This window comes from Mycobacterium heidelbergense (assembly GCF_010730745.1).
In the GTDB taxonomy this organism is placed as follows: domain Bacteria; phylum Actinomycetota; class Actinomycetes; order Mycobacteriales; family Mycobacteriaceae; genus Mycobacterium; species Mycobacterium heidelbergense.
On sequence record NZ_AP022615.1, the window covers coordinates 4,570,778 to 4,801,463 of the forward strand.

General features: G+C 66.5%; 192 protein-coding genes, 1 tRNA gene and 12 pseudogenes (2 of these 205 cut by a window edge). 68 read left to right on the forward strand and 137 right to left on the reverse strand.

All coding sequences use genetic code 11. The features are described from left to right. From G6N25_RS21400 to G6N25_RS21450, 11 genes and pseudogenes are all read right to left on the reverse strand, one after another. Positions 1-1,746, reverse strand: the 5' portion of a protein-coding gene (locus tag G6N25_RS21400) for a type VII secretion-associated serine protease mycosin (protein ID WP_163672524.1). It extends 72 nt beyond the left edge of the window; only the first 1,746 of its 1,818 coding nucleotides appear in the window; it begins with the start codon at positions 1,744-1,746; its stop codon lies off the left edge, out of view. Continuing rightward, positions 1,724-3,235: a type VII secretion integral membrane protein EccD gene (eccD, locus tag G6N25_RS21405; protein ID WP_083077433.1), complete on the reverse strand. Its 1,512-nt coding sequence runs from the start codon at positions 3,233-3,235 to the stop codon at positions 1,724-1,726. Before eccD ends, G6N25_RS21400 begins: the two co-directional genes overlap by 23 nt. Positions 3,236-3,502: 267 nt before the next feature. Beyond that, positions 3,503-4,405, reverse strand: coding sequence for an ESX secretion-associated protein EspG (locus G6N25_RS21410; protein ID WP_083077435.1), 903 nt, complete (start codon positions 4,403-4,405; stop codon positions 3,503-3,505). 88 nt (positions 4,406-4,493) lie between these two features. Next, positions 4,494-4,778: a WXG100 family type VII secretion target gene (locus tag G6N25_RS21415; protein WP_083072106.1), complete on the reverse strand. Its 285-nt coding sequence runs from the start codon at positions 4,776-4,778 to the stop codon at positions 4,494-4,496. A gap of 50 nt (positions 4,779-4,828) precedes the next feature. Further along, the gene (locus tag G6N25_RS21420) at positions 4,829-5,125 is read right to left on the reverse strand and encodes a WXG100 family type VII secretion target (RefSeq protein ID WP_003874404.1); all 297 of its coding nucleotides are present in this window, start codon (positions 5,123-5,125) and stop codon (positions 4,829-4,831) included. A gap of 209 nt (positions 5,126-5,334) precedes the next feature. Then, complete coding sequence (locus G6N25_RS21425; protein ID WP_071511529.1) at positions 5,335-5,634, reverse strand: PE family protein; 300 nt, start codon at positions 5,632-5,634, stop codon at positions 5,335-5,337. Positions 5,635-5,971: 337 nt separating this feature from the next. Next, positions 5,972-7,186 (reverse strand): PPE family protein, encoded by a 1,215-nt coding sequence (locus tag G6N25_RS21430; protein WP_142272889.1) that lies wholly within the window; start codon positions 7,184-7,186, stop codon positions 5,972-5,974. Positions 7,187-7,203: 17 nt separating this feature from the next. Further along, the gene (locus G6N25_RS21435; protein WP_083077439.1) at positions 7,204-7,503 is read right to left on the reverse strand and encodes a PE family protein; all 300 of its coding nucleotides are present in this window, start codon (positions 7,501-7,503) and stop codon (positions 7,204-7,206) included. A 465-nt stretch (positions 7,504-7,968) separates the two neighbouring features. Further along, a complete protein-coding gene (locus G6N25_RS21440; protein ID WP_083077441.1) occupies positions 7,969-9,216 on the reverse strand; it encodes a PPE family protein in 1,248 nt (415 codons plus the stop codon). Between the two features lie 1,077 nt (positions 9,217-10,293). Then, complete coding sequence (gene fdxA / locus G6N25_RS21445; RefSeq protein ID WP_083077444.1) at positions 10,294-10,620, reverse strand: ferredoxin; 327 nt, start codon at positions 10,618-10,620, stop codon at positions 10,294-10,296. Positions 10,621-10,651: 31 nt separating this feature from the next. Then, positions 10,652-11,372: pseudogene (locus G6N25_RS21450) on the reverse strand (NADP oxidoreductase); the annotation flags it as partial. Positions 11,373-11,518: 146 nt separating this feature from the next. On the opposite strand from G6N25_RS21450, the gene G6N25_RS21455 reads away from it, so the two are divergent. Continuing rightward, positions 11,519-12,460, forward strand: coding sequence for a LysR family transcriptional regulator (locus G6N25_RS21455; RefSeq protein ID WP_083077445.1), 942 nt, complete (start codon positions 11,519-11,521; stop codon positions 12,458-12,460). A gap of 64 nt (positions 12,461-12,524) precedes the next feature. On the opposite strand, the gene G6N25_RS21460 is transcribed toward G6N25_RS21455, so the two are convergent. The 3 genes from G6N25_RS21460 to G6N25_RS21470 form a co-directional block, all read right to left on the reverse strand. After that, positions 12,525-13,241 (reverse strand): sirohydrochlorin chelatase, encoded by a 717-nt coding sequence (locus G6N25_RS21460; RefSeq protein WP_083077446.1) that lies wholly within the window; start codon positions 13,239-13,241, stop codon positions 12,525-12,527. After that, complete coding sequence (locus G6N25_RS21465; RefSeq protein ID WP_142272888.1) at positions 13,238-13,969, reverse strand: phosphoadenylyl-sulfate reductase; 732 nt, start codon at positions 13,967-13,969, stop codon at positions 13,238-13,240. The genes G6N25_RS21460 and G6N25_RS21465 overlap by 4 nt, the downstream gene beginning before the upstream one ends. 63 nt (positions 13,970-14,032) lie before the next feature. Continuing rightward, entirely contained in the window at positions 14,033-15,700 is a 1,668-nt protein-coding gene (locus G6N25_RS21470) for a nitrite/sulfite reductase (protein ID WP_083077448.1), read from the reverse strand. A 592-nt stretch (positions 15,701-16,292) separates the two neighbouring features. Here G6N25_RS21470 and G6N25_RS21475 point away from each other — a divergent pair. Continuing rightward, entirely contained in the window at positions 16,293-17,699 is a 1,407-nt protein-coding gene (locus tag G6N25_RS21475) for a nitrate/nitrite transporter (RefSeq protein ID WP_232065879.1), read from the forward strand. A 255-nt stretch (positions 17,700-17,954) separates the two neighbouring features. Here the strand turns inward: G6N25_RS21475 and G6N25_RS21480 are convergent, their stop codons facing one another. The 4 genes from G6N25_RS21480 to G6N25_RS21495 form a co-directional block, all read right to left on the reverse strand. Then, positions 17,955-19,175, reverse strand: a complete 1,221-nt coding sequence (locus G6N25_RS21480) for a PPE family protein (RefSeq protein ID WP_083077234.1) — start codon at positions 19,173-19,175, stop codon at positions 17,955-17,957. A gap of 11 nt (positions 19,176-19,186) precedes the next feature. Then, entirely contained in the window at positions 19,187-19,486 is a 300-nt protein-coding gene (locus tag G6N25_RS21485) for a PE family protein (RefSeq protein WP_071511529.1), read from the reverse strand. Positions 19,487-19,658: 172 nt separating this feature from the next. After that, entirely contained in the window at positions 19,659-20,912 is a 1,254-nt protein-coding gene (locus tag G6N25_RS21490) for a PPE family protein (protein ID WP_083077236.1), read from the reverse strand. A gap of 484 nt (positions 20,913-21,396) precedes the next feature. Beyond that, complete coding sequence (locus tag G6N25_RS21495; RefSeq protein WP_083077256.1) at positions 21,397-21,591, reverse strand: ferredoxin; 195 nt, start codon at positions 21,589-21,591, stop codon at positions 21,397-21,399. Positions 21,592-21,866: 275 nt separating this feature from the next. On the opposite strand from G6N25_RS21495, the gene G6N25_RS21500 reads away from it, so the two are divergent. Continuing rightward, positions 21,867-23,042, forward strand: coding sequence for a cytochrome P450 (locus G6N25_RS21500; protein WP_083077239.1), 1,176 nt, complete (start codon positions 21,867-21,869; stop codon positions 23,040-23,042). A gap of 31 nt (positions 23,043-23,073) precedes the next feature. On the opposite strand, the gene eccCa is transcribed toward G6N25_RS21500, so the two are convergent. Both eccCa and eccB read right to left on the reverse strand, forming a co-directional pair. Further along, the gene (gene eccCa, locus G6N25_RS21505; RefSeq protein WP_083077241.1) at positions 23,074-27,237 is read right to left on the reverse strand and encodes a type VII secretion protein EccCa; all 4,164 of its coding nucleotides are present in this window, start codon (positions 27,235-27,237) and stop codon (positions 23,074-23,076) included. Next, the gene (gene eccB / locus G6N25_RS21510) at positions 27,234-28,751 is read right to left on the reverse strand and encodes a type VII secretion protein EccB (RefSeq protein WP_083077243.1); all 1,518 of its coding nucleotides are present in this window, start codon (positions 28,749-28,751) and stop codon (positions 27,234-27,236) included. The genes eccCa and eccB overlap by 4 nt, the downstream gene beginning before the upstream one ends. 354 nt (positions 28,752-29,105) lie before the next feature. Between eccB and malQ the strand changes: the two genes are divergently transcribed. The 4 genes from malQ (at position 29,106) to G6N25_RS21530 (ending at position 34,757) form a co-directional block, all read left to right on the forward strand. Continuing rightward, positions 29,106-31,253: a 4-alpha-glucanotransferase gene (gene malQ / locus G6N25_RS21515; RefSeq protein WP_083077258.1), complete on the forward strand. Its 2,148-nt coding sequence runs from the start codon at positions 29,106-29,108 to the stop codon at positions 31,251-31,253. A 57-nt stretch (positions 31,254-31,310) separates the two neighbouring features. Further along, positions 31,311-32,192 (forward strand): LLM class F420-dependent oxidoreductase, encoded by an 882-nt coding sequence (locus tag G6N25_RS21520; RefSeq protein WP_083077259.1) that lies wholly within the window; start codon positions 31,311-31,313, stop codon positions 32,190-32,192. Positions 32,193-32,203: 11 nt separating this feature from the next. Continuing rightward, the gene (locus G6N25_RS21525; RefSeq protein WP_083077261.1) at positions 32,204-32,674 is read left to right on the forward strand and encodes a nuclear transport factor 2 family protein; all 471 of its coding nucleotides are present in this window, start codon (positions 32,204-32,206) and stop codon (positions 32,672-32,674) included. Between the two features lie 337 nt (positions 32,675-33,011). Continuing rightward, on the forward strand, positions 33,012-34,757 hold the full coding sequence (locus G6N25_RS21530) for a molybdopterin-dependent oxidoreductase (protein ID WP_083077244.1): 1,746 nt from the start codon (positions 33,012-33,014) through the stop codon (positions 34,755-34,757). 45 nt (positions 34,758-34,802) lie between these two features. Here the strand turns inward: G6N25_RS21530 and G6N25_RS21535 are convergent, their stop codons facing one another. Then, positions 34,803-35,360 (reverse strand): hypothetical protein, encoded by a 558-nt coding sequence (locus G6N25_RS21535; RefSeq protein WP_083077246.1) that lies wholly within the window; start codon positions 35,358-35,360, stop codon positions 34,803-34,805. Between the two features lie 310 nt (positions 35,361-35,670). On the opposite strand from G6N25_RS21535, the gene G6N25_RS21540 reads away from it, so the two are divergent. After that, a complete protein-coding gene (locus G6N25_RS21540; protein ID WP_083077248.1) occupies positions 35,671-36,018 on the forward strand; it encodes a DUF732 domain-containing protein in 348 nt (115 codons plus the stop codon). Between the two features lie 193 nt (positions 36,019-36,211). Then, complete coding sequence (locus G6N25_RS21545; protein WP_083077249.1) at positions 36,212-36,661, forward strand: DUF6941 family protein; 450 nt, start codon at positions 36,212-36,214, stop codon at positions 36,659-36,661. A 69-nt stretch (positions 36,662-36,730) separates the two neighbouring features. Here the strand turns inward: G6N25_RS21545 and G6N25_RS21550 are convergent, their stop codons facing one another. After that, positions 36,731-37,945, reverse strand: coding sequence for a cytochrome P450 (locus G6N25_RS21550; RefSeq protein ID WP_083077251.1), 1,215 nt, complete (start codon positions 37,943-37,945; stop codon positions 36,731-36,733). 194 nt (positions 37,946-38,139) lie between these two features. On the opposite strand from G6N25_RS21550, the gene G6N25_RS21555 reads away from it, so the two are divergent. Beyond that, positions 38,140-38,697, forward strand: a complete 558-nt coding sequence (locus tag G6N25_RS21555) for a TetR/AcrR family transcriptional regulator (protein ID WP_083077252.1) — start codon at positions 38,140-38,142, stop codon at positions 38,695-38,697. A gap of 72 nt (positions 38,698-38,769) precedes the next feature. On the opposite strand, the gene G6N25_RS21560 is transcribed toward G6N25_RS21555, so the two are convergent. From G6N25_RS21560 to G6N25_RS21570, 3 genes are all read right to left on the reverse strand, one after another. Then, positions 38,770-39,594 carry an SAM-dependent methyltransferase gene (locus tag G6N25_RS21560; RefSeq protein WP_083077254.1) on the reverse strand — a complete coding sequence of 275 codons (825 nt, stop codon included), beginning with the start codon at positions 39,592-39,594 and terminating at the stop codon, positions 38,770-38,772. Between the two features lie 7 nt (positions 39,595-39,601). Next, positions 39,602-40,456 carry a helix-turn-helix domain-containing protein gene (locus G6N25_RS21565; RefSeq protein ID WP_083077255.1) on the reverse strand — a complete coding sequence of 285 codons (855 nt, stop codon included), beginning with the start codon at positions 40,454-40,456 and terminating at the stop codon, positions 39,602-39,604. 305 nt (positions 40,457-40,761) lie between these two features. Continuing rightward, positions 40,762-42,120: an HNH endonuclease signature motif containing protein gene (locus tag G6N25_RS21570; protein ID WP_163672526.1), complete on the reverse strand. Its 1,359-nt coding sequence runs from the start codon at positions 42,118-42,120 to the stop codon at positions 40,762-40,764. Between the two features lie 246 nt (positions 42,121-42,366). On the opposite strand from G6N25_RS21570, the gene G6N25_RS21575 reads away from it, so the two are divergent. Beyond that, positions 42,367-43,815 carry a CoA transferase gene (locus G6N25_RS21575; protein WP_158084876.1) on the forward strand — a complete coding sequence of 483 codons (1,449 nt, stop codon included), beginning with the start codon at positions 42,367-42,369 and terminating at the stop codon, positions 43,813-43,815. A gap of 50 nt (positions 43,816-43,865) precedes the next feature. Continuing rightward, positions 43,866-44,876: an Lrp/AsnC family transcriptional regulator gene (locus G6N25_RS21580; protein ID WP_197745686.1), complete on the forward strand. Its 1,011-nt coding sequence runs from the start codon at positions 43,866-43,868 to the stop codon at positions 44,874-44,876. Between the two features lie 158 nt (positions 44,877-45,034). Here the strand turns inward: G6N25_RS21580 and G6N25_RS21585 are convergent, their stop codons facing one another. Continuing rightward, positions 45,035-45,325, reverse strand: a complete 291-nt coding sequence (locus tag G6N25_RS21585) for an ANTAR domain-containing protein (protein ID WP_083074115.1) — start codon at positions 45,323-45,325, stop codon at positions 45,035-45,037. Positions 45,326-45,605: 280 nt separating this feature from the next. Continuing rightward, on the reverse strand, positions 45,606-46,844 hold the full coding sequence (locus tag G6N25_RS21590; RefSeq protein ID WP_083074137.1) for a CaiB/BaiF CoA transferase family protein: 1,239 nt from the start codon (positions 46,842-46,844) through the stop codon (positions 45,606-45,608). A 289-nt stretch (positions 46,845-47,133) separates the two neighbouring features. Between G6N25_RS21590 and G6N25_RS21595 the strand changes: the two genes are divergently transcribed. The 8 genes from G6N25_RS21595 to G6N25_RS21630 all read left to right on the forward strand — a co-directional run bounded on the left by G6N25_RS21595 (position 47,134) and on the right by G6N25_RS21630 (position 55,769). Further along, complete coding sequence (locus G6N25_RS21595) at positions 47,134-48,006, forward strand: mycofactocin-coupled SDR family oxidoreductase (RefSeq protein WP_083074114.1); 873 nt, start codon at positions 47,134-47,136, stop codon at positions 48,004-48,006. Between the two features lie 100 nt (positions 48,007-48,106). Next, a complete protein-coding gene (locus tag G6N25_RS21600; protein WP_083074136.1) occupies positions 48,107-49,045 on the forward strand; it encodes a thiamine pyrophosphate-dependent dehydrogenase E1 component subunit alpha in 939 nt (312 codons plus the stop codon). A 2-nt stretch (positions 49,046-49,047) separates the two neighbouring features. After that, a complete protein-coding gene (locus tag G6N25_RS21605; protein ID WP_083074113.1) occupies positions 49,048-50,046 on the forward strand; it encodes an alpha-ketoacid dehydrogenase subunit beta in 999 nt (332 codons plus the stop codon). After that, positions 50,039-50,275 (forward strand): lipoyl domain-containing protein, encoded by a 237-nt coding sequence (locus G6N25_RS21610; protein WP_083074112.1) that lies wholly within the window; start codon positions 50,039-50,041, stop codon positions 50,273-50,275. The genes G6N25_RS21605 and G6N25_RS21610 overlap by 8 nt, the downstream gene beginning before the upstream one ends. Positions 50,276-50,295: 20 nt before the next feature. After that, entirely contained in the window at positions 50,296-51,168 is an 873-nt protein-coding gene (locus G6N25_RS21615; RefSeq protein WP_083074111.1) for an enoyl-CoA hydratase-related protein, read from the forward strand. Between the two features lie 8 nt (positions 51,169-51,176). Next, complete coding sequence (locus G6N25_RS21620; RefSeq protein ID WP_083074110.1) at positions 51,177-52,718, forward strand: acyl-CoA synthetase; 1,542 nt, start codon at positions 51,177-51,179, stop codon at positions 52,716-52,718. A 28-nt stretch (positions 52,719-52,746) separates the two neighbouring features. Continuing rightward, the gene (locus G6N25_RS21625; RefSeq protein WP_232065981.1) at positions 52,747-54,096 is read left to right on the forward strand and encodes an aromatic ring-hydroxylating oxygenase subunit alpha; all 1,350 of its coding nucleotides are present in this window, start codon (positions 52,747-52,749) and stop codon (positions 54,094-54,096) included. Further along, positions 54,093-55,769 (forward strand): FAD-binding protein, encoded by a 1,677-nt coding sequence (locus G6N25_RS21630; RefSeq protein WP_083074108.1) that lies wholly within the window; start codon positions 54,093-54,095, stop codon positions 55,767-55,769. Before G6N25_RS21625 ends, G6N25_RS21630 begins: the two co-directional genes overlap by 4 nt. 66 nt (positions 55,770-55,835) lie before the next feature. On the opposite strand, the gene G6N25_RS21635 is transcribed toward G6N25_RS21630, so the two are convergent. Both G6N25_RS21635 and G6N25_RS21640 read right to left on the reverse strand, forming a co-directional pair. After that, positions 55,836-56,666 (reverse strand): enoyl-CoA hydratase-related protein, encoded by an 831-nt coding sequence (locus G6N25_RS21635; protein WP_083074107.1) that lies wholly within the window; start codon positions 56,664-56,666, stop codon positions 55,836-55,838. A gap of 133 nt (positions 56,667-56,799) precedes the next feature. Then, the gene (locus G6N25_RS21640) at positions 56,800-57,345 is read right to left on the reverse strand and encodes a class I SAM-dependent methyltransferase (protein ID WP_083074106.1); all 546 of its coding nucleotides are present in this window, start codon (positions 57,343-57,345) and stop codon (positions 56,800-56,802) included. Between the two features lie 72 nt (positions 57,346-57,417). Between G6N25_RS21640 and G6N25_RS21645 the strand changes: the two genes are divergently transcribed. From G6N25_RS21645 to G6N25_RS21670, 6 genes are all read left to right on the forward strand, one after another. Continuing rightward, the gene (locus tag G6N25_RS21645; RefSeq protein WP_083074105.1) at positions 57,418-58,032 is read left to right on the forward strand and encodes a TetR/AcrR family transcriptional regulator; all 615 of its coding nucleotides are present in this window, start codon (positions 57,418-57,420) and stop codon (positions 58,030-58,032) included. A 127-nt stretch (positions 58,033-58,159) separates the two neighbouring features. Further along, positions 58,160-58,831 carry a TetR/AcrR family transcriptional regulator gene (locus G6N25_RS21650; RefSeq protein ID WP_083074104.1) on the forward strand — a complete coding sequence of 224 codons (672 nt, stop codon included), beginning with the start codon at positions 58,160-58,162 and terminating at the stop codon, positions 58,829-58,831. Between the two features lie 118 nt (positions 58,832-58,949). Next, on the forward strand, positions 58,950-59,387 hold the full coding sequence (locus G6N25_RS21655) for a hypothetical protein (protein ID WP_179961738.1): 438 nt from the start codon (positions 58,950-58,952) through the stop codon (positions 59,385-59,387). 52 nt (positions 59,388-59,439) lie between these two features. Beyond that, entirely contained in the window at positions 59,440-60,081 is a 642-nt protein-coding gene (locus G6N25_RS21660; protein WP_372506672.1) for a cutinase family protein, read from the forward strand. A 209-nt stretch (positions 60,082-60,290) separates the two neighbouring features. Then, complete coding sequence (locus G6N25_RS21665; RefSeq protein WP_083074135.1) at positions 60,291-60,989, forward strand: ABC transporter ATP-binding protein; 699 nt, start codon at positions 60,291-60,293, stop codon at positions 60,987-60,989. Positions 60,990-61,003: 14 nt separating this feature from the next. Then, complete coding sequence (locus G6N25_RS21670) at positions 61,004-63,490, forward strand: ABC transporter permease (protein WP_083074101.1); 2,487 nt, start codon at positions 61,004-61,006, stop codon at positions 63,488-63,490. 329 nt (positions 63,491-63,819) lie between these two features. On the opposite strand, the pseudogene G6N25_RS24020 reads toward G6N25_RS21670, so the two are convergent. The 5 genes and pseudogenes from G6N25_RS24020 to G6N25_RS21695 form a co-directional block, all read right to left on the reverse strand. After that, positions 63,820-64,383 (reverse strand): annotated as a pseudogene (locus tag G6N25_RS24020) (PPE family protein); the annotation flags it as partial. A gap of 119 nt (positions 64,384-64,502) precedes the next feature. Next, a complete protein-coding gene (locus tag G6N25_RS21680) occupies positions 64,503-65,120 on the reverse strand; it encodes a class I SAM-dependent methyltransferase (RefSeq protein WP_083074099.1) in 618 nt (205 codons plus the stop codon). Beyond that, the gene (locus tag G6N25_RS21685; protein WP_083074133.1) at positions 65,117-65,686 is read right to left on the reverse strand and encodes a DUF4389 domain-containing protein; all 570 of its coding nucleotides are present in this window, start codon (positions 65,684-65,686) and stop codon (positions 65,117-65,119) included. The genes G6N25_RS21680 and G6N25_RS21685 overlap by 4 nt, the downstream gene beginning before the upstream one ends. A 56-nt stretch (positions 65,687-65,742) precedes the next feature. Then, positions 65,743-66,978 carry an FAD-dependent oxidoreductase gene (locus G6N25_RS21690; RefSeq protein WP_232065880.1) on the reverse strand — a complete coding sequence of 412 codons (1,236 nt, stop codon included), beginning with the start codon at positions 66,976-66,978 and terminating at the stop codon, positions 65,743-65,745. Between the two features lie 55 nt (positions 66,979-67,033). Then, entirely contained in the window at positions 67,034-67,924 is an 891-nt protein-coding gene (locus G6N25_RS21695; RefSeq protein ID WP_083074132.1) for an SDR family NAD(P)-dependent oxidoreductase, read from the reverse strand. A gap of 515 nt (positions 67,925-68,439) precedes the next feature. Between G6N25_RS21695 and G6N25_RS21700 the strand changes: the two genes are divergently transcribed. Together G6N25_RS21700 and G6N25_RS21705 are read left to right on the forward strand one after the other, a co-directional pair. Further along, the gene (locus tag G6N25_RS21700) at positions 68,440-69,249 is read left to right on the forward strand and encodes a SigB/SigF/SigG family RNA polymerase sigma factor (protein ID WP_083074098.1); all 810 of its coding nucleotides are present in this window, start codon (positions 68,440-68,442) and stop codon (positions 69,247-69,249) included. Between the two features lie 106 nt (positions 69,250-69,355). Then, complete coding sequence (locus tag G6N25_RS21705; protein ID WP_083074097.1) at positions 69,356-69,985, forward strand: hypothetical protein; 630 nt, start codon at positions 69,356-69,358, stop codon at positions 69,983-69,985. Positions 69,986-70,239: 254 nt separating this feature from the next. Here G6N25_RS21705 and G6N25_RS21710 read toward each other — a convergent pair whose 3' ends face one another. From G6N25_RS21710 to G6N25_RS21730, 5 genes are all read right to left on the reverse strand, one after another. Then, positions 70,240-70,716 (reverse strand): nitroreductase family deazaflavin-dependent oxidoreductase, encoded by a 477-nt coding sequence (locus G6N25_RS21710; RefSeq protein WP_083074096.1) that lies wholly within the window; start codon positions 70,714-70,716, stop codon positions 70,240-70,242. 9 nt (positions 70,717-70,725) lie between these two features. Then, positions 70,726-70,878 carry a hypothetical protein gene (locus tag G6N25_RS21715; RefSeq protein WP_158084875.1) on the reverse strand — a complete coding sequence of 51 codons (153 nt, stop codon included), beginning with the start codon at positions 70,876-70,878 and terminating at the stop codon, positions 70,726-70,728. Beyond that, on the reverse strand, positions 70,875-73,214 hold the full coding sequence (locus tag G6N25_RS21720) for a CaiB/BaiF CoA transferase family protein (RefSeq protein ID WP_083074095.1): 2,340 nt from the start codon (positions 73,212-73,214) through the stop codon (positions 70,875-70,877). Before G6N25_RS21720 ends, G6N25_RS21715 begins: the two co-directional genes overlap by 4 nt. A 7-nt stretch (positions 73,215-73,221) precedes the next feature. Further along, complete coding sequence (locus tag G6N25_RS21725) at positions 73,222-74,193, reverse strand: enoyl-CoA hydratase/isomerase family protein (RefSeq protein ID WP_083074094.1); 972 nt, start codon at positions 74,191-74,193, stop codon at positions 73,222-73,224. Positions 74,194-74,307: 114 nt separating this feature from the next. Next, positions 74,308-74,961, reverse strand: coding sequence for a TetR/AcrR family transcriptional regulator (locus G6N25_RS21730; RefSeq protein ID WP_083074093.1), 654 nt, complete (start codon positions 74,959-74,961; stop codon positions 74,308-74,310). A 101-nt stretch (positions 74,962-75,062) separates the two neighbouring features. Here G6N25_RS21730 and G6N25_RS21735 point away from each other — a divergent pair, with 101 nt between their 5' ends. Both G6N25_RS21735 and G6N25_RS21740 read left to right on the forward strand, forming a co-directional pair. Beyond that, positions 75,063-75,647 carry a SecDF P1 head subdomain-containing protein gene (locus G6N25_RS21735; protein WP_083074092.1) on the forward strand — a complete coding sequence of 195 codons (585 nt, stop codon included), beginning with the start codon at positions 75,063-75,065 and terminating at the stop codon, positions 75,645-75,647. After that, positions 75,647-76,477 carry a sugar phosphate isomerase/epimerase family protein gene (locus G6N25_RS21740; RefSeq protein ID WP_083074091.1) on the forward strand — a complete coding sequence of 277 codons (831 nt, stop codon included), beginning with the start codon at positions 75,647-75,649 and terminating at the stop codon, positions 76,475-76,477. Before G6N25_RS21735 ends, G6N25_RS21740 begins: the two co-directional genes overlap by 1 nt. Positions 76,478-76,480: 3 nt before the next feature. Here the strand turns inward: G6N25_RS21740 and G6N25_RS21745 are convergent, their stop codons facing one another. From G6N25_RS21745 to G6N25_RS21755, 3 genes and pseudogenes are all read right to left on the reverse strand, one after another. After that, positions 76,481-77,470 (reverse strand): Gfo/Idh/MocA family protein, encoded by a 990-nt coding sequence (locus G6N25_RS21745; protein WP_083074090.1) that lies wholly within the window; start codon positions 77,468-77,470, stop codon positions 76,481-76,483. Between the two features lie 177 nt (positions 77,471-77,647). After that, positions 77,648-78,868 (reverse strand): annotated as a pseudogene (locus tag G6N25_RS21750) (FAD-dependent oxidoreductase). Beyond that, positions 78,868-80,478: an arylsulfatase gene (locus G6N25_RS21755; RefSeq protein WP_083074131.1), complete on the reverse strand. Its 1,611-nt coding sequence runs from the start codon at positions 80,476-80,478 to the stop codon at positions 78,868-78,870. Before G6N25_RS21755 ends, G6N25_RS21750 begins: the two are co-directional and overlap by 1 nt. 167 nt (positions 80,479-80,645) lie before the next feature. Between G6N25_RS21755 and G6N25_RS21760 the strand changes: the two genes are divergently transcribed. After that, positions 80,646-81,674 (forward strand): NAD(P)H-dependent flavin oxidoreductase, encoded by a 1,029-nt coding sequence (locus G6N25_RS21760; RefSeq protein WP_083074089.1) that lies wholly within the window; start codon positions 80,646-80,648, stop codon positions 81,672-81,674. A gap of 113 nt (positions 81,675-81,787) precedes the next feature. Here G6N25_RS21760 and G6N25_RS21765 read toward each other — a convergent pair whose 3' ends face one another. Continuing rightward, positions 81,788-82,963, reverse strand: coding sequence for a hypothetical protein (locus tag G6N25_RS21765; RefSeq protein WP_142272630.1), 1,176 nt, complete (start codon positions 82,961-82,963; stop codon positions 81,788-81,790). A gap of 1,160 nt (positions 82,964-84,123) precedes the next feature. Here G6N25_RS21765 and G6N25_RS24355 point away from each other — a divergent pair. Then, positions 84,124-84,245: pseudogene (locus tag G6N25_RS24355) on the forward strand (nitronate monooxygenase); the annotation flags it as partial. A gap of 281 nt (positions 84,246-84,526) precedes the next feature. Here the strand turns inward: G6N25_RS24355 and G6N25_RS21775 are convergent. The 8 genes from G6N25_RS21775 to G6N25_RS21810 all read right to left on the reverse strand — a co-directional run bounded on the left by G6N25_RS21775 (position 84,527) and on the right by G6N25_RS21810 (position 93,257). Continuing rightward, positions 84,527-85,819 carry a hypothetical protein gene (locus G6N25_RS21775; protein WP_142272629.1) on the reverse strand — a complete coding sequence of 431 codons (1,293 nt, stop codon included), beginning with the start codon at positions 85,817-85,819 and terminating at the stop codon, positions 84,527-84,529. 1,245 nt (positions 85,820-87,064) lie between these two features. Then, the gene (locus G6N25_RS21780) at positions 87,065-88,108 is read right to left on the reverse strand and encodes an alpha/beta fold hydrolase (protein WP_083074086.1); all 1,044 of its coding nucleotides are present in this window, start codon (positions 88,106-88,108) and stop codon (positions 87,065-87,067) included. A gap of 307 nt (positions 88,109-88,415) precedes the next feature. Beyond that, complete coding sequence (locus G6N25_RS21785) at positions 88,416-88,670, reverse strand: hypothetical protein (RefSeq protein ID WP_083074085.1); 255 nt, start codon at positions 88,668-88,670, stop codon at positions 88,416-88,418. Beyond that, complete coding sequence (locus tag G6N25_RS21790) at positions 88,667-88,948, reverse strand: DUF6247 family protein (RefSeq protein WP_083074084.1); 282 nt, start codon at positions 88,946-88,948, stop codon at positions 88,667-88,669. The genes G6N25_RS21785 and G6N25_RS21790 overlap by 4 nt, the downstream gene beginning before the upstream one ends. Before the next feature lies 1 nt (position 88,949). Further along, positions 88,950-89,396: a recombinase family protein gene (locus tag G6N25_RS24360; RefSeq protein ID WP_308204516.1), complete on the reverse strand. Its 447-nt coding sequence runs from the start codon at positions 89,394-89,396 to the stop codon at positions 88,950-88,952. Positions 89,397-89,494: 98 nt separating this feature from the next. Beyond that, positions 89,495-90,763 (reverse strand): amidohydrolase family protein, encoded by a 1,269-nt coding sequence (locus tag G6N25_RS21800; protein WP_083074083.1) that lies wholly within the window; start codon positions 90,761-90,763, stop codon positions 89,495-89,497. A 111-nt stretch (positions 90,764-90,874) separates the two neighbouring features. Further along, complete coding sequence (locus G6N25_RS21805; protein WP_083074082.1) at positions 90,875-91,648, reverse strand: class II aldolase/adducin family protein; 774 nt, start codon at positions 91,646-91,648, stop codon at positions 90,875-90,877. Beyond that, a complete protein-coding gene (locus tag G6N25_RS21810; RefSeq protein WP_083074081.1) occupies positions 91,635-93,257 on the reverse strand; it encodes a class I adenylate-forming enzyme family protein in 1,623 nt (540 codons plus the stop codon). The genes G6N25_RS21805 and G6N25_RS21810 overlap by 14 nt, the downstream gene beginning before the upstream one ends. A gap of 476 nt (positions 93,258-93,733) precedes the next feature. On the opposite strand from G6N25_RS21810, the gene G6N25_RS21815 reads away from it, so the two are divergent. Beyond that, positions 93,734-94,249, forward strand: coding sequence for a hypothetical protein (locus G6N25_RS21815; protein WP_083074080.1), 516 nt, complete (start codon positions 93,734-93,736; stop codon positions 94,247-94,249). Positions 94,250-94,274: 25 nt separating this feature from the next. Beyond that, positions 94,275-95,126, forward strand: a complete 852-nt coding sequence (locus G6N25_RS21820) for a DMT family transporter (RefSeq protein WP_083074079.1) — start codon at positions 94,275-94,277, stop codon at positions 95,124-95,126. Between the two features lie 53 nt (positions 95,127-95,179). Here G6N25_RS21820 and G6N25_RS21825 read toward each other — a convergent pair whose 3' ends face one another. The 7 genes and pseudogenes from G6N25_RS21825 to G6N25_RS21855 all read right to left on the reverse strand — a co-directional run bounded on the left by G6N25_RS21825 (position 95,180) and on the right by G6N25_RS21855 (position 101,271). Then, on the reverse strand, positions 95,180-96,766 hold the full coding sequence (locus tag G6N25_RS21825) for a flavin-containing monooxygenase (RefSeq protein ID WP_083074078.1): 1,587 nt from the start codon (positions 96,764-96,766) through the stop codon (positions 95,180-95,182). Then, positions 96,763-97,728 (reverse strand): alpha/beta hydrolase, encoded by a 966-nt coding sequence (locus G6N25_RS21830; protein WP_083074077.1) that lies wholly within the window; start codon positions 97,726-97,728, stop codon positions 96,763-96,765. Before G6N25_RS21830 ends, G6N25_RS21825 begins: the two co-directional genes overlap by 4 nt. 148 nt (positions 97,729-97,876) lie before the next feature. After that, positions 97,877-98,035, reverse strand: a pseudogene (locus G6N25_RS21835) (thiolase family protein); the annotation flags it as partial. After that, entirely contained in the window at positions 98,032-98,472 is a 441-nt protein-coding gene (locus tag G6N25_RS21840; protein ID WP_083074076.1) for a MaoC/PaaZ C-terminal domain-containing protein, read from the reverse strand. The pseudogene G6N25_RS21835 and the gene G6N25_RS21840, both read right to left, overlap by 4 nt. Next, positions 98,469-98,981 (reverse strand): MaoC family dehydratase, encoded by a 513-nt coding sequence (locus G6N25_RS21845; protein WP_083074075.1) that lies wholly within the window; start codon positions 98,979-98,981, stop codon positions 98,469-98,471. Before G6N25_RS21845 ends, G6N25_RS21840 begins: the two co-directional genes overlap by 4 nt. Next, entirely contained in the window at positions 98,974-100,089 is a 1,116-nt protein-coding gene (locus G6N25_RS21850; protein ID WP_083074074.1) for an acyl-CoA dehydrogenase family protein, read from the reverse strand. Before G6N25_RS21850 ends, G6N25_RS21845 begins: the two co-directional genes overlap by 8 nt. A 3-nt stretch (positions 100,090-100,092) precedes the next feature. Next, a complete protein-coding gene (locus G6N25_RS21855) occupies positions 100,093-101,271 on the reverse strand; it encodes an acyl-CoA dehydrogenase family protein (RefSeq protein ID WP_083074073.1) in 1,179 nt (392 codons plus the stop codon). A gap of 171 nt (positions 101,272-101,442) precedes the next feature. Between G6N25_RS21855 and G6N25_RS21860 the strand changes: the two genes are divergently transcribed. The 3 genes from G6N25_RS21860 to G6N25_RS23590 all read left to right on the forward strand — a co-directional run bounded on the left by G6N25_RS21860 (position 101,443) and on the right by G6N25_RS23590 (position 103,174). Further along, positions 101,443-102,072: a TetR/AcrR family transcriptional regulator gene (locus tag G6N25_RS21860; RefSeq protein ID WP_083074072.1), complete on the forward strand. Its 630-nt coding sequence runs from the start codon at positions 101,443-101,445 to the stop codon at positions 102,070-102,072. Next, positions 102,069-102,893: a hypothetical protein gene (locus tag G6N25_RS21865; protein WP_083074071.1), complete on the forward strand. Its 825-nt coding sequence runs from the start codon at positions 102,069-102,071 to the stop codon at positions 102,891-102,893. Before G6N25_RS21860 ends, G6N25_RS21865 begins: the two co-directional genes overlap by 4 nt. 116 nt (positions 102,894-103,009) lie before the next feature. Further along, complete coding sequence (locus tag G6N25_RS23590; protein ID WP_169924618.1) at positions 103,010-103,174, forward strand: hypothetical protein; 165 nt, start codon at positions 103,010-103,012, stop codon at positions 103,172-103,174. 165 nt (positions 103,175-103,339) lie between these two features. Here G6N25_RS23590 and G6N25_RS21870 read toward each other — a convergent pair whose 3' ends face one another. Next, the gene (locus G6N25_RS21870) at positions 103,340-106,066 is read right to left on the reverse strand and encodes an FHA domain-containing protein (RefSeq protein ID WP_163672528.1); all 2,727 of its coding nucleotides are present in this window, start codon (positions 106,064-106,066) and stop codon (positions 103,340-103,342) included. Positions 106,067-106,128: 62 nt separating this feature from the next. Here G6N25_RS21870 and G6N25_RS21875 point away from each other — a divergent pair, with 62 nt between their 5' ends. Next, positions 106,129-106,974, forward strand: coding sequence for an SDR family NAD(P)-dependent oxidoreductase (locus tag G6N25_RS21875; protein WP_083074128.1), 846 nt, complete (start codon positions 106,129-106,131; stop codon positions 106,972-106,974). A gap of 21 nt (positions 106,975-106,995) precedes the next feature. On the opposite strand, the gene G6N25_RS21880 is transcribed toward G6N25_RS21875, so the two are convergent. From G6N25_RS21880 to G6N25_RS21895, 4 genes are all read right to left on the reverse strand, one after another. Further along, positions 106,996-107,499 carry an isoprenylcysteine carboxyl methyltransferase family protein gene (locus G6N25_RS21880; protein ID WP_083074070.1) on the reverse strand — a complete coding sequence of 168 codons (504 nt, stop codon included), beginning with the start codon at positions 107,497-107,499 and terminating at the stop codon, positions 106,996-106,998. 11 nt (positions 107,500-107,510) lie between these two features. Beyond that, the gene (locus G6N25_RS21885; RefSeq protein WP_083074069.1) at positions 107,511-108,617 is read right to left on the reverse strand and encodes a type III polyketide synthase; all 1,107 of its coding nucleotides are present in this window, start codon (positions 108,615-108,617) and stop codon (positions 107,511-107,513) included. 91 nt (positions 108,618-108,708) lie between these two features. After that, positions 108,709-109,170, reverse strand: coding sequence for a DUF1003 domain-containing protein (locus G6N25_RS21890; RefSeq protein WP_083074127.1), 462 nt, complete (start codon positions 109,168-109,170; stop codon positions 108,709-108,711). 93 nt (positions 109,171-109,263) lie between these two features. Beyond that, a complete protein-coding gene (locus tag G6N25_RS21895; protein WP_083074068.1) occupies positions 109,264-111,474 on the reverse strand; it encodes a molybdopterin-dependent oxidoreductase in 2,211 nt (736 codons plus the stop codon). A gap of 135 nt (positions 111,475-111,609) precedes the next feature. Here G6N25_RS21895 and G6N25_RS21900 point away from each other — a divergent pair, with 135 nt between their 5' ends. Beyond that, positions 111,610-112,494 carry an alpha/beta fold hydrolase gene (locus G6N25_RS21900; RefSeq protein ID WP_083074067.1) on the forward strand — a complete coding sequence of 295 codons (885 nt, stop codon included), beginning with the start codon at positions 111,610-111,612 and terminating at the stop codon, positions 112,492-112,494. Position 112,495: 1 nt separating this feature from the next. Here the strand turns inward: G6N25_RS21900 and G6N25_RS21905 are convergent, their stop codons facing one another. Continuing rightward, positions 112,496-113,347, reverse strand: a complete 852-nt coding sequence (locus G6N25_RS21905) for a hypothetical protein (RefSeq protein ID WP_083074126.1) — start codon at positions 113,345-113,347, stop codon at positions 112,496-112,498. A 304-nt stretch (positions 113,348-113,651) separates the two neighbouring features. Between G6N25_RS21905 and G6N25_RS21910 the strand changes: the two genes are divergently transcribed. Then, positions 113,652-113,951: a hypothetical protein gene (locus G6N25_RS21910; RefSeq protein WP_372506674.1), complete on the forward strand. Its 300-nt coding sequence runs from the start codon at positions 113,652-113,654 to the stop codon at positions 113,949-113,951. A 130-nt stretch (positions 113,952-114,081) separates the two neighbouring features. After that, positions 114,082-115,836, forward strand: a complete 1,755-nt coding sequence (locus tag G6N25_RS21915) for a serine/threonine protein kinase PknE (protein ID WP_083074125.1) — start codon at positions 114,082-114,084, stop codon at positions 115,834-115,836. On the opposite strand, the gene G6N25_RS21920 is transcribed toward G6N25_RS21915, so the two are convergent. From G6N25_RS21920 to G6N25_RS21930, 4 genes are all read right to left on the reverse strand, one after another. Further along, positions 115,810-116,910 carry an IS630 family transposase gene (locus tag G6N25_RS21920; protein WP_083074065.1) on the reverse strand — a complete coding sequence of 367 codons (1,101 nt, stop codon included), beginning with the start codon at positions 116,908-116,910 and terminating at the stop codon, positions 115,810-115,812. The genes G6N25_RS21915 and G6N25_RS21920 overlap by 27 nt on opposite strands. Before the next feature lie 156 nt (positions 116,911-117,066). Next, entirely contained in the window at positions 117,067-119,244 is a 2,178-nt protein-coding gene (locus G6N25_RS21925; protein ID WP_083074064.1) for a glutamine synthetase III family protein, read from the reverse strand. A gap of 104 nt (positions 119,245-119,348) precedes the next feature. After that, complete coding sequence (locus tag G6N25_RS24025) at positions 119,349-119,603, reverse strand: hypothetical protein (protein WP_232065881.1); 255 nt, start codon at positions 119,601-119,603, stop codon at positions 119,349-119,351. Further along, positions 119,572-120,780 carry an adenylate/guanylate cyclase domain-containing protein gene (locus G6N25_RS21930; protein WP_232065882.1) on the reverse strand — a complete coding sequence of 403 codons (1,209 nt, stop codon included), beginning with the start codon at positions 120,778-120,780 and terminating at the stop codon, positions 119,572-119,574. Before G6N25_RS21930 ends, G6N25_RS24025 begins: the two co-directional genes overlap by 32 nt. 591 nt (positions 120,781-121,371) lie before the next feature. Here G6N25_RS21930 and G6N25_RS24030 point away from each other — a divergent pair. Then, a pseudogene (locus tag G6N25_RS24030) lies at positions 121,372-121,974 on the forward strand (sensor histidine kinase); the annotation flags it as partial. Then, a pseudogene (locus tag G6N25_RS21940) lies at positions 121,908-122,569 on the forward strand (cyclic nucleotide-binding domain-containing protein); the annotation flags it as partial. The pseudogenes G6N25_RS24030 and G6N25_RS21940, both read left to right, overlap by 67 nt. A 32-nt stretch (positions 122,570-122,601) precedes the next feature. Here the strand turns inward: G6N25_RS21940 and G6N25_RS21945 are convergent. Next, positions 122,602-124,320 (reverse strand): annotated as a pseudogene (locus tag G6N25_RS21945) (patatin-like phospholipase family protein); the annotation flags it as partial. A gap of 175 nt (positions 124,321-124,495) precedes the next feature. Between G6N25_RS21945 and G6N25_RS21950 the strand changes: the two are divergent. After that, positions 124,496-126,757 (forward strand): heavy metal translocating P-type ATPase, encoded by a 2,262-nt coding sequence (locus tag G6N25_RS21950; RefSeq protein WP_083074062.1) that lies wholly within the window; start codon positions 124,496-124,498, stop codon positions 126,755-126,757. Here the strand turns inward: G6N25_RS21950 and G6N25_RS21955 are convergent. The 4 genes and pseudogenes from G6N25_RS21955 to G6N25_RS21970 form a co-directional block, all read right to left on the reverse strand. Next, positions 126,754-128,547: pseudogene (locus G6N25_RS21955) on the reverse strand (cytochrome c oxidase assembly protein); the annotation flags it as partial. The gene G6N25_RS21950 and the pseudogene G6N25_RS21955 sit on opposite strands and share 4 nt — an antisense overlap. Next, the gene (locus G6N25_RS21960) at positions 128,548-129,258 is read right to left on the reverse strand and encodes a zf-HC2 domain-containing protein (protein WP_083074060.1); all 711 of its coding nucleotides are present in this window, start codon (positions 129,256-129,258) and stop codon (positions 128,548-128,550) included. A 170-nt stretch (positions 129,259-129,428) separates the two neighbouring features. Continuing rightward, complete coding sequence (locus G6N25_RS21965) at positions 129,429-130,118, reverse strand: RES domain-containing protein (RefSeq protein ID WP_158084874.1); 690 nt, start codon at positions 130,116-130,118, stop codon at positions 129,429-129,431. 56 nt (positions 130,119-130,174) lie between these two features. Next, positions 130,175-130,564 (reverse strand): hypothetical protein, encoded by a 390-nt coding sequence (locus G6N25_RS21970; RefSeq protein WP_083074124.1) that lies wholly within the window; start codon positions 130,562-130,564, stop codon positions 130,175-130,177. 148 nt (positions 130,565-130,712) lie between these two features. Between G6N25_RS21970 and G6N25_RS21975 the strand changes: the two are divergent. Next, a pseudogene (locus G6N25_RS21975) lies at positions 130,713-131,463 on the forward strand (glycoside hydrolase). Between the two features lie 63 nt (positions 131,464-131,526). Here the strand turns inward: G6N25_RS21975 and G6N25_RS21980 are convergent. Both G6N25_RS21980 and G6N25_RS21985 read right to left on the reverse strand, forming a co-directional pair. Further along, on the reverse strand, positions 131,527-131,781 hold the full coding sequence (locus G6N25_RS21980; RefSeq protein WP_083074058.1) for a Txe/YoeB family addiction module toxin: 255 nt from the start codon (positions 131,779-131,781) through the stop codon (positions 131,527-131,529). Then, complete coding sequence (locus G6N25_RS21985) at positions 131,778-132,029, reverse strand: type II toxin-antitoxin system Phd/YefM family antitoxin (protein WP_083074122.1); 252 nt, start codon at positions 132,027-132,029, stop codon at positions 131,778-131,780. Before G6N25_RS21985 ends, G6N25_RS21980 begins: the two co-directional genes overlap by 4 nt. Positions 132,030-132,259: 230 nt before the next feature. On the opposite strand from G6N25_RS21985, the gene glnA reads away from it, so the two are divergent. Then, entirely contained in the window at positions 132,260-133,696 is a 1,437-nt protein-coding gene (gene glnA, locus G6N25_RS21990; protein WP_083074057.1) for a type I glutamate--ammonia ligase, read from the forward strand. 16 nt (positions 133,697-133,712) lie between these two features. On the opposite strand, the gene G6N25_RS21995 is transcribed toward glnA, so the two are convergent. Next, complete coding sequence (locus tag G6N25_RS21995; RefSeq protein WP_083074056.1) at positions 133,713-134,996, reverse strand: type II toxin-antitoxin system HipA family toxin; 1,284 nt, start codon at positions 134,994-134,996, stop codon at positions 133,713-133,715. Then, positions 134,977-135,330: a helix-turn-helix domain-containing protein gene (locus G6N25_RS22000; protein WP_083074055.1), complete on the reverse strand. Its 354-nt coding sequence runs from the start codon at positions 135,328-135,330 to the stop codon at positions 134,977-134,979. The genes G6N25_RS21995 and G6N25_RS22000 overlap by 20 nt, the downstream gene beginning before the upstream one ends. Positions 135,331-135,615: 285 nt before the next feature. On the opposite strand from G6N25_RS22000, the gene G6N25_RS22005 reads away from it, so the two are divergent. Genes G6N25_RS22005 through G6N25_RS22015 form a run of 3 tightly spaced genes read left to right on the forward strand, consistent with a single transcriptional unit; the run spans position 135,616 to position 136,615 of the window. Beyond that, on the forward strand, positions 135,616-135,888 hold the full coding sequence (locus G6N25_RS22005; protein WP_232065883.1) for a toxin HicA: 273 nt from the start codon (positions 135,616-135,618) through the stop codon (positions 135,886-135,888). After that, positions 135,885-136,262: a type II toxin-antitoxin system HicB family antitoxin gene (locus G6N25_RS22010; protein ID WP_083074054.1), complete on the forward strand. Its 378-nt coding sequence runs from the start codon at positions 135,885-135,887 to the stop codon at positions 136,260-136,262. Before G6N25_RS22005 ends, G6N25_RS22010 begins: the two co-directional genes overlap by 4 nt. Beyond that, positions 136,259-136,615, forward strand: a complete 357-nt coding sequence (locus tag G6N25_RS22015) for a DUF732 domain-containing protein (protein ID WP_083074053.1) — start codon at positions 136,259-136,261, stop codon at positions 136,613-136,615. The genes G6N25_RS22010 and G6N25_RS22015 overlap by 4 nt, the downstream gene beginning before the upstream one ends. On the opposite strand, the gene G6N25_RS22020 is transcribed toward G6N25_RS22015, so the two are convergent. The 4 genes from G6N25_RS22020 to G6N25_RS22035 all read right to left on the reverse strand — a co-directional run bounded on the left by G6N25_RS22020 (position 136,607) and on the right by G6N25_RS22035 (position 141,051). Beyond that, the gene (locus G6N25_RS22020) at positions 136,607-137,458 is read right to left on the reverse strand and encodes a class I SAM-dependent methyltransferase (protein ID WP_083074052.1); all 852 of its coding nucleotides are present in this window, start codon (positions 137,456-137,458) and stop codon (positions 136,607-136,609) included. The two genes, G6N25_RS22015 and G6N25_RS22020, sit on opposite strands and share 9 nt — an antisense overlap. Before the next feature lie 100 nt (positions 137,459-137,558). Then, a complete protein-coding gene (locus tag G6N25_RS22025) occupies positions 137,559-139,337 on the reverse strand; it encodes an NAD-binding protein (protein WP_083074051.1) in 1,779 nt (592 codons plus the stop codon). Positions 139,338-139,658: 321 nt separating this feature from the next. Further along, positions 139,659-139,889, reverse strand: a complete 231-nt coding sequence (locus G6N25_RS22030) for a hypothetical protein (protein WP_142272627.1) — start codon at positions 139,887-139,889, stop codon at positions 139,659-139,661. A 343-nt stretch (positions 139,890-140,232) separates the two neighbouring features. Then, positions 140,233-141,051, reverse strand: coding sequence for a transglutaminase-like domain-containing protein (locus tag G6N25_RS22035; RefSeq protein ID WP_179961688.1), 819 nt, complete (start codon positions 141,049-141,051; stop codon positions 140,233-140,235). A gap of 279 nt (positions 141,052-141,330) precedes the next feature. On the opposite strand from G6N25_RS22035, the gene G6N25_RS22040 reads away from it, so the two are divergent. From G6N25_RS22040 to G6N25_RS22050, 3 genes and pseudogenes are all read left to right on the forward strand, one after another. Next, positions 141,331-141,774, forward strand: coding sequence for a DUF5994 family protein (locus G6N25_RS22040; RefSeq protein WP_083074050.1), 444 nt, complete (start codon positions 141,331-141,333; stop codon positions 141,772-141,774). After that, entirely contained in the window at positions 141,771-142,229 is a 459-nt protein-coding gene (locus G6N25_RS22045) for a DUF5994 family protein (protein ID WP_083074049.1), read from the forward strand. Before G6N25_RS22040 ends, G6N25_RS22045 begins: the two co-directional genes overlap by 4 nt. Positions 142,230-142,523: 294 nt before the next feature. Next, positions 142,524-143,772, forward strand: a pseudogene (locus G6N25_RS22050) (fatty acid desaturase family protein). A 491-nt stretch (positions 143,773-144,263) separates the two neighbouring features. On the opposite strand, the gene G6N25_RS22055 reads toward G6N25_RS22050, so the two are convergent. From G6N25_RS22055 to G6N25_RS22075, 5 genes are all read right to left on the reverse strand, one after another. Continuing rightward, positions 144,264-145,402, reverse strand: a protein-coding gene (locus G6N25_RS22055; protein ID WP_142272626.1) for an IS3 family transposase whose coding sequence is annotated in 2 segments (ribosomal slippage) — positions 144,264-145,132 and positions 145,132-145,402 — 1,140 coding nt in all. Because the reading frame shifts where the segments join, the coding sequence is not laid out codon by codon here. A gap of 178 nt (positions 145,403-145,580) precedes the next feature. Further along, positions 145,581-146,336 carry a prolipoprotein diacylglyceryl transferase gene (locus G6N25_RS22060; protein ID WP_083074048.1) on the reverse strand — a complete coding sequence of 252 codons (756 nt, stop codon included), beginning with the start codon at positions 146,334-146,336 and terminating at the stop codon, positions 145,581-145,583. Positions 146,337-146,658: 322 nt separating this feature from the next. Next, the gene (locus G6N25_RS22065) at positions 146,659-146,973 is read right to left on the reverse strand and encodes a hypothetical protein (RefSeq protein ID WP_142272625.1); all 315 of its coding nucleotides are present in this window, start codon (positions 146,971-146,973) and stop codon (positions 146,659-146,661) included. A gap of 524 nt (positions 146,974-147,497) precedes the next feature. Next, entirely contained in the window at positions 147,498-147,818 is a 321-nt protein-coding gene (locus G6N25_RS22070; protein WP_232065885.1) for a CDGP domain-containing protein, read from the reverse strand. Between the two features lie 32 nt (positions 147,819-147,850). Further along, positions 147,851-149,542, reverse strand: coding sequence for a PE domain-containing protein (locus tag G6N25_RS22075; RefSeq protein ID WP_163672531.1), 1,692 nt, complete (start codon positions 149,540-149,542; stop codon positions 147,851-147,853). 189 nt (positions 149,543-149,731) lie between these two features. On the opposite strand from G6N25_RS22075, the gene G6N25_RS22080 reads away from it, so the two are divergent. Continuing rightward, positions 149,732-150,178 carry a helix-turn-helix transcriptional regulator gene (locus tag G6N25_RS22080; protein WP_372506675.1) on the forward strand — a complete coding sequence of 149 codons (447 nt, stop codon included), beginning with the start codon at positions 149,732-149,734 and terminating at the stop codon, positions 150,176-150,178. 17 nt (positions 150,179-150,195) lie between these two features. Here the strand turns inward: G6N25_RS22080 and G6N25_RS22085 are convergent, their stop codons facing one another. The 3 genes from G6N25_RS22085 to G6N25_RS22095 all read right to left on the reverse strand — a co-directional run bounded on the left by G6N25_RS22085 (position 150,196) and on the right by G6N25_RS22095 (position 151,673). After that, on the reverse strand, positions 150,196-150,663 hold the full coding sequence (locus tag G6N25_RS22085) for a hypothetical protein (RefSeq protein WP_158084873.1): 468 nt from the start codon (positions 150,661-150,663) through the stop codon (positions 150,196-150,198). Further along, entirely contained in the window at positions 150,576-151,013 is a 438-nt protein-coding gene (locus G6N25_RS22090) for a hypothetical protein (RefSeq protein ID WP_142272624.1), read from the reverse strand. Before G6N25_RS22090 ends, G6N25_RS22085 begins: the two co-directional genes overlap by 88 nt. A gap of 522 nt (positions 151,014-151,535) precedes the next feature. Next, positions 151,536-151,673, reverse strand: a complete 138-nt coding sequence (locus tag G6N25_RS22095; protein WP_158084872.1) for a hypothetical protein — start codon at positions 151,671-151,673, stop codon at positions 151,536-151,538. 158 nt (positions 151,674-151,831) lie between these two features. Here G6N25_RS22095 and G6N25_RS22100 point away from each other — a divergent pair, with 158 nt between their 5' ends. Further along, on the forward strand, positions 151,832-152,746 hold the full coding sequence (locus tag G6N25_RS22100) for a tyrosine-type recombinase/integrase (protein WP_142272623.1): 915 nt from the start codon (positions 151,832-151,834) through the stop codon (positions 152,744-152,746). 152 nt (positions 152,747-152,898) lie between these two features. Here the strand turns inward: G6N25_RS22100 and G6N25_RS22105 are convergent, their stop codons facing one another. The 9 genes from G6N25_RS22105 to G6N25_RS24255 form a co-directional block, all read right to left on the reverse strand. Further along, positions 152,899-153,450 (reverse strand): hypothetical protein, encoded by a 552-nt coding sequence (locus G6N25_RS22105; protein WP_142272622.1) that lies wholly within the window; start codon positions 153,448-153,450, stop codon positions 152,899-152,901. Positions 153,451-153,524: 74 nt separating this feature from the next. Then, a complete protein-coding gene (locus G6N25_RS22110; protein WP_083074043.1) occupies positions 153,525-154,433 on the reverse strand; it encodes a hypothetical protein in 909 nt (302 codons plus the stop codon). 93 nt (positions 154,434-154,526) lie between these two features. Further along, positions 154,527-155,477: a nucleotidyl transferase AbiEii/AbiGii toxin family protein gene (locus G6N25_RS22115; protein WP_083074042.1), complete on the reverse strand. Its 951-nt coding sequence runs from the start codon at positions 155,475-155,477 to the stop codon at positions 154,527-154,529. Continuing rightward, positions 155,470-156,036, reverse strand: a complete 567-nt coding sequence (locus G6N25_RS22120) for a type IV toxin-antitoxin system AbiEi family antitoxin domain-containing protein (protein ID WP_083074041.1) — start codon at positions 156,034-156,036, stop codon at positions 155,470-155,472. The genes G6N25_RS22115 and G6N25_RS22120 overlap by 8 nt, the downstream gene beginning before the upstream one ends. 151 nt (positions 156,037-156,187) lie before the next feature. Continuing rightward, positions 156,188-156,487 carry a hypothetical protein gene (locus tag G6N25_RS22125; RefSeq protein WP_083074040.1) on the reverse strand — a complete coding sequence of 100 codons (300 nt, stop codon included), beginning with the start codon at positions 156,485-156,487 and terminating at the stop codon, positions 156,188-156,190. A 21-nt stretch (positions 156,488-156,508) separates the two neighbouring features. Further along, positions 156,509-157,456, reverse strand: coding sequence for an aldo/keto reductase (locus G6N25_RS22130; RefSeq protein ID WP_083074039.1), 948 nt, complete (start codon positions 157,454-157,456; stop codon positions 156,509-156,511). Between the two features lie 638 nt (positions 157,457-158,094). Beyond that, on the reverse strand, positions 158,095-159,081 hold the full coding sequence (locus G6N25_RS22135) for an AAA family ATPase (RefSeq protein WP_083074038.1): 987 nt from the start codon (positions 159,079-159,081) through the stop codon (positions 158,095-158,097). 99 nt (positions 159,082-159,180) lie between these two features. Continuing rightward, complete coding sequence (locus G6N25_RS22140) at positions 159,181-160,428, reverse strand: hypothetical protein (protein WP_083076134.1); 1,248 nt, start codon at positions 160,426-160,428, stop codon at positions 159,181-159,183. Between the two features lie 72 nt (positions 160,429-160,500). Next, positions 160,501-161,781, reverse strand: a complete 1,281-nt coding sequence (locus tag G6N25_RS24255) for a PGRS repeat-containing protein (RefSeq protein ID WP_158084919.1) — start codon at positions 161,779-161,781, stop codon at positions 160,501-160,503. Positions 161,782-162,884: 1,103 nt separating this feature from the next. Here G6N25_RS24255 and G6N25_RS22150 point away from each other — a divergent pair. Continuing rightward, on the forward strand, positions 162,885-164,120 hold the full coding sequence (locus G6N25_RS22150) for a tetratricopeptide repeat protein (protein WP_142272807.1): 1,236 nt from the start codon (positions 162,885-162,887) through the stop codon (positions 164,118-164,120). A gap of 7 nt (positions 164,121-164,127) precedes the next feature. Here G6N25_RS22150 and G6N25_RS22155 read toward each other — a convergent pair whose 3' ends face one another. Further along, on the reverse strand, positions 164,128-164,781 hold the full coding sequence (locus tag G6N25_RS22155) for a PIG-L family deacetylase (protein WP_232065886.1): 654 nt from the start codon (positions 164,779-164,781) through the stop codon (positions 164,128-164,130). A 70-nt stretch (positions 164,782-164,851) separates the two neighbouring features. On the opposite strand from G6N25_RS22155, the gene G6N25_RS22160 reads away from it, so the two are divergent. Then, positions 164,852-167,200, forward strand: a complete 2,349-nt coding sequence (locus G6N25_RS22160; protein ID WP_083076130.1) for a hypothetical protein — start codon at positions 164,852-164,854, stop codon at positions 167,198-167,200. On the opposite strand, the gene G6N25_RS22165 is transcribed toward G6N25_RS22160, so the two are convergent. From G6N25_RS22165 to G6N25_RS22180, 4 genes are all read right to left on the reverse strand, one after another. Then, positions 167,193-168,371 carry a serine hydrolase domain-containing protein gene (locus tag G6N25_RS22165; protein WP_083076128.1) on the reverse strand — a complete coding sequence of 393 codons (1,179 nt, stop codon included), beginning with the start codon at positions 168,369-168,371 and terminating at the stop codon, positions 167,193-167,195. The genes G6N25_RS22160 and G6N25_RS22165 overlap by 8 nt on opposite strands. Then, positions 168,368-169,846 (reverse strand): biotin carboxylase, encoded by a 1,479-nt coding sequence (locus tag G6N25_RS22170; protein ID WP_083076126.1) that lies wholly within the window; start codon positions 169,844-169,846, stop codon positions 168,368-168,370. Before G6N25_RS22170 ends, G6N25_RS22165 begins: the two co-directional genes overlap by 4 nt. 103 nt (positions 169,847-169,949) lie before the next feature. After that, positions 169,950-170,435, reverse strand: coding sequence for a pyridoxamine 5'-phosphate oxidase family protein (locus tag G6N25_RS22175; protein WP_083076124.1), 486 nt, complete (start codon positions 170,433-170,435; stop codon positions 169,950-169,952). A gap of 112 nt (positions 170,436-170,547) precedes the next feature. Further along, positions 170,548-171,375, reverse strand: coding sequence for an alpha/beta fold hydrolase (locus G6N25_RS22180; RefSeq protein ID WP_158084918.1), 828 nt, complete (start codon positions 171,373-171,375; stop codon positions 170,548-170,550). A 169-nt stretch (positions 171,376-171,544) separates the two neighbouring features. Here G6N25_RS22180 and G6N25_RS22185 point away from each other — a divergent pair, with 169 nt between their 5' ends. Next, the gene (locus tag G6N25_RS22185) at positions 171,545-172,747 is read left to right on the forward strand and encodes a cytochrome P450 family protein (RefSeq protein ID WP_142272806.1); all 1,203 of its coding nucleotides are present in this window, start codon (positions 171,545-171,547) and stop codon (positions 172,745-172,747) included. A gap of 88 nt (positions 172,748-172,835) precedes the next feature. Then, positions 172,836-173,705: a cyclopropane mycolic acid synthase family methyltransferase gene (locus G6N25_RS22190; protein ID WP_083076118.1), complete on the forward strand. Its 870-nt coding sequence runs from the start codon at positions 172,836-172,838 to the stop codon at positions 173,703-173,705. 11 nt (positions 173,706-173,716) lie between these two features. Here the strand turns inward: G6N25_RS22190 and G6N25_RS22195 are convergent, their stop codons facing one another. From G6N25_RS22195 to G6N25_RS22210, 4 genes and pseudogenes are all read right to left on the reverse strand, one after another. Further along, the gene (locus G6N25_RS22195; protein WP_083076116.1) at positions 173,717-174,004 is read right to left on the reverse strand and encodes a HigA family addiction module antitoxin; all 288 of its coding nucleotides are present in this window, start codon (positions 174,002-174,004) and stop codon (positions 173,717-173,719) included. Positions 174,005-174,261: 257 nt separating this feature from the next. After that, positions 174,262-174,498, reverse strand: a pseudogene (locus G6N25_RS24365) (helix-turn-helix domain-containing protein); the annotation flags it as partial. Then, entirely contained in the window at positions 174,491-174,769 is a 279-nt protein-coding gene (locus G6N25_RS22205; RefSeq protein WP_232065887.1) for a type II toxin-antitoxin system RelE/ParE family toxin, read from the reverse strand. The pseudogene G6N25_RS24365 and the gene G6N25_RS22205, both read right to left, overlap by 8 nt. Before the next feature lie 268 nt (positions 174,770-175,037). Beyond that, positions 175,038-175,111 (reverse strand) — tRNA-Pro (locus tag G6N25_RS22210). A 904-nt stretch (positions 175,112-176,015) separates the two neighbouring features. Between G6N25_RS22210 and G6N25_RS22215 the strand changes: the two genes are divergently transcribed. Beyond that, a complete protein-coding gene (locus tag G6N25_RS22215) occupies positions 176,016-176,453 on the forward strand; it encodes a group I intron-associated PD-(D/E)XK endonuclease (RefSeq protein WP_083076112.1) in 438 nt (145 codons plus the stop codon). Here G6N25_RS22215 and der read toward each other — a convergent pair. Genes der through G6N25_RS22245 form a run of 6 tightly spaced genes read right to left on the reverse strand, consistent with a single transcriptional unit; the run spans position 176,410 to position 181,597 of the window. Then, complete coding sequence (gene der, locus G6N25_RS22220; protein ID WP_083076109.1) at positions 176,410-177,807, reverse strand: ribosome biogenesis GTPase Der; 1,398 nt, start codon at positions 177,805-177,807, stop codon at positions 176,410-176,412. The two genes, G6N25_RS22215 and der, sit on opposite strands and share 44 nt — an antisense overlap. After that, the gene (gene cmk / locus G6N25_RS22225; protein ID WP_083076107.1) at positions 177,804-178,493 is read right to left on the reverse strand and encodes a (d)CMP kinase; all 690 of its coding nucleotides are present in this window, start codon (positions 178,491-178,493) and stop codon (positions 177,804-177,806) included. The genes der and cmk overlap by 4 nt, the downstream gene beginning before the upstream one ends. Then, entirely contained in the window at positions 178,490-179,233 is a 744-nt protein-coding gene (locus G6N25_RS22230) for a pseudouridine synthase (protein WP_083076105.1), read from the reverse strand. Before G6N25_RS22230 ends, cmk begins: the two co-directional genes overlap by 4 nt. Then, positions 179,233-179,928 (reverse strand): SMC-Scp complex subunit ScpB, encoded by a 696-nt coding sequence (scpB, locus tag G6N25_RS22235; RefSeq protein ID WP_083076103.1) that lies wholly within the window; start codon positions 179,926-179,928, stop codon positions 179,233-179,235. Before scpB ends, G6N25_RS22230 begins: the two co-directional genes overlap by 1 nt. Next, positions 179,925-180,737: a segregation/condensation protein A gene (locus G6N25_RS22240; protein ID WP_083076101.1), complete on the reverse strand. Its 813-nt coding sequence runs from the start codon at positions 180,735-180,737 to the stop codon at positions 179,925-179,927. Before G6N25_RS22240 ends, scpB begins: the two co-directional genes overlap by 4 nt. After that, positions 180,734-181,597 carry a ParA family protein gene (locus tag G6N25_RS22245; RefSeq protein WP_083076099.1) on the reverse strand — a complete coding sequence of 288 codons (864 nt, stop codon included), beginning with the start codon at positions 181,595-181,597 and terminating at the stop codon, positions 180,734-180,736. The genes G6N25_RS22240 and G6N25_RS22245 overlap by 4 nt, the downstream gene beginning before the upstream one ends. A gap of 193 nt (positions 181,598-181,790) precedes the next feature. Between G6N25_RS22245 and G6N25_RS22250 the strand changes: the two genes are divergently transcribed. Beyond that, a complete protein-coding gene (locus tag G6N25_RS22250) occupies positions 181,791-182,543 on the forward strand; it encodes an O-methyltransferase (protein ID WP_083076097.1) in 753 nt (250 codons plus the stop codon). A 10-nt stretch (positions 182,544-182,553) separates the two neighbouring features. Here G6N25_RS22250 and xerD read toward each other — a convergent pair whose 3' ends face one another. From xerD to G6N25_RS22320, 14 genes are all read right to left on the reverse strand, one after another. After that, a complete protein-coding gene (gene xerD / locus G6N25_RS22255; protein WP_083076095.1) occupies positions 182,554-183,492 on the reverse strand; it encodes a site-specific tyrosine recombinase XerD in 939 nt (312 codons plus the stop codon). After that, a complete protein-coding gene (locus G6N25_RS22260; protein ID WP_083076093.1) occupies positions 183,489-184,112 on the reverse strand; it encodes an NUDIX domain-containing protein in 624 nt (207 codons plus the stop codon). The genes xerD and G6N25_RS22260 overlap by 4 nt, the downstream gene beginning before the upstream one ends. After that, entirely contained in the window at positions 184,105-185,856 is a 1,752-nt protein-coding gene (locus G6N25_RS22265; RefSeq protein ID WP_083076091.1) for a CTP synthase, read from the reverse strand. Before G6N25_RS22265 ends, G6N25_RS22260 begins: the two co-directional genes overlap by 8 nt. A gap of 99 nt (positions 185,857-185,955) precedes the next feature. Continuing rightward, positions 185,956-186,900 (reverse strand): copper transporter, encoded by a 945-nt coding sequence (locus tag G6N25_RS22270; RefSeq protein WP_083076089.1) that lies wholly within the window; start codon positions 186,898-186,900, stop codon positions 185,956-185,958. A gap of 24 nt (positions 186,901-186,924) precedes the next feature. Continuing rightward, a complete protein-coding gene (gene steA, locus G6N25_RS22275) occupies positions 186,925-188,106 on the reverse strand; it encodes a putative cytokinetic ring protein SteA (protein ID WP_083076087.1) in 1,182 nt (393 codons plus the stop codon). Between the two features lie 228 nt (positions 188,107-188,334). Then, on the reverse strand, positions 188,335-190,104 hold the full coding sequence (gene recN / locus G6N25_RS22280) for a DNA repair protein RecN (RefSeq protein ID WP_083076085.1): 1,770 nt from the start codon (positions 190,102-190,104) through the stop codon (positions 188,335-188,337). A gap of 13 nt (positions 190,105-190,117) precedes the next feature. Then, the gene (locus G6N25_RS22285; protein ID WP_083076084.1) at positions 190,118-191,041 is read right to left on the reverse strand and encodes an NAD kinase; all 924 of its coding nucleotides are present in this window, start codon (positions 191,039-191,041) and stop codon (positions 190,118-190,120) included. Beyond that, entirely contained in the window at positions 191,038-191,844 is an 807-nt protein-coding gene (locus tag G6N25_RS22290) for a TlyA family RNA methyltransferase (RefSeq protein ID WP_083076082.1), read from the reverse strand. The genes G6N25_RS22285 and G6N25_RS22290 overlap by 4 nt, the downstream gene beginning before the upstream one ends. A gap of 8 nt (positions 191,845-191,852) precedes the next feature. After that, on the reverse strand, positions 191,853-192,041 hold the full coding sequence (locus G6N25_RS22295; protein WP_083076080.1) for a hypothetical protein: 189 nt from the start codon (positions 192,039-192,041) through the stop codon (positions 191,853-191,855). Between the two features lie 23 nt (positions 192,042-192,064). Continuing rightward, complete coding sequence (locus tag G6N25_RS22300) at positions 192,065-193,084, reverse strand: HAD-IIA family hydrolase (protein WP_083076079.1); 1,020 nt, start codon at positions 193,082-193,084, stop codon at positions 192,065-192,067. Between the two features lies 1 nt (position 193,085). After that, positions 193,086-193,919 (reverse strand): tetratricopeptide repeat protein, encoded by an 834-nt coding sequence (locus G6N25_RS22305; protein WP_083076077.1) that lies wholly within the window; start codon positions 193,917-193,919, stop codon positions 193,086-193,088. A gap of 39 nt (positions 193,920-193,958) precedes the next feature. Then, complete coding sequence (locus G6N25_RS22310; RefSeq protein ID WP_083076076.1) at positions 193,959-194,330, reverse strand: DUF732 domain-containing protein; 372 nt, start codon at positions 194,328-194,330, stop codon at positions 193,959-193,961. A gap of 73 nt (positions 194,331-194,403) precedes the next feature. Beyond that, on the reverse strand, positions 194,404-195,678 hold the full coding sequence (tyrS, locus tag G6N25_RS22315) for a tyrosine--tRNA ligase (RefSeq protein ID WP_083076075.1): 1,275 nt from the start codon (positions 195,676-195,678) through the stop codon (positions 194,404-194,406). 11 nt (positions 195,679-195,689) lie between these two features. Next, entirely contained in the window at positions 195,690-196,319 is a 630-nt protein-coding gene (locus G6N25_RS22320; RefSeq protein ID WP_179961689.1) for a DNA-3-methyladenine glycosylase, read from the reverse strand. Between the two features lie 80 nt (positions 196,320-196,399). On the opposite strand from G6N25_RS22320, the gene G6N25_RS22325 reads away from it, so the two are divergent. Genes G6N25_RS22325 through G6N25_RS22340 form a run of 4 tightly spaced genes read left to right on the forward strand, consistent with a single transcriptional unit; the run spans position 196,400 to position 199,844 of the window. Continuing rightward, the gene (locus tag G6N25_RS22325) at positions 196,400-197,662 is read left to right on the forward strand and encodes an ammonium transporter (protein WP_083076072.1); all 1,263 of its coding nucleotides are present in this window, start codon (positions 196,400-196,402) and stop codon (positions 197,660-197,662) included. Positions 197,663-197,693: 31 nt separating this feature from the next. Next, positions 197,694-198,467: an ABC transporter ATP-binding protein gene (locus G6N25_RS22330; protein WP_083076070.1), complete on the forward strand. Its 774-nt coding sequence runs from the start codon at positions 197,694-197,696 to the stop codon at positions 198,465-198,467. After that, the gene (locus G6N25_RS22335) at positions 198,401-199,219 is read left to right on the forward strand and encodes an ABC transporter permease (RefSeq protein ID WP_197745688.1); all 819 of its coding nucleotides are present in this window, start codon (positions 198,401-198,403) and stop codon (positions 199,217-199,219) included. Before G6N25_RS22330 ends, G6N25_RS22335 begins: the two co-directional genes overlap by 67 nt. A gap of 1 nt (position 199,220) precedes the next feature. Beyond that, a complete protein-coding gene (locus G6N25_RS22340; RefSeq protein ID WP_083076069.1) occupies positions 199,221-199,844 on the forward strand; it encodes a TetR/AcrR family transcriptional regulator in 624 nt (207 codons plus the stop codon). Here the strand turns inward: G6N25_RS22340 and G6N25_RS22345 are convergent. From G6N25_RS22345 to G6N25_RS22355, 3 genes are all read right to left on the reverse strand, one after another. After that, a complete protein-coding gene (locus tag G6N25_RS22345; RefSeq protein WP_083076067.1) occupies positions 199,810-200,025 on the reverse strand; it encodes a Trm112 family protein in 216 nt (71 codons plus the stop codon). The two genes, G6N25_RS22340 and G6N25_RS22345, sit on opposite strands and share 35 nt — an antisense overlap. Beyond that, a complete protein-coding gene (locus G6N25_RS22350) occupies positions 200,025-203,009 on the reverse strand; it encodes an acyl-CoA synthetase (protein ID WP_142272804.1) in 2,985 nt (994 codons plus the stop codon). Before G6N25_RS22350 ends, G6N25_RS22345 begins: the two co-directional genes overlap by 1 nt. Positions 203,010-203,100: 91 nt before the next feature. Further along, entirely contained in the window at positions 203,101-204,606 is a 1,506-nt protein-coding gene (locus G6N25_RS22355) for an HNH endonuclease signature motif containing protein (RefSeq protein WP_163672534.1), read from the reverse strand. Between the two features lie 242 nt (positions 204,607-204,848). Between G6N25_RS22355 and G6N25_RS22360 the strand changes: the two genes are divergently transcribed. The 4 genes from G6N25_RS22360 to G6N25_RS22375 all read left to right on the forward strand — a co-directional run bounded on the left by G6N25_RS22360 (position 204,849) and on the right by G6N25_RS22375 (position 210,657). Continuing rightward, positions 204,849-206,642, forward strand: coding sequence for a glycoside hydrolase family 15 protein (locus tag G6N25_RS22360; RefSeq protein ID WP_083077548.1), 1,794 nt, complete (start codon positions 204,849-204,851; stop codon positions 206,640-206,642). A gap of 29 nt (positions 206,643-206,671) precedes the next feature. Then, the gene (locus G6N25_RS22365) at positions 206,672-207,685 is read left to right on the forward strand and encodes an SDR family oxidoreductase (protein WP_083077546.1); all 1,014 of its coding nucleotides are present in this window, start codon (positions 206,672-206,674) and stop codon (positions 207,683-207,685) included. A 20-nt stretch (positions 207,686-207,705) separates the two neighbouring features. Next, positions 207,706-208,824 carry an enolase C-terminal domain-like protein gene (locus G6N25_RS22370; protein WP_083077544.1) on the forward strand — a complete coding sequence of 373 codons (1,119 nt, stop codon included), beginning with the start codon at positions 207,706-207,708 and terminating at the stop codon, positions 208,822-208,824. A 63-nt stretch (positions 208,825-208,887) separates the two neighbouring features. Then, positions 208,888-210,657 (forward strand): ABC-F family ATP-binding cassette domain-containing protein, encoded by a 1,770-nt coding sequence (locus tag G6N25_RS22375; protein WP_083077542.1) that lies wholly within the window; start codon positions 208,888-208,890, stop codon positions 210,655-210,657. 17 nt (positions 210,658-210,674) lie between these two features. Here the strand turns inward: G6N25_RS22375 and G6N25_RS22380 are convergent, their stop codons facing one another. From G6N25_RS22380 to G6N25_RS22410, 7 genes are all read right to left on the reverse strand, one after another. Then, positions 210,675-211,736: a type III polyketide synthase gene (locus G6N25_RS22380; protein ID WP_083077540.1), complete on the reverse strand. Its 1,062-nt coding sequence runs from the start codon at positions 211,734-211,736 to the stop codon at positions 210,675-210,677. 148 nt (positions 211,737-211,884) lie between these two features. Further along, positions 211,885-214,956, reverse strand: a complete 3,072-nt coding sequence (locus G6N25_RS22385; protein WP_083077538.1) for a type I polyketide synthase — start codon at positions 214,954-214,956, stop codon at positions 211,885-211,887. Between the two features lie 22 nt (positions 214,957-214,978). Continuing rightward, positions 214,979-221,314, reverse strand: coding sequence for a type I polyketide synthase (locus G6N25_RS22390; RefSeq protein ID WP_163672536.1), 6,336 nt, complete (start codon positions 221,312-221,314; stop codon positions 214,979-214,981). Between the two features lie 16 nt (positions 221,315-221,330). Next, positions 221,331-227,708 (reverse strand): type I polyketide synthase, encoded by a 6,378-nt coding sequence (locus G6N25_RS22395; RefSeq protein ID WP_163672538.1) that lies wholly within the window; start codon positions 227,706-227,708, stop codon positions 221,331-221,333. Positions 227,709-227,752: 44 nt separating this feature from the next. After that, entirely contained in the window at positions 227,753-228,814 is a 1,062-nt protein-coding gene (locus G6N25_RS22400) for a type III polyketide synthase (protein ID WP_083075337.1), read from the reverse strand. A gap of 109 nt (positions 228,815-228,923) precedes the next feature. Continuing rightward, complete coding sequence (gene argH / locus G6N25_RS22405; RefSeq protein ID WP_083075335.1) at positions 228,924-230,342, reverse strand: argininosuccinate lyase; 1,419 nt, start codon at positions 230,340-230,342, stop codon at positions 228,924-228,926. A 94-nt stretch (positions 230,343-230,436) separates the two neighbouring features. After that, positions 230,437-230,686, reverse strand: partial view of an argininosuccinate synthase gene (locus G6N25_RS22410; protein WP_083075333.1) — the 3' portion only. The gene runs 947 nt beyond the window's last position; only the last 250 of its 1,197 coding nucleotides appear in the window; the start codon falls outside the window, past its right edge — the gene reads right to left on this strand; its stop codon occupies positions 230,437-230,439.

Here is a 230,686-nt window from a genome sequence, read left to right on the forward strand (position 1 = left end):
GGTCAATCCTCCGGCCGCCACCCATACTGGCACCATATCCCGGTGCGGCGCGGCTTTCGGCATCTTCAGTGGCGCCGACAGTTGCTGCGGCGGCTTCGCCGGGCCTTCGGGCACATCCCAGGTCAGCGCCGCGACCGGATCGACGATACCGTAGCCCATCTGGTTGTCCACGCCGCGCGCCGGCGCCCGGGCGGTGCGTTCCAACCGGTTGACGACCTGGTACGCCGAGAGCTGCGGGTATTTCGCGCGGACGAGGGCGGCAACCCCCGACACGATCGCGGCCGAGAAGCTCGTGCCGGCCGGAACCAGCAGCGAGTTGTCCGGGCCGTCGATGGCGTTGATCAGACCGTCGTCCCGGGGTGAAAGCCCGACGATGTCGATCCCCGGCGCCGCGAGTCCCACCCACGGCCCGGCGACGCTCGTCGACGCCTGCCCCTGACCACCCTGGGTGAGCGGCCGGCCGTCGGTGTCCACCGCGCCGACCGTCAGGACGTAGTCGCTGAACCAGGACGGCGTCACGACGGTGGTGACACCGTTCCAGTCGCGCGGATCCTTGGGCTGCATGGGATCGAAGACCGGGTTCTGCTTGCAGTCCTTCTTGCTGGTGTCGCCCGCGGCGGCCACGATGACGGCGTTCTTGTCGACCGCCGCGTAGCGCACCGCCGCGCCCAGCGTGCGCTGGTCGATGACGTTGCGCGCGCTCATGCAGGTCACATCGGAGATGTTGATGACCGACGCGCCCAGGTTGGCGGCGTGCACGATCGCTCGCGCCATGGTCTCGACGTCGTCGATCTTCGCCCGCGTCTGCGGATCCTCGTCACCGGTGTAGGCATCCTTGAGGCCAAAGGCCTGGCTGGACTGGCGGATCGAGATGATGTCGACGTCCGGCGCGATTCCGCTGTAGGCGTCCGGGGCCTGGGCGGGCGCCGGCGCCGGGGGTGGCGGCGGGGGTTTGGGCGGGTCGAGCGGGCGCGGGCCGCCCGGGTTGTCGACGGCGGTTACCTGGCGCCCGCCGGCATAGCTCGGTATGGTCACCGTCCCCTGGCCGCCGTGGTGGCCCGACGGGGCCTGACCGGGTGCGGGGGGAGGCGCGGGCGGTGCTGGCGGGGGCGCCGGCGGCGCCCCGAACGGCCCCGGAGGCCCTTCCGGCGGCGGGGGAACCATCGTCACGGTCTGCGGCAACGGCGACAAGGTCACCGTCTGCGGCGGCGGCGCTTTCGGGGGCGGCTCGGTGGTGGGAATGGTGACCGGCTTGCGCGGCGCGGCGGGCGGCGCCGTGGCGCCACTGGCCGGGGCCGCGCCGATCACCGACGCCACGATGGTGCCGTGGGCGTCGCAGTCCGACAGCCCGTCGCCGGACATGATGTAGTCGCCGCCGGGGATCAGGTGCGGAAACCTGGGGTGCGGGGTCACACCCGTGTCGATGACCGCGACCTTCTGCCCGGCGCCGCGGCCGAATTGCCATGCCTCCTGCAGGTTCAGCATGTCCATGTACCTCGGCTGCAGCCGAAAGTCGGTGCCGGGCAAGACCCCGACCTCGGTGCAGTAGGAGTTCTGCTTCATCGGTGCCGGCGGTCCGGGCGGACCATCCGGCGGCACCGCGGCCGGGTCGACCGTCGGTGGCGAGATCGCGTACGCGGGCGGTAGACCGGCCAACGCACCTGACGTGAGCAGGAGTGCGGCGATGGTCGCGCGCGAGGCGCGACCATGCCACAGCCTGCCGCTAGCGGTAACGAATCGCCGCATAGACATTCATCAGCCACAATGCCAACGGGAAAATCGGCATGAGGCACAGGTATTCGATCCATTCCACAAACTTGCGGAACAGCGGGCTGTAGATGGTGTTGGGCACGACCGCCGCGGCCGTCAGGCCGGCGGCCGGCAGCAGCACCAGGATCGCCACGCCGATCGACACGGCGAGCGGCGACTGCAGCACCAGGGCGTACCGCACCACCACCGCGGCGACGATGATCACGGCGGTCGCGGCCAGGGTGATCGCCTGCCAGCGGTCGACGTACGAGCGGCCGCGCAGCATCAGGAAGCCGGCGCTGAAGCCGGCCAGCAGGAGCGGCAGCCAGCGCTGCCCGGTGTGCGGGTCCGACAGCGCGGTCAGCGACACCACCATCAACACGCCCAGCCCCAGGAGCAGGCCGGTCAGGAACGACCGGGCGCGTTCGGCTTGCAGCACCACGTCCCGGACCGACGCGGGCCCCTCCAAGACCGGGGCACCGCCGTCGGGGCGCACCACGGTGGTGGGCAGATCCGGTCGCGCCTCGAACACCCATCGGCTGGTCGCCGACGGGAACACGGGCAGCCGAATGCCGGCCAGGCGACGGGACAGGGCCGGTGCGGCGTGGTAGGTCAGCACGCAGACCAGCACCACGCAGCTGAAGTTGGTCACCGCGCTGGTCATGGCGACCATGCGCGCCAGGCTGGCGATCGCCGCCACCGCGCTGATGGTGACGATCGCGGTGTAAATGGCCAGCCGGCGACCGGTGAAGCGCAGCGCGAGCGCCGCGGCGATGGCGAGGACGCCGAAGCCCAACACCGCTTGCGGGGACCCGACGCCGCCCGGCGGCGCCGCCGCTGCCGCCACCGCCAGTGGCGCGAGGCCGCTCAGCAGCATGATGTCGGCGACGCGTCGATCCGACTGCGTCTTCGCCCGCGTCGCCAGCATGATGGCCACCGTCAGCACGAGGGCGGCGATGATCGCGGCGTAGACCGTCGGCAGCCACGAGTTGTGGTGCCAGCGCCACCAGCCCAGCAAACCCGCCGCGGCGGTCACCCCGACCGCGATCATCGAGGAGCCGACCTGCACCGCGACGATCGGGTCGATCGCGGCGAACCGCTTGCTCAGGTTTGCCGAAACCGCGGTGGAGATGTGCTCGATGACCTGCGACCGGTGCTCGGTGTCCGGGAGGAACCGGATCCACAGCCGGTCGCCGTCGTAGATGTCCTGCTCGGTCAGCGATTGGGTGGCCCGCAGGGGCGTGCCGTCGACCAGGCACAGCGCCCACCTGCCGCGGCCCGTGGCCTCCAGCGGCGTCTCGCCGAGTTCCCTCAGCCGGCTGTTGACCACTTTCAGCAGCGGGTCGGTCATCACCGAGACCGGGGCGTTGGCATCCAGCAGGACGCCGATTTGGACGCCCTCGCCGGCCATGACGCCGACCACTACCGCCCGAGGCTGTGAGATACCCTCGATATCCGCCTGTAGGGTTTCAGCTACCGCGGTCATCGCCCTGCACCCCCTGCCATGGTGAATGTGTAACCCCGTGTCGCCAGCCGCGCGGCGGCCCCGGTCGCTCTACGTGCCGAGGCGCTGTGGCCCCCCGGGAGGTACAGCTCGCCTAGTTCGGATTTCATCTGCCTCGCCTTGCGCTAAAGAGTTGTGGTGACACTGCTTTGAATATTTGCTGATGATTCTAGAGAAGTATGCCGTCTTCGCATCCTGGCCGCATGTTCTGTGCAAAAGCATTGGTGAAGTTTGTGTTTCAGGCGTATGTCAAACCCTGCTGTGCGTTTTCCATTCGCCGTAGGGCAGCGTGTCCAGCACGGTTTTGATGCCCACCTGCACCAGCTGCGGCGTGGCCGGACAGATGGCCAGCCACGCTTCGCCCGAACCCGCGGTGCGCGCCTGCTGGTAGAGCGCGATGCGGCCCCCCGAACCGTCTTTCAGCGACAGCACCGATGCGCTGGGGCCCTTGGCGTCGTCGCGGTACTGACGCGCGTACACCGCGACCTCGGCCGCCGGGTCCGACAGGGCCTGCCCCAGCGCGGCCACCGTGGCGGCGCTGATGCCCATCCGGCGCAGATCCCCGCCGGAAAAGACGTTGAAGCCGGACTCCTGCCACGATTTCGTCGCCTCCAGCATCTCCTCCAGCGGCACGTTGACCGCGTTGATCGCCGCGGGCTCGGCGTGGTGAATCGACTCCAAACCGTCTATCACCAGCGAGGCGATCGAGGCGCTGTCCGCGACGGCGACGTCGTCGACGGTGATGTCGCTGCCAACCCGCACCGCCGACACCCAGTGCTGGCCGCGACGGGCGAGCACCACGCGGAACTCGTTGTCAGGGATGTCGCGCGAACCGGGCGGCTGGTTATCTTCTTCGACGACGCCATAGAGCAGCTTGCCCCGCGAGAGCAAGGCGACAACCTCGAGGTCGGGCGCGGCGAGGACCCGCATCCGGGCGGCGACCTGTTCGTGCACCTCGTCGCCGACGACGATGCCCTGCTCGCGCATCACCGCCATTCCGGGGTGTTCGTTGAGCCAGTCGTTCGAGTCGGTCGATACGAATGGCCGGCACCGTAATTCCGGCGCGACGTGTCGAATGTCGAGTAGCGCCTGAAGCATCCAGAAACCGTCGACGTTGACGGTGATGTCGGTGCGGGTGCCCTGTTGGTCCATCAGTGCCCTAAAAGGTCGAAGTGGTCGGAAACTGCAGGACGCGGCAGCACACCGCCGTGTGGTGTGCTGCCGCGCCTGAAGTTGGGAGTTAGGCCCAGCTGGAGCCGACGGCGCTGTCGGTGCTGGCCATGTTGCTGCCGGCGGTCTGCACCTTCTGGCCGTGGGCGTTGGCCTGCTCGTAGATCACCTGGAAGTTGCGACCCAACTGGGTGATGAACTCCTGGCAGGCCACCGAACCGGAGCCGCCCCAAAAGTCACCGGCGGCCAGCACATCACGAACGATGGCCTGGTGCTCGGCCTCCAGCGACGCGGCCTGCGCACGAATCAACGCGCCGTGCGAATCCACGTCGCCGAACTGGTAATTGATGGTCATATCGGTGTTCTCCTAACGTATGAAAGATTACGCAGCCGTGGCGCTTCGCGCTAGCTGCTGAGGATTTGCTGGGAAGCCTGCTCTTGCTGCTCGTAGTTGTTGGCGTCGCGGATCAGTCCGTCGCGCACCCCGTGCAGCATGTTCACGATGTTGCGGAAGGCCTGGTTGACCTGGCCCATGGTGTCATACGAGGTCGCCTGCGCCTGCCCGCTCCAGCCGGCCCCGGCGATGTTCATCGACGACGCCCACATCTTGCGGGCCTCGTCCTCAACGGTCTGGGCGTGCACCTCAAAACGGCCCGCCATCGCCCGCATCTCGTGCGGGTCGGTCATAAAACGTGTTGCCATGTTGGCTATCTCCTTAACTTGGTGACTTGATTTCTGTTGTGGTGAGCGATGGCCGGTCGGTTACGCGGTAGCGCACCGCCGAGCCGAATGAATAAGGATGTGTCCCCCTTCCGTCAGCCGGCGGTCACCGAGCGTTGTGACACGGCGAACGGACGTCGACCCCGAACCACGGCGTTTGGGTCGACGGAACTCTGAACCGCTGAACCCGCTCAGCCGGCGGCCGCCGCGTTGGCGGCCTCCGTCGCGGCGTAGGAACCCGAGCTGATCCCCAGCGTGTTCACGAACTGCTCGTGGATCGCGGCGGCCTGCGCGCTGACCGCCTGGTACATCTGCGCATGCGCGGCGAACTGAGCCGCCGTCAGCGCCGACACCTCGTCGGCGGCGGCCGGCACGACCCCGGTCGTCGGTGCTGCCGCGGCCGCGTTCTGGGCGCTCAGCGCCGAGCCGATACCCTGCAGGCTCCCGGCCGCCGCGGCCAAAGCCTCCGGCTGTGTGGTCACGAACGACATAATTTTCCCTCCTCGATTGCCTCTGGCACCGCTCTGTGCAAGAGAGTAGATGACGACATCGGTGTCAAGCTGTCTCCGAGGCCTCCTGTTCGCAATTGTTCACTGGACGGCACTACGAATTCACCTTCTGTAACGACACAGTAACAGCGTACGGGCCGCTCCGCTGTCTGACCAGCAAACTCACAGGCAAGCGGGAGCGGTGGACCGGGCGGCCCGCCGAACTTCCGTTGCCGCGTGCGTTTCGCGGAGCTACCGGCGCCCACCGCGCCGGAAATCGCGACGGCCGACCGGTCACTTCCACGGCCGGCCGGACCCCGCCGGCAATGAAGGGCACCCATTAGCCGGCCGAGGGTGGGCGGGTCATGACGGTGGGGCGGAACCCGTATCGCGGTCCGCTGCCCGCCGCGCCGCGGCCGGCTCCCGCCAGGGGCATGCCGCCCAGCAGGTTTCCGGCTCCGGCGTCGGGAGCTTCCCTGACGTTGCTGACCGGTATCGCCGATGCGCTGGAATGCGCCCCCGCCAGGGTGCCGGCCCAGGCCGGCGGGACGGAAAGGTGGCCCACCGGGCTGGCGGTGCCCAGCGCCGCGGCCGCGTGCGCGGCCCCGCCGCCCAGCAGCCCGCCCAGGCCGGGCAGGCCCTTGGGGACGGCGGCGGCTGCGGCGGCGCCCGCGGCCGGACCGATCGCCCCCACAGTTTTCGCGGTCTGAGTCAGGAAGTTGGCGATACCGATGCTGAAGTTCGGCAGGCCCTCGGTGTAGTAGAAGAAGCTTGCGTAGGGCGAGTAGTCCGTCAGCAGTGTGAAAACGTTGTTCGGGGCGGTGGGTGAGCCGAACAAGATCCCCCACAGCCACGACAGCGGGCCACTCGACGATTCGAGGTAGGCGAATTCACTTTGAATGGGACCGGTGATGGGCGATATCAGGCTTTGCAGCTGGCTGCTGAACTGGCTGATCAAATTGTTCAGCGTTTGCTGGACCGAACTCGCCGAGGTGGCGGCCGCGGCGGTCTGGGTGGCCGCGGCGGCCGGATTGGCGACCTGCGGCGCCGCGGTGAACGGCGTGACGTTCGCCGCCGTCGATGAAGACGCCGCATAGCTGTACATGGAAGCGGCGTCCTGGGCCCAATACTCGCCGTACTGCGACTCCAGCTGCGCGATCAGCCCCGTGTTCTGGCCCAGCACGTTGTTCGCAAGCGCCTGCGCGAGCTGTGCGCGGTTGGCCGCGATCGCCGTGGGGGGCACCACGGACGCCAACACGGTCTCGTATGCGGCCGCGGCCGAACTGGACTGAGTGGCCGTCTGCTCGGCGAGAGCGGCGGCATTCGTTATCCACTCCACGTACGGCTGCACCGCCGCGGCCATCGACGACGAGGCCGGCCCGAGCCACTCCTCGGTGGACAGCTGAGTGACGACGTTGTCGTAGCCGATAGCAGCTGAATTCAATTCGGCCGCAAGGGCATTCCACGACGATGCGGCGGCCACCAAGGGCGTGGACCCCGGGCCGGAATAGACGAGCGCCGAGGTGATCTCCGGCGGGATTGCACCAAGATCGATTGTCATGGCCTTACCCCTTAACCGGCCGTGGCCGCATTGGCCGCCTCGGTGGCCGCGTACGACCCCGAGCTGATGCCCAACGTGCTGACGAACGCCTCGTGGATCGCCGTGGCCTGAGCGCTGATCGCCTGGTACAGCTGGGCATGGGTGGCAAACTGCGCCGCGGTCAGCGCCGACACCTGATCGAGCGCCGCCGGCGCCACGCCCGTCGTCGGGCCGGCCGCCGCCGCGTTTTGGGCACTCAACGACGAGCCGATCCCTTGCAGGGTGCTGGCCGCCGCCAACAAGGCCTCCGGCTGTGTGGTCACGAACGACATGTTGTCGCCTCCTCAATATCTCGTGGGCCTAGCTGTTTGGTCGGCCCCTTGGTTAGCTGCTGCGCGTCACTTGCCTTCGGCCGTCTGTGACGTTAGTCCGCCTGGGCCGTCAGGCCTCGGCCGAAGTCGGTGCTTAGCGCGGTAGGACGACCGGTTGCTGGCGGCGGCTCTGCGGCGGCCAGGCCTCCCCCGGCGCGAACGTGCCGGCTTAGCCTGAGGGCCATGACCAGCGACAACCACCGGGCGGTCTGAGCCGTCACCGGCCGGCGGCCCGGGCGCGCGACGCCGTGTCTTGTCGTGCAGCCGGTTCGGGTAGGGACCGGCTCCCGATAAAATCCCGTCGCGGATAAAGGACCTCGGACGACGGCCCACGTTGCTGGTCGCGCTTTCCCACGATGCGTCTCGTGCCGTCAGGCGGGTGCGCCGTCCGGAAATATCGATAGGCATTTCTTTCGCTCGGCTTCTCTATCCGGCGGATGGTGGGCGGACCAGGACACTGCGGCGGAATCCGTATTCGCGGGGCGGGAAGGCGGAGCCGCCGCGCCGACCGCCGCCCCCCAGGGGAACGCCGCGCAGCAACCCGCTTGTGCCGCCGCGCGCGTCGCTGACGTACTCGACGCTCATCGCCTGTGCGGCCGATTCCTCGATCGCGCCGGGTGGACCGGCTGGAGAGGCCCACGCCGAGGGGACCGACAGCCCGCCGACCTTGCCGGCCGAACCCATGCCGGTGGCTGAGCTGAGGTTTGCCGAAACCGGCCCGCCGGCGACGGCGCCCAGGTGCAGGCCGGCGAACTGCGGCGTCGGGTACCAGGCTCCGCCGGCACCGGCCGTTGCCCCGCCGGGACCAAATGTCAGCTGCTGGTTTATCGATACGAAAAAGGACCCCATGTTCCCACTGAAGTAACCCAGGTCGTACGTGCGACCCAAAGTGGTGCGCATGCTGATGCTGAGCTGACTCAGTTGCTGCACGATGTACCACTGGCTCGGATTCAGCCCCACCGCCGTCGCCTGCGCCGAGAGCTGGTTGAGCACTTGGTTTATCGAGGAGAATATCGACGTGAGACTGATCGTGTCGGGCGTTATTGCCAGCCCCGGGGTCGCCGCCGCGGCTTGGGGCGCGTTGGTGGCCGCCGGTGTGGCGAGGGCCTGGGTGACCGCGGCCGCCTGCGCGGCCGGCCCGCTCTGGTCGGTGGTTTGTCCCGGTTCGCTGAACGGGGACAGCCGCGTGGCGGTCGCCGACGCGGCGGCGTAGCCGTACATCGCCGTGGCGTCCTGGGCCCACATCTCGGCGTATTGCGCCTCGGTGGCCGCGATGGCCGGGAAGTTCTGTCCAAAGAAGTTGGTCGCGATCAGCGTCGTCAGCAGCACCCGGTTGGCCGCGATCTCCGGCGGGGGCACCGTGAGCGCAAACGCCGCTTCGAAGGCGGCCGCCGCGGCTCTGGCCTGATTGGCGGCGTCCTCGGCCAGCCCGGCCGCGGTGCCGAGCCACGAGATGTAGGGCGTCGCCGCGGCGACCATCGATTGCGACGCCGGACCCACCCACGGCGAGCTGGTCAACTCGGTGATCACCGACGTGTAGCCGGTTGCCGTCAAACCCAACTCGGTGGCCAGCCCATCCCAGGAGGCGGCCGCGGCGATCATCGACCCCGAGCCCGGGCCGGCATACATCCGGCCCGAATTGATCTCTGGCGGTAGCGCCCCGAAGTCGAACACCTAGGAACCGCCGGACTCGAATGACATGTGTTTCCTCGCAAGCTGTTTTGACTCGACGACGTTCGCTGAAGTTGCTCGCCAGTGAGGCTAAATCGCCGCGCTCCCCGGCCGCCGTCCCTCGTTCGGGCGAACCGCCGCGCGAAGACGGATCGGCCACAGGGCGGCCGAAGAGAAGCCCGGGCGGCGACTCGCGCTTCGCGATGGCGCGCGCGGGGCTTTCACCTGCGCAAATGTGTGGACGACGCCGCCCGATGACGGTTGCCGGTCGGCGGCCCGCGGGCCATTCGCGCGTGACTCGGCGGGGATGAAAGTGCCGGTGCCAGATAAAAATCCGGCCGCAGATAAAGACCTTGCCGGCTTCGCTGGAGAGCCGCGGTGCCGCCGGCTCAGCGAGGGCGGGGCACCGTCGTGAGCGGCGAATCCGGAGGGGCCGGCTTCCTACCCCATGCAGCGTCGTGGGCGCAGGCAATTGCGCCTGCGCCCACGACGATGTTCCTCTCGGCGTGATTGTTGGTCGTTTCAGGACAGAGATTCACGCGATGGCCTTCTGAATCGGCACCGACGTGCCCGCTACTCACACACGCCTTTCGACGGAACTGAGCCACCATTAGGCTCCCAAACAAGCACTGTTAGGTCGCGGCCGAGTTACCGCGATTGGCCCATCGGGACTTGACCCTGTTAACAAGGATTTGGAACTGCGTTGTCGAACTCAGGTAGTCCGTTGCCATGACCCCGCAATGCAGAGTTCTGGTGACCTTTGTGACCGCCGACAGTGACCGCCGACAACCGGCAACCGTAGTTGACCTGCACAGGTTGCTTGTTGCGGTTGTTGCTGGCTGCGCTCGAGCGGCGATGTTTTAGACAATGCCCAAATACGACGAGAGCTGCACGGCAACGAGATCGACCCGACACGGGACGGCTTCGTCCCAGTGCTGTGCGTGGATCCCTGTTTGCTACAGTGGAACCTCAGGCGCGTTCATCGCGTTCATCACGCGAGCGCCCAGCGTATTTGCATGGCTCCGAGCCTCCCAGACCGTGAATGGCGTTCGAATTCTCGTCGGTCGTCGCTTGAAGTCTTTAGGTGGCCTCTGCCCTGATCTCCATGTTCTTGACCGCGGTGGGGTCGTTTTCGGTCAAGCCAACTTTCGAAGCACCACCGGGTGAGCCCAACTCTGTGAAAAAGTCGGCGTTGATCTGACTGTACTCGCTGTATTCGGCGGGCAGATCGTCTTGGTAGTAGATGGACTCAACCGGGCACACCGGTTCGCAGGCACCGCAGTCGACGCACTCGTCGGGGTGGATATAGAGCATCCGAGCACCCTCGTAGATGCAGTCGACCGGGCATTCCTCGATGCATGCCTTGTCTTTGATGTCGACGCAAGGTTCGGCGATGACGTATGTCATGGATGTCTCCCTTCCTGGTAGCTATCGAAGGTCAGCCGTGCGCAATCCGCAGCAGCTCAGCCAGGCTGGCCAATTTGGCGCGCGGGCGCCCGTGCGGCTCATCGGCTTCCCGTTCGAAGCGGTCAATGGCCTGCGAGTAAACAGGCGGTGACCAGTTTGGGCTGGCGCGAGGTCAGCCACTCGGTGAGTTGGTCGGCGTAGTCGCTACCGAGGTCCACCAGCTCGACATCCGATACCCCGGCCAGGTCGTTGAGCACGGTGTCGACGGTGTCCTGGGAACGTTTCTTATTGGTACCGATAACCCCGGAAGGGCCGCGTTTGATCCAGCCGACCGCGTAGTCGTTGCGGCCGAGCACGATGCTTTCCACCTTGTCGTCGCCTTTGATCTCAATCGGAGAGGTCAAGAACCGCAGCATGATTCGCCGATGCCCGGGCCGAGGAGCATGGCCAGCGTAGTCGTGCAACACCTTGACGTTGTTCTTGGCGATCTTGCCCGCCGCGGCCGCATCCTCGTCGCTGATGCCCTCCAGGTCGGCCGGGTCCACCATGACGTCGACGCCCTCGATCTCGCCCAGCTCAGGCAATTCCAGTGTGGTGAAGGCGCTTTGCAGCGGGCCGCGCCGCCCCATCAGCAGCACTTCCTCAACGCCACAGGAACGCGACGACTCCAACGGCTGCCGGGCAATATCGGTGAGTGCAAGCACCTCGGGATTGGTCACTAGCATGCGGGCGACATCGACGGCCACGTCGCCTCCCTGTCTGGGTATCTGTACCTTGTGGGCTGGACGGGTCATGGCTCCTATGGTTCCCGCCCGAACCAGGCATGAGTAGAGGTTTCGGTGTTGTGGCGTCACAAGCTAGCGTTGTGTCGCACGACTTGATTGTGATGTGATCAACCATGCCGCTCAGCCCTTGGATGCCCGAACTTGCCTCGTTCGAAGTCTTTTTGGCGATCGCCGAGACAGGCGGCCTCGGCAGGGCGGCGCGCGAACTGGGGTTGACTCAACAAGCTGTGTCGAGGCGGCTCGCGTCGATGGAGGCCCAGATCGGGGTGACATTGGCTGTCCGGACCACCCGTGGCTCACAACTCACGCCCGCTGGCCTCATCGTCGCGGAATGGGCTGCCCGCTTGCTGGAAATCGCCAACGAGATCGATGCGGGCATGGGTTCGCTCCGAAAAGAAGGTCGCGAGCGAATCCGGGTGGCGGCCAGTCAGACGATATCCGAACAGCTTATACCGCACTGGCTGCTTTCATTGCAGGCTGAGGCGACGCGGTGCGGCCTCACTGCTCCCCACGTAATCTTGACCGCCACCAACAGCGATCAGGTCATCGCCTCGGTGCGCGACGGCACCGTCGATCTTGGATTTGTCGAAAATCCCAGTCAGCCCAAGGGATTGGGAAGCTGCGTGGTGGGTCACGACGAACTGGTGATCGTGGTGCCGCCGGGCCACAAGTGGGTTCGACGGTCACGGGTCGTGACTGCTCGCGAACTTGTGCAAACATCTCTGGTTGCCCGCGAGCCCCATTCGGGCATACGCGATTCGCTGACAGTGGCGCTCCGTCAGGCGTTGGGCGACGACATTCAGCAAGCGCCACCCGTGCTGGAATTGACTTCCGCCGCGGCGATGCGCGCCGCCGTGCTCGCCGGCGCAGGACCGGCCGCCATGAGCCGGCTCGCGGTGGCCGACGACCTCGCGGTCGGCCGTCTGCGCGCGATCACTATCCCAGAGTTGGATTTACGGCGTAAGTTTCGCGCCATCTGGGTCGGCGGACGCACTCCACCCACTGGGGCGATACGAGACTTGCTCAGCCAGATCACCAGCCGCACAATCAGATAAGGCCCGCGAACGTGGAGTTGTTGAGACACCTTTTGCCCGCGAAAAGTCGACGTTGGAAAACGGATTAGGCCGCGACGTGGTCCGCCAGCGCCTGGTCGTAGCGGTCGAGCACTGTCTCAGCCACGAGCCGGTGGGGGCCTAGCGGCGACGCCATCGGAATGCGGTTGTCTTGCGCATAAGTCCACATGACGTCGGTGATGCGCCCCGGTGCCAGGAACCATGGCGCGATGACGATCCGGCGGGCACCGCGGCGGCGTAATCGGCTGGCGGCGTGGGCCACCGACGCCTCATGTCGGGTTGCGAAGGCCATGGTGGCCCCGGCCCACCGACTGCCCACCGCCAGCGTGGACGCCACCTGCGCGGTGCGCGCATTGGCGGCGGTGTTCGACGAGCCGACCGCCACCACCATCACCCCGAGGCCATCGTCGAGCGGGGAAACGTCGAGTTCGGTAAGGCGTTCGCGCAGCACCGACACCAGTCGCTCGTCTTCGCCGAGCACGTCGGCCTGTCGTATGCCGTGCGCACCGGCGCGCGCGATCTGTTTGGGGAGGTCATGGCACGCGTGGTAGGCGCTGGCGAGCAGCAGCGGGCTGACGACCGCGTCGCGGCTGTTTGGCAATTGGTCGAGGACATCGATGAAGTTGGGCTCATTGAGTTCCAAGAATGCCAGCCGCACATCCAGGCCTGGCCGCATGCGCGCGAGCCGGTTGGCCACGGCCCGGGCATTGGCGGCCGATCGTGGATCTCTGCTGCCGTGGGCAGTGAGTACGAGTGTGCTCACGACGCGTGCAACCCACATTCGGTTTTGTTCCGGCCCCGCCAGCGCCCACTGCGTGGGCCGTCGCCTTCCACGGGCTTGCTTGTGCAGGGGGCGCAGCCAATCGACGGGTAACCCTCCTCGACGAGCGGGTTGACCAGTACCCCGTTCTGCTCGATGTAGCTGGCCACATCCTCGTCTGTCCAGGTCGCGATCGGGTTGACCTTCACCAGGCCGAACGACTCGTCGAAGCTGATCAGCGGAGCATTGGCGCGGGTGGGCGCCTCCACTCGCCGCAACCCGGCGACCCATGCCGCGTAACCGCGCAGCGCTTTTCGCAAGGGGACGACCTTCCGCAGCCGACAGCATTTGTTGGGGTCGCGGGAAAACAAGTCCTTGCCGATCAGCTCGTCCTGCTCTTCCACGCTGTGCTCGGGCGTGACGTTGAGAAGGTGGATGTCGTAGACGGACTGGACGGCGTCGCGGGTGCCGAGGGTTTCGGCGAAGTGGTAGCCGGTGTCCAGGAAGATCACCGGCACGCCCGGCCGTACGTCCGACGCCAGCGAAACCATCACCGCGTCTTGCATATTGCAGGCCACTACCCACCTGCAAGTGGCCCAGCTGCGGGGTCCGTCGGTGCCGCCGAAGTGCTCGTCGGTCCAGCGCAATATGTCGGTGGCGCTCGCGCCCTCCATCTCGGCCGCGCCAAGATCAGCCAATCCGCGCAGCTGTTCCTCAGTGAAGTCGGTCATCACTTCGCTCACCTAGTCTTCAGCCCGTAATGTCAGTGCTGTCCCTTGTGGTGTCCGTGGCCGCTATCGCAAATCGGCCTCTTCGGCCCGCAGCGCCCAGGACGCAAAACGCTCGCCGTCTCGGCGCTGCTCGAGGAACTTGCGCGTCACTCGGTCGATATAGTCGCCGAGTTCGTTGCTGGTGACCTTGTGCTGGCGCAGTTTTCGGCCGAACCCGCTCTCCTCGCCCAGGCCGCCACCGAGGTGGACTTGGAAGCCCTCGACCGAATTGCTCTCGCCGTCGTCGACCCACTGGCCTTTGAACCCAATGTCGGCGACCTGAATTCGGGCGCACGAGTTCGGGCATCCGTTGATGTGGACAGTGATCGGCACGTCGATTTCGGAGTTGACATCAGCCAGGCGCTGTTCTAACTCCGGCACCAAAGTCTGTGCCCGCACTCGGGTTTCGGCAAAGGACAGCTTGCAGAACTCAATACCAGTGCACGCCATCGTATTCTTGCGCCACGACGACGGCCGCGACGGCAAGCCCAGAGCATCCAGGCCGGCAACCAACTCGTCGGTCTTGTCGCCAGGCACGTCGAGGATGACTAGCTTCTGGAACGGGGTGAACCGCGCCCGGTCAGAGCCGACCTTCTCCATCAGATCGGCCACCGCTGACAGGGTGCTACCCGACACGCGTCCGGCGATGGGGGCGACGCCGACGGCGTTGAGACCGTTCTTGATTTTCTGCACGCCGACGTGGTCGATGGGGTGCTTGACCGGCGCAGGGGCCGGGCCGTCGATCATCCGACGGTTGAGGTACTCCGTTTCGATGACCTTCCGGAATTTTTCGACACCCCAGTCCTTGATCAGGAACTTCAGCCGGGCCTTGGCGCGCAGCCGCCGGTAGCCGTAGTCGCGGAACAACTGCGTGACCGCCTCCCAGACGTCGGGCACTTCTTCGAGCGGAACCCACACGCCGACCCGTTGGGCCATCATCGGGTTGGTCGACAAACCGCCGCCCACCCACAGGTCCATCCCGGGACCGTACTCGGGGTGATTGACGCCGACGAACGCGACGTCGTGCGTTTCGTGGGAGACATCCTGTAGGCCCGAGATCGCGGTCTTGTACTTACGCGGCAGGTTTGCGTAGTCGGGGTTGTTCATGAAGCGTCGGATGATCTCGTCGATCGCGGGAGAGGGGTCGATGACCTCATCGAGTGAGTCACCGGCCAGCGGCGAGCCGTGGATGCCGCGAGGGCAGTCGCCGCAGGCCTCGATCGTCGTCAAGCCAACGGATTCGAGCCGGCGCCAGATCTCTGGAACGTCTTCGATCTTGATCCAATGGAATTGCACGTTTTCCCGGTCGCCGATGTCGGCGGTGTCGCGGGCGAATTCGGTCGAAATCTCACCCAACGCGCGCAAAGTGTTTGCCGTCGTGGGCTTGCCATCCGAGCGCACGCGCATCATGAAGTACTTGGCCTCGATGATGTCGATGTTGTCGTCACCGGTCCAGGAACCGTCGTAGCCCTGCTCGCGTTGGGTGTACAGGCCCATCCAACGGAAGCGCCCGCGCAAATCCGACTTGGCGATGCTGTCGAATCCGTTTATGGCGTAGACGTTTTCGATGCGTGTCCGCACGTTGAGTGGCGCATCCTCATGCTTGATCTGCTCGGTGTCGTTGAGCGGCTCGCGATTTCCCAGCACCCACTGGCCTTCGTTACGGGTCTTGGCGGGACGGGCAGTCGTCATGGTGCTCTCCTTCGCGATTGCCCGGGGAGTATGTCCGGCTAGATTCGCCAGCGACACCGCGGGATGTCCAGAAATCCGTATCCGGCCGCATACATCGCCGTCGAAAGGGGCGCGGGGTTGCCGCGCAACATCGACATTGATGCTGATTAGCGAGAGGTACCTTTAGCCTTTAGTAGGTACTTCGTTGGGCCCACGAGCCATCGCTCTCATGTTGCACTGCGCACGAGGACATCAACAAGAGCCTCCGCGTTGTGAGGCCACAACCGTTGGTTGTGTCTACGGCTTGATGTCGGGGGCGGCGTCGCCGCCGCGCAGCGGCATGCATACCATCGCGGCCAGCGCGTCGAACCTCGGTGCAGGGCGCCCGGGGATTTACAGGAAATCTTAAGGAGTTTCAGGCCGAGCAATAACTGACGCTCAGCTTGGATCCTGGCACCCTAATGATTCGATGCTTCGTCACGAGACCGGGTCTAAGGAGGGCGATGGAAGAGCGGGCGCTGCTACGCGGCGAAAATACGCGGCACGATCCGGTCCCGGTCCAGTACCGAGATCGGCCGTTCCGAAGTCGGACACCTTCCGGCTGGCCAGATACGTGACTCGGTCACGTCACATCTCTCATTGGGATGCAGAGGATCCGGTGAGCTGGGAAGCCGGTAACAAGACGATCGCGCGGCGTAACCTGCTCTGGTCGGTCGTGATCGTGCACCTCGGCTACTCGATTTGGTCACTCTGGCCTGTGTTGGCATTGTTCATGCCCAAGGATGTCTATGGCTTTTCGGCGGGCGACAAGCTCCTGCTCGGTACCACGGCCACCCTGGTTGGAGCTTGCCTGCGGCCGACCTATGCGGTGGCAACCGCGATCTTCGGTGGTCGCAACTTGGCTATGTTCTCGGCGTTCGTGCTGCTGATACCCGTCATCGGAGCGATGGTGCTATTGGCGCATCCGGGACTTCCGCTATGGCCATACCTAGTTTGCGCGGCATTGAGTGGCATGGGCGGCGGGAACTTCGCGGCCTCGGCCAGCAACGCGAATGCTTTCTACCCGCATCGACTCAAGGGCTCAGCATTAGGACTCGCCGGTGGGATCGGCAATCTCGGAGTGCCGCTAATTCAGATAGTCGGCCTGTTGGTTATCGCTACGGCAGGCGACCGGCAGCCGTACTGGGTTTGTGGTCTGTATCTGGTTTTGCTGATCACCGCCGGAGCCGGCGCGACGTGGTTCATGAACAACGTCGCGCAGCACCGTGTTGAACCCGGGCTTCTCCGGTCGATCCTGTCCGCAGTCGTTTTTGCTCATGACACCTGGTTGCTCGGCCTGCTCTACCTCGGAAGTTTCGGCTCGTTCATCGGATTCTCGTTCGCGTTTGGTCAGGTACTGCAAACCAGCTTCATCGCCGACGGACAAAACGCAGTACAGGCCTCGTTGCATGCTGCTGAACTGGCCTTCATCGGACCGTTGCTCGCGGCTCTAGCCCGGGTCTGCGGTGGCCAGCTGGCCGACCGAGTCGGCGGGGCCCGCGTCACTCTGGCGGTTTTCGTCTCTATGGTTCTCGCTGCTGGGATGCTGATAGGTGTGGGTACCGTCGAAGACCCACACGCAGGCCCGGTCAGCGGCTCAGCGATGGCCGGCTACGTGGCCTGCTTCATCGCCTTGTTCATCCTGGCAGGGGTCGGCAACGGGTCCGTGTACAAGATGATCCCGACAGTTTTTGAAACGTATGGTCGGTCGTTGGACATGAGCGAGACTGAGCGCCGTCACTGGTCCCGGCTCATTTCTGGAGTCGTCATCGGCTTCGTCGCGGGTTTCGGCACCTTAGGTGGGGTCGGGATCAACCTCGCGCTGCGGCAGTCTTATCTCAGTACCGGCACGATGACGTCGGCATTCTGGATCTTCATGGGCTTCTATGTTGTCGCCGCCGTGCTGACCTGGACTATGTACGTCCGGCAACCACGTGCAACATATTCAGACGACACCGCTGATGCGATCGCAGCCGATTGAGCTAACGATGGCCCGAGCTCAGCCCGACAGGTTCTCCAGGTGGGGCATCTCGGCGTAACGCCGCGGCTCGGGATGCGAGCGTAGTAACCATAGACGCCCGGGCTCGTATCGCTTGCCGTGGCCGGCGCGACGCCGGTCGATCGGGAGTGTCGCCATCCGCCAAGCAGCGTTGCCGAATGACATTGGGGTCCGGCACCGCAAGAGGTGCCGGACCCCAATACCGGACGGCGGCACGCCGGGGCGTGCCGAACGCGGCTATCCGCCGAGGGGTGGGCGGGCCATGACGGTGGGACGGAATCCGTACCGCGGGCCGGCACCGCCGGCGGTGCCGGAGCCCATTCCGGCCAGCGGCATGCCGCCCAGCAGGTTTCCGGGACCCCCGGCCGCCTCCGGGGCGGCGCTGATGCTGCTGACCGGGATGGCCGTGGCGTGGGGTGCCACCGCCGACGCGGCACCCGACCATGCGACCGGCACAGACAACTTGCCGATGGAGGTCGCGCTGCCCAAATGCGCCGCCGCGCCGGCGCCGCCGCCCAGCAGGCCGCCCAGTCCGGGCAAGCCCTTGGGGACGGCGGCCACGGCCGGCGCCGCCGCGCCGCCGAGCGCCCCCACGGTCTTGGCCATCTGAATACCGAAGTTGCCCATACCGACGCTGAAGTAGGGCAAACCCTCGGTGTTGTAGAAGAAGCTCGAGAAGTTGTTGTAGCCGGTCAAGAACGTTGCCACGTTGGTGGGCAGCGTGGTCTGCCCGCTGAGGAGGAACCACACCTCGGTAAGCAATGGGTTGGACGAGGCGAGCTGTGACACCAGCGAATTCGTCCCGTTGGGCGTGGCGAGAAGGCCCAGTTGGCTCTGGATCTGGCTGAGGAAGCCCTGCAGGGACTGCTGGATCGAGGCGGCCGGATTGCTCGCGGTCGCCGTGGCCTGGGTGGCGGCGGCGGCCGGATCGGCAACCGCCGGCGCGTTTTGATACGGCGTCACCTTGGCCGCCGCCGCGGACTGACCGGCATAGCTGTACAGCGCCGCGGCGTTCTGCGCCCAGAACTCCTGGTATTGGGCTTCCAACTGCGCGATGATCCCGTTGTTCAGGCCCAGGACGTTGGTCGCCTGCGCCTGGGTCAGCTCGGTGCGGTTGGCCGCGATCAGCGGCGGGGGCACCACCGAGCCGAGCACGGTCTCGTAGGCGGCCGCGGCCGCCTGCGCCTGGGCGGCCGTCTCCTCCGCCTGGGCGCCGGTGGTCGTCATCCACTCCACATACGGCTGCACCGCCACGGCCATCGACGCGGAGGCGGGCCCCAGCCACTCCTCGCTGGAGAGCGTGGTGACAATGTTGTCGTAGCCCAGCGCGGCCGAATTCAGCTCGGCGGCAATCCCATTCCACGCCGAGGCCGCCGCCGTCAGCGACGACGAGCCCGGACCCGAATAGATCAGCGCGGAGCTGATTTCCGGAGGTAACGAACCCAAATCGGTTGCCATGTCCTGACCCCTTAGCCGGCCGCGGCCGCGTTGGCCGCCTCGGTCGCCGCGTACGACCCCGAGCTGATGCCCAGGGTGTTGACGAACTGCTCGTGGATAGCCGCAGCCTGAGCGCTGACGGCCTGATACATCTGGGCGTGGGCGGCGAACTGCGCCGCGGTCAGCGCCGACACCTCATCGGCGGCCGCCGGCACCACCCCGGTCGTGGGGGCCGCCGCGGCGGCATTCTGAGCGCTCAACGCCGAGCCGATACCTTGCAAACTGCCCGCGGCCGCCGCCAACGCTTCCGGCTGCGTCGTCACAAACGACATGTGGTTTTCCTCCTCAAAACCTCTGGCTCGATGACCTTTAAGGAATGCTTTGCTGTCGAAGTTCACTTCAGACATAGCTTGCTAGTGAGACTAATTTGATCCCGTCGGCTCGCGCCTCCTTAGCGCCAACTGTTCATTGGTGGACAACTGATGTTCATCTGGGGCGCACGGCTCATCCGGCTGACGGCGGCCGCGTCAGCACGCTGTGGCGGAAACCGTATTTGGTGGTGTAGCCGTAGCCGGCGGTGCGCCGGCCCACCGCCCCCGCCGGCATTCCGCGTAGCAGGGCGTTTCCCGGCGCACCCGGCGCACCCGGCGCGCCGGCGTGGGCGGGAGCCTCCTCCGCCGCCGCGAGCGTGACGGTCGCCTCCGAGGTCGGCGTGCTCCAATTCGCCGGGACGGACAGCATCCCAACCTTGCCGGCCTGGCCCGCGCTCGCCGACACCGCTCCGGCGGTGTGGGCGCCCGCGCCGACACCGCCCACGGCGCCCAGGTGCAGGCCAGCGAATTGCGGCGTCGGGTACCAGGCACCGCCCGCACCGGCCGTCGCACCGCCGGGACCGTATGTCAACTGCTGTCCCATCGACCAACCGAAGTTTCCTACGCCGACCCCGAAATACGCCTGCAAAGTTTGCTTGATCACCGTGGTGTAGTTCTGAGGAACAAAGCCCGTCCAGTTGTTTGCGGGGGTAGGAAGACCATATGTCAAGAATTGCTTGATTTGCGTTTCGATCGCTGACCAGGGCCAGCGTGACGCAATCCACGAGGGGAGTTGCTGCAGCGATTGAGGCACTGCAGCAGCCGATACCAGCTGGGAGCTCGTGGCCTGCCCGGAGTTGCCGGCCGGCTCGGCGGCGGCCTGGGCCACCGCAGCAAACTGGCCGGACTCCCCATCCGGGGTGGTGGTACTGGGCGGTGAGATGAATCGGGTCAGCTGGGAGGCGGCCGCCGACGAGGCGGCATAGCCGTACATGGCGGCGGCGTCCTGGGCCCACATCTCCAGGTACTGTGCCTCGGCGGCCATGATCGCCGGGGTGTTCTGCCCGAAGAAGTTGGTCGCGACGAGCGTCATCAACAGCAGCCGGTTGGCCGCGATCGCGGGTGGCGGCACCGTCATCGCGAACGCGGCCTCGAACGCCGCCGCGGCCGCGCGCGCCTGGTTGGCGCTCTCCTCGGCCAGCCCGGCCGCCGAGCCGAGCCAGCTCACGTAGGGAATGACCGCCGACACCATCGCGGCCGACGAGGGCCCCACCCAGGGTCCGCCGGTCAGCTCGTCGACCACCGAACTGTAGCCGCTGGCCGCCGTCCCCAACTCTGCCGCCAGCATGTCCCAGGCGGTCGCGGCGACCATTATCGATTCGGCTCCCGGGCCCGCATACATCCGACCGGAATTGATTTCGGGCGGTAACGCTCCGAAGTCGAACACCGTGTCCTCCTCAGTTGGCCGTGATCGCGGTGGCGATCCCGGTTGTCTCACAAGAACTCTGGTGGTCGTGGTCACGACCTGGCGAACAATCGCTAACCCTGGGCTCCGTTGACCCGGTGAAGGTCGCCGACCGACGTGGAACCTGCGAGCAGCAAACCCAGTCGGCGGGATGCCCGACGCACCGCGGCAGACCCGTTCCCTGCGCCCGGATAGGTGGCCCGCCACCAAGATTCCGGTGCTTCCGGTCAGGAAACGACATCCACACTGTGCCTCGATTACCCCACTGTCAGCAACCGAGCGACAGCTCGCTTGTGCCAGAACTGCCGCTCGCGAACGACATTAGCCCGTCGTCAGGGGCGCGCCGACCCGCAACGCCAACTGTTCATTCCCGGCCAACCATTGTTCATTCCCGCCCAAACCGCAGTTCATCGCCGGCAACCAAACGTTCACCGGCAGTTTGCTTTTAGGTCCGCCCGGCCGGCCGCTAGTCTTCGTCGATGATCAGCGCCATTTCCGGGCACGAGGCGACACCGTCGCGGGTCACCTGCTCGTCCTCGGGCCGCACCTCGCGCTCTTCGAGGATCGAATTCCCGGACTCGTCTATGGGGAACAGCTTTGGGTCGACGGCGTAACACTGGGCATGGCCCACGCACCTGGACTTTTCGAGACGAACCTTCACGAGGTTTCCTTCTTCGATGGCTTCGGGGAGCACCCAGAGGGGACCGGACAAATCGATGGGCGGATTAGTCGGTCGACAAAAGTTTAGAAGATGGTCGCCGGGCGCGGCCGCCGAGTCGATCCTCGCATCCGCCCATCGGTCGGATTGGTGGCGCTTTGCGACACATGCGATATTGGTGTGCCACCGGAAACCGGTGACGGCGAAGTTCCGGCCGCGTCGGAGGTTCACGACGCCCAAGACACGAAACCCACACAGACAAGCGGAGATCAGAGCGCATGAGCACTCTTGGCGAAGGCCAGCCGGGCACGTTCTACCTACCGCGGCTCGAATACGCCAAGCTACCGATGTCCGCCGACCGGGGTGTCGGGTGGAAGACGCTGCGGGACGCCGGGCCGGTGGTGTTCATGAACGGCCACTACTACCTGACCCGCCGCGAGGACGTGCTCGCTGCGCTGCGCAATCCCAGGGTCTTCTCGTCCCGACTGGCGCTGCAGCCGCCCGGCTACCCGCTGCCGGTGGTTCCGCTGGCGTTCGACCCGCCGGAGCACACCCGCTACCGCAAGATCCTGCAACCGTACTTCAGCCCCTTGGGGCTGAATAAGTCCCGGCCGGTGCTGCAGCGCCACGCCGCCGAGATGATCGCCGAGCTTGCCGAACGGGGCAAGTGCGAGGTGATGGCGGACTTCGCGAGCCTGTACCCGTTCCAGGTGTTCCTCGACCTGTACGGTCTGCCGCTGGAGGACCGCGACCGCCTGATCGGCTGGAAGGACGCCGTCGTCGCCGACAAGCCCTATCTCTCCCAGGCCGACATCGACCAGGGGCACGAGCTGTTGGCGTATCTCACCGACGTGATCCGGCAGCGCCGGCAAAACCCGGGCTCTGACATGTTGTCGCAGGTGATGACCGGCGAGGGCAACTTCAGCGATCTCGAGCTGCTCGGCATGAGCCACCTGCTGATCCTGGCGGGCCTGGACACGGTGACGGCGGCGATCGGCTTCTCCCTATTCGAGTTGGCGCGCAGACCGGAGCTGCGCGACGAGCTTCGCGACAATCCCAGGCAGATCAGGGTTTTCATCGAAGAGATCGTCCGGCTGGAGCCGTCGGCGCCCGTGGCCCCCCGGGTGACGACGGAGATGGTCACCATCGGGGGCATGACGCTGCCCGCGGGCACGCCGGTGCGGTTGTGCATGGCCGCGGTCAACCGCGACGGCAGCGACGCGATGTCCACCGATGAGCTGGTCGTTGACGGTAAGGTGCATCGCCACTGGGGATTTGGCGGCGGGCCACACCGCTGCCTGGGTTCTCACCTGGCTCGGATCGAACTGACCATCATCGTCGCCGAATGGCTCGGGCAGATCCCCGACTTCGAACTCCCCCAGGATTACGCGCCGGAAATCAGGTTTCCGTCAAAGACCTTCGCGCTCAAGGAATTACCGCTGCACTGGAGTTGACCCGAGCCAACCCCAGCGCAGCGGCAAAGCCTTACTGCTTGCGGAACTCGGTGGCGGCCACCTGGACGAACACGCCGGTGTCCTCGGCCATCAGCAGGCCCCGGCCGCGGGGCAGCGGGCCGCCCTTCATCTTGCCGCGGATGAAGCCCTCGTCGGGGTCGGCGTCCATCACCAGCAGCGGCGCGTTCGCCTGGTGCAGCGCCCGCAGCATCGGGTCGCTGCCTGCCGAGGACCAGCCGCCGAACGTGCGGGTGACGATCACGTGCAAGCCGACGTCGGCGGCCCGTGTCACCCAGGCGGCGGCCTTGTGCAGCGGCGAATCGAAACCCGCCGGCATCTGCTGGATGTCGTCGACGATCAGGAAGATCTCCGGGCCGCTCCACCAGGAATGCGACAACAACTCCTCCGCGGACAGGCCGGGCGGCGGCTCGCGGCTGGCCAGCAGGGCGGACATGTCGTTCATCATCGCCTGCACGCCATCGAGGTTGTAGGCGAAGTTCTCCACGTAGTCGGAGCCCAGCACGGTCAGCAGCTGACGGCGCGGGTCGACCAGCCACACCTGGGCCGAGGGCTGCCCGGCCGGCGGCGGCGGCGCGGCGCTCGCACCGGGCGCGTAAAGCCGGCCGATTTCCGACATGATGGTCGCCAGCGTCGTGGTCCGCCCACATTCGCGACGGCCCGTCACCATCAGGTGCGCGTTCTCGGCGAAATTCAAATAGACCGGCGCCAGGTCCAATTCCGATATCGCCCAGGCGATTCCGCCCGCACCGACGCCCTGGCGGGTGTCGCGTGCGGCCAGCTCGCGCACCTGCTCCACGCCGAAACGCGCGGGCAGCCTGCGGATCGGCGGCGCCTGGCCGCTGGCGAGCCGGCTGACCGCTTCGACGATGCTGTCGGAGGCGAAGACGTTGTCGCGCGTGCTGCCCAGCGCGGGCCGGGCCACCAACGTGTGCAGACCGGCCTGCGGGTCGGCGTCGAGTCGGACGTAGTTGACCGCGACCATGCCGCGCCCCGGCTTGACCGGAACCTCCTTGGCGAACCGGGAACGCACCAGCTTGGCGTCTTCCACCGCGGCCAGGCGCAGCTCGACCCGGGACCCGAAACCGCTGCGCACCGGCGGCCGCAGCTCCGATTCGCGATCGGCGGTGACGACCACGTGCACCCCGAACGAGGGACCCTGGTTGATGATCAGGTTCACCTGCTCGATCAGCACCTCGTTTTCCTCGGCCAGCGCCCGGTAGTTGTCGATCACCAGGTAGACGTCGCCGAACCCGTCGTTGGGCACCGGGCCGGCCTCGCCGCCGAACTTGCGGCGCCGGAACACGTCCATCGAGGCGATTCCGTATTCGAGGAAGCTGCGCTTGCGCTCGCGCACCAGCGCCAGCAGTTCGGCGACCGTGCGGCGCACGCCGTACGGATCCGTCGGACCGGCCACCTCGCCGACGTGCGGCAGACGGCCGACCGTCGTCAGCGCGGTGCCGCTGTAGGCCAGGCAGTAGAACTGGACCTGCTCCGGCGTGTGGGTCAGCGCGGCCGAGCAGATCAACGTCTGCAGCGCCGTGGTCTTGCCCGAACCGCCGGCCCCGAGGATCAGGACGTTGGCGCCGGGCCCGGAGGTGTCAACCGTCCACGGCGGCTGGTCGTGCTTGAACGGGCGGTCGATGATCCCGATCGGAAACACCAGGTTCTTTTCGGTGCCGTAGTCCTGCTGCCATTGACGGCCGATGAACCGGTTGACCAGCTCGTCGATGGCGATGGGTGCGCTCAGCGGCGGCTGCCACAACCGGTAGGGTTCGAAGTCGATCTTGCGCAGCTGATCGATGATCACCGTGCCGACCTTCGGCGTCCTGATCCCTTCCTCGTCCTCGGCCTCGGTCTCCGCCGCCCCGGCCGCCTCACCATTCGAGCGCACCGGCTCGAGCTCCGGTCCCCCGACGCTGACCTCGAGCGGGGTGAATGAGTTGGTAAACAGTTGCGGGCGAACGTAATCGATGCTGTGCACCAACGCCGGCGCGTCCTCGCCGTCGATGGTGATCCCGCGGGAGATGTAGTCGCGCCACAGGAACTCGGCCTGGAACCGGACGGTGTCCTCGAGGCTCCTCCGGAAGTAGCCCAGACCGGCCTGGGCCGGCAGGTTCACCGCATTCGGCACGCCGGCCGCCTGCGCCGCGCCGGCGGTGCGCGCCTTCAGCACCAACCGGTAACCCATGTTCTCCATGAGCTTTTCGGCCCGGCTTTCGATCGTCTGCGACGCCATCATCAGGTGGATCCAATACGCGCGGCCCTGACGTCCGATCGAGTCCAGGACGTCGACCGCCGTCGGCATGATGCGGAACCACTCGTAGAACTCGTCGATGACCACCACGAGCATCGGCAGCGGCGGCATGTCCTGGCCGCGGGCCCGCATCCTGGAGCGGACGGAGTTGTACTCCTTGGCGTCGTCGACACCCGCGTTGTCGCAGATCGCCTTCCGCCGGGCGATCTCGCCCCACAGCGCGTCCAGGAAGCGCTCCATCAGCGCCTGGTCCTCTTCGAGGTCGGTGATGATGCGCGAGACGTGCGGCACGCCGGCGAACGGCTTGACCGCGGACCCACCCTTGAGGTCGGCCAACACGAACTGCAGCTCCTCCGGCGGATGGCCCAGCATCAGCGATTCGATGACGGTCCGCACCAGGGTCGACTTACCCGAACCGGTCGTCCCGGACATGACCCCATGCGGGCCGTCGCCGCCTTCGTCCAGCGACTTCATGTCCAAGAACAGCAGCTCACCGTTGTCGGAACGATTGCCGAACGGTGCCCGCAACCGCGACCGGCCCATCGTGTCGGTGCGGCTGTCCCACAGCGCGTTGAAGTCGATATCGGCCGGATCGTCGATTCCGTAGTAGGCCATGATGTCCCGGGCGCCGATGTGCGCCACCCGCTGGCCGATCTCCTCGTAGGCCTCGGCGAGGCGCCAGCGCGCCAGCTTTTGGGAGAACTCCTCCGCCTCCGCGATGCTGAGGTGGTCGGTGAGCGCGAAGAACCACGGCTTCTCGTCGATCACCATCCAGGTGTCGCGGTCGCGGGGCAGCGCCTCGATCACGCCCCTTTTGTCGAACCGCAACGTCCGCTCCGGAACGGATGACCACATGGACGCGCCGGACAGGTCGAAGAACGTCACGCCGTCAATGCCCTCGGCGCTGATCACGAACTCCCATTGCGGATCCGTGACGTCGGCGATGATCAGGGTGTGCGGCGTCGGCGTCTGCGCGGACGAGCTGGCGTGACGCGGTGTGAAAGACCCACGGCCGGCGAACAATTCGGCCTGCTCGGCGGCGAACTCCCGCACCGAGGCGTAGACCATCCGGGCGTTGCCCGCCGCGTCCTGACGCCGCGGGTCACCGAAGTGCGGAAGCCACTTCACCCAATCCCATTGCTCCAACTCCGAACTGACCACGATCATCTGCACGTGGTCGGGCCCGTGCGAGAACGTCAGCTGGCAGATGATCGCCCGCATCAGCCCCAGCACCTGCTCGCGCTCCCCGATCAGCGAGTACCACGGTTCGACCAGCAGCGAGATCATCTTCGGCAGGTTGTAGACGACGCTTTGATAGCGCCCGAACTCCTGAAGGGCCTTGCCGGTAACCGGCTCCAGCTCGATGTCGGTCGGCATGTTCTGCGGCTCACCCCAGGTGACCTCGGGACGCGTCATGCCCACGCCCACCCGCACGACGCCGAAGTTGAGGTCCTTGCCGTCGGGCTTGCGTTCCCACATCCGCGACGATCCGACGGCGGCCGTCAGCGTGTCGGGTGCCGGATGGAACCAGCGGTAGTTGGCGTCCATGCTGTCGGCCGACTCGTGGGCCGTCTCGCGCAGCATGTCCAGCATCAACATGAACTGGGCGCGCATCGCGTCCAGCTTCGGCCGGCTCATCTGCTGCTGGCCGCCGAACCGGCCGCCGAACATCATCATCGCGACGCCGCCGATCATGAAGATCGGGAAGATCGCGCCGGCGCCCCCGAACACGTGCGAGCCGCTCGCGAAGGTCATGGAGACCATGCCGATCAGCAGGCCGACGACCAGGACGCCGACCACCACCAGCCACCAGGGCTTGCCCTCCGGCGGCGGGATGCTCAGCGGCGTCGGTAGGACGATGTTCTCCGGCTTGATGACCGGAGGCTTTTCCGGTGTCGGCCGTGCAAATCCGCGTTTCACTTGGGTACCACCAACTCTGCAGGGGACATGTCCATCGGCAACGTGTCGTGCTCCACCAGGGCGTCGGCCCGCGACAGGGTCGGCCCCTGCGGCAGCAGCCGCAGCGCCACCCAGGGGGCCAGGCTCGGTACGGTCTTCAGGCCCAGCGCCTCGCGGACCTCGCGGGTGTCGTCGACCCCGAACCGGGCGCCCGCGTCCGTCAGCCACCACAGCGATTCCGCCGTCTTGGCGCCGGCATCGTTGCCGGTGACGGCCACGAAGTTTGCGTAGTCGGGACCGAAGTAGACCTGGTCGGCCTCGCGGCCCGTCGTGTCGGCCTTCACCAAGGACACGACCTTGCTCGTGTCCTTGGTCGCGATCGGAATGGTCGACCCGGACACGACCTGGATGCGGGCCCGGTTCTCACCGGAGGACTTCTCCCACCACCAGCAGGTCGCCGGGTTTTCCCGGATGTCCATCACGTTCAGCGGGTCGTCCGGGTACGACGACAGGTCCAGCTTGTTGACCACCGGCATCTTCGCCAGCGCCGACGGTTCGACGGTCACCGGTTTGGTGTTGCCGGGGCCGCCGGCGTTCTGCAGGATCTGGGCCACCAGCGGGGGCAGCGTTTGCACACCATCGGTCAACACCAGCGAATACTGTTGCGGCCCACTGATTTGCGGTGTGACGATCACCGTCCCCACCGGTCCGGGCGCCCCCGGGAACGTCGCCGGGGAGCCGGCGTTCGGCACTTCCGGCACCGTCAGTTCGGGCCCGACCGACAGCGCGTCGAACAGGGCGCGGCTCATCGGCTTCGCCATGCTGACCTGCTCCGGGGTCAAACCCAGCGGCAACAACACCGATCGGTTGGCGGCGTCGATGCGCGACCGGCGCCCCTGCCGGACCACCCACGCGTCCCCGCCATAGGTCAGGACCACGGCATCCGACCCGTTCAGCACGCGTCGGTGGCCGCTGAGATCCGGGGTGCCGTCGATCACCGTCACCGTCACCCCCGACGGCGCGCCGATCCCGGTGGAACCCACGGTGTCGCACACCAGCCACGAGGACGCGGCCGGAGCGCTGGGCGCGAAGTGTGTCGGCGCGCCCGGGATGCCCACCAGCGGCCCGCGCGGCAGGCCGGCGATCTGGCTCGACCGGACCAGGTGCGGGTTGTCCGGCCGCCCGGTGATCAGCCGCGCCGACGCCAAGTTCAGCGCCGGATACAGCTTGTCACCCACCCGCACATACAGCGCGCCGGAGTCGCGGTCGGCGATGATCGGCGACTCGTTGATCTGGCCGGACGGGCTGAGGAACGACCACAGCAGCGCGCCCAGGCAGATCACCAGCGCCGCCGAGATCGACGCCACCACGGCCAACGTCTGACGCCGGCCCGGCTCGATCTCCATGCGGACCCGCCACCGGGTCAGCGCCATCGCGGTTCGGCGGGCAAGGAACTGATAACCGGTCACCTGGGTCCGGGTCGATAACCCGAGGCCGTACCCCGATCCCCGTTGCCCGCGACTCTCTTCGGCCACGTTAATTCACCATCCGGTCTGCTAGAACGCCTGGATATTGTCCCTCAAAACTGATCCAGAGCGAATTGCTTCGTACAACCGTGACAACCGTAAGGGACCCGCACGGACCTCGCCACGCGTCGCCGTGCGCTTCCTTTTATTTACATTTCGCCATGCGGACGCGTCCGGTCCTCGGGTCGCCGCCCCGGCGAACGGTGCCAACGCGCCGCTGAGCTGGCAATTCTACTTTTCCCCACTGATCCCCCGCTGGATTTTTCACGCCTTCCCTCGGCATGTTAGCCGGGGATGGCCAACTCGTCCTGTTAAACGTTTTGGCGCCTTGGCCCGGCGGGCCGGTCGTGCAAGATGAGCGGCATGACTGAGCTCGCGCCCTCGCTGGTCGAACTGGCCCGGCGCTTCGGCATCGCGACCGAGTACCAGGACTGGACCGGCCGGCGGGTGCTCGTGCCGGAGGCCACGCTGGTGGCCGTGCTCGCCGCGCTCGGCGTCGCGGCCGGCACCGAACGGGAGCGCAACGCCGCCCTGACGGCGCACCGGCGGTCGTATTGGGAGCGCCGCATGCCGGCGACCATCGTCGGGCGCACCGGCGAGCAGATCCGGTTCTGGGTGCACGTCACGCACGGAGACCCCGCGCAGGTTTGGCTGCAGCTCGAGGACGGCACCGTGCGCGGCGAGGTGCAGCAGGTTGACAACTTCACGCCGCCCTTCGACCTGGACGGCCGCTGGGTCGGCGAGGCCAGCTTCGTGTTGCCCGCGGACCTGCCGCTGGGCTACCACCGCGTGCACCTGCGATCCGGCGACGCCGAGACGAGCACCGCGCTGATCGTGACGCCGGACTGGCTCGGGCTGCCCGAGCGGCTCGGAGCCCGCCGCGCCTGGGGCCTGGCCGCCCAGCTGTACAGCGTGCGGTCCCGGCAGTCGTGGGGCATCGGCGACCTCACCGACCTGGCCGACCTGGCGGTATGGTCGGCGTTCCGGCACGGCGCCGACTACCTGCTGGTCAATCCCCTGCACGCGGCGGCGCCCCCCGGTCCGGCCAGCCCAATGGAGCCGTCGCCGTACCTGCCGACCTCGCGGCGCTTCGTCAACCCGATCTATCTGCGGGTCGAGGCGATCCCCGAGATCGCCGACCTGACCAAGCGGGGCCGGGTGCGGCGGCTGCGGTCGGAGGTCCAGCGGCGAGCCGGCAAGCTCGACGCCATCGACCGCGACGGCGCATGGGCGGCCAAGCGCGCGGCGCTCAAGCTGCTGCACGAGGTGCCGCGATCGGCGGGCCGCGAGCTGGCCTACGCCGCGTTTCGCGACCGTGAGGGAACCCCACTCGACGACTTCGCCACCTGGTGCGCGCTGGCCGAAGAATACGGCGATGACTGGCATCGCTGGCCGGAGTCGCTGCGGCATCCCGACGCCGCCGGCGTCGCCGGTTTCGCCGAACGGAATCCGGATGCCATCGATTTCCACCGCTGGCTGCAGTGGCAGCTCGACGACCAACTCGCCGCGGCGCAGTCGCAGGCGACGCGGGCCGGGATGGCGTTGGGCATCATGGCGGACCTGGCCGTCGGCGTGCACCCCGACGGCGCCGACGCCTGGGCCATGCAGGACGCGATGGCGCCGGGCGTGACCGCGGGGGCGCCGCCGGACGAGTTCAATCAGCTGGGCCAGGACTGGTCGCAGCCGCCGTGGCGTCCGGACCGGCTGGACGAGCGGGAGTATCGGCCCTTTCGCGCGCTGATCCGGGCCGTGTTGCGGCATGCCGGCGGTGTCCGCATCGACCACATCATCGGTCTGTTCCGGCTGTGGTGGATCCCGCGGGGCGCGCCCCCCACCCAGGGCACCTACGTGCGCTACGACCACGAGGCGATGATCGGGATCGTCGCGCTGGAAGCGCACCGGGCCGGGGCGCTCGTCGTCGGCGAGGATCTCGGCACCGTCGAACCGTGGGTGCGCGACTACCTCTTATTGCGCGGCGTGCTGGGCACCTCGATCCTCTGGTTCGAGCTGGATCGCGAGGGAAACGGCGGGCCACTGCAAGCCGAGCGCTGGCGGGAGTATTGCCTGTCGTCGGTCACCACCCACGACCTGCCGCCGACCGCCGGCTATCTGGCCGGCGACCACGTGCGGCTGCGGGATTCCCTGGGATTGCTGACGCGGCCGGTCGACGACGAGCTGGCGGCCGACCGGGCCGAGCTCGAGGCCTGGATGGCCGAGCTGCGCAGGGTCGGGTTGCTCGGCGAGGGGGAAGACGACCCGGAACACGTCGTCCTCGCCCTATACCGCTACCTGGCCCGGACGCCGTCGCGACTGTTGGGCGTGGCGCTGCCCGACGCGGTCGGTGACCGCCGGACCCAGAATCAGCCGGGCACCACCGACGAGTACCCCAACTGGCGGGTTCCGCTGACCGGGCCCGACGGCCGCCCGGTGCTGCTCGAGGACCTGTTCACCGATCGCCGGGCCACCACGCTGGTCGAGGCCGTGCGCGTGGCGATCGCGCCCCCGGCGTAGCCCGATGGCGGTCGCCGCTGAGCGCCACCTGTTAGCTTCGGTGCGATGAAGGCTTCCCTGAAAATAGGGGTTCTCGCCCCGGTCGCCGACGGTGTCACCGCGGATCCCGAATGGATGGTGAGCTTCGCGGGCCACCTGGAGCGGTGCGGGTTCGAATCGATCGTCGTCGTCGAGCACACCGTCCTGGCCACCCGGTACGACAGCGTGTATCCCTACGACAGTTCCGGACGGGTGGGGCTGGCGGCCGACTGCCCGATCCCCGACCCGCTCGACCTGTTGGCCTTTCTGGCCGGCCACACCAGCCGGCTCGGGCTGGCCACCGGGGTGCTGGTGCTGCCCAACCACCATCCCGTGGTGCTCGCCAAACGGGCGGCGACCGTCGATGCGCTCTCGGGCGGACGGCTGCGGCTGTGCGTGGGCGTGGGGTGGCTCAAAGAGGAGCTGGAAGCGTGCGGCGCGGAGTTCGACAGCCGCGGCCGGCGCGCCGACGAGCAGCTGGCCATCCTGCGGGCGCTGTGGGCCGACCGGCCGCAAGGCGCCTCCCATCACGGCGAGTTCTTCGACTTCGACGACGTCATGTGTTACCCGAAACCTGTTGCGGGCGAACGACTTCCGATTCACATTGGTGGGCACAGCCGGGCGGCCGCCCGCCGGGCCGGACGCTTCGGGGACGGCTTCCAGCCGCTCGGCGTGACCGGTCCGCAACTCGCGTCGCTGATCGCGCTGATGCGCGAGGAGGCGTCGGCGGCGGGCCGCGACCCGGCGGGTCTGGAAGTGTCGCTGGGCCACATGGTCACCAAGATCGACGCCGACCGCGCGGGCGGCCTCATCGATCAGGGCGCCGACCGCATCGTGCTGTCGATGCCGCCCACCGCCGACATCGAGGAGGCCAAAGACGTCTTGTCGGCGTGCGCGCAACGCCTCTCCCTGGCCCCGTGAAGCCCGCCGCGATAAATCTGTCGGCCGACGACCGGGCGGCCCTCAGCGACCTGGTGCACCGGTACGCGGCGGGCGTGGACGACCGTGAATTCGGCTCCGTCGCGGAGCTTTTCACGGAGTCGGCGGAGCTGGCGGTGCCGGAACCGCCGGCCGCGCTGGAACCGATCCACACCCACCGCGGCCGGGACGCCATCGCCGTCGCGGTCGCCGCCGTCGCCGCGGTCGCCCGCACCGAACACGCGATCATCGGGGAGGTCTATGACGGGGCCACCCGGCCCGGCACCGCCAGCGGGCGCATCGCGTGCGTCGCGCACCACTGGAGCCGGCGCGGGGACGAGGTGGTCGACGTGGTCTGGCACCTGCGCTACGACGACGAGTACCGCCTGACCGGCGAGGGCTGGCGGATCAGCCGTCGGGCCCTGACGATCAACGCCATCGAGACCCGCCCGACGCGCCGATTGCTGCCGCGCGACCCGGCCTAGGCGTGGCTTGGGCGGCTTCGGCGCGCCCTTTCAGAAGGTTATGCCCAAACTCACAGTGACCATTAAGGAACCGAGTTTGCGGCGGGAATTGGTCGTTTGTTAAGCAGGTGCGGCTATCGTCCGCCCGGCCGGGGCGGATTTTGCCCGTCGGCGGCCATCGCCGCCCCCGGCGGCGTCCGCCGGGGCTCCGAACCGCGCATTTCTTCCCGATCGAGTCCAATTTCTCCAAGCCCGTTCATGTATTTTCGGGCGCGTGACGAACACCGGACGTCCGGACCCGCGCGCCGGTTCCGCCGGAGGGCGGCCAGCACGGGACGGCAACGTATCGACGCTGGCAGTGGGCACGCCGCTGGAATCCGTCCCGGACTATCGCAACGAGATACACACGGCCGAAGACACCATCGACGTGGAGACCTACGGTGGCGGCTTCGACCTCACCAGGCGGGCGACCGCCCCCAAGCTGCGCGTCGGGCGCGACCGGTGGTTCAACCTGCTGTGGCTGATTCCGATCGGTTTTGCCCTGCTGGTCACCGGGGTGGCGATCGGCAAAGGCTTGCACGGCATGCCGGCGGTGCAGTCATTCATCCACCGCTATCCCGGCACCGACGCCCACGCCGGCGTCACCCCGGGCCTACCCGCATGGATCGGGTGGACCCACTTCTTCAACCTGTTCATGATGATGTTCATCATCAGGACGGGGATCCAGATCCTCTGTGACCACCCCCGGCTCTACTTCAGCCGCAACGCCACGCCCGGCAAGGACGAGTGGCTGCGGGTCGGCCCGCCGGTGCCGGACGACGAGCTGTGGACCGCCAACGCCGACACCGTCGCTCTGCCACCGCAATTCGGACTTCCCGGGTTCCGGCACTCGATCGGGCTGGCCCGGTGGTGGCATCTCGGCGTCGACGTGTTGTGGCTCGTCAACGGGGCGGTCTTCTACGTGCTCCTGTTCGCCACCGGACAGTGGCGTCACATCGTGCCGACCAGCTGGGACGTCTTCCCCAACGCCGCATCGGTGGCGGTTCAATACCTTTCGCTGGACTGGCCGACCGACAACGGGTGGGTCGCCTACAACGGCCTGCAGCTGCTGTCGTACTTCACCACCGTCTTCGTCGCCGCCCCGGCCGCGTTGATCACCGGCCTCGGGATGTCGCCCGCGTTGTCGCAGCGCGTCCACTGGCTCAGCAAGCGGCTGAGCATCCAGCACGCACGGTCGCTGCATTTCCTGGTGCTGGTGTACTTTTTGTTCTTCATCCTCGTCCACGTGACGATGGTTCTCACGACCAACGCGCTGCGAAACCTCAACCACATGTTCGCCTCCCGCGATGACAACAGCTGGGTGGGTTTCTGGATTTTCGCCGCGGCGATGGCGCTGACGGCCGTCGCGTGGGTTTGGGCCACCCCGTTCACCGTTCGCCATCCCCGGGTGGTTCAGCGGGTCGGGTATGCGCTCGTCGGCCCGTTCCAGCGGATGCTGGAACAGCTGGACCCCAAGCCCGGCGCCTTCACCGAAGAGGACATCTCGCCGCACCACTGGCGCAACGGCCGCCTGCCGGAGACCGTCGAGTACAAAGAGTTGGAGCGCAACGACTTTCGCGATTGGCGGCTGAAGGTCTACGGCCTCGTCGAGCGCCCGACGGAGTTCTCGCTCGAGGACTTGCGGGCGCTGCCCTATCACGAGCAGATCAGCCAGCATTTCTGCATCCAAGCGTGGTCCGGCGTGGCCAAGTGGGGCGGCGTGCAGATGAACACCATCATGGACATCGTCAAGCCGCTGCCCGAGGCGAAGTGGGTGGTGTTCTATTCGATGGGCCTCGGCGCCACCGGTGGCATCTACTACAACGCCCACCACATCGGCCAGATGGACCACCACATGACGATGCTGGCCTACAACATGAACGACCAGCCGCTCCCCTACATGCACGGCAAGCCGCTGCGGCTACGCAACGAGTTGCAGCATGGGTTCAAACTCGTGAAGTGGATCAAAGGGATCGAGTTCGTCGCCGACTACTCCGACATCGGTAGCGGTTACGGCGGCTACAGCGAAGATCACAAGTACTTCGGTCGGCACCAAACGCTCTAGAGAGCGGAACGAAACCCGCTGTGCGAGTTGGGTTCCGCCCGGCCGTTAGGGCCAGGCCTGCTCGAGCTGCCGGGCCACGTCGATGACCTGGGCGGCCTGCGACTGCGGCGTGTCGATTTCGTCGGCGACGTAGGCAGCGATGAATCGACGGATCTCGCCGTCGACGCCCGCCAGGATGCGCAGCACCTCCCCGCGAAAGGATTTGGACGACACATTGACGGTGATGTCGGAGGGCCGCGGCTTTGCGACGTCGACGATCAGGAGAAGCGGCTCGGCGGCCCGCGCGGTGGCGCGCAACGCGATGTCTCCGGAGACCACGAACCGCTGCTTGTCGAGCCTGAGATCCAGGAGCAGGTCGATCGACAGCGGGATGTGGATGACGAACGTGATGGTGTCACCGAGGCGCCGGGTTACCTGGGGTTCCCGGATCTTGACGTTGGCACTGACCTTGGCAATCCCGGCGGGACCCTGAGCGATCGGTTCCATGGCGAACTCGCTGCCCGCGATGTCGGCGAATGCGGCGGCGACACGCTCGGGGGTGACGGCGACCTCGAAGAATCTGCGGCCGAACTCTTCGTAGGTGACATAATCGTGATTTTGCATAGGCTTATACCGTCTCACGTCCCCCGCGGGAACGGCCGCTGATCCGCTCGCGTCGCAGCGATTTCGCCTCAGTTGCGCCTGGGCCAGCACGCCGGGGGCCTGCCGCCGGGGTCGGCGGAGCGAGGCCGCACGCCCGGGTTGACGGGGCGGGAGGGACCGCGGCAGCTGCCGCCCGCGGAGTGATCGGTGCAGCGTAGCGACCATCGGTGTGCGGGGCGATTCGGATTTCATCGGGAGGCCAGCTTCCGTTAAAGTCCCGTTGGCCACAACGGATGCACCGTCATCGCCGCTTTGCGAAAATCACAGAACTATGAGACTCGTACTGTTGCTGGCAAGCGCCGCCGTGCTGATCGGTACGGCCGCCCCCGCCTACGCCAACCCCGACGCCAAAGATCAAGCCTTCCTCACCGCGCTCAACCAAGCCGGGCTGACGTACATGAACGCCGACCGCGCGATCAACGCCGGCAAACAGGTGTGCAGCCTGGCCGACGGCGGGATGACGGGCGAGGAAATCGTCAAGAACCTGCAGGACCGCAACCCCGGCTTCCAGGGCCCGGGCGCCGCCAAGTTCGCGGCGATCGCGGCCTCGGCGTACTGCCCCGAAAAACTGACCCAAACCGAGGATCAAGGGCCGGCGCCGAAGCCCAGCGGCGCATAGCGCAGGTTTGCCGCTCGAACCGACCTCGGGCCGAGGGGCCCGCGGACACGCCGGCGTCGCCGATTTTGCCGGAGCGTATGATCCAGCCGACATGGGTGGGAGAAGGATCATGTGGATCTCGTGAGGCGGCAGCGATGGTAGGGCAGGATCTCGCGGTGAGGACCGAAAGAGCGATCGTGGCTTCGGCCGACGCATGAAGATCAGCCTCTTCCTCGCGGACGCGGCGCAGGCCGACGCACAATCCGGAAAGGTCCATGCCCTGGGGCTGGGGTGGCGGCAGTGTCAAACACCCACGCCCGCCTTCGCTTTGGTGCTCTTCCTGGACATCGACTGGGATGAGACCAACAAGCAGCACAAGCTGACGTGCCAATTGCTGTCCACCGATGGCGACCCGGTGGTGGTGATGGGACCGCATGGGGCTCAGCGGATCTCCTTCGAATTGTCGGCGGAGGCCGGGCGCCCCCCCGGCGCGATCCATGGCACAGCGGTTCGCATGCCGCTCACCCTCAACATCCCCGGCGGAATACCGTTGGAGCCGGGAATCTACGAGTGGCGCGTGGAAGTCGAGGGTTTCGAGCAGGCCACGGCGGTCGAGGCGTTCGTTGTGGTGGGTCCGGTCCACGCGCCGACTCAGCCCGCTTAGCCCCACCGCGTCGATGCCCGCGATACCCGGCGCGGCAACCACTTTCGTCGCCTACCGACCGGGTCCAGGTCAGGTGACGGCTAGCTCCACGCGCTCGAGGCGGCGCACCAGGATGCTCGGCAGCCACCTGCCGACGTCGGCTGCTGTGATCTCCGACGTCCGTTCGAGCAGCAGCCGCAAGACGATCCGCGCCTCGAGGCGCGCCAGCGCGGCGCCGACGCAGAAGTGCGCTCCCCTGCCAAAGCTGATGTGGCTCTTGGCTTCCGCGCGATCGAGGCGGAACTCGCCGGGCGTTTCGAAGTGGGCCGGGTCCCGGTTGGCGGCCCCCCACAAGAGCAGTAGATGCGAATCGGCGGGCAGGTCGACGCCGGCCAGTGCGGTGTGGGTCCGCACATGCCGGTAGTGGCCGCGGAACGGCGGCTCGTAGCGCAGGGTCTCCTCGATGAAGGCCGTGAGCAGCTCTGGGTTTTCGCGCGCCTGCCGCTGGATGTCGGGGCGTTTGGCCAGCATCCAGGCGGCGCTGCCCAGCAACGACGCCGTGGATTCGCCGCCCGCCGCGAACAACGTCACCATCATCACCTGGGCGGTGACGTGGTCCACCTCGCCCGCCGCGCAGGCGGTGGAAAGCGCGCCGAGCAGATTGTCCCGCGGATGGGCCGCGGCCCGGTCCAATTGCTCGTCGATGTAGCCGCTGAGCTCCAGGACGGCGACACCCGACGCGGCGAGCTGCTCGCGATCGACCAGCCCTTCGAGCAGCTGGGTGGCCGCGTATCCCCATTTCACCAGCCGGGCGACATCCGCATCGGGCAAGCCGATCAGCGCGGCCACGACCATCATGGGCAGCCGGTTTGCCATGGCGCCCATCCATTCGATGCGGCCGTCGCGCAGGCCTTCGGTCCACAGCCGGTCCGCGGTGTCGGTCACGAACTGCTCCAGGTCGCGGATGCGCCTGGCCGCCAACTGCGGCACCACCAGCTTGCGGTGCACCGCATGGGCCGGGTCGTCGGCGGTGGCCAGCACGTGGGTCGGTCCGCCGAGCGGGTCCATCGCGAAGGGTTCCACGGCGCCCTCGGCCGTGTACGTCATGGTCGCGGTCAGGTTCGACGAGAAGTCCTCCGGACGGCCGATGGCCTCGTTGACCGCGTCCCAACCGCACACGGCATAGAACTCGGAGCCGCCGATTCGGTGTACCGGCCCGGCGGCCCGCATGCGCTCGTAGAGCGGGTACGGATCTTGCAGCGAGTCGGCGCCAAAGAAGTCCGCGGCGTCGTCGAGGACCGTCACGCTTGTCAGCCTGATCGGCGGATATCCGCACGTCAACGGCGTCGCGAAAGTTGACAACGCGCCGGTGGAGGCCACTCCCCCGGCCGTCTCACCACGGTGCCCGGATCTGCGGCTACGATGAGACGAGCGGCTGTGTTTATCTCAGCGTTGAGAAATAACTCGCTTTGCTTCTCGGACCCAGGGACGGGTGACCGGTGCCTCGTGGCGATTGGCTTGTCGGGGGCGATCGCCGCGCGCTCGCCGTCGAACGCATCTACGCGGCGGCCACCGACCTCATCGCGCACGACGGGCTGGACGCATTCGACATCGATCGGCTCGCCGGCCGGGTGCACTGCTCACGCGCGACCGTCTACCGCTACGCGGGCGGCAAAGCCGAGATCCGGGACGCCATCCTTACCCGCGCCGCGGCCGCCATCGTCGACGGGGTGCGTTCGGCCGTCGAGAAGCTCACCGGGCCGGAACGAGTGGTCACCGCAATAACGTTGGCACTCAAACTAATCCGATCCGATCCGCTCGGCCGGCTGATGATCAGCTCCGCCCGTGGCGCCGACGAGGTTGCCTGGCTCACCGGATCGCCCGCACTGGCCGACTTTGCCAACGATCTAGCCGGGCTCGCCGGCGACGACCCGCTGGCCGCGCACTGGGTGGTTCGTGTGGTGCTGTCGCTGATGTATTGGCCCGTCGACGACGAGCGTGCCGAACGGCAACTGGTGCAACGATTTGTCGCACCCGCGTTCACCGAGCGGCGCTGAGGACCTGCTCCTCGTCGCCGAAGGACGCGTAGAGGTCGGGCAGGAAACCCGCCAGGTGATTCATCTCCTGCGTCAGGTCTTCGCCGCCTCCACGAAGTAGCCGCGCGGCACGCCCGGCACCTCCAGCGGGACGACCGGATGCTCCCAGCGATTCCACCTTGTTCCCGGTTCGGCCACATCGGTGACGGTGGCCGTCCAGCCGCGCTCCTCCACGAGGGCGGCCGGTGCGTCGGTGCTGAACGTCCAGGGTGCACCCAGCTGGCGCATGAATTCCAGTGTGGGCTGCAGAAACGGCGCTTCCATCAGCGTCGCGCCGACGATGTCATAGAGCAGCTGAGAGCCCGGGGCCGAGAGGGTGTCGATTCGCGCGAACAGGGCGTCGACGTCGGATGCCTGAAGGTACTGCAGCAGCCCCTCGATCAGCCAAACGCTCCGTGAAGTCGGCGAGAATCCGTGCGACAACAGTGTTTTCGGCCAGTCATCGGCCAGGTCGACGCCCACCGCGACGCGCCGGCATCGAGGTTGCTCGCCGGCCAGCAGTTCGTCTTTGGTGGCGATCACTTGCGGCTGGTCGACTTCGTACACGGTGGTGCCCGCCGGCCATGGCAGGCGATAGGCGCGGGCGTCCATGCCCGCGGCGAGGATCACTACCTGCGCGGCGCCGTCGGCCCGGGCCCGCAGCAAGGCTTCGTCCCAGAACCGCGTCCGGATGACGATCTGACCCGACGACTGCGCGGTGTCTGACGTGGCTTCGGCGAGCAGCCGCCGGCCCGCTTCGCCGGCGAGCCGTTCGGCGAAGGGGTCGGTGAAGAGTGCATCCTCGCGGGCGGATTCCTCGGCGCGCATCGCCGCCACGAGCAACCCGGTGGCCGCTATCGCTTCTCCAGCGTTGTCCATGCCCCGATCATGCGCTCATTGCCGCCGGCGGTCTTGGATATTTGTGCCGTGCGATCGGCACGTGGCCGGGCAAGAGGATGCGCTGTCGCCGATACTGTGTCGGCGTCATCCCGGTGAAGGACCGGAATTCGCGCACGAAATGCGACTGGTCGAAATAGCCGCTGTCGGCGGCGATGTGGGCACCGGCGGCGATGCCCGCGCCGAGTTGCCGCAGCGCCGCCTGCAACCGCCGGACCCGCGCGTATTCCTTTGGCGACAGGCCGACCTCGGCGCGAAACAGCCCGATAAGCCGCTTGGTGGATAGCCCCGCCAGCTGGCGGACTTCGGCCATCCGGATGGACGGGTTGGCTTCGACCGCGGCCAGCGCGGCAGCGACACCGGGGTGTCGATGCACCGACGTCCGCACCCGCGACAGCAGGAATTCCTCGAGCAGCCGGAAGCGGGCCGCGGCGGACGGCGCGGCGATCAACCGTTCATGCAGTTCCTGGCCCCCGCGGCCCCAGACCTTGTCGACGCCGATGTGGGCACCGGCCAAGTCTCCCAACGGCATTCCGAGAAGGGGGAAGGCGCCACCGGGCCGGAAGTGAATCGCCATGACGGGTTCGTCGGCCGGGATGTCCGAGACGTAGGACGCGGCTTGAGATCCGATGACGAACGCCGGCGGAACGCTCACCCTGGTGGTGCCGTCGGCGGTGTAGAAGTCCAACTGCTGTCGATGCCCCACATCGAAGACGACCGTCACCGCGCCGCGCGGCAGCGCCCGGCTTCGGTAGTTGGCTCCGCGGCTGAGCCAATGCCCGAAGAATTCGACATGGTCGGCCAACGGTCGGCGCGGGCGGTACAGGAGGGGCCCGGAACGCATCAGCGGACCGCCTCAACCGCCCGATCGGTGAGGGTCACGACGGGGATTGTCGCACTCGCGCATCGGCCCGCACCACTGTGAGATAGGCCGCGAAGCGACAAAGAGCTCAGCCATCCGAGTCCGGCTGTGATCGAAATGCGCTGGAAGATACCGCTTTTGCCGCGGAGATGGGGCTGATCTTTGATCGCGGCGCAGGCCGTGACGAAGAGCGGCCCGGCAACGGCACCGCAGAGGGTCTGAGCAGAATGCGGGCGTGATGGGCGGCCGCCAACTGACACCTTTTACACCCTTCCCGGGACGCGCCCCTATGGGTCTTCGTCGTTGTGGTGGTGGAATCGTTCGGGGTGGTGGAAGGGGTTGGTTCGTGGTTGTCCGTGGTCGAGGTGGGGTGGGGGGATCCATTCGGTGTCGCCGTGGGCGTTGGTGCGGGTGGTCCAGCCCTCTTCGGCGAGGCGGTTATCGGGGCCGCAGGCCAGGGCGAGGTCGTTGATGTGGGTGCGCCGGGTGTTCTGCCAGCCGCGCACGTGGTGGACTTGGCTGTGGTAGGCCGGTGCGGTACAGCCTGGCTTGGTGCATCCTCTGTCTTTGGCGTAGAGCATGATGCGCTGGGCGGGGGAGGCGAATCGTTTGGTGTGATACAGCGCTAGTGGTTTGGCGTTGTCGAAAAGGGCCAGGTAGTGATGCGCGTGGCTGGCCATGCGGATCACATCACTGAGGGGTAGCAGCGAGCCGCCCCCGGTGTGGGCCTTGCCCGCGGCGGCTTGCAGGTCCTTGAGCGTGGTGGTGACGACGATCGACACGGGCAGCCCGTTGTGTTGGCCCAGCTTGCCGGAGGCCAGCAGGGCGCGCAGCCCGGCCAACAGACCGTCATGGTTGCGCTGAGCTTGGGAGCGGGTGTCGCGGCGCACCGCCTCCTCCCCGGGTGTCGCATCGATGACGGGGGTGTCATCCTCGGGGTTGCACGCGCCGGGGGCGGCCAGCTTGGCCAACACCGCCTCCATGGTGGCTCGGGCCTCGGGGGTCAGATAGCCGCTCAGCCGTGACATCCCGTCGAATTCCTGCTTACCGACCGTGAGGGCGCGTTTGCGGGCGCGTTCGGCGTCGTTGAATTCCCCGTCGGGATGTAGCCAGTCCATGACCCGCCGGGCGTATGTGGCCAACTCATCAGGGCGATAGGTGCTGGCTTTGTCGGCCAGATCGGCCTCGGCGGCCTCCCGAGTGAACAGGTCGACCTCGGCGGGCAGATGGGCGAAGAAGCTGCGGATCACCGTGATGTGGCCCTGGCCGATGAGTCCCTGGCGTTGGGCGGTCGCGGTGGCGCCCAGTTGCGGCGCCAAGGGCTCTCCGGTTAGGGCGCGACGCTCCCCCAAATCTTTGGCCTCCCCGATGCGCCGACCGGCCTCGGCCCTGGTGATGTGTAGCCGGTCGGCCAGCGCCGAACGCAGCGTGCCACCTAACTCCTCGTCACCGGCTTGGGCGTCGAGTTGATTGATCAACTGATGGCCCGGCACTCGCAGCCGGCGGGTGAGGCGTTCGAGGCGTTCCAAGGCGCGTAATCGTTCCGGGGTGGTGAACACGTCAAAGGACAGCTCACACAAGCGGTCCACGTCGGCGTCGAGGCTGTTGAAAACCTCGACGACCTCCTCGCGCGTGCTCGAACCCATGCCTCAAACTCTACGAAGCACCACTGACAAGAATCACCGCAATGTGACCACTGAAACCAAAGTGACACAAGAGATCACAACATCCGACCGCGAGGCAGAGTCGCCACCAGGACGTAGCCACCGTGTGACGGAACCATGGTGTCCACGACAGCGCATCCGCCGACCGTTTCCTTCATGACGCGGCCAATTCGGACCAATTTCCGTCACTTTTCTCGCCACCCGGCGGCGGGCTTTCATCCTGACGACGTGGAAATAGCATGTCGCGGCGAAGATACCGCGTTCAATCCGACTGTCGCGCTTAACGATCTGCTTGCCGACATCGGGTTGTCGGCGGCCGATTCCGGCGGGCGCGTGACATTCGCGGGAGCGGATCCGATCATCCCGGCCCGGCATCGGTTGGCCGCGGCGATCGGCATCCCGATGATGGGCAACGCCGTGGCGGCGGCCGCCATGCACCGTCATCGGGGCGGCCCGAGCCAGGACCTGCACCTGGACCTGCGGCAGGCGGTGCATCACATCAACCCCAGCTTCTATTGGCATCCCACCCTGGCGGGCGAATTCCCTTCGATCGCACTGGTTCTGGATAATCCGTTTGCGCTCATCCCCTACCGCACCCGCGACGGGCGCACTGTGATGGCCTCCGCGGTGTATCCCCATCAATCTGCCAAATGGTGCCGATTCCTCGACGTGCCACCCGACTTCGGCAAGGTCGCGCAGGCCTTCGCCGGCTGGGACGCCTTCGAGCTGGAAGAGGCCGCCAACGACGCCGGGCTGCCCGCGTGTGTGGCCCGCAGCCCCGCGGAGTGGCTGGCTCATCCGCACGGAGCCCTCCTGGCCGGCCAGCCGGTCATCGGGTTGACCCGCATCGGCGACGCCCCGCCCCGCGAGATCGGCGCCTCCGATCGGCCCTTTGGCGGCGTGCGGGTGCTGTCGTTCACCCACGCCGTGGCCGGGCCCACGGTGGGGCGTGTGCTGGCCGAGCAGGGCGCCGACGTGTTGTGCGCGACCCGCCCCAACGACTTCGAACACGACTGGGTGTACTTCGAAGCCAACATCGGGTCCCGCAGCGCCTGGCTGGATTTGACCAAGGACGCGGGCAAGGCCAACGTCGACCGGCTGCTGCACGACGCCCACGTCGTCGTGAACAACCACCGCGGCTTGAAACTCGAAAAGCTCGGCATAGATCCCCACGAGCTCGCCGGTACCCACCCCGGCCTGGTGCATGTCTCGGTCACCTGCTACGGATCGGCCGGGCCGTGGGCGCACCGCGGCGGCTTCGACATGAACGGCTCGGCCGCCTCGGGGTTGATGGTCATCGAAGGCAGCGAGGACGAACCCCGATTGCCGCCCACCGGGCTGATCAACGACTTCATCACCGGCTACATGGGCGCGCTGGGCGCCGCGGCCGGGCTGATCAAACAACACACCGAAGGCGGCAGTTGGCACGTCACCGTCAGCCTCACCCGCAACGCCATGTGGTACCAAACGCTGGGCCTGGTCGACCCGGCCGACGCCGGGCGCGACGAGGAGCGCACAATCCGCGAGCCGGGCAGCTATGACGCCGACAGCCCCATGGGCCGCGTCCACATGCTCGCCCCGCCAGTCACTTTCAGCCATACCCCGCCCCGCTGGCCGGACCCGGTGCTGGTTCCCCGCGGGTCCAGCCGCCCCGAATGGGTCAGCCTCAGGTCCTGAATTGCGGTCTTCGTGCCGGAAACCGTCGCGCAGGGGCGACAATTGTCACCGTGGGCGACGGCGTGGACGAGGTGGATGTCGCGCTGGTGGATGCGCTTCACGTCAATCCGCAGGTGAGTTTCGAAGAGCTCGGCAAGGTTCTCGAGATTTCGCCGGTGACGGCGGCGCGGCGGTGGCGTCGCCTGGTATCCGCCGGGCGGGCGTGGGTGTCCTCGGCGGTCGGTCCGCAATTGCCGGTGAAGGCGGCCCTGTTTGAGGCGGAGTGTCAGCCCGGCGCCGCGCGGTCGGTCGCCGAGCAGTTCGCCGGCAGGCCGCACGTCTTCAGCGTCAACATCACGACGGGCCAGGACAACGTGTACGCCTTGTTGGTGGCCGCCGACCAGTCCCTGATGTCCGAATTGGTGGTGGAAGCGCTGCCGGCGGTGCCGGGAGTGCAGCGGGTAAAGTCCGCGCTGATCACCCAGTTGTTCAGCGGTACCCGCTGGCGCCTGGGCGGTCTCAGTTCTGGCCAGGTGCGCACGGTGGCTCCCGAGCCCGTCAAAACCGGGCCCCTGCATGAGTTCGACGACTTTGACCGCCAGTTGTTCCTGGCGCTACAGCGCGACGGTCGGCTCAGCTTCCGGGACCTGGCGGCGGTGCTTGGCCGCTCGGAGCCAGTGGTGCGTCGTCGGCTAGGTCTGCTGACCCGCTCGGGATTGTTGACATTCCGAACGGATTTCGCGCGCGTGGAGGCCGGCTGGCCGTCGGGATTGGCGCTGAAGCTGCGAGTCGCGTGGCCGCAGGTCGCCGCGGTCGGACGCGCGCTGGTCCATTACCCCGAGACGCGGTTCTGCGTCGCGATCGCGGGCGGGGCGGCCAACCTCTTTGTGACGATGCAGCTGCACCATGTTTCCGCGCTCGACTCAGTGATTTCTCGGCTGATGGCCGAATATCCCGACGTGGCGGTGCTGGATACGCGCGTGGTGCTGCGCTCGGTCAAGTCCTGGGGGCGCATCCTGGGCCCGGACGGCCGGGCGCGGGACGTCGTGCCCGTCGATCTCTGGGCGCCCGTTCGCGGCTAGCGGGTCAGGACCTGGCGGTGATGACAGCCGCGACGCACGCGCGCGTGGAGCCGAAAAGCGAAAGCGTCACAAGCCTTTTGGTCGCTGGCATCGGTGTCGGATGGCGACGGCCGCGGTACCCCCCAGGACCCCGGCCGTGCCAAGCTCCGAATCGCCACTCAACAGCTCAGCGCGGCCGGCCTGGCGAACAGTGGACCCCATTCGTGACGCGCCGCCGACTGCGCTTCGATGAAGCTTGGCGTCTTCTCGCCATCGCCGGCCAGGTGGACAAGCGCCCAGGCCATCGCGAATACCGGCACCTTGTGACGTAGGGCGGCACTGTGCAATTCATCGAAAGCGACATGTGAAGAGCATCGACGAAGGCCGATAAGGATGCCCCGCGCCGTGTCGAGAATGCGACCGGAGCCTGGGCCATACGAAGTCTGGGCCGGAACCCAGTTCGCCATCATGCTGTCGATACCTCCTGTTGCGCCCTAACGAAATCCGCTACGCGCGTAGCGGAAGGGAATCCGTGCGGTGCGCATCGTTGCGCCCAATAATCCTCAAAGGCGCCCTGTGCCATGATTTGTGGATTGATCGGGTTGTGCCAGACCGCGGCCCACATCGATACGCGCTTGTGATCGTGTTGAGACCGATCAGATGACAATCATGCGAGCACATAACACAATTCACACGGATGCCGCAAGACGCGGAAATCGCAGGAGACCCGCGGATCCGGGCATCCGCCCATCAGAGTATGGCTTTGAGGTCCTTCGCCCTGGCGATATCGTCCCAGTCGACGCCGAGCTCGAGCAGGATTTCCTCGGTGTGCTGCCCGTGTTCCGGCGCGCGTGCCGGAGCGGGCGGGGTCTCGTCGAACTGCACGGGGGCGGCGACGATCCGATACTTCTCACCATGGTCGTCGACGTTCGTCACCACGTACCCGTTGGGTTCGACCTGCGGGTCGTTCAGCGTCTCCCGCGGCGTCGCCAGGGTGCCCCATACCCCGGGCTCGTCCGCGAGCACCTTCTGCCAGTGCGCGAGGTCATGGCCGGCAAAGGCGTTCGCCACCAGCTCGGTCGCGGCCGCCGCGTTGGCTATCAGGTTGCTCGACGGCACAAATCGCTCGTCGGCGGCCAACTCGGGCAGACCGATGCGTTGGCAGAAGCCCGCCCAGAACTTGTCGGGCTGCAGGAAGACCAGCTGAATCCATCTGCCGTCTTTGGTCTTGTACCTGTTCACCAGCGGATTGATGGCCAACCCGGGCGGCGCGCCCGGAATGCCGTCGATGTCGAAGAAATCGGCCGCCGAGATCGACGGCGCGATCGCCCACATCGCTTGTGCCAGCAGCGACGAGTCCACGATCGTCGGCTCGCCGGTCCGCTCCCGGTGGAACAACGCGGCGCACACACCGCCGGCCAGCGTCGCCCCGCCCTGCAGGTCGCCGAAGGCCGGCCCCTGGACGGCGGGCGTATCGGTCCCGAACGGCGTGAGCGTGTACGCCACCCCGCCGCGCGCCAAATACGTGGCGGCGTCGAATCCGCCGCGATCCCGGTCCGGGCCCCGGACCCCCAGCCCGGTGCCGCGCGCGATGATGATCTTCGGGTTGAACGAGCGGATGTCCTCGACCGTCAGCCGGGCCCGTTCGAGCGCGCCGGGCAACCAATTCGTCAGGAACACATCCGCGCTGGCCAACAGCCGGCCGAACAAGTCGCGGCCCATGTCGGATTTGATGTCGATGGCGATGCTGCGCTTGCCCCGGTTGCCCAACTCGAGGATGAAGTCGGCGTCCGGGCGGGCCGCCTCGCGGGTGAAACCGCCGACGACCAGCGCGCGTCCGGGATCGCCCGAGGCCACGCCTTCCACCTTGATCACGTCGGCGCCCCAGTCGGATAGGGCGGCGCCGGCCGACGGCACGTAGGTCCACGACGCCAACTCGACAACTCGGACGCCGTGGAGGACGCCATCGTGCACGCCGGACATCGCCATCCCCTCGGTCGCCGCCATTTCTTGCTATTTTAGATATTCTAGCTACTCTAAGGGATATTGATAGCCCGGCTGCAGCCACGCTCAGTTTTTCGTGGAAGAGATGCGATGGAGCCGACCATTGGTCCGATCCCGGTCCGCGACGCGGTGAACGGGTGGCGCGTCACAGCGCCGGTCGGCGGCCCGCGGCCATGCGCGTCACACCCTCATCCACCGCCGGCGGTGTCGGCAGCGAACGGCTTTGGCCCCCAACGCGGGTCGTAGGTGTAGGCACTCGGACAGGGGAAGAGCGATGGGCAGGGTGACGGGCAAGGTCGCCGTGATCAGCGGGGCGGCGCGCGGCCAGGGGCGTTCGCACGCACGGGTGCTGGCGGCGGAAGGGGCCGACATCATCGCGGTGGATCTGTGCGCGGACATCGACACCAACGAGTACCCGCTGGCGCGACCGGAGGATCTCGACGAGACGGCGCGGCTGGTGGAAAAGGAAGGGCAGCGCGCGTTCACGGCGATCGCCGACGTTCGCGACCGGGTGGCCCTCGCCGCCGCGATCGACCAGGGCGTGGCCGAGTTCGGCCACCTCGACGTCGTGGTCGCCAACGCCGGCATCTGCCCGCTCACCGCGGGCCTTCCGCCCCAGGCGTTCGCCGACGCCGTCGACGTGGACCTGCTCGGCGTGCTCAACCTGGTGCACGCGAGCCTCAAGCATCTGCGGGCCGGCGCGTCGATCATCGTGATCGGGTCCAACGCCGCTTTCATGTCGTCTCTGAGCGCCTCCGGCGCTGAGAGTGGGGTCGGCGGTCCCGGCGGGGCCGGCTACGCGTTCGCGAAACTCGCTGCCGCGCATTATGTTAACGACTTTGCGTTGGCGCTGGCCCGGTTCTCCATCCGGATGAACGCGGTGCACCCGACGAATGTCAACACCGACATGCTGCACAGCGCGCCGATGTACCGCGCCTTCCGGCCCGACCTGAAGGAACCGACGCGCGAGGACGCCGAACCGGTCTTTCCGCTCGTCCAGGCGATGCCTATCCCCTACGTCGAACCCGAGGACATCAGCGAGGCCGTGTTGTTCCTGGCGTCCGACGCGGCGCGCTACATCACCGGCCAGCAGCTCCGCGTCGACGGCGGCGGGTTCCTCAAGGTCAAGCCCTGGTCGGGCGCGTGACCGCGGTGGCGCGAACCAGGCTGAGCGGCAACGGAACTGGAGGAACTACGTGAGCGACGGCCATCCCGCGGCGGGCGTCGAGCGTCGCCTCTACGAGCTGATGGCCCTGATGAAGGCGGCCGACGACCGGCTGTCCACGGGCATCGGCACCGGCGAATTCCTCTGCGTGTACTGGCCGTCGCGGGGCCAGGAGGCGATCGCCGCCGCGATGGGGGTGGCCCTGAGACCCGACGACCAGCTGGTGACGACCTACCGCGGGCTGCACGACCTGATCGGCAAGGGTGTTCCGCTCGAGGAGATCTACGGCGAGATGATGGGGCGCACCGTCGGGGCCTGCCGCGGCAAGGGCGGCACCATGCACATCGCCAACCCCGACAAGGGCGTCATGCTCTCGACCGGGATCGTCGGGGCCGGACCGCCGGTGGCCGTGGGGCTGGCGATGTCGGCCAAACGCAAAGGGCTGGACCGCGTCACGGTGGTCAGCTTCGGCGACGGCGCCACCAACACGGGCTCGTTCCACGAGGCGGCGAACATGGCGGCGCTGTGGGACCTGCCGTTGGTCTTCGTGTGCCAGAACAATCTCTTCGCCGAGATGACGCCGACGTCGGACACCATGAAGCTCGAGCACGTCGCCGACCGGGCGTCCGGCTACGGCATGCCGGGCGTCCGCGTCGACGGCAACGACCCGCTGGCGGTCAAGGCGGCGCTCGACGAAGCGCTGCGGCGGGCCCGTCGCGGCGAGGGCCCGACCCTCATCGAGTGCGTGACCTTCCGCTTCCGCGGCCACTACTTCGGTGACCGGATGCCTTACATCCCCGAGGATCAACTGGCCGCGGCCATGGCGGCCGACCCGGTGCCGCGGTTCCGCGGCCACCTCGCCGAAGCCGGCATCTGCGGCCAGGACGAGCTCGACCGCATCGACGGCGACGCGCTGGCGGCGGTGGAGAACGCCCTGGCGGCGGTCATGAGCGCGGAGCCCCCGTCGATCGACGAACTCGAGCGCGACGTGTACGCCACCCCGATCAAGTTCCCGGTGTGAGCATGCGGGAAAAGGAGATGACGATGCGCGAGGCGCTGAACCTCGCGCTCGACGAGGCGCTGGCCGCCGACGACCGGGTGTTCCTGCTGGGCGAGGACATCGCGGATCCCGGCGCCTCCGGACCGACGGCCGGGTTGTCGACGAAGCACGGCCACGACCGGGTGTTGGACACGCCCATCTCGGAGGCCGCGATCCTCGGGGCCGCGATCGGGGCTGCCATCGACGGGATGCTGCCGGTCGCCGAGATCATGATCATGGATTTCATCGGCATCGCCGCCGACCAGCTGATCAACAACGCCGCCAAGCTGCGGTTCATGACCGCCGGGCGGACGGCGGCGCCGATCACCGTCCGCACCCAGGTCTACGCCGGGTTGGCCACCGGAGCCACGCACTCGCAGAGCCTGGAAGCGTGGTTCATGCACATTCCCGGGATGAAGGTGATCGTGCCCGCCACCCCGCGCGACGGCAAAGGCCTACTGACGGCGGCGATCTTCGACGAGGATCCCTGCCTGTTCATCGAGACCATCCGGCTGCAGGGTAAGAAGGGGCCCGTCCCCGTCGAACCCGGCTTCTCGATCCCGTTGGGGCAGGCCGACATCAAGCGCGCGGGCACCGACGTGACACTGATCGGCTACGGGCGCAGCGTGCACGACGCGCTCGCCGCGGCGGCCACCCTGGCCGAACAGGGGGTGAGCGCGGAGGTCGTCGACCTGCGCACCCTGGTGCCGCTCGACGTCGAGACCATCGTCGAATCCGCCCGGCGCACACGAAGAGTCGTGATCGTGCACGACGCGGTCCGATTCGCCGGCCCGGGCGCCGAGATCGCCGCGATCCTGCAATCCGAATTGTTCGGGGAGCTGGCCGCGCCCGTCGAGCGGGTGGGCGCCCGGTTTGTGCCCAACCCGGCGGCGGCGGCGCTCGAGGCGCAGGTGTACCCGTCGCCGGCGCGCATCGTCGAAGCCGCCCAGCGCACTTTCGATAGAGCCAAAGCACATGGCTGACTTCATCATTCGCATTCCGCGGGTCTCGGTGGCCGTCTCCGAGGCCGAGCTCACCGGCCTGCTCGTCGACGCCGGCGAGCACGTCGAGGCGGGCGCCCCGATCTATGTGATCGCCACCGAAAAGGTGGAACAGGAAATCGAGGCCGGCGCCTCGGGCACGGTGCACTGGACGGGCCAGGTCGGAACCACCTACGACATCGGCGCCGAAATCGGCGTCATCACTTCATAAAATAGCGAAAGGCAAAGCGTATGGACCTCAACGAGACGCGCGAGAGAATCATCTACGAAAAAGAAGGCCCGATCGCGCGCGTCACGCTCAACTGGCCCGAAAAGGCCAACGCACAAGACCAAAAGCTGGCCGAAGAGGTCGACGCGGCGCTGCTGGACGCCGACCGCGACTACGACATCAAGGTGCTGATCCTCAAGGCCAACGGCAAGGGCTTCTGCTCGGGGCACGCCATCGGCAACAACGCGGTCGACTACCCGGCCTTCGTCGAGGGCGCAAAGGTCATGGGCTCTCCCTGGAAGCCGCAGACCGACCTGTTCGTCAAGCCGATCCTGAACCTGTGGGAGTTCTCCAAGCCCACCATCGCCGCCGTGCACGGCTACTGCGTCGGCGGCGGCACCCACTACGGGCTGACCACCGACATCGTCATCGCCGCCGACGACGCCTACTTCTCCTACCCGCCCCTGCAGGGCTTCGGCATGCCCTCGGGCGAATGCTCCATCGAGCCATGGGTTTTCATGAACTGGCGCCGCGCCGCGTATTACCTGTACCTCGCCGAGGTCATCGACGCCAAGAAGGCGCTGGAGGTCGGCCTGGTCAACGAGGTGGTTCCGCGCGATCAGCTGGAAGCGCGGGCCGACGCCATCGCCCGGCATATCGCCCAGGCGCCGATGACCACGCTGCTGGCCACCAAGGCCAACCTCAAGCGGGCCTGGGAGCTGATGGGCATGCGGGTGCACTGGCAGAGCTCCAACGACCTCGTCGCGCTCGCGTCGATCAGCAAGGACGTGCAGCAGCTGATCCAGCAGGTGTTCAAGGACAAGGTGCTGCCGTCCGAGCAAGCCCGGCGCCAGGCCGCGGCGGCCGCCCAGACCGACGGCGCCGCAACCACTTAGGTTCGCCGGTGAACATCGCCGACCACGCGATCACCGCCCCGGAGTCGCCGGCCCTGATGGCCGACGGCGGCACGCTCTCGTTCGGCGAGCTGCACGCGAGGAGCCAACGGGTCGCCGCGGTGCTGCACGGCGCCGGGCTGCGGCGCGGCGACGGTGTGGCGCTGGTGTTGCCGAATCGACCAGAATTCTTCGAAATCACCTGGGGCTGCCAGCTTTCCGGGCTCTACTATACCGCCGTCAACACCCACTTCACCCCCGACGAGATCGCCTACGTGATCGACGACTCCGACGCGAAGGCGGTGTTCGTCGACGCGTCAGAGCCTTTCGGGGGCGACCTCGCCGCGCATCTCCGCGAGGTCAACGGACGCGTCGACGTCCATATCGCGGTGGGCGGCCACCTCCCGGGCTGGCGGTCCTACGACGACGCTGTGGCGGCGGCGGGCGACGCCCCGCCGGCGTCCGACGGCTCGGAGATGTTGTATTCGTCCGGCACCACGGGAAGGCCTAAGGCCGTGCGCCGGCCGCTGCCGACCGACGGCAACGGCTCCTGGGCGCAGTCGGTGCTGGAGATGGCGCTGATCCACAAGTACGGGATGGACCAATCGAGCGTGTACCTCTCCCCTGCGCCGCTCTACCACGCGGCCGGGGTGAACTACACCATGGCGGTGCACCGCGTCGGCGCCGCCGCGATCCTGATGGGAAAGTTCGACGCCGAGGCCGTCCTGCGGCTGATCGAGGCCCATCGCGTCACCCACGCCCAGTTCGTGCCGACCATGTTCGTGCGGATGCTCAAGCTGCCCGACGCGGTCCGGCGCAAGTACGACGTGTCCAGCCTCGAGTGCGTGATCCACGCGGCCGCACCCTGTCCGGTGGACGTCAAGCACCGGATGATGGAGTGGGTCGGCCCCATCATCCACGAATATTACGGGGGCACCGAGGGATTCGCCGGGACCACGATCGGCCCCCAGGAGTGGCTCGCCCATCCCGGTTCGGTGGGCAAGCCGTTCAGCCCCGTGCATGTCGTTGGCGAGGACGGGCAGGAGCTTCCGTTGGGCGAGTCCGGCGAGCTTTACTTCGAGGGCGGACCCGACTTCGAGTACTTCAAGGATCCCGCCAAGACCGCCTCGGTGTACAACGACCGCGGCTGGCGGTCCTTGGGCGACATGGGTTACGTCGACGAGGAGGGCTACCTGTACCTGACCGACCGGTCGACATTCATGATCGTGTCCGGCGGGGTGAACATCTACCCGCAGGAGGCGGAGAACGTGTTGGTCATGCATCCCAAGCTGGTCGACGCGGCGGTATTCGGCGTGCCCAACGACGAATTCGGCGAGGAGGTCAAGGCCGTCGTGCAACCGGTCGACGGCGTCGCGCCCGGGCCCGCGCTCGAAGCCGAACTCATCGAATACTGCCGAACGCACCTGGCCGGCTACAAGTGCCCGCGCACAATTGAATTCGATGCGGAACTGCCGCGGGACCCGAACGGAAAGCTCTACAAGAGGCGTATCCGCGAACGTTACTGGCAAGGGCGGGTATCGCGAATCGTATGAACGAGGAAAAGAATTGGTGAGCATCGATGTGAACTGGACGCCGCTACCGGTGCCGTGGGCCGTCCGGACGCCCGAACGGATCCCGAAACAGCGGTACTACGATCCGGAGTTCTACGCGCTGGAGGCGGAGATGTTCTGGCCACGCGTGTGGCAGATGGCATGCCGCCTCGAGGAGATCCCCAAGGCCGGCGACTTCGTGGAGTACGAGATCCTCGACGAGTCGATCATCGTGGTGCGAGTCGACAGCCGCAACGTGCGCGCCTACCACAACGCATGCCGTCATCGCGGGGTGAAGCTGGTGGAAGGCAACGGAAATCGTCGCACGTTCGTCTGCCCATTCCACGGGTGGTGCTGGGGCATCGACGGGCGCAACACGTTCGTGCTGCGTCCCGAGGCGTTCGCCGAGGAGAACCTGCGCCCGGACGATCTGCAACTGGTCTCGGTCAGGTGCGAGCTCTGGGGCGGATGCGCGTGGATCAACCTCGACGACGCGGCGCCCGCGCTGCGTGACTGCCTCGAGCCGTTCGCGTCGATCTACGATGCGTGGCAGGTGGAGTCGCTGCGTGTCGAGTGGTGGCGGTCGTGCCGGCTGCCGGTGAATTGGAAGCTGGCGACGGCGGCGTTCATGGAGGGCTACCACGTTCCCCAGACCCATCCCCAATTGCTGCCGTCGGCGCAGACCGGCAGCCCGTCCGAAGCGGTGCATCCCGTCGTCGCGAGCAGCCTCTACTTCATGCGCACCCTCGGAGAAGGCATGGGCGGCATGACCCATGGGAACGACATCCGCATCGCCGAGGGCCTGCAGCGCATCGAGTTGCCGGCCGATCCGGCCGAGGCGATGGTCGCCTGGCGCGGCGCCCTCAACGACGCGGTCGTCGCCTGGCATCGAGCCCGCGGCAGCACGATGCCCGACCTCAACGAGCTGGTCCGCCGCGGAATCACCGACGCCATCGGCTTCTGCTTCCCCCACCACTTCATCCTGCCCACCTACAGCAGCGCCTCGTCGTACCGGATCCGGCCGTTGGGCCCCGAGGAAACGCTGTTCGAAATCTGGTCCCTCACCCGGTTTCCCGCGGACCTCTCCGCGGGCAAACCCGAACCGCCCGAGCCGATGGCGCCCGACGACCTGCGCTGGCCGCCGATCCCCGCCCAGGACTTCTCCAACCTACCGCGACAGCAGAAAGGGTTGCACTCCAAAGGCTTCGAGTACATGCGGCTGTCGGGCCAGATCGAAGGCTTGATCTCGAACTTCGAACGCGTCGTCGACGGCTTCCTCGCGGGGCTACCGTACGACGCGCTGGTGCCCGCGATCCAGAAGACCAACACCACCATCGACGTGCCGGTGGCCGACCTGGGTTTCACCGCGGGGCCACGGTGACCACGCGCTGGGACCGCTCCGTCGACCTGCTCATCGCCGGCAGCGGCGGCGGCGGCATGGTGGCGGGGCTGGCGACGCTCGACTGCGGGCTGGAGCCGCTGATCGTCGAAAAGCAGGCGCTGGTCGGCGGGTCGACGGGGCTTTCGGGCGGCATCGTCTGGATGCCGAACAACCCGTTGATGCGGGCCGAGGGCGTCGCGGACTCGCACGAAGACGGCCTGGCCTACCTCGCCGACGTGGTCGGCGACATCGGCGCGCCCTCGTCGCCGGCGCGCCGCGAGGCGTTCCTCACCGCGGGTTACGAGATGATCAACTTCCTTGTCCGCAAGGGCGTTCGGCTGATCCGGTGTGACGGCTGGAGCGACTACTACCCCAATCGCAAGGGCGGCAACGCATTCGGCCGCGCGGTCGAGGGAATTCCCTACGACGCCGCGGAGCTGGGTGGCTGGAGCGACAAAGTTCAGCCGCCGCTGGCCAAGAACTACGGGTTCGTGGTGCTGACCAACGAGTTGCGCTCGGTCCAGTACTACAACCGTTCGCCGCGGGCGTTCGCGGTGGCGACAAGGGTGTTCCTGCGCACCGCGGCGGCGCGCCTCCGCCGGCGCCGGATCCTCACCAACGGCGCTTCACTCATCGCCCAAATGCTCAAGGCGCTGATCGAGCTCGCCGATGGTCAGCCTCCGCTGTGGACGAACGCCGCGCTGGACGACCTCATCGTCGAGGACGGCCGGGTCGTCGGCGCGCGTGTCATCCGCGACGGCACACCGTTGAACGTCGAGGCGCGAAGGGGGGTCCTGCTGGCCGCGGGCGGCTTTGGCCACAACGCCGAGATGCGCCGCCGGTACAGCGGCGACCAACCCAACGAGGCGCGGTGGTCGATCGCCAACGCCGGGGACACCGGCGAGGTGCTGCAGGCCGCGATGCGGCTGGGCGCTAAGACCGATCTGCTCGACGAAGCCTGGTGGTTGCCTTCCGTTTTCATCGCCAACGGCGGCGCGGCCGCCGCGTCGCTCGGCTCGGGACGGCAGCGGCCCGGCGCCATCTACGTCGACTCAACCGGACGGCGATTCTGCAACGAGTCGAACTCGTACGTCGAGGTCGGCAAGGCGATGTACGCCAACAAGGCGGTGCCCTGCTGGATGATCTTCGACGACGGGTACGTGCGCCGATACGTGGCGGGCACCAACCCGTTCAAGCGGCGCCTGCCGTCCGGGCTGATCGAAAACGGTGCCGTCAAACGCGGCGACACCCTCGCCGACCTCGCCCACCAGATCGACCTTCCCGCAGACGAGTTGGCGCGGACGATCCAGCGGTTCAACCGGTTCGCCGCCAAGGGCCAGGATCCCGACTTCGGGCGCGGCCAGTCGGCCTACAACGACTGCCTCGGCGATCCGGGGCATCGGCCCAACGCCGCCGTCGGCCCGCTCGACCGCGCTCCGTACTACGCGACGAGGGTTTTCCCGGCGGACGTCGGGACGTGCGGGGGCGTGATCACCAACGAGCACGCGCAGGTGCTGGACGAGCAGGACCTGGTGATCGAGGGCCTGTACGCCACCGGCAACACCACCGCGACGGTGATGGGCCGAACGTATCCGGGTGCCGGCGCGAGCATCGCCGGCTCGATGGTGTTCGGCTACGTCGCGGCGCGGCACGCCGCCGGGCGCAGTCGCTAGGTTGTGCGAGCAGACGTAGAATCGCTCAAAACCAGGGGCTTTTGGGCGATTCTACGTCTGCTCACCCTACTCGTCGCGGCCGACGAAGTCGCGCGGCTTCATGCCCGACTGCATGAGTTCGGCCCGCCGCGCCTGGACGTCGGAGGCGGCGCCCACCATGTTGGTCAAGATGTGGCTGACCTGAAGGTGCACCCGCATGCCCATCAATTCCCACGCCCGCTTCACGTTGTTCTTCACCGCCATCAGCGTGGTCAGCGGGATTTGCGCGATCTTGCGTGCCATCTCCTCGACGGTGGCCTCGAGGTCATCCCGCGGCACCACCTTGTTGAGCAGCCCCCACTCCAGCGCCTGCTGCGCGGACAGGGTCGGCGCCAGCAGCAGCCAGTCCATGGTGCGGTGCCAGTTCATCAGCAACCACGGCTCGATCATGGTGTGCCCGCCGGGTTCGCCGAGGCTTTGGGCAAGCGGCATCTGGAAATACGCGTCCTCGGATGCCACACAGAAGTCGGTCAGCAGGCCGAGATAGATCCCGCCGCCCATGCAATAGCCATGGATCTGCGAGATCGTCGGCTTCGGAAACTCCCACAGATAAAGCGTGGGCCACAGAAAGAGGTCCGCGGTCCCCTTGTACAACCCTTCGAAGGTGTCTCCGAAGTCCGGGTAGGGGTCCTCGTCCGGGCCCCAGCGGGCCACGTGCCCGCCGCAGAAGCCTTTGCCGTTGGCTTTGAGGATGACGACTTTGATCTCGTTGTCGCGGTCGGCCTCGTGCAGGCAATTGTCGACCTCGGTGACCAATACCGCGTCCTTCGTGTTGGCCTTGTCGACCCGGTTCAGGATGATCCGCGCAATCGGCGGTTCGCGTTCATAGATGATCGCTTCGAGCACGCGCCGCTCCATGTTCGGGACACTACCGGACGCCGCGGCCGGCTCACACCGAACGGCGAATCCCCGACCCCGTCGCCTGGCTCCCGTTCGGTAGGCGGGCTCAAACCCCTTGTCCCAAAGCCGGTTCGAGCGCCGCTCCTCGAAGTCAGGCGCGTGCCAGCAGCCACGCGTGGCCGCGGCCTTCGCCGGCGGCGACCGGGGTGAGTTCGGCGAACGCCGCCGGCAGCTCGCCGGGCGCAGCGCGAAACGGTCCCGGCGCGGCCCCGACTTCGCTGAGGACGGCGATCGCCAGCAGCCCGCCCGGCGCCAGACGTTCGACGATCGCCCGATCGAGGCGGCGGTCGCGGAACCTGTGGCAGAGGATGACGTCGACGGGCGGCCCGGCCGGTAGGCCGTCGTCGAGGTCCGCCACGCCGAAGTGGCATCGGTCATCGACCCCGCTGCGCCGGGCCAGGTCTCGGGCCCGGCCGACCGCCACCGGCGAGATGTCCAATCCCAACACGTCGAGCCCTCGCCGGGCCAGCCAAACCGCGCCGGCTCCCTGCCCGCAGGCGAGGTCGAGAGCCCGCCCCGCGGTGGGAAACAGGTCCGCATGGCGCGCCAGGATGTCGGGCGGCTCAACAGCACTCAGCGGTGGCGGTCCCTGAGCGGTGTACCGCTCGTCCCAGCGGCGCCGGTCGCCCTCGGCCATGGCGCAACCCTAGGCCAACCGCGATGCGGATGACACGCGCGCCGGCGGCCGGCGCGTTCCTAGACTGGACCGGTGTCTAGAAAAGCGGTTTTTGCGGCCGATGACGGCCCCGTCGACCCGGACGATCGCGCCGGCACGGCCCGCCGGTCGGACCGCCGGCCGGCGCGGACGATCCGCAAGGTGCTCGACGCCGGGCTGGCGGAACTGCGCGAATCGTCGTACGCCAACCTGACGATGCGCGCGGTCGCGACCCGCGCCGGAGTGTCCCCGGCCAGCGCGTACACCTACTTTCCGTCCAAAAGCTCGCTGGTGGCGGCGGTGTACCTGCGGCTGCTGCGCGACCTGCCGCTGCACACCGACGTCAACGACACCACCGAGGCCCGGGTCAGCGCGACGTTGCGGGACATGGCCCTCGTCGTCGCCGACGAGCCCGAGCTGACCACCGCCTGCGGCGCGGCGCTGATGGCCGACGATCCGGCGGTCAAGCCGCTGCGGCAGCAGATCGGCGAGGAGGTGTCCACGCGGATCGCCGCCGCACTGGGTCCGGGGTGGCCGCGGCCGGTGAAGTCCACCCTGCAGATAATGTTCGCCGGTGCGCTGATGACGGCCCGGTTCGCCAACTTCGACGAGATTGCGGGACAGCTCGACGAGGCGGTCAACCTCATCCTGCGCACGCCGGTTCCCTAAAGGATCAGTGGCTCAACGGAATTCAATGTAATAGGCCCGCATCGTGTCTCGCCGCGGGTGGGTGGCGGGAGAGACGTTATGATCCAGCTATGGGAATGAGCGGACACGGGCTCGCGGTTCGCTGAGCATGCGCAGTCACGGTTGGGCAGGAAACACACCCGCCTCCGACGAGGAGGCGATCGAGCGCATCCTGGATGCCGCCGACGCGATCATCGACGAACGCGGATCGGCGATGCGGATCGCCGACGTGGCGCGGGCTTTGGGCGTCACACGACAAACCGTCTATCGGTACTTCCCCGGGACGCAGGCGTTGCTGGTGGCAACCGCGATGCGTTCGGCCGACGGCTTTCTCGATCGTTTGGCGACCCATCTCAAGGGCGTGACCGACCCGGTCCTGGCGATGACCGAAGGGATGGCGTTCGCCATCGAACGGCTGGCGTCGGACCATCAGGTCGAACTTGTGCTGAATCAGCGCCACCGCGGCGGCCAGACCGTCTCGATCACCTCGGACACCGCCTTGGCGTTCGGACGGTCGATGCTGCATCGCTTCGACGTCGATTGGGAGGACCATGGTTTCGACGAGGCGGCCCTCGACGAACTGAACGAATTCGGCCTCCGGGTGCTGCAGTCGTTCCTCGCCGACCCGGGCCGTCCGCCCCGCAGCGGCGCCGACCTTCGGCGCTACCTCACCCGCTGGATTGGGCCGGCGATCGCCTATCCGCAGCTGGCGCGAGCGCTGGACGCACTCCGGGACACCGAGCCGCCGCGAGCGCGGAGTCGCCCCCCGAAGGCATCCTGAATCACCGGCGCTGAATCCCGGGCCTGGGCCCGTTCCCAGGTCGACCATCTATGGAGGAGCGGACGTGGTGGGTCTGGGACAAATCGCGTTGAACAGTGCGCCGGTTTTCGGCGGCGCCATGCTGGCCATCGCCGCCGGGCAATTCAAAGGCCCGAATTATCGGGAGCTGATCAAACAGGACATGGACCTGCTGGATCGGCTCCCGCCGGAGGCCACCGCAAGGCGTGCCGAGCTGCAGCGCACCATCGACGACCGCATCGACGACCTCGTCGACACCGCCGACAGGAATCGCGCGTTGCGCAACGCCGCACTGTCCTACCAGGGCAATTGGCGCGACGTGGTGCTCTTGGCGTGCGTGCTGTTGTTCACCATCATCTGGTGGGACGTCAGCCACAGCCGGGGCAATTGGCTGCCGATGTTCATCCTGCTGATCCTGCTGTCGGTGGTGACGGCGGCCTACGCGTTCCGTGGCGTGCTCCGCGCCGTCGGTTCGTTCGCCCGCGGGCGGCCCGGTGCCGACCGGCGGCGCGGGCATCCTGCTGAGGACGAGGAGTAATGCGCTCTATGACAAAATTCGAGCCGTGAAGCTACCACCTCTCCTCAGTGTCATTTGTGCTGTGCTGGCGCCGGTTTGGGTGCCGTCGGTCGCACCCGTCCCGTCCGCGTCCGCCGAGCCGTGCCCCGACGTCGAGGTGATCTTCGCCCGAGGCACCACGGAGCCGCCCGGCGTTGGCGGCATCGGCCAGAATTTCGTCGACACGCTTCGCTCGCGCGTCGGCACGAAAACGCTGGGCGTCTATCCGGTCAACTACCCGGCCACCACGGATTTCCCCACGGCCATCGACGGGATCAATGACGCGGGCCACCACGTCGAATCCGTGGCGCTGAACTGCCCCAAAACCAAAATGGTGCTGGGTGGCTACTCGCAAGGCGCGGCCGTGATGGGTTTCGTCACGGCGAATAAGGTGCCCGATGGCGCAAATCTCGCACAGCCACCGCAGCCGATGCCGCCCGAGATCGCCGACCACGTGGCCGCGGTCGCCCTCTTCGGAAAGCCGTCGAGCCAATTCATGAGCATCATCAAGGAGCCGGCGATCGCGATCGGCCCCCTGTATGCGCCCAAAACGATCGAACTGTGCGTTCCCAACGATCCGGTCTGCTCGGGCTCGGGATACCCGGCCGCGCACAGGCAGTACGTGGAAACCGGAATGGTCGACCGGGCAGCCGATTTCGCCGCGAGTCGCATCTAAAGCCTACGCGTCGCGGGGCGGCTGAGTTATTGACTCTGCGTCCACCAGGCAAAAGTGCGAGTAGGGCCCCTGGTGGGCGCAGAGTCAAAATCGAAACCCTACGCGTGGGTCGGTGAACCGATCGCGGCCCGGCCTCGTTATCTCGGGTATCACGAGCGCGGACCCGCGGGAGGATCATGATCGGACGGATCGACGCCCGCCACACACTCCTGACCATCGAGCTACGCGATGTCGTGCGCGAATACCACGTCGGCGGTCAGTGCGTGCGGGCGCTCGACGGGATCAGCCTGCGGCTCGAGGGCGGGCGGTTCATGTCGGTCGTCGGTCCGTCGGGCGCGGGCAAGAGCACCTTGCTGCATCTCCTCGGCGCTCTGGACTCCCCCGATTCCGGGTCGATCGAATTCGACGGCCGGGAGATCGGCCGCCTCGGCGATAAGCAGCAGTCGGAGTTTCGCCGTCATCGCGTGGGCTTCATATTCCAGTTCTTCAACCTGTTGCCGACGCTGTCGGCGTGGGAGAACGTCGCGGTACCCAAACTGCTCGACGGTGTCCGGTTGGGTAAGGCCAAGCCGGACGCGATTCGGCTGCTGGACCGCGTCGGCGTCGGCGACCGGGCCGAGCACAGACCCGCCGAGCTGTCCGGCGGCCAGATGCAGCGGGTCGCCGTGGCGCGGGCATTGATGATGGACCCGCCGCTGATCCTCGCCGACGAACCAACCGGGAACCTCGATTCCGCGACGGGGGCCTCGATCCTGACGCTCCTCGGCGACCTGGCGCACGAACCCGGCCGCGGCCGGCTGGTGGTGATGGTCACCCACAACCGGGAGGCGGCGGAGGCGACGGATGGGGTGATCGCGCTGCAGGACGGCCGCATCAGCTCCGTCGAGCGGTCGAGGGCCCCGGTGTGAGACCGGGCCCCGCGATGGGCGCCGCCGCGAGCCGGCTGCGCCTGCTGAGCCTGCGTGAACTCGCCGTGCACCGCCGGCGCACGATCGCCTCGATCGGCGTAATGGCAGTATCGGCAATGTATTTGGTCGCGGTGTTCGGCATTTTCGGGTCGATCACCGGGTCGGTCGATCGGCTCGCCGACGGGATCGCGGGCATCGCCTCGCTCGAGGTGTCGGGCATCACCGACGCGGGATTCCCGGACGCGATAACCGCCGACGTAGCGGCGGTTCCCGGGGTCGCGACCGCGGCACCGATGATTCGCACGTCCGCGTCGACGTCGTCGGGGCCGGTTTTGTTGTTCGGCGCCGACGAGCGCATCGCCGCGTTGGGCGGCGCCCTGAAAGACGCGGTAGGGGGATCGCTCGTGGCCCCACCGGGCCCGGCGAACGGGGTTCGCGTCGGGCCGGGCGTCGGCCACGCCAAAGGCGAGACGTTCCAACTGGGGTCTGGGTCGGTGACGGTCACGGAGGTGCTCGCGGGCAAGCAGGTCGCGGCCCTCAACGGCGGACACTATGTCCTGGCGCCACTTGCGTTGGCGCAGGACCTCACCGGGCGGCGGGGTCAGCTCGACTCGATCCTGATCACCACCAAACCCGGCGCCGATCTCGGCGAGGTTCGCGGCGCGGTCACCGCCGCGGTCAACGGCCGGGCCATCGTCGCCGACCCCAGCGCGCGGGCCACCCGGGCCGGCGACGGCGTCAAGCTGATGAACTACATGGCCCTGATGGGCGCGATGGTCGCCTTGATGGTCGGCGCGTTCCTGATCTACACCACGATGACCATGACGATCTCCCAGCGCCGGCCGGTCATCTCGCTGCTGCGCGCGATCGGCGGGCGCCGCACCACGATCGTTCGCGACATGCTCACCGAGGCGGCGGTCCTGGGCGTCATCGGCGGGGCCATCGGCTCGGCCCTCGGAATGCTGATGGGCCGCATCGCCATTGGCCGATTGCCGCCGGCCGTGACCCAAGGCCTGGAGGCTCGCATCGAGTACTGGCTGCCCGGCTACGCGATACCCTGCGCCGTCGCGGCGACCGCCCTCACCAGTGCGGTCGCCGCGGCCATGGCGGCTCGGCAGGTCTACAAGGTCACGCCGATCGAAGCGTTGGCGCCCGTCAGGGTCTCGGCCGCGGATCGCGTGCCGCGCTGGCTGCGGATCGCGAGCGGGGTTGCGGCCGTCGCGGTCTTCGCGGCGGCGATCGTGGTCGTCGACAACCGGCGCGGCGTCGCGGCATTTGTCGCGATGGCGGCGGCGTTCTCCGCCGAGATCGCGCTCGGCTTCGCGCTCACCGTGCCACTCGTCAAGGCCACGGCCGCGACGGCCCGGATGTTCGGCTCCGTCGGGGCGCTCGCGGCGGCCACCATCGAGCGTGCGCCGCGAAGGGTCTGGGCGACGGTGATGACGGTGCTCATCGCGGTGGTCACGACCGTCGCGATCACCGGCACCAACGCCGACATGATCCGGTCGGCGACGGCCATCTTCTCCCCGGTCGCCGACGTTCCCGTGTGGGTGAGCGCCGATCCCCCCGACAGCTACCCCACCGACGCTCTGCCGCAGGGCCTTTCCGAGAGGGTGGCCGCGGTGCCCGGAGTCGGGCGTGTCACCGAGGGCGCGTTCGGGTTCGCCGAGGTCGGGGGCACCCGCGTCATGCTCGACGGGTTTTCCTCCGGAACCGCCGATCCGCTCTACCGCGCGCTCGACGAACACGTTCGCGACCAGGTGCTCGACGGTCGGGGCGTGGTGCTCTCGCAGAATCTGGGCAGGACGCTGCACGTTCGGGTGGGCGATCGGCTGCGGATGCAAACGCCGCACGGCACGCGGCAGCCGACCGTGCTGGCCCTGGTGCCGTACTTCTCGACGGTCATCGGGACGGTCGGGATGGCGCTCGGCCAATTGCGCTCCTGGTTCGACCGCCCGGTGGCGACCACGCTCGAGGTCGCCGCGGCCCCGGGCGTCGGCCGCGCCCGCCTGCTGGCCGACGTCCGCCGGGCGGTGCCCGCCCCGAACTACGCGTACGACGGCCGGGCAAAGCTGGCGGGCCTGGAGGCGCCGATGCGGCAGAGCATGTTCATCGCCAACGCGGTGTGGATCATCGTCGTGTTGGTGGCCGCGGTCGCGCTGCTCAACACGCTGACGCTGTCCGTGCTCGAACGGCGCCGCGAAATCGGTGTGCTACGCGCGATGGGGTCCAGCCGCCGGTTCACGTTGCGGATGGTGCTGGCCGAGGCGGCGGGCATCGGGGTGATCGGCGGCGCGTTGGGGCTGGCGTTCGGGCTGACGGACCAGTGGCTGTTCAGCCTCGTCAGCGGGGACCTGATGAATTTCCAGGTCGCCTTCCGGCCGAACTCCATGGCGTGGGCGTTCGCGGTCGGCGCGCTGGCGATCAGCCTGCTCGGCTCCGTGCCGCCCGCGCGGCGCGCGGCCCGGCTGAACATCATCGAAGCCGTGAGCGTCGAATAGCCAGAGCCATTCGCCGGACGTTGACCTCAGAAGCCGAGCGGAAGAAGCGCGGTAAACAGCGGGGCCAACGGATCCGTAACGGGAAGGGCGAGCGAACTATTCAAGAACGGCGCGACCGGGCTTTGGAACGTGAGTATCGTCTGCCCGGGCGCCCCCAGGCCCAGCGTGGGCTCGGCCCCGGACGTCACCATGGCCGTGAAAAGCGGGCTCGAGATGGTCGTCGCAACAAAATTATTGTCGTCGGGGTCGGCGAGCGCCGTGGTCGACAACAAGCTCCCGAAATTGGTGATCTGACGCATCAAGTCCGGATCGCCGGGTACCGGGTTGGTGACCGGGCTGAGGCCCAGCGCCGCGGCGAGCCGGCTCGCCAAACCGTACAGCGACTGCTGCCACTGCGGCAGCAGTCCGACGGCGGCCGAAGCCCCGGCGTGGTAGCCGGCCATCGCCACCACGTCCTGGGCCCACATCTGCTCATACTCGGACTCAACGGCCGCGATCGCCGGCGCGTTTTGGCCGAAGAGATTCGACATCACCAGCTGCACCAACCCATTTCGGTTGGCGGCCACCAGCAACGGATGCACCGTCGCCGCCTGCGCGGCCTCAAACGCGCCGGCGACCGCCCGAGCCTGCCCGGCCGCCCCCGTGGCCTGCGTCGCCGCCTCGCTTAACCACCCCGCGTAAGGGGCCGTCGCGGCCGCCATCGCCTCCGCGGCGGGACCCTGCCACGCCTGACCCGTGAGGCCCGATGTGATCGACGAGAACGACGACGCGGCGGACCCCAACTCGGAGGCCAGCCCGTCCCACGCCGCGGCCGCGGTCAACATCGGGGCCGAACCCGCACCGGAAAACATCCGCGCCGAATTGATCTCCGGCGCCAACACCGAGTAATTCATCACCACAGTCCATTCCGTCATGGCCCGCGACGATCATGGCGGCGGCGTCATCACCGACGGCGTGCCCCGTGTACCACTACACGAGATCCGCGCGCGGATGGTTCACCGCGAACCGAATCTCAGTTCGCGGTCGCGACGCCGTGCAGATGCGGTTTGCAGGGGAACGGCACGGGGGTTCGGATGCTGCGCAGCCCGGTGATATCGAAGCCGGCCGCGGCGATGGCGTCGGCGGTTCGGCGGTTCGGGTGGCAGCCGGCGGCAAACCAGGACCATGGCCTTGCGACGAGGTCCTGGAGCCGGCCCGTCGCGCCTTCGCCGCGGACATGCTCGAGGACCACCAACCTGCCCCGCGGCACCAGCACCCGCCGGATCTCGCCCAGCGTCGCGGCCACATCGTCGACCGAGCACAGCACCAGACCGATGTGGACCGAGTCGAAGCTGTTGTCCGGGAACGGGATCGACTCCCCCGTCCCCTCGACGATGTCGACGGCGACGCCATGGCGATCGGCGAGTCGGGCCGCCATCCGCCGGAATGCGGCCACGGGTTCCACGGCGGCGACCGAGGTCACCGCGGGCGGCACGAACTTCAGGTCGGTCCCCGGTCCGAGGCCGACCATCAGCAGCCGGCCGGTCGCGTGTGCGATCGCCGCTCGGCGATATCGGTGGTAGAAAAGCCGGTCGAAAATCGGCTGCCCGAACCGATATATATAAGGGAACAACGGGTTTTCGCGCGTTATGTGCTACCTAGATCCAGTTGGAACGACGGATATTCGTCACGCATCAAAGATACATACACCGCCACCCGATAACGCCATCGAACGAGGCCCATGAGCAGATCGAACATGCCCCGGTGGATCGTCCCGGTGCCCAACAACCACACCGCGGAGATGACGCAAAGCGCCTGCAGCAGCGGCTCCATCGCCCAGCACAGCAGTATCTGCGGCAGCCCGAGCAGCCACCACTTCACCAGCACGGCCCAGCGCGTGAGCCGCTCCGGGTAGTCGACCTCGAGATCGCCGGGATAGTCGGGCCGAGGCGCGAGCGTAAAGGGCGGGTACCTGTCGGTGCTGTTCATCGGGAACCGGTAGTTCATGACCCGCCACGACCAGCGCAGCACCCCGACGTTGAAGTCGAAGAGGGGGCGCGGGTAGCGCCCGGTGAACAGGATCGCGATGCCGGCAACGATCGTCAGCGGCGGATACACCAGGTAAAGAAGGATCAATATGGGGTAGTGCGGAACGGCCAGCACGCACCACTTGACCAGCCAGAGCCACCGTGAGGGCGCATCGACGCCGCCACGCACCCGCGCGGGATCGCCGGCATCGTGTGGTGCGGCCAGTTCGGCCGCGCTGGGCCGGCTCACCGGCGACTCGGCTCGATGGGGGTTGCGGTCCGGAGGCCACGATCGATCCGGGCCGACATCCGGCGGTGGCTGGTCCACCGCAGAAACGTGGTCAGCATCCAGGTGTGTGCTCGGTCCGGGATCAACGCCGCCGGTCGTAGCGCGGACTCACCGTGGGCCACTTGCAGCGACGCCACCCGGGACACGGCCGCGACCTGGCGCCGCCTGGTCCGCTCGTACCGGCGCAGCGCCCTGGAAAGGTCTCCGCCACGGCGGAGGTCCGCGAGCGCCTTGCGCAGCACCATCGTGTCGAGCAGCGCCTGGTTGGTTCCCTGCGCGAGGGTCGGCGGCATGGTGTGGGCGGCGTCGCCGAGCAGCGTCACCGCGCCGGGGGCCGACGCGCGGGGAATCGGATGCCGGAAATGCGGGTACGGTGAGCCCGCCAGGTGTTCGTCGGTCAGGTTCGCGAGCACGAGATCGACGGCCTCGGACCAGCCGCTGAAATTGGACCGGAGCGCGTCAATCGGGTGGCAGGGCCGCACGAAGTCGCGGGACCACGGCAAGTCGAACCACCACTGCACGTCCGAGCCGCCCGCCGGCCACACGCCGGTGTTTCCGCGCTCGCCGATGACGACCATTGCCACATGCTTGTCGGCGAGGCCGGGCAGGCTGACGAGGCCCTGCCAGCTGCACCAACCGGTCGGCTCGGCGGCGGGGGCGCCGACGACATCGCGAACGATCGAATGCAGACCGTCCGCGCCGATCACCACGTCGCCGTCGATCGAGCTGCCGTCCTCGAATCCGACCCGCGCGTCGGTGGGCGTCGTCAGGATCTTCACCGCGCGGGAGCTGCCTCGGATGCGGTCGGTGGGGAAGCCGTCCAGCAGCCGTTCCATCAGGACACTTCGGGGGACCATCCGAACGGGTGCCCCCAGCCGATTCACCATCGCGTTCACGTCCAAGGCCGCCAGCCGGCGCCCCCGAGACGTCGTCACCCGCACGCTGGAGACCAGCTGACCGGCCCCGTCCATGTCGACGCCCAACTGCCTCAGCACCGTCTCGCCGTGGGACCAGATGGTCACGGCGCCGCCGCCGGCGCGCGTGTCTCCACGCTGGTCGACGACCGTGACGTCATGACCGTCCCGCAGCAGTCCCCGGGCCACGGAGATGCCGCTCACCCCGGCGCCGATGACGAGCGCCCGAATGGGCGATGTGGCCGTCGGACGCTCAGAAACCTCGCTTCGGCCCGTCACCCTCTTGGATACGTAAGCCCGCCCCCACCGGTTCAACGGCGCCGACGTCCGACGCTCACCCCGACGCCGCCGGTGCGCCGATCATCGTGTGCAGGTCCCCGACCGCCCACGGCCCGGCGTCATGGTGATCGCGATACCCCAGCACGCGCGGCGCGCGCCGATCGAAGCGGCCGACGAATCCGCCCGCGGCAACGAATATTTGGCCGGTCACGTCGCGCGCCAGGTCGCTGACGAGATAGGCGTAGAGCGGGGCCACGAACGCGGCCGGAGCGCTGTCGAGTGACGCCCGCATGGTCATCTCGTCGAGCAACCCGCGGCGGTGGAGGTCCTCGATGTGCTTTTCGTACTCGACGTCGGTGGACAGTCGCGTCCGCGCGCCGGGGCACACCACGTTGGCCCGCACGCCGTGGGCCTTCAGTTCCGCCGCGATGGCCATCGTCAGCCCGTTGACGGCGCCTTTGCCCGCCGGGTACCCGGTGCCGCCGTAGTCGCCGAGAAAGGCCACGGAACCGGTGTTGACGATCGCGCCGTGCCCCTGTGAGGCCATGACGCGGGCCGCGACCCGGGACGTATGAAACGCCGTGCCGAGGTGCGCGCTTATCAGGCGGTCGAATTCCTCCGGCGAGATGGTCAGGATCGACGAACCCGCGGGCTCGGCGACGCCGGCGCAATTGATCAGCGCGTCCAACCGCCCGAACCTGGCGATGCATTCGTCGACGAGGGCGCCGGCTATGCGCTCGTCGTCCGCGGCCCCGATGACCGGGCTGGCTCGCCCTCCCGACGCCGTGATCGCCGCGACGGTCTCCTCAACGGCATCGGCGTCGCGCCCGTTGACGACCACGCCGGCGCCCAGGGTGCAGAGCAGTTCGGCGACGGCGCGTCCGATGCCGCGGCTGCCGCCGGACACCACCACGCCGCGCCCGGCCAGGAGGTTCTGGCCACTCATCGGCCCGGACACCGGAATGCGTTGTGCGCGCGGCATTCTCGACGGCCATAACGACCACTGCCGGACGGCGGGTTGGCGAACATGAGCCGAACAGTACCCAGGCGGACCGGAAATGAGAACCGCAGGCCAAAGCGTTTCGTGCCCGCGAGCGCCGGGCGACCGTCGCCGGAGCCGGTCTCGCCCGCCGCGGGGTGAGCGATCGCCGGTTCACGCGAGGGGGCGTATAGTCTCGAGTGAAGTCCGTTTCGGACATGTCGCCGTTTAGCTCAAAGCGGTCACTCAGCCGCACGGCTGCTGGGCTCGGCGTGGCTCGCCGATATCAGCCCAGTCACTCTTTCCTATCACTGCGTGCGCTGACACAGACTCGTCCGTGCGGATACGGGTGCAGCGGGACGACTGCGCACTGCCCGCGATGTCCCACTGCACACGACCGAAGGAAGTGTGCCAGCGATGCAAACCTGTTCGTACGCTTGCGTTTACCCGACGCGCCGGATCCGGAAGGCGCGCTTGAGCCCATGACCGATGTAGCGACGCCAGTCCGCCCGACTCGGCCGTCCCGCGCGCAATCGGACGATTCCTACGACGACGTTGTCGAGATGTTCGTAGCGTTGCGCCGGATGCCGGCCGAGTCCCACGAGTACGGCCGGCAACGTGAACGCATCGTGGCCAGATGCCTGCCCCTGGCCGACCATGTGGCCCGCCACTTCGCCCGGCGGGGCGAAGGCATCGACGACCTGACCCAGGTCGCCCGCCTGGGGTTGATGAACGCCGTCAACCGATTCGACCCCTCGAAGGGGCCCAGCTTCATCGGGTTCGCCGTTCCCACCATGATGGGCGAGGTCCGGCGCTATTTCCGCGACTACAGCTGGGGCATGCGTGTGCCGCGACGGTTGCGCGAGCTACACGTCCAGATCAGCAGGACCACCGGAGATCTGGCTCAGAAGCTGGGGCGCGCCCCCACGGCCGGCGAGCTATCCCAGGTGCTGGGGGTCCCGCGCGAGGAAATCGTGGAATGCCTGGTGGCGGGCGACGCCTATCGGCTCGACTCGCTGGACGCGCCCCTCGGCGCGGACGGTTCGGGCAAGCCCCGATTGGTGGCTGACGCGGTCGGCGACATCGATCCGCAAATCGAGCACATCACCAACCGCGAGGCGGTGCGCGTCCTGGTGGCCGAGCTTCCCCAGCGCGAACGTCAGGTTCTGCACATGCGGTTCTTCGAGTCGATGACCCAAAGCCAGATCGCCGAGCGAATCGGGGTCTCGCAGATGCAGGTCTCGCGCATCCTGGCCAACACCTTGCGCCGCCTGCGTGACCAGCTGGAGTAGCCGGTTCCTCGACCACCAGGGCCTTCGGCGGCGCGACGCGAGGTACTGTGCGATTCGGGAACGGGTCGACTGTGTTTCCGAAGGAGCCTGGAAGGAGCCCGGTGCGATGAGGATTTCTCGGACGGTTGTCGGGGGCATAGCCGCGGCGACGGCCCTGACGGCGTCGGTGGCAGGCTGCGGCGGCAAGCCGGCGTCTTCGCCATCATCGACGTCGAAGGCGGGATCGTCCACCTCGGCCACGAGCGGCCACAGCCCGGCGCCGACTTCCTCGGCGCCGGCGCAGCCGACCGACTACACCGGGCTGCTGATCCAGGCGACCGACATCAACGCGCCGATCGAGTTCACTGGCGGCCCGCCCGCCAGCAATCCGAACGGCCAACCCGGGGTCGCGACGACATTCAGCACCCAGGACGGCGGCCACGCGATCAAGGACACCATTCAGGTCTTCGCGGACCCCGCCGCCGCCACCAACGCGCTGAACGCGGCGAAAGGCGGGCAGGGCAACGCCGTCAAAAACCCGACGACGGATTCGGTCGACGTCGGTACCGGCGGAACCGCGCTGTCCGGCAACGCACCGGACAACTCCAAGGGCGTGACGATACTGATGTTCACCGAGGGCAAGGCCTTCGTCACGCTGGAATTCGACGGCCCGGTCGACACGCTGCCGCCGCAGGACTTCGTCAGCGACGTCGGCCAGAAACAAGACGCGGCCGTCAAGAAGGGGCTCGGCGGCTGAGCGGGGTCTCGGGTTGGCGGCGTTGCGCACCACCAGCCACACCGGCACCGTCGAACTTCTCCATGACTAATTCGCTAACGTGATAGCGCATACGACATCACATTTCAGACAGCATCATTGCCCCCCGGGGGTAACCAACGATGCGCCCGGTGTTGGTGTGGTCATTGTTGCGGTCGCGTCCTCAACGACCTCGGGAACGGGCGTTCGGCCGGTCAAGCCCGGCCCTGAATTGCGGTCGCGGCTCGCGACCGACGTCATGTGGTCGGCGTGAGAAGAAACAGCCGAAATTGGCGTCCCCCGGCGCGATCCTGGGCGATCTGATAGTTCGGCCAGTGCCGCAGGACAGTGGCCCATGCCCTTTCGCGTTCCTCGCCGGTCAGCAGCCGCACCTTCGCGGTGAAGCGATGGCCGCGTCTGCGAACGCTGACCCGTTCCGCCGCTTTGAGATTCGCCGACCACGACGGGTGTCGTTCGCGGCCCCAGTTGGAGCCGACCACCATCAGCCCGTCGTCGGTGGGCACGCACTGCACCGTGGCCGTGCGGGCCAGGCCCGTCTTGCGCCCCGACGTGGTGATCTGCACGTTGGGCAGGCCGGTCAGGTCCAGGACGCCGAAACGTCCACCGGTCACGAACCGCAGCAGGGCTTCGAGCAGCTCGGCGATCGGTCGCCCTCTGAGGACCAGCCAGCGGTATGCCGTCGGGTTTCGCGCCACCCGCTGCAGCGGATTCACGCGGTTACTCTATTCCGTGCCGGTTCCCTCGCAAACGTCGAGTGCGGCGGTGGAGCTGATGGTGACCAGATCCGCCACGCCGCGCGGCGAATCGGCGGCCGCGCCGATACCGCTGCTGGCGCCGCTCACCAGGGCCGCGGTGTCCGCCAGTACCCCCGTCATGTCCGGTCCCCGGTCGGCGATCCGGCGCCGAGGATCTCGCGCAGAACGTACTCGTTGTCCTCGCCCAAGTCCGGTGCGCCCCGCGCGATCCGCGCCGGGGAGCGCGCCAGCCGCCACGGCGGTCCCACAATCGGGCGCTGGCCTTCGCGGTGATCCGTGACGAAGCGGTACAGCTCGCGATCCCACAATCGTTGGTCGCCAATGACATCCATCGCGGTGGCGCTCTTATTTGCCGGCACGCCCGCCGCGCGCAGCCGCTGCGCCAGCCGCTCCGCATCGTGGCTTCGGGTGTGGCGCGCGAGGTCGGCGTCCAGCGCCTCGGCGTGACGGTGTCGGTCGGCCATCGTGGCGTACCGCGCGTCGCGGGCCAGCTCCCCGGCGCCGAGCACGTCGCACAGCCGGCGCCATTCGGCGTCGTCGGCCACGGCCACGGCGACCCACGTGCCGTCCGAGCAGGGGTAGCAGCCGTGCGGGCACATGTCGGGGTGGTTATTGCCGTCGGGCCCAAGGCGTTTCCCGGTCAGGCTTTGTTCGAGCAGGCTGTCCCCGATCATCGAGGACAGCGTCTCCACGGCCGACACGTCGACGAATTGGCCCGCGCCGCTGAATTCGCGATGCAGCAATGCCACCACGGCAGCGTACGCGGCGGCCGCGCCGACCGTGGAATCGCCGTAGCGCATGCTCGTGCCGAGCGGAGGGCCACCGGGGTAGCCGACCAGCGAAGCGAGCCCGGCCAGCGCGGCGAAGCATGGCGCGTAACCGGTTTGGTGACCGAGCGGTCCGTCGTTGCCCCACATCTTGATCGACACCGAAATGATGTCCGGCTTGATCGCCTTGAGCTGTTCGTACCCCAGGCCCTGCCGCTCCATCGCTCCCGGACGCAGGTTGTTGATGACGATGTCGCTGCGCGCGATCAGCTCCCGCAGCCGCGCCATGCCGTCGGCCGACTTGATGTCGAGGTCCACGCTCAGGATCTCGGGGTTGATGCTCAAAAAGTAAGGGGCGTGGTCGATGTCGGTGCCCCCGTAGGCGCGCATCTCCTCGGGGCTGGCGGCGGTTTCGACCTTGATCACCTCGGCGCCCAACAGCGCCAGCAGCTTGCCGGCGTACGGGCCGGCCCACACCTTGGTGAGTTCGACGACCCGTACCCCGGCCAGCGGCCCACCGCGGGGATCCCTGGCCGCCTTGAGTTGTGCCGACGTGACCGCCGGCGGTGGGTGCGGGGCGTCGAGCCGATCCAGGACCGGCCCGGTGTGCTGGCCGAGAGTCGGTGCAGCGGAGGTGATTTCGACGGGCGATGCGCCGAGCGCATACGGCACTGTCGGATAGGCCGCGTGACCCAGGACGGGGTGCCTTACGTCCTGGAAGAATCCGCGGTGGCGGTATTGCGGCGAGTGGTGCAGATCCGCGGCACCGTTGACCGGCACCAGCGGCACGCCCAGACGCTGGGCCGCGTCGGCCGCGGACTCCTTGGCCAAATCCCGCACCCAGGCCGCGAACCCTCGCCGAAACGCGGCGACCTTGTCCTCGGTGACGGAGAACTCCAGCCAGTCGTCGTCGAAGGCGTCCAGCCATGCCGGATGACCCAGGAGGGCCTTGACGCCCTGCCAGTGGGCCCGGCTGGTGATGTACAGGTAGACGAAGCCGTCGGCGCAGGGGAAGAACGCCGCCGGGCCCGCCTGGTCGTAATCGTGGCGGCCGCCCGCGGCCGGGACCTCGTCGGTGATGAATCGGCCCACGATGCAGTCGGCGCGGGAGACCAGCACGGCGTGCTGGGAGAGGTCGATGGCCTCGCCCTGCCCGGTGTGCAGGCGCCCGAACAGTGACGACGCGACACACAGCGCCGCGTCCAGTCCCGCCTCGTAGTCGGCCAGGAAGCGCCCCGGCCCGCGCAGCGGAGGCTTGCCGGGATCGGCATGGCTCGGGGTGTGATACCCCCAGCCGCTCGCGTGGAACACGTTGATGCTCTTCGCGTTTCCGAACTCGGCGGCCGCGCCCCGCCCATAGGGGGTGATCGAGCAGAACACCACGCCGGGGTGGCGTTCGGACCAGTCCGTGGCGCGGTCTTCGATGACCGCGTCCGCGGTGCCGATGAGCCCGTGCAGCCGCTCGACGTCGAGCACGACGGACTGCTTGTTGGTGTTGAGATAGGCGAACAGCCCGCTGCCGTCGGGACCGTCGGCGAGGATGGGCGCCATCGCCCGGGTGGGGCTGCCGCACCCCGGCGCCTCGACCTTGATCACCTCGGCGCCGAAGTCGGCCAACAGCTTTCCGCAGTACTCCCCCGCGACAGACCCGGCCAGCTCAACGACCCTGATGCCCATCAGTGCCGACATGGCCGGGTCAGGGCTTCTTGCGTCCCGAGCGGCTCAGGCGCCACTCGGGCGGGAAGTTCAAGTCGTTGTCCTTCACCACGTTGTTGAGGCCCTTGCTGAAAGTTCCCTCGGTGAGGTCGACGTCGTTCTCCCGGTCGTTGGCGATCATCGGCAGCATTCCCTCGACCATGCCGGTGAGCAGGCTCCCGAAGTACTCCCCCTTGTGCTGCTTGTACAACTCCAGGAAGGTCTTCTGCACGGCGACGGTGTCGGTCGGCCGGGAGCGGGAGCATGCCAGCGCGTACTTCAGCGTCTCGTCTTCCAGCTTGTCGCGCGGCACCACGCTGTTGACGAAGCCGCACTCGTACATCTCCTTCGCGCTGAACGGCCTTCCGGTGAACAACATTTCGGAGAATTTCCGCAGACCCATCGTCTCCGCCCACCACCACAGCCGCGGCCCCCAGCCCACGTAGCGGAAGGCCGGGTGCCCGAAAAGCGTGTCGTCGGAAGCGACCACCAGGTCGGCGTCGCCGGCCTGATAGAAGTGCCACCCGTAGCAGTAGCCCTTGGCCTCGATGATGCTGATCTTTCGAAGCTCTTGCAGGGGGCGGTTTCCCGCGCGCGCCTTGGCGTAGAAGTCGGTAACGGTGGACAGATAGCGATACGATCCGCCCGGTGGATACGTGACGTCGTCGTCGTTGATCGCCAGCTCGTGCAGCAGCGGCATGCCCGGGTTCTCGAGCATTCCACGCTGTTCGGGCAGGTCCCCGCCGCTGCCGAAGTCCTCCCCTTCGCCGCGGATCACCACGACCTTCACGTCGTCGTCGACGTTGCACTTGTGGATCAAATCGGCATAGTTCTGCCGCATCCCCAGCGTGGTGGAGTTCTGCGCCTCGGGACGATCGAACGTGATGTAGGCGATCCGGTTCTTCTTGTCCTTCTCGAACCTGATGTACTGCGCGGCTTCCTTTTTCATCTCTTCGTAGTCGTATTCAGGCATGAACCCTCTCCCACTCTTTCACCCGGTTGCGTAGCTGCCGGCGAATTGACCGAATTCGGCGCCGGCCGAGAACCATACGGTGACCGCGCTGGCAAGACCCGGAGGCGCGCGCGGTCAACCCGGGCCACCGGTCTCGGTCAGCCGGCCCTTGTCCGGGCTCTTCAGGATCCCGGTCGCGATGGCCGCCAGGATGGCGTCGAGCCGTTCGGGGCTGTCGATAATCCGATCGTCGTGGGTGAATCGCAGCAGCAGCCCGTTGATGAACGTCAGGGTCACGTTGCTGAGGTCCTCGACGACGGCCGGTTCCAGCTCGGCGCCGCGCGGCATCAACCGCACCAGGATTTCGCGGTGCAGCTTGGTGAATCCCTCCATCGCCTGCTGCAGAATCGCGGCCAGCGCCGGGTCGCGGGTGGCCTGCATCGTCAGCTCGTATCTGGCCTTCGTCCGGGACAGCTGCGGCTCGCCACCGGCCTGGATCACCACCTGCGACAGCCGCGACGGCGTGGGGCCTTCGCCATCACCGCCGGAGCCATCGGCGACCGATTGCAGGCTCGCCAGGTCGAGCTCGGCCAGCCGCTCGGCCGCGGCGCGCAACAGCGCCGAGCGGGTCCGGAAGTAGAACGAGGTCGTTCCGTCCGGCACGCCGGCCTTGCGGTCGACCTTAAGGTGACTCAACCCCTTCGCCCCGTCGTCGGCCAGCAGCTGGATCGCCGCATCGCATAGGTCGCGGCGGCGCTCCGTTGGATTGGGCTTGCGTCGTTTGTCCATCGCTCGGACCGAAAGACTACTCTATATTTGTAGTGTCAGTAAAGGGGTCTACGGACCGGGCCACACTGGCGCGACGGTTTCTTAGCTGAAAGTGTGTTGGGATGATCCCTCGCCAAGCCGCCGGCGCCGGGCTGCTGAGCGTCGTTTTGCTCGGCCTGGCGATCTCCGGTTGCCACTCGACGCAGCGCCGGGCCCCAGCCACCACGTCGACCGCCACCCCGGCGTCGGCGACGGCCCAGTCGGCGCCGCTCGCGGCGCGCATCCAGCCCTTGCCGGTTCGGCCGGTGCAGAAATCACAGCCGACGACGCCGGACAAGTGCCCCGCGACGAATCCGAACGCCCCGGTGGCGCCGACCACCATCCTGGTCACGTGCGACCTCGCCCGGGCCACCCTCTACACGCTGGCTCCGCAGACCATGCAGCTTGCGCTGACACGCGTGGACCCGCCGAGGTCGCTGACGTCGGGTTTCTACGAGGTGACGCTGACGATGGACCCGGTGTCGGCGGCGGCGTGGGCGTCGTTTACCGCCGCGCATCCGCATGACCATGTCGCCTTCATCCGCGAGGACCTCGTCCTGGAAGCGCCGACTATCGAAGAGCACGTGACGTCGGGGCGCATCGCGCTGACCACCCAAACGCGTCAAGCCGCCGACCAGTTGGCCCAACTGGCGGGGCGCCCCACCTGATGGACCGGCTGGGCATTGGATTCCTCGGTGGATTTGGGCTTCCGCCAGTGGAACTCGTCAACCTGACGGCGGACCTTGGCTGCGGGCACATGTCGACCGTGGTGCGGGGAGCCGCGTTGGTGCCACTCGGCTATCCGCCCTTCTCGCTGAAGGACGACGCGACGCTCAAGCGCGAGACGCTCGCCGCCATGAACGCTCGCGGCGTCACGATCTCGCTCGGCGACGGCTTTCTGGTGCTGCCCGACGCCGACATGCACGCGTTCTCAGCGGATCTCGACGTCCTGGCCGAGCTCGGCGTTCCCCGGATAAACGTCGTCAGCCTCGACCCCGATGTCGGCCGCACGCTCGACCAGTTCGCGATCCTGACGGATCTTGCCGCTCAGCGCGGCATCCAGACGGTGGTCGAACCGGTCCCGGGCCTGACCATCGGCGACTTGCCCACCGCGTTGGCCGCCCGGGACCACGTCGGACGCCCCGACTTCCGATTGCTGATCGACACGATGCACCTGGTGCGATCCGGGTCCGGCGCAGCCGATGTCGCGGCGATCGACCCCGCGCACATCGGCTATGCCCAACTCAACGACACGACGCTGCGGCCGCGCGTCGAAAACTACATGGAGGAAGCCATGTTTGAGCGCATGGTTCCCGGCGAAGGCGAATTACCGCTTGGCGACATACTTTCCGCGCTTCCCTCCGACATCATCATCGAAATCGAGGTGCCGAGGCGGTCGCTGGCGCTGGCCGGCGTCGGCCCCATCGATCGCCTCCGCCCCTGCGTCGAGGCGGCGCGTCGTTTGCTTACGGAAATGCCGCCTGGGCGAACGGGTTAGCGTTCAGCTGGGATTGCGGAGCGGAAGGCCGGCGGCACGGTAGATCGCGTCGATGACGGTCATGTTCTCGACCGCGTCCTCCGGGGTCGTCTTGACCGGTTCGCCGCGCAGCACCGCCGCGGCGAACGCGTCGAGCTGATAGGCGTAGGAGGGGCGTCGCCCGAAACGCTCGACGCGCCGGCCGGCGGGTGACCGGACCGAGAGCCGATGGAAGATGTTGGGCATCACCGGATTGAAGACCCGCAACTCGCCGTCTTCGCCGACGACGCGGGCGCTGATCTGCAGCAGGTGCGACGACCACAACGAGCAGCGGATCCGGCCGGTGTGGCCGCCGGCGAACACCACCTCGGCCGTCATGCTTCGGTCGATCTGCGGGTCGCGCAATTTCGCTTGCGCCGAAACGACTTCCGGGGTCGAACCGCCGAACGTGCGCACCATGTGGACCGCGTAGCAACCGGCGTCCATCGTCGCGCCGCCGGCGAGCGAATAGTTGTAGCGGATGTCGGAGAACTTCGGCAGCGGGAAGCACAGGGCGGCCTCCACTCGCTTGAGCGTGCCGAGTTCGTTCGAGGCGATGATCTCCTCGACGCGCCGGCTCAGCGGGTGGTAGCGATAGTGGAAGGCCTCCATCACCACCCGGTCCGACGTCGCGGCGAGTTCGGCGATCTCACGGGCCTCGGCCGCGTTGGCGGTGAACGGCTTTTCGCACAGCACATGCTTCCCGGCGGCCAGGGCGGCGCGGGTCCACCGGCCGTGCAAGCCGTTCGGCAGCGGGTTGTAGACCGCGTCGAGGCCCGGGTCGGCGATCAGCGCCTCGTAGCTTTCGTGGACTTTCGGGATGCCGTGCTTGGCGGCAAAGGCCCGCGCCCGCGACGCATCGCGTGCCGCCACCGCGGCGACTACCACGTCGTCGTTTTCCTTGGCTGGGCTGATCAGCGCCAGGGGCGCGATGCGGGCCGCGCCCAGGACGCCAATCCGCACCTGTCCAGACACGGACCCGACGCTAGCACTCGCCGCGGGTCGCTCGGCGCCCTATGCTCCGGGCGTCGGCTGTGCGTCCTGGGCGTCGAGTGTGCGTCCTGGGCGCAAGAAAGCGCCGAAATCCCGCCGTACGTTCACAACGAAAGCCGTGAGCGCACACTCGATGGAGCTAGGTGCGGCGGCCTCGGCTTAGGCGCCGCGGCGCGCGAATGAGGGAGCGTGCTCGGGCCGAACCCCGACTCCGATGAAATACGCCGGGATGACCGACAGCCACGGCAGCCGCCGAACCAGGTCGAGCAGGGCCGCCGGCGGGGTGGGATCCGCGCCGCGGAGCAGCGGGCCAAGCAGCCTGCTCGCCAACACCCGTTGCACCGCCTGGGTCACCACGGTGGGAAGGAGGCGGCGGCGGCGAACCGCCGCCAAGTCGCGAACCGTGACGTGGTGCCGGCGAAGCGGCTCGGCCAGGATGGTCGCGGCCGCGACGGCGTCCTGGACCGCCAGGTTGATGCCGACGCCGCCGAACGGAGACATCGCGTGGGCGGCGTCGCCGATGCACAGCAACCCCTCGGTGTGCCACGGGCGCAGCCGATCCACCCGGACGTCGAGGTGCTTGACGTCGTCCATGGACGTCAGCGCCGCCACCTAGTCCGTCGACTCCGGCAGCAGCGCGCCGACGTCGCGGCGGAACGCCTCGATGCCTCGGGCGCGCAGCTGGGCGTCGGTCCCCTTGGGGCCCAGGTAGGCGATCTGGTCGTAGCCGTCTCGGGGGATGACGCCGAGGGCCTTGCCGGGCGCGACGCGGGGCAGGAAGGAGAATTCCGCGGCGCCTTCGCGCGGCAGCCTGAACCACCACACGTCGAAGTTCACCGGGAATTCGTGGGTCTTCAACCCGGCCTCGCGACGCGTGATCGACCAGCGGCCGTCGCACGCCACGGTCAACTCCGCCCGCAGCTCACCGGCGCCCTGGGGTCCCCGGTAGCGCACCCCGGTGACCCGGCCGCCCTCCCGCAGCAGCCCGGTGGCCTCGGTCTTCATCCGCAAGGTAAAGCTGGGCTCGGCCTGGGCCGCGTCGGCGAGCAGGTTGAGCAGGTCCCACTGCGGCACCATCGCGATGAAGGGGTGGGGTTGGCGGAGCCGCTCGAAGTCGACATAGGTGACCGAGCGCCCGTCGGACTCGAATTTCGCCTTCCTGACGGCCGTGAAGGGCAAGGTTGTGAAGCGCTCCCACAGGCCGAGCTCGTCGAGCAGCCGCATCGTGGTGGGATGCACGGTGTCGCCGCGGAAGTCGCGCAGGAAGTCGCCGTGCTTCTCCAGCAGGGTGACCTCCACACCGGCCCGCGCCAGCAGCAGGCCCAGGACCATCCCGGCCGGGCCACCCCCGATGATCACGCAGGTGGTTGTCTCACCCATCAGCGCCCAAGCATATCGGCGTCGAACACCGACACGGGCTCCAGGAGCACGCCGGTTTCCTCGACGTAGCGGTCCCACAGCGCCAGGAGCTCCGCCAGCTTGTCGGGGTGCGAGGCGGCCAGGTCGTCGATCTCGCCCGGGTCGGCGGACAGGTCGTAGAGCTGCCAGCTGCCCGGACCGTACGGCGCGGGCAGGTAGAGCGCCTTCCAGTCGCCCTGACGAATTGCCCTGCGGCCGAACAACTCCCAGCCCGTACCCGTATCGGCGTCGTGTACCGCGTCGCTGTCGCCCGACAGGTACGCCACCAGCGAGCGGCCCCGCATGGGTTCGATGTCGCGGCCGCGGTAGGCGGTGCCGGGATGTGCGATGCCGGCGAGCTCCAGCACGGTGGGGGCGATGTCCATGACGGTCGTGAACGCCGCGCCGATCTCGGCCTGACGAGCGAAGCCCGGCCAGGTGAGGAAACCCACCACCCGGATGCCGCCTTCGGTGGTGAACGCCTTGTGCAGGCGCGACGGCGCCGTGGCCGCTTGCGCCCAGCGCGGACCGTACCAGATGAACGAGGTGGGGCGGCCGAGGTTGTCGAGACTGTTGTCGCAATGCTTTTCGATCTGCGCGACGATTTGGGGGCCGCGGAGCGGCATCGCCTCGACCATCGCGCCCTCGGCGCCGTTGTCGGACAGGAAGATGACGACCGTGTTGTCCAGCTCGCCGGTGTCGGCCAGGTAGTCGATCACCCGGCCGATGTTGTAGTCCATCCGGTCGACCATCCCGGCGTAGACCTCCATGCTGCGGGCCGACACCGCGCGCTGTTCGTCGGTCATGTCGGCCCACTCCGGGGCGCCGTCGGCCACGACCGGGTGCGGCTCGACGTCGGGCGGGCACAGGCCGAGCCGCTTGAGCGCCGCCAGACGCTCCTCGCGCAAGGCGTCCGGCCCGGCGTCGTAGCGGCCGCGATACTTGGCCACGGATTCGTCGGGCGCCTGCAGCGGCCAGTGCGGCGCCTGGAAGGGCAGATAGGCGAAGAACGGTCGGTCGTCATCCGGGGAGCGTTCGCGGAGGTAGCGCAGCAGCGTGTCGGCGTAGGAGTCCGACGAGTAGAAGTCGTCGCCGACCGTGACGAACCGGTCGTCTTCGGTGTAAAGCGTTGGCACGGGCGAGAACCCGCCGCCCGCCGCACCGCCGTAATGGCTGGCGCCGGCCGGCAGCAGGGCGAACGAGCGCTCGAACCCGCGGGCCCACGGCGACGTCTCGATGGTGGCACCCAGATGCCACTTTCCCGACATCAGCGTCAGGTATCCGGCGTCGCGCAGCAGCTCCGGCAACGCGACGACGTGGTCGTTGAGATAGCCCTCGTAGCCGGGCGCGCCCTGGAACCCGGGGATCGCCACCTCGAGCATCGTGCCGATGCCGGCGATGTGGTGGTCGGTTCCCGTCAACAGCATCGCCCGGGTGGGCGAGCAGGCCGGGGCGGAGTGGAAATCGGTGAACCGGATCCCGGCGTAGGCCAGTCGATCCAGGTTGGGCGTGTCGATTTCACCGCCGAACGCGCCGATGTCGGAGAACCCGAGGTCGTCCGCCACGATCACCAGAAAGTTGGGTCGCTTCACGCTGGAGCATCCTGTCAGGTCCGCCACCACCCCCGCGCGAGCGGGCGTGTTTGTACGCCGACACGCCGCAGGCCGTGGCATTCTGCGCACGCTCGCCAGTGACCGGCGACCGGCGGCGCGACCGCCGATATTGTCGAGGCGGCGCTTGATCACGGAAGGGCACTGAAATGCTGGCACGGTTTGGGATGTCCATTCCTCTCATCGCCGCACCGATGTCGGGCGGCCCCACGACCCCGGCGATGGTGTCGGCCGCGGCGCGGGCCGGCGGCCTGGGCGTGCTGGCGGCCGGGTACAAGACCGTGGAGGCGGTCGAGGCCGAGATCACGAGCGTTCGGGCCGAGGGAATCCCGTTTGGCGTCAACGTGTTTGTCCCCAACCCGCTGCCGGTCGACCCCGACAGCTACCGGACCTACGCCGCCGCCATTCAGAGGGAGGCCGACCAGTTCGGCCTGACCCTTCCCGCCGAGCCGATCGAGGACGACGACGGGTTCGACGAGAAGATCGCGCTGTTGCTCGACGACCCGGTCCCGATGGTGTCGTTCACCTTCGGCGTACCGCCGCGCAGCGTGATCGCCGCGCTGCGGCAGGCCAATAGCGTTGTGGTGCAGACGGTGACAACGGCCGACGAGGCGGCGCAAGCCCATGACGCCGGCGTCGACATGCTCGCCGTGCAGGCGGCGGCCGCCGGCGGGCATTCCGGCACGCTCTCGCCGCGCAAGCCATTGACGCCGGTCCCGATCGTCGACCTCGTCCAACGGATCGTCGCGACGGTGCCGCTCCCGGTGATCGCCACGGGCGGTCTCGCCACCCCCGCGGCCGTGGCCGAGGTGATCCGCGCGGGCGCCGCGGCGGCCGCGGTCGGAACGGTTTTGCTGCGGGCCACCGAAAGCGGTGCCTCGGCCACCCACCAGGCGGCGCTGATCGATCCCGCCCGCACCGAGACGGTGCTCACCCGGGCCTTCACCGGGCGCCCTGCCCGCGGCCTGCGCAACGCCTTCATCGACGCCCACGAGACGGAGGCACCGCTGGGTTATCCGGCGCTCCACCATCTCACCAGCCCGTTGCGCAAAGCCGCCGCCGCGGCGGGCAAGCCCGACTATGTCCACCTGTGGGCGGGCACCGGTTACCGGCACGCCACCGCGGAGCCAGCCGCCGACATTCTGCGGCGGCTAGCTTCAGATGCGAAGGTTTCGTAGGGCGCCTCCAAGCGAATGCGCCTGCTGGGCGTACAACGAATCGTCCCCCTTCTTGCGGAAGGGGGACGATTCGTTGGCAAGTCACCGGCTCGCAACGGCGACCTGCACCGGACTTAGAGCAGCCGCAGGATCGCGGAGATCCACGCCCCGACCTGGGTTGTGATCGTTCCGGCAATATTGCTAAACACCGACGGGAGATTAGACAGTGAACCCCTCACGATCGGCAGCAGGTAATTGTTCACGAGGTTGCTGACATCACCGACAACCGTCTGCAGGGATGGCCAACCAGTGACCAGATTGTTCGCGAAAGCCTGGATCTGGGCCGAGAGGCTCCCACCGGCCAAAATATTGGGGGTACCGGCAACAGGGGAAACGATATCCTTGGTGACGGCACCAGGGATGGTGACCCCGAGCGTATTGAGCACGCCGAACCCGCTCCCAAACACGCCGCCCCCACCAGCGTTGAGGGCAGCGTTAGCCATCAGGCCAGGGACATTGAGCAGGTTGAGCACACCGTTGAGGTAATCGCCACTGGCCCAGGACGTGTAAGCGGTCTGCATGCCTTTAGCTAACGCGGTCTCGATTACGCCAGGGAGCCCGATGAGAGCCGACAGACCGAAATAGGTCAGACCGGTGGTTGTCAAGTAATTCAACGCGTTCGACAAATTAGTTGCCATATAGGAAGGGATTCTCAGAATATTTTCCAAGGGTTCAAGGATCTGCGAAACTGGAAAATCATAGAAAGCATCGTAAAACGCATTAATACCACCTGTGATGTTGCCCGCCTGGAAGTCGGCGACCCCGCCGACAAGCGCCGGAAAGAAATGGTTGATACCAGTGGTGCTAGTGAAGTAGGTCAAGACTCCGTTCGCAGCCCTTTGATATGCGTTGAGGTAATAATTGGCGTAGCCGACGTCGTTGGCCACCACCTGCTGCAGCAGCGGGAAGGGAATGGCGCTCCATTTATTGTAAATAGTCTGGAAGTTCGTTGCCGCCGTCTGAAAGGCGCTAATCCACGTCTGGACCGGATTGACGCTGATGCTGGCGGCCGGCACGCCGGCCGCGACTGATCCGCCGGCGAGTGAGGCGAGTTCGTTTTCCACGCCGGAGAACAAATCGATCGCGCTGGCGGCGGCATCGGTGAGGTTGATTTCGGACACGCTCACGTGGCGGAGCTGTTGGGTCAGATGTAGGTCGGGTAGGTGCTGGGCCATCGGGCCTGCGGCGATGACAGCCGCGCTGGCCAAGGCGACTCCAGCGGTGATCTGGGGGCGGGCTGCGAGGTCCACGACCATCTCCTTTACGCATTCTGGATAATGACGAATTGAATGTACCCGTAAAATACGTTGGCTGAATTATCGTCAAAAAATAGGCAATTAACTGCAGTGATATATCCATGCAGCAAAACCCACGCGAAGTGAGCGGAAAATTATTACCGGCTCAGAGCATATCGAAGGGCCACCAAAATCATTTATGGGCAGCATGAGAATTAGTCAGTAAGCGTGTGGCATGGTGTCGGTTGGCCTGGCGTCGAGAAAGCCATGAGGTGAGCGTCTCGATCCACTTATAGCCAGGCAGGGCACTGCCCCTCAACGTGCCGGCGGATTGCACCGGGCAGCGCCTCAGCATGCTGCGGTGAGTGGGCGGTGAAAACAGTCGTGCGGGTTGTTCGTACCGCTACGGCACGAGGAGATAACCGTCGGTGCAGTCAGAGACAACCGACAAGGGTCAGTGCACACCAAGACCGGACAGCGCCGGTGTGGTTGTAGCACAAGCTAATACCGATCGCGTCAAGCGATCCATAAGCGCTTACCGGGACAGGGTCGGGCACACCGCACCCTCCACCCTTGGGGCGGACTGTAAACAGTGCGCAGGCAGGTGGCCCGGCGAGTGAGGGCGGGGTGATTGCCGAAGGGATCGGTCAACTCCGAGCAGCAGTGGCCTCAGTGGGTGCGGGAAGGTTTTCGTCGCCAGTCGACACCGGGCTGTCCCAGATCACGTGGACCGGAGATTGAGGCGCCTCGCGATGTCCTGGTGCGCCACGTGCCGCTACAGGCGCCGCGGCGACGACCAGTACGGGTGGGCCGAGTCGGTGCCGGTGGTGGAACGCTATCTCTCAGCAAATACCACAGTGCTCTCTATGCCCTGGCGAACAATCGCATCGTTGTGACAATAGCTATCTTAAGTGCGGGGGTGAATGGGGCGCGGCGTACTACCGATAGGTAATATCATATTTAACTATTTTAGCGGCAGATGAAGTTTGCTACAGAGCATGGGCGACATGGCTACCAGCAGATTCTCGGCTCTGCGATGATTGCGGATCTGCGTGCTTCTGAAGCGATCACCCAAAGTCACCCGAAAACGCCACGGGCACAAGTTCTTTACGGGTACATGCAGCTAGCGTCAGACGATCCAACGGCTGGCGGACGTCGCTCCGGCGTACGTCCATCGGAAGGCCGCCGCAGTGGCGGGGAAGCCCGACTATGTCCACCTGTGGGCGGCGCCGGTTACCGGCACGCCACCGCGGAGCCCGCGGCCGACATTCTGTGGCGACTGGCTCCAGACCTATGAGTATTCGAGGCGGTTCAGCACGTCGAAAAACGGTTCACCGAAACCGAATCGGCCCCCTTCTTGCGGAAGGGGGCCGATTGCCGTTGGCAGGTCACCCGCTCGCAACGGCGACCTGCACTGGACTTAGCGTCGGTCCACCAATGAGCTGGCGTGGACGTGACTGGAGTGCTTTTGGCGGTTGTTTCTGGCTATGAGCAGTGGGTATCTGCTGGTCTCCTCAGCTTTTCCTGTGGTGCTGCGGTCGGGCCTTATCTCTTGCCGTGTGGGCATGCTTCCACCAGCTAAAGCATTTTGAGGATGGTGGCGATCAAAGATGCGACTTGGCTTCCCACGGTGGTGGCGACGTTGCCCAGGATCGACGGGATACTGGCGATCACTGAGGGCAGGCTTTGCAGCATCGAGGTCAAGGTCCCCGAGATGTCGTTGGTGATCGAGGCGATAGCCGTATTCAGGGAGGGCCACCCGTTGGTCAGCGTGTTGAAGAAGCTCTGGGCCGCGGTCACCAGACTGCCGCCGTTGGTGATGTTTTGGGCGTTGGGGGCCACAATTTGTCCTGCGGTACCCGGGTCGAGCACGTTCAACACCTCATTGAGGAGGCCGTTAGCGCCGCTCTTGCCCCATACCGGACTGCTGAGCAACCCACCGGTGACACCATTAGTCGCGCTGGTCTGGTAGCCGTTGATCAAGGCGAACAGCACCGAGCCCGGTGTATTGACCAGTTGGCTCGCCGCCCCGAACGCATCCCCGGCATTCCACGCGTTATAGACCGACTGCAGGCTTGCGGCCAGCTGGTTAAACGAGACCGTGGCCAGACTCAGGCCATAGTTCCCGAGCTGCGTCACACCCGTACTGGTGAGATAGGCGGTGGCGTTGGCAAGGTTTTGCGTCATGTAGGCCGGGATCTTCAAGATCGTCTCCAGGGGTTGTGTCACCCCGATAAACTTCAGCTGGAACAGGTTTTGGTAGAGGTAGAACACGCCCTTTTGGACTTGGCCTGCCGCGATGTCGGCCAGTCCGGTTTGAACTGTCGGCCCCAGCTTGGCGACGGCGTTGGTCAAGTTTGTCGCCGCGGTCTGATACGGCGTCACATAGTCGATTCCGTACTGCAACGCATTCGCGGCGACCTGCTGCAGGATCGGGAACGGTGTCGTGGTGCCCCAATGGTTAAGAATCCACCCCAAGTTGGTCGCCCCCGACGCCAACGTGTTCACATACGTGTTAAACGGCAGGGCGATGTCGTTGAGGACATCGATTGGCGCTGTCGCCGCAGCGGCCGCCCCACCATTGGCCAGCGCGGCCAGCTCACCCTCCACTCCAGAGAACAAATCGATCATGCTGTCGGCAGCGCCAGTGAGGTTGATTTCGGACACGCTCACCTGGCGGAGCTGTTGGGCCACGTGAAAATCGGGTAGGTGCTGGGCCATCGGGCCGGCGGCGAGGACAGCGGCGCTGGCCAAGGCGACTCCAGCGGTGATGTGGGGGCGGGCTGCGAGATCCACGACCATCTCCTTTGTGTGTTCTGGATAACGACGAATTGAACGTACCCGTGAAATATGTTGGACGAATTGTGGCAACAAAATAGGAAATTAACTGTGGTGATATATCCATGCAGCAAAATCCGCACGAGATGCACCGAAAGCTATTAGTGACTCAGACCAACATTGACGGCCCGCCAAAATCATTTATTGGTGGCATCCAGCACGCCCCTGACGCGGTGTCGTCGCCGGGTGTTGACAACGCCATGGCGTGCGCGTCTCGATCCGCTCACAACCAGGCAGGTCACTCGACGCGCCGGTGAATTTCGCCGAGCGGCACCACAGCAGGATTACCCAAGCGGGCGGCGAAAACAGTCGTGCGGCTTGTCCGTACCGCTGCCGCACAGGGAGATCAACGTCGGTGGATGTCAGGCAGTAGTAACGCACACCAAGACCGGATGGCGCCGGTGTGCTTGTGGCATAAGCTAATACGACTCACGTCCGGTGACTCATCACAAGCGCTCACTCGGGACAAGGCCGGGCACACCACACCCACCAGCTACCTTGGGCGCACCGTAAAGCAGTGCACATGAAGGTGACCCCGGCGGTGAGGGCGGGGTGATCGCCGAAGGGGTCGGCTAACCCGGAGCAGCAGCGGCGGCGCCAGTGGGCGCCGGAGGGTTCTCATCGCCAGTCGACACCTGGGCTGTCGCAGATCACGTGGACCGGAGATTGAGGTGTCTCGCGAGATCATTGTGCGCTGCACCCGCCACAGGTCGCAGCGCCTCGGCGGCGAGCGCCGCCTGGCCGCGTCGGCGTCGGCGGTGAAGCGCTATCTCTCAGCAAATACCACAGCGCTCTCTATGCCCTGACGAACAATCGCATCGCTGTGACAATAGCTATCTTAACTGCGGGAGTGAATGCGGCACGGTGTACTACCGATAGGTAATATCATATTTAACTATTTTAGCGGCAGATGTAGTTTGCTACAAAGCATGGGAGGCACGGCTACCAGGAGATTCTCAACTCTTCGATGATTGCGGAGCCACGTGCTTCTGAAGCGATCACCCAAAGCCTGTCGAAAACGCCACGGGCCCAAGTTCTTCACGGGTACATGCAGCTAGCGTCAGCCGATCCAACAGCTGGCGGACGTCGCTCCGGCGCAAGTACATCGGCTTGCCATCGGCGACGACAAGCTTGCGGCGGCCAGTTGGAATGTGATCCAGCCACTGTGAAGCGGTCACCGATGAGCCGATCATCTGGTTGCGCTCGGCGTCGTCGTAGGGCCGGCGGCGCAACTCGATAACACTTGAATTCAGGTGGCACAAGCCCATTTTCGACGGATCAGCACACGGCAGCAGCGAGTTGCGGCGTCGGTGAACTATTGCGCGATGCCCGTGCTTTCGTTCTGGTGGCGGATCGGCGGTGCAAGCCCATCACCGAGTCGATTGCCTCGCTGACGCATTGCGGGCGCTCTTCGACCAGCATGTGGCCGGCGTTGGGTTGATGCAGATGGGTGGCGCCCGGGATGGCCGCGGCCAGGTCGCGTGCGTGGGCGGCCGGGGTCGCCAGGTCCGCTCCCCCGCTGATGACGACCGTGTCCGCGGAGATGGACGCAAGGGCGTGATATTGGTCGTATTCCTTCAGACCCGGAAGGAAGCCGACGGCTGTCGTCAATGAGATGGTGTGGACGGCCGACGCGGCGACCGCGGCGGCACCGGTGGTCGCGGCGCCAAAGTGCTTGTTGAGGCCCTGCCATACCGGCCGCACCAGCCCGCTGAAGTGGTCTGTGGCTTGCCGGGGCATGCGGTGCACGAGATTGAACAGCATGTCGGTGGCGCGTGTGCCCAGTAGGCGCCCGAGCCCCCGCTCGGCGAGGCGGCCGGCCGCCGTGGCGACCAAAACGAGGCCCTGCGCTTCCACCGGACGATCGGCGGCGGGACGGCCCAGGTACGCCAGCGCCGTCATGCCGCCCATCGAGTGTCCCGCCAGGGTGAGGGGCCCGGTGACGCGCAGCGCGGTGAGGACATCAGCGAGATCGGCTGCCAGCCGGTCGATTCGGTAGGTGTGCATGTCGGCGCCGGTCGAGCGGCCATGGCCGCGGTGATCGTAGGTGATGATTCGCACGCTGTTGCCCCACCGGCGCACCAGGTGACGGATCTGCAGCGCCCAGCTCGCCTGTGTCAGGCAAAGACCGTGCAGCAGAACGACGGTGTGCTCGCTGGCACCGGCAGAGCCGTAGTCGCGGGCCGCCAGCCGCACGCCGTCACTCGTGATGACCGTGCGCTCGACATAGCCGTCACGCCTTGCGTCCAAGCGCTGCGGAAGCGCGGCGGTGGTCGCACGGTATGCGTTTGTTCCCGTCGTCAGTTCTGGCTGAGTGAACACGGTGGGCTCCTCGTGGGTGCCGATGTCGAGGGGGTCCCGACACCTCGGTGCACTCGAAGCTACGGATCGATAGCGGCCGTGACGCGCTTGTGCGCAATAGCCACGCAACAAGCGATTTTGAGCTTTTGCGCATTGTGCTCAGCGGCGGTCGCGGGCGGGTTTGTTGCGCGTGGAGGTGCTCGAACTGACCGAAGCTGCCGCACACGATCCGGCCGTCCACCCGGGACGAAGAACGCGGAACATCATGCGACCCAACATCGTTCGGGGCCGCACTTCAGGTCAGCTTCGGCTTAGTGTTTCAAGACCGTTATCCGGTCCAGAGGATGTTGAAGATGATCAGGAGTTCGGCGTTGTCATCGACTCGGAAAGATAGGAGGCCGTGCTCGCCGAATTGGGTTTCCCGGTAGTCCGGCTGGTCGTCGGGGTAGACGGGCCAGGCATCCCACGGAGTGTCGGCGAGCCGGATAATCCGTTCCATGAGAGCGTCGTAGGCGCTGGGGTGGTCGATGAGGTCGGCGAACTGATCCTGTGCTCGTCCGATGAGCATCGGCCGGTAGCTCACCGTTTATCGTCCCACCCCGGCAGCGGAACAAGGTCTTCAGGGCGGGCGTCGCGGGCGGCCTGTGCGGCGGCGGCGAAACCGGGGTCGGTGTAGGCGGTGGCGCGGAGCCGCCAGCGGTGCAGCAGGGCGCGCAGCTCGGGCCACTGCCCGACTTCGCGGGCAGCGTCGAGTCCGGCCCGGTATTCGGCGAGGAACTGTTCGTGCCAGCGGTCTGGTAACAGCGCCAGGGTTTGCGTGGGGTCGTCGGGGTCCGGGGGAAACGCCGATTCTGCGGTCACGTCACACACTCTCCTTGGCTTTGCCGTGCTGAATGGTTCGATAACAGTTGGCCATGACACCTTGAGCAGGTCGACCTCGAATTCGGCGAAGATGGCGCGCCCTGTTAGTGCCGCTGAGTCCGTAGTCGAGATAGATCCGGTCCTCAGCGACGCCGAGTTCGCGAAGTCGTTGCTGTTGCACGGTAAGGTCCTGCGAGTCCGTCGAGCAGCGCGCATATCCAACGAGCGTGCCAGTAGTGGGATTATCGAAGTGTAAGGATAACCCCTGCTCATTGAGAATAGTTGCGCACGAGGTGTCTGAGACGGCGCGCGAGATCGGACGGATTCGGGTTGGTGTCGCCCCGGCGGCTCCAGCCGCTCGGTGAGGCACGTCGGCGGGAAATCGTCCGGGCTTCTTGGAAATCGTGCCTCGATTTCGAAGTACGTGATCAGATCCTCTGTCGACCACTTCCAGCGCGAGGCCGAACTGTAGGACGGCAACGCCCCATTCGTCCTGCGAATGACGCGGCTACTTTGCACTTCGGTCAGTTTCGGGAGTCCGGGCAATCAGAATGCGTCGGGATTCCGCTGTACGTCGACCGGCACCGAATGCCGGTACAGGCGGGAGGCGTTCTCCCAGCTGAACTTACGAATCACGTCCGGCGGCAGATCGCCGATCTGTTCGTGGATCGTTTGTTGGGTGTGCGGCCAGGTGGAGTCGCAGTGCGGGTAATCGGCCTCCAACATGATGTTGTCCACGCCGATCCGGTCCCGCTGCACGAACGACGACTTGTCTTCCACCGCGCAGAACCAGAAGTTGCGAGTGAAAACCTCCGCCGGAGTTAAGCTTTCGCCAAGCGCCCGCCAGGTGCCATACATCGCGTGATAGCTCAGCATGTGGTCCAGGCGGTCCAGCAGCCCGGCGACCCAGCCGATTCCGCCTTCGGACAAACAGATTTTCAGAGTGGGGAACCTGCTGGGCAGGCCGGAGTACAGCCAATCGACCGCCGCCGAAATGGCATAGGCGAAGAACAGCACCCCCTGCACGTCCGGCGGCGCATCGTCGGTGGTGGACGGCGAGGAACCGGACGACCCGATGTGCAGGTTCACCACCGTGTCCGTCTCGGCGCAGGCCGCCATCATCGGGTCCCAGTGACCGGAATGAATGCTCGGCAACCCGAGCATCGCCGGGTTCTCGCTGAACGTGACGGCGTGAAACCCGCGCTCGGCGTTCTCGTAGATCATCTTGGCGCCGAGCTCGGGGTCCAGCAGCCACGGCAATTGGCACGGGATGATGCGTTCGGGATAGGAGCCCGCCCACACCTCGAGGTGCCAGTCGTTCCACGCGCGCACCGAGGCCAGCGCCAGGTCCCGATCGTTGGTCACCTGTTGCAGCCGCTGGCCGGCGAACCCCGGCAGGAACGACGGGAAGTTGAGCGAGGCGTAGATGCCGTTGAGGTCCATGTCCCTGACGCGCTCGTGGATATCCCATGCGCCCCTGCGCATCTCGTCGAATCGGACCGGCTCGAAGCCGTACTCCGCCACCGGGCGCCCGACGACGGCGTTGAACCCGACGTTGGGCAGCTCCCGGCCGTCGTAGACCCACGCCTGTCCCCCGCCGTCGGCCTCCACGACTTGGGGCGCGCGGTCGGCGAACTTGCGCGGCACGCGTCCGGCGAAGGTGTCCGGCGGTTCGACGATGTGATCGTCCACCGAGATCACCGTGTAGCGGCGCGGCGCCCGGGGCGGATCCGGCAGAAACGTGACCGAGCGCTGCCCGCCGGTCTTCGCCGTGGTGAAATTCAGGTTAGCGGCCAGCTCGTCGATCGATTTCACTCGTCAACCTCCTTGCGGGAGCATCCAGTGTGCAACGTCGGCTTTCGGTGTGCGTCCAGGGCGGGAATCGGGGGCCGGATTGCGCCCTGGACGCACACCCGACGACCAGGCTCAGGTGAGCACATCGGGATCGGCCTTGATGGTCATCCGTGCCGCCCCCGCCCAATAGACGTCGGCGGCCCGTTCGATGAGCGACTGTTGCATGCCCGCCATGTCCGACCAATTCATCCGCACCGGCTCCTTGCCGGTCAGCATGACGTCGTAGGCCAGCTTGCGTACCCGTTCGATCGATGCCGCCCGGTAGACGGCCTCGGGTAGGTTGCGCCCCGTTGCGATGACGCCGTGGTTGGCCAGGATCGTGAGGTTGGCGCCACCGATGCGCGCGGCGAGATCCGCTGCGCGAGCGGGGGTGTCGACCTCGCCGTCGTAGGTGTCGATCAGACACAGGTCATCGAGGTACAGCGAACCGGTTTGGTGGACCAGCTGCGGCAGCCTGCCCAACGCGGCCAGCACGCACACGTAGTAGGGGTGGTTGTGAATGACCACCCGGGCGTCATCGCGGACGCGGTGCAGTTCCGTGTGGATGTGGATCGCCGGGGTGACATCCCAGCGGCCACGGACCACCCGCGCGTCGCCGTCCACCACGCAGATGTCCGAGGCGGTGAGCTCCTGCCACCACAGCCCCCACGGATTGACGAACATGTCGGTGTGGCCCTCGGGCTGCCAGGTGATGTGTCCGGCCATGTTCTCCGCGAACCCGATGACGGCGAGGTGGCGGAAGGCGACCGCCAGGGCCTGCTCGTCGGACAGCTCGACCCCGATCGGGGGCACCACCGACGGCGCCCAGACCTCCAGGCCTCCTCGCCGTGGGTTAGCAGCGTTCATGATCGGCCTCCATCCTGATTCGAATATCCTCGCGGAGCAGGCCCTTGGCGACCTTGCCGCCGGACGATCGGGGAAGCTCGTCGACCACGAGGAGTCGTTCGGGCAGCAGTTCCTTGGAGATGCCCAGCGCCAACAGGTGCTCGATGAGCCCGGGCAGGTCGATGGCGTGAGAATCGGCGAGTTCGGCGTAGACGCACACCTTTTCGCCGAACACCGGATCGGGCATCGCGACCGCCGCCGCGACCGCGACGGCGGGGTGGGTCGTGACGGCGTCCTCGACCTGGGTTGCGCTGATGTTCTTGCCGCCGCGCAGGATGAAGTCGGAGGTTCGGCCGGTGACGGTCAGGTAGCCGTCCGCGTCGATCTCGCAGATGTCGCCCATGCGCATCCACCCGTCGGGGGTGAACAGCCTGTCGTGGTCGGTCCCGCCGAGGTAGCCGAGGCTGGTCGCCGGTCCGCGGCACGCGGGCTGGCCCCGGCCGGTCTCGGTGACGTCCCGATCCCCGTCGAAGAGCCGGACCGCCATTTCGGGGACGATGCGGCCGCCGGTGCGGAGTCGGCGTTGGCGCGAGTCGTCGAGGGTCGTCGCGCTGAGCATCCCGGTCTCGTTGGAGCCGTAGAACTGCAGGATCTTCGCGCCGGTGAGCTCCTCGAATGCGGCGGCGGGCCGGTACGGCAGCGCCTCGCCGCCGGCGAAAACGACGCGCAGCGAACTCAAGTCATGGTCCCGGCACGCGGGGTCGGCCATCAGCATGGTCAATTGCGTGCTGACACAACACAACACGGTCACCTTATGACGGGCGATCGCCTCGCACGCCGCGCTCGGGGTGAACCGCGAAAGGATCACGGCCGTGGCACCGAGATAGATCGGAGTGGTGTGGCTGGTCCATATGCCAAAACCGAAAGGGGTGGGTATGACGGGCAAGAACGTGTCGTCCGACGTCAGCAACCCGTTGGCGACGGCCTTCTGATGGAAGTAGTGCCACCGGTTTTGGGTGTGCACCACGCATTTGGGCAGGCCCGTCGTCCCGGAGGTGGAGTTGATGAGAAAGACGTCGTCGGGGCCGAGTTGTGCGTCGGCCCCCACCGCCCTGGGTTCCACGTGAACGCTCAGCCGCGGCGCGCCGGCGTCGCCGCCGAGGACCAGCGTGGGCACGGCGGATTCGTCGGCCACACCCGCCGCGGCGTCGCCATGCTGCCGATCGGCGATCAGGATTTTGGGCCGCGAATTGCGCAGTATCGCGGCGACCTCGCGGGTCCCGGCGCGCGCGCCGATGCCGACCACGACGGCGCCGCAGCGTTCGATCGCGACGAACAGCACGTGGATGGCGGCGGAATCGCCGTGCCACACCGCGACCCGATCGCCGCGCGCCACTCCGAGGCCCGCCAGTTGCTCCGCCAGATCGCCAGCGGCAGAGTCGAATTCGCGCCAGTTCAACGACGCGCCGCCGTGGTCGACGTAGGCGGGACGGTCCGGTGTGGATTCGGCGTTGCGACGCACCGCGTCCGACAGCGTCGAATCCGACCACCAGCCGGCGGCGCGAAACCGGGCCGGGTCCTCGTCGGAGAATGCCGGCGAGCCCACGGCATCCAGCCGACCGGCGCTCATTCCCAAATGATAGGGAAACCGCGCGTCGTTTCGTCAGGGAAGTTCCGTCGCGAGGCCTTACGGCTTCTGCGGCGCGGGAGTGTTGTGCTGCCTGGCGTCCGTGGTGCGCGGGCGAACGTGCGACCAAGGACAGGTGACGCGCGGAATGCAGCCACAGTTGAGGCCGACGATGCAGGGGCTCCCGCCCACGGGCTGTACGGGGATGGTCCCGCCGCCCCCATCGGTGGGGGTTGGCGCCACACCCGACAAAGCGCTCTGTGCGCGATTCGGGGACTCACCAGCGCCGACCTGGCCGCCGCTGAGGCCCAAGACGACCGCAAAGATCAGCGCGGCGCCGCCGCACACGCCGGCCGCCAGCCTGCCCTTGCGATTCGTCACGGCTACCAATCCTAATTTTCGGTCGCGGGATGCGCGCCGCGACACAGGATGCTTTAGTCAAACCCGACGGTGGCTGCCAGCACAGGAGGCGATGGCGAATGAGGACCACGCGAATTGCCGGGCTTTGGCCGGGGCTGCTGGTTGGCGCCGCGGCCGGGGCCGCGGGCACCAGCGCCCTCAATGTGATCACCTATCTGGACATCGCGATACGGGGCCGACCGACGAGCACGACGCCCGAACGAACCGTCGAGGCGATGGCCAGGCTGGTTGGCCTCACGGTACCGGGCACCGGTGACGTCTTGACCAACCGGCTTCTGGGACTCGGCGCGCTCACCGGGTATGCCGCGGGCATCGGAATGGGCCTCATCCTCGGGCTGGCCTACGCGCTGGGTTGGCGCCCGGGATTGTTCGTCGCCACGTTGGTGGCGGCGGCGATCGCCCTGATCGGGACGAACGGGCCGATGACCGTGCTCGGGGTGACGGACCCCAGGACCTGGGGCATCGTCGGGTGGATCAGCGATCTGATTCCCCACTTCGGGTACGGCGTGGTCACGGCCCTCGTGCTGCACTACCTCTACCCGCCGTCGGTCCCCCGCCGACGATCGACAACCTGAGGCGCCCGTCTCGTATTGTCGATCCGTGCTGATCGGGTTCCTGCTCGCGCTGGGTTGCTCGGTGTGCTACGGCACGGCCACGGTATTGCAGGCCGTCGCGACGCGATCGGTGGAGGCCACCGGCACTTCGGGGGTGGACCCCGTGCTGCTGATGCGCGCCATCCGGCGGTGGCGCTATCTCGCCGGCATCGGTCTCGACTGCCTCGGCTTCCTGCTTCAGGTGATGGCGCTGCGCCTGGTGCCCATCTACGTCGTCGCCGCGGCGCTGGCCGCCTCGATCGCCGTCACCGGCATCGTGTCCGCGTGGGTGTTGTCGGCGCGGCTTTCGCCGGCCGAGTGGACGGCCGTGGGCGTGGTGTGCGTGAGCCTCGCCGCGCTCGCCTGCGCGGCCGGGCCGGGGCATTTTCGGCATGCCCCGGCCGGGCTCGGCTGGGCGCTGATCGGTGTGGTCGCCGCGATAGTCGTGGCGGGCGCCGCGGCGGGCCGATTGGGTGAGCGCGAGCGAGCGCTCGCCCTTGGCCTCGGCGCCGGAAGCGGATTCGGCGTCGTCGAGATCGCCGTGCGCCTGATGGACGTCATCGATCCGACCAAGGCCGCTTTCTACACCCACCCGGCCCTGTACGCGGCGGCCGGAGGCGGGGCCGCCGGATTCCTCTTGCTCACATCGGCCTTACAGCGCGGCTCGGTGACCACGACGGTGGCCGCGATGGTCGTCGGCGAAACGATCGCACCCGCCCTCGTGGGAGTGGTGTGGCTGGGCGACACCGCCCGCGCCGGTCTCGGCTGGCTGGTCGTTCTGGGATTTGTCGTGGCGGTGTCCGGAACGCTGGTCCTGGCCCGGTTCGGCGAAGCGCCCAGTTCCGCCGAGCCCGGTTGAGCCAACGCGTTACGCTCCCCGGAACCCGTTGCGCCACAGCTGATATCGCATGCTCATCGGGTGGTCAGCACCAGCCCGGCGTAGTTTTGACCGGCCACGGCGTCGCAGTAGCGCCGGTAGGTGCCGAATCCCCCGGCGTAGGGCATGAAAATCCGTTTCTTGCCTTCGATATTGGCGCCCAGGTACCACGACGACGCGGCCCTCGGGAACAGGGTCTGCTCGGCGGCCTCGGTGACATGATCGGTCCAGGCGTCGGCGGCATCCCGGCGGGGCTCCACCTCGCTGATTCCGAGCCGACGGGCCGTCAACACCAGCTCGATGACCCAGTCGACCTGAATCTCGGCGTGCAGCACCATGTTCGCGAGCACCGACGGGCTGCCGGGTCCGCTGACGGTGAACAGATTCGGCAGACCCGGCACCATCATGCCCAGAAACGTCACCGGGCCGTCGGTCCAAACGTCGCGCAGCCGCACTCCCCCGGGCCCGCTCGGGTCGATGCGGGTCAGCGCGCCGGTCAGGGCGTCGAAGCCGGTCGCAAAGATGAGCACGTCGCAGGGATAGGTGGCGTCGCCGGTTCGCACTCCGCCGGCGGTGATCGCGTCGATGGGCTCGCGCCGCAGGTTGACCAGCCGGACGTTGTCGCGGTTGAAGGTGGCGTAATAGCCTGCGTCCGTACAGATTCGCTTGGTCCCGATCGGGTGATCGACCGGGGTGAGGTCGGCGGCGACGACGGGATCGGTGACGATCTCCCGGATCCGCTCCTCGGCGAACTCCCGGGCGATGTCGTTGGCCGCCAGGTCGTTGTTCTGATCGGGGAAGGTCTTGGCGAACAGGACGCCGCCCTCCCGCCAGCGCCGCCACAGGGCCTCGGCTCGCTCGTGCGGGTCGGTGTCGAGGGCGTTCTTGTGGTAGGTGCCGTGCGGCGTGCCCGACGGCGCGTACGCCGAAGTCCGCCGGCGCTCGGGATACTGCTCGCGGATCTGGTGCTGTTCCTCCGGTGTCCACGGGCGGTTGGGCATCGGGATGGTGTAGTTCGCCGATCGCTGGAACACCACCAGCCGCTCGGCTTCCCTGGCGACGATCGGGACCACCTGAATCCCCGACGAACCCGTGCCGATCACGCCGACGCGCTTGCCGCGCAGATCGGGATCCTCGCGCGGCCACGCGGCGGTGAAGTACATCTCGCCCGCGAAATCGTCGATGCCGCGGATGTCGGGCCGGTTCACTGCCGACAGGCAGCCCGTCGCGCACACCAGGAACCGCGCGGTGTGCGTCTGGCCGCCGGCGGTGCGGACCCGCCAGCTCCCCCGCTCGAAGTCGGCGCCGACGACGTCGACACCGAACCGGTAGTGGCGGCGCAGCCCGAAGCGGTCCGCGACGTGGCGCAGATAGGCCAGGATCTCGGGCTGGGCGGCGAAGCGTTCGCTCCACGTCCAGCTTTGCTGCAGCCCGTCGTCGAATGAGTATGAGTAGTCGACGCTTTCGACGTCGCAGCGGGCGCCCGGGTACCGGTTCCAGTACCAGGTGCCGCCCACGTCGGGGGCCGCCTCGATGCCGATCACCGACAGGCCCGCCGACGCGGCCCGATGCACCGCGTAAAGCCCCGCGAACCCCGCGCCGATGACGATCACGTCGGTCATATCGACGCGCTTCCCGCGTGCGCCGGGCGAAGCAGCCGCCGCAGATCGCGGCAGACCAGGGGCAGCGCCGACGCCGCCGGCGCGAAGGACTGAATCGTCATGAAGCCGTGGAACAATCCGGGAAAATCGCGGTGCACGACCGGCACCCCCGCGCTGCGCAACCGGCGCGCGTAGTCGCCTCCCTCGTCGTGCAGGGGATCCAAACCCGCGGTGACGATCACCGCCGGCGGCAGGCCCGCATGAGACTCCGCGCGGGCCGGCGCCACCAGATAGGGCGGGTCGACGAGCCCTTCGCCGCCGAGGTATTGACGCCAATACCACTGCATCGCGGCGCGGGTGTTGAAATATCCGGTGCCGTAGCGGTGGTGGCTTTCCGTCCCGCACGAGGGATCGATCGCCGGGTAGAGCAGGAGCTGCGCGGCCGGCGCGGCACCCCCACGCTCGCGGCAGAGGATGGCGGTGACCGCGGCCAGATTCCCGCCGGCGCTGTCGCCGGCGATCGCCGTCCGCGCCGCATCGATGCCAAGGCCGTCCGCGTGTTCGACCACCCAGCGGAACGCCGCGAAGGCGTCGAGTGCGGCCGCGGGCGCCGGATGCTCCGGGGCCAGGCGGTAGCCGACCGACACGACGACGGCGTGGCTGCCGCGCGCCAGCGCCCGACAGAAGCCGTCGTGGGATTCGATGTCGCAGAACACGAATCCGCCGCCGTGGCAGAACACGATCGCGGGGCGGTTGTCGAACGGCTCGCCATGCGGGTCGTAGATCCGCACGGGGATCGCGCCGGCGGGGCCCGGGACCGCATGGTCGGCGGCGCCGCGGACGTCCCCGACGTTGGTGACGGGCGGGCGGCGTTGGGCCACGGCCGCTCGGGCCTGGGCGGCGGTCATGGTCTCCACACGAGGGAACCCGGCATTCAACTCGCGCAGCATGGCCCGCGCGGCGCCGTCGAGGGGGTCGTTCATGTGGGCCTCCGCCCCACCGTCCGGCCGGTCATGCCCGCCGGCATTTCAACAGGGTGATCCCCGCATCAGGCAGATCGTAGAACACCGGGCTCCACCGCTAATCCCCCCGCATCAGCAGGGCGACCTGCTCGCTCATAATGCCCCCGTTGCCGGTGACGCACGCGGCGTCGACGCCCGCGTCCTCGACGACCATCTTGGCCAGCAGCGCGTACTGGTCGAGGGTGAACATCGGTGGGCCGGTGGGGCGACGTTCGGCGGGCAGCTCGGCGATGCCGACGATGGCCGCCTCGCCGCGCAGCCCGGTCACGGCGTTCCCCGTCGGGGCAGCTCGACGGTGGCCGTTCCCGGCATCAGCACGGTGTCATCGCGGCGGCCCACGATGTCGAGATCGACCAGCCCGGAGCCGTTATCGGAGAGGCGTTTGCCGGTGACTTCGCCGGCGAAGGTGAGCAATTGGCCGGCATACGCGACCGCCCGGTTCTGCACCGAGAAGGACACCAGGCGCCCGCGCCCGCCGATCCAGTCTCCGAGCGCGCGGGCCAGCAGCGCCGCCTGCAGCGGGCCCTGGACCACCACGTCGTCGTAGCCTTCGCTGCTGGCCCAATCCTTGTCGTAATGGATGCGGTGGCCGTTGTAGGTGGCCGCGCTGAAGAAGAACAGCTGGGTTTCGTCGACGGCGACGGTCAGCGTGGGAATCTGGTCGCCCACGCCGACGTCGTCGTAGAACACTTGCGTATCGGTCATGGGCGCTCGAGGGGCCGGGCGATCATCGACGTCGACGCTTCGGCGACCAGGTCGCGGCGCTGGTTGCGGTACACGGTGTGCCAGGTGACCAGCACGAATCTTCCGGAGCGGCCGCGCTTTTCGACGATCGACTCGACGGTGCGCACCATGTCGATTTCGTCGCGGTGGTAGGCCGGCAGGTGAAAGGTGAAGCTCTCCCCGCCGGCCATCCGCCTCGGGGCGCGCGGAAACGCGAGGCCGCCGGAGACCGCGCCGGAGGATCCGTCGGGCCGCAGCGCCTCGAGGTGGGTGACGCCGAGCACGGCGTACTGCAGATACAGCGGCGGACAGACGATGTCGCGAAAACCGTTGGCCCGGGCGTAATCCGGATCGAACCACAGGGGGTTGTGGTCGCCGACGGCGGCCGCCCACCGCTGCCAGTCGCGCCGGTTCACCTCGCCCCTGGCGGACGCGGCGACGGTGCCCACTCGCGCCGCCGACTCGGCGTCGATCAGGGTGTCCTCATTCATTTGGGCTCACCGGCTCCTCCAGCCATGTCGCGGCGACGTCGGCGCCCCCACCGAGCGTCGAGCCCAGCCGTGCCCGTTCGCTCCACAGATGCAGGTCGGTCTCGGTGACATAGCCCATCCCGCCGTGCAGTTGATGGGCGTCCAGGGTGATCAGCCTGGACGCGGCGGCCGCGTGCATGCGCGCGATCGCCGTTTCCCTGGTCGCGGTGTGACCGCGCGCCAGCCAAAAGACGGCCGAGTGCGCGGCCAATCGCGCTGCGGCCAAGGCGATGTGCATGTTGGCGATCAGGTGTTGGGCCGCCTGGAACGAGGCGATCGGCCGGCCGAACTGGTGCCGCAGCTTCGTGTAGTCGACGGTGCGGTCCAGCACGGCCTGGCCGACGCCCACCAGGTCGAGCGACCCCAGCGCCACCGCCATATTGGCCACTCGGCGCAGCGCCGCGGGGGCAGTCTCGCCGAGCGGCGCGCCGGCGTCGACGACCACGTCGTCGAAGCGCACGGTGAACGCGCGATGCCCGCCCGCCATGGCTAGCGGTTCCATGGTTATGCCGGCCGCGCGGGCATCGACGATGAGGACCTGCGTGTGCCCGCCTGCCGCGGCCGAAACCACGATGAGGTCGGCGAGGTCGGCGTCGGCGACGTAGTCCGCGGTTCCGGTTAAGCGCCAGCCGTCGGGCGACGCGGGATCGGCGCGCAGCACGGGCGAGACGTCGGCGGCGTCGCGCGCGCTCCATAACGCCGTGGTGCCGCGAATGTTGCCGCTCGCCAACGGCGGTAGCCACGCGGCCTTGACGTCCGGGCGGCCGAGCTGGTCGATCGCCAGCGCGGCCTGAACGGTGCTGTGCACCGCCGTCGGGCACAGCGCGCGCCCCGCCTCGGTGTAGAAGACGGCGAGATCGTCGAGCGAGCCGCCCGAGCCGCCGTACTCCCGCGCGATCGCGAGCCCGAACACGCCGGCGTCGGCCAACGCCTTCCACAGCGCGGGGGTGCTTCGGTCCGCGCCGGGCTCGTTGAGGCCACGCACCAGACCCACGGGGCTTTCCGCCGCGAGCAGGGCCCGCAACGTCGAGGCGAACTCGCGCCGCTCGGCGGTTGGTATCAGCTTCATCGGTCAGCGTCCATACGAGGGCATTCCGTGGCCGCGCTGGGCGATGACGTCGCGGAGGACCTCGTTGGTGCCTCCACCGAAGCGCATCAGGGGGGCGGCCCGGTAGAGCCGTTCGAATTTGCCGGCCAGAGGCGCCTTTTCGCCGCGATGTGCCAGCAGGCCGTCCGGGCCGAGCAGGTCGAGCGCCAGGTCGGCGAGGCGCTGGCGCAGCTCGCTGGCGAAGACCTTCTCGACGCTGACCTCCACCGTCGGGATGACGCCGCCGTCCAGGATCGACGCGGCCTCGTAGCCCATCAGCGTGGCAACCTCCACGTCGGCCTCGGCCTGCGCCAGCCGTCGGCGCAGCGCCGGGTCGTGGGCGGGCACCGTGCCGTCACGCCGCGGGCTGAGCGCAAGGTCGCGCAACTCGTCCACGGCGCGGCGCAGATCGCCCGCGTTGGTCAGCGCGCCGCGTTCCAGGTCGAGCGCGCCGGTGATGTACGTCCAGCCCCGGTTGACTTCGCCGATCAGATTGGTGACCGGGACCCGCACGTCGCGAAAGTGCACCTCGTTTGTGCGATAGCCCGACCACGCGTACAGCGGGCGGATCTCCACGCCGGGGCCATCAATCGGGACGATGATGACCGAGATCCCCCGATGGCGCGCAGCATCCGGATCGGTGCGCACGCACAGCCACTCGTGGGTGGCGCGCTGCGCCCCGCTGTTCCAGATCTTGGTGCCGTTGATGACCCAGTCCTGGCCGTCGAGCGTGGCGCGGGTGCGCAGGCTGGCCAGGTCGGTGCCCGCGTCCGGTTCGGAATAGCCGACGGCGCAGATCATTTCGCCTTTGGCGATCGGTGGCAGCCATTCGGCCTTGTTGCGCTCGGTGCCGTGTCGCATGATCATCGGCGCCACCGACGTGACCGTGAGGTCGGGTCCGGGCACGCCCCAATATTCGAACTCGTTCATCAGCAGGTGCTGATGAACGGCGCCGAGGCCGAGACCGCCGTACTCGCGGGGCCAGTTCAGCCCGAACCAGCCCTTCTCGCCGATCTTGCGGCGAAACCTGGCCACCTCCCCGTCGGGGAACTCCAGGTCGTGTTGGGCGAGTTCGGCCCGCAACTCGGCGGTCACGTTGTCGTGGAGGAATTCGCGAACCTCGGCCAGCCACGCGCGTTGCCCGGCGTCGAGTTCGAAATCCATTCCGGTGCCCACCTCACGCTTTCATCAGGCCGCGCCGGCGTAACGCCACTTGACAACGCCGGCTGGCGATTTCGCCCTGACGTTACGCCCCGGGCTTCCTCGCGCGGGAGCGCGCAACCCACTGACACCCGTCATTGACAGCCGTCAGTGAAGCTGTGTACGTTGGCTTACGTGGTTTCGGCGACGTCGACCGAGGATGCCGTTTCCCAGGCCGTGGGCGCCCGGGAGGCCAGGCGGCTGCAGACGCGGACCCGGCTGTTCGACGCCGCGGTGGCCGAGCTCGGCAGGTCGGGATTGGCGGGCACCGATGTCGCCGCCATCGCCGCGGCGGCGGGAGTGGCGCGAGGCACGTTCTATTTCCACTTCCCGACGAAGGAACACGTGCTGATCGAGCTGGAACGCAACGAGGAGGCCAATATCGTGGCGGCGCTTGCCGCGGGGCCGAGCGTGCCGGGCGACCTACTGTCGGTGCTCACTTTGCTGGTGCGCCGGGTGCTTGCGACCGAGGAGCGGCTGGGTCCGGTGCTCTTTCGGGACATGCTGGGGCTGCACTTCTCCGCGTCGCGGCCCGTCGAGGACGAGCCCGGCGAGCATCCGCTGGCCGAGTTCGTCATCGCCGCGATCGCCGAAGCGCAAACCGCGGGGCGAGCGTCGCGGGATGCGGACGCCGGCGAACTCGGCGTGATTTTCATGACCGGGCTGTTCGCGCTGCTGGCCACCGCGACGACCGCGTCTCGCCCGCGGGCCGCCCTCTTGGACCGATACGTGAAGACCATCGTTCAGGGAATGGAGGCGCCATGACCGGCACCGGCATCGAGGGCTACCGGGTCTACCTAGCGCGTCGCGACGGCGACGCCGATCTGCTGCATCGCCGGCTTGCCAACCGCGAGGAATTCTTCGCGTCGTTGGAGACCGACCCGGTTCGCTCCGCCCGTCCCATCGATCGAACCGTGTTCCTGCGGAACCTGCGCCGCCGGCGCCCCGAGCCGGGGCTTTCCCGCGAGATGCTGTTCCTGCTGGCCACCGCGAAACTGAACCAGGCGGAGCGATTCGGCGTGGACTTGGGCGACACCTATGGCCGGATCGGCGGCGAGGACCAGCCGCCGGAACGGGTATATCTCGCCCTCGAGGAGCACTATCACACCCGCCTGCTGGCCTACGTGCTCGACATGTTCGGTCTGCCATTCCAGGTGGTGGTGCCGCCGTTCGTGATGCGCCAGTTCGTCAAGACGGAAGTGTTTCTCCCCGAGCGATTCGGGTTCCCGTTCGTGGGCGCGGCGGAAATGGCGGGCTGCATCATGTTCGACGAATTGCGCCGCGTCGGGGTCGAGTTGTTCGCCGACGAACCGGCCGTCGCCGCGCGGATCGAGCGCCTCTACAGCGAGATCCTCACCGACGAACTGGGCCACGTCGGCTACTGCGCGGCGCGCTGCACGAAGGGCGAGCGGACGCTAATGCGTTGGCTCTACCCGCTTTTCGGGCGGCTGTTTGCCCGCCAGACCGCCGAGATCGGCCTGCTCACCGATCCGGTGAAACTTCGCGCCCGCCTCGCCGCGCCGTTCGACGTCGAGGGGCTCGCCGCCGGGGTGCCGAACGAGACGTTCGTCGCCGCGCGCCCCTGATCCCCCGGGCGCTCGCATGTAAATGCGCTGTCAATCTCCCGTAAAAACGCTTCGCCGCCGTCGCGTTCGGGCGGCCGGGCTGCGACAATTTGTCGAACAGACGTTAGGAAGCAGCCATGCCCGCCCTTGAGACACGCCTCCGGCAGGAGTTGCGCGATTGCGCGCTTGAGTTACGACAGCTGGCCTACACGGTGCCGCACGGGGTTGGCGAGCATGCGCTGCTTCAGCTGTCGGATCGGATGCGCGCCGCCGCCGACCAGGCGGTCCGTAGGGGCGCCTAGCGTCTTGGCGTTCGGTGTGTACCGACGGCGTTCGGGTGTGAGCTGACGGCGTCGAGTGTGCGTCCAAGGCGCGGATTTCGCGAAATCACCGCCCTCACCGCACAGCGAAAGCCCTGAGCGCACACTCGATACGCCGGCACCCCCGCGGCGTCGACAGCCGAGCGATCAGCCGCCCTTGAGGCGGATCTTCCAGCGCACGAAGCCGAGATAGGCGACGCTGAGCGCGACCAGCATGCCCATGTCGAACCACCACGCGCCGGGGGTGTGCCGCCAGTGCGAGTCCTTCGGCGTCAGCGGGCCGGGAACCAAATGGGTCAGGTCGGCGGTGGACGCCGACGCCGCGAATCCCCACCGGGCGGGGGTCACCCACGACATCTGGTCGAGCCCGACGCGTCCGGTGACCGGAATCATGCCGCCGGAGAACACCAGCTGCGACATCACCGCCACGACGAGCAGGGGCATGATCTGTTCGTTGGACCTGGCGATGGCCGACAGCACCAGTCCAAGCATCGCCGAGGCGACGCACGTCATCGCGACGTCGACGAACAGCTCGAAACCCGGCCGGCCCAACGCCACGGCGCCCTGAGTCGGCCCGCCCTTGCCGATCAGCGCGATCACGGTCACGATCGCCGACTGGACGACGGCGAACACGGTGTAGACGCAGACCTTCGCCAACAGGTAAGCGGAGGTCGACAGGCCAACCGCCTGTTCGCGCAGGAAGATAGGGCGCTCACCGATCAGATCGCGGATGGTCAGCGCGGTCCCCATGAAGACCGCGCCGACATTGAGCAGCACCAGGATCTGCCCCGGCTCGTTGGGCGAGGCGCCCAGTGGGTTGGGGATGCCGAAGCCGACGTTGCCTGGCACCGACATCGACAGCGAACCCATGATGAACGGCAATATGGCAAGGAAGACGAAGTAGCCGCGATCCGAGACGATCAGCCGAACCTGCCGCCGCGCGATCGTCGAGAACTGCCGGAACAGGCTCGTGTGCGACGGATCGCCCAATTCGGCGGGCTGCTCGGCGGGAGGCGGTGGCGGCGGCGGTCCGGTCCGGGCCAGGTACCGCGCCTGGGACCCGTCGGGGTCGTTGGCAACGGTGCTGAAGATGTCGGCCCAGTTTGTCGTGCCCATGGTCGGACCGATCTGGCCGGGCGGGCCGCAGAACGCGGTCTTGCCCCCGGGCGCAAGAAGCAGGACCTGATCGCAGATGTCCAGGTAGGTCAGCGAGTGGGTGACCACGAGCACCACCCGACCGGCGTCGGCCAACTGCCGCAGCATGGTCATGACCTGCCGGTCCAGCGCGGGGTCGAGACCGGACGTCGGCTCGTCGAGGATCAGCAGCGACGGCCCGGTCAGCAGCTCGAGCGCCACCGATGCGCGCTTGCGCTGACCACCCGATAGCTTGTCGACCCGAGTCTCCAGGTGCTGGGTCATCTCCAGCTCTTCCAGCACGCGGGCAACCACCTGGGCGCGATCATCCTTGGTGGTGTCCGGCGGCAGCCGTAGTTCGGCGGCATATCCCAACGCCTGGCTCACGGTGAGCTGACCATGCACCACGTCGTCCTGTGGCACCATGCCGATCCTGTTGCGCAGCGAGGCGTATTCGGCATGAATGTTGTGGCCCTCGAACGCCACTGTGCCACTGCTGGGCTGGGTGTACCCGGCCACCAACTTGGCGAAGGTCGACTTGCCGGCGCCCGATGGACCGATGACGGCTGTCAGCGTTCCGGGATGCGCGCCCAACGAGATGTTGTCCAGCAGCATTTTGTTGTTCTCGATCGTCCACGTGATCCCGCGCACGTCGAGGCCACCGGTGCGCGTCGCGGTCGCGGTCTCGTCGCGGCGTGCCAGCGTGCCGCCGGCGAAGACGAGGTCGATGTTGCCGATGGTGACGACGTCGCCGTCGTGCAGTATCGCCGAGTCGACTCTGGTGCCATTGACGAAGGTGCCGTTGATGCTGCGGTTGTCGTGGATTTCGCCGCCGCTGGGCGTCGGGACCAGGGTGGCGTGGTGGCGTGATGCCAGCACCTCGGGAATGACGATGTCGTTATCGTCGGCCCGACCGATCTTGATCGCGCCCGGTATCGACTCCACCGTCGATTTGCTCGGCCGCAGGATTCTCATCATCGATGTCGCGATGCTGGTGGCATCGCCGCCGATGCGGGTCGTCTCGGGGGCAGTGGGGGCCGGGGGCACCTTCGTGGGTGACGCCCGGTAGATCTGCGGCGCCGGCTGCGGTCCGCTGGGCTGTCCGACCGGTTGCCCGCTGGTCGGGAATCGCGGTTGCGGGCCCGAGGGATAGCTCGGCAGTGGCCCGCTGGGTGGATGGCTGGGCAGTGGCCCGCTGGGTGGATGGCTGGGCAGTGGCCCGCCGGTCGGATAGCTCGGCTGCGTTCCGCTGGGCGAAGGCGTGGGTTGGTGACCTGAGGTCGACGGCGACTGCTGAGGTTGGCCTGGCCAATGCGAGCCGGTGTGGGGCTGGGTCTGCGGCAGCCGTGGTTCAGGTGATCCGCTGGGCGGGCTGATAATGGGAATCGACGCCGTCAAAGGCGGCCGCCCGGCCGTACCTTGATGGCGCCCGACCTCGAAAGTCACTGCCGGACCATCAGGATTGCCGATGTTGACCCGCAGGCCGTCGTGGATGTCGACGACCGGCACGCGACGATTGTTGACGTACAACCCATTGAGGCTGCCGTTGTCGATGGCAATCCACCGGCCTTGGTCGAACCGCACGACGAGGTGTGTCCGGGATATCAGCGGGTGTGCGACCCGGACGTCCGCGCGCAAGTCACGCCCAATGACTACGTCGTTGCCCGCTGCGAAAGTGCGTTCGGATCCCTCGTATCGCACGGTCAACACGGGTGGGGCTGATCGGCTCACGAGGACCAACTGTATCGGCAGTGGCGTCGATCGGGGGGCTAGGCCGGCTCGGGTGGCCCAAGATAGGGGCCATGGCGGAGACAACCCACGTTGGCCCGTTGCTGACCGATCGGGTTGCGGTGGTGACGGGCGCCGGTGGCGGCATCGGCGCGGCGACCGCGCGGCTGTTCGCTCAACACGGTGCCCACGTGATCATCGCCGAGATCGACACCGCACTCGCTGAACAAACCGCCGACGAGATCACCTCGTCGGGTGGGTCAGCGGTCGCGGTCGTCACCGACGTGCGCGACGCCGGCCAGGTCGCCGGCTTGGCCCGGTCTGTGCTGAACCGGTTCGGCCGGGTGGATGTGCTGGTGAACAACGTGGGCCACTGGTTGCGCCACCCCGGCAAGTTCGTCGACACCGACCCACATCTGTGGGAGGAGCTCTACCGGATCAACCTGCAGCACGTCTTCCTGGTCACGCACGCATTCCTGCCCGCGATGGTCGATCAGCACGCCGGCGCGATCGTCAACGTCTCGTCGGTTGAAGGGCTGCGCGGCTACCCGGAGGATCCGGTGTACGCGGCTTTCAAAGCGGCCGTCATCCACTTCACCCGCAGCCTGGCGGTCCAGGTAGGTCACGACGGTGTGCGGGTCAACGCGATCGGCCCCGACGTCACCGAATCCCTACAGGTGCCCTACTCGCAGTGGCTGTCCGCAGCGGAGCAGACGCAGTGGCCGCAATGGGTTCCGGTCGGACGGATGGGGCTGCCCGAGGACCAGGCCCGGGTGATCCTTTTCCTGGCCTCCGACCTGTCGGCGTTCGTCACCGGTCACACCATCCCCACCGATGGCGGCACCGGCGCGGCGGGCGGCTGGTTCCGCTCGTCGCGCCGGGCCGACCGGGAATGGACGAATCGCCCGTTGGAGCCCTGAGCGCCCCGATTGCTTATGCGCTTATGCGTAGCCCAATGCTGCGTTCTCCGCGCGGATTCGCACGGTGAGCACCGCGGCGTTGGCGACGCTGAACACGATCGCCGTCAGCCACGCCGAATGAACCAGCGGAAGCGCGGCGACCTCAGCCGCGACCGCGGTGTAATTGGGATGGCGCACCCATCGATACAGTCCGTCTCGCACCAATGGCGCGTCCGGGATGACGATGAGCCGTGGGTTCCAGCGCTTGCCGAGCACGGCGACACAACGCCAGCGGACAGCGGTGCTCAGCGCCACCACCGCGACCATGGGCCAGCCCAGCCAAGGCACGAACGGCCGGTCCAGTGCCCAGACTTCAACGATGCACGAAACCAGCAGCAGCGCATGCATGCTGACCATCGCGGGGTAGTGATCGCGACCGAACTCTTTGCCCCCGTGCGCAATTGACCATTTCGCATTGCGCTGGGCCACCGCGAGTTCGATCAGGCGCTCAGCGCCGACGGCGATGATGAACAGGTAGTAGTACATGGTTTATCCCTTCACCACTGCAATAGCAGCAGCTCGAAGCTGAAGCCCGGACCCATCGCCAGCATCACTCCGAAGGTTCCATCGGCCGGTGGCTCGGCAGCGGTACGGCGCAGCACGTCAAGCACCGATGCGGAGGAGATGTTGCCGTTGTCTCGCATGGAATTTCGGCTGTGCACCAGCGCTTCCGGTGGCAGCCCTAGCGCGGTTTCGATCGAATCGAGCACCTTCGGGCCACCTGGGTGACAAACCCATGTGCAGATGTCCGCACTGGACAAACCGTGGTCGGCCAGGAAGCTGTCCACCTCTTCGCGCAAGTAGTCGTCGGCCATTTTCGGAACGTCACGCGACATCACCAGCTGGAACCCACTGGAGCCGACGTTCCAACCCATGACGTCGACGGTCTCCGGAATCACCCGGCTGCGGGTCGCGAGGATACGCGGGCCTCGATATGTGTTGGGGCTCGGCGGGATTCGGTCGGCGCCGACGGCGACCACGGCCGCCGCGCCATCTCCGAACAAAGACACGCCGATGAGAGCGGGGATTGACATGTCATCGCGCTGCAGCGTGAGTGAGCACAGCTCAACGGACAGCAGCACAGCCACCTGTCCCGGATAGCCACGCAAGTAGTCGTGGACGCGTGCCATCCCGGCGGCCCCTGCCACGCAACCCAGCCCGAAGAGCGGGACCCGCTTGATGTCTGGCCGAAGTCCCACTCGCGACATCAGCCGCGCGTCGATGGTCGGCACCGCTACTCCGGTGCTCGAGACCGTCACAATGACGTCGACCTCAGCGGGTTCAATGTCCGCCGCCGCCAGCGCTGACAGTATCGCCTGTTCACCAAGGTCAACGGCGACCTTGAGGTAGGAGTCGTTGGCTTCGGTGAAGCCAGTCAATTTCGGGTAACGCGACAGCGGGAGCGCCAGGCTGCGATGGTCGACCCCGGTCGTCTGAGCGAAGCGCATGAACCCCGGCTCGGCGAATTCCGTGAGCTCCCGGGCCACTTCATCCTGGTTGTACCGGTGCGGTGTGAATGCCACCGCGGTACCGGCGATATGCGGGGCACCGTGGCCATGCCGCGAAACTTGGTCTACAGATGTGAAATACGTTGTTGCCGTCATACTCATGCCGACGACTGTTGCCCCGGTGAAGGTTCATCGGATCAACGGCAACGTGAGCTTAAACACATTGCCGCAAAGATTGAACCGAGCGCTAGCCGGACCCCTCGATAAAACGCCGGTGCAATTCCTCTGTGAGCAGCTGGATTTGACGGGTCAAATCGGTGTTGGTTTTGAGCTCCAGTTCCTGTGCCTCGAAGTCGTGGTCGGCTTTGGCCTGCTGAAAGGCCGCTTGGCGGTTCTGGCCGATCATGACGAACGTCGACAGGAAGATCGCTTCCAGTGACACCACCAAAGCCAGTATCGGCCACGGGTATTCTTCCAACAGCGCTATCCACACGGCGAAAACGACCATGTGAATCCAGACGAAGGTCATCGAGCCGGCGAACGCGGTGATGCGATCCGCCAGCCGCAGGTGAATTCTCTGGTTCCGTTTCCTGGCCTCCGCCAGCACGGTTGGATGGTGGATTTCCCTATCGCGCAGCAACCGATGCGGAATGAGTTGGGTGATGCGCCGATCGGCGTCAGAGCGCGGGTTCGAGCGCAGGGGCGTCATGTTCAGTCCTTCCGGGGCCATGATCCATAGTGATTCAGCGAATCAGTCTCTTGTACAACAGCATTCGTACACAGAATAAATCAAGCCCGGCCGTCAGCTGACGATCACCGGAATGCCGTTGAGCACACCGTTGCCCGACGGCTCGTCGATGAACGCCGGCGGCGAGAGCACGTTGGTATTGGCGCCGGGCGAGTCGTTGGCCACCGACATGCGGGTGCCGGGCTTGCCGTGTCCCCAACCGTGCGGCATCGACACCACGCCGGGTTTGATCGCGTCGGTGATCTCCACCGGCACCCTGATCTCGCCGGCCGCGGATTTCACCGTGACGACGTCGTCGTCGGCGACACCATAGCTGGCGGCATCGTCGGGATGGATCAGCAGGGTGCACCGGTCCTTGCCCTTCATCAGGGCGGGCACATTGTGCAGCCACGTGTTGTTCGATCGCAGATGTCTGCGGCTCACCAGGACCAGTGGCTCGGCGGGTCGTTCCATGCGCGCGGCCAGCCGTGGCAAGTCATCGAGTAAATACTGCGGGGCGAGCCGGATTTTCTTGTCGGCGGTACCGAGGATGTCAGGCAGCTGCGGCACCATCGGGCCGAAGTCGATTCCATTCCGGTTCGCTTTGAGCATGTCCAACGTGAGCCCGCCAGGGTTCTGGCCGTACTGATCCCCAAAAGGGCCGGTGCGCAACGTGAGGTCCAGCATTCGCTCCGGGCCGCCGTGCTGGTAAAGCTTGCGGATCTGTCCGCCGTCGAGCCCCCGGGTGAAGGCCAGGTAATCGAAAAACCCGTCGTCGATCGCCGCGACGTCGACCTCCTCCGCCGGCGTGCCGGTGCACAGGCCGGTCAACCGGATCAGGATCTCCCACTCGTGCGGGCGATCGCCCGGATCAAACACTGGCGCAGAGTAATTCGCGATACTGTGGATCGCGAACTGCAGCACCAAATCATCGTGGTGAGGTTGTTCGAGCGGAGACAGGCCGGGCAGGATCACATCGGCATGACGGGTTGTCTCGTTGAGCCAAAGATCAACGGAGATCATCGCGTCCAGCATGGGCAGCACTTCGTCGAGCTTGTCACCGCCGGGTGTGGACAACACCGGGTTGCCCGCGATCGTGATCAGTGCCTTGAGCTGACCGTCGCCGGGTGTCGCTATCTCTTCGGCCATACACGACACCGGCGCCTGGCCGAGAACCTCTTTCGCGCCCCGCACCCTAGTGCGCCAGCGGCCGAATGTGGGTGCGCCGTCTTCCAGACCCGGCAACGGCTGCGTGGTGATTGACCAGGCCGCCGGCCGGGGAAACATCGCGCCGCCGGGGGTGTCGAAATGTCCGGTCAGAATGTTGATCACGTCGACCAGCCAGCTGGCCAAGCTGCCGAACTCCTGATTGCACAAGCCGATTCGGCCGTACACCACCGATTTCTGGGTGCCGGCAAGCTCGCGGGCCAACCCTCGAATGCGATCTTCGTCGATACCGGTGACCGCGCTCACCCGACTCGGCGGCCAGTCCGCGACGACCCGACGCATCGTGTCGACACCGGCGACGTGTGGACCGGGATTGATCAGGTCCTCGTCGAAGAGCGTGTGCGCCACGGCCAGCAGCAGCGCCGCGTCGGTACCCGGCACGATCGGAAGCCACTCGTCGGCGCGGGCTGCGGTGAGGGTGCGCACCGGGTCGATCACAATCACCTTGCCGCGCTTGCTAATCGCGTCGATCAAGCCCATGACGTCAGGTGCGGCCAGCAGCGAACCCTGCGAGGCCGCGGGATTGGCGCCCATGATCACCAGCAGGTCGGTGCGTTCGATGTCAGGCACCGGGAAAGACCACCAGCCGCCGTACATCAGGTGCGACGACAGGTTTTTGGGCCACTGATCGACCGTCCCCGGCGAATAGGTGATCGGCATCCCTGACATGCCCAGCAGCACACCCGAATAGCGGGCCAGCGAAAACGAATGCGCTAACGGGTTGCCGGTGTAGGCAGTCACCGCTTCGATCCCGTACTTGCGGATCACCGGCGTCAGCAACTCGGTGCACCGACGAAACGCCGCGTCCCAGCCGACCTCCTGCCAGCGCCCGTCGACCTTGATCAGCGGGCGGCGAATGCGGTCGGGATCCTCGTGCAGCGCCGCCAACGACACGCCCTTCGGGCAGAGGTGCCCGCGGCTCCAGACATCGTCGCGGTTACCGCGGATGCTGGTGACCTTCCCGTTTGTGGGACCGCCTTCGACCCGGATCTCCAAGCCGCACATGGCTTCACACAGTGGACAGGTTCGCAGGTGCCTGCCGTCGGCGCCGGTCGTCACCTGCTCACTGTATTCCGCTACCGCCAGTAGCGGAAGTGTTTGGTGAGCAGACGCAAAATCGCATCATTTGAGGTCAAATGATGCGATTTTGCGTCTGCTCACGCTCAATTATCCCGGCATGGCAGGGTGACATCCGTGGCCAACACTTCCCAACCCATCGACGTCCAGCCCGATCTGCGTGAAATCGACACTCCGAAAGGGGCTTTGCGCTATTACGACTGCGGCCCCGACTCCAGCCCGGTATTGCTGTTCCTGCACGGCTCCGGCCCCGGGGTCACCGGCTGGCGTAACTTCCGCGGGATACTGCCGGCGTTCGCCGAGCACTACCGCTGCCTGATCCTGGAATTCCCCGGCTTCGGCGTCAGCCCCGACTTCGGCGGGCACCCGATGGTCACCGCGCAGCGCGCCGTGGTGCCCTTCCTGGACGCGGTGGGCGTGGACAAAGTCCATATCATCGGCAACTCGATGGGCGGCGGGGTCGGTATCAACTTCGCCATCCAGAACCCCAACCGGATCGGCCGGCTGGTGACGATCGGTGGTATCGGCACCAACATCTTCAGCCCCAGCCCCAGTGAGGGCATTCGGCTACTGCAGGAGTTCACCGAGGACCCCACTCGGCAACGGCTCGTCGACTGGCTCAAATCGATGGTCTACGACCAGTCCCTGGTCACCGACCAACTGATCGAGGAACGCTGGCAGCTGGCCACCGATCCGGAGACCCTGGCCGCGGCACGCCGCATGTACGGTAAAGCGGCGTTTGCCGCGATGACGGCGGCGATGCAGGCCTCCGACCACCCGATGCCGTGGGCAGTTATGCATAAGCTGGCGGCGCCGACCCTGTTGACGTGGGGTCGAGACGACAGGGTGAGCCCGCCGGATATGGCGCTCATCCCGATGCGCACCATCCCCAACGCGGAACTGCACATATTTGCCAACTCCGGGCACTGGGCGATGATCGAGGCCAAGGAGGCCTTTCAAAGCACCGTGCTGGCGTTCCTGTCCCGCCTGTCCCGCGAATAGCTCACTTGATCTGCCATCCCCGCCTGCGCACCCACAGTACGGCGGCGACGCTTCCGGCCAGCCAAACCCCTACGGCGATCGCAAGATGCACAAAGCTTTTGGTGTCGCGCCCGAATATCGGCCAGATCAGCGCGGGCAGCTCAGTCCACAGCACATTGTGCTCCACACTGTTCATCGGGTCGGCAATGTAGTACAGCGCGTAAGGCAGCGTGAGGGCCAGGATCCAATCGCCGGTGCGGCGACGATCGTGACGTTGCCGCCACCGCCGAGTCAGCGGCTCAACGCCCACCGGGTGCAGCGCCGAGATGAAGTTTCCCACGCCCAGCCAGGACACGATGGGCACCGCGACGGTAGGGATTATCACGGCCAGACGCCCAGGCTTTTCCAACCACAGCGTCAGCGCCACCGCCGCCGTCAAAGTGGGCAGCCCGACGATGACGAGCAGGGCCAGATTTTTGATCAAGAGGATCCGCCAGAAAGACACTCCGTCGGACAAGCCCTTGAGGACGCGGTGGTGATCGGCGCCGAGCAGATTAGTGGTGGTGACGTCGGCGAGGACCCACGAGGAGAAATACGTGCCGATCAGGACCACCCAGTCCTGGTGGCGACCCAGGGTCAGCGGCTGGACCACCAACCATGCCAGGGCGAAGATGAGGTTGGCCACCACACCCATCAGCCAGGTGCGCGGCGGGGTGAATGCCCAGCGGATTTCGGCAGCAACGGCCGGCCACAGATTTTTTTGGTAGTCCTTGGCGGCGCGCCGGGCCACGGCGGGACGAGGGGCCGATGCACGTACTACGGCACGCACGGCGGCGTGCACCCGTGGGGGCATCGGCGCCTGAAACTGCAACATGTGTTTCCCACCGGAGCGGTTGTGCATGCGACCATACCTGGATACCCAGGCCGCCACGCGCCGAGTGCAGCACTCTATCGATCAATTGCTTGAAAGAGCACTCGACATGCAGCGAATAAAACTGCTTTCTATGATGGTGAAACTGCTTCCTATGACGAGAGTGTCCACTTGGGGCTGTCATCGAATCGCCTGAGCGACATCACCTTCAGTCCATCGGCGGCCACTTTCTTCGCGGGGCATAGAGAGGAGGGCCATCGGCCAGGTGAGCAATTCAAGCGACGAGAACGACTACCGCAATGTGGCGGTGAACCGCCTGCGACCCAGCGAACTTCGTTGGGCGCTTAACCACGACGCCGTGCATGGGATCGCGTACGCATTCAAGAACCCCGTCGCCGTCGCCGAATCCACTGACGATCCGGAAGACGACAGGAAGACGTACCTGGTACGGGTCAAGCGCGACGACTTGGCCAAGGCGCTGGAAAAGATCAACGGCTGGATCCTGGAAAATCCCGGCCCGGCGGGGATGCACGCTTACGGCTTCGTCAGGGCGCTCTCCAGGGAGGGGCTCAACGAACGCAAAGCCGAGGACGAGGAACACCTCTAATCCCAGCTATGCCCTCTCCCCCGGGCTATCGAATTAGCTGGCTTTCGCTACTTACCCTGCCCAGAGGTTGCCGAAGCCATTAGCCTTATGCCTGGCATGCCACCGCGTACTGGTGTCCGAGGAGTCGGCGATGGATCACGCGACCGAAGATTCGCGGGAAGGTTCGCAGTTCGGGCCGTATCGGCTGCGGCGGCTGGTGGGTCGCGGCGGTATGGGCGACGTCTATGAGGCCGAGGACACGGTGCGCGAACGCATCGTGGCGTTGAAGCTCATGTCGCAGACGCTCTCCAGCGATCCGGTCTTCCGCGCGCGTATGCAGCGCGAGGCCCGCACCGCGGGACGGCTGCAAGAACCGCACGTCGTGCCCATCCACGATTTCGGCGAGATCGACGGGCAACTCTATGTGGACATGCGCCTGATCGACGGTGCGGACCTGGCCACGACGCTGGGCCGTTATGGGCCGCTACCCCCGCCGAGGGCGGTGGCGATTGTGCGCCAAATCGGCTCGGCGCTCGACGCCGCGCATGCTGCCGGGGTGCTGCATCGCGACGTCAAGCCGGAGAACATCCTGGTCAGTGCGGATGACTTCGCCTATCTCGTCGACTTCGGGATTGCCAGCGCCGCCTCTGACGAAAAGCTGACGCAGTTCGGCACCACGGTAGGCACCTTCAAATACATGGCCCCGGAACGGTTTACCGACACCGACGTCACCTATCGAGCCGACATCTACGCATTGACCTGTGTGTTGTATGAATGCTTGACCGGATCCCCACCGTACCGAGGTGACCGGGTCAGCGTGATGAGCGCACACCTGAATCAGGCGGTCCCGCGGCCCAGCACCGTGCGGCCAGGCATTCCGGTTGCCTTCGACCAGGTGATCGCTTGCGGCATGGCTAAGGATCCCGCCGACCGCTACGCCACCTGCGGTGACCTGTCGGCGGCTGCCTATACAGCGCTGACCACGCCCGACCAGGATCGCGCCACCGACATTCTGCAGCGCAGCCAGATGACGACGCCGCCGGCCGCATTTGCCGGCTTGCCGCCCAGCCGTTTTGCCCCTGCGCTGACGGGCGGGCCGGTGCCGCCAACCTGGGGAGGCACTCCCGCCTGGGGCGCCGGTGATATGAGTGGCGTCGGGCCACCGCCGTGGGGTCCACCACCCCGGGGCAGACGTAAGCCCTGGCTGTGGGTGAGCGTTGTCGTTACCGCCATAGTGGCCGTCTTAGGTGGCCTGGTCATTGTTCTTGCTCACCCGTGGCGGTCGCCATCCTCGTCGGCACCGACATCGTCACCGCCGCCCGCAGATGCGGTCGAGCTCCAGGTCCTCGAGGACGGTGTGTCTGTCGGCAGCTCGGAGGCACCGACAACGATCGACATTTTCAACGAACCCATCTGCCCGCCATGCGGCAGCTTCATCAGGTCGAACGCCGGCGATATCGATACCGCGGTGAACAACAAGAAACTCGCGGTGCGTTATCACCTGCTGGATTTCCTCGACGATAAGTCGCATAGCAAAAATTACTCGACCCGTGCGGTGGGGGCTACGTATTGCATTGCGGCACAAAAAGATCCGAAGCTCTACGCCAGCTTCTACTCCGGCCTGTTCGCCAGCGACTTTCAGCCTCAAGAGGACGGCCCGGAAGACCGCACCGATGGTGAACTAGCCGAACTGGCGAAAAACGTCGGCGCCGACGCCAACGTCATCTCCTGCGTCAAGTCGGGAAATGACGTGGGCACCGCCAAAATAAAGGCGACCAACGGCTACGCGGCGCTGTCGGGGCTCCATGCCAATGGCACGCCGTTCGTGTGGGACGGCACCGCGGTGGTGGACTATCAGGATCCGACCTGGCTGACCAACCTAGTGGTGTGTCTCGGTTTTAGCTGAGGTTTCGAGTGCGACGCGGCCGCGTGTGACTTTGGTCAGGATGGACTCGGCGGTGGCGGTCCAGACGAATGGTGTGGGATCGGCGTTGGTGGCGTCGAGGTAGGCCTCGATTTTCGCGATGAGGTCGGGGACGGAGTGGAACACTCCGCGCCGCAGGGCCTTGTCGGTGAGTTCGCGGAACCAACGCTCGATGAGGTTCAGCCATGACGACGAGGTCGGGGTGAAATGCAAGTGGAATCGGGGGTGCTTGTCGAGCCAGGCTGTGACGTCGGGGTGTTTGTGGGTGGCGTAGTTATCCAGGATCATATGTATGTCAAGGCCTTTGGGAACTTCCCGGTCGATGGTGTGCAGAAACCTCAGGAACTCTTGGTGGCGGTGTTTGGGCAGGCATGATCCGATCACCTTGCCGGTGAGTACGTCGAGGGCAGCGAACAGGGTGGTGGTGCCATGGCGTTTGTAGTCGTGGGTCATCGTCTGCGCACGGCCGGGGACCATCGGCAGCGATGGCTGGGTGCGGTCGAGCGCCTGCACCGACGATTTCTCGTCCATACACAGCACGATCGCGCGGTCCGGCGGGTCCAAATACAAGCCGACCACATCGATCAGCTTCTCTTCGAACTTCGGGTCGTTGGACAGCTTGAAGGTCGTCACCAGATGCGGCCTAAGACCACGCGCAGCCCACACCCGCTGCACGGTGTCCTTGGAGACCCCCGCTTTCTTCGCCATCGACCGGCAACTCCAGTGTGTCTCGCCTTCGGGCGTGGAATTGCGTGTGAGATCAACGATTTCGTCGATCTTCGCCTGCGGAATAGCTGGCTTTCGGCCGCGACCCGACCGCACCTTGCCGAGCTTGGCGACACCGTCCTCGACAAACCGCTCACGCCAGGACTGCACAGTTGCCGCGCTCACCCCGACTTGCTGCCCGATCCGGGTATTAGCCACACCTTCGGCGGCCAACAGCAGCGCTTTGGCCCGCTGCACCTGCCGATGCGGCGCCGTACGCGACCGCGCCAGCACCTCCAGCACCTCGCGTTGACCGTCGGAGGCATTCAAAGCAGGAGTGGCAGCGCGCATCACCCACACTAACCCGAGAATCGCTAGTTATTTAGGAGACACGCCACTAGTTGGGTGAGCGAGATCCACGCGAGCGTGCTGACCACTCGCACTTCTTTGCGCTGCCGTCGATTTCGATAAACCTCGTCCCTCAGAGATTTCGATAAACCTCGTCCCTCAGAGGATGTAGAGCATCTCCTGGTAGGTGGGTAGCGGCCATAGGTCGTCGGCCACAATGCCTTCCAGCGTGTCAGTGACGGCACGCACCTCATCCATCGCCTTGAGCAGCACCTGCTGAGCGTGCTTGGCCCCGTCCAGCCCGAATTCCGCCGAGTGATCCGTCAGCGCCGTCTTCAGCGTGGTCAGCGCCGCGTCGAGATCGGTGAGTGGAGTCGAAATCGCTTCCAGTGCAGTCATGCTCGGCTCTATGCCGGCGGCCTTCAATGCCGCGACGTTCTGTGCGAGCTCGGTCTGGTAGCGAACAGCGGCCGGCAGGATAACCGTCGTCCCGATCTCCAGGGTCAGCTTCGCCTCGACCGCGATGGTCAGCGCGTACTGCTCGAGGCGGACCTCATAGCGGCTGTGCAGCTCGCGTTCGTTGAACACCCCATATTTTTCGAACACCTCGATTGCCGCCGGCTTGATCAGCTCCGGAATGGCGTCCAGCGTGGTCTTGAGGTTCGGCAAGCCTCGCTCGGCTGCCTCAATCTGCCAGTTCTCCGAGTAGCCGTCCCCGTTGAACACCACCGCACCGTGTTCGGTGATGACATCGGTGAGCAGCTTCTGCACGGCCATGTCGAAGTCCTCGCCGCCTTCGACCGCCTTCTCCAGGATTGTCGCCAGGTAGTCGAATGAGTCCGCCATGATCGTGTTGAGGACGATCATCGGCACGGCAACGGTCTGCCCGGAGCCGGGGGCGCGGAACTCAAACCGGTTGCCGGTGAACGCGAACGGGCTAGTACGGTTACGGTCGCCGGGATCGGTCGGCAGGTGGGGCAATGTGTCGACACCGATGATCATGGTGCCCTTGCCTTTTGACGACATGGCCGTGCCCTTGGCGATCTGCTCGAACACATCGGCGAGTTGTTCCCCAAGGAAGATCGAGATGATCGCGGGCGGCGCCTCATTGGCGCCCAAGCGGTGGTCGTTGGTGGCCGACGCGACCGAAACACGAAGCAGCCCAGCGAATTTATGCACAGCGCGAATCACCGCGGCGCAAAAGACCAGGAATTGGGCGTTCTCGTGCGGCGTGTCGCCGGGAACCAGCAGCGAGCCCAGTTCGGCGTTGCCCACCGAGAAGTTGACGTGCTTCCCCGATCCGTTGACGCCGGCGAACGGCTTCTCGTGGAACAGGCATTCCATGCCGTGCTTTTTAGCCAGCGTCTTGAAGACCGTCATCAGCAGCTGCTGGTGGTCGGAGGCGATGTTGGCCCGCTCGAACATCGGCGCCACTTCGAATTGGCCGGGGGCGACCTCGTTGTGCCGTGTTTTGGCGGGGATTCCGAGTTTGAACAGCTCCCGTTCGACGTCCATCATGAAGCCGAGGACCCGCTCGGGAATCGCACCGAAGTAGTGGTCGTCGAACTCCTGGCCTTTGGGCGGCTTGGCGCCGAAAACTGTGCGACCGGCGTTGATCAGGTCCGGTCGGGCCAGGAAGAAGTGCCGATCGACCAGGAAGTACTCCTGCTCCGGGCCACAGAACGACACGACCTTATTGAGGTCCTTGTGACCGAACAGCTTCAGGATGCGCTCGGCGTGGATACCCATCGCCTGCTGGCTGCGCAGCAGCGGTGTCTTGTAGTCCAGTGCCTCACCGGTCATCGAGACGAAAACCGTTGGTATACAAAGTGTATTGCCGTTCGGGTTCTCCAGAACGTAGGCCGGGCTGGTGACGTCCCAGCCGGTGTAGCCGCGCGCCTCGAAGGTGCTGCGCAGCCCGCCCGAGGGGAAGCTGGAGGCATCAGGCTCACCCTGGATGAGGGTCTTGCCGGCGAACTCGGCAAGCGTCTGCCCATCGGAGACGGGTTCTAAGAAGCTGTCGTGCTTCTCCGCGGTCAGGCCGGTCATCGGGTAGAACACGTGGGCGTAGTGGGTGGCACCCTTCTCCAGCGCCCAGTCCTTCATGGCCGCCGCGACCGAGTCGGCGATGGCAGGATCGAGCTTGGCGCCTTTCTCGATCGTCGCCACCACGGACTTGTACACCGATTTGGGCAGCCGTGCCTGCATCTCGGCCTTGGTGAAGACGTTGGAGCCGAAGATCTCGCCTGGGGTTTCACCGGGGATAAAACTGATGGCCGGGGGCACATATGCCTCGACGTTGTTGATCGCCTGTAGGCGAACTGCGTTTCCGCTCAATGGAGTTCCTATCGCTGGGGCGCCCTCATCTTAGGAACCTTCGATGGCAAACTCGTTACGCCGGTGTCAACGGTAGGGCCACAACGGTTGCGATCCTGCGACGCCTATCCCGCCATCGCGACCAGCGCACGCCGGACGTCGTCGGTAACCTGCGTGTAAACGGCGAGCAGGTCGCAAACACCTTCTTGAACATCGCATTCGACGACCTTCGCGAACACCTCTCTGCCCGCAACGTCGAGCACGAGGTCGTCGAAAGGAGAGACCACCAGTTCGGTGCGGACTCGGACAGCTCTTTCGCCGCTCGCGATCACTTCCGCCGGGTGCTGGTTACCAACGACTTTGTCCTTGATGACCGCCATACCTATTGGCCTGGGCACCGCAAGAGGAGTCAAGGCTCGATCGGCGCTGGGCAGCGCGATGTTGTACTCGCCGGCTAGCCCTTTGACATCGTGGACGATAATCGACTCGGTAACGCCTTTCACACGCATCTGAAACGAGCCCAATGTGTGTGCGATATTGCGGATCTCGCGATACGCGCAGTCGGACACCAACACCTGTCCTCCGACAGGTATGCGACTCGATCCGAGCGACCAGGTTGATGGTGTTGCCGATCGCGGTGTACTTCTGCCGCCGCCGCGAACCGATGGAGCCGACCACGGCCTCCCCTGAATGCACGCCGATCCCAATCGCGAGTTCGGGGAGCCCGCGTTCTCGATGAAGCGCATTGAGTTCTTGCATGCCGAGCTGCAACTCGAGGGCGGCGGCAACCGCATGCTCTGTCGCATCGCCGTCGCTGATCGGTGCGCCGAAAAAGACGAGTAGGCCATCGCCGAGGATTTCGTTGATCGTTCCGTTCCGGCGGAACATGACATCGCTCGCGTGCTCGAGATAACCGTTCAGCACCTGAACAACCTGTTCGGGTGGGAGAGTCTCGGACAATCGGGTGAAACCGCGGATGTCCGCCATCAGCACCGTGAGCGTGCATCGTTCACTGTCCAGGCGCCCTTCGGGATACGCCAAAAGACGCGCCTTCACCTCCTCACACACGTAGCGGCCGAAGATGTCCTCGACGCGGCGGTTCTGTTCCACCAGCTCGCGGGCACGCCGCCGGGCTTCCTCACCAGCTTGCAGCTCCCGCACAATCGCGGCGGCCTTGGCGATAGTGGCTCGAAGATCTTCCACGTTGAGCGGTTTCACCTGAAAGTCGAAGGCACCGCGCATCATCGCGGCTCGTATATTTGCCAGGTCGTTGTACGCAGTGAGCACGATGGTCTTCAGCGGACGCCGCAGCTTGGAAACCTCGGTCAGCACTTCGAGGCCGTTCATCTGAGGCATATTCAGATCAGTGATGAAAACATCGAGATCAGGGTCCTCATCGAGCATTCGCAAAGCCTGAATCGGATCCGTGGTGAAGTTCAAGACGTACTCACCACGCTGGAGTTCCTTGCGAAAACGGCCCCTCAAGAGTGCTTGAACATCCTCCTCGTCATCGACAACCAGGAGCCTTACTGGGTTGTCCACCACCGCGTCATGCATTGTGCGCCTGCATTACGCCCCCTGGGCCGGCTGGAGTTCCCGGGTATCTTAACTGACTCGCAGACCGATCGTCATATTGAATGCCAAACTGCCACAGGACATCTCGGTGATGAACGGCGGGTTACGACTCATCCGGCCCGACCAGACGCATTACACTGCGCTTGAATAACGCTCACCCGGTGAGGCACGGTGGATCTGGAAAGCATAGCCCTGAAGGTCCAACGACCTTGGCCGACGAAGAAGGTCTTCTGGAATCTCGCTGCGGCGATGATCGGGTTTGGGCTGGCCATCGGTATCTGGGACCCCTTCATTGCCGTAGCGGACGGAGTGCCCGCCGCCCACGCAATGCGATTCTTCCCTTTCGCCGTTGCCACGGGCGCGGGGCTCCTGGTCGGCCTGGTGAACTATCTCTTGGTCAGTCGGGTGGTGCGCCACCGGCTGTATGTGCTCTCCGCCCGGCTTACGGCTGCACGACGCGAGATCGCCACCAGCGTGGGCAGCGATTCCTGGGAGCCGCTGGCAGACCGTTATGCCCTGCCCGTTGACAGCGACGATGAGTTCGGCCGGACGGCGGCATCCTTCAATTACCTGATGAGCTCCCTGGATTCGAGCCAGAGCGCCGAACGCGCACTTCGCCTTAGCCTCGTCGAACAGGCCAAGCTTGTCGCGCTCGGGACACTCACCGCCGGCGTCGCGCACGAGACGAAGAACCCGTTGAACTTCGTCGTGAACTTCGCCGAGCTGAATCTGGAGCTGTGCGCCGAGCTGCGGGAGGTCGTTGCCGAAGACGGCCACGACCTGGTCTCGGATCTCGAGTCGAACCTCAACAGAATCCTCCACCATGCCGAACGGGCGCTCGCTGTGATGGCAACGATGCTCCAGGTCGGTCGATCGCACACCGGCGACGCACAGCCGTGCCATCTCAACCCGATCGTCGAGCAGAGCGTGGGACTCGCCGAGCATTCGTGGCGGGCCAGCCGACAAGACGCGCGCTGCGCAATTCGCATCGAGCTCGATGACGACGACCCGGTCATACGTGGCTTCGAGGGCGACCTCGTGCAGGTGATGATCAACTTGGTGATGAACGGACTCGAGGCCGCCGCGTCAGCCACCGATCGGGATGCCGAGGTGCGAATCACCGTGCAGCACGACGACGAATGGGCATCGATCGTTGTAGTGGACAACGGTCCGGGCATCGCCCCGGAGACACTGCCTGAGCGGTGGGCAGCAGCAGCGTGTCGCAGTCGCTCGCGCGATAGCGCTGGATCCGCCACTCATTCTGGCCGACGAACCGACTGCACATCTCGACTTCATCCAGGTGGAAGAGGTGCTGCGGCTGATCCGTTCGCTCGCACAGGGCGAACGCGTGGTGGTGGTCGCGACCCACGACAGCCGGATGATTCCCCTGGCCGATCGCGTCGTCGAGTTACGACCCATCCTGGCGACGGCGAATCAGCTCCCCGAAACGGTGCACCTGAAAGCCGGCGAGGTGCTGTTCAAGCAGTGCACAATGGGCGATCTGATCTACGTGGTGAGCGAGGGTGAGCTCCAGATTGTCCGCGAATTGGCTGATGGCGGTGAGGAATTGGTCAAGGTTATCGGGCCCGGGGACTACGTCGGCGAAATGGGTGTGCTGTTCCACATGCCGCGCTCGGCGACCGTGCGCGCCCACACCGACGCGACAGTCGTCGGCTACACGGCGCAGGCGTTGCGTGAGCGGCTCGGCTTAACGCGGTTGACCGAAGTGATCGACCATCCCAAACTGCTGCACGCGCTTGCCAACGACTAATCCGATTAATCCGGGGCCCTGACAGCCGCAACTCACCCAACGAGGTGCGGCTGTGCTTCCAGAACTGCACGGGTCGCGACCCGTCCGGCATCCACGGCGGCATCAAACTTTTTGAAGTCCAGCGGACTGATCGCCGAGACCTCCGGTGCAACGACTGTCGCAACTCGAGGGAGCTCGTGCAGGTTCCCCGTGGAGGCCGCAAGGTCAAAGGCGCGAAGCAAGGTCTCCTGCACCGGCGGTAGGGCGATGTCGGTGCCGGTTAACAGCCGCCGAACTATCCCGGGAGGCTGAATGATCGATGGCAGCACACCAAAGCCCTTGGACGGCACATACTTTCGACGCAGATCGACGCAGATGACTTCGCCATCCGGGTCGGCGCACATCACGTCGGCCGGGAGGTTGTTCATCAGCCCGCCGTCGACCAGCATCTGCTCGCCATGTAGCAGTGGCGGTACGAGACCGGGGATCGAAATCGATCCCCGCACGGCGAGTGCCAATAGCCCACGTCGGTGCACGATCTGATCGCCCGTGATCATGTCCGCGGAGACGCAGTAGAACTCTTTTGGCAAATGCTCGATCAAGATGTCGCCGACGAATCTCTCCAGGAGCTGTTCGATGCGGCCACCGCGCAGCAGCGCTACCGCAGGGATCGTGTAGTCACCGAGTGGGTCGCTCTCGGCAATTTCGCGCGCTCCGACAATCGCCTCCTGGGCGTCCATCCCCAGCGCGAAGCCTGCGGCGGCGACAGCACCCACACTCGTTCCGCCGAACCGATCGATGACAATGCCTGCCTTGGTAAGTTCTTCGTAGACACCGAAATGCGCGAATCCGCGAGCTCCGCCACCCGCCATCACAAGAGCGAGGGATCGGCCGGCGATTCTGCGGGCAAGAGCGCCGACGCCGTCATCGTTAGCAGGGTGATGAGAGACCGGCTGCAGCAGATCCCACCAACCTGGATCCGGTTCTACCGCCGTGATGAGGTGGACTGGCGCTTGGTTATCAAGCCGTTCGAGCGATTCCGGTGGATGGGGTTGATCCACCAGGACGACGAGTCGATCGCTTTGCGCGACAACATATCGTTGCCAGAGCTCGCCCGAGCCTCGGTCGGCCACCACCAAAACCCAATCGTTGCTTCGCTCTGCCCGGTCAAGGCTTTCGCTGAACGTTGTGATGAACTCTTCGTAATTCTGGACGGCAGCCGTTGTGTCGACGGGCGGAGCGACCATAGCGGTCTTACCGTGCGGACCCAGACGAGTCGCGATCGCTTCGACAATCGGGACCGCGGCGGTATCTCCAGCCGAAATTATCCCGATGACCCGGGGACGCCGAGAGACGATCGTCGATCGTGAATCGCGGAGCATAGCGGCCATCGCCTGCAACATCTCCGATTGCAGCTGCGGAGTCGCCGTGAGGACTTCGGCGAACGTGTCAGCGGCGATCCTCCAGACAACGCTGTCCCGAAGAGCTCGTACTCCGGCCGAGCGAGTAGTACCGGCGATCACGCCCAGCTCGCCGATTGAGTCACCGAAGGCCATTTCACGGATCTCGTGTCCATCGGCACCGACAGCCGCAAGCCGCCCCGAGTCGACGATATAAATGGCGTCCGATGGGTCTCCCATGTGAAAGAGCCACTCGCCGGCGGCGATGTGACGGCGATCCACGGCGCAGGTGAGTTTATCGAGTTGCTCGTCGTCGATGCCGGCGAGCATCGGAACACTCCGGAGCGCAGTCCGCTCGGCGGCGCCGCGGCGTGACCGACCATTGGGTGAGTTTCAGACCATTGGGTGAGTTCCATATGTGATAGCGCCGGTGATAGCGCACATGGAAACCGCCTTATGCCAGGCTCCTGGTATTCACGTGGCCCATGTGATTATGGGATATCCCCGGACTTCGGCCGCTTGAGCACGCAGGAGGTGTACGGCCACGATGTCAACGACGACCGCGACAACTGACCAGCACCCCGTGCGTGTGCAGCGGGTACAACTCGATGTCACCGGGATGTCCTGCGCCGCGTGTGCCAACCGGGTCGAATCGGCGCTCAATAAGCTGCCAGGCGTTCGGGCGTCGGTCAATTTCGCCACCCGGGTGGCCACGATCGACGCCGGCGAAGACACCCAGGCCGCCGCGCTGTGCGAGGTGGTTCGCCAGGCGGGCTTTCAGGCCGAACCGCGCCAGGCCGCCGGTGCGCGCGATAGCGATCCGGACGCCGATCACGCGCGCTATCTGCTGATCCGGTTGGCGGTCGCCGCCGTGCTCTTCGTGCCCTTGGCCGACCTGTCGGTGATGTTCGCCGTCGTGCCCAGCACCCGCTTCACCGGCTGGCAGTGGGTGCTGACCGCGCTGGCCATCCCGGTCGTGGCCTGGGCGGCATGGCCGTTCCACCGAGTCGCGATACGCAACGCGCGCCACCGTGGTGCCTCGATGGAGACGCTGATCTCGGTTGGCATCACCGCCGCCACGGCGTGGTCGCTCTACACCGTCTTCGGCGTGCACCAGTCCACCGACCCCAAAGGCATCTGGCAGGCGCTGCTGGGCAGCGACGCCATCTACTTCGAGGTCGCCGCGGGTGTCACGGTGTTCGTGCTGGCGGGACGGTATTTCGAGGCCCGCGCCAAATCGAAGGCCGGCGGCGCGTTGCGGGCTTTGGCGGCGCTGAGCGCCAAGGACGTCGCCGTCCTGCAGCCCGACGGGTCGGAGATGGTCATCCCGGCCGACGAGCTCAAAGAGCAGCACCGCTTCGTGGTGCGCCCGGGGCAGACGATCGCCGCCGACGGCCTCGTCGTCGAGGGGTCGGCCGCTGTCGATATGAGTGCGATGACCGGCGAGGCTAAGCCGGTCCGGGTGGCGCCCGGCGGGAGCGTCATTGGCGGCACGGCGGTGCTCGACGGCAGGCTGATCGTGGAGGCCGCCGCCGTCGGCGCCGACACCCAGTTCGCCGGCATGGTCCGCCTGGTCGAGCAGGCACAGGCGCAGAAGGCCGACGCGCAGCGGCTGGCTGACCGCATCTCCTCGGTGTTTGTTCCCTGCGTGTTCGCCATCGCGGCGCTGACCGCCGCCGGATGGCTGATCGCCGGGGGCGCACCAGACCGCGCGTTCTCGGCCGCACTCGCCGTGCTCGTCATCGCCTGCCCGTGCGCGCTCGGACTGGCCACCCCGACCGCGATGATGGTGGCCTCGGGTCGCGGCGCCCAACTCGGTATTTTCCTCAAGGGCTATCACTCGTTGGAGGCCACCCGCGCCGTGGACACTGTCGTGTTCGACAAGACCGGCACCCTGACGACGGGTCGGTTGCAGGTCAGCGCGGTAACGGCCGCGCCGGGCTGGAACGCCGACGAGGTGCTCGAATTGGCCGCGACGGTGGAAGCGGCGTCAGAGCATGCGGTCGCGCTCGCGATCGTCGCCGCGGCGACAGCTCAGCGGGAAGCCCAGCCGGAACCGGTCGCCGAGTTCCGTGCGATACCCGGCAGCGGGGTCGTCGGCACCGTGGCCGGGCGGGTGGTACGGGTCGGCAAACCCTCATGGATCGCTTCCTCGCGTGGTTCGGCGACGTTGGCCGCGGCCCGGCGCACCGCCGAATCTCGCGGTGAGACAGTGGTTTCCGTTGAGGTCGACGGTGAATCGTGCGGAGTTATCGCGGTGGCCGACGCGGTGCAGGACTCGGCGGCCGACGCCGTGGCGGCACTGCACAATCGCGGCCTTCGCACCGTGTTGTTGACCGGCGACAACCCGGCGTCGGCGGGCGCCGTGGGTGCCCGCGTGGGTATCGACGAGGTGATCGCCGACATCATGCCCGAAGGCAAGGTCGACGTCATCGAGCAGCTGCGCGACCGCGGGCACGTGGTGGCCATGGTCGGTGACGGCATCAACGACGGGCCCGCATTGGCCTGCGCGGATCTGGGTATGGCCATCGGGCGCGGCACCGACGTCGCGATCGGCGCCGCCGACATCATCCTGGTCCGCGACAACCTCGACGTCGTGCCGCTGGCGCTTGACCTGGCCGCCGCCACGATGCGCACCATCAAGGTCAACATGGCGTGGGCATTCGGCTACAACATCGCCGCCATTCCCATCGCCGCCGCCGGACTGCTCAACCCCCTGGTAGCCGGGGCGGCGATGGCGTTCTCGTCGTTCTTTGTCGTCTCAAACAGCTTGCGGTTACGCAACTTTGGTGCCCAGCGGGCGTCCTAACCTCGCCGGTTGCGGGACAGCTCGCGCAGCATGGCGTTGTAGGCGTCGAGTTCGTCGTCGGCATAACCGGATTCGGCATGCCGATCCGATCGAGACGCGGCGCGACGATCCGCCCGCGCCCACTGCGCGACGAGCACAACGACCACCAGGACCACCGGCAGTTCGCTGGACCCCCAGGCGATCGCTCCGCCGAGATGCTGGTCGCCGTTGAGGCTGGACAGCCACGGCAGGTCGACGTTGCGGTAGAACTGGCCGCCGATCACCGACGTCATCGTCATGGTGGCGATGCCGAAGAACGCATGGAACGGCATCACGGCGAACAGCAGCCCGAGCCGACCCAGGAACGGCAGTTTCCGTGGCCCCGGGTCGATCCCGATGATGCCCCAGAAGAACAGGTAGCCGACCAGCAGGAAGTGCACGCTCATCAGCTCGTGGCCCCAGTGATAGCGAACCAGGACGTCGAAAAGCGGGGTGAAGTACACGATGTAGACCGAGGCCACGAAAAGGACGAAGGCCGTAACCGGATGCGCAAGGAACGCAGTCACTTTCGAGTGCACGATCCACAGCAGCCATTCCCGCGGGCCCGGGGGTTGACCGTCACCGGCCGGCTTGAGGACACGCAACGCCAGGGTCAGCGGCCCGCCCAGTACCAGCAACACCGGGATGAACATATTCAGGGTCATGTGTTCGGCCATGTGAACGCTGAACATCGCTGAGCCGTAAGCCTTTACCCCGGAACTACTGGTGAACACCAGCATCAGGCAGCCCGCCACCCAGGCGACGAGGCGCCCGACCGGCCAGCTGTCACCCCGCCGGCGCAGGCGGACGAATCCGAGCGCGTATCCCACCGCCAAAGCCAGGGCGCCGACACCGATGAACGTGTCGAACCGCCACACGGTCAGGATCGTCAGCACACTCGGCGGAACCGGCAGCGCGTAGCCGAGGAAGACGTCCCACGCGGTGAACCGGTGCGTCAGCAGCCGCGGCGCGGTCTGCGTCGCCATCGACGAAATCAACGCCACCACCGCGATCATCGCCACCGCGTTGCGGATTCCGGACATGCGCCGCGGGCGGCGTCGCGAGGACGCCAGCGACGCGACACCGGTCAGCCACCCGAGCAGCAGCACCGCGGCCGCGGCGATGCCCGCACGCCCGTACCCGGTGGTGACCAGATTCCCCGGCCCCGTCAGCATCAACAGCAACACGGCGCCATAGCCGAGAGTGATTGCTCCACAGACTATTTCGAGGATCAGCACCCGGCGGGCCAGCGTTGCGGCGGGCGGACTGATCGCGGCGGCCACCGTGACTCCCGTCAGCGCCGCAAGCGCCAGGGCGAACACGATGGCCGTACTCGTCGCGTAGTCGTGGTTGGGTCCTTGGCCCGCGTTGCCGCTGACCGGCACGGCGACGACCCCGATCAGCGTCGGCACCAGCAGCACGAAGTGGGGCACCCAGCGTAGGGACAGCCGAACGCAGACCGCCACCACGACGGCGGCCAGGGCGACGACGATCCAGGCCCGCGACATCTCGGAAGCGGAGACGGCATCGCCCAGCGCTGCGCTGCCGAGCAACCGGGGCACCGGCACGTCCGCGTCGCTGGCCGCCTGAACCACCACCATGGCGATGGCGGACAGCGCCCACACCACCGCCGCCCGCTCGACCAGTAGGTGTGTCCGGAATGCGTGTTCGTCGATCACGCCGCGCGCGTCAGGGCACGCAACGACGACGATGTAGAGCAGGCCACCGAAGCAGATGCTGCCGGCCAGAGTTGCGATGAAGTAGCCCACCGGCTACGCCGCCGACCCGTCGGTGGGCCACAGGTGCCCTCGCCGACGTCCACGGGATGCGTTCTCGGGCAACACAATATCGGGTTCTTCTGCGGTTTCCTGTGGTCCCGACCGGGGTGCGGAATTGCTTCGCCACACCATGATGGCAAGGACAGCGCCGATCACCACCGGCAGGTGCGTCAGCATTCGCGCGGCCGTGACGGCGCCGGACAGCGCATCCACGACGACATAGACCGTCAGAACCCCGACGAACGCCGTCAGGACACCTGCGAGACCGGCGGCGGCGCCCGGCCACACCGCCGCGACCACCATGACCATGCCGAGCGCGATCGACCACGACGTGGACTCGTTGAGCAGATGGCTCCCTGGGCTCATTCCGTGACTGTGTGTCAGCCCGACGCTTAGGCCGACCCCCTGCGTGATCGCCAGGGCCAGCTGAGCGATGCCGATGCCGAGCAGCGCCCATTGCTGCCAGGTCATCCGCGAACGTCGCCGCGGCGGCACCCGTTCGATCCCGAGGGGGGCAAGAGGCGCGGTGCCCGGGCGGGACTGCACGAGCCGACGCAGGTCATGGGTTCGATTCGCCACTTGGTCGAACCACGCACTGCAGGCGGCGCACTCGCCGAGGTGCTCATCGACTCGCGCCGAAGGCACTGGCTCTCGCTCACCGTCGAGCCGGGCCGACAGCGCTTCGCGGGCCACTTCGCAATCCACTCCCCTATAGTCGCGCAACGCCGGTGGATGGTTCCAGGTCGGTGGCAATGCCAGGGTGCAACAGTCATCAGCAGAGGCCATCACGTATCGGCGATGTGGCTATCGGCGATGATTCCGCGGTGGCCTCTGGTCGGTTTACATCCGGCGAGCGCTAACCTGGTCTTTCCGAGTTAGTCGTCGCTCCATGTGATGCCATGGATCTCCATTGCCTGTACCAAGTCGGGGTCATCGGGGGTGACGCTTTGATCGGCCGTGCGATTTGTGATCTGTAAGGGAGACTTGTGCTCTCTATCTCTCTCATAGAGAGACCACAGAGTGAAGTTATCGCCGTGCCGAGACAGGTACTCGATTCCGCTCACTAATTCGCCTTCCGGTTCGCTACAGGTATAGATCCAAGCTGATATCGCCTGAGTCAGTTCACGACTGGCATAGCGAATTGCACCAGCATCGAGGTCCTGGCAGCCATGCTTCTTAGCAAGTTGGAGGAACCGCTTCCTCAGCGTCGGAAGTGTCTTATGGTGGCCCGGCAGAACAAAGCGTCCCGACAACGTTGCTGAGCAACGCCGCCGTGGCTCGCACCACGTGCGTGGAAGTTCTCCCGCTTTAGCTGTCGGAAAATGATTCTCATCTTCAGTGGCGATATCGGCCAACTGTTGGGCCAAGGTGGGGTCGGGCCGGAGGGGTGCGAGCACTTCGAGGTAGCAAGCTAATGCGCAGTCTCCAACGTAGAGCACCCGCCAATTGCCTTCTGGGTCGTCCCACCTGCCATCAAAACGACCGCCCTGCGCGTGCTCCCAAGGGGTCCAATTCCATGGTTCGGGAACGTAACCGATGCGATGCACCTCTTGATCAACGACCACCGAGCGTTCAATGGGGCCTAACTCTGTCTCGATACATGACATAGTTGGGCCAACCCCTACCCGACGGCGGCAAACTGACGCGCCGCACCGATCACTCGGGCACCGTCAGTTTCGAAATCGCCCTCGCGCAAGAGTCGAGCCGGAGACCGGTCGTCGAGGAATGGGTTGAGGCCCTGAAACCATGATTGGGCCACTTTTTTGCTATCCCTCTCGCTAATTATCCGAGCAGCGCGATAAGCCACACGAAGACGCTCAACATCGTTCGGATTGGCGATCTTGCGAGTGCCTTCGGCCCACTGCCTCACAGCGCGAGTTTCTTTGACATTTCCGAGGTAGGCCACCAGTGTCGGCCCAAGGAGGTTTCTTAAAGCATCTACCAACTCAGGCGTGTCCATCACCATCGCCTCGTTATAAGCGTCCAGGTCAGATCGAGCCGTTGTCGGCATATCCACATCCACTTTCCCCACCTTCCTCACGTACCACAGACTAGTAACACTATAGATCACAGACTTGATCACTGGTAGTAGCACACTACACTCCACAGACGACGCCGCGTGAGGGTTAACGACTGGCGACAGGAATTGGTGCGCCCGGATAGGGCTCCGTTGCAGTCGGCAACCAAGAGATCACGAAGATCGCCACACGCGTCGCGAGCGACATTAAAGTGCTGTTCGTGGGAAAAACCGCATTAGCCAACGGCCTGGGCCGCTGGTCGGCGCTGGTGGCCTCCCTCGTCGTCTCCGCCGCCATGATTTACGCCCAAGTCACAGAGCCTCCGCCCCGCGTTGAGACGACTCCGGCAGCGGTTCCAACCGTTCCGGCGCCTGCGCCGGCCAGTGCGACGCACACCGCCAGTCCCGCGGAGGCGGAATCGCTGGCGGCAAACGCGCCCGTCGCTGCCCGGGAATTCCAGTTCGCGTTGCCTGCCGGCGTCGCGTCGGAGGAGAGGTTGCAGGTCAAGACCATTTGGGCGGCGCGCGCCATCAACGTGCTGTTTCCACAAATCACCACCATCTTCGGGTACCGACAGGATCCCTTGCCGTGGCATCCCAACGGGTTGGCGATCGATGTGATGATCCCGAACCATGACACCCCAGCGGGCATCGAGCTTGGCAACCAAATCGCCGGCTATGCCTTAGCGAATGCGAAACGATGGGGCGTGAACCACGTGATCTGGCGGCAGAAAATTTATCCGGGCGTCGGCGCGCCGAGCTGGACGGCAAACTACGGCAACGAAACCCTCAACCATTACGACCACGTTCATATCGCCACCAACGGTGGCGGATACCCAACCGGGCACGAAACCTACTACATCGGATCCATGAACCCGATGCCGCCCGAGTGATCAATCGATTTGCCTTACAACGTGTTTCGAAGCGGCTTCGGCTTCGGCTTCGACTTGCGCTAGTCAGTAGTGATACCTCGCCTGGAGGATCTGCAAATCCTCACCCACGACCCGGTACACCAAGCGGTGCTCCTCGGTGATACGGCGCGACCACGCCCCCGAGAGCCCATACTTCAGTGGCTCAGGCTTGCCAATGCCTTCGTTAGGCGAACGGCAAGCCTCGCTGATGAGCTTGTTGATCCGTTTGAGAATCGCCCGATCAGTGGTCTGCCAGTGCGTGTAGTCCTCCCACGCCTGAGGCGCAGAGACGATGTTCACTCCGCCCGGTCTAGATCGGTCCGCCTACCCCGACCTTCGTCAAGGGCGGCGGCGGCATCGAGAAGCCGACGCGCGTTTTCCGGCGAACGGAACAGATAAGCGGTTTCCTGCCACGCCTCCCAGTCGTCGGCGGCGACAAGGAATGCCCGGCCGGCCTTGGAGGTGATCTCTACCGGAGTCCGGTCAGCGTTGACTTTTTCGATCAACGGAAACAGGTTCTTTCGCGCCTCACTGGCTGTGATTGCCATCGTCACCCCTTCTAAAGTGGTACAAGAAATGGTACCACTAATGCGGCTGGTCTGTCGCGGCGGGTTCATCCAAATCGACAGCAGCGCGAAGAAGTGCGAGTGGCCAGCACGCTATCGTCGATTTCGCTTACCTGTCGGCCCGGATGCGGAAATTGGCATGGCGTGCGTGAATTGGAGTGCGGGCTGGGATCCGCCGTCAGCCCGCGGATAACCGAACAAGGGAGTATCCCGTGCCCGAAAAGACGCCCGACGATATCTTCAAACTCGCCAAGGACGAGAACATTGAGTACGTCGATGTCCGCTTCTGCGACCTGCCAGGCACCATGCAGCACTTCACAATTCCGATTTACGCCTTCGACAAGAACGTGTTCGAGGAAGGCCTGGCCTTCGACGGCTCCTCGATTCGCGGGTTCCAATCGATCCACGAATCCGACATGTTGCTGCTCCCCGATCCGGAAACCGCGACCATCGACCCGTTCCGGGCTCGAAAGACGCTGAACGTGAACTTCTTCGTGCACGACCCGTTCACCCTCGAGCCGTACTCGCGCGACCCACGCAACATCGCCCGCAAAGCCGAGAACTACTTGATCAGCTCCGGCATTGCGGACACCGCCTATTTCGGCCCAGAAGCCGAGTTCTACATCTTCGACTCGGTGGAATTCGACTCGAACATCAACGGCTCGTTCTACAAGGTGGATGCGACATCGGGATGGTGGAACACCGGCGAGCCGACCGAAAACGACGGAACTCCCAACCGCGGCTACAAGGTTCGTCCCAAAGGCGGCTACTTCCCGGTGGCCCCCACCGACCACTACGTCGATCTGCGCGATGAGATTCTCACCCACCTGACCAATGCCGGCTTCAGCTTGGAGAAGGGCCACCACGAAGTGGGCAGCGGCGGCCAGGCCGAAATCAATTACAAGTTCAACACATTGCTGCACGCGGCCGACGACCACCAGATGTACAAATACATCATCAAGCAAACCGCATGGCAGGCCGGCAAAACCGTGACGTTCATGCCCAAGCCGCTGTTCGGCGACAATGGTTCCGGTATGCACTGCCACCAGTCGCTGTGGAAGGACGGCGTCCCACTGATGTACGACGAGATGGGATACGCCGGCCTGTCGGACACCGCTCGCCACTACATCGGCGGACTGCTCTACCACGCGCCCTCATTGCTGGCCTTCACCAACCCGACAGTGAACTCCTATAAGCGGCTGGTTCCCGGCTATGAGGCCCCGATCAATCTGGTTTACAGCCAACGCAATCGCTCAGCGTGCGTGCGCATCCCGATCACCGGCCGCAACCCGAAGGCCAAGCGGCTGGAGTTCCGGTGCCCCGATTCGTCGGGCAATCCCTATCTTTCGTTCGCGGCCATGTTGATGGCCGGGCTGGACGGCATCAAGAACAAGATCGAGCCGCCTCCCCCGATCGATAAGGACCTCTACGAGCTGCCGCCAGAAGAGGCCGCGGAAATCCCGCAGGCTCCCACTCAGCTGTCCGCGGTAATCGACCGTCTCGAGGAAGACAGCGAATACCTCACCAAGGGAGGCGTTTTCACGCCGGACCTGATCGAGACGTGGATCAGCTACAAGCGCGACTACGAGATTGCGCCGTTCAACCTCCGGCCGACCCCGTACGAGTTCGCGCTCTATTACGACGTATAGGCCGGCAATCCTCGGATCAGTCCCCGGATGTATACCCGTAACCTGTGTATGGGTTGAGGATCTGCCTGTGCCACAGGAGGTTCCGCTGCGCTGCCGTCAGCCTGGCGAGGTCAGCTACTTCCGTCCAGTCGCGCTGGATGACCTCGATCTGTCCGTCAATGACCTCACGCGCCTGGGCGGTGGTCAGGCCATACACCGGGGCGGCGCGCAGGCAGGCTGCGAACGAGCTCTCGCGGGTGCCGTCGCGGTCGAAGGCCATCGCCTGTTCCGAGGTCTCGCCTGAGCGGATCTGCGGGCACAGGTCGTAGGCAGGGGTCAGTTCGAGGGCCTGACCGTTCCAGAACGCGGCGTGGTTGCGCGCGTGGTCATCGTTGTTGCCGATGGCCACGTTGAAGACGATCCGTTCGAACAGCCGGCGACCGACGTCGGCGTCGATCCCGTCGCGGCGCAGCACGTCCAGAAGATCCGGGTACGTGGCGTACCGTGCCTCCATCTCGTCGAGCCCGAGCATGGTCAGCCCGGACACCACGAGGCGTCGGCCGCCGCCGGGCGGTCGGTCGAATCGCTTGATCATGAGGACGTCTCGGTTAAGGGAGCTGGTGAGGAACGACGCCGTGGTGTCGATCCCGACCCGCCGGGCGAACTCGAGGGCCAGCGCCTCCGCGCCCACCACCGGATACGGGTCCGACGTCGAGGAGAACTTGGCGATGTGGCCCACGCCGTCGACGTCGATCAGCACCTTGGGTCGTGCGCCGCCGATGGAGGTGCCGCGCACGAGCGCTGCGCTCAGTTCGTCGGTCAGCGGGCGCCCCTCCTGCAGGGCATCGACGGCGGTGTGCAGCTCGTCGAGCGTCGCAGAGCTATCGCGCGGCACGTAGACGTCCGGGCTGGTCTGGAAGTCCAGGCCGCCGATCCGATTCGATCCCGATTCCAGGAAGTAGGTGATCTGGTCCGGGTCTCCGGGGTCGGCATCGCGTCCCTTCGCACTGTGGAGTCGTTCGAAAATGACGCGCTGGCCCCAGGAGTCAGGGCCGGCGTCGCGCAGCGCGGAGGCAATCGACATATTGGGGCTGGGACTCTGCCATCCGGCGCGCAGCGGCAGCTCCGGGGTGTAGAGGCTGATGGCGTCGGGGCGGTCGAGGTAGCTGCGTCCATAGCCGAACACGTACCGGCGATGGCGGCCGCGGCGCTGGAACTGCACCCGCCCGGCCACTACCGGCACGGTGTACCCCGGCAGCCAGACCCACACGAAGGCGCCGCGCGGGACGGGGATGTCGCGGTCAGAAGTCGAGGGCGTCATCGTCGCCGTCGGCTGTTGTCGATCGTGGCTGGTACTCGCGCGACGGGATCAGCGCGATCCGTTCCTCGCCGCGTCGGCGAAGTCGCGCCAGTTCGTCACCTTCGGCACCGAACAGTGGAACACCCAGCACCGACGCCGCGCTGAGCACCGTACCGATGGCCACCCCCGGTGCGCCCCGTTCGATGGCGGTGACGGTGCGAGGGCCCACGCCGATACGCATGCCCAGCTCCGCGGCCGTCCAGTTCTTCTCGTGCCGTGCGAGGCGGATCTGCGCGCCGAACACAGCAAGAGCGTCCCCGGCGGCACGAGTCGGGGCAACCACACGCTTTGCCATCACAACCTACCTTAAAACGTTATTAAATGCATAATAACTACATTTTATAGCTATAAAAAGGGTTTAGGTTCGTCCGACAAGCCGCAGCTTTGTCCCGGTGGCAGCAAAAAGGGTGTAGCGGAGCGTCGGGTACCGGGACCACTAATCGCCCGCCTGGCCAGGGTGGCGAGGTCGCGCCCGCCGCTACGCGTTTGGGGTGTGGGGTTTGGGGTGTGGAGTGTGGGACCGGCTTATCCGGCCATTGCTGGTCGACTAGTGCTAACACATACGTTAGCATGTTGGAGGGTGGATCCCTGTCGGCTGGCCAAGCTCGTGGCGGAAATGCGCGAGAACCAAACCAACGTCAACCCCAAAGATCTGCACGCCGTATGTGTTGAATATTTCGGTGGACCTCGCAAAGGGAGCGGTAGCCATGTCGCCATCTTCAAGATGCCGTGGCTAAACAACCCACGGGTCAATATCCAAACTGGCCGCGACAAAAGGGCCAAGCCTTACCAGGTCAAACAGGTGTTATCGGCAATCGACAAGCTAGAGAAAATAAGGGGTGAGAAAAAGTGAGCGATCTGCACTACACGTACCGCGTTGAGTGGTCGCCCGAGGACGACGAGTGGGTGGGCCTAGTGGCCGAATTCCCGTCGTTGTCGTGGCTTGACCCCAACCCCCTTGAGGCTATGCGCGGTATTCGCGATTTAGTCGAGGGTGTCGTCGACGATATGCGCGAAAGTGGGGAAATACCGCCGGCGCCTCTCGCTGACCGTCGATACAGCGGGAAGGTATTTGTACGCACATCACCCGAACTACATCGGCGACTTACCATCGAGGCGGCCGAGCAGGGCGTGTCCGTGAACCAGTGGGCTATGCAGAAGCTCGCCGAGCGTTCAACCGGCCCATCGCACGTGAGCGCCGCTACGTTGGCTAAGGAGGATGCATGATGCTAAGAGCCCTGGCGCTGATGGTCGTCGCCATAGGAGCCATAGGATTGGCCGCGCCGGCCTATGCGGACGCTACAGATGACGCATTCATAGCCAACCTGAGCACCTCCGGCATGAATTACGGCGCACCCGAGAAGGCAATCCAGGTCGCGAAGACCGTCGTCTGCGGCACCCTCAGCGACAATCCCAACACCAGCAACGCAGATCTGATCGCCAAGGTCACCAACGCCACCAACTGGCCAACGAATAATGCCGCCTACTTCACCGGAGCTGCCATCCAGGCTTATTGCCCCCAGTACGGCTCGACCTCTGTCGCTTCGCCAAAGCCGGGGGTTCGCCCAGCGTCAACGTGAGGAACTCTGCGCGACCGGCAGCCGGCCCCAGACAGCGACGGTGGTGATGCCGACGAGGAAGGTGGAATCGGCGGCGGCGATGTCGATGCAGCGTAGGTCGTCCTCGCTGGTGCCGGTCGCTGCGAATCCGGCTCGAAGGTTGGGCCAGCCCAGGCGCATCGCCTCGTAAGCAGGTTGACCGGGCTCCCCGGTGGCCGTAGAGACGTCAACGCCGAACGATTCCAGGCCGAGGGCAAGTACCAGCCCAGGCAGCTGCCGGCCGAAGAAACTGTTGACGATGCCCGCGGCTACCCACTGCTCATGCAGCGTGTGCAGGACTTCCGTTGCTCGGGCAGACTCTGCGGCACCGGCGAATTCGACGAGCCCCAAGTCGCCTTCTTCCACAACGAGCCAGCCGCCGGGCGCGAGGGACGCTGTCATCTTTTTCAGTGCAGCAACGGGGTCCGCGAGATGCATAAGGACGAAACGACAGTGCACGAGGTCATAGGCCGCTGGCTCCAATTCCTCGTGTCTGATGTCATGTTGACGCACCTCGACATTGCCGGGGAGATTGCCCAGACGGTCGACGTTGACGTCAGTGGCCAACACTGATCCCGTCGGGCCCACCCGGGCCCCAAGCCAGCTAGCGATCGAACCTGCACCCGCCCCGACCTCCAGACAGCGCCATCCCGAGCCGACCCCGATGGCATCAAGATGACTGATAGTGGACGAATCACTGGCTTGTTGCAAGTTGCGCAGCCGAGCGTTTTCGATTTCGACATCCGTCTCGACTGAATTCATCACATAGCTGTCATCCTCGGCGGTTCGCGCTCCGCGATTAACCGAGGGTTGGGGATCAGACATTCATGCTCCGTTCTGCCCACCGCACAAACGAGGACGGCGATCGCCGACACCGTTGCCAACATCATCGCAGCCGCTGGACGGTGGTGGGTTTTCCGTTCCGTTAAGCCTCCGGGTCCGGCGCCCATCGCGGTGGGCGTACCTCCGGCCTGCGCGCCGATCGCGCGGCCGCAAGTGTCAACGCCCGCTCACCGTTGATCGTGGTCTGCGGTGGAGGCTGGCCCTTGCGCAGCGTCGCGATCAGCTCGCGGTAGGGGCCGATGAGGTAGACGGTGTCACCGGCTTTCAATCGGGCGTCACGACGGGGCCGCAGCCTGATCGGCCCTTCCGGTCGAGTGATCGCGATGACGCGCGTCTGGGTGGACAGTTCCATCATTCGCAGTCCATCGAGCTCGCTGCCCGCCGCCACGAGCATTCCGCCGACCATGAAAGAGCGCTGCCCGACCCAAAACGTTCCCAGCACTTGCAGACCCATCGCCGCGCCGATGAACCAGGGAGCGGCCAGGTCGACGATCGACCGCACGTTTTCGAAACCGAACCGCCGATTCACCGCGGTGCTCAGCGCGCGGCCTTGAACGCGCATGACGATCGGCACCTTGGTGTCGGGTCCCAAGATCTCCAGCAAGACGATCCCGGTCTCGATGTTCTCCATGTCGTCCTGGGCCACCACCGCCACACCGCGGGCGCGATCGACGTGCGCCGATTCCAGGGTCTGGCGCATGGTCGGATCGCCGAAAATCACCGGCACATCGAGTTCGGCCACGGTCGACAGGAAGCGGTTGTTCTCGTCGGGCTCGATGACGAGGACGTCGTATCCGGCAGCGGTCAGATCGCTGACGACGCGGACGCCGATCGAGCCCAGTCCAACAACGACGACGTGATTGCGCATATGGCGTGCCCGTAAGAGTCCGGCCGTTTGGACGAAGCGGCGCGACAGCAGCAGGTCCGCAAGGAATGCGACGAGGATGGCGGTGACGGTCACGCCGCCGAACATCAACCCGACGGCGAACAGTCGCAGCGACGTGGATTGTTGGGCGAAGCTGAAATCGCCATAGCCCACGGTGGTGATCGTCTCGGAGGCAAAGTACAGGGCGTCGATCCATGACATACGGGGGTTGTGGTAGTTGAAGCGCACCACGACCGTCGCACCGAGTGTGAGAAGTAGCGCAAATGCCAATGAGGGCAACAGCATTGGGTTCACGTCGTCTCGCATGGCGCGCGCGGCATCGATGGCGCGGCGCACCCTGGAGTGGCGAGAGCGGGTCGTGGTCGGAGGAGGCACGCGGATCCCGCGGGCTTCCAATTCGTCTTTGACGCCGATCATCGAGGTCCAGTCGCCGGTGTAGACCCGCTGATCCCGTCCCGGACATGGGACAACCTCGCCGGGGTTAGGTGAGTTCTTGCCATGGACTACCACCACCGGTGCCAGGTCGGCGTAGATCTCGCGCAAAGTCGCGTCATACGGGGCCTCGGATCCCCAGACAACGAATTCGATTCCTGCCGTTTCGAACTGGTGCGCGTTACGCGACAGAACCGCCTCGACGATGGATGGGGTTGCGAGGTCGGCGACGTCGAGGATGGCGCCGGGGCCGTTGACGGCGGCTACCGCTCCGCGCAGCACATCGTTGGCCAGGCGCGCCACGACTCTGACGTCAGGACTGAATTCCCTTGCCAATAATGCAATTTCGAGATTTACTGCGTCGTTGGGCCCAGCGCAGACGACGGCGCGGGCGCGATGTATCCCGGCGCCGAGGAGATCGGCGGCAGTGGTGATCTTGATGATCCGCGCGCCAGCGCCTCTTAGCTCCTCGGCGATCGTCTTCGACAGCGCGTCGTCACCGCTGACGATGATTTCGCGATGAAATTGAAAGATCTCGCCCATTTCGCCGGGGTCATTTCATTCGCTTGTTGCCGAGGCCAATTGCGATTGCGACTGCGACACTCCATCATTCGGCTGTGGCTTTGTGTTGCGCGGCATGAATACTCCGACCTCTGTTGGCGCTTGCGTTCGTTGGTTCATATGACTATCGGGCACAATGCCGGAAAGTGCCACCGGAGGAGCCCGGATGATCGAAAGTCAACACCGGTGTCCCACAAGCGGAATCGCCTTATGAGGCGCAACAGGTTCGACTTGAGTTCGTCACGCAGACGAAATAGTTGAGGCGTAAGATTCTGCGGCTGATGGCGATTCGGTACGCCTGCCCTAGCCTCTCCACGGTTCCAGGGGATTGCTAGGCACCACCTGATTCGGTGTGGGCTGTCGGGGGTGCGAGCAACCACCCGACGCTCCGTAGATACCGACGAACATGAGCGCCAAACCGAGAGTCACCACGATAATCCCTAAGGCGATCTTGATCTGTTTCAGTTCATTCAGTTGCGCGGAATGGTCGGTTGTCGTGTTCTTCGCGAGCGCGGCTCCGTGCTGGATGGTCATCCGTTCACCGCACCTGGAGCAGTTGAACTGTTTACGCGTGCTGTCGGCTGAAATAGTAAGCCTCGCTGCACAATGCGAACACACGACAGACCTTGTGTCGTCGGTCATCAGCTGTCCGGGCTTTCTTGGGCATGACTCATTTTTCGATGTGATGGTCGGGGGTCAGCGGCGGGGATGCTGCCCTGGTCGATGTGAGGAGGACCCGTTTGATGGTCCAGTCGCTGTGCGGCTTGGGGTTGGTGGGTCGTGGTCCACTGTAGAGCTAGTTGTTGGGTGAGTTGGCCGTGGGCGGGGTGGGCAGGTCGGTGTTGATAGCTGCCGCGCCGGTGTTGGGCGTGGCTGCTTAGCTGATTGCGACGAGTTGGTCGATGGAGTCGATGGGGAGGTCACCGTCGACGATTGCTGTCACCGCCATTTTGTTGAGTGCGATGGCGCCGCGGTGGTTGTCGAGGAAGGCGATGTCGGCGGCGTCTCGGCCGGTGGCGATGCGTACTAAGGCTTGGCGGGGGGCCAGCAATGTTCCGTCGACAACCTGCCACCTGCCGTTGACAAATGCCTCGGCGACGGCGTGAAAGTCCATCGGGTACAGACCCGGCGCATACACCGACACCGCTCGGGCGGGCACTTTCACCGCTCGAAGTAACGCCACGACGAGATGCGCGAAGTCACGGCAGACCCCAGCGCCGGCGAGCAGTGTCTCCACGGCGCCATCGATGGGATCGCTGGAGCCGGGCACATACTTCAGCCGGGTGCCGACCCACAGCGACACCCGCTCCAATAGTGTTGTCGAATCCACATAACTGCCGAATTCGGTTGCAGCGAAACCGTATAACTTGTCGGCCTCCGCGTAGCGACTCGGGCGTAGATACATGGACAGGTCATGCTCGGTGACCGGCGCCGGGTCGGTGCGTCCCACGATCGTCGCGGCGTAATCGACGGCCAACTCGCCGGCCGGGGCCGCAAGTTTGTGGATGCGGTTGCCGTGCATGCCGCTGATCTCGACCGGATGTACCGGTTCTCCGTCTAATTTGAACGACAAGTGTTCGGAGAACCGGGTTTTCGGGTGCGGTGCGACCGCGATCTGGAATTCCAGTGTGGTGGGCTCGATGATCGTGACGTCGAGTTCTGCGCCCACCTCGCGGGTGAACTTTTCGGAGACCATCAGCGATTCCTCACCCGTTGAGACCGACAAATTGTTGTGCCGCATCAGCAAGGAACGCGATCGCAGGTGCGTGACGGACGGCCCTGGATCGACGCTACACCGTGCGCTGATCACGGCGCGGTTCGTGGTCTAAGGGTTCGGGGAAAAGCTGCGAGTGGCCATGATTCCAAAAATGGGTGTAGGGTCGGTGTTATCAGCGATATTTCGCACCAGCCATTTTGAGTTGAGTCGTCGCTTTTGAAATTTCTGGTCGATTCGCGGCCAAGACAGGAGCGTCGCGTGACGCTATTGCAGGATCACGGCTCAACCCGTTCAGATTCACACCCCGCCCCGCGGCTGCGTCTTAAACCCAAGGCTCCCGCCACCGGATACGTCGATGGGGCCTGGTGGCCCCGCAGCCATGAACTCGTCAACGAACTCCCCGACCTGTTAGCGGTGCTCTCGGTGCGACTCGGCGCCATCGGACGGGTCATCTACAACCTCAACGAATGGACGAAAACACCGCCGAAATTTTCAACAGGTGGCGTGGTGATACGACTCGACGGATACACCCGACAACCCGTTGACACCCTCGAAATCATCGGCCTCAACCGCAGCAAGATCTACCTGCTGGTGGTGCCCAGTGACGCCGATTCATCCCGCGCGCACCACGCCATGATGTCCGCCGCGACCCCAGATGATGCGTCAACCATCGTCGAACTACTACACCACAACCCGCGATGACCGCGACCTACATGCGGCAATGCAGGCAACCGTCAACAACACCGCACCCCAGACCGCGCTTGCGTCTCAAACCCAAGGCCCCCACCACCGGATATGTCGACGGAGCCTGGTGGCCGCACAGCGACATCCTCGCCGAGGAACTCTCCAATCTGCTGGCGGTCCTCACGGTCCGGCTCGGACCGATCGAACGAGTCATCTACAACCTCAGTGACTGGGCGAAAACACCGAACCAGGTTCAGCTCGGCGGCAGAACAGTTCAGCTCAGCGGATACACCGGGCAGCCACTCGACACAATCCAGGTCATCGGAACCAACGGCCCCAAACTCATCCTGCTCGTCATTCCACCAGAAACGGCTCACGACTCCGCCCACGACGCCATGAACTCAGCCGCAGCCCGTGACAACGCGGGCACCATAGAAGACCTGCTACGAGACATGATCGAAAACGACGGCTAAACGCGACAGAACTAAAACCATCGAACGGACGGGTCTGTCGGACCCTCTGAGCCAAATATATCGGCAGCGGACCTTATCTAGCACTTCCCCAGTCGCGCATCACTCGCTCCGTCGGGCACGTGACTTCTTTATGGTGCAGCAACTGCCTAATCGGGGTTTGCGAGGGACCGGCTTCACGCAGGCGACCCGGCTGAGCGATTTTCGAACCAATCACCTACATTGCCCGATCGAAGCGATTACCGACAGTCAGCAGATTCCAGCGACGACTGGGTCTGAGTAGGTAAGGAGAATCTAGTGGCCATCACCGATATTCAGGCTTTCGCCCATTTGGCCGACACCGATCTCGACAGGCTGGCGGCAGAGCTTGACGCTATCCGGTGCGACATCGAGAATTCCCGCGGCGAGCAGGACGCGCGCTATATCCGACGCACCATCTACGCGCAGCGTGTCCTTGAAGTGGCCGGCCGTCTGCTGTTGACGGGCAGCTCGAAACGCTGGGCCTGGTCGGCCGGGACAACAACCTTGGCGCTGGCCAAAATCATCGAGAACATGGAAATCGGTCACAATGTGATGCACGGCCAATGGGATTGGATGAACGATCCCGAGATCCACTCTGCGACGTGGGAATGGGACATGACTGCGGCGTCGAAGCATTGGATTCGCTCGCACAACTTTGAACATCACAAGTACACCAACATCGTCGGTGTTGACGACGACGTGGGCTATCACATCCTGCGCGTGACTCGGGACCAACCCTGGCAGTGGTTCAACATCGGCAACCTGCTATTCAGCACCATCCTCGCGCTCGGGTTCGAATGGGGAATCGGCACCCAGTCCATCGATTTCGAAAAAATCGTTAAACCCGGCCGTGAACGCGACATCACCCTGCAACAGATACGCGAATGGTCAGCCAAGGTTAGCAAGCAGGTGACCAAGGACTACATCGTGTTCCCCGCGCTCACTTCGCTCTCACCCGCCGCGACCTACGCATCGACCCTGAAAGCGAACGTGTTCGCCAATATTCTTCGTAACGTCTGGGCCAACGCCGTGATCTTCTGTGGGCATTTCCCAGACGGAGCAGAAAAATTCACGAAAACCGACATGCGCGACGAAACAAAAGGTCAATGGTATCTACGGCAGATGCTGGGCAGCGCCAACTTCGAGGGCGGACCGGTGCTGCGATTCATGAGCGGCAATCTCTGTCATCAGATCGAGCACCATCTCTACCCGGACTTACCCAGCAACCGGCTGCACGAAATCTCAACCCGAATCAGGCCAAGTCTGCAACGACTACGACTTGCCTTACACCACGGGTCCGTTCCTGCAGCAATACGGTAAAACATGGCGCACCATCGCCAAACTGTCACTGCCCGACCGCTACCTGCGCAACACAAGTGACAACGCCCCGGAAACTCGCAGTGAGCGCATGTTCGGCAAGAGCGAAATCTCTAACCCGGCCAGCGCCACGACCACTCAACCCCGGCGCGGCCTCAAGCACGCAATCGCAGCTGTACTGGCCCGGCGCGAACTACGAACCAGATAATGGTGAATCGAGCAGTTCACCGCTCAGAACTGAGCCATCGTGCTATTCGGGCCGAGAACCCAGCAGCGGGCACCGGCCGCAGTGGTTTGCTCCCACCGGCCATCAACGGGTAATTGCGCGTGCCGGCCTGTCCATTAGGGGATTGCGTTTCGGTCGCTGGTGAGGCGCCACTCGGCGACGCCCTCGGTTGCCGTTTAGCCGCGACGCCTCTAAAGATCTAAGCCGTGCCGGGTGGCACCGAGGCTGGCCAGATCCGCTGGCTGCGCGCCCAGTGCTGCGTGCGGGACTCGATTGCGCGGCTCAACGAATCTCTAGGGTGTAACGCTGAATCGCCCTGGTTTTGCCCGGCGCAGACCTTCCCCGCGGGGCGGCCCGACACCGAGGAAGGCAGCCCCTTCCTTTACGTCGACACCGCATCCACACGCGCCGGTATTACCGCGATCAACGCCAAGTCTTTGGCCACTGAGGAGAACCCCTTGATGGTCCCGTCGCTATGCGGCTTGGGGTTGGTGGGTCGTGGCCCACTGTAGGGCGAACTCGGTGGGGGTAAGTTCTCCGTGGGCGGAGTGGGGTCGGTTGGCGTTATAGTCGCGGCGCCAGTCTTCAATGATTACGCGGGCTTCCAGCAGCGAGTCGAAGCGCCATGAGTTGAGCAGTTCATCACGTAATCGGCCGTTGAACGACTCGACCCAAGCGTTCTGCCATGGCGAGCCTGGATCGATGAAAAGTGAACCGGCACTGTTGAATCGGCACCAGTCATGCACGGCGTGCGCCACGAACTCAGGACCGTTGTCGAAGCGCACGTAATGCGGCGCGCCGTGCTGGCGCGCCAGGCGATCCAAGACATCGACGACACCGTCGGCATCGATGTTGCGGTCGACCTCGATCGCCAGTGCCTTGCGGGTGAACTCGTCGATCACGTTCAACATCTTCAACGTGCGACCGTCGGCGGTGGTGTCGAATTGAAAGTCCATCGCCCAGATGACATTCGGACGAATCGGTGACATCGCACCCACGGCGACACCGATACCCGTCAGGCGCTTCTTCTTGCGCCGCTGGGGCACCCGCAGGCCCTCCTCACGCCACAGCCGGCGAATGCGCTTGTTGTTGACGCACCAGCCCCCTCGGCGCGCTATCTTGGCAGCCCGTCTCCACCCCCACCGTGGCCGGTCAGTGGAGAACCGGCGCAGCCAGGCACGCAACTCGGCCTCCTCGGCGGTGATCAAAGGCGGCACCAGACGCATCGTGGACCGGTGGATACCCACCACGGTGCAGGCTCGGCGTTGCGATACCCCGAACCGCTCACGCAACGCCGTGACGGCGCGGCGCTTGCGGTTCGGGGTCAGAAGTTTCCCGCCGAGAGATCCTTGAGCATGTCGATGTCCAAGGCCTGGTTAGCAACCAACTTCTTAAGCCGGGCGTTCTCGGCCTCAAGCTCTTTGAGCCGCTTCGCCTCGTTGGCCTTCATCCCGCCGTACTGGGCAAGCCAGCGATGCCATGTCGATTCGGCCACCTCCAGGTGCCGGCACACCTCGCCCAATTCCTGGCCGGCACCGAGGAGCTTGTTGCCCTCTGCGAGCTTGCGGATGATCTGATCCGGCGTATGCCGCCGGCGCTTGTTCGATGCCATGTCGCTGTCGATTCTTCCTGCCCAAACACTCGGGCAACAGAGCCGCACAACGACTGGACCACTACGACGGGCTCACCTCAGATGACCCGGCACTGTTGCCCGCCCGGCGAATAGTTACCGGGTACGTGGCAGGCCTCCGTGTAGGCCAGGAGGCGGACCGGCCTCTCGTGCCGGCGTGTTACCGCAATTTCAGTGCAAACGCAGCGATTGATGCCACCGCCAAAATCGCCGAAAACGCCATGTTGATACGTGTCGACAGCGCGGCGGCAGCGGCGTCCGCGCGGAGCGGCTCCAGACCGAGACGACAGATTCCGTAGGCAGCGGCGGAGCCGAAAAACAACAATCCCGGACGACCGGACGTCCCGTGCGACGACAGTCCGACAGCCAAAATCAGTGCCAACCAACCGGCCTCGAAGAGCTGTGTGGGATAGCGGCGCTTCCATTCGCCGCGGTGATCCGGCAGCCACAAGCCCAGCGGCCCACGCGTCTCCCGTCCGGAACAGCAGCCGTTGATCAGGCAACCGATGCGGGTGGCGGCCAGCCCGACCAAAAAGACGATGGCCGCACCGTCGAGGAATCGCCAGAACTCCAAACCCATGAGGCGCAGCACCGGCCAACAGACCGCGAAGCTCAGCGCCACGCCGCCGTAAAGTCCGGCGCCGATCTCTTGTATGCCGGCGCGGTCGGCAAGAACTTCCGGGTGCCCAACGAGGTACCAGATGCGGGAGCCGATCAGAGCACACACGAGGAGGATGAGAGCGGATACCGCGAAGCGCTTGTGATCGAGGCCCGACACGTACGCACCGCATACAACCCCGACCGCAAAGCCCACGTACAACATGACCGCGTAGCTCGGAATGCGAAGCCTTCCGACGCGGAACAGATATCGTCGACCTAACCAGCGCGATGAACGCTGTGACTCCGGGGTAGCCATGCCAACCCGATTGCGTCATCGTCAGGAGCGGCAGTAGATGCCACCATCCCCTGCGGGACAAGTCTGAGGTCCCTGCGTGGCCGAAGCGCATCCCAGTGGGAACAGTGTGGCGGCCAGTATCGCGAGCACGATCTTGCCCGTCCGGATTGTGTTGCTGGTCTTCGCGTTCATTGATGTCGCCTCTCATGTGTCGGTAAATACTTGAATCGCTATTTCTATGGAGTTCTATGGAGTCGAATAGTTTCGTTGGTCATCAGCGGTTCGGGCTTTCTTGGGCATGGCTCATTTTTCGATGTGATGGTCGGGAGTCAGGCATATCGCGTCAGCGCCCGGTCAACTCGTTGGGATCAAACCAGCTAGGTCTGAACCCAGCGTGGAAGCAGGCGGCCAGAGCCTCGGTGAACGAGGTGACCAGCGGCGAGAGTTGCCGGTCAGGTCCCGAAAGAGGCAGTCCATTGGCGATAGCCGCATAGTGGTCGGCAAGTTCACTTGAATCGCGGGCAAGTTTGTTCAACGCCAGTCGCACATCGGGACTCGCTGCATCGATAGCTTTTGAACCGTCTGTTTGCCCGGAGGGTGCACCGACCGTTGAAAGCGTGCGTAGCTGTCCGCTAAGAGTGAGCGGGCTGATGTTCATGTCACCTCCGGCAAGCAAGAGGTGTCGATACGTCTTGTAAAAACCTTCACCGCGGTCCTCAAGTCCGTTAGGTGAGCCACAAACCTCCCTATCCTCAGGCGATGCTTGAGCGGTTGTCATTGAACTCGTCGGCACAACCGTTGTCGTTGCACCTGCCGTTCCGGTGACGCTTATGGCTGTAGTCGTAGTGTTTCCCGGTTTCGATGGTTGACTGTCTGAGCAGCCAGCCACCAAGGCGTAGGTGCCGACGGCCGCGAGAGCGACACCAAGAACTCCTGCGAGAATCTTCCCGACCAATTTCCATTGAGCGGAATGGTCGTCCGACGCGCTGTTGGAATCGTCGGTTGCCGTGTTCTTCGCGAGTGCGACCCCGAGCTGGATGGTCGTCCGTTCACTGCACTTGGGGCACGTGAACTGTTTCCGCGTGCTCTCGGCTGGGATCGTGAGCCTCGCTGCACAATGCGAACACACGACGGGCCTCTTGTCGTTGGTCATCAGCGGTCCGGGCTTATTTGGGCCATGGCTCATTTGTCGATGTGATGGTCCGGACTCAGTGGCGGGATACTGCCAAGATCAATAACCCTGCATTGCTGGCCGCCCGGTGCGTAGAAACCCCCGCCATAACCCGGGTTGTAGGTCGGCTGCCAACTTGCGCAGCGCTGCCAAGTACCGTCGGGACGAATCGGGCCGTCGCAGATCATGACCGTATTGAGAAAACCCCCGTTCTCGCACCCAGGCATCGGGTCACCGGGGTAGGCAGTAGCGACGGGGGCGACCGACAGCGCGCAGACGACCGCCGTCGTCACCGCTGCTAACGCCGTCACGCAGCGCAGCGTCATCGTCATGGTGCTGTCCTTCCGTGATTGCTGAACGCGGCCTACTCGACCGCCACCCCGGCCGGGTCTGAGCCGACCGGGATGGTGGCCACGACGGCATCGGTGACCGGGTTGATCACTGACACCGTGTCGCTGCCGAGATTGGTGACATAGACGGTGCCCCCGGTGGGGCTGACCGCCACCCCATCCGGGGTCGTGCCGACGGTGATAGTGCCGGTCACGGTGTCCGTGGAGGCGTTGATCACTGACACCGTGCCGCTGCTGGCGTTGGTGACGTAGACGGTGCCCCCGGTGGGGCTGACCGCCACCCCGGCCGGGTCCGTGGGACCGATGGCGATGGTGCCGGTCACGGTGTCCGTGGAGGCGTTGATCACTGACACCGTGCCGCGGTTAGAGTTGGCGACATAGACGGTGCCCCCGGTGGGGCTGACCGCCACCCCCTCCGAGCCCGAGCCAACGGTGATAGTGCCGGTCACGGTGTCCGTGGAGGCGTTGATCACTGACACCGTGCCGCTCGGCGTGTCGCTGCCGGGGTGGGTGACGTAGACGGTGCCCCCGGTGGGGCTGACCGCCACCCCGGCCGGGTCCATGGGGCCGATGGCGATGGTGCCGGTCACGGTGTCGGTGACCGGGTTGATCACTGACACCGTGCCGCTGCTGGCGTTGGTGACATAGACGGTGCCCCCGATGGGACTGACCGCCACCCCGGCCGGGTCCGAGCCGACGGTGATAGTGCCGGTCACGGTGTCCGTGGAGGCGTTGATTACCGACACCGTGCCGCTGCCGAGGTTGGTGATGTAGACGGTGTCCCCGGTGGGGCTGACCGCCACCCCCTCCGGGGTCGAGCCGACCGGGATGGTGGCCACGACGGCATCGGTGACCGGATTGATTACTGACACCGTGCCGCTGTTGGAGTTGGCGACATAGAGGTCGCCCAGCCCGCCGGCCCCACCGGCCCCGCCGACACCACCGGCCCCGCCGATACGACCACTGGGCTCGCTGCCAGCGCCGCCGGCACTCCCGCTACCGCCACCACTGCCGTTACCGCTGGTACCGCCGCTGCCGCCTTGACCACCGGCACCGCCGTGACCACCCGACCCGAACAACAACCCGCCGTTACCACCGGCCCCACCCACACCACCGACCCCGCCGCTCCCACCGGCGGCACCACCCGTGGTGGTCACACCGGCCGTGCCGGTCCCGCCGGCCCCGCCTATACCGCCGTTGCCGAACAGGAATGCCGACCCACCGGCGCCGCCAGCCTGCCCCGGTGCCCCGGACCCGCCGTTGCCACCATTGCCCCACAACCACCCGCCGGCCCCACCGGCCTGCCCCGTTCCGGGCGCCCCATTAGCGCCGTTGCCGATCAGCGGGCGTCCCGTCAGATCCAGGATCGGCGTAAACAGCCCCGGGCCCTGGGCCTCCTGCACCGCGGCCACCAACGGCGAGACATTCGCCGCCTCCGCGGCCACATATGCGCTACCAGCCCCGTTCAGCGCCTGCACGAACTCGGCATGAAACGCCGCCGCCTGAGCACTGAGCGCCTGATATTGCCGGGCGTGACTGGAAAATAGCGACGCGATCGCCGCCGACACCTCATCACCAGCGGCGGGCATCAACGCGGTGGTTGGGATCGCCGCCGCGGAGTACGCCGCGTCGAGCGACGAACCGATACCCGACACATCCGCTACCGCCGATGCCAACAGGTTCGGAACCGCGATCACAAACGACATTCCTGTCTCCTAACCCAACCCGTGATAAGAACGTGGTCCTTTTTGCGCGCGCACCAAATGGCTGGAAACGCCCAGCTCGTGGCCTTGATTCGTGAACTCTACTTTATGACAACACGTTATAACGCCCGGATTGACCTATCGGCGCGCAAATCGGTGAGTCTGTCATGCCATGACCTCCGCAGGCACCGCATGACCAGGCGAGTGCTGCGTGGATTCAGTGCGCAACAGTTCGCCAACGCCCGCCGTCACCGCGGCCTAAGCGTGTCCGACCTTGCCCGGCTGGCCGACGTCGGCCAATCCACCATCCATGCTTGGGAAGCCGGGACCCGCACCCCGCAAGTTGATCTGCTGGCCCGCGTCATGGAAATACTCAAGACCCCGATCGAGCAGGTCGTCATCATTTCGCCCGACGAGCGCTACCCCGGCGACTGGCGCGTAATTAAAGGAGTCACCCAGCCGCAACTGGCAGCGGCAGCCAAAATCGCCACTACTACCCTGCGCGGCATCGAACGCGCGGACATAGCGCTCACTGATGCCAATGCCTTCACCTTGGCGATGCTGCTCGATCTACCCGTTGAGCAATATCGAGCCGCCTACCAACGCGCACGCAAGCGGCCGCCAGGAATCTCAGTCTGACGGGCTCATCGCACTGGTCAGATTGCTACGGCTATGGCTGGGTGGGCTGCGGCGATGGCATGTTTCATGTCGCCGGCGCTGATGTGCAGGATGTGGGAGTTGGTGCGGAGGAGTTGTTCGAGGTCGCGGGGCCTTGGTGCGAGTCGGTGTAGTCGGCGGATTCGCGCTCGTCGGCAGGCGGCAGTGACGTCACGGGCGTAGTGGGCGTTACCGAAAGCGTCGAGCAGCGTGCCGTTGCCGTACGGGATTGACTGCAGCCGGGCCGCTTCCGCGCCTAGCAGTTCCCATGCGGCGCCTTCGACGATCAGATGTTCTTTGCTGGCGAGGTGGCGCCCGATGGTAACGATTTCTTCAGGGGTGTAGCTGGCGAAAGTCATAGTGGTTGGGAATTGAGCGGCTAGCCCGGCGTGGGTGGTGAGGAAGTCGTGCATGGGGCCGGGGTAACCGGCGGCGATGACGACGAGTTCGTCGCGGTATTCCGCCATGCAGGTCTGCAGCATGGCGATCGCATCCGCACCGCGCTACGCGACAAACCACCCACCGCAATATCGTTGGCGTTGATCTCGATGACGGTGGGGCGGGTGATCATGCCTAGCCCAAATAACCCTTCACCGATTACCCGGGCGAACGTCTTTCTCGCGGTGCCCGGCGCGCCCAGAAACACCATTTGGTTGTCCGCGCCGGACAGCACTGTCCCACCGTCACTCTCAAGTGCTTTGCGCCACAACGTGAATCGTTCTTTGGCTTCGGTCAAACCGATCAATTCATCGATACGCGCCTGCGCCCAATCAAAAACTTCGACACATACTTTCGTCGGCGATGTCTTCTTCGTCATCATCCCATTCTCTCCAAAGAGCAGACATCAGCACCTCCCACATCGGGCCGTGTGCCAGCGGCCTCGATCACGCCACCGGCACACGCCACAGCAATACGGGCCTTGCAGGGACTTACAGCGCCGACAGAATGTGCAACGCCAGCGATGGGAGCTCGACGGCTAGCGTGCCCGCCAACGATCCCGCGATATACCGTGTGAAATGGCCCCCTAGCAATGGACGCAGCTATCTTGAGTAGCGGGCGAGCGCGGTGCCTGCATGCTATCGACAGGTACTTTCACAGCGAACAATTCCTGTGTCATATTGGCGTTGCTGCTACATATGCATAGCGCGACTGCCAGCAATTTTATGCCGACATAGAGATTGCTGGATGATGCTTCCGTTGAGGTGATCACCCACTACTCACCGAAAATCCTGCGGACTCAGGTTTCTCTTAGGTATGTCCAGCTCCCCTCACCTGACCCCGCCTCCAAACCAGAGGGTGCACTGGCCCATGAGCCAAAAGCCAGCAGCTGCAAGCTATTTCACCTTCCCGCTGCCACAGCTATGGCTGGGTGTGCCGCGGCGATGGCGTGTTTCATGCCTCCAGCGCTGATGTGCAGGATGCAGAGGTCGACGCGGAGGAGTTGTTCGAGGTCGCGGGGGCGGGCTGCAAGATCCACGACCATCTCCTTTGATACATTTCGGTAATGACACGCTAAACGTACTCGAAAATTACATTGAGTAATTGCCGCAGAAATGGTCAATTAGACGGCAAATTTTATGGAATTCCCAGCAAAAAACCTGTCCGTAATGGCCCATAAATTACTATCATTTTGAAATGCTTACCGACGTCGCCACCTCCCAGGACCTGGTCACACTGCTGCCCCGTTGGCAACTGGCCATGCAGTCCGATCGCAAAGCCTCCTACACCATCGACTCCTACATCCGAGGCGCCCGCTACTACCTCACCTGGTGCGCAACCGGGGTCGGTGAACACCCCTTCACCCGGCCCACTCTGCAGCGCTGGACCACCCACCTACTAAGCGTCGGCGCCGAACCAGCCACCGCCCGCATCCGCCAACAAGCCGTCCGCCGCTTCGCCGCCTGGCTCGCCGACGAAAAAGTCATCGAACGCGACCCCTTCCTCGGCCTCAAATCCCCCAAAATCGACATCAAAGTAGTAGAACGCCTCACCGACGACGAACTGCGATTGATGCTCAAAGCCTGCGCCGGCACCCACCTCCACGACCGCCGCGACGAAGCCTGCCTACGCCTACTCATGGAAACCGGCATGCGCGCCGGCGAACTCTTAGCACTATCGGTGCGCGATATCGACCTCGTCGAAGGTGTGGTCACCATCCGAAAAGGCAAGGGCGGCAAAGGCCGCTACGTCCCCTTCGAAGCACACACCGGCGCCGTCGTCGACCGCTACCTACGCATACGTAGACACCACCCCCTAAGCCACACCTCCTCACTGTGGCTCACCGAAACAGGCAGTGGTGATCACCTCAGCTACCAAGGCCTACGCACCTCACTGCTCGCGCGTGCCACCGCGGCAGGCATCGAAGGCTTCCACCTCCACCGGCTAAGGCACACCTTCGCCAGCCGCTACCTCTCCCACGGCGGCAGCGAAGGCTCCCTCATGCAAATGGCCGGCTGGCGCACCCGACAAATGGTCGACCGCTACAGCCAAGACACCGCCGCCGAACGCGCCCTCACCGAAACCCGACACCTCCAACTCGGCGACCTCTAAACCACCACCACGCCGCGCCACCCCACGCCAACACGGCATTTTCTCAGGTTTATTGTTTTTCTCAGATTTTCATGTCTTTCGCGAGTGAGCAATTGCAGCAAACTTTGTGGATCGCTATACGACCTGACGAACACCAATCTCGCCTCGGTGGGTTATTCCGAGGAAAATATGTTGAGCTTGTCTAGCGGGCGCCCGTGATCGTCGTAGGCGGTAACACCCAATTTGCAGACGGCGTACGACTTAAGTTGCGTGGTGGCGGCGTCGATTACGTGGCCGAGCTTGTCAACCTCAGCACGCTCGACCACGTGAGCCGCCGACGGGTTAGCCGCGGCGGCAGCAATCAGTTGTCGAATTTTCCCGAGTGCCCCAAGGATGAGGCCGATTGCCTCAGCGACTCCCCCGTCTTCGGTGAGGGTCAGAACGGCGAATGCGTGGGAGGTTGCCCGCCGATAGGAATCCCAGAGGTCGTCGGAGAACATTTCGTTGACGTGCTGGTGGATTGCCTGTCGGTCAACGCTCTCAAGTTGTCGTATACGTTGGACAACGATCTCAACCTGCGAGCTGCGTTGGGAAAGCGCGCTGATCAAGTCGATCACCTCCGCCCTCAGCTTGTCGTTGCGCGCGTCCAAGCGACTTTGTTCAAAATGAATGGCATTGCGTCTCAAGGTGATTACGCTGACCACCACGCTGACAATGACCGCCATCAACGCGACCAATACCGTGGAAAAATTCCCCCACCCTGGCGTGTAGTACAACGCGACGTATCGGTGAATCATGGCTACACGCCGGCGATTCCGGTTAACGGCTTGTCGGTCTTGAAGACAAGCTGCTCGCCACCTCCGTCAAGCCGCACGGCACAAATCTGTCCGGAGAGATCGCTGACGTATACGACGCCGGCTTGGGTATCGACGGCAAGGCCAATGGCCTCGTGATAGTTACCCGCGACCACGGTCACGTCGCCGCCGGGCTCACCCACCGCCGGTATCGCGGCCTTGTTCAAGGTGTTTCCGAGCGGCGGATCGCCGCGGTCCGTCCAATACATCGTGTTGGTGTCCAGGTCGAGTTCCATATCGATGGGTTCGGGAAGCTGCGACCAGAGGACCTCGATCTGACGTTCACCGACAGGTGCGTTGAGCGACGTGCGAAAGATCCGACCGTCATTGCCGTTCGCCGGGCCCTTCTGTGTCCAGTACAGCAGCCCGTGTCGTTCGTCGACGGCGACGCCGACGCACTGGTTGCGCCGCATCCGGCGATCGGCTTCGGCGGTGGCGACCACGACCTCGTCACGCAGGTCAGTACCGTCGAGCCGCACGCTTCGCACAGCGGCGCCCTCCCGGTCAGACCAATACAGTCGCCCGGCCGACCAGGCCCCCGCTAACTGTTTCCCGGTGACAAACGATCCGACAGGCAGGAGGTAGGTGCGCTCCGTGCCGTCTATCTTGACGCGCTCCAGTGATCCGTTTGCGCGATAAAAGTCCAAGTCGTCGTCTGTTTTTGGGGCTTGCCCTTCGGGTAACTCCGGTGCGCCCATATTGGTCCAGTAGACGAATTTTCGATCCGGATCGACGGCGATGCCATCGGGCCCGTCGGTCAAGCCGTCAACCAAAGTGCTCGACTCACCGGTTGTGGTATCGATCTTCACTAGCGACTGTTGAATCGGGCTCAGTGCTAGTAGGTAACCGAACATTCGATAATCCTTCCCGATGCCTTCCAGATGCTATTAGGCCGTGCACCGTGGTTCATTGCCGGTGCACGATCCGCGTGTGGCGCACAGCCCGCGTCAGGTGTTGTCGATCTGACCAATCCAGGCATTGACTGCAGAGACCGCAGCGTCGAGGGACAGTTGGAGGCCAGCCGAAGCCGCGGCCCGTTTGTAGTCGGCGTCCCAATGGGTGTGCCCGACAACGGTTGGCGGCCAGGCTCTTTCCGGCAATCCAAGTTGGTAGGCTTCGTCAGCGCGGGCCTGGAACAGCGCAGCTGCGGCAGCATGGATCTCGGCAAGTGTCGGACTTCGGGCCTCAGCGGCGAGGTCGCGCAGCAGCAGCAGGTCGACGACATCGCGGGCGCGATCGTTGATGGAATCTGGCGGATCGTGCGGATCAGAGACGGCGTGGATCTTCTGCGCAATCTGAAAGCGCATAGCGATCCCAACGAGGATGTCGGGGTTAGGGAGGCCGAACCCATCCAATGGCGGCGGCTCGATGACTTCAAAGTCTTGGCCGATGCCTGATTCATCGGCAGAGACTTCGAATTGGATGCGCCGCCAAGTGACGCCGCGCAGCGCAATGATGACGTCAAACCGACGTGGCTTGATGATCTTGGTCGGAACGTTGACGACCTCGATCTCGCCTCGACGCAGCGTCAGAGGTCCCCACGGCTCGGCCAGCGCGCCTTCCAACGCGAGAAAAAACGCGTTTAGATCGCCGCGGACGAGACCGTCGATGTCCTTGGTGGGGCGTGCGGTAGTGGGCAGCCGATGCTGCAACAGTGTGCCGCCCTTGAGGAGGAATAGCTGCCGTCCATCGACATCGATAGCGCGTTGGACGCACGCGATCGCGACTGACGACGCCACGAGCCAGCCGAGTCGGCCGCCCTTGGCCTCGGGTCCGAGCTTGCCCTCGGCTTGTGCGATCCATTGGTTCAGAACGGCGGTCGACGCCGGCTGTTTCGTCTTCGGCGCCAATGTGCCCAACAACGCGGCAAGCCGGGAACCACGACGCCCGTCAGTCATGACGCGCTTCCAATGCTTTGGCCAGCTCACCGCTTTCGGCGGTCGTCAGATAGCCCTGGGCGTGACCGCGGTCGATGGCCTGCCGGAGCAGGTACGTCGGAGTGCCGTAGGCGACACACTGGGCGATGGCCGTCACCGGTGTGACGGTGGGGATCTCCTGCCACCAGCCGATCTGGGTGGGCGCGAGATCTTCTCGGTGGATGGCGTAATCGCCATCGCCGGCGCGGCGCAGGCGTCGACGTTTGGCGATCGTGACATGGATGCGGTGCGGGTTTACATCGCTGATGGCATAGGCGTCGAGCGCGGTTTCGTGACTGAGGCAGGCCTCAGGTGCGCGGGTCCACAGCACGGCGAGCATGTAGGGGTCGTACTGACCTACGGGGAACTGCGGGAATCGATAGACGCCGTGCGCGACGCGGGTCAGGGTGCCGCGCTGCACAAGCATCTGCATCGCGATCTTGTCGATACCCACAGCCCCGGCCTGCTGGGCAGTCACAAATCCGAGCTGTGTGGCAGCGATATCCCACAGCTCATCTCGCGCCAACGGCTTAGTTGCCATGGCAAAAGTATAACGAAACCGTGATACTTTTGACACTGCGATCGCCGCTGTTTCTTATGACTGCCGTGACGTCCTTATTTCGAATGAATAGCAAGATCGCCCAAGTCGGGCGAAAACCAACGGCAGTGCCATGAACCAAGGTGGATGGCGATTAAACGTCCGGTCGACTGACTTTGAGCGCAAGGAGCTCTGCGCATACCTGGTGATGCACCCTGGCAAGGATTTTGTCCTTGTCCCTAGCGACCTGCTCGAAGTCCAACTGTTCTTGAATGTCCGGCGGCATCAGATGGGGGCCTTCCTCGTCCACTCGGAGCATCAGCCATCTCAGCGCCGCCGTCCCGGCTGTCAATCGCGCAGCCTGGGCGGACTCGGTGCGGCCAGCAGCCACCTCTGTTCGCGCCTTGCCAAGCCAGTGGCCGACTTGGCTGTCCCAGTAGGTAATGGGGTCCATGCCCGACCGCTCACGAGCATTTCAACTGCCTGGGGGCACCTCGGCAAATCCCGGTTGTCCCGCGTCGACAACGGAATTGAACCGGATCCGGGTTTCCAGATTCTCGCTGATCTCCTGGATCGCGCTCTCGGGAAGCGCGGTGACATCGAAGTTCTCGCTGATGCGGGACGGCGTGACGGATCCCGTGAGAACTGCGGTGCCGCGCTGAATGCCCCAGGCCAAAAGTACTTGCGCAGGAGTCTTTCCCAGACGCTGGGCTATCGACACGATGAGAGGATCGTCGAGCAGTCGCGGTTCCAGCGCGTGGCCCAGCGAAGCGAACGCCAACAGGATGATCCCGTCTGTCTCGCGCAATCCGTGGAGTTCCCATTGCGGGTGATACGGGTGCGACTCGACCTCCACGACCGCCGGTTTGATGCGGGCGGTATCGATGATCCTTCGGGTGCCTTCGACGTCGATGTCGGACAGGCCTATCGCTCGCGTAAACCCTTCATCCACAAGGGCTTCCATCGCGGCCCAGGTCTCCTCCAGCGTGACTCCATCGTCGTAGACGACGGCTCCGTGGATGTCGCGGGGATCTTGGTCGTCGCCGGGCTGGAACGCGAACGGCGTGTGCACCAGATACAGATCGACGGCGTCCAGCCCGAGTCTGTTCAGGCTCGCCTGCAGCGCGGGCTTGACCCGTTCGGGTCGATGGTTGTTGTTCCACAGCTTGGTGGTGACAAACAGGTCCTCGCGGCGGACCGTTCCCTCGGCGAACAACTCCTTGAGCGCCGCGCCGACCTCGGCTTCGTTGCGGTACCGCTCGGCGGCGTCGAGGTGACGGAACCCGACCTGGACGGCGGTCTTGACGGCATTTCGCGTCTTGGTGTTGTCGGAAAGCGAAGTCCCAAACCCGAGCGCCGGAATCTCGCCGCTGCCGTTGTTCAAGGCGAATCGATGCTGCTTTGGGTTCTCAATCGTTGTCATTTCTTTTCGACCTCCCTATTCATGCATCTCTTGTGTGGCTTACCCGTTAGACGCCTCAGGGACAATAGTTTTCGTCACGTTGGCGCGAGTAACGGGGCGCGGAAGCTTGAGTAACGGGGTACTCACCGCACTATCTTCCGTCATCCGCCTTGGTCTGTCGCGGGCGCGATGCGGCGGGCAGCCTCGAGGCTGGTGGTCTCGCCCGAAGGTTCGTCGGTCTGTTCGCTGAGGCGCCGAGACTGCGGTGACAGCGAAACCGCCGCGAAAAAGCTAGACCTGAATGCAGGCTCGACGCCACCAGCGCAGACTCGGCGCCAGATTCGAGGCCGCTTGGCTCGCCTCCTTGTGATCGTCCGTCATCACCGATCGATGGGTATAGGCCACTTTGGACTTCAAGTTCAGCAGAGTCCGGAGGTGCTTCGCTGCATTAGGCTCGGCCTTTTCCAGAAGAGCGATCGCTCAGCTGAAGTCACCGGACATGTTTACCACCGCTGAAGACAATACCCGGGCCGTACCCAGGATCTCCCGACTTAGGACATGGTCGCCGGATTCCGAAGTGTGCGATGCGTCGACCCATAGTTGTGGATTAACGGTTATCTGGTTGTCGAAGGTGTTGGTGTTGTTGGGGTTTCGCTGTTTTAGGTGGTTACGGCGATGGCGGGATGTACTGCGGTGAGTGCGCGTTCCATGTCGGTGGTGCTGACTTGGAGGACACCGGGGTTGGTGCGTACGAGTTGTCCTAGGTCGCGGCGGTGGGGTGCTAGTCGGTGTAGTCTGCGGGTCCGCGCTCGCTGACACGTCCTGATTACCTCACTGATGTAGCGGGCGTTGCCGGCGACGTCGAGCAGCGTGCCGTTGCCGTAGGGGATGGACTGCAATCGAATGACTTCGTCACCCAACAGATCCCACGCCGCGTCATGGACCACCAGGCGTTCCCTAGCGGCGAAGCGACGCCCAATACCCACAATGTCGGCCGGGGTGTAGCTGGCGAAGTGCACGGTGAAGGGAAACCGAGCGGCCAGCCCGGCATGGACTGTCAAGAAGTCCTGCATCGGGCGGGGATAGCCGGCCATGATGACCACCAGTTCGTGGCGGTAGGCCGCCATACCCGTCAACAGGGCATAGATCGCTTCCACCCCCACACAGGGGCCGTTGGTGTCGGCGACTAGCTGGTAGGCCTCGTCGATAAACAGCACTCCGCCGCGGGCGCGGGCGCAGGCCTGCTGCATCCTGCTGGCCGGGCTGCCCGAGGGACCGTCTGTGGTGATGTCGGCTGCGGTGACCACGGTGACTTCTGGGCGGGTGATCATGTCCCATCCGAACAACACCTCACCGATCACCCGGGCGAACGTCTTTTTCGCGGTGCCCGGCGCACCCAGGAACACCAGGTGGTTTTCTCCGACTGCGCCGCCGTGCCCGACACGGTGCCGGTCGGCTTCTAGTGCGGTGCGCCACGTCCTGAAGTGTTCTTTGGCTTCGGCTAAACCGATCAGTTCATCGATACGTGCTTGCGCCCAATCAAGCACTTCCTGACGTTCGCGGGCCAGGGCGGTACCCGCGTATGCACCCGGTCGGCACCAGTCTTCTGTCGGTGCCAGGTCGGCCAGACTGTTGGCATTGTTCATCGGTACCTCCGTTACCGGGCCCAATGCTGATCGGGCCCTGCCCGCCCAGCACTGGCGTGGTGCTTACCTGTGCTGGGCGGGGTTGGCCCGCATCAGAACTCAGAACAGCGACGTGAGGAGGTGGGCTGCGAGTGTCCCGAGCTCGGGTGCCAGCGTCCCGGCGAGGTTCGTCGCGAGCGACGGAGCAGTACCCGAGACATCGGCCGCGAGCGACGGGGCCAGGCTGCCGATGTCAGCCGCGATCGACGGGGCCAAGCCGGCGAACTCGGCTGGCACCGCACCAGCGGCGGCCGCGCCGCTGAAGAAGCTGCCCTGGCCAAAGTAAGTCTGCAAGACATTAATGAGGCTATTGACGACGACATTCGGGGCTGGCCAACCAGTCGGGCTAAAACTGGTCGCCTGGGCCAAGAATGCCTGGACCGCTGCGGCGAGACTGCCGCCCTCCACGATGTTTGTCGGATTAACCGGAACGTCATTGATAGCGTTCGGGAGAGCTATAGACCCCGCTGTCTTCTGGGCCGCGATTATCGCTTCGGAAAATACGCCGCCCGCCGCAAAGTTGGCCTTAGGAGTAAGGAAACCGTAACCGTCAGGCTGAGGGCCGTAGCCTACCCCGTTGATGATTGCCTGCGCCGTTACGCCCGGGAGGTTAACCAGATCGGTCAGCCCCCCCAGCGGGTCCCCAGAGGCGAACGCATTATAAGTGTCCTGCATAGCGTAGCCGATGGATTGCAGCCAGTCACCGGGCCCGAGAACGAGAGGGGTACTCACGGTTGCCAGCCCACCAGTGATTGGGTGAGCGAAATAGGCATACGCATTCGCGATATTTTGTGTGACACCTGTACCGATTTGCAGAGTATTTTCCAGCGGCTCGAAAATTGTAAACAGTGGCTCGAACCATAACGCAAAATTTAGGTATTCAAACGCCAAGGGGAAGTCAGGCACCATCAACGCGGCAATAGCCTGTTCCATAACTGGGAAAAAATAGCCTGGCTCGGTTGAGGTGAAGTAGGTAGTAGCAGTCTGCGCCGCACCTTGGAAGGTAGTGACGTACAGGTCCGCGTACGTGACCATGTTCGCGGCCACCTGCTGCAGGATGGGGAACGGAACCGTGGCCCACTGCTGGTAAAGCCCCTGCAGGTTCGTCGCCGCGTCCTGGAAGAAATCGACCCAAGTTTGGATCGGGTTCACCACAGTATCGGCCAGCTGCACCTCGATACTGACAGCGCTGTGCTGGAGGTCGGCTGCGACGTCGTTGGAGACTGCCGGTGTGAGGGCGATCAGGCTGGCGCCTACTGCTGCGGCGCCCGCGGTGACGAGGGGCCGAAGGGCTGTTAGTTGTTGCATGGGTGTTGTTCCTTTGCTGTCTGTAGTCTGGGTATTCGTGGGCGTGCAGAGGCCATCACGTTCACTGGGGTGTTAGCCGTAGTTCCCGTTGGGGCCGACCGCACCGATCTGGCCAAGAAATCCAGGAAGGCCACCGGCACCACCGGGGCCGACGTAATAGCCGATGCTGGAGTTACCGCCGGCGCCACCAGCGCCACCATTACCTGCCAGTAGCCCACTGAAACCCCCGGCCCCGCCCTTACCGCCACCCCCGTAATTAGCAAACGAGCCGCCAGCACCACCAGCACCGCCGTTACCGACTAACCAGGCGCCGTTCCCGCCGGTACCACCCATACCGCGCGTGCCGAATGCTCCAACTTGGAAATTGGCACCACCGACACCGCCCGCGCCCCCGTTACCGAACAGTATGCCGGCATTGCCACCGATACCGCCGATACCGCCGTGATAATAGCCAAGGCCGCTCGCGGAGCCCATGGCACCGACGCCGCCGATACCGCCATTACCCATCAGCAAGCCGCCATTGCCGCCCATACCGCCCATACCGTAATTAGGGCCGGAACCGGCGAGAGCGGTACCGCCTTGCCCGCCGTTGCCGAACAGCCCGGCCGAACCGCCGGCAAAACCGGCGACGTGTGTGGCGGTACCGTTGGCGCCGGCCCCGCCGTTGCCGAACAAGAACCCGCCGGAGCCGAGGTTGCCGACGGGCAGCCACTGCCCTAACGGCGAGGTGTTGGTGCCGGTGAAACCGTTGACGCCGTTGCCGATCAGATCGCGCCCGAACAAGGCAACGAACGGCGCATTGAGTGGCCCGTCCACTGCTTGACCGAGCGGGCTGGCAATCCACCCCTGGCCGGCGGTGTAAATCCCGGTGTAGACACCGTCGAACGCGTTATAAACGAGGTTATTCAGTACAGCCTGAGGGGAGTTTGCAGCAGAGACCGCCGCACTGAGACCGCCGACTTGGACGGCAGCGGCGCTGGCATTAATGCTGCTGGTGATGCCTTCTAAGGCACCCGAACGAATACCTTCAAAGGCGGCGGCGCTGGCATTGAGGCTGTTGGTGATGCCCTCAAGGGCACCGGTTTGCAGGCCCGCGAGGGCACCGGCGCCCAGGCCGTCGATGGCCGCGGTGCCCGCAGCGGCGGCCTGGCTGGCGGCTCCCATAAGGGGTTGGATGATGGGGTCGATGATCGTGTCGAGCACCCCGGCGCGAGCCGGCGGCGCAGCGACCATGGGTGTCATCGCGGCGGTCAGAAAAGCGCCGGCGGCGGTGCCCAAACCGACTACACGGCCGCGACGGTTCGCTTTCGCGTTGCGGCGATTTCGCCTGGTGCTGTGTTGTTTACGCTTCATCTGAGCGCCTTTCTGTCATGACCGAGAGAGCGAGGTGTCCGGAAGCTGTACTTAGGAAAGACCTAGGTATTGGCGTTTTCGGTCTGGTTCACCGTGTGTTTTTGGCTGGCAACAGAGGTGAACATACCTAAGAAGTAGATTGAATAAATCGACCAATACAATGGCCAATTAGCCGAGATGGCAGGGATTTTGCAGCAAAAGAATCCGCTTAAAACCACTCAAAACTATTGGCATTCTCGAAATGTTTATCGCCGCCGCACCCCTATGGCCTCGCGGCACTGCTGACGGTGGTGGCTAATGGTGTGATCCCGGCGGCCGGCGTCTCGTGGTGTTGACCGGTGATCGCTGAAACCGTTGCCGCCCAGCATGACCAGGCGGTGCTCTTCGAGGGTTCAGCTCTACGACACCGGACTGCGCCAGCAGATGATCGCGACGATCGGGCCGATCCCGCCTTGTCTCACGTTTTGTCCCTGAGGGCACATGACCCGCGACCTGTCGGATACGCATGCGCGAAGTGCGCCACAGCAAAATCGGAAATCCGCGATATAACGTGTGAAATGGTCCTCTAGCAATGGACGCAGCTATCTTAAGTAGGGGCGGGCACGGGCCGGCATGCTATCGGTAAGTACTTTCAAAGTGAACTTTTAGGGCACCGGATTGATGTTGCTATCACGCCTGGGTATAACGTGGCTGCCAGCGATGTTGCGGTTCCACAGAGGTTGCTGGACGATGCACCTGTTGAGGTGATCACCCACTGCTCACCGAAAATCCTACGAACTCAGGTTCTTCTTAGGTATGTCCAGCTCGTCGGCCCATAAGAACCGGCCTGCACCGTCAACCAAGAGCGATCTCCCAATGTTCGACTGAAAGTTCCACGCTCTCAAGCGTGTCCAGCAGGACCGCCCGCCTACGTCACCGCTAGGGCCCCTGGGGGTCGCGCAGCGCACGCTACCGCCGCGCGCATGCTGGTTCGACTGGCAGCGCCGGAAAGCGTCGGGCGACGGACGTATCCGTTAACACCCTCTAATCGTGATCAGGACCGCTCCACGCGCCGGCGCTGACAGTCGAATGACTGCCGCAGAAGAGGACGAATAGGAAGACACATGCCGGAATCTGCCCCATCGGCAGTGCACGCCCTTCGCCAAGCCGAGGGTTTGATGCGCAGCAGAAGTTTCGAGCCAGCAGTGGAAATACTCCAGAAAGTCGTGGAACAGTGGCCCACCCTTGAAGCGATATGCCTGCTTGCTTCTTCGTACCTCGAACTCGGGGAATATGACGAAGCACTTCGTTACGCCTCGGTCGCGGTAGAAAATGAACCACATTCTGCGCCAGCCAGAGCTCTGCGTGCGCGGATAAATGCGGCTTTAGGACACTACTCCTCCGCGCTGTCGGACTTCGTCGCCGTGGCCGACCTTCGCCGCAAACAGGAGCCGGCACCGCCGGACAAGTATTCAGTTCCAGCACACTTCGCCTTGCACAATATCGAACAACTTGACCACATTCTGACCATCGGCCATGACGCTGCGCACGCATTCCCGGGCGTTTCGACTGAAGAACTTCATGCCGTTCGCAGTCAGCTCACCAATATTATCGACGGAGCAAATGCCAAAGCGCCTCAAGTGTCCGTCCAGGGGAGCAACGGCCGGGTTCTCGCAGACCTTCCGTACGTGAGAGTTTCCGAGCAGCGGCTGCCGAAGTACCTGAACCCGGATGTCGATTACGGTCAAATACAAGAATCCTTCTTGGCCGGCGGGCAGAAGATACAGGTCATCGATGATTTCCTCACCCCATCCGCGTTAGCTCAAGTGCAGAGGTTCTGCCTGGAATCTACAGTCTGGCGCCACTCATACGAATTTGGCTACATGGGCGCCTTTCCTGAAGACGGATTCGCCAGTATCTCGCTTTTCGCCATAGCAGAAGAGCTCCAAGGAGCGCTCGGCGAAGCGCTTGATGGGCATCGATTGTCGCAATGGTGGGGATTCGCGTACGACGCCAAGCTGCCAGGAACTGATATTCACGCTGACGATGCGGACATCACTTTGAATCTATGGATCACCCCCGATTCTGCGAACCTCGACCCAAGTGGGGGCGGCATCGTCATTTGGAACGAAAGGCCACCGAAGGGTTGGAGCTTCGACGAATACAACTCCGGAGGAGAGCGAGTGAGGCAGTTCCTCCGGGATCAACACGCTGAACCGACAGCCATTCCCTATCGCGCGAACCGTGCGGTCTTGTTCGAAGGACACCTCTTTCATCGGACCGACGAATTCACCTTCGCGCGCGGATTCACTAATCGGCGACGCAATTTGACTTTATTATTTCAACGCGGCAAACGGTGACTCGGAGTCACTGTCGGGTAACGCGCCAGAAGAGTTCGGGGACCATGATCGTGTTGTCGATGTCGAAAAGCTTCGTCTGTGACTCGTAGCGCTCGGCTGCCTCGCGTTTCAACTCGGGAGGTCCGGTGCCGATGTCGTCGGGCTCTAGCGTGTAACCGTGGCGGCTGATCTCGTCGAGTGCGGCCCGCAGCCATGACGATTTTCTGATTCGGTAGGGCAAATCTCCGTATAGCCAAAGCGGCACATCGAGCTCGGCCGCTAGAACCGCTTTACGGACGCGCACATGGTCGGGATGGCGTAACCCGAGCGGGCCTACGACGAACTCAGGGCGATGCCGTTTGGCCTGTTCCAGGATTGCGTTGGCCAGGGCGCGGAGATCTACGCCTCCTCGCCCGTATTGGTTGTCGAGGAAGTCGAGGTGCACCGGAGTCGCGTTGAGCACGGCAAGCGCGGAGCCGTCCTCGGCTTTGCGGGCTAGCATCGCTTGCTGCGAGTCGGCGAATCCGCATTTGCTGACGTCCCAGGATTTCTTCTGGGGCGGATTGGGAGTGCCGGCGAATATGGTCACGACAACCGCGCCTGGCCGTCCCGCGAGGAATTGGCCAGCGGAATAGACCGCGTCATCCAGGTGAGGCGAGACAACCAGGACATGCTTCTTCACGCGAGGTCGCCCATAGTCCATTGCAGTGTCATCATTTGCGGTGCAGCATCCCACGAAAGGAGATCGGCGGATGCGTCGCAGCCTGATGACCTCTTACGCAGTGCGGCGGGCCGTGTTCGCGATTGCTCTGCTGCTCATCGTCTATCTGGCCGCGCTGGCGCTGCAGCCCGCCATCCTGGACAGGCTGCCGCACTGGCTGAGGTGGTTCGGCCGCCCGGGATCGATGCTGACGGTTGGGATTGTGGTGGCCGTGCTGGTCACGGTTTGTGTACTGGCCTTCCAATCAGAAGGCAGTACCCGATTGGTGGGCTTTTCGTTCACGGTTGTCGCCGGCCTCGTCACCACGAGTGCGGTGCTGGGTCTCAGCTCGTATTGGCGATGTCACGACGCCAGCCATCCCGCCGTGTACACGCCGCTGGTAGCGACGGCCCAGTTGGTCACGGGCAGCGTCGGTGACTTCTCGCTAGGCTCGGTAACCTGCCCGAGCCCCACCCCGGTCGGACTGCAAGTGGCACAGATCGCGACGCTGTCGGCGATCATGATCGGAGTGGGCGGCGTCGTGGTCGGCGTGTTCCATTCGCAGGTTGACAGGCTCCGGGCCAACCTCGCCGAATCCGTCACCGTCATCGTGGGTATCGATGAGGACAGCCAACCGATCATCAGCGCGGTCGCGCAGACGCTGGACCGGCGCAGCACCCTGGTTGTCATCACCAGCGCGGGTGACGACCGCGTACAGCGGGCCCGCAGGCAGGGCGCGCGGGTGGTGTTGGTGGATTTCAACAGGCCGTCCACCCTCGTGTCGCCCCGGCTGTGGCGCCGCCTCGGCCGGCTCTACCTGATGTCGGCCGACCCGGCGACCAACCTGTCGTGGCTGGACCTGATCAGTCGCCGACTTGCCGAGGTCGGCCACGAGCAGCGGTTGCCGCTCATCGTGCGCATCGACGATCCATGGCTGGCCGAAGCATGGCGCGACCAGCAGTTCGGCGGATCCAACACCCGATGGGCGGCCGATGTGATCGGCAAGTACGCGGTTACCGCCGGCCGGCTCCTCGACAGCATCATCACCACCGAGACCATACAGCGCGTATTCATCTGCGGGACTTCACAATTGACCCTGGCACTATGTGCCAACATGAACCGCCGCCACCTAGAGCGCGACTTCTATACCGCGCCCGGCAGCAGCCCGCTGCCGGCACTGACCCTCGTCGAAAGCGATGCCGAGGAATACCTGCGGGATCACGAGCTTTACCGTCAGCAAGCCGGAGTCATGTGCGACGGACCGGCGATCGACGCGGTGGCCGAGACGCCGACGGCGTCGACCTTGCAGCGCCTGATCGGCGATAGTGACCCGAAAACCACGGCGGCGATCCTGGTCGACAGCCAGGTCTCGACGACCGGGGCGCGGCTGGCCGCCCGCTTTCCCGAAATGCCCATCTATGCCTGGGATCCTAAGGCCCGCGGCACCGAGGACTCGTTGGAGATCGTCGGCATGTTGCAGCCCTACGGGCTGGCGCTGGACACGCGCGAGGGCCAGGTCCAGGACGCTTGGGAACGAGCGGCAAGGCTGATCCACGAACGTTATGTCGCCACGATCGACCCGAAGGCGCCGCGGTCGCCCGCGGCTCTGCCGTGGGCTCAGCTGGGCGAGTTCTACCGCGGATCCAACCGGCGTCAGGTGCGCAACGCGCTGCGGATGGTCGAACAGATCGCGGGGCACACCTGGAACACCTGGGGCAGCCCGCCAGTGCAGCTGTCCGGACACGTCATGGCCAATTCGTCAGCGCTGGAACAGCTTTCGCTTATGGGTTTCGACCATAACTCGGCGATGAACATGGCGAAGGCAGAACACGAGGACTGGTGCCGCTATTACCGCCGCAACGGCTGGAAGTACGGTTCGCCCCGCGACGACACCCACAAGATCCACGACAAGCTGGTCGACTGGCCGGTGGTCGAAAGCAATCCGGATCTGCTCAACGCCGCGGTGCGCAGCTTGGCGGCCACACTGTGGCGTCTGCAACAGCTCGGCTATCGGTCACGTCCGCTGTGGCAAACCTTCACTCGGGTCGGGTCGGTCGCCGCGGAACAACGAAGTACAGCGTGGACGTGGACATCAGATTCGGGGCACACCATGCACGCCGCCGCTGGAGATTGGACGGTACACGAGGACGGAAAGATGTGGTCGGTGCGCGATGACATTTTCCGGGACACCTACGAGCCGGACGGCGAAGGGCAGTGGCGCAGAAAGGGATTAGTCCAGGCCCGGCCAGCGCAGCCGGGCGAGACGATCAACACCCTGGAGGGCCCGACGACTGCCGCGGAAGGTGACTGGGTTGTGCGAGGCGCCAATGCTGAGCAATGGCCGGTTCCCGGTGACGAGTTCGTGCAGCGTTACACCGAATTCCATCCGCCGACTAACTAGTGATTCCAGCTAGTTCGCCTGCCACCGCATCGAATGCGCGCAACGTGTCTAACAGTGTCTGCGGGTCTTGAAAATCCGGCTGGGTGGATAGCTTGGCGGCGATCAGGTCCGCGGCCCGGTTGACGTAGATCATCTGACCACACATGCCCTGGCACAACACAATGTTGTTGCCCGGGTAGGGAAACCACACTTGGTTGCGATACATCCCGCCGGGCATTTGGTTCTCGCCCGGGCCGGCGGCGAACGCCTGACGCGAGTCCGGACCGCCGTCGAGAGTGTCGGCGATCCACGCCGCCGGCACCACTTGCTGGCCGATCAACGAGACACCGTCGCGCAAGAACAGCGACCCGAACCGGATCATGTCGGTCAGACAGGCGTTGATGCCGCCGTCGAAGAATCCGGTGCCGTCCGCGTCGATGCCGATGCTGGCGTCGTATTGGGCACCGATGCGGCTCCACAGCAGTTCCGACATCAGTTCGGGCATCCGCTGGCCGGCGGCGACCTCGCAGATCCAGCCGAGTACGTCGGTTTCACAGGAGCGATATTCGAACGGACCGCCGTGTGCCGACTTCTGCCGCAAGGTCAGCAGGTAGTCACGCAGCGTGGCGGGGCTGTCCGGACTGCTCCGGGGTGCCCACCCCATCGCCTGGTCGAGCATGTGTACCTCCGCGGTCGGGTGAAGGTAATTGTCTGAGAAGGCGATGCCCGATCTCATGTCCAGCAAGTGACGCACCGTCGCACCGACGTACCCGGAATTCACCAGGGCGGGAACGTATTTCGTGACCGGCGCGTCCAGCTCGATCGCACCGGCCTCGTGCAGCGCACCCGTCACGGTTGCCACCAGCGACTTGCTCACCGAGAACAGCAGGTGTCGGGTGTCGGCCTGCAAGCCGTCAACATACTCCTCGACCACCAGCGAACCGCGGTGGGCGACGGCCCACCCGTCGGTAGCGGTGCCCGTCATCACCGCGCCGACGGTGGTGGTCACCCCGTCGGTGTTGGTCATCGGGATCTCGGCGATCGGGGCACTGGCTGCGGGTAACGCTGCGGCGGGCCCGATCCCGCGCGAGATCAGCGCCGTCGGCACGAACTCTTCGACGTGCTGGAATGACCAATGCGAATATGGCTCTGACAGCCAGTTGTCCAGTGAGATACCCGCCGGGGCGCTCACGCTCGTGCGACGAGCCGCGAGACGATCGGCGCGGCGGGCGCCAGGGGTGTTGAGGTGAACTTCGCCTTCATGCCTTTGACCCAGCGTTGGCAGCGGTCGGTGAGCCGGTAGTCGTCGGTCTGCAGGTGTGAGCGAGTGACGAGCACGCCGAGTTGGGCGCCCTCGGAACGTAAGTCGCCGGGCGCCGCGACCCGCATGTAAAAAGCCTCGGACCCGTCGAGCAGTGTGGCCCAGTCGTTGGCGGACCGTGCAAAGGAGACACGCCCGTCGTCGTCGATGCGCCAGACCCCGGTGCGCGGCGTCGCGGTGAAGATCTCGAGATCCGGCGACGTCTCCGTGATGATCACTTGGCCCCAGACCTCGTCCTCGCCATAGCCGCGCTCCCAGCGCGCGTTGATCTCGTCGATGTCGAGCTCGTAGTCCACGTCCATGTACTCGAGCAGGTGAAAGAGAAACAGCGGCATGTCGGCGTAGGCCTCGGTGGTCAGGTTCGTCATCGGGCTAGCGCCACTCAGGCGCGGATTCACCTCGCCGAGGTAAAGCTCGTTGGAGTCGAGGTCATGCAGCAGGTCCACCTCGAAGTAGCCGCGGTAACCCTCGCGGCGCATGACGTCGCCCAGCTTTCCCACCATTTCTCGCGCGGCGCGCGTCTGTGCGGGCGGCAGCACTTCGCGCCAGATGTCATTGCCGCACCAGCTGCCCCGGTGCGGAGTCAGCTCCGAATAGCCGACGAGACTGGTCATCGCGGGGCCGATCACGGTGCCGTGACGTGTCACGGCACCCTCGAGGCACACCTCCACATTGCGAATGCGCTTCATCACCTTGAGTTCCTGCCCGACCAGGTCACGGGCGCACTTGTCCCAGTCGCCCTGACCGTGCACAAAGAACGTCCCGCTGCCGGCGTTGCCAAAGGCGATCGAGATGACGAGGTCATCTCCTAATCCGGCGTCTTGTGCGAGCGCCAGCAGTTCGTCGTAGGAGCCGGCCCGCCCGATCACATTGGGCACGCTCGGTACCCCCGCCTCGTTGGCCAGGCGCGTCATGACGATCTTGGAGCCCAGGCGCTGACGCAACTCAATGGGCGGGTGCATGACCTCAAGACCCGCCTGCCGCGCCAGGGCCTGGATTTCCTCGTTCATCATCACAAAGCAGCACTTGCCACCGGGACCTTTGCCCCCGATGAAGTCGAGTGTCTCGGGATCGGACAAGAGATGGCTGCACACCTCGTCCATGGAGTCGAAATCACGGCGGTCGCGTCGCCGGGGCACGAACACGCGAGAGTGCGTGCCTTCGAAAGAGTCAAAGTACGTGAGGTAGAAGAAGTTTCGTATCCAGCGGTCGACGCCTAGCAGGTTGAACGGGGTCGGCGAGATGAAGTACAGCGGCACCTTGTTCGTGTGAAAGAACGCGCGTATGTCCGAGAGGCCATTCAGCACGCGACGCGGCTGGGACTCCCCCCCGACGGCCACGATCACGCCTCCCGCGGTGACGTCGACTCACATATCTGCATGCCCACCAGTGTGCACCTGCCTATCGCCGTGTGCAGAGTGGAGTGCCCGCATCCCGAATCGAATCTGGCTAACCCTCCTTGAGGAGGTTCGTGAGGAAAGCGGGTAACCGGCCAGCGTCAAAGTCATAAAACCGCGCCCATTGCGGCTCGATCGAGATGCGCACCATCTGCTGATACGTCGACCGCACGTTGCGTTCGAATTCGGCAAGTTGAGGTTCGTCCATTGACCTCCTCGCTGCCGCGAGGTACTCCTCGGTGACGCCGTCGACGGTTTCCAGTGTGGCGAGGCCACGCACCAAGAGGGCCTTCGCCTCTCCCGGCGTGGTGCCGGTGTCGATCGTCAGTGCGACTTCCGGGCGGGCCGAAAGCGCGCGGGCTTTCGGGGAGGTCGGTGCCGTGGAGACAACGATGCGTTCGCCGGTCCAGTAGAACCCGACGGGGATGACCCGCGGGAAGCCATCGTGTCCGTTGTAGGCGAGCCGGGCCATGGAGCCGGAGAGTAGCTTCTGGGCACCGGGGTGGGCGAGCTCTCGAGCCAACTCCTGCTTGTTCATCACACCGGTACTCCTACCCTATCCGGCCCGAGCTTGAAACGTACTTCGATGAAGGACAAACATCACCGCGACGAATTCACCTCTGGTGAAACCACATTGGACCAGGTTTTCCCTAGGAGGGCCTCATGAATGTGCGCAGTGAGTCGTTGTACTTCTGCGGACCTTCCCAGAACATCGCGTGGCCCCCACCTTCGTCAGCTTCGAAAACGACGAAGGAAGAGCCCGGAACGGCCTCGTGGATCCCTTGCGTGATTTTCACGGGTACCTTCGACGCGCGTCCGCCAATGACCAGGGTGGGCACCTTGACCAACGCATACGCATCCCACCAATCACCGAAGGCGGCCCAGCGAAAAAGTTTGGCCATGTACGGGCGAGGGAGCTTGAGCCCCTCACAGTAGAAGGCCTCCTTCGCCGACTCCTCCGCGTCGTCGGTGAGGAATTGGTCGCTAAAACCCTTGGAGAAGGTGATGGCATCGGGACCTTCAAGGGCGTCAATCGCGGCCAATGCCTGGTCCGCACTGAAGATTCCGTCACGCAGGTGGCAGGGCGAATCGTCGGAGAAGACAATCGCCCGCAGTCGAGAATCACCGTAAAGCTCGAGGTAGGTCAAAATGATTTTGCAGCTACCGGAATGGCCGAGGATCGTCACGTCGTTGAGGTCGAGTGCGCGGAGAAATCCGTCGAGGTCTTTGGCCAACGTAGAGTAGGTGTAGCCGTGCTCGGGTTTGTCCGACTCGCCATGACCACGGGGATCGAGAGCAATCACCCGGAACTCGTCGCACAGTCCTTCAAGCTGATGCTTGTACAGCGACGCGGCATGACCGAGTCCGGGCAACATCATCAGCACCCGGCCCGCGCCGGCCTCCCAGTAGCGCAAAGTCACCCCCGGTGCGACCTCGACGCCCTTTAATTCAGCCCGCAATGAGAACGATGTGGTCACCGCACTACCTCCCATCGACTTGCTCGCTATCTCGCTATGAGGCCTATGAGGCCGTCACCTTCGGGTCGTCAGCCTATGGCCGTACGCTAGAAGTCCGTCGGCCGCACTACGACACAGGTCATGCAGCACCCACAAGGGAGCGATCATCACGCAGTTTCAGGACACGTCGGTGGGCGCCTCGATTGTGTTGGACAGCCCGGCCATTGTGGCCAACCCGTTCCCGGTCTATGAGCAGTTACGTCGGGAAGCCCCGGTCTATCGAACTCGGATGAGCTATCTGGGCGAAGCTGACGTCTATGCGCTGTCCCGGTACCGGGACTGCGTCGATCTGCTCACCGACGATCGCATGCGCCGGACTATCGAAAGGCCTGAGCCACTGCTGCCGGTACCCAAGGCATTTCAGCTATTGACCACCGACAGCATGCTCGTCAAAGACCGACCGGAGCATTCGCGGCTGCGCAAGCTGGCCAGTCGCACGTTCGGCCGGAAAGCCATCGCCCGTATGTCAGAGCGCATCGACGCCATCACCGGCGACCTGCTCGACGCGTTCACCCCCGGCCAGCAGATCGACCTGCAGGCCGACTACGCGGCGCCAGTCACATTCACCGTGCTCAGCCAGATGGTCTGCGCTGATGAAGCCGACCAGGCCCGCTTCCCCGAGATCAATCAGATGCTCGGGGCGCTGGGAATGCCCCAATATGGGATTGGGCAGATGTTGGCCAAGGCAGAGGGCACGGCCGCGTTCGTGCGCGAAATGATTGAGCGGCGCCGGGCCGAGCCGGCCGATGACATCGTGACCATGTTGGTCCACGCGAACGAGGACGGCGACACGCTGTCCGACGACGAAATCGTCGCGATGTTGTTTCTGCTGGTGGTCGCCGACTCGGAAACCACCTTCAGCCTGATCGCCAATGGCGTCGCCGCTCTGCTGACCCACCCCGACCAACTTGATCTGCTCAAAACCCGCCCGGATCTGATCGATTCTGCGGTCGAGGAGATCCTGCGCTATACCGGCACCATCGGGAGCACCGAAGTGTTCCACCCCCAGGAGGACATCGAGTTGCATGGGGTCACCATCCCGCGCGGGGCGAGGATCCTCCCGTTGTTGGCCTCGGCAAACCGCGACCCCGCGGTGTTCGACGATCCCGATACTTTCGACATCACCCGCACCCCCAACCGCCACATCGCCTTCAGCAAAGGCGCACACTTCTGCCTGGGCGCGAAACTTGCTCGGATGGAAGCAGGTATCGCGATCTCGAACCTGATCAGCAAATTCCCAGAAATGCGACTGGCCGTCGACCCCGATGACTTGGAGATCGCGCGGGTGCCGATTCTGAGACGCTTCACCAGCCTGCCCGTCGTCCTCAACTGACCTGAGGTGAGGCGCCCGTGGCAAACTTCGGAATTCGCCTTACAGTAGATCGCGACGCCGGCGGGGTTCAAGGAGAAAGGCGACGAACATGACCGACGAGCTGACGCCGCATTTCGAGGACGTGCAGGCGCACTACGATCTATCCGACGACTTCTTCCGCCTGTTCCTCGATCGCACCCAGATGTACACGTGCGCCTATTGGCTTGGCGGCGAGGACATGACCCTCGAACAGGCGCAGATCGCCAAGATCGACCTCTCGCTGAGCAAGCTGGGCCTGCAGCCGGGCATGACACTGCTGGACCTCGGTTGCGGCTGGGGCGCTGCCATGATGCGAGCCATCGAGAAATATGACGTCAACGTCGTCGGCTTGACGCTGTCCAAGAACCAAGTTGCCCACGTCGAGCAGCTGTTCGCGGCGTCGGATAGCCCGCGTTCCAAGCGGGTGCTGCTCGAGGGCTGGGAACGCTTCCACGATCCGGTGGACCGGATCGTGGCGATCGGCCCGCTCGAGCATGTCGGCTACGACCGTTACACCGCTTTCTTCGAGAGGGCGTATGAGCTGTTGCCGGCCGGCGGCACGTTCTTGCTGCACACGATCACCGTCCTCTCGGAGAAGGAAATCATCGCGTCGGGATTGCCGCTGACTCCGGCGATAGTCGAATTCAGCGACTTCATGAAAACTGAAATCTTCCCCGGCGGCTATCTGCCGACCATCGATATGGTGAAGGAGTTCTCGGCGAAGGCCGGCTTCAAGCTGAAGCGTCGCCAGTCGCTGCAGCGGCATTACGCAAAGACTTTGGACGTCTGGGCCGCGGGCCTCGAGTCGCATAAGGACGAGGCCATCGCGATTCAGTCCGAAGAGATCTACGAGATGTACATGCGCTATCTCACCGGCTGCGCGAATCTCTTCCACAAGGGCTACATCGACCTCAACCAATTCACTTTGCAGAAGCGGTGATTGCGGTCTCGTCAGCTGATGCGCTCGATGGTGGCGAGTTCTGTCCCGATATGTTCACGAGCGATTTCGGCGTCGTAGTGCGCCTGTATGTTGATCCAGAACATGTCGCTCAGTCCTAGTGCACGCGAAAGCCGCAGCGCGGTGTCGGCGCTGATGCCGCGTTTGCCGTGCACGATCTCGTTGATACGGCGGGGTGGCACATCGATCGTTTTGGCGATCCGATACTGCGAGATGCCCAGCGGGTCAAGGAATTCGGTCTTGAGAATCTCGCCGGAATGGGTGGGCGCGAAGTCGGCCATTTGTGTTGTCCTTTCTAGTGATAGTCGACGAGTTCGACATTGCCGGCGCCGCTGGCACTCCAGGTGAAGCAGATGCGCCACTGGTGTTATGAGGTGGCGCTGGCCCGCTTTTGCGCAGCAGCGGCGACCTTCGCAGGCCGGCGAGTCAGCCGCGCCGAGCTGGCTTGGCGCTTCTTTTTAGGCGGAACCTTCGCAGGCTCACTCACGGGTCCCGTTGTCCTATCGTGGAGGTTATCGATCGGGCGGACGTCAAACATTAGGCCGACAGACGGCAGCATATTCACAAGCGCATCCAAGCTGAACTTGTGTAGTTTGCCGTTCATCAAATCCGAAACCCTTGGCTGGTTGACGTGAAGAATTTCTGCAGCCTCAGTCTGGGTCCAACCACGTTCCTTGATCCGCTCCTCGATAGCGATCATCAGAAGCGAACGCGCGGTGAGGTTCGCCGCCTCCTCCGGAGTGTCGGCGATGTCGTAGAATACGCTCTTAGCCACCTTTTGCCTCCTTATATCGCCGTTTAGCCTTCTCGATGTCTTTCTGCGGGGTTCGTTGTGTCTTCTTCTCAAAGACGTGCAGGACGTAAACGGTCTCCCGAAACTTCGCGACATACATAAGGCGAGCGATGCCGTCCGGATCGGACACTCGAATCTCATAAGTGCCTGCACCAATGTCAGGCATGGGTTTGTAGTTGTTCGGCATCAGCCCGAGCTGGACTCGAAGTAGCTCGTGACCAAGATCAAAGCTGCGTCGCAGCCCGAAGCTCACGGATGTCGCTGCGTGTGGTGCCAAGCCATTCAACGAGCCTCAACTCCACGCCAGCTACTATATCAGCACCAATATAACCCGTGCGGTGGTTCCCATGTGGAAGCAAGCCAACTTGGATAGGCGACGTCACTTGAGTGGCTGCCGAGGGTTCGGTGTTCACTCGCCAGGGACTACCAACCCGCTGGCGCACCAAAAGGCCCCAAACGGAAAAAGTTCCGAACCTAATGCAGGTTCGGAACTATTCCGATGTCCTGAGACATCACATGCGTCGGGCTGACAGGATTTGAACCTGCGACCCCTACACCCCCAGTGTAGTGCGCTACCAAGCTGCGCCACAGCCCGCTAGTCCGCCGCAACAATTCGGCAGACGCGAGGGAACGATACCTCAGTGTTGAACCCGACTATTCGCAGGGCATGCCGGTGAGCACGTGGGAGGGTTCCAGCGCTGACGGTGGGCAGCGGCTGGGCTGGTTGTGCCTCGATTTGGTGTGTGTCGCGCCGGGCGGCGATTTTCAGAGAGTCTGGGCACGCCTGCTGTCTACCGTCCAGGTCAACCGATACGCCGTAAGCCATGGCGTTTCAAATCGTCCAGTTACACGTTCATAGCGGTCGGCTAAAGCGCCGACCTGCCGGGAAACGTCGGACGCCGCTGGGATCATGGCATCTGTGGACGCATGAACCTCACACATTGTGCCGAAGCCGCGAACACCACCAACGAAATGGGAAAAGCGTGCTACCGCTACTTCCTGAGGGGGGCAAGTGGTCACAGGTTCAAATCCCGTCAGCCCAACCGCATGGCGTCTCTGGACACCGGAACGGTTTCGAGCCCGGATTGGTTTCAGAACCATTCCACAAGGATGGCGCGACATAGGGTGCGACACGGTAATATCGTGTCATGAGGCGCTATTCGGACACCCAATTGATTGGGGCCGTCCGGGCTTCTCGCTCCTGGCGCGGCGTCCTGCGAGCGTTGGGCCTCGCTGCCACCTCCGCGGCTGCTATGCGCTCCGTACGCGCCCACGCCGACCGGCTTGGACTCGACTACAGCCACTTCACTGGCCAGCGACGCTGGACCGACCAACAGCTCGCCGCTGCCATCGGATCTGCTACGAGCTGGGCTCAGGTCGCAGAGAAGCTCGGGCTGGCCGGCGGATCAAGTACGACGACAATACGCGGACACGCCGTACGACTCGGTCTCGATACCGCCCACCTGGCCCCGCCACGAAAGCCGCAGACACCAACGCTCATGATGCGTCCGGAACGCGCCAATCTGGCCAGAGCGGGCTCGCTCATGGCAGCGGCATGGTTCGAGCTGTGTGGCCGTTCCGTCTCCTGGCCGCTTGAGCCGTGCCGCTACGACCTCCTGGTTTGGACTGGCGCCGCAGCCCAACGCATCCAAGTCAAGACGACCACGGTGAAGCAAGGGGGCGCGTGGACCGCATGGATTTCCAATTCCGGCAAGGAACGCGCGACATATGGCCCGGACGAGATCGACTACTTCTTCGTTATCGACGGTGACTTCGGCTACTACCTGATCCCCGTAGCGGCCGTCGGCGGTCTGACGGCGATCCGGCTCGCGGCGTATTCGGAGTACCGGCTGCTCGCCGCTGCACCGGTCGACGACGACCTACCCGACTGCGTTAACGCCGCTTCGGCCCCCGCTTTTCGCGGACCCGCACGTTGATCCGGATCGGGCTGCCCTCGAAGCCGAACGTCTCGCGCAGCCGCCGCTCCAGGAAACGCCGATAGCCGGCCTCCAGAAAACCCGTGGTGAACAGCACGAACGTCGGCGGGCGTGCGGTGGCCTGGGTGGCGAAGAGGATGCGCGGCTGCTTGCCCCCACGCACCGGCGGCGGCGTCGCCGCGACGACCTCCTTGAGCCAGGAATTCAGCGGGCCGGTCGCAATCCTGGTGTCCCAGGACGCCAGCGCGGTTTCCATCGCCGGCACCAGCTTCTGCACCGCCCGACCCGTCTTGGCGGAGACGTTGACCCGCTGCGCCCACCGCAGCTGCGTCAGCTCGCGGTCGATCTCGCGCTCCAGCAGTTCGCGACGGTCCTCATCGACCAGGTCCCACTTGTTGAAGGCCAGCACCAGCGCGCGGCCGGCCTCGATCACCATCGACAACACCCGCTGATCCTGTTCGGTCAACGGCTCCGACGCGTCGATCAGCACGATCACCACCTCGGCGGCATCGATGGCCGAGTGGGTGCGCACCGAGGCGTAGAACTCGTGCCCGCTGGCCTGGCCGACCTTGCGCCGCAGGCCGGCGGTGTCGACGAACCGCCACACCCTGCCGCCCAATTCGATGAGCGAGTCCACGGGATCCACCGTCGTCCCGGCGACCTCGTGCACCACCGAACGTTGGTCCCCCGCAAGCTTGTTCAGCAGCGAGCTCTTGCCGACGTTGGGCTTGCCGACCAGCGCCACCCGCCGGGGACCGCCCGGCGCCGGCGCCGCTTCGGACACCACCGGCATCGCGGCCAGCACCGCGTCGAGCAGATCGGCGACGCCGCGACCGTGCATCGCGCTGATCGCGTGCGGCTCACCGAGACCCAGCGACCACAACGCTGCCGCGTCGGCTTCTGCCTTATCGTTGTCGACCTTGTTGGCGGCCAAGAAGACTGGTTTACCCGACCGGAGCAGGATGCGGGCCGCGGCCTCGTCGGCGGCGGTGGCGCCCACGGTGGCGTCCACCACCAGGACCACCGCATCGGCGGTGCGCATGGCCACCGACGCCTGCTCGGCCACCAGCCGCTGCAAACCCTTGGCGTCGGGCTCCCATCCCCCCGTGTCCTGCACGACGAAGCGGCGTCCGGTCCACAGCGCCTCGTAGGACACCCGGTCCCTCGTCACGCCGGGAACGTCCTGCACCACCGCCTCACGCCGGCCCAGGATGCGGTTGACCAACGTCGACTTTCCGACGTTGGGCCGGCCCACGATCGCCACCACGGGCGCGGGGCCAGCGTCCTCCGCTAGCTCAAAGTCGGAATCGACGGTCTCCCAGTCGCTTTCGTCGCTCCACGTGCCCTTGGTCACCGCACCGCCCCGCTTCGCTGCTTGACCAACTCCAGCAGGTGAGCGATCACCTGAGCCTCGGTCATCTCGCTGGTGTCGACGATCACCGCGTCGGGGGCCGCGCGCAGCGGCGACACCGGCCGGGTGGAATCGAGATGGTCGCGGCGGCGCACGTCGGCCAGCACGCCCTCATAGTCGTCGACCAGACCCGACGCGACGTTCTGATCGTTGCGCCGCCGCGCCCGGGTTTCGGCCGACGCGGTCAGGAAGATCTTCACGGGCGCGTCGGGCAAGACCACGGTCCCGATGTCCCGGCCCTCGACGACGACGCTGCCCGGGCCGGCGGCCATCGCCCGCTGCAGCCCGACGAGCCGGGCCCGCACGGCGGGAACCGACGACACCGCCGAGACCGCGCGGGTGACTGCGTCGCCGCGGATCTCGGACGAAACATCCTCTCCGTCAAGGCAGTAGCGATCCCCGGCGGGATCGGGGTCCACCGACATCCGCACCGCCTCCCCGATCTGCCCGACGGCTTCGGCGTCCGTCGGGTCGATTCCGGCGCGCAGCACCGCCAGCGTCACCATCCGGTACATCGCGCCGGTGTCCAGGTAGCGCGCCCCCAGCGCACGCGCCAATCCCTGTGACACCGAAGACTTCCCGGTTCCGGCCGGACCGTCGATGGCGACAGCGATCCCGTTGCCACTCACAGGCCCACCGCCTTGTACAGCTGCCCGATCTCGTCGCGGCGCAGCGCCCGGATGCTGCCCGGGCGCTGCTCCCCCAACGACACCGCACCGATATCTGTGCGCACCAGCGCCTCCACCGGAAACCCCGCGGCCGCCAGCAGCCGGCGCACGATGCGATTGCGCCCCTCGTGTAACGTCAAGCGCACCAACGTCTTACCAGGAATGGCGTCTACCACCGCGAAATCGTCGACCCGCGCCGGCCCGTCGTCCAACTCGATCCCGGCCCGCAGCTTCTTGCCCAGCCCGCGCGGCACCGACCCGGTGACCGTCGCCAGATACGTCTTGGGCACCTCGTGGGAGGGGTGCATCAACCGGTGTGCCAGCTCGCCGTCGTTGGTCAGCAGGATCAGCCCCTCCGTGTCGGCGTCCAACCGCCCGACGTGAAACAGTTTCTTGTTGCCCCGCACCCGGCGTTCGATCAGGTCGCCGATGCACGGCCGGCCGCGACCGTCGGACATGGTCGAGTGCATGCCGCGCGGCTTGTTCAGCGCCAGATACACCAGCGAGTCGTCGACGGCGACCCTGGCCCCGTCGACGCGGATCACCGATACGTCCGGGTCGACGCGGGTGCCCAGCTCGGTCACCACGTGTCCGTCCACCTCGACGCGGCCGTCGACGATCAACTTCTCGGCGGCCCGCCGCGACGCGATTCCGGCCTGGGACAACACTTTTTGCAGGCGGATCCCCTGGGGTTCGACCATCAATCCTGGTCCACGTCGAACGACAGCGCTTGTTCGGACGGCGGGCCGCCCGCGAGTTTGATGAAACGTGGCTCGCTGTCCAGGGATTCGCTCAGGTCCTCGATCGTGTCGACGTCGGGAAGCAACGGTGCGATATCGGGAAGCTCGGCCAGCGACTGCAACCCCAGGCGCTCCAGAAACAGCCCGGTGGTGGCGAACGTCGTCGCGCCGGTGTCGCCGTCGACCCCGGCTTCGGTGATCAGTCCGCGCGCCAGCAGGGTGCGCATGACAGCGTCGACGTTGACGCCGCGGACGGCGCTCACGCGCGCACGCGTCACCGGCTGCCGGTAGGCTACCACGGCCAGCGTTTCCAGCGCGGCCCGGGTGAGCTTGGACCGCGCCCCGTCCAGCAGCAGCTTTTCCACGTAGGGCGCGAACCGGGCGCGGGTGTACAGCCGCCAGCCCTCGCTGGTCTGACGCAGGTCGATGCCGCTGTCGCGCTCGGTGAGGTCGTCGGCCATCTGTCGCAGCCTGGCGGCGATCCGGTACACGGGCTGCTGCGTCGCCGCGGCCAGCGCCTCCACCGTCACCGGGGTATCCACCACCAGCAGCAGCGCCTCCAGCACCGCGCCGAGCTCGCCGGCGTCCATCGGCGCCGCCTCGGCGATCTCGATACCCAGGTCGACATCGGGCTCTTCGGGCTCGGATTCGGTCATTCGTCCCGCACTTCTACCGGACGTTCCCCGGTCCACGAAATTTGGAGCACGCCAAGCGGCTCTGACTGGTCGAATGCTACCGTCCGGGTCCGATACAGTTCGAGCAGCGCCAGGAAGCGCCCGACGACCTCCATCGGCGCCTGACAGTCCGCGACGAGCTCGGAAAACGTCGCCCAGCGGCCGCTGCCCCGCGCTTCCAGGATGGCCAGCAGTTTCTCGGCCTGCTCGGGAACCGAGACCTTCACCTCATGCAGGTGCCCGGTGTCCACCGTCGGGACCCGGCGGGGGGTGAAGGCGACCGCGGCGATCTCGGCGAACCGTTGCGCGTCGACGCCGAGCATCACCTCGGGGAGCAGGTCGGTGAACCGGTCCTCCAGCGACACCGCGCGCGGATAGCTGCGCAGCGCGGCGGCCTCCAGCTCGGCGAACATCTCCGCGACGTGCTTGAACGCCCGGTACTGCAGCAGCCGGGCGAACAGCAGGTCGCGCACCTCCAGCAGCGCCAGGTCCTCCTCGTCGTCGACCTGTCCGGCCGGCAGCAGCCGCGCGGCCTTGAGGTCCAGCAGCGTCGCGGCGACCACCAGGAAAGCCGTGGTCTCCTCCAGGCTCAGCTCGGGACCGATCTGGCGGGTGTAGGCGATGAAGTCGTCGGTGACTTGGTGCAGCGCCACCTCGGTGACGTCGAGGCGGTGCGCGAAGATCAGCTGCAGCAGCAGATCGAACGGCCCCTCGAAGTTGGTTAGGCGAACTTGGAAACCGGTCGAGAAGCCGTTCTGCTGTGGCGCCTCACTCGTCAGCTGGGGGTTCACGCGCCGAATCGGTCGATGAACTCGCGCGCCAGGGCGCGGTAGGCGATGGCGCCCGCCGACTTCGGCGCCCAGGTGGTGATGGGTTCGCCCGCGACGCTGGTTTCCGGGAACCGGACGGTGCGGGTGATCACGGTGTCGAACACCAGGTCGCCGAACCGCTCCACGACGCGGGCCATCACCTCGCGCGAGTTGACCGTGCGGGGGTCGTAGCGGGTGAGCAGGATGCCGCTGATCTCCAGCTTCGGGTTGAGCCGGTCGCGCACCTTGTCGACGGTGTCGGTGAGCAACGCCAGGCCGCGCAGCGAGAAGAACTCGCACTCGGTGGGGATCACGACCCCATCCGCGCAGGCCAGACCGTTGACCGTGAGCAGACCCAGCGACGGCTGGCAGTCGATCAGCACGTAGTCGTAGCGATCGAGCACCGGATGCAGCGCCCGCGCCAGGGTCTGCTCGCGCCCGACCTCGTTGACCAGTTGGATCTCGGCGGCCGACAGGTCGATGTTGCTGGGCACCAGGTCCATGTGCTTGATCCGGGTGGAGATCAGCACGTCGTCAACCGACACTCGCGGCTCCACCAGCACGTTGTGGATCGTCTTTTCCAGCTCGTAGTGCGGAACTCCCAGGCCCGCCGACAGGGCGCCCTGCGGGTCCATGTCGACCAGCAGCACCCGCCTGCCGTACTCCGCGAGCGCGGCGCCCAGGTTGATCGTCGACGTGGTCTTCCCGACGCCGCCCTTCTGGTTGCACATCGCGACGACCTTGGCCGGGCCGTGCGAGGTGCGCGGCTCCGGCTCGGGGATCGCCCGCGGCGGACGTCCCGTCAGGCCGACCTCGACGCCGCTGTCGCGGTGCTCGGTCATGCCCGGGGTGGTCGGGAGGTGAACATCGCAGGAAAGTCTAACGGCTTCGAGCGCTTACGCCGGGCGACCCGCAGGCAACTAACCAGCCAATATGAAGCAAGTGTCGCCGAGAGGGCGCCCGGGCGCGCCGAGAGTTAACATCAGTCACACCAGCACCATTGGACTCCCCGCGGCGGGACTATCGTGGTTCGTCATGGACCTCAAGCGGCGCATACCCATCTTGCGGTGGTCGGTCTGGCGGATGGCCACTGCGACGCGCAACATCACGACCACAGGCCAAATCGGTGACGGACGCGAAGCGGCCGCGGTCGAATACGTGCTCAAGAACGCCCGGGCCGGCGACGTCGACGACGTGCTGGCCACCATCGACAAGTTCGCCTACGAAAAGTCGATCCTGATCAATGTCGGCGACGAGAAGGGGCTGCTGCTTGACACCGCCGTACGTCGCGCCAATCCCGCCCTCGCGCTGGAGCTGGGCACCTACTGTGGCTACGGCGCGCTACGGATCGCCAGGGCGGCTCCCGACGCCAAGGTGTATTCCGTCGAACTCGCCGAGGCCAACGCCGCCAACGCCCGGCGGATCTGGGAGCACGCCGGCGTGGCTGCCCGGGTGACGTGCGTCGTCGGAACCATCGGCGATGGCGGGGGCACGCTGGACGTGCTCGCCAATGAGCACGGATTTGGCTCCGGTGCACTCGATTTCGTGTTTCTCGACCACGACAAGGACGCCTACCTGGACGACCTGAACAGCATCCTGGACCGGGGCTGGCTCCACCCGGGCACGGTCGTGGTCGCTGACAACGTCAGGATCCCAGGCGCGCCAAAATATCGCGAATACATGCGCCGGCAGCAGGGCAAGCGGTGGAACACCGTCGAGCACAAGGCGCACCTCGAATACCAGTCACTGGTGTCCGACCTGGTGCTGGAGTCCGACTACCTCGGCTAGAGCTCCCGGGCTATTGCGCGCGCGGGTGCGCCCCCGCCCACACCTCGCGCAGCGCGTGCACGGTGACCAGCGTGTAGATCTGCGTCGTCGTCACCGAAGCGTGGCCCAGCAACTCCTGCACGACCCGCACGTCTGCGCCGCCCTCGAGCAGGTGGGTGGCGAAGGAATGCCGCAGCATGTGCGGCGACACACCCGACGTGATGCCGGCGCGGTCGGCGGCGTCCTGCAGCACCTGCCATGCGCTTTGCCGGGACAGCCGCCCGCCGCGCGCGTTGAGGAAGATCGCGGGCGTCCCGCGGCCCCGGCGCGCCAGTCCCGGGCGGCCCCGCACCAGATACGCGTCGAGCGCCTCGATGGCGGGCCGCCCCACCGGCACTAGCCGCTGCTTGCCGCCCTTGCCGCGCAGCAGCACGGAGCGGGCCTGGGTGTCGATGTCGTCGACGTCGAGGCCGACGGCTTCGGAGATGCGTGATCCGGTGGAGTACAACAGTTCCAGCAGCGCTCGGTTGCGCAGGGTCAGCGGGCCGTCGCCGGGGCTGTCGCCGCCCGCGGCCTCCAGCAACGCCAGCACCTCGTCGACCGTCAGGCTTTTCGGCAGCCGGCGGCCCGGCGTCGGGGGCCTGACGGCCCGCGCCACGTCCAGTTCGGTCAGGCCCTCGGCGGCGGCGAACCGGTGCAGGCCGCGCACCGCGATCAGCGCCCGCGCCGCCGAGACCGCCGACAACGCCGCCGTTCCGGACTCGGGATCGCCGCGGCGCAGTGCCACCAGGAACTCGCTGACGTCGTCCTCGCCGACCTTGGCCAGATCGTGAATTCCGCGGTCGGACAAATGCTTGGTGTAGCGGCGGAGGTCGCGGCGATAGGAGCTCAGCGTGTTTTTCGCCACGCCCCGCTCGATCGTCAGGTGGTCGAGGTAGCCCTGCAGTTGCGTGTCGAGAGCCGCCGTCATTGCGCAGCCTTACGCGCGGCGAACGCGGTCGGCTTGTCGATCCACCGGCTACCCACCGGCCGCGTCAGCATGAACTCGGTGGTGACGACCTGCGCGGCCAGAATGCCTGCCACGGCAATGGCATTGACGATCTCGCCATTGAGCACCTTGAGGGCGGCCTCCTCGAGGGGATACCAGGCCAGCGTCATGTCGGCTTCTTCGTCGTGGGCCTCGGGCCGGTCCACCTCGGTCAGTCCGGTGGCCAGGTAGACGCGCACCGATTCGTCGCTAAAGCCTGGAGTGGAATCGAGGTCGACGAGCACCCGCCAGGTGTCGGCCTTCAGTCCGGCCTCCTCTTTGAGCTCCCGGGCGGCGGTCAGGTGCGCCGGCTCGCCGCCGACGTCGAGCAGCCCGGCGGGCAATTCCCACAGCCGGCGGCCGAAGGCGTGGCGGTACTGGTAGACCATCGGGATGTTGCCGTCGTCGTCCATGGCCACCACGGCCACCGCGCCGAAGTGCTCGACGACCTCGCGGGTGACGAGCTTGCCGCCCGGCATCCGGACTTGATCGCGGCGCAGCGCGAAAATCTTTCCGGTGTGCAGCGTTTCGGATGACGCCGTCTCGAAGACGTGTTCAGCCACGAGTCGCGGGCTCGGGTAGCGGCCGCTCGACGCTGTCTCGATGCTGGTTGCCGTTGGACGAGCGCTCGGGAATTTCCACCGGCAGCTGCTCGCCGGCTTGGTAGTCCAGGGCCGCCCGGACGAACGCCACGAACAGCGGGTGCGGCCGGGTGGGCCGGCTCTTCAGTTCGGGGTGCGCCTGGGTGCCGACGACGAACGGGTGCACGTCGGGCGGGTATTCGACGAACTCGACCAGGTGGCCGTCGGGCGAGGTTCCCGAGAAGCGCAGGCCGCTTTCGGCGATCTTGTCGCGGTAGGCGTTGTTGACCTCGTAGCGGTGCCGGTGCCGCTCGGACACCTGGGTGCTCCCATACGCTTGGGCCACAATCGAATCCGGCTGCAGCACCGCGGGGTAGGCCCCCAGCCGCATGGTGCCGCCGAGATCGGCTTCGCCGGCCACGATGTGCTCCTGGTCGGCCATCGTGGAGATGACGGGATCCGGTGTGCCCGGCTCGAATTCGGCCGAGTTGGCCTCCGTGAGACCGACCGAGCGGGCGGCTTCGATCACGATGCACTGCAGCCCGAGACACAGCCCCAGCACCGGCAGCCCGCGCGCCCGGGCATGCCGGACGGCGCCGATCTTGCCCTCGATCCCGCGGATGCCGAATCCGCCGGGGATCAGCACGCCGTGCACGTCGCCCAGCGCGGACGCGGCGCCGGTGGCGCTCTCGCAGTCGTCGGAGGGCACCCAGACCATCTCGACCTTGGCGTGGTGCTTGAACCCGCCCGCCCGCAGCGCCTCGGTGACCGACAGGTAGGCGTCGGACAGCTCAACGTACTTGCCCACCAAGGCGATTCGCACTGTCTCGCGCGGTTCGTGAACGCGGCGCAGCAGGTCGTCCCATTCGGTCCAGTCGACGTCGCGGAACGGCAGGTTCAGCCGGCGCACCACGAACGCGTCGAGTTCCTCGCGGTGCAACACCTTCGGGATGTCATAGATCGACTTCGCGTCCGGGGTGGAGATGACGCCGTCGATGTCGACGTCACACATCAGCGCGATCTTGTTCTTCAGCGCTTCGGGCACGTCCCGGTCACAGCGCAGGATCAGCGCATCCGGGGTGATACCGATGCTGCGCAGCGCCGCCACCGAGTGCTGGGTCGGTTTGGTCTTGAGTTCACCCGACGGGGCCAGGTAGGGCACCAGCGACACGTGCAGGAAGAAGACGTTCTCCCAGCCGAGGTCGTGGCGGACCTGGCGGGCCGCCTCGAGGAAGGGCTGCGACTCGATATCGCCCACGGTGCCGCCGATTTCGGTGATGACGACGTCCGGGCGGTTGCCGTCGGCGTCGGGCTGGGCCATCGCCAGGATGCGGCGCTTGATCTCGTCGGTGATGTGCGGGATCACCTGGACGGTGTCGCCGAGGTATTCGCCCCGTCGTTCCTTGGCGATGACGGTCGAATAGACTTGCCCGGTAGTGACATTCGCCGAGCCGGACAGGTCGCGATCCAGGAACCGCTCGTAGTGGCCGACGTCGAGATCGGTCTCGGCGCCGTCCTCGGTGACGAAGACCTCGCCGTGTTGGAACGGGTTCATCGTGCCCGGGTCGACGTTCAGGTACGGGTCGAGCTTCTGCATCGTCACGTGCAGCCCGCGGGCGGTCAGGAGCTGACCGAGGCTGCTGGCGGTCAGCCCCTTGCCCAGCGAGGAGGCGACGCCACCGCTGACGAAGAGGTGCTTGGTGGCGGATTGCGGGTGCTTGCGCACTGGCGACCTCCGTGAAGACGGGCAGGGCTTGAATGGGCCTGCCGACCCACGGAAACCCACCCTAACATCCACGACGCTGTGTCGTGGGGAACACGCCCGCTACTGGGGCACCGTGATCGACGTCGCGCCGTGCCCGGTGCCGTACTGCCCGACGTGGCCGCCGTTGATCAGATCGTGCAGGCCCAGCACCGCGGTGATCCGCCCGGGCGCGGCGTCGACGTCATCGACGGTGCTGATCGCCGAGGACATGCCGGCGTCGGCGCGGGTCACAGCGACCGCGGCGCCTCCCGTCGCCGAACCGTCGTGCCCGGCCAGCAGCGTGCCCGAGCCGTGCGGCGCCAGCGCGGCGGAGAACCGGGCCACGGTGACGCCCTGATTGCCGGCGTCCTGGGGCAGCGCGCCGCCAGTGATGATCAGCGCGGCGTTGGCCGCGCCGAGGTGATCGGTGGGCTGGTAGGTGATGAATCCCGTGTCGCGCAGCGACGCCAGCACGGTGTCGCGCTGGGGCTCATCGATGGGGGGCACGGCCGGGTTGGCGTTGATCATCAAAGCGATGCCCAACAGGTCGCCGGCCTGCGAACCTTGGTCGACGAGCTTGGTGCTCAGCTGCTGGCCGGCGGGCAGGATCGACGAGTTCACCACGGTCCGCAGTTTTTCCGCGGAGTTGGCGTCGACGAACTCCTGCGTCAGCGCCACGGTTCCGGCGACCGTGCCGCCGGCCTGCCCGACGAATTTCGAGACCGCGGCGACGTCGTCGTCTTTGGCATCCGGGGTGCGGAACACGACCACCGATTTGCCACCCAGCGCGTCGTGCACCATCCGGCCGGCCAGCTGATTGTCGAAATTGTTTGCCGCAGCAAGCTTTTCGTTCAGCACATTCTTTTGGTCGTTGAGCCCGCCGATCTGCGTGTAGAGGTCACGCTTCTCGTCGCGCAGGCTGGACAACAGGGTGTCCGACAAGAAGCCGGAACCCAGCACGACACCCACCGCCAACGCCAGGAAGACGGCGGCCAGCGATAAAGCGTGTTGGCGTAACGAGATCATTTAACGCACCGTCCTCGAAAGGGCTTAGGTGACCAAGTGCTGCACCCACAGGGAGAAGCGGTCCCAGTATTGGATGATCCAGTGCAGCACCACGCCGTCGGTGCGTGACACCCACAGGGCGACGATCACGGCGATCAGCATCGTCAGCGCCAGCAGCGCGATGGCGCCCGCCGAAATGTGGTTGCGGTACAAGGTGGCGACCGCCTGGGCGTCCACCACCTTTTCCCCCACCCTCAGCCTGGTCAGGAAGGTCGACGGGTTGCTTTGCGCGCGGGTGCGGTCAAAGAACGTCTCGATGTTGGCGGTGTGGCCGGCCGTGACGAGCAACGCGGCGCCGTGGTGATCGGCCAGTAGCAGGGCCAGGTCGACCGCCGAGCCCGCGGCCGGGAAGGTCATCGCCCCGACGCCGAGGTCCTGAATTCGTTCCAGGCCGGGCGCGTGGCCGTCGGCGTCGGCGGGCAACACGACGTGGGCGCCACACTTGAGGGCGTCGGTGCTGATCTTGTCGGGGTCGCCGACGATGATCTGGGGGCGATATCCGGCCTTGCGCAACACATCCGCGCCGGTATCGACGCCGATGAGCACCGGTTGGTACTCCTTGATGAACGGCTTCAGCGAGCGCAGGTCGTCCTCGGCGCTGGGCTCGTCGGCGACGATCACCACGTGCCGGCGGCGCAGGTCGACGTCGATGTCGGGGATGCCGATGCCGTCGATCAGCAGCGGGCTTTCGCTCTTGATGAACTCAATCGTGTTGCCGGCGAACGCCTCGAGGTGGGCGGCCAGGCCGCTCTTGGCCTCGCGCATCAGGTCGGCGATGTCGTGGTCGGTGCGCTCGGTGCCGCGGGCCAGCCGGCGGTCGCCGGCGTACACCCCGCCCTCGTGCAGGCGAATCTTGGCGCCGTCCTTGACCTTCTTGAAGACGTCGGGCCCGGTCTCGTCGATCAGGGTGACGCCGTTGTTGACCAGCACCTCGGGGCCAAGGTTCGGGTAGCGGCCCGAGACCGAGGGTGAGGCGTTGACGACGGCGGCGATGTCCGCTTCCACCAGCGCGTCCGCGGTGATGCGATCGAGGTCCAGGACGTCGAGGACCACGATGTCGCCGGGGCAGACCCTGCGCAGCAGGCGGTCGATGTTCCGGTCGACCCGGGCGGTGCCCGTCAGGCCCGGCCGGGAGGTATTACGCGATAGCAGCCCTGACATCTTCATGGGGGCGATTCTGTCCGTGAAGCGCGGGCGAGGCGAGGAGGCGCGCCGTAACACCAGCCTCAGAAGTTATCTAGAGTCACAGCTGTCACAGATGGATAACGTGTGGGCATCGACTCGGGCCGGCGAGGGTGCGCAGTTGTACAGGCTTTGCGGCGTGTCGGCGTACAAACACGCACGCTCGCGAGAGGGCGGCGCACGCACGCGAGAGGGCGACGCCCGCTCGCGAGATCAGATCTGGTCGTTCTGCGCCGCGTCGAGCAGTTCGCGGGCGTGCGCGCGGCCGCTGTCGGACTCGCCGAGCCCGGCCAGCATCCGCGCCAGCTCGGCCACCCGGTCGTCGCCGGCCACTCGTCGCACCCCGCTGGCCCCCTGGGGCCCGGTGCCGTGCACCACCAGGTGCACGTCGGCATAGGCGGCGACCTGTGGCAAGTGCGTCACCACGATGACCTGGTGGGTGCGGGCCAGCCGGGCCAGCCGCCGCCCGATCTGCACCGCGGCCCAGCCGCCGACCCCGGCGTCCACCTCGTCGAACACCATCGTGGTGCCCGCCGCCTGTTTTCGCGACGTCGCCAACACCACCTCCAGCGCCAGCATGACCCGGGACAGCTCGCCGCCGGACGCGCTTTTCGCCAGCGGCAGCACGGTCATGCCGCGGTGGGCCGCGAAGCCGAACTCGACCTGGTCGACGCCGTCGACGCCGGCCCGGGCCAGCATCGGCCCGGACGGCCCCAAGGACACGGTGAGCGCGGCGGGATCGTCGTGGCCCGCGGTATCGGTGCTCACGCCGATGGTGAACTCGGCGTCGGCCATCGCCAGGGCGGACAGCTCCGCGGTCACCTCCTTGGCCAACCGCTTGGCGGCCTTGCGCCGAACCTTGCTGAGATCGACCGCGGCATCGGACAATTCGCGCGCCAGCGCGTCGACGCGTTTCGTCATCGCGGCCAGCCCCTCTTCGGAGACATCGAGTTGGGCCAGCCGTTCCCGGGACTCCCGCGCCCAGCGCAGCACCCCGTCGATGTCCGCGGCGTACTTGCGGGTCAGCGTGCGCAGTTGGGCCTGGCGGGCCAGCTTGGCTTCCAGCGCGCTGGCGTCGACCGGCAGCCCGTCCAGGAAGCCGGCGAGTTCGCGGGCCGCGTCGACGACCACCGTCAGCGCCTCGCCGACCTGATCGGCCAACGCCCGCAGCGCCGCGTCGTCGGTCGATTCGAGTGCGGCCCTTGCCTTCCCAAGGCTGTCGATGGCGCTGTGGCCCGGCCCGTCGGCGTCGTCCGCCGACAACGCCGCGCACGCGCCGGCGGCGGCCTCGCGCAGCGTGTCCAGCTCCGAGAGGCGCAGGACGTCGGCGACCAGCGCGTCGTCTTCCCCGGGTTGCGGGTCGACGGCGTCGATCTCGTTCAGCGCGAACTTCAACCGGTCCGCCTCCTGGGCGAGCTCGCGGGCGCGGTCGCGGCGGTCGGCGAGGTCGCGCCGCGCCGACAGCCAGGCGTCGCGCAGCTTGCGGTAGCGCTCGCACGCCGGGCCGGCTCCCGCGAAACGGTCCAGCGCGCCGCGCTGTTCCTCGGGCCGCATCAACCGCAGCTGGTCGTTTTGGCCGTGCAGGGTGAGCAACTCGGCGGTGAAACCGCTCAGCGACTTCGCGGGCACGCTGCGACCGCCCAGGTAGGCCCGCGACGGTCCGTCGCGGCTGACCGAGCGCAGCGCGATCACGCTGCCGTCCTCGTCGCGCTCGGCCCCCGACGTGTCCAGGATCGCGTCCAGTTGGGCGGCCGCGGCAGCGTCGAGATCGCCTGTGGTGAAACGGCCTTCGACGATCGCACGGTCCGCTCCCGACCGGACCCGGGTGGCGTCGGCTCGGGCGCCGCCGAGCAGGTGCAGCCCGGTCACCACCATGGTCTTGCCGGTGCCGGTCTCGCCGGTGAGCACCGTCAGGCCGCGATCGAACTCGGCGGCCGCCACGCTGATGGCGCCCAGCGACTCGATGCGGATTTCGGTCAGCACCGTGCGAACGCCGTTACTTCCCGCGCCAACCGGTCACCGGCAACCGGAATTTGCGCACCAGGCGGTCCGTGAACGGGGCGCTGTCCAGGCGCGCCCACTTCACCGGGGTGTCGCAACGGGTCACCTCGATCCGGCTGCCGGCCGGTATCAGCATTTCGCGGCGGCCGTCGCAGAACACCAGGGCGTCGTGGCCGTCGGCTTCTATCTCGATCGCGACGGTGGCCTCGGGGCTGGTGACCATGGGCCGGCCGAACAGGGCGTGAGCGTTGTTGGGGACCACCAGGATTGCCTCGAGGTCCGGCCACAGCACCGGGCCGCCCGCCGAGAACGCGTAGGCGGTCGACCCGGTGGGTGTCGACACCAGCACGCCGTCGCAGCCGAACGCCGACACCGGCCGCCCGTCGATCTCGACGACCACCCCGAGCACACCCAGCCGCGGCCCCTTTTCCAGGCTCACCTCGTTGAGCGCCCACCCGTGCTCGACGACCCGACCGGCCTGGCGCACCACCACATCCAGCGTCAGGCGGTCCTCCACCCGGTAGTCGCGCGCGATGACGTGCTCCAGCACACTGTCGATGTGCTCGGCCTCGGCCTCGGCCAGGAACCCGATCCGGCCCAGATTGACGCCCAGCACCGGAATTTCGACGTTTCTGGCCAATTCGGCCGCCCGCAGGAAGGTGCCGTCGCCGCCGAGGACCAGCACCAGTTCGCAGCCCGCCGCGGCGTGCGGGTCGGCGTCGACCACCTGAATTTCGACGCCCATCGCCCGCATGTCGTCGGGGGCCAGGTGCAGCGATCCCCTGTCGACCGCCTCGGCGGACAACACGCGCAGTCCGATCCCGTTGTCGCCCAAGACTTTTTGCACCCGCCGCGCGGTCTCGGTCGCCTCGTCGCGGCCGGTGTGCACCACCAGCAGCACGGTACGGTCGGCGTTCATTGCGGGCCCTCGCTTATCGCCCGCCGCACGGCGTCGACGAGACCTTCGCCGGCCAGTCCCCGATCGGTCCGGGCGCGCAGCCACAGGAAGTATTCGACATTGCCCGACGGGCCCGGCAGCGGGCTCGCGGTGACGTCGACGGCGGGCCAGCCCAGCTCGGCGGCGCGGCGCGCGACGGCCACCACCGCGTCGGCGCGCATCCCGGGATCGTGGACCACACCGCCGGCGCCGACCCGGCCCTTCCCCACCTCAAACTGCGGCTTCACCATGGGAACGATATCCGCGCCCGGCCGGGCGCATCCAACCAGCGCGGGCAACACGGTGGCCAGCGAGATGAAGGACAGGTCGGCCACCAGCAGGTCGACCGGGCCGCCGATCGCCTCCGGGGTCAGGTCACGAACGTTGGTGCGCTCGACGACGGTCACCCGCGGGTCGCAGCGCAGCGACCAGGCCAGCTGTCCGTAGCCCACGTCCGCGGCCACCACCTCGGCGGCCCCGCGGTCCAGCAGCACCTCGGTGAACCCGCCCGTCGACGCGCCGGCGTCCAGGCAGCGGCGGCCCGCGACCGGAATCCCGAAGGCGTCCAGCGCGCCGATGAGTTTGTGCGCCCCGCGCGACACCCAGCCGCGTTCGTCGTCCGCGACGGTCAGGGCGGCGGTGACGGCGACCGCGGTGCCGGGCTTGCGCGCCGGCAGGCCGTCGATGCTGACCTTCCCGGCGCCGATCAGCTCCGCGGCCTGCTGACGGGATCGCGCGAGCCCGCGGCGGACGAGCTCGGCGTCAACGCGGGCACGACGTGCCACCGCCGCACTCAGCCCTTCTCCGCCGACTCCAGCGCAGCCAGCAGCACGTCGTGCGCCTCGGAAAGGCGGCGCGCGATCTCTTCGAGCTCGGCGAGGGACAGTTGGCTTTCGGCGTCGGCGGGATCGGCCGCGGCGTCCGGCAGCTGGGCAAGCAGGGCGTCGATTTCGGCGCGAAGCTGATCGGGATCGATAGTCATTGCGCTCCTACGCTAGTCACCCGTCAGTCGCCGTGCACCAGAGACCAGCGCCGCAGCGCGTCGCGGGCCCGGTCGTCGGCGGCCTCGATCCGCGGCGGCCGGTCGTCAAAGCCGAGGCCCCACACGGCGCCGGCGACGGCGCGGACGACCGACAGCCCGTCGCCCCCGGCGGCGCCGTCGGCGCCGTTGGCGCGGACCGTCACCGCCCGATCCCCGACCTCGACATGCCAGCCCGGCTGCGGCCCGACCGCGAGCACCTCGGCATCGTGGTGCAGCGAGCGCAGGTCGTGGCCGATGTAGGTCGGGCGACGGGCGGGTTGCGCGTACACCGCGTCCCGCGCGGTGTTGACGCCGGTGAGCACCATCAGGCTGGGCAGCTCGGCGGCGTTGGCGCCCTCGATGTCGGTGTCCAGCCTGTCGCCGATGACCAACGGCGCGCGAAAGTCGCCCCGGGCCACCGCATCCTGCAGCAGTCGCGGCGCCGGTTTCCCGGCCACGCGCGGTTCGGTGCCGGTGGCCGCCCGCAGCGCGGCCACGAACGATCCGTTTCCCGGGAGCAGGCCGCGCTCGGTGGGCAGGGTGGGGTCGACGTTGGCCGCCACCCACAGCGCGCCGGACCGAATGGCCAGGGCGGCCTCGGCAAGGTCCGGCCAGCCGATGGTCGTGGACAGGCCCTGCACGACGGCGACCGGGTTGTCGTCGTAGCGGCGCACCGGACGCAGCCCGACGGCGGCGATCTCGTTGGCCAATGCGTCGGTGCCCACGATCAACACCCGGGACCCCGGCGGTAACTGCCCGGCCAGCAGCCGGGCCGCGCTCTGCGCGCTGGTGACGACGTCGTCGCCGGTGGCGGTGAAGCCCAGCTCGCGCAGGTGCGACGCGACCTGGTCGGCGCTGCGGGACGCGTTGTTGGTGACGTACAGCTTGCGGCTGGACACCTCGTCCAGCGATTGCACGGCACCATCGGTGGGCTCAGCGCCGCGAAACACCGTGCCGTCGAGGTCTATCAGCAGGCAATCGTATTCCCGCGCAATGCTTTTCATCTCAGCCCAGCTCGCTGACCCGCTCTTCGGCGTCGGTGACCCCGTCGACGTCGGCGGTCGCCGAGCGCAAAAACCATTGCAGCGCCTCGTCGTTTCGGCCGAGCGCCAGCAGCGTGTCCGCGTAGGCGTAGAACAGCCGCGCGGCCGTCGTGCCCGTGCGGCCCGGCTCGGGCTGCGGCGTGGACAAGACGGCCAGCGCCTGCTCCAGCTGCCCGAGATCGGCGCGCGCCCCGGCGGCGACGATGCGCAACTCGTCGGCGTCGTCACCGGCGAGCTCGGCCGCCTCCGGTCCGCGCGCCAGGTCGATCGCCCGCTCCGGGCGACCAAGCCCGCGTTCGCAATCGGCGATCAGCGCAAGCAGGGATGACTTGCTGCCCATCCGGCGGGCCGCGCGCAGTTCGGCCAGCGCCTGCGCCCAGTCGCCGCAGTGGTAGGCCGCGATTCCGACGGCTTCGCGCACCGCGGCGATCCTGCTGGCCCGGGCCCGCGCCGCGCGCGCGTGGGCCAGCGCGGCGTGCGGATCCTCGTCGAGCAGCTCGCCGGCGGCCACCAGGTGGCGCGCCACCGCGTCGGCGGTGGCGCGGTCCAGGGTGCTCAGTTCGCCCCGGATCTCGGGTGCCAGCTGCCTGGCCTCCACCCCGGCCGGGATCGGCGGGCCGTCCCGCGGCGCGCGGTCGCCTTGGACGTCCTGGCCGGGGGCGTTGCGCGGCTGGACGGGGCGCGCGCGGCCCGGGCCCGACCAGGAACCCGGACGCTCCCCGCGCGGTCCGCGCCGCGGCGAGCCGCCGGACGCCGAACGTCGGTCACCGCCGTGCCCCTGCCTGTCGTCGACCACCCTGCCGAGAATACGGGCACGCCGGCGGCGCGGACCGCGCTAGGCCGGGAGCCGATTGGACAGCAGCGGCGCCATCACCGCCGGGCAATACGTCGCGATGGCGACGATGGTGAACACGCCGGCCACGTCGTGGGACATCCCGCTGCCGTCGGCCATGGTGGAGAGCACCGAGTCGAACGACCCACCGGGCTGGACCAGCATCGGGCACACCGACTGCCCCAGCGCCATCGTGGCGTCCGGCTGCGAGACCGGAACGCCGGCATTCGTGAGGGCCCTCAGGAACGCGTTGCCCATCAGGTCGGCGTGGACGGGCGGCGCCAGCGCCGCGGTCAGGCCGGCCACGCTCGTCGCCACACCCAGAAACCGCAGGGCGCCCAACTGCACACGTGTCGGGAAACTCACTGTGACCACCCTGGTCAGTGATGGTCACATCTGCGACACGACGCGATAAAGGTTTGCACACCAACGGCGTTGCGCGCGCGGGCTAGACCCTCTCGATGCCGGCGACGTTGCGCTTGCCGCGCCGCAGCACCAGCCACCGGCCGTGCAGGAAGTCCGACGGCCGCGGCGCCCACGCCTCGCTGTCGATGCGAACGTTGTTGACCGAGACGCCGCCTTCGCCGATGGTGCGCCGGGCGGCCCCCCTGCTGGCCGACAGGCCGCTGGCCACCAGGAGGTCGACGATCCCGTCGGGGCTGCCGGGCTTGAGCTCGGCCACCGACGTCTCGCGCAGCGCCGCCGCGAGCGTCGCCTCGTCTAGGCGGTCCAGCTCGCCCTGCCCGAACAGCGCGCGGCTGGCGTGCTCGACCGCCTCGGTGGCCGCCTCGCCGTGCACCAGAGCGGTCAGCTCGACGGCCAGCCGCCGCTGGGCGGCGCGTTGCTGGGGGCGCTCGGCCGTGGCGCGTTCCAGCTCGGCCAGCTCCTCGGCCGGCAGGAAGGTGAACCAGCGCAGGTAGCGGATCACGTCGGCGTCGGCGGTGTTGACGAAGTACTGGTACCAGGCATACGGGCTGGTCATCTGCGGGTCCAGCCACAGGCTGCCGCCGCCGGTGGACTTGCCGAACTTGGTGCCGTCGGCGGCGGTCACCAGCGGGACCGTGAGCGCGTGCACCGCCGCGCCCAGCTTCTGGCGGACCAGGCGGACGCCGGCGATGATGTTGCCCCACTGATCGGAGCCGCCGATCTGCAACGTGCAGCCGTGGCGCCGGTGCAGTTCGACGTAGTCGTTGGCCTGCAGCAGCATGTAGCTGAACTCCGTGTAGGAGATCCCCTCCCCCTCCAGACGGCGCCGGACGGTGTCGCGATCCAGCATCACGTTGACCGAAAAGTGCTTGCCGACGTCGCGCAGGAACTCGATCGCCGACATGCGGCCCGTCCAGTCCAGGTTGTCGACGACGATGGCGCCGGTCGGGTCAAAGGCGTCGAATTCCAAGAAGCGTTCCAGCTGGCCGCGAATCCGCTCGGTCCATGCGGCGACGGTGTCGGCCTCGTTGAGGCTGCGCTCGCCGACGTCACGCGGGTCGCCGATCATGCCGGTGGCGCCGCCGGCCAGCACGATGGGACGGTGCCCGGCGCGCTGGAACCGGCGCAACGCCAGCAGGGGAACCAGGTGCCCGGCGTGCAGGCTCGGCGCGGTCGGGTCGAAGCCGGCGTAGACCGTCAGCGGCCCACGCCGCGCTTCGGCGGCCAGCGCGTCGAGGTCGGTGGACTGGGCGATCAACCCGCGCCAGCCCAGCTCTTCGAGGATCCCGGCAGACATCGCGCAAAACTCTAGTCGCTGGTTCCGGGCGCGGGCGCCCGCGGACTTCGCCGGTACGCCGAAACCTCCGGGCGGCCCGCCAGCCACAGTCGCCAGGGCCGGTCGGCGGCCTGGCTGATGCCGACGCGCGGGCCGGACGCGGCCGTCAGCGGGTCGTGAAGTTCAAGGGTCACCGGACCGCTGGGGTCGAGCAGGTCAATCCCGTTGTCGCCCATGGTGATTCCCAGGGCCGAGCACAGGTTTCCCGGGCCGCGCGCCAGGGCCGCGGTGCGGACCAGCTCGCCGCGCCGGGCCCGCGCGACGTCGGTGCCGTCCTCCAGGGCCGCGGCCCGCAGCAGGACGGCCGCGGCGGTCCCGTCGGGTCCGCACGAGACGTTGGCGCACACGTGGATCCCGTGGCTGCGGTAGGTGTACAGCCGCCCGGGCGGCCCGAACATCACGGCGTTGCGGCCGTTGCGGCCGCGGTAGGAGTGGGCCGCGGCGTCCGGCCAGGGGCCGTCGGGGACGCCGCCGTAGGCCTCGACTTCGACGATGACGGCGCGCACGCCGCGGCCGGTGAGGGTGGCGCCCAGCAGTCGATGCGCGGCCGCGACCGGATCGACGGACAGCTGGCCCTCGGCCGCGTCTGGGCCCGATTGCACCAACCGAACCTACCGGCAGGCCAAACATGGCAGTATCCCGGTGTCCCGGAACCCCCAGGGCGCACGAAGGAGCCCACATAATGCATGCGATCGACCCTGCCGCCACGGCGTGGCTGCTGGCCAGCACCGCACTAGTCCTGCTGATGACCCCGGGCCTGGCGATCTTCTACGGCGGCATGGTCCGCACCACCGGGGTGCTCAACATGATCATGATGAGCTTCATCTCGATCCCGCTGGTCACGGTGGCGTGGCTGTTGGTCGGCTACACCATCGCGTTCTCCGACGATGGGGCGGGCGGGCTCGTCGGCAACCTCAGGCACATCGGGATGCTCGGCATCGGCCCCGACACCGTCCACGGCGCGGTTCCCGAGCTGCTTTATGCCACGTTCCAGTTGACGTTCGCGATCATCACGGCCGCCCTGGTGAGCGGCGCGATCGCCGACCGCGCCAAGTTCGCGGCCTGGATGGCGTTCGTCTCGCTGTGGGCGATCGTCGTGTATTCGGTTGTCGCGCATTGGGTGTGGGGGCCCGGCGGCTGGCTGGCGAAGCTGGGGGTGCTCGACTACGCCGGCGGCCTCGTCGTCGAGATCGTCTCCGGTTCCTCCGCCCTGGCCCTGGCGCTGGTGCTCGGGCCCCGCATCGGCTTCAAGAAGGACGTCATGCGGCCGCACAATCTGCCGCTGGTGCTGCTCGGTGTCGGGCTGCTCTGGTTCGGCTGGTTCGGGTTCAACGCCGGTTCCGCTCTGGCCGCCAACGGAACCGCCGCGGCCATCTTCCTCAACACGCTCGTCGCCGGCTGCCTGGGCATGCTCGGCTGGCTCTCCGTCGAACAGATCCGCGACGGCAGGCCCACGACGTTCGGCGCGGCCTCCGGCGTGGTGGCCGGCCTCGTCGCCATCACCCCGTCGTGCGGGACCGTCAACACACTCGGCGCGGCGGTCGTCGGCGTCGCGGCCGGCATCGTGTGCTCGTTCGCGGTCAGCGCGAAATTCCGTCTCAACTATGACGATTCGCTCGACGTGGTCGGCGTGCACTTCGTCGGCGGCGTCGTCGGCGTGTCCTTGATCGGGCTGCTTGCCACGGCGGTCATGACGTCGGGTCCCCGGGGCCTCTTCTACGGGGGCGGCGTCGCCCAACTGGGCAAGCAGGCGCTCGCGATCGTCGCCGTCGCGCTCTATGCCTTCACGACGTCGTACCTTCTCGCGAAGTTGATCGACCGGGTGATCGGTTTCCGGCTCAGCCCCGAAGACGAGACCACCGGCGTCGACCTCACCCAGCACGCCGAAACCGCCTACGCCGAGGGCGTGCACGGGCACCTGCCGCTGCGCCGCCCCGGCCCTTGACATCGCCGCACCGGGGGCGGATATTCATCACATGATGAGTTCATCAAGTGATGAATTACTGGCCGGGCGTCGCGCTCCGGCCGTCAGCATCGAGCGCCTATGCGTCACCCGCTTCAAACGCCCGGTGCTGCATGACTTTTCGGTGCGCATAGCCCAGGGCAGCATCACCGGCCTGCTTGGCCCGTCCGGCTGCGGCAAGACCACGCTGATGCGGTGCATCGTCGGCACCCAGATCGTGGCCGGCGCTTCCCGGGGCACCGTTACGGTGCTGGGCCGGCGGGCCGGGAGCCCGGCGCTGCGTCATCGGGTGGGGTATATGCCGCAGGACCCGACCATCTACAACGACCTGCGGATCGTCGACAACGTCCGCTACTTCGCCTCGCTCTACGGATACGGCACCGACGCCGCCGATGAGGCCATCGAACGGGTCGGGCTGGCGGATCACCGGACCGCCTTCTGCGGCAACCTCTCCGGCGGCCAGCGCACCCGGGTGTCGCTGGCGTGCGCGTTGGTCTGCCAGCCCGATCTGCTCGTGCTCGACGAGCCCACGGTGGGCCTGGACCCCGTGCTGCGGGTCGATCTTTGGGAACAGTTCACCGAGCTCGCCCGCGGCGGGACCACGCTGTTGGTCTCCAGTCACGTGATGGACGAGGCCGAGCATTGCGGCGACCTGGTGCTGATGCGCGAAGGACACCTGATCGCGCACACCACCCCGACCCAACTACGAGAGGACACCGGATGCACGTCACTCGAGGACGCGTTTCTGTCCATCATCAGGCGCAGCACGACGCGGCAGGCCGGCTAGGGCTGACGGCCTACGCGGCCACCACGACGCGGATCCTGCGCCAGCTGGCCGCCGACCACCGCAGCGTCGCGCTGATCCTGGTGGTGCCGGTCCTGGTCATCACGCTGATGTACTTCATGTTCGAAAACGCTCCCCACCGCCCGGGCACCCCGTCGCCGTTCAACAACGCCTGCCTGATCCTGCTGGGCCTGTTCCCGCTCTTCGTGATGTTCATCATCACGTCCATCACGATGCAGCGCGAACGGGCGTCGGGAACGTTGGAGCGCATCCTGACCACGCCGCTGCGCAGGCTCGACCTGTTGATCGCCTACGGCACCGCTTTCTCGGTCGCCGCCGCGGCGCAGGCGATTGCGGCGTGCATCGTGTCGTTTTGGTTGCTCGGCTTCGACACCGCGGGCAGCCCGGTGTGGGTGTTCGTGATCGCGATCGTCAACGCCGTACTGGGCGTCGGCCTGGGCCTGCTCTGTAGTGCGTTCGCCCGCACCGAGTTTCAGGCCGTGCAGTTCATCCCGCTGGTGATGGTCCCCCAGCTGCTGCTGGCCGGCATCGTCGTGCCCCGGGCGTTGATGGCGCACTGGCTGCAGTGGGTCAGCAACGTCTTGCCGGCCAGCTATGCGCTCGAGGCTCTGCAGCAGGTGAGTGCCCACCCGGGGCTGACCTACATCGCGGTGCGCGACATCGTCGTCGTCCTGGGTTTCGCGATCGCGGCGCTGTGCCTGGCCGCGGCGACGCTGCGGAGGCGGACGCCCTAGCATGACGACCGGCAAAACCGGCCGCCGGCGGCCCGGGCGACCGGCCGGCAGCTCCGACACCCGCGACCGGATCCTGACCAGCGCCCGAGAGCTGTTTGCCCGCAACGGAATCGGCAACACGTCGATACGGGCGGTGGCCGCGGCCGCCGGCGTCGATTCGGCGCTGGTGCACCACTACTTCGGCACCAAGGAAAAGCTGTTCGCCGCCGCCGTGCACATCCCGGTCGACCCGATGGACGTCATCGGCGCGCTGCGTGCGGTGCCCGTCGACGAGCTCGGCTACCGACTGCCGTCAATGTTGTTGCCGCTGTGGGACTCCCAGATTGGCGAGGCGTTCATTGCCACGCTGCGGTCGATCATCGCGGGGTCGGAGGTCAACTTGTTTCGTTCGTTCATCCAGGACATCATCGCCGTCGAAGTCGGTCCGCGCGTCGACGATCCCCCAGGCAGCGGAACCATCCGCATCCAGTTCGTCGCGTCGCAGCTGGTGGGCGTCGTGATGGCGCGCTACATCCTGCAATTGGAGCCGTTCGCGTCGCTGCCCGCCGAGCGGATCGCGCGAACCATCGCGCCGAACCTGCAGCGTTACCTCACCGGGGATCTGCCGGACGCGCTCGCGCCATGAGCCGGGCGTGCTCGTCATCGTCGACATCGCGGGCCTCGTCGATCAGCAGCACCGGGATGCCGTCCTCGATGCGGTAGGCGCGCCGCAGCCGCGGGTTGTACAGCAACTCGTCCTCGATCAGAACCAACGGACCCCGGTCGGCCGGGCAGACGAGAATGCTCAGCAGCGAATCGTCGAGCATCAGCGCGCCCCGCTCAGCTCGGACCGCGCCCCGGGCGTCAGCCGGCGAAACTGGTTGCCGGCCGCGTCGAAATACCACGCCTGGCGTCCCGACTTGGGAATCCCGGCCGCCCGCAGGCCGCTGACGGTGGGCCGGTAGCTCGCGCTCAGCGTCATCGCCGGACACACGTACACGACGTCGGGTCCCGCCCCGATGGGGATGTCGGCGACGGCCTCGGTCACGTCGGCCGCGGTGATGGTGGCCCCGGGCAGCAGCGTCACCGCCGAGACGGCCACCTGCCGGTCACCCACCGGCACGTTGTAGGTGACCGCGAGGTCGACGCCGTTAATGCGGCTCAGCGCGTCGGTGACCGGCTCGGCGAACACCAGCCCGCGCGCGGTGCGGACCACCGAACCGCGCCTGCCCGCCAGCCAGTAATCCCCGTCGGTGTCGCGGTAGAAGAGGTATTCGGTCGATATCCAGGTATCGGCGGGGGCGAAGACCCCCCGTTTGACCGACGCGCTCGGATCGATCGGCCCCTTGGACGCGGCCAGCAGCACGCCGACCTGGTTGGCCTCGGCGACCTGCACGAAGCCGCGGTCGTCCTCCAGGATCAGGTTGTGCTCGGCGTCGTACGCGCCGAGCTCGACCCGCCCGACGCCGGGCAGCGGTCGGCCCTTGCTGCCGATCTTGGCGCCGGAAACGTTGGCCAGCACCGCCTGTCCGTCGGTGGTGGCGAAGAACTCGACGACCTGTGCGGGCGCGAACGCGTCGAGAACCCGCCCCCACAATCCGGTCGGCATGCCCGAGCCGATGAACAGGCGCACCGGGTGGTTGCCGTGCAGCACGAACGCGGGATCGTCGACAATCTCGCGGAGCATGGCCCAGGTATAGGACACCACCGTGACGCCGTACTGCCGCACCTCCTGGACGAACCGGTCGGGTCGCAGGCCGCGCGACAGCGCGATGCGGGTGCCGCCGACGACCGCGCCACCCAGGCTGACCAGCAGCGCGGACTCGTGGTGCAGCGGGGTTAAACAGTAGACGGTGTCGCGGCGGTCGAGGGCGGCCGTCGAGGCGGTCCCGAAAGCCGACACCGCCCACCGGTAGTTGGTGATCTGCTTGGCCACCAGCTCGCCGCCGGCCGAGCTGAACGCGATGAACGCCAGGTCGCGGGCCAGGCCGGGGTTGGGCCGGTACCACGCCGGCAGCCGGACGGCGTCCGGGTCGATCTGCTCCATGTCGATGACGTGGGCCTGCTCGGAGGCGTCCTCGGGCAGGTTCAGGTCGCGGGTCTCACCGCCGCCGAGCACCAGCACCTGGCCCGGCAGCTGGCGCGCCGCGTCGAGATTGGTGGGATCGGTCAGGATCTCGCTAACCCCACCGAGCCGGACCGACGCGGCCAGGTCGGCGTCGGGCCGCATCACCACGGCGACGGCGCCCAGCCGCGACAGCGCGGCGATGGCGACCAGCGCGCTGGGCCGCGTCTCCATCAGGACGCCCACGCGGTCGCCCTGCCGCACCCCGACCTCGATCAGGCCGCGAACGACGTTGTCGATGCGCCGGTTCACGGCCTCGTAGGTGTGCACGCGGCCGTCGAACAGGAGGAACTCGCCCTGCGGGGCGTCGTGCGCCTGCTCGTCGATGATGCGGCCCAGCGAGACGCGGGTGTGGTCGTTGATCTGTCCCAGCCGGACCAGTCGCGGCAGCGTCCGGACCGTCTCCACGGCCAGGGTGCGCATGGATTTGTTGGCCGCCACGACCGTGTTGGCCGCGCCGCGCACCACCTCCAACGCCGCCTCGGAGACCTCCCCGATGCCGTGGGCGACCCGGGAGCTCAGCGCGACGCCGCTGTCGGTGTGTTCGACCGGCTGATCGGCCATCAGGTCGATGCTGGCCGGCTTGTCGCCGCCGGTGGACAGCCATCGCACCCATGCGGCGACGGTGGGCCAGCTGTGTTGTGCCGCTTTGGATCCCACGACCAGGCCGAAATGGCCTGTCCGGATGAGGCATTCGTAGACTTCGGCGTTCGGCGCCGCCCGGCGGATGCCGCGCACCGACGCCGGCTGCCCGATGTCGTCGACCTCGCCGACGAAGGCCAGGACCGGGCAGGTGATGTCGGTGAGCGTGACCATCTGTCCGTTGACGGCGAAACCGCCGGTCATCATGCGGTTGTGGGCGATGAACTGCTTGAGCAACTCGGAGATCGCCGGGCCCGACCAGGCGATCCAGCCTTCGCGCTCCAGGAACCGGCGCTGCTGTTCGCGCGGCAGCAGTGCCTCCCTGTCGTGCAGCTGGCGCACGAAGTCCACCCGCGCCTTGGCGGTCTTGAGCGGGTCCATCATCTGGAAACCGGTGCGCGCCATCCAGCTTGGGATGGCCAGCCGGCTGAAGACATGATCGGCCATGAAGTTGGCGGCGGCCGCGCCGAAGTTTGCCGGGATGCCCATGGGCAGGGCGGCCAGGGTGTCCACCGGCGACCCGAACGCCACGATGCTGGCGAGGTTCTTCGACCGCCGATAGGCGGCGACCTGATAACACCACATCCCGCCCTGCGAGTAACCGACGAGGTGCACATCGCTGCCGGTGGTGTCCTTGACCGTGTCGATCGCCTGGCTGAGCGCGACGATGTGGTCGGCCAGGTTCCGGCTCATGCCGCCCTCGACCTTGTCGGGTGAGCCGAAGTCGATGACCCAGGGATCGATCCCGTTGGCGTGCAGGATCCCGACCGCCCCCTCGTCCCGGGTGACGTCCCACATGTCCGCCGACATCATCATCGGGTGCACCATCAGCACCGGCGGGCCCACGGGCGGCTGCCCGGGTCGGCTGTCCGGCGGGAAATACCGTCGCAGCTTGTACATCGGGACGCTCTCGACGATGTGGGATGGCGACGGGACGCTGCCGGTTTCCAAACCCCCCAGCCGCAAAACCTCCAGCCCGTTCTGTGCCGTAGCGATCAGACGCTCGACCGGTCGTGTGACGATCGAAAGATTCAGATCCACCACTGCTCCCTGACTCTTGACAGCTCCGCCATCATGGCACATCAGCGCGCCCAGCGGTTTTGGTCAGGTTGTTTGCCGGCAGGGGATGCGGCGGTTAAAAGGGTGGTGGGTCGTCGGGTGGTGCGGGGCCGGTGTGTTTGGTTTGGGTGGCCAGGCGGGTTTGGCGGTTGTGGTGGCGTTCGGTGGCGATGCGGGTGGCGCGGTCTTGGGCGCGGGTGCGGCGGCGTCGGGGCATCATGGCGGTGCGCTCGCCGCGGCGCTCGCTGTGGCACTCGGTGGTGGGTGGGGTGGGTGGGGTGGGTAGTTCGCCGGTGGGTGCGCACAGGCTGGGGAACAGCAGGGCGCTGCCCGGGGTGCTGACGTAGGTCTGTCCGGTCGGGGAGGTCAAGATCAGCGTCCCGTCCGGTAGTTGCTGGTCGGTCCAGCCGCAAAACGTCTTCACTAAGTGATGAGTTCTGCAGTAGCACTTGAGGTTGGACGCATGCGTGGCCCCACCTTGGGTGTAGGGGATGGTGTGGTCGATGTCGCAGCCGACGGCGGGGCGATCACAACCGGGCCAGCGACACGTCAGATCCCGACAGCGCACGAAATCAGCCAACGCCTTCGACGGCACATACCCCTTCTCCGGCGGAGCATCCAGGGGGTGGACCAGCGACACCAGCCTGGCCGACTTAGCCAGTTCGGCGATCAGCTCCGGCGCGATGAGCCCGTCGGCGCCCAACGCCGAGGCGGGTCCCGCCGAGCGGCCCTCGAGGGTGGCCTGCTCGGCGATCACATGAATCACCACCGGCGAGGCCGCCGGCCGATCCCCGGCCGCGCAATCGCCGCGTCCACACCGGCACCCCAGCCGGTCGGCGCCGGCGGCCAGCGCCCCCACCGCGTCGGCGCGGCGCTGGGCACGGGTGCGCGGATCGTGGGCGCACACCGTGGCCGCCAACGCATCCAACCGCTGATCGAGGGCTTGGGCATCCGGGGTCAACACGGTCGCACTGATGTCGGAGAGCCCGTCGCCCACTGGCCCGATGCAGACCTCGCGGCCGGTCACGCGCTCGCGGCGCCGCCGCACCGCATCGGCATCAGCGCGGGCCACGATCTTGTCCACCTGCGCACCCAACCGGCCCTGCGTCATCGACGGCCAGCGCACCACATTCGCCGCCAACTGTGCGTCCACCCGGGCCAGCACGTCGGGATCGGTGATCAGATCCGTGCGATACACCAGCGTCTGAAACACCCGATAATCAATATCGCCGGCCCGAAAAATGTCAGCCACCTTGGGCAGGCGCTCGCGCAGCGCCCGCGCATAGCGCACCCGGCTGGACGCCAGGCCCTGGCTGATCCGCAGATGCGCGCCGATCTCGGCGGCCACCGCCTCCATCGTGTCAATCGCCCACTCCTCGGTCTCACCACACCGCGACAACCGATACGCGAACAACTCCCCGATCAACTCCAGCTGGGCCGCCGCCTGCCGATTCTCCGCCCGCGAAGCCGCACCAATCCGATCCAGCAAGGCCGCCGACTCCGCCGTCGTCGACGGATAACGCCGCTCGAACATCTCGTCAAACCGGGCGTGAACCTCACGCCGCACCTTCTCATCGAACATACATTCGACTATAGCGAAGGGGGCCGACACCAAACACCCAACGCCTCCGGGCTGTGGACAACGTCCCCCGCAGCCATCCTCCTCCCGGTTAACCACTGGCGGAACGGGGTACCTACCGAAGGCGCAAGGTCCGCGACGCATGCGTGCATGCCGTCAGGACCCTTTCGGTTGAACACACAGCTGGCGCCAACCAGTTCTCTCGACAGCCACTTTGCCGGCGGCGCGGTCGAAGGCAGGGGCTCGTGACTGAGCAGACGATCGACATCGAGGCGGCCTTCCCGCCCCGGGTGCTCCGAGAGTACGCGCTGCTCGCCGACGGCGAGCGCGGCGCGTTGATCGGGCCGCAGGGCGAGGTCACCTGGATGTGCGCGCCACGCTGGGATTCCGACGCCGTCTTCTCCAGCCTGATCGGCGGCGGCGGGGTTTACGCGGTCACCCCGACCGACGTCCGGCACGTGTGGGGCGGCTACTACGAGCCGGGCACGCTGATCTGGCGCAACCGCTGGACCACCCGCGGCGGCATCGTGGAATGCCGCGAGGCGCTGGCCTTTCCGGGCGACCCCGACCGGGTGGTGCTGTTGCGACGCCTCATGGGCCGCCGCGGCACCGCCCGGCTGCGGGTGCTGCTGCAACCGAGCGCCGCGTTCGGGCGCCACGGTCCCGGCCAGCCGAGCCTCGACGACGCAGTGTGGAGCGGCCGGTCGGGGCGGTTGCGGTGGCGGTGGTCGGGGGGCCGCGACGCGCGTCCCGTGCACTCGGCACACGGCCGAGGCGAACCGCTCATGTGCGAGATCACCCTCGACGAGGGCCAGCACCACGATTTGGTGCTGGAGCTTTCCGAACGCGCACTGCCCGACCGGCCGCCCGACCCCGACATCGCCTGGGACGCCACCGAGGCCGCGTGGCGGCGCAGCGTGCCCGAGCTGAACTGCACCATCGCGCCCCGCGACGGGCGCCACGCCTACGCGGTGCTGCGCGGGCTGACCAGCAGCGGCGGCGGCATGGTCGCCGCGGCCACCATGAGCCTGCCCGAACGCGCGCACACCAACCAGAACTACGACTACCGCTACGCCTGGATCCGGGACCAGGCGTACGCCGGGGTCGCCGCCGCGGCCGTCGGGGCGACGGAGCTACTCGACCGTGCGATCGAGTTCGTCGGCGCCCGGCTGCTCGAGGACGGCCCGCACCTCAAACCCGCCTACACCGTCACCGGCGGTTGCGTGCCCGCCGAGGAAACCCTCGACCTGCCCGGCTACCCGGGCGGCACCGACAAGGTCGGCAACCGGGTCAACCAGCAATTCCAGCTCGACGTCTTCGGCGAGGCGCTGCAGCTACTGGCCAGGGGCGGCAGCGCCGACCGGCTCGACGCCGAGGGCTGGCGCGCCGCGCAGGCCGCCGTCGCCGCGATCGAAAAGCGCTGGCGCGACCCGGATGCCGGGATCTGGGAGATCGACGAGCAGCACTGGACGCAGTCCCGCCTGGCGTGCGTGGCCGGGCTGCGTGCCATCGCCAAGGTGGCTGGCGCCGGCACCGAGGTCGCCTCCTGCGCTTCGCTGGCCGACGCCATCCTCGCCGACACCGCGGCCAGCAGCCTGCACCCGCGCGGCGGCTACTGGCAACGCAGCCCGCGGCTGGCCGGGGTCGACGCCTCGCTGCTGCTGCCGCCCGTGCGCGGCGCCGTGCCCGCCGACGATCCCCGCACCCGGGCCACGCTGGACGCCGTCCGCCGGGAACTCGCCCACGACGGGTTCGTCTACCGGTTCCGGCACGACGGGCGTGACCTGGGCGACGCCGAGGGGGCCTTCCTGCTCTGCGGATTCATGATGGCGCTGGCCGAACACCAGCTGGGCCACCACCACTGCGCGATGCGCTGGTTCGAACGCAACCGCGCCGCCTGCGGGCCCCCGGGCCTGTTCTGCGAGGAATACGACGTCAGGCAGCGCCAGCTTCGTGGCAACCTGCCCCAGGCGTTCGCGCACGCCTTGCTGCTGGAATGCACGGCCACCCTCGCCGACGACGCCGTCCACCACGACTGACCGCCCGGATGAAGGAAAGGCAGTCCCCCATGACGCAGACAGTGGTGATCACCGGAGCCAGCGCCGGCATCGGCCGCGCCACCGCCCAACTGTTCGGGCGGCGCGGCGCGAATGTCGCCCTGCTCGCGCGCGGCGCCGCCGGGCTTCAGGGCGCCGCCCGCGACGTCGAGGCCGGCGGCGGCAAGGCGCTGGCCATCCCGACGGACGTGGCCGACCACAAGGCCGTCGCGGCCGCCGCCGACGAGGCCGAAGCCGCGTTCGGGCCCATCGACACCTGGGTCAACGTCGCGTTCACCTCGGTGTTCGCGCCCTTCGGCGAGATCACCGCCGAGGAGTTCAAGCGCGTCACCGAGGTGACCTACCTCGGGTATGTGTACGGCACCATGGCGGCGCTGGCGAAGATGCGCCCGCGCGACCACGGCACCATCGTGCAGGTCGGCTCCGCGCTCGGCCAGCGCTCCATCCCGCTGCAGTCGGCTTACTGCGGCGCCAAGCACGCCGTCAACGGGTTCACCGAATCGGTGCGCTGCGAGCTGCTGCACGAGGACTCGAACGTGCGGATCACCCTGGTGCAGATGTCGGCGGTCAACACCCCCCAGTTTTCCTGGGTGCTGTCCCGCCTGCCCCGCCATCCCCAGCCGGTGCCACCGATCTATCAGCCGGAAGTCGCCGCCCGCGGCGTCGTCCATGCCGCCGATCATCCGGAACGCAAACAATATTGGGTCGGCGACAGCACCGCGGTCACGCTCCTCGGGCAGAAGTTCGTCGCTCCGCTGCTGGACCGCTACCTCGGCCGCACCGGGTACGACTCGCAGCAGACCGACGAACGCGCGAATGGCCATCGGCCGCACAACCTCTGGCAACCGGTCGATCACGAGCCCGGCAGCGACCGCGGCGCGCACGGCGAGTTCGACGACCGGTCGCACGCCCACAGCCCGCAAGCCTGGCTCTCCCACCATCTTTTCGTCGGCGGCACCGGGGCGCTGACCCTTGGCGTGGGCGCGCTGCTCGGGGCGCTTTCGGCCCGCCGGCGGTCGCCCTAGTCGCCGTAGGAGGCCCGTCGTTGTCCACCTTCGATCGCCTTGACTCCCGCATCGACGAGGTCACCGCGCAGGCATACGAAATCCCCACCGACGCACCGGAAGCCGATGGCACCTTCGCCTGGTCGTCGACGACGCTGGTCCTGGTCGAGGCGGTGGCGGGCGGCCGCCGCGGCATCGGCTACACGTATGCGGCCGGTGCGTGCCGCCGGCTGATCACCGGGCCGCTCGCCCACGCGGTCTCCGGGCACAGCGCGCTCGACATCTCCGGCGCATGGGCGTCGATGGTCAGGGCGATCCGCAACGACGGGCGCCCGGGGCTGGCCTCCTGCGCGATCTCGGCGGTCGACACCGCGCTGTGGGACCTCAAAGGCAAACTCCTGGACATACCGGTGTGCAGGCTGCTCGGCGTGGCGCATCCGGAGGTGCCGATCTACGGCAGCGGCGGCTTCACCACCTACGACGAACGAGAGGCCCGCGCCCAGCTGGAGCGTTGGGTCGAAACCTGGGCGATCCCCCGCGTGAAAATCAAGATCGGCGAGTCGTGGGGTTCTGACGAGCGCCGCGACCTGGACCGAATAGCCTTCGCGCGCAAGGTGATCGGGCCCGACACCGAACTGTATGTCGACGCCAACGGAGGCTACCGCCGCAAACAGGCGATCCGGGTCGCCCGCGCCATGGCCGAGCACAACGTCGTCTGGTTCGAAGAGCCCGTGTCGTCCGACGACCTCGCCGGGCTCCGCGAGGTGCGCGACCAGGTCACGGCGGACGTTGCCGCCGGTGAATACGGCTACGACCTGGCCTACTTCAACCGGATGCTGGGCGCCGAAGCCGTCGACTGCCTGCAGATCGACGTCACCCGGTGCGGCGGGATCACCGACTGGCTGCGAGCCGCGGCGGTGGCGGCCGCGCACAACGTCGACGTGTCCGGGCATTGCGCCCCCAACCTGCACGCCCACGTCGCCGCCGCGGTCCCCAACCTGCGGCACCTGGAGTACTTCCACGACCACCACCGCATCGAGCACATGCTCTTCGACGGCGCCCTGTCCCCCGACGGCGGCACGCTGCGGCCGGATCGGCACCGGCCCGGGCTGGGACTCGAGTTCAAACACCGCGACGCCGAGCAGTACCGCGTGGGGTGACCGGCGCCCGCATATACGGGCCCACGTCGGCCGCGCCCCGCCGACTCCCGAAATAATTGCCCGGTGGCGCATCTACTGGGAGCCGAGGCCGTCCGCCTGGAATACCCGACGCAGGTGGTGTTCGAGTCGGTCTCGCTGGGCGTCAACGACGGCGCGCGCATCGGCATCGTGGGGCGCAACGGGGACGGCAAGTCGAGCCTGCTGGGTTTGCTGACGGGCGAACTGCGGCCCGATGCCGGGCGGGTCACCCGGCGCAGCGGGGTGCGGGTCAGCGCGCTGAGCCAGGCGGACACCCTCGACCCCGACCGCACCGTGGGCTGGACACTGGTCGGCGAGGCGCCCGCGCACCAGTGGGCGGGCGACGCGCGGGTGCGCGACGTGGTCGGCGGCCTGGTGTCCGACATGGATTGGGACGCGCCGGTCGCCACGCTGTCCGGCGGGCAGCGCCGGCGGGTGCAGCTGGCCAGGCTGCTGGTCGGCGAATGGGACGTGATCGCCCTCGACGAGCCCACCAACCACCTGGACATCGAGGGAATCACCTGGCTGGCCGGCCACCTGCGGCAACGCTGGGCGCGCAACACCGGCGGGCTGCTGCTGGTCACCCACGACCGCTGGTTTCTCGACGAGGTCGCCACCGCGACGTGGGAGGTGCACGACGGGATCGTCGAGCCGTTCGAGGGCGGGTATGCGGCGTACGTGCTGCAGCGCGTCGAGCGCGACCGGCTGGCCGCCGCGGCCGAGGCCAAGCGGCAGAACCTGATGCGCAAGGAGCTGGCCTGGCTGCGCCGCGGGCCGCCGGCGCGGACCTCGAAGCCCCGGTTCCGGATCGAGGCCGCCAACCAGCTGATCGCCGACGTGCCGCCGCTGCGCAACACCGTCGAGCTGGCCAAGCTGGTGACCGCGCGGCTCGGCAAGGACGTCGTCGACCTGCTCGACGTGTCGGTCTCGTTCGAGGGGCGCCCCGTGCTGCGCGACGTCGAATGGCGGATCGCCCCGGGTGAACGCACCGGCATCGTCGGGGCCAATGGCGCCGGGAAGTCGACGCTGCTGGGGCTGATCGCCGGCACCATCAGGCCGGACACCGGGCGCGTCAAGCGCGGCAAGACCGTTCGGCTGGCGGTGCTCGACCAGCGCGGCGACGACCTGTCGGCGGTCGCGGCCGACCGGATCGCCGACGTGCTGGGCCGGCTGCCCGGCGGCTATCAGGTCGACGGCCGCGAGGTCACCCCGGCCCAGCTGCTGGAGCGGCTCGGGTTCGCGCGCGGCCAGCTGTCGGCGCGGGTCGGCGACCTGTCCGGCGGGCAGCGGCGCCGGTTGCAGCTGATGCTCACGCTGTTGTCGGAACCCAACGTGTTACTCCTCGACGAGCCCACCAACGACGTCGACACCGACATGCTCACGGCCACCGAAGACCTGCTCGACTCCTGGGCGGGCACGCTGATCGTCGTGTCGCACGATCGCTACCTGCTCGAGCGGGTCACCGATCAGCAGTACGCGATCCTCGACGGCCGGCTGCGGCATCTGCCGGGCGGCATCGACGAATACCTGCGGCTGGCCGCCCAGCGGACGACCCCGTCGGCGGCCGAAGCGTCGCCCGCCCAACCGCGGGCGATGTCGGGCGCGCAGCGCCGCTCGGCCGAGAAGGAGCTGGCCGCGGTCGACCGTCAGCTCGCCCGCCTGGCCGATCGGATCGCGGCCAAACACCACGAACTCGCCGACCACGATCAGTCCGACCACGTCGGGTTGACGGAGCTGACCCGCGAGCTGCGCGGCCTGGAAGACGAGGTCGCCGCGCTCGAGAGCCGCTGGTTGGAGCTGTCGGAGACGCTCTGAGCGCCGACGCCACCGGCTCAGTGCCAGCGCAGTAGCACCAGTTCGGAACAGAATCCGGGGCCCATCGCGAGCATCAGCCCGGGGCTGCCGCCGGGCGGCGGCTTGGCGATGGTGTCACGCAGGATGTGCAGCACCGACGCGGACGACAGGTTGGCGATTTCGCCCAGCGAGCGCCAGGTCAGCTCGAGCGCGTCGGGGCCCAGCTCGAGGGACTTGGAGATCGCGTCAATGACTTTCGGGCCGCCGGGATGGCTCACCCACGCGCCGACGTCGTCCTTGGTCAGGCCGTGGGTGGCGAGGAATCCGGTGACGTCGTCGTCCAGGTAGCGGTCGATCACCGTGGTGAGCTCCGGGGACAGCACCAGCTGGAGGCCGGCGGAGCTGACGTTCCAGCCCATGATGTGCAGCGATTCGGGGTACATGCGGCTGCGCGAATCGAGGACGTCGGGGCCGCTGGCACGAACCCGTTCGGCGCGACGTTCGCCGACGGCCACCACCGCGGCCGCCCCGTCACCGAACAACGCGCTGCCGACCAGGCAGGACACCGTCGGTTTGAGCGCCGTGTAGGTGAGCGAGCAAAGCTCGACCGAGATCAGGACCGCGACGCCGTCGGGCGCGCCGCGCAGGTAGTCGTGCAGCCGGGCCACCCCCGCCGCGCCGGCCACGCATCCCAGCCCGAACAGGGGCATCCGGCGCACATCCGGCCGCAGGCCGAGCCGCCCGGCGATCCGGGCGTCCAGCGACGGCACCGCCACGCCGGTGACCGTCGTGGTGACGATCATGTCGACGTCCTGGGGTTGCAGGCCCGCCTCGTCGAGGGCGCCCGCGAGCGCCTCGCAGCCGAGGTCCACGGCGTGTTCGAGGAAGATCTCGTTGGCCTCGCCGAAGTCGGTCAGCGACGGGTAGCGCTCCAGCGGCAGGACGAAATGGCGGCTGTTGACCTTGGCGGCCGCGTGCAGGCGCCGGATGATCTCCTCGTGTTCCCTCAGTCCTGGGAAGTCGACGAACTGGTCGGTGATTTCGCCCTGGCTATACCGATGCGGTGGCAGCGCGCCGAACACACCTGCGATAACGCTCATGCCCCCACCCTTTTAGGCAACGTCGAGGACCCCAATCCCAGCAGCTTAAGTGGTCGTGTGGGGGCACGCAAAGTTGCGCCTATTCAACACATGTCGCATTTGGGGTTTGACATCGTTGTCGTAATGGCGTTCACCAGCGCGGATTTCGTCATTCGGCGTCGTCGTCGCGGTCCGATTCGAGCGCCATCACAATCAGCGCCTCGGGGCTTAGCGAGTCGATGGTGTCGTCGCCGATCGTCGAATCGGTAAGCGGCTTTTCCGGATCGCCGGCTAGCAGTAATAGCGTGTCGAGCAGTCCGGTTCTTCGAAGCTCATGGATCGGGATCTTGCGTAGCGAAGACCAGATCTTCTCCTCGTCGGACTCTCCGTGATCGCCGCGCAGCAGCTGCTGGCGCAGGTGCTCGGCCAGCGCTGTGGGCGTGGGGTGGTCGAAGACCAGGGTGCGTGACAACGCCAGCCCGGTGTCGGCTTTCAGGCGGTTGCGAAGCTCGACGCCGGTCATCGAGTCGAACCCGAGGTCCTGAAAGGCACGCTCGGAATCCACGGCGTGCGTATCCGAATGTCCCAGGGCGGCCGCCGCGTGCACGCGCACCAACTCGACCAGTTGGCGGTGCTGCTCGTCGGGCTCCAGCTGTCGCAGGCGCTCGGCCCAGTCGGCCGGTTCGGTCGGTAAGGCCGGCGGCGTGTCCGTGCCCGAGTTCAGCCAAAAGCGTTGACGGGCAAAGCCGTACGTCGGCAACGGAATCCGGCGGCCGCCCCGCAGCGCCGCGTCCCAGCGCACCGCGACGCCGGCGGCGAACAGGCGGCCGGCCGCGGTGAGCAGTGCGTCCGCTTCGGGGCGGTCGTTGACCATCGTCACCACCGACACCGGCTCCTGGGTCGTCAGCGATTGCTCGACCGAGGCGCTGAGACCACCACCGGGGCCCACCTCGACGAAGAGCCCGGCCCCCAGCGACTCGGCGGCGCGCACCCCGTCGAGGAAACGCACCGGCCGGCGCACGTGCTCGACCCAATACCGCGCCGACCCGTACCCGGGCCCCGCCTGCCGACCGGAAACGTTGGACAGCAAGGCAATCCGTGGTTCCGCGGGCGACACCGACGCCACCGCCGCGGCGAAGTCCTCGACCATCGGCTCCATCAATGCCGAGTGAAACGCGTGCGAGACGGCCAATCGGTGCACCCGCCTGCCCCGCTGGGCCAGGCCGCCGGCGATCGCGGCGACCGGGGCCTCGGCGCCGGAGATCACCACCGCGTCCGGCCCGTTGACCGCCGCGATCGTCACCCCGCCGGTCAACAGCGGCGCCACGTCGGCCTCGCTGGCGGCCACCGCAACCATCGCGCCGCCGGGGGGCAGGCCGGCCATCAAACGGCCCCGCCTCGCCACCACCTCGGCCGCATCCGCCAGCGACAGCACCCCCGCCACGTGGGCCGCGGTGATCTCGCCCACCGAATGCCCCATCACGAGGTCCGGGGTCACGCCCCAGTCCCCCAACAACGCCGTCAACGCCACCTCGATGGCGAATAGCGCGGGCTGCGCAAACTCGGTGTCGCCCAACAGCGTTGCGTCACCGCCCCACATGACGTCGGGCAAGGGCAGCCGCAGGTGGGCTTCCAGTGCCGTGGCGGCCTCGTCGAAAGCCCGTGCAAACGCGGGGAAGTCGCCGTACAGGCGGGCGCCCATCCCCGGCCATTGCGCGCCCTGGCCGGGAAACACGAACACGGTCTTGCCCGGTGAGCGCGCCCGGCCCAGCACCACGTTGGGACGCGGCTCCGCGGACGCCAGTCCCGCCAGTCCGGCCGCGAGGTTCTCGCGGTCGGGGCCCACCAACACCGCCCGATGCTCGAACACCGCCCGCGTCGTCGCCAACGACCACGCCACGTCGGCGACGCCCACCTCGGGATCGTCGGCCAGGTGCGCCAGCAGCCGTGCGGCCTGATTCGCCAGTGCCCGTTGCGAACGACCGGACAGCACCCACGCCGTCGGCGAAGCATTACCCTGCGCCGCGGACGCTTTCGGCTCCGCCGGCGCCTCCTCGACGATCACGTGCGCGTTGGTTCCGCCCATGCCGAACGACGACACCCCTGCCCGCCGCGGCCCACCCACCGGCCACGGGGCCGGCGTGGTGGCGACTCGCAGCCCCAGGCCTTCCAGATCGATCCCGGGGCTGGGGGCGGCGTAGTTGAGACTGGGTGGAATCACGGCGTTTTCGATCGCCAGCACGGTCTTGAGCAATCCGGCGATGCCCGCGGCGCTTCCCGCGTGCCCGATGTTGGTCTTTACCGACCCCAGGCTCACCGGGCGGTGTCGGCGGCCGGCGAACACTTCGCCGAGGGCCTTCGCCTCCACGGGATCACCGATTTTGGTGCCGGCGCCATGGGCCTCGATGTACTCGAGTTGGCCGGCGTCCAGGCCCGCGCCCGCGAGGGCCCGCCGGATGACGTCGGCCTGCGCCGCGACGGCGGGCACGGTCTGTCCGGCGGCGCGATGCCCGGCGTTGCCGACCGCGCTGCCGCGAATGATGGCGCGGATGCGGTTCCCGTCGTCGAGGGCGGCGGGTAGCGGCTTGAGGAGCACGAGGCCGCCGCCCTGGCTTCGGACGTAGCCGTCGGCGCGTCCGTCGAACGCGTAGGTGTGGCCCGAGGTCGACACCGCACCGAATTCCCTTTCCAGCATTGCGGTCTCGCCCGCCAGGTTCAGGTGCACGCCGCCGGCGATCGCCAACGCCGACTCGCCCGTGCGGAGGCTTTCACACGCGAGGTGCACCGCTACCAGGGAGGACGATTGGCCGGAATCGACGGTCAAGCTGGAGCCATGGAGCCCGAAGGCATAGGAGATCCGGTTTGCGATCATCGCCCGGCTGATACCGGCAAACGAGTGGTGGTCGAGGCCTTCCGCGGTGTCGCCCAGCGTCAACACCGCATAGTCGTCGTTCATCGCTCCGAGGTAAACGGAGACCTGTTCTCCGCGTAGGGTTTCCGGTACGACGAACGCGTCTTCGCATAGTTCCCAGGTCAGTTCGAGTGCCAGTCGCTGTCGCGGGTCCATCGCGCGGGCCTCGCGCGGCGACACGTTGAAAAAGTCCGCGTCGAACTCGGCGACGTCAGCGCCCAGCCGCGTGACTTCGACGCCGTCGTGGATGAGACGCCAGAACTCGTGGGGGCTGGCGGCGCCGGGGAATCTGCATGCGAGCCCGATGACTGCTATGGCTGTCGATTGCACGAGGTCCTTCGACTCGTCGGGGTCAGGGATTGAGTTCTTCGTCGAGGAGGGCGAAGAGCTGGCTTTCGGTGGCGGTGTCGATGTCGTCGTCGTAGGGCTCGGCGGGATCGGGCTCCGGGTCGGGGGCGCTGAGCGTGGTGAGCAGGTTGTGGATGCGGGTGTTGAGTTGTGTTTTCTCGTCGGGTTTCCAGTCGGGTTGGTTGAGCAGGGTGTGTAGTTCGCGGGTGAGGGCGTCGATGCGGGCCATGCGGTCGGGTCGGTCGTCGTCCGGGGTTGTGGTGGCTAGTTGGGTGTTGATGTGTTCGGCCAGTGCGGCCGGTGTGGGGTGGTCGAAGATCAGGGTGGGTGACAGGGTGAGGCCGGTGGCGGTTTTGAGTCGGTTGCGTAGTTCGACGGCGGTGAGTGAGTCAAAGCCCAGGTCTTGGAATGCGCTGTCGGCGTTGATGTCGGCGGTGCTGTGTCCCAGCACGGTGGCGGCGTTGCCGCACACCAGGTCGACCAGCGCGCGGTGGCGCTGCTCCGCGGTGAGTCCCTGCAGGCGCGCACGCAGGCCCGCCGTCGACGCGGTGCCGGCGTCGACGATGCGCCGGGTTGGGCGGGTCGCCAACTCGGACAGCATGGGCGGCAGCGCGGCGCCGGCGTGGGCCAGCGCCGCCGTGTCCAGTCGGGCGGCCGCCAGCACCGGGTGGCCGGCCAGCATCGCGTCATCGAAAAGCGTCAGCGCCTGTTGACCGGACAACGGCGCCAACCCGATTCGCCTCATCCGGGCGCGGTCCGCGTCTCCGAGGTGGCGTGTCATCGCCGAGGTTTGTTCCCAGAGTCCCCAGGCTAGTGACAGTCCGGGGAGTCTGTGTGCGTGTCGGTGGGTGGCTAGGGCGTCGAGGAAGCTGTTGGCGGCCGCGTAGTTGGCTTGGCCCGGGGAGCCCACGATCCCGGCCATCGAGGAAAACATCACGAACGCCGATAAATCCAGGTTTTTGGTCAGCTCGTGCAGATGCCAGGCCCCGTCGACCTTGGCGCGTAACACCGCATCCATCCGATCCGGGGTCAGCGAGGCGATCAACCCATCATCGAGAACCCCCGCGGCATGAATGATCCCACGCAGCGGATAGCGCTCCGGCACCCGGGCCAGCAGTTCGGCTACCGCATCCCGGTCACCGACATCGCAGGCGATGACCGACACGGTCGCGCCGGCGTCTTCGAGCTGGGCGACCAGCTCGGTGGCCCCCTCGGCGTTCGCGCCGTGGCGGCTGGCCAGCATCACGTGGGCCACCCGATAGCGGTCAACGAGGTGACGAGCCAGCGCCGAACCGGCCATGCCGGTGCCACCGGTGATCAACACCGTCGCGTCGGCCAGCCCACCGGGCCCCTCGGGCACGGTGAGCACCACCTTGCCGATATGGCGGGCCTGGCTGACAAACCGGTAGGCCTCGACCGCGCGCCGCACATCAAACACGGTGAGCGGCAACGACTCCAACACACCGTCGCGCAGCAGGCCCATCAGCTCGGCCAGCATCGCGGCGATCCGGTCCGGGCCGGCCTCCATCAGATCAAACGCCCGATACCGCACGCCGGGGTATTGCTGGGCGATTAGCTGCGGATCGCGTAGGTCGGTCTTGCCCATCTCGACAAAACACCCACCCCCGACCAGCAGCCGCAACGACGCATCAATGAACTCCCCGGCCAGCGAGTTGAGCACCACATCGACCCCGGCCCCACCGGTGGCGGCCAAAAACTTCTCGGCAAACCCCAACGACCGCGAATCGGCGATATGGTCGTCGTCAAACCCCATCGCCTGCAACGTGTCCCACTTGGCGCGGCTGGCCGTGACGAACACCTCGGCACCCCAATGACGCGCCAACCGCACCGCGGCCATCCCCACCCCACCCGTGGCGGCATGCACCAACACCCGCTGACCAGCCCCCAACCCCGCCAACACCGACAACCCATACCAGGCCGTCAAAAACACCACCGGCACACCCGCCGCCCGCTCCAACGACCACCCCGCCGGCACGGGTGCGACCAACCGCGCATCGACCACCGCTTCGGAACCCACCACCCCCAGCAACCCCAACACCGCATCACCAACCGCCAACCCGGCCACACCCGGGCCCACCTCGACCACCACCCCGGCGCCCTCGGCGCCCAACTCGCCACCACCGGGATACATGCCCAACCCCACCAGCACGTCCCGAAAATTCACCCCCACCGCGCCCACCGCCACCCGCACCTGCCCAACCCCCAACTGCGCCCGCGGACACGGCTGAACCACCAGGTCTTCGAGCGTGCCCCCACCACCGGCGACCAACCGCCACCCCCCCAATGGCAGCGTGAGCAGCGACTCAGCCGCGACCGGCGCCAACCGTGGCGCATACACCGCACCGTCACGCACCACCAACTGCGGCTCACCACAACCGATCACGGACTCGACATCCACCGAGCCGTCCGAATCCACCAACACCACCCGCCCCGGATGCTCAGCCTGCGCCGACCGCACCAACCCCCACACCGCCGCACCCGCCAAATCCGTGACGCCCTCCCCGGCCAACCCCACCGCCCCACAAGTCAGCACCACCAACACACCAGACCCATCACCGCCCAACCACGACCGCAACACCCCCAACACCTCGGTGGCCGCCTCATGCACGGACCGCACCACCCCCGCACCGGCCGAACCCGGCTCCCACACCACCACGCCGTCACCAATACCTTTGTTCCCCAAGGTGACCGGTGACCACGCCACCTCCAGCAGCCCCTCGGCCGAAGCGGCGATCGCCGACAACTGTCCGGGCGATGCGGGCCGCATCACCAACTCCCGCACCGACAACACCGGCAACCCCGCGCCATCGGCCAGCTCCACCGACACCGCCCCCACGCCCGCCGGCGCCAACCGGACCCGGACCCGCGAGGCCCCGGCCGCATGCAAGCACACCCCCTGCCAGGAAAACGGCAACACGATGTGATCCCGCTCGCCGTCCATCCCCAGCGCATGCAACGCCGCATCCAACAGCACCGGATGCATCCCGAACCCGCCGAGTTGGACGCCGGCGTCCCGCGGGACCTCGACCTCGGCGAAAATCTCGGCCCCCCGCCGCCACACCGCCCGCGCACCCCGAAACGCCGGCCCATACGCGTAACCCCGCGCCGCCAACCGTTCATAGCCATCGGTCACATCGACCGGCATCGCACCCACCGGCGGCCACACCGACAGATCAACGACCGGCGCCACCGAACCCGAGCCCACCTCCCCCTCGGCATGCAACACCCACCTCGAACCCGGCGCAGCGCCAAGCGAATACACCGACACCTCACGGTTTCCCGACTCACCGGGAGCACCAACCACCACCTGCACCCGCACCCCACCGCCCGTCGGCAACACCAACGGAGCCGACAACGTCAACTCCCCAATCACCGAACAACCCACCTCATCGGCGGCCCGCAACACCAACTCGACGAAGCCGGCCCCGGGAAACAACACCGCCCCAGCCACCGCATGGTCGGCCAACCACGGCTGGCCGACCACCGACAACCGACCCGTCAACACCACCCCGCCCGAATCCGGTCGCTCCACCACCGCACCCAACAACCCATGCCCAGCACCCACCAACCCCAAGGTGCTCACATCCCCCGACCCCACCAACCCCGCCGACAACCAAAACCGGCGCCGCTGAAAGGCATACGTCGGCAACGCGACCGGCCGGGCGCCCACGCCGTCGAACACCGCTGCCCAGTCCACGCCGACACCGGCGGCGAACAGGCTGCCGGCCGCGAGCAGCAGCGAGTCGATCTCGGGGCGGTCTTTGGCCATCGTCACCGCCGATGCCGCCGGATCGACGGTTAGCGATTGCGCCAGCGCCGCCGTCAACGCGGCACCGGGGCCCACCTCAACAAACGCGCCGGTCCCCAGCGACTGGGCGGTTCGCACCCCGTCGAGGAAACGCACCGGTTGGCGCACGTGCTCGACCCAATACGCCGGCGACCCATATCCGGGCTCGGCCAGCCGCCCAGTCACGTTGGACACCAACCCGATCCGCGGCTCGGCGGCCGACACCCCGGCCACCACCGCGGCGAAGTCCTCCATCATCGGCTCCATCAGCGGTGAGTGGAACGCGTGCGAGACCGCCAGTCGATGCACTCGTCGACCCAGCCTCGCCAGCCGGTCCGTCACGGCCTCGACCGCGGACTGTTCGCCCGAAAGCACCACCGCCTCGGGGCCATTGATCGCCGCGATGCTCACGCCCTCGGTCAGCAAGGGTGCCACCTCGGCCTCGCCGGCGGCCACGGCCATCATCACCCCATCGGCGGGCAACCCCGCCATCAGCCGGCCCCGGGCCGCCACGACGCGCGCCGCGTCGGCGAGCGACATCGCCCCGGCCACGTACGCCGCGGCGAGCTCCCCCACCGAATGTCCCATCACCACGTCGGGTACCACGCTCCAGGACTGCCACAGCGCCGCCAACGCCACCTCGAGGGCAAACAACGCGGGCTGGGCAAATTCGGTGCTCTCCAACAACTCCGGGTCGCCGCCCCACATCACCTGGCGCAGCGGCAACCGCGTGTGGCCGTCCAACGCCGACACGGCCTGGTCGAAGGCGCCGGCGAACACGGGAAAGCGTTCGTACAGCGCCGCGCCCATGCCCAACCATTGCGAGCCCTGGCCGGGAAACGCGAACACGATCTTGCCGACCGTCCGCGCGCGCCCCACCCGCACCGAGGCGTCCGGATCCCCGGACGCCAGGCCCGCCAGCGCGCCCATCAGGGTGTCACGGTCGGCGCCGACGAGCACCGCCCGGTGCTCGAACACCGACCGCGTGGTCGCCAGCGACCAGCCCACGTCCTGCACGGTCAGGCCCGGATTGGCGCTCAGGTGTGCCAACAATCGCGCCGCCTGAGCCGCCAGGGCCTGCTCGGAACGGGCCGACACGACCCAGGGCACCACGGGTTCGGGGCGATCGCGTTCGGGCGCAACCGCTGCCGGCGCCGCGGGAGGTTCCTCGACGATCACGTGCGCGTTGGTGCCGCTGATGCCGAACGACGACACCCCCGCCCGGCGCGGCCGATCCACCGCGGGCCACGGCCGCGGCTCGGTCAACACCGACACCGCCCCGGCCGACCAATCCACATGCGGCGTCGGCACATCCACGTGCAACGTCTTGGGCATCACCCCATGACGAATCGCCTGCACCACCTTGATCACCCCGGCCACCCCCGCGGCGGCCGACGTATGCCCGATATTGGATTTGATCGACCCCAACCATAACGGCCGATCCATTGGCCGGTCCTGCCCATACGTCGCCAACAACGCCTGGGCCTCAATCGGATCCCCCAACGTGGTCCCCGTCCCATGCCCCTCCACCACGTCCACGTCGGCCGCGGCCAGCCCGGCGTTGGCCAGGGCGGCGCGGATCACCCGCTGCTGCGACGGCCCATTCGGTGCGGTCAAGCCGTTGGAGGCGCCATCCTGATTCACCGCCGATCCCCGCAGCACCGCCAACACCGGATGCCCCAACCGCCGCGCATCGGCCAACCGCTCCAACACCAGCACCCCGGCACCTTCCGACCACGAAGTGCCGTCGGCGGCACCGGCATACACCTTGCACCGGCCGTCGGGGGCCAGTGCCCGTTGCCGGCTGAACTCCACGAACGCCGCCGGCGTGGCCATCACCGTCACCCCGCCGGCCAGCGCCAGATCACACTCCCCCGACCGCAACGACTGCGCCGCCAAATGCATCGCCACCAGCGACGACGAACACGCCGTATCCACCGACACCGCCGGGCCCACCAACCCCAACGCATACGCCACCCGACCCGACGCCACGCTCAGCGTGGAACCGGTGAGCCCATAGCCCTCCAGCTCGCCCTTCACCTCGCCGCCGTAGCCGGCGTGGATGACGCCGGCGAACACCCCGGTCGCCGAGCCGCGCAGCGCAAGGGGGTCAATCCCGGCCCGCTCCAACGCCTCCCACGACACCTCGAGCATCAGCCGTTGTTGTGGATCCATCGCCAGCGCCTCGCTGGGTCCGATGCCGAAGAATCCGGCATCGAAGTCGGCGGCGTTCCGCAAAAAGCTGCCCTGACGCGTGTACATCTTGCCCGGCGCGTCGGGGTCGGGGTCGAACAACGAGTCGATGTCCCAGCCACGATCGGTGGGAAAGTCGGCCACCGCGTCACGGCCTTCGATCACCATCTCCCACAAGGCTTCCGGTGAATCGACGCCACCCGCGTAGCGGCAGGCCATTCCCACCATCGCGACCGGCTCGGACAGCTTGCCTTCGAGCTCGGAGAGGCGCCGACGTGTCCGCCTGAGATCCGCGGTCAGGCGTTTGAGGTAATCGACATGCTTCTCGGTGCTCGACATGGTTGATCCCGGGGTCTCAGCGGCCGAGTTCTTCGTCGAGGATGGCGAAGAGTTGGCTTTCGGTGGCGTCCCGAAGGTCGTCATCGAGGGGTTCGGCGATGGTGACGGCGGTGAGCAGGTTGTGGATGCGGGTGTTGAGTTGTGTTTTCTCGTCGGGTTTCCAGTCGGGTTGGTTGAGCAGGGTGTGCAGTTCGTGGGTGAGGGCGTCGATGCGGGCCATGCGGTCGGGTCGGTCGTCGTCCGGGGTTGTGGTGGCTAGTTGGGTGTTGATGTGTTCGGCCAGTGCGGCCGGTGTGGGGTGGTCGAAGATCAGGGTGGGTGAGAGGGTGAGGCCGGTGGCGGTTTTGAGTCGGTTGCGTAGTTCGACGGCGGTGAGTGAGTCAAAGCCGAGGTCTTGGAAGGCGTGGTCGGCGTTGATGTCGGCGGTGCTGTGTCCCAGTACGGTGGCGGCGTTGCCGCACACCAGGTCGACCAGCGCGCGGTAGCGCGCCTCGGGCCTCAGCCCGCGCAGGCGCGCGCCGAGACCGGTCGTTGACGCCAACGTGCCGGCGTCAACGACGATGCGCCGGGTTGGGCGGGCGGCCAACTCCCGCAGCAGCGGGGGCAGCGCGGCCGCGTTGTCGGACAGGGCGACTCGATCCACGCGGACCGCTACCACAACGGGACGGTCAACCAGCATGGCGGTATCGAACGACTCCATCGCCTGCTCAGTCGACAGGGCCGCCAGGCCGATCCGGCTCAGCCGGGCCTTGTCCCGATCGCCCAGGTGCGCCGTCATCGCCGAAGCCTCTTCCCACAGCCCCCAGGCCAGCGACAATCCCGGAAGCCCGTGGGCGCGTCGACAGGTGATCAGGCCGTCGAGGAAGCTGTTGGCCGCAGCGTAATTGGCCTGTCCCGGGGTGCCCACGATCCCGGCCATCGACGAAAACACCACGAATGCCGACAGATTCAAGTCCTTGGTGAGCTCGTGCAGATTCCAGGCCCCATCGACCTTGGCCCGCAACACCGCATCCACCCGATCCGGGGTCAACGAGGAGATCAGCCCATCGTCGAGCACCCCGGCCGCGTGAATGACGGCGCGCAACGGGTATTGCTCCGGTAGCTGTGCGAGCATTGCGGCGACGGCGTCGCGGTCGGCCACATCGCAGGCCGCCACCGACACGCGGGCTCCGGCCTCCTCCAGTAGGCCCACCAGTTCCGAAACCCCTTGGGCGTCCGCGCCGGAGCGGCTGACCAGCGCGACATGGGCCACCCCGTAGCGGTCAACGAGGTGACGAGCCAGCGCCGAACCGGCCATGCCGGTGCCACCGGTGATCACGACGCTGCCCCCGGCAAGCCCTCCGCCGGATCCACTCAGCGCCCCGCCGGGCCCGTTGGGGATCGTGAGGGCGACCTTGCCGACATGGCGGGCCGAGCTGACGAACCGATACGCCGCCGACGCGCACCGAACATCAAATGTTGTGAGCGGCAACGGTTGTAAGAGGCCGTCCCGTAACAGTCGGATGATCTCGGCCAGCATCGCCGCGGTGAGATCCGGGCCGGCCTCCATCAGATCAAACGCCCGATACTCCACCCCCGGGTACCGCTCGGCAACGACCCGCTGATCGCGAAGGTCGGTCTTGCCCATCTCGATGAAGCGGCCACCGCCCACCAGCAACCGCAACGACGCATCGGTGAATTCGCCGGCCAGCGAGTTCAGCACCACATCAAAGCCTCGGCCGCCGGCCACCGCCCGGAACTTCTCCTCGAACTCGACGGTTCGCGAGTCGCCGATGTGGTCGTGGTCGAAGCCCATGGCGCGCAACGTGTCCCACTTGCCGCGGCTCGCGGTCGCGAAAACCTCCGCGCCCCAATGCCGCGCTAGCTGCACCGCGGCCATCCCGACGCCTCCGGTGGCGGCGTGCACGAGCACCCGCTCGCCGGCGCGCAGCCCCGCCAACTCCGACAGCCCATACAGCGCCGTCAAAAACACCACCGGCACACCCGCGGCCTCGACCAGCGACCACCCCGCCGGCACCCGCACCACCAGCCGCTCGTCCACCACCGCCTCAGAACCGACCACCCCGAGCAATCCCATGACCGCGTCGCCGACGGCTAATCCGGTCACGCTCGGCCCGACCTCGACGACCACCCCAGCGCCCTCGGCCCCCAGCTGACCGCCGCCCGGATACATACCCAACGCCACCAGCACGTCCCGGAAATTCACCCCGACCGCGGCCACCGCCACCCGCACCTGCCCGGCGGCCAGTTCGACCCGCGGGCACGGCCCCAGCACCAAGTCCTCCAGCGTGCCGCCGCTTCCGGCGTCCAACCGCCATCCGCGGGACGGCAGCGTGAAGACCGACTCCGCTGCTACGGGCGCCAAGCGGGCCGCGTAGACCACACCCGCGCGAATCACCAATTGTGGCTCGCCGCAGCCGATTGCGGCTTTGGCATCGACGGAATCATCGGAATCGATCAGCACCACCCGGCCGGGATGCTCAGCCTGCGCCGAACGCACCAATCCCCACACCGCCGCGCCGGCCAGGTCCGACACATGCTCACCGGCAAGCGCAATGGCCCCACGGGTGAGCACCGCCAGCACCCCCGACTCCTCACCGGCCAGCCAGGACTGCAAGACGGTCAACACCTCGGTGGTGGCCGCATGCACCGAACCCACCACGTCCGGTCCGGCGCTCGGCAGTTCCCACACCGCTGCGCCATCTGTGTTGCCGCTAATTTCGTTGTCGGTCAGCGTTATCCGCGACCATGTCACCTCCAACAAACCCTCGGCGGGGGCCCCGGCCGCCGACAACTGCGTGGCCGACATCGGACGCATCACCAACGACTGCACCGACAACAGCGGTAGCCCCGTCGCGTCGGCCAGCTCCACCGACACCGCCTCGGCGCCGGCCGGCGCCAGCCGGACCCGGGCCCGGGAGGCCCCGGCCGCGTGCAGCGACACCCCCTGCCAGGAAAACGGCAACACGGTCTGGGCCTGTTCTCCCGCCACCCCTAACGCGTGCAACGCCGCATCCAAGAGCACGGGGTGCATCCCGAAGCCGCCGGCCTGCGGGTCGGCGTCCTGCGGAGTATCGACCTCGGCGAAGATCTCGTCCCCCCGCCGCCACATCGCCCGCAAACCCTGAAACGCGGGACCATACTGGTAACCCCGTTGCGCCAGCCGCTCATAAGCGTCGGCGACGTCCACCGCGGTCGCGCCGACGGGCGGCCACACCGACAGAGCGGTGAGGTCACTGGATGCCGTCACCGTCCGCGCGCTCAGCAGCCCCTGAGCGTGCAGCACCCATTGCGAACCCGACTGGGGACCAAGCGAGTACACCGACACCTCCCGCTGTCCCGACTCGCTCGGGGCGCCGACCAGCACCTGCAGCTGCACGCCCCCGGACGCGGGCAATACCAACGGAGCCGACAATGTCAGCTCCTCGATCGCCCCACACCCGACCTCATCACCGGCACGGATGGCCAACTCCACGAACCCGGTCCCCGGGAACAACACCGTGCCGGCCACGGCATGACCCGCCAACCACGACTGGGTGGCCACGGACAACCGGCCCGCCAGGACGACTCCGCCCGAATCGGGCCGCTCCACCACCGCACCCAACAAGCCGTGCTCGGCCCCCGCCAGGCCCAAACTTCCCGCGTCCCCCGACCCCACCGATCCGGCCGCCAGCCAAAATCGGCGTCGGACAAACCCATACGTCGGCAGGTCCACCCGATGCCCACCGGCCAGCGCGGGGCGCCAGTCCACCCTCGCACCGGCCACGTGCGCCTGCCCTGCCGACAGCCAAAACCGTTGGAGGCCTCCGTCGTCGCGGCCCAATGACGGGATGACGACCGCGTCGTGGCCGGGATGGCAGTCGCCCAACGTCTCTTCGATGCTCGCGATCAGCACGGCATGGGGGCTGGATTCGATGAAGACGCGATGCCCGGCGCCGCACGCGTTGCGCACGGCCCGCTCGAATTGCACCGTCTGCCGGATGCTTTGGTACCAGTAGTCGGCGCTCAGGCCGGCAGTGTCCATGGGCTCGCCGGTCACGGTCGAGAAGAACGCGACCGAGGAGGAACGCGCCCGGATGCCGGCCAGCGCTTCGGTGAGCGGTTCGCGGATCGCGTCGACCTGTGCCGAGTGGGATGCGTAGTCGACGTCGATCCTGCGGGCCCGGACGTTTTGGGCCTCACATCGCCGCATCAGCTCCGCCAGGGCGTCCGCGTCACCGGCGACCACGACCGACGAAACCCCGTTGACCGCGGCGATGTTCAACCGATCGCCGCACGCGGCCACCAACTCCCGGGCTTGCGGCACGCCACACGCCACCGACACCATGCCGCCGGCACCCGACAGTCGGACCAGCAGCCGGCTCCGCAGCGCCACCACCCTGGCGGCGTCCTCGAGCGACAGCGCCCCGGCGACGTACGCCGCCGCGATCTCGCCCTGCGAATGCCCGATCACCGCGTCGGGCGTCACTCCCAGCGAGCGCCACAACTCGGCCAGTGACACCATGACCGCCCACAGCGCCGGCTGCACGACGTCCACCCGATCGAGCCCCGGCGCACCCGACGCGGCGCGGACGACGTCGATCAGCGACCACTCCACGTGCTCGCCGAGCGCCTTGTCGCACCGCCGCAGCTGTTCGGCGAAAACCGTTGACGTAGCGAACAACTCGGCGCCCATACCGGCCCATTGCGAGCCTTGGCCGGGAAACACGAACACGGTCTTACCCACCGGTTGCGCCCGCCCGACCACCACGCCCGCGCCCGGCTCACCGGCGGCCAGGCCCGCCAAACCCGCCACCACGTCGTCACGATCGGCGCCCACCACCACCGCGCGATGCTCGAACAACGACCGCGTCGAAACCAACGACCAGCCCACGTCGAGCATGCGCGCGCCGGGATCGGCGGTCACGTGAGCGTGCAGCCGCGCCGCCTGGCTGGCCAACGCGTCGGCCGACCGGGCCGACAACACCCACGGCACCACCGCGTCATCGCCCGCCGCGCCGGGGTTTTCCGCCTCCAAAGGGGCCTGTTCCACGATGACGTGCGCGTTGGTGCCGCTGATGCCGAACGACGACACCCCCGCCCGGCGCGGCCGATCCACCGCGGGCCACGGCCGCGGCTCGGTCAACACCGACACCGCCCCGGCCGACCAATCCACATGCGGCGTCGGCACATCCACGTGCAACGTCTTGGGCATCACCCCATGCCGCAGCGCCTGCACCACCTTGATCACCCCGGCCACCCCCGCGGCGGCCGACGTATGCCCCATGTTGGATTTGATCGACCCCAACCACAACGGCCGGCCCACCGGCCGGTCCTGCCCATACGTCGCCAACAACGCCTGGGCCTCAATCGGATCCCCCAACGTGGTCCCCGTCCCATGCCCCTCCACCAGATCCACATCGGCGCCGGCCAACCGCGCGTTCGCGAGCGCGGCGCGGATCACCCGCTGCTGCGACGGCCCGTGAGGCGTGGCCAGTCCGTTGGAGGCGCCATCCTGATTCACCGCCGATCCCCGCAGCACCGCCAACACCGGATGCCCCAACCGCCGCGCATCGGCCAACCGCTCCAACACCAGCACCCCGGCGCCTTCGGAAAACCCGGTGCCGTCGGCGGCGCCCGCGTACGCCTTGCATCGACCGTCGGCGGCAAGCGCTCGCTGCCTGCTGAATTCGATGAACATCGCCGGCGTGGCCATCACCGTCACCCCGCCGGCCAGCGCCAGATCACACTCCCCGGACCGCAACGACTGCGCCGCCAAATGCATCGCCACCAGCGACGACGAACACGCCGTATCCACCGACACCGCGGGGCCCTCCAACCCCAACGCATACGCCACCCGACCCGACGCCACGCTCAAGGTGGAACCGCGCAGCCCGTACCTTTCCAGGTCCGCCGGCACCCGTCCCTGACCGCCGTAGGAACCGTGAAACACCCCGGCGAACACACCCGTCGCCGAGCCGCGCAACGCGAGCGGGTCAATCCCGGCCCGCTCCAACGCCTCCCACGACACCTCCAACAGAAATCGCTGCTGGGGATCCATCGCCAGCGCCTCGCTGGGGGCGATCCCGAAGAATCCGGCGTCGAAATCGGCCACCTCGGCCAGAAATCCGCCGCAGCTGGTGTACGACTTGCCCGCCGCGTCGGGATCCGGATCGAACAAGCCGGCCAGGTCCCAGCCCCGATCCGCCGGGAATTCCGACACCACGTCGCGGCCGTCGACCACCATCTGCCACAGGTCGTCGGGCGAATCCACCCCGCCCGGATACCGGCAGGCCATCCCCACCACCGCCACCGTGGCCGGCGCCAGGTACTGGCGGTTCTCCCGCCTTAGCCGCTCGTTTTCCTTCAACGACTTTCGGAGGGCCTTGACGAGCTCTTCTTGGGTGCCGTTCATGCGCCCGGGCCTCTCGTCTTACTCATCCGCACCGGCACGGCGAATTAATGCCAGCGCAGCAGCACGAGCTCGGAACAGAATCCCGGGCCCATCGCGATCATCAGCCCGGGGCTCTCGCTGGGCGGTGGTTTGGCGATGGTGTCCCGCAGCACGTGGAGGACCGAGGCCGACGAGAGGTTGCCGATCTCGCCGAGCGAACGCCAGGTCAGTTCCAGGGCCTGCGGCGGCAGCTCGAGGCTCTCGGTGATCGCGTCGATGATCTTGGGACCGCCGGGGTGGGTGACCCAGGCGCCGATGTCGGTTGTGGTCAGGCCGTGCGCGGCCAGGAACGTGGTCACGTCGTCGCCCAGGTACGTCCGCACGACGTCGGCCAGATCCCGGGCCAGGACGAGCTCGAAGCCGGCGCTGCCGACGTCATAGCCCATGGTGCGCAGCGAATCGGGGTACAGATGGCTGCGCGAATCCAGGATGCCGGGCCCGGCGGCACCGACGCGTTCGGCGCGGCGCTCCCCGGCGGCCACCACCGCCGCGGCCCCGTCGGCGAACAGGGCGCTGCCGACCAGGCCGGGCAGCGACGGCTTGTATCCCGGGTAGGTGAGCGAGCAGAGCTCGACCGAGACCAGGGCCGCGACGCCGTCGGGCGCGCCGCGCAGGTAGTCGTGCAGGCGGCCCACCCCCGCCGCCCCGGCCACGCAGCCCAGGCCGAACAGCGGCACGCGCCGCACGTCGTCGCGCAGCCCGAGCCGCCCGGCGATCCGGGCGTCCAGCGACGGGACCGCGAGGCCGGTGACCGTCGTCGTGATCAGCACGTCGAGGTCCGCGGGGCGCAGGCCCGCCTCGTCGAGCGCGCCCGCCAGCGCCTCACAACCGAGGTCCACGGCCTTCTCGATGAAAATCCGATTCGCCCGGCCGAAGTCGGTCAGCGTCGGATAGCGCTCGAGCGGCAGAACCAGGTGGCGGCTGTTGACCTTGGCGCTGGCATGCAGCTGCCGAACGATGTCCTCGTAACCCTCGAAGTCGGGAATGCTGACGAAAAAGTCGGTGAGTTCTCGCTGGGAATAGCGATACGGCGGCAACGCACCGAACACTCCTGCGATGACGCTCATTGGTCCCACCCCTTGGTGACGTGGATCTAGGCCGAGTGGTTCAACCAGATCGCTTAGGGATGAAATTTTAGTCGGCTCGGAACCGCCGGGTACAGGAACCAAAGTCCTCTCACCCGCTGCCGGCGAGCCGGTCCTTGAGGTCCGCGCAGCTGGCCAGGACGGCATCGAGCTGCTCGGCGACCCGAGTCGGCGCGGTGCCGCCCCTGGCGTCACGCGACGACACCGAGCCCTCGATCGTCAGCACCTCGCGGACCTGCCGCGTCAGGTCGGGGCTGATGGCGGCCAGCTCGTCATCGGTCAGCTCGTCGAGCCCGACGCCGCGTTCCTCGGCGGTCCGCACCGCCGCCCCGGCGGCCTCGTGGGCGGACCGGAACGGGACGCCCTGGCGCACGAGCCATTCGGCGATGTCGGTGGCCAGCGTGTAGCCGGCCGGGGCCAGGGCCGCCATCCGCTCGACGTTGAAGGTCAGGCTGGCCACCAGCCCCGCCATCGCCGGCAGCAGCAGCTCCAGCTGGGCCACCGAGTCGAACACCGGCTCCTTGTCTTCCTGCAGGTCACGGTTGTAGGCCAGCGGCTGGGCCTTCAGCGTGGCCAGCAGCCCGGCCAGGTTCCCGATCAGCCGGCCGGCCTTGCCCCTGGCCAGCTCGGCGATGTCGGGGTTTTTCTTCTGCGGCATGATCGAGCTGCCCGTCGACCAGGAATCGTGCAGGGTGGCGTAGCCGAATTCCGTCGAGCTCCAGAGGATGATGTCCTCGGCCAGCCGGGACAGGTCGACGGCGATCATGGCGAACACGAACGCGGCCTCGGCGGCGAAGTCCCGGGCGGCGGTCGCGTCGACGGAGTTGTCCGCGGCGGCCGCGAAACCCAGCTCCGCGGCGATCGCGTCGGGGTCCAGGCCCAGCGACGAGCCGGCCAGCGCCCCCGAGCCGTACGGGGACACCGCCGCGCGCTTGTCGAAGTCGACGATGCGGTCCACGTCGCGCAGCAACGGATGCGCGTGGGCGAGCAGGTGGTGGGCCAGCAGGATCGGCTGGGCGGACTGCAGGTGGGTCTTGCCGGGCATGATGGCGGTCGGGTGGGCGGCGGCCTGGGCGGCCAGGGCCGCGACGACGTCGAGCGCCCCTTTGGCGACGCGGCGTACCGCGTCGCGCAGCCACATCCGGAACAGGGTGGCCACCTGGTCGTTGCGCGACCGCCCGGCCCGTAGGCGCCCGCCCAGCTCGGGCCCGACCCGGTCGATCAGCCCGCGCTCCAGCGCGGCGTGCACGTCCTCGTCGGTCACCAGCGGCGTGAAGCTGCCGTCGGCCACGTCCTCGGCCAGGCTGTCCAGGCCGGCCAGCAGGCCGTCGCGCTGCTGCTCGTCGAGCAGCCCGGCCCGGAACAGGATCACGGTGTGGGCCCGCGACGCGACGATGTCGTAGGGCGCCAGCACCCAGTCGAAGTGGGTGGAGCGGCTCAGCGCCGCCAGCGCCTCGGACGGCCCGTCGGCGAACCGCCCGCCCCACAGCGACCCCTCGTTGGTGGTCACCGGCTTCTCACCGCGGCGCGAGTGTGCACACTTGTACACGAAACGCGGCGTGTCGCGGTACAGACACGCACGCTCGCGGAGGTAGGAGGCACCGTCACTGCTGGTCCCGGCGGGCGGCGATCTTGGACGACAGCCCGTGCACGTAGACGAAGCCCTTCGCCTTGGATTGGTCGAAGCTGTCGCCCTCGTCGTAGGTGGCCAGGTTGAAGTCGTAGAGGGATTCGGCGCTGCGGCGGCCGTTCACGGCGATGTGGCCGCCGTGCAACACCATCCGCACCTCACCGGAGACGTGCTCCTGGGTCTTGGCGACGAAGCTTTCCAGCGCGGCCTTCAGCGGCGAGTAC

What these genes read in the sequence shown, in the direction of transcription:
- eccD (WP_083077433.1), bottom strand. Translation starts at nt 3,235, where the DNA reads ATGACCGCGGTAGCTGAAACCCTACAGGCGGATATCGAGGGTATCTCA.
- G6N25_RS21410 (WP_083077435.1), bottom strand. Translation starts at nt 4,405, where the DNA reads ATGGACCAACAGGGCACCCGCACCGACATCACCGTCAACGTCGACGGT.
- G6N25_RS21415 (WP_083072106.1), bottom strand. Translation starts at nt 4,778, where the DNA reads ATGACCATCAATTACCAGTTCGGCGACGTGGATTCGCACGGCGCGTTG.
- G6N25_RS21420 (WP_003874404.1), bottom strand. Translation starts at nt 5,125, where the DNA reads ATGGCAACACGTTTTATGACCGACCCGCACGAGATGCGGGCGATGGCG.
- G6N25_RS21425 (WP_071511529.1), bottom strand. Translation starts at nt 5,634, where the DNA reads ATGTCGTTCGTGACCACACAGCCGGAGGCTTTGGCCGCGGCGGCCGGG.
- G6N25_RS21435 (WP_083077439.1), bottom strand. Translation starts at nt 7,503, where the DNA reads ATGTCGTTCGTGACCACACAGCCGGAGGCCTTGTTGGCGGCGGCCAGC.
- fdxA (WP_083077444.1), bottom strand. Translation starts at nt 10,620, where the DNA reads ATGACATACGTCATCGCCGAACCTTGCGTCGACATCAAAGACAAGGCA.
- G6N25_RS21455 (WP_083077445.1), top strand. Translation starts at nt 11,519, where the DNA reads ATGCCGCTCAGCCCTTGGATGCCCGAACTTGCCTCGTTCGAAGTCTTT.
- G6N25_RS21465 (WP_142272888.1), bottom strand. Translation starts at nt 13,969, where the DNA reads ATGACCGACTTCACTGAGGAACAGCTGCGCGGATTGGCTGATCTTGGC.
- G6N25_RS21470 (WP_083077448.1), bottom strand. Translation starts at nt 15,700, where the DNA reads ATGACGACTGCCCGTCCCGCCAAGACCCGTAACGAAGGCCAGTGGGTG.
- G6N25_RS21480 (WP_083077234.1), bottom strand. Translation starts at nt 19,175, where the DNA reads ATGGCAACCGATTTGGGTTCGTTACCTCCGGAAATCAGCTCCGCGCTG.
- G6N25_RS21485 (WP_071511529.1), bottom strand. Translation starts at nt 19,486, where the DNA reads ATGTCGTTTGTGACGACGCAGCCGGAAGCGTTGGCGGCGGCCGCGGGC.
- G6N25_RS21500 (WP_083077239.1), top strand. Translation starts at nt 21,867, where the DNA reads ATGAGCACTCTTGGCGAAGGCCAGCCGGGCACGTTCTACCTACCGCGG.
- malQ (WP_083077258.1), top strand. Translation starts at nt 29,106, where the DNA reads ATGACTGAGCTCGCGCCCTCGCTGGTCGAACTGGCCCGGCGCTTCGGC.
- G6N25_RS21535 (WP_083077246.1), bottom strand. Translation starts at nt 35,360, where the DNA reads ATGCAAAATCACGATTATGTCACCTACGAAGAGTTCGGCCGCAGATTC.
- G6N25_RS21540 (WP_083077248.1), top strand. Translation starts at nt 35,671, where the DNA reads ATGAGACTCGTACTGTTGCTGGCAAGCGCCGCCGTGCTGATCGGTACG.
- G6N25_RS21545 (WP_083077249.1), top strand. Translation starts at nt 36,212, where the DNA reads ATGAAGATCAGCCTCTTCCTCGCGGACGCGGCGCAGGCCGACGCACAA.
- G6N25_RS21560 (WP_083077254.1), bottom strand. Translation starts at nt 39,594, where the DNA reads ATGGACAACGCTGGAGAAGCGATAGCGGCCACCGGGTTGCTCGTGGCG.
- G6N25_RS21565 (WP_083077255.1), bottom strand. Translation starts at nt 40,456, where the DNA reads ATGCGTTCCGGGCCCCTCCTGTACCGCCCGCGCCGACCGTTGGCCGAC.
- G6N25_RS21570 (WP_163672526.1), bottom strand. Translation starts at nt 42,120, where the DNA reads ATGGGTTCGAGCACGCGCGAGGAGGTCGTCGAGGTTTTCAACAGCCTC.
- G6N25_RS21585 (WP_083074115.1), bottom strand. Translation starts at nt 45,325, where the DNA reads ATGATGGCGAACTGGGTTCCGGCCCAGACTTCGTATGGCCCAGGCTCC.
- G6N25_RS21590 (WP_083074137.1), bottom strand. Translation starts at nt 46,844, where the DNA reads ATGGCGATGTCCGGCGTGCACGATGGCGTCCTCCACGGCGTCCGAGTT.
- G6N25_RS21595 (WP_083074114.1), top strand. Translation starts at nt 47,134, where the DNA reads ATGGGCAGGGTGACGGGCAAGGTCGCCGTGATCAGCGGGGCGGCGCGC.
- G6N25_RS21600 (WP_083074136.1), top strand. Translation starts at nt 48,107, where the DNA reads ATGGCCCTGATGAAGGCGGCCGACGACCGGCTGTCCACGGGCATCGGC.
- G6N25_RS21605 (WP_083074113.1), top strand. Translation starts at nt 49,048, where the DNA reads ATGCGGGAAAAGGAGATGACGATGCGCGAGGCGCTGAACCTCGCGCTC.
- G6N25_RS21610 (WP_083074112.1), top strand. Translation starts at nt 50,039, where the DNA reads ATGGCTGACTTCATCATTCGCATTCCGCGGGTCTCGGTGGCCGTCTCC.
- G6N25_RS21615 (WP_083074111.1), top strand. Translation starts at nt 50,296, where the DNA reads ATGGACCTCAACGAGACGCGCGAGAGAATCATCTACGAAAAAGAAGGC.
- G6N25_RS21635 (WP_083074107.1), bottom strand. Translation starts at nt 56,666, where the DNA reads ATGGAGCGGCGCGTGCTCGAAGCGATCATCTATGAACGCGAACCGCCG.
- G6N25_RS21640 (WP_083074106.1), bottom strand. Translation starts at nt 57,345, where the DNA reads ATGGCCGAGGGCGACCGGCGCCGCTGGGACGAGCGGTACACCGCTCAG.
- G6N25_RS21650 (WP_083074104.1), top strand. Translation starts at nt 58,160, where the DNA reads ATGCGCAGTCACGGTTGGGCAGGAAACACACCCGCCTCCGACGAGGAG.
- G6N25_RS21655 (WP_179961738.1), top strand. Translation starts at nt 58,950, where the DNA reads ATGCTGGCCATCGCCGCCGGGCAATTCAAAGGCCCGAATTATCGGGAG.
- G6N25_RS21670 (WP_083074101.1), top strand. Translation starts at nt 61,004, where the DNA reads ATGGGCGCCGCCGCGAGCCGGCTGCGCCTGCTGAGCCTGCGTGAACTC.
- G6N25_RS21695 (WP_083074132.1), bottom strand. Translation starts at nt 67,924, where the DNA reads ATGAGTGGCCAGAACCTCCTGGCCGGGCGCGGCGTGGTGGTGTCCGGC.
- G6N25_RS21700 (WP_083074098.1), top strand. Translation starts at nt 68,440, where the DNA reads ATGACCGATGTAGCGACGCCAGTCCGCCCGACTCGGCCGTCCCGCGCG.
- G6N25_RS21705 (WP_083074097.1), top strand. Translation starts at nt 69,356, where the DNA reads ATGAGGATTTCTCGGACGGTTGTCGGGGGCATAGCCGCGGCGACGGCC.
- G6N25_RS21715 (WP_158084875.1), bottom strand. Translation starts at nt 70,878, where the DNA reads ATGACGGGGGTACTGGCGGACACCGCGGCCCTGGTGAGCGGCGCCAGC.
- G6N25_RS21720 (WP_083074095.1), bottom strand. Translation starts at nt 73,214, where the DNA reads ATGTCGGCACTGATGGGCATCAGGGTCGTTGAGCTGGCCGGGTCTGTC.
- G6N25_RS21725 (WP_083074094.1), bottom strand. Translation starts at nt 74,193, where the DNA reads ATGCCTGAATACGACTACGAAGAGATGAAAAAGGAAGCCGCGCAGTAC.
- G6N25_RS21730 (WP_083074093.1), bottom strand. Translation starts at nt 74,961, where the DNA reads ATGGACAAACGACGCAAGCCCAATCCAACGGAGCGCCGCCGCGACCTA.
- G6N25_RS21735 (WP_083074092.1), top strand. Translation starts at nt 75,063, where the DNA reads ATGATCCCTCGCCAAGCCGCCGGCGCCGGGCTGCTGAGCGTCGTTTTG.
- G6N25_RS21740 (WP_083074091.1), top strand. Translation starts at nt 75,647, where the DNA reads ATGGACCGGCTGGGCATTGGATTCCTCGGTGGATTTGGGCTTCCGCCA.
- G6N25_RS21760 (WP_083074089.1), top strand. Translation starts at nt 80,646, where the DNA reads ATGCTGGCACGGTTTGGGATGTCCATTCCTCTCATCGCCGCACCGATG.
- G6N25_RS21805 (WP_083074082.1), bottom strand. Translation starts at nt 91,648, where the DNA reads ATGAACGCTGCTAACCCACGGCGAGGAGGCCTGGAGGTCTGGGCGCCG.
- G6N25_RS21810 (WP_083074081.1), bottom strand. Translation starts at nt 93,257, where the DNA reads ATGAGCGCCGGTCGGCTGGATGCCGTGGGCTCGCCGGCATTCTCCGAC.
- G6N25_RS21815 (WP_083074080.1), top strand. Translation starts at nt 93,734, where the DNA reads ATGAGGACCACGCGAATTGCCGGGCTTTGGCCGGGGCTGCTGGTTGGC.
- G6N25_RS21825 (WP_083074078.1), bottom strand. Translation starts at nt 96,766, where the DNA reads ATGACCGACGTGATCGTCATCGGCGCGGGGTTCGCGGGGCTTTACGCG.
- G6N25_RS21830 (WP_083074077.1), bottom strand. Translation starts at nt 97,728, where the DNA reads ATGAACGACCCCCTCGACGGCGCCGCGCGGGCCATGCTGCGCGAGTTG.
- G6N25_RS21840 (WP_083074076.1), bottom strand. Translation starts at nt 98,472, where the DNA reads ATGACCGATACGCAAGTGTTCTACGACGACGTCGGCGTGGGCGACCAG.
- G6N25_RS21845 (WP_083074075.1), bottom strand. Translation starts at nt 98,981, where the DNA reads ATGAATGAGGACACCCTGATCGACGCCGAGTCGGCGGCGCGAGTGGGC.
- G6N25_RS21850 (WP_083074074.1), bottom strand. Translation starts at nt 100,089, where the DNA reads ATGAAGCTGATACCAACCGCCGAGCGGCGCGAGTTCGCCTCGACGTTG.
- G6N25_RS21855 (WP_083074073.1), bottom strand. Translation starts at nt 101,271, where the DNA reads ATGGATTTCGAACTCGACGCCGGGCAACGCGCGTGGCTGGCCGAGGTT.
- G6N25_RS21865 (WP_083074071.1), top strand. Translation starts at nt 102,069, where the DNA reads ATGACCGGCACCGGCATCGAGGGCTACCGGGTCTACCTAGCGCGTCGC.
- G6N25_RS23590 (WP_169924618.1), top strand. Translation starts at nt 103,010, where the DNA reads ATGCCCGCCCTTGAGACACGCCTCCGGCAGGAGTTGCGCGATTGCGCG.
- G6N25_RS21875 (WP_083074128.1), top strand. Translation starts at nt 106,129, where the DNA reads ATGGCGGAGACAACCCACGTTGGCCCGTTGCTGACCGATCGGGTTGCG.
- G6N25_RS21880 (WP_083074070.1), bottom strand. Translation starts at nt 107,499, where the DNA reads ATGTACTACTACCTGTTCATCATCGCCGTCGGCGCTGAGCGCCTGATC.
- G6N25_RS21885 (WP_083074069.1), bottom strand. Translation starts at nt 108,617, where the DNA reads ATGACGGCAACAACGTATTTCACATCTGTAGACCAAGTTTCGCGGCAT.
- G6N25_RS21890 (WP_083074127.1), bottom strand. Translation starts at nt 109,170, where the DNA reads ATGACGCCCCTGCGCTCGAACCCGCGCTCTGACGCCGATCGGCGCATC.
- G6N25_RS21905 (WP_083074126.1), bottom strand. Translation starts at nt 113,347, where the DNA reads ATGTTGCAGTTTCAGGCGCCGATGCCCCCACGGGTGCACGCCGCCGTG.
- G6N25_RS21915 (WP_083074125.1), top strand. Translation starts at nt 114,082, where the DNA reads ATGGATCACGCGACCGAAGATTCGCGGGAAGGTTCGCAGTTCGGGCCG.
- G6N25_RS21920 (WP_083074065.1), bottom strand. Translation starts at nt 116,910, where the DNA reads ATGCGCGCTGCCACTCCTGCTTTGAATGCCTCCGACGGTCAACGCGAG.
- G6N25_RS24025 (WP_232065881.1), bottom strand. Translation starts at nt 119,603, where the DNA reads ATGGCGGTCATCAAGGACAAAGTCGTTGGTAACCAGCACCCGGCGGAA.
- G6N25_RS21930 (WP_232065882.1), bottom strand. Translation starts at nt 120,780, where the DNA reads ATGCATGACGCGGTGGTGGACAACCCAGTAAGGCTCCTGGTTGTCGAT.
- G6N25_RS21950 (WP_083074062.1), top strand. Translation starts at nt 124,496, where the DNA reads ATGTCAACGACGACCGCGACAACTGACCAGCACCCCGTGCGTGTGCAG.
- G6N25_RS21970 (WP_083074124.1), bottom strand. Translation starts at nt 130,564, where the DNA reads ATGCCGACAACGGCTCGATCTGACCTGGACGCTTATAACGAGGCGATG.
- G6N25_RS21985 (WP_083074122.1), bottom strand. Translation starts at nt 132,029, where the DNA reads ATGGCAATCACAGCCAGTGAGGCGCGAAAGAACCTGTTTCCGTTGATC.
- G6N25_RS21995 (WP_083074056.1), bottom strand. Translation starts at nt 134,996, where the DNA reads ATGACGCCCTCGACTTCTGACCGCGACATCCCCGTCCCGCGCGGCGCC.
- G6N25_RS22000 (WP_083074055.1), bottom strand. Translation starts at nt 135,330, where the DNA reads ATGGCAAAGCGTGTGGTTGCCCCGACTCGTGCCGCCGGGGACGCTCTT.
- G6N25_RS22015 (WP_083074053.1), top strand. Translation starts at nt 136,259, where the DNA reads ATGATGCTAAGAGCCCTGGCGCTGATGGTCGTCGCCATAGGAGCCATA.
- G6N25_RS22020 (WP_083074052.1), bottom strand. Translation starts at nt 137,458, where the DNA reads ATGTCTGATCCCCAACCCTCGGTTAATCGCGGAGCGCGAACCGCCGAG.
- G6N25_RS22025 (WP_083074051.1), bottom strand. Translation starts at nt 139,337, where the DNA reads ATGGGCGAGATCTTTCAATTTCATCGCGAAATCATCGTCAGCGGTGAC.
- G6N25_RS22030 (WP_142272627.1), bottom strand. Translation starts at nt 139,889, where the DNA reads ATGACCATCCAGCACGGAGCCGCGCTCGCGAAGAACACGACAACCGAC.
- G6N25_RS22035 (WP_179961688.1), bottom strand. Translation starts at nt 141,051, where the DNA reads ATGGTCTCCGAAAAGTTCACCCGCGAGGTGGGCGCAGAACTCGACGTC.
- G6N25_RS22045 (WP_083074049.1), top strand. Translation starts at nt 141,771, where the DNA reads ATGACCGCGACCTACATGCGGCAATGCAGGCAACCGTCAACAACACCG.
- G6N25_RS22060 (WP_083074048.1), bottom strand. Translation starts at nt 146,336, where the DNA reads ATGGCTACCCCGGAGTCACAGCGTTCATCGCGCTGGTTAGGTCGACGA.
- G6N25_RS22065 (WP_142272625.1), bottom strand. Translation starts at nt 146,973, where the DNA reads ATGAACATCAGCCCGCTCACTCTTAGCGGACAGCTACGCACGCTTTCA.
- G6N25_RS22070 (WP_232065885.1), bottom strand. Translation starts at nt 147,818, where the DNA reads ATGACGATGACGCTGCGCTGCGTGACGGCGTTAGCAGCGGTGACGACG.
- G6N25_RS22075 (WP_163672531.1), bottom strand. Translation starts at nt 149,542, where the DNA reads ATGTCGTTTGTGATCGCGGTTCCGAACCTGTTGGCATCGGCGGTAGCG.
- G6N25_RS22080 (WP_372506675.1), top strand. Translation starts at nt 149,732, where the DNA reads ATGACCAGGCGAGTGCTGCGTGGATTCAGTGCGCAACAGTTCGCCAAC.
- G6N25_RS22085 (WP_158084873.1), bottom strand. Translation starts at nt 150,663, where the DNA reads ATGGCGGAATACCGCGACGAACTCGTCGTCATCGCCGCCGGTTACCCC.
- G6N25_RS22090 (WP_142272624.1), bottom strand. Translation starts at nt 151,013, where the DNA reads ATGACGAAGAAGACATCGCCGACGAAAGTATGTGTCGAAGTTTTTGAT.
- G6N25_RS22100 (WP_142272623.1), top strand. Translation starts at nt 151,832, where the DNA reads ATGCTTACCGACGTCGCCACCTCCCAGGACCTGGTCACACTGCTGCCC.
- G6N25_RS22105 (WP_142272622.1), bottom strand. Translation starts at nt 153,450, where the DNA reads ATGGCGGTCATTGTCAGCGTGGTGGTCAGCGTAATCACCTTGAGACGC.
- G6N25_RS22110 (WP_083074043.1), bottom strand. Translation starts at nt 154,433, where the DNA reads ATGTTCGGTTACCTACTAGCACTGAGCCCGATTCAACAGTCGCTAGTG.
- G6N25_RS22115 (WP_083074042.1), bottom strand. Translation starts at nt 155,477, where the DNA reads ATGACTGACGGGCGTCGTGGTTCCCGGCTTGCCGCGTTGTTGGGCACA.
- G6N25_RS22120 (WP_083074041.1), bottom strand. Translation starts at nt 156,036, where the DNA reads ATGGCAACTAAGCCGTTGGCGCGAGATGAGCTGTGGGATATCGCTGCC.
- G6N25_RS22125 (WP_083074040.1), bottom strand. Translation starts at nt 156,487, where the DNA reads ATGGACCCCATTACCTACTGGGACAGCCAAGTCGGCCACTGGCTTGGC.
- G6N25_RS22130 (WP_083074039.1), bottom strand. Translation starts at nt 157,456, where the DNA reads ATGACAACGATTGAGAACCCAAAGCAGCATCGATTCGCCTTGAACAAC.
- G6N25_RS22135 (WP_083074038.1), bottom strand. Translation starts at nt 159,081, where the DNA reads ATGAACAATGCCAACAGTCTGGCCGACCTGGCACCGACAGAAGACTGG.
- G6N25_RS22140 (WP_083076134.1), bottom strand. Translation starts at nt 160,428, where the DNA reads ATGCAACAACTAACAGCCCTTCGGCCCCTCGTCACCGCGGGCGCCGCA.
- G6N25_RS24255 (WP_158084919.1), bottom strand. Translation starts at nt 161,781, where the DNA reads ATGAAGCGTAAACAACACAGCACCAGGCGAAATCGCCGCAACGCGAAA.
- G6N25_RS22150 (WP_142272807.1), top strand. Translation starts at nt 162,885, where the DNA reads ATGCCGGAATCTGCCCCATCGGCAGTGCACGCCCTTCGCCAAGCCGAG.
- G6N25_RS22160 (WP_083076130.1), top strand. Translation starts at nt 164,852, where the DNA reads ATGCGTCGCAGCCTGATGACCTCTTACGCAGTGCGGCGGGCCGTGTTC.
- G6N25_RS22175 (WP_083076124.1), bottom strand. Translation starts at nt 170,435, where the DNA reads ATGAACAAGCAGGAGTTGGCTCGAGAGCTCGCCCACCCCGGTGCCCAG.
- G6N25_RS22190 (WP_083076118.1), top strand. Translation starts at nt 172,836, where the DNA reads ATGACCGACGAGCTGACGCCGCATTTCGAGGACGTGCAGGCGCACTAC.
- G6N25_RS22195 (WP_083076116.1), bottom strand. Translation starts at nt 174,004, where the DNA reads ATGGCCGACTTCGCGCCCACCCATTCCGGCGAGATTCTCAAGACCGAA.
- G6N25_RS22215 (WP_083076112.1), top strand. Translation starts at nt 176,016, where the DNA reads ATGATGCGTCCGGAACGCGCCAATCTGGCCAGAGCGGGCTCGCTCATG.
- G6N25_RS22230 (WP_083076105.1), bottom strand. Translation starts at nt 179,233, where the DNA reads ATGGTCGAACCCCAGGGGATCCGCCTGCAAAAAGTGTTGTCCCAGGCC.
- scpB (WP_083076103.1), bottom strand. Translation starts at nt 179,928, where the DNA reads ATGACCGAATCCGAGCCCGAAGAGCCCGATGTCGACCTGGGTATCGAG.
- G6N25_RS22245 (WP_083076099.1), bottom strand. Translation starts at nt 181,597, where the DNA reads ATGACCGAGCACCGCGACAGCGGCGTCGAGGTCGGCCTGACGGGACGT.
- G6N25_RS22250 (WP_083076097.1), top strand. Translation starts at nt 181,791, where the DNA reads ATGGACCTCAAGCGGCGCATACCCATCTTGCGGTGGTCGGTCTGGCGG.
- xerD (WP_083076095.1), bottom strand. Translation starts at nt 183,492, where the DNA reads ATGACGGCGGCTCTCGACACGCAACTGCAGGGCTACCTCGACCACCTG.
- G6N25_RS22270 (WP_083076089.1), bottom strand. Translation starts at nt 186,900, where the DNA reads ATGATCTCGTTACGCCAACACGCTTTATCGCTGGCCGCCGTCTTCCTG.
- steA (WP_083076087.1), bottom strand. Translation starts at nt 188,106, where the DNA reads ATGAAGATGTCAGGGCTGCTATCGCGTAATACCTCCCGGCCGGGCCTG.
- G6N25_RS22285 (WP_083076084.1), bottom strand. Translation starts at nt 191,041, where the DNA reads ATGAACGCCGACCGTACCGTGCTGCTGGTGGTGCACACCGGCCGCGAC.
- G6N25_RS22295 (WP_083076080.1), bottom strand. Translation starts at nt 192,041, where the DNA reads ATGACTATCGATCCCGATCAGCTTCGCGCCGAAATCGACGCCCTGCTT.
- G6N25_RS22300 (WP_083076079.1), bottom strand. Translation starts at nt 193,084, where the DNA reads ATGAAAAGCATTGCGCGGGAATACGATTGCCTGCTGATAGACCTCGAC.
- tyrS (WP_083076075.1), bottom strand. Translation starts at nt 195,678, where the DNA reads ATGTCTGCCGGGATCCTCGAAGAGCTGGGCTGGCGCGGGTTGATCGCC.
- G6N25_RS22325 (WP_083076072.1), top strand. Translation starts at nt 196,400, where the DNA reads ATGCATGCGATCGACCCTGCCGCCACGGCGTGGCTGCTGGCCAGCACC.
- G6N25_RS22330 (WP_083076070.1), top strand. Translation starts at nt 197,694, where the DNA reads ATGATGAGTTCATCAAGTGATGAATTACTGGCCGGGCGTCGCGCTCCG.
- G6N25_RS22335 (WP_197745688.1), top strand. Translation starts at nt 198,401, where the DNA reads ATGCACGTCACTCGAGGACGCGTTTCTGTCCATCATCAGGCGCAGCAC.
- G6N25_RS22340 (WP_083076069.1), top strand. Translation starts at nt 199,221, where the DNA reads ATGACGACCGGCAAAACCGGCCGCCGGCGGCCCGGGCGACCGGCCGGC.
- G6N25_RS22345 (WP_083076067.1), bottom strand. Translation starts at nt 200,025, where the DNA reads ATGCTCGACGATTCGCTGCTGAGCATTCTCGTCTGCCCGGCCGACCGG.
- G6N25_RS22355 (WP_163672534.1), bottom strand. Translation starts at nt 204,606, where the DNA reads ATGTTCGATGAGAAGGTGCGGCGTGAGGTTCACGCCCGGTTTGACGAG.
- G6N25_RS22365 (WP_083077546.1), top strand. Translation starts at nt 206,672, where the DNA reads ATGACGCAGACAGTGGTGATCACCGGAGCCAGCGCCGGCATCGGCCGC.
- G6N25_RS22380 (WP_083077540.1), bottom strand. Translation starts at nt 211,736, where the DNA reads ATGAGCGTTATCGCAGGTGTGTTCGGCGCGCTGCCACCGCATCGGTAT.
- G6N25_RS22390 (WP_163672536.1), bottom strand. Translation starts at nt 221,314, where the DNA reads ATGTCGAGCACCGAGAAGCATGTCGATTACCTCAAACGCCTGACCGCG.
- G6N25_RS22395 (WP_163672538.1), bottom strand. Translation starts at nt 227,708, where the DNA reads ATGAACGGCACCCAAGAAGAGCTCGTCAAGGCCCTCCGAAAGTCGTTG.
- G6N25_RS22400 (WP_083075337.1), bottom strand. Translation starts at nt 228,814, where the DNA reads ATGAGCGTCATCGCAGGAGTGTTCGGTGCGTTGCCGCCGTATCGCTAT.